Here is a 230686-nt window from a genome sequence, read left to right as displayed (position 1 = left end):
CTACCTGCCCGCAGGCACGTGGACGGACTGGTTCAGCGGCAAGGTCTACCAGGGCGGCCAGACCATCACCGTGGCGACCGACGCGAAGCAGTGGGACGACATCCCGTTGTTCATCCGCGCCGGCGCGATCATCCCCACCCAGCCGGTGATGGACTGGACCGGCGAACATCCGGTGACGACCGTTGCCGTGGACGTGTTCCCCGCCGCCACCGCCACGCACTTCGACTATTACGACGACGACGGCGAGACCTACGACTACCAGCGCGGCTCGTACATCCTGCAACGCCTCGCCACGCAGCGCACGGGCGACACGGTGAGCTTCAGCGCCACCGCCGCGACAGGCAGCTGCCACCCCGCGCTGAAGCACTACCTGGTGCGCGTGCACGGCCTTGCCGCCGCCGCGGTCGATGGCTCGCTGAAGCACTACGCCACGCCCGCCGCACTGGAAGCCGCCAACGGCGAAGGCTGGAGCACCGCCAGCGACCGCTACGGCCCGCTCACCGTGCTCAAGCTCGATGCCGGCGCGGTACGCACGCTGACGCTGCGCGCAGGCGGCACGCACTGAATCGGTACCGGCGCCGCGCCATGACGGCGCGACGCGTGGAGCTGCATGGCCAGGCGCGGCCGCGATCGCCGTCACGCGAGGAAACGCCGGCCCTGGGCACGGCCAGCGCGACGACCTGCGCCCAGTCCGATACGGGAGGGGATTCGATGAGTCATTCGATGCAGCACGATCGTCGCGGCCTGCGCAGGCTGCCGCTCGCCCTGTGCCTGGCGCTGACCTTGTCCGGCGTGTCGCTGTGGAGCGGCGCCGCACGCGCGGCGAGCAACGACAACAACGTGGAATGGGCGGGCCTGTTCCACGACCAGGGGCCGCTGTATGACAGCGCGCCCGAGCCCACGGCGAGCACGCCGGTGACGCTCACGTTCCGCACCTTCAAGGGCGACATCACCAGCGCGAACATCAAGTACTACGACAGCGCCGACGGCCAGTACCACTGGGTGGCGATGCACTGGACGGCGAACGACGCCACCGGCACCTACGACCTCTGGCAGGGCGCCATCCCGGCCAGCAGCTCGGAGAAGTACTACCGCTTCCAGATCAACGACGGCACGGCCACCGCCTGGTACAACGCCGCCGGCATCACCTCAAGCGAGCCTTCGTCCGGCGACTTCTTCATCGTCCCCGGCTTCACCACGCCAAGCTGGATGAAGAACGGCGTGATGTACCAGGTCTTCCCCGACCGTTTCTACGACGGCGACACCAGCAACGACGTCACCAACGGCCAGTACACCTATGCCGGCTGCGCCACCGAGCAGCACGCCTGGGGTAGCAGCGTCACCGCGAACGTCAGCGGCTGCAACACCGCGGTGTTCTTCGGCGGCGACCTCGCCGGCATCGACCAGAAGCTGGGCTACATCAAGAACACGATCGGCGCGGACATCGTCTACCTCAATCCGATCTTCGCCTCGCCGACCAACCACAAGTACGACACGCAGGACTACTACAACGTCGATCCGGCCTTCGGCAGCAACGCCACGCTGCAGCAGCTGATCACCGACGTGCACAGCGGCGCCAACGGCCCGCACGGGTATCTCATCCTGGACGGCGTGTTCAACCACAGTGGCGACAGCAACTGCTGGTTCGGCAAGGCGAGCTACGGTTCGATCACCTGCCCGCAGCAGGGCGCGTACCAGTCACAGGCCAGCCCGTACTACAGCTACTACACGTTCCAGACCTGGCCGGGCAGCTACAGCACCTTCTTCGGCATCGGCAGCATGCCCAAGCTGGACTACGGCGCCAGCGGCTCGGCCACGCGCAACCAGATCTACGGCAACTCGGGCTCGGTGATGCAGACCTGGCTGGCGCCACCCTATGGCATCGACGGCTGGCGGCTGGACGCGGCGCAGTACCTCGATGCCGGCGGCAACAACGGCAGCGACGCCACCAACCACCAGATCATGCGGGAGATGCGCACGGCGGTGCTGGCGGTGAACCCGGACGCGGAGATCCTCGGCGAATACTGGGGCGACGCCTCGGCCTGGCTGGACGACGGCAGCGAGTGGGACGGCGCGATGAACTACAACGGCTTCACCCAGCCTGCGTCGGAGTGGATCTGCGGGGTGGACGAGAGCGGCAACAGCGCCTCGCTCACGCCCACCCAGCTCGACAACTGGCTGCACGGCACGCGCGCCGACCTGCCCGTCGACGTGCAGCAGACCATGACGAACTTCCTCGGCAGCCACGACACCTCGCGCTTCGCCACGCGCTGCGGCGGCGACATCTGGAAAACCTACCTGGGTCTGTTCTTCCAGATGACCTATGTGGGCACGCCGACGATCTACTACGGCGACGAGTACGGCATGCAGGGCGGCGCCGACCCGGACAACCGCCGCACGTTCGACTGGACGCAGGCGACCACGGCCAACAGCGCGGTGGCGCTCACCCAGAAGCTGGTGGCTATCCGCAACAACTATCCGGCCCTGCGCACCGGCTCGTTCATGACCTTGCTCACCGACGACACCCACGACATCTATGCCTACGGCCGCTTCGACCAGAACAACCGCATCGCGGTGGTGCTGAACGGCACCGGCAACACCGAGACAGTGACGGTGCCGGTGTACGAGGAGAGCATGACCAACGGCAGCCAGGTCACTGATCTGATCACCGGCAGCAAGTACACCGTCAGCGGCGGCAACGCCACGGTCAGCGTGCAAGGCCACTACGGCGCGATCCTCGCGCAATGAACATCTCACTTCCGACCCGTGGCGGAAGCATTCATGACACAGGTACGGATGCATGTGCGTACACTGGCCCCGGACTCGACCGCATGGACAGACTTGCGGCAGTCCGGCCACGGGGGGCCGCTGACGCACAGGCGACGGGCAAGCGCATGAAGCCGCTGCCCGCCGGCCGGATCGAGGGAACATCGAGATGATGAGCATCTTCAGCAGCCTGATGCTGGCACTGACCGCCGGCGCGCACGCCCCGCTGTGGCACGACAACCTGCACTGGCGCGGCCAGAACGCCAGCATGCAGGTGCAGCCGGGCGGCGGCTTCCTGCTGCAGGCGGCGCACGCCAAGCGCACGATCCCGGTTCCGCCCTATGCAGTGCAGACCGCAAGCCCGCTGTTCGACGGCCTGTACGCGATGGCGCAGGATGATCTCCGGCAGGATTCGGTCACGGCTATCCACGACGCCGCCTATGACCATGACCAGCCGATCCCCTGCACCTGCTTCGAGACCGGCGACAAGTGGCATTACGTGTGGACGCGCGATCTGTCCTACGCGGTGGACCTGGGCCTGTGGCGTTTCGATGCCGCGCGTTCGCGCAGCGGCCTGCGCTTCAAGCTGTCGGACTCGCGCGTGCCCGGCACGCCGAAAGGCCCGTTCGCGATCCAGGACACCGGCTCGGGCGGCAGCTGGCCGGTGAGCACCGACCGCGTGGCGTGGTTCCTCGCCGCGCGTCACCTGCTGGACGATGCCGCCTTCGCCGACACCACCTGGCAGGCGCTCACCGCCACGCTGGCGCAGGATCGCCAGTACGCGTTCGACGCCGGCATGGGCTTGTACCGCGGCGAGACTTCCTTCCTCGACTGGCGCGAGCAGAGTTACCCCGCGTGGATGGCGGACGACGTGGTGCCGATCGCGCAGTCCTACGCGCTGTCCACCAACGTGCTGCATTACCAGGCGCTGCAACTCGCCGCGCAGATGGCGGAGCAGCGCCACGACGCGCGCGCGGCGGACTACCGGGCCCAGGCCGAGGCGCTGAAGGCGGCGATCAACGCGCGCTTTTGGCGCGAAGACCGCGGCATGTACATGAGCTACCTCGGCGGCGATGGTGCGCCCTACGACACTTACGACTTGCTCGGCCTCGCGCTGGCGATAACCAGCGGCGTGGCCGACACCGAACGCGCGCGGCAATCGCTGGCGAACTACCCGGTGTGGCCGGCCGGCAGCCCGGTGATCTGGCCCGAGCGCACCGATCAGCCGATCTACCACAACCGCGCGATCTGGCCGTTCGTCAGCGCCTACGCGCTGCGCGCTGCGCGCCAGCTGGACGACCCCGCGCACATCGCGTTCGAGATCACCTCGATCATGCGCGGCGCGGCACTGGCCGGCTCCAACATGGAGAACTACGAGCTCACCACCCAGGCCGTGCACGTGAACGACGGCACGCTCAGCGGCCCGGTGGTGGATTCGCCGCGCCAGCTGTGGTCGGTGGCCGGCTACCTCGCGATGGTGAGCGAAGGCGTGTTCGGCCTCGAAGCCGACGGCCGCATCGCACCGAAGCTGCCGGTGTCGCTGGTGCCGATGCTGTTCGGCAACCGGGACACGATCAGCCTGCAACTGCCGGGCCGGCGCATCACCTTGCAGCGCCCGAAGAAACTCGCCGGCAACCTGCTGGTGACCGACCGCATCGAGCAGCACGGCAACGACAGCGTGGTGCAGCTGAAGGGCATCAAGGCGGCCGAGCTGTCGCTGCGCAGCACGGTGCCGCCGTTCGCGCCATCGGCGCCGGCCGCGCCACAAGTGACGCGCAACGGCGCGGACTGGCAGGTGCGGGCCACGGCGCCCGGCGTGCTCTACCTCAACGGCCAGCGCGTGGGCGCGATCACCGGCACGCTCGCGGTGCCCGTGGCGAACGCGCTGCAGTGCTTCAGCCTCACGCAGACCGGCGCCGCCGGGCTCGAATCGCTGCAAAGCCCGCCCCAGTGCGAAGGCCCGGTCGCCAGCGTCGAAGGCGCGTGGCCGCGCACGTGGACCGCACCCGCCGCCGGCCGCTACCAGGTCGCGCTGAGCTATCGCAACGATCACGGCCCGATCAACACCGGCATCACCACCGCGGTGAAGATGCTGGCGATCCGCTGCGCGGGCAGCCCCGAACAACGGGTGCCGGTGGTGATGCCGCACAGCACCGGCGAGCAGCTGTCCACCACCGCGCAGTTCAGCGCTGACGCGGGCGCGCGCTGCCGCTTCGCGCTGGAGCAGGGCTTCAACATGAGCTACCTCGCCGGCAACGCGCATTACACCGGCGAAGCGGGCGGCGTCGGCGGGCCGCTGAACGAGGCCGACGTGGGCGCGCTGCGCATCGTGCCGCTGGCCGCGGAAACCGCTCCATGACCCGCGCTACCCCGTTCCCCTCTCCCGCTTGCGGGAGAGGGGAGTCAGAAGCAGGGAGGCGGGAGGCATTCACCGAACCACGTCGCACGAACCACATGCACCCATTCAAGCCCTCCGCACCCTCGGTCCAGTGCATGGGAGCCTGCCCATGACCCGCAAACCCGAGCTGTCGTTCTGGCAGATCTGGAACATGTGCTTCGGCTTCCTCGGCATCCAGTTCGGCTTCGCGCTGCAGAACGCGAACGTCAGCCGGATCTTCCAGACGCTGGGCGCGAACGTGGACCAGATCCCGGTGCTGTGGATCGCCGCGCCGTTCACCGGGCTGATCGTGCAGCCGATCATCGGCTACTGCTCCGACCGCACCTGGAACCGCTTCGGCCGCCGCCGCCCGTATTTCTTCGCCGGCGCCGTGCTGGCCACGCTGGCCCTGCTGGCGATGCCGAACTCGCCCACGCTGTGGATCGCCGCAGGCCTGCTGTGGATCATGGATGCCTCGTTCAACGTGTCGATGGAACCATTCCGCGCCTTCGTGGGCGACCAGCTGCCGCCGCGCCAGCGTCCGCTGGGCTACGCGATGCAAAGTGTGTTCATCGGCGTGGGCGCCGTGGTCGCCTCGTTCCTGCCCTGGCTGCTCACCCATTTCGGCGTGGCGAACACTGCGCCGGCCGGCACGGTGCCGCACTCGGTGATGTATTCGTTCTACGCGGGTGCGGCGGTGCTGCTGGGCGCGATGCTGTGGACGATCTGCACCACGCGCGAATATCCGCCCGAGCAACTGGAAGCCTTCGCCGACAGCCACGTGGCGGAAGAGCCGGTGGACGTGGCCGGCGCGTGGCGTCCCGGTGCGCTGTTCCTGCTGCTGGGCGTCGTGCTGCTCGTGCTGATCCGGCATTACGCGTTGCGTGCCGAGCTGTATCTCCTCGCTGGCGGCCTGGTCGGCGCCGGCGCGCTGTTCCTGTGGCTGGCGCGCACGCGTCGCGTCGGCGCGCTGCGCCAGATCATGGGCGACCTGTACGGCATGCCGCGCGAGATGCGTCGGCTGAACTGGGTGCAGTTCTTCTCCTGGTTCGCGATGTTCGCGATGTGGATCAACACCACGCCCGCCGTGGCCGGGCACTTCTATGGCAGCGCCGACACCACCTCCGCCGCCTACAACGAAGGCGCGAACTGGGCCGGCGTGCTGATGGGCACCTACAACGGCGTGGGCGTGCTGGCCGCGATCCTGATCCCGCTGCTGGTGCGCGCCTGCGGCCTGCGCTGGAGCCACCTGATCAACCTGTGGCTGGGCGGACTGGGCCTGCTGTCGTTCCTGTTCATCCGCGACCCGCACTGGCTGATCGTGTCGATGATCGGCGTGGGCTTCGCCTGGGCTTCGATCCTGTCGCTGCCCTACGCAATGCTGTCGGACAACCTGCCCGCGGCGAAGATGGGCATCTACATGGGCATCTTCAATTTCTTCATCGTGATCCCGCAGCTGCTCGCCGCCAGTGTGCTCGGCGTGCTGCTGAAGTGGTTCTTCCACGACCAACCGATCTGGGCGCTGGCACTGGGCGGTGCCAGCCTGCTGCTGGCGGGGCTGTGCACGCTGCGCGTGCACGAGCCGCGCGAGAACGTCGCGGCCGCGGGCGCGGCGGCATGAGGCACCGCCCACGCGGCGCCCTGCTCGCGCTGCTGCTCGCACTGCTGACCGGAGGCTGGCCACTGCATGCGCTCGCCGGCGCGCCCGCAGCCGACCACTGCGCGCCCACCCAGCGCACGCTGCAGCTCGACGCCCCCGCGTTCGCTCCCGAACGCGTCACCGTGGACGTCTACCTGCCCGGCGACTACGCCTGGTCCGCCCGGCGCTACCGCACGATCTACGCGGACGACGGCCAGGACATGTCGGCGGTCGGGCTGGTATCCACGCTCACCGCGCTGTGCCGCGCGCACGCGATCCGCGTGCCCATCGTGGTGGCGGTGCACATGCTGCGCGACCGCATGGGCATCTACGGCCTGTCCGACCGCGCCAGCGGACGCAGCCTGCCCGCCGATACCAAGTACGGCGCGGTCGGCCGGCGCGCCCACGACTATTCGCACTGGCTCGCCACGCGGCTGGTGCCGTACATCGACGCGCATTACCGCACCCGCCGCGCCGCCGCCGCGCGCAGTGTGCTGGGCTGGTCGCTGGGCGGGCTCAACGCGTTCAACCTGGGCTGGCAATACCCGGAGGTGTTCGGCCGCGTGGGCGCGTTCTCGCCCTCGTTCTGGCTCGCCGCCGACCGCACGAGCGGCGCCACGGTGGAACGCACGCGGCTGGCCCAGCGCATGGTCGACCGCGGACCGAAACGGCCCGGCCTGCGCCTCTGGTTCGCCGCCGGCACGGCCGAGGAAACGAACGACCGCGACCACGACGGCGTGATCGACGTGATCGGCGACATCCGCGATCTCGTCGACGGCTACCGTGCGCCCGGCGGATTCCGCCTGCGCGGCCTGCGCCAGCTCGGCTACAGCGCGAACATGGACTACGCCGCGCACCCCGACCGCCATACCGACGTCGCCGTCTACCTGCTGCCCGGCGGCAAGCACCAGCAGGCCTCGTGGGCGAAGATGCTGCCGCTGTTCCTGCGCTGGGACGACGGCCGCGCGGGGCGCTGACGCCGCTACGCCGAGAACGCGCCGCGCGCCGCGGCGAAGAAGCGTTCGGCATCGATCGCCGGCAACGCCGCGCCCAAGCCGTTGCCCTGCAGCTCGTCGCAGCCCAGGCCGGCGAGGAAGACGGCCTGGGCCGTGGTCTCCACGCCTTCGGCCGCGACCAGCATGCGCAACTGGTGGCCGAGCTCGATGATGGTCTGCGCGATCGCGCCGTCGCCGGCATTGTCGGGCAGTTCGCGCACGAAACTCTGGTCGATCTTCAGCTTGTCGATCGGGAACTGCTTCAGATAGGCGAGGCTGGAATAGCCGGTGCCGAAATCGTCCAGCGCCAGCTGCACGCCGAGCGACTTCAGGCCGGCCAGGGTGGCGCGGATGCGCGCCACGTTCTCCATCAGCGCGCTCTCGGTCATCTCGATCTCCAGCATCGCCGGCGGCACGGCGTGGCGCTGCAGCGCGGCGGCCAGCTGCTCGACCAGGTGCGGGTACAACAGCTGCTGCGCGGAGACATTCACCCCCAGCGTGAAGCCGCGGTGGCCGCGATCCAGCCATTCGCGCAACTGCCGCGCCGCCTGCGCGAACACCCAGCCGCCGATCTCGGGCATCAGGCCCAGCGCCTCGGCGACGGGGATGAAGCGCACGGGCATCACCCGGCCCAGTTCGCCGCAGTTCCAGCGCAGCAGCGCCTCGAAGCCGGTCAGTGCGTGGTCGAGCGCGCTGTACTGCGGCTGGTAGTACAGCTCCAGTTCGTTGTCGCGCACCGCGTCGCGCAGGCGGCTGCCCAGCAGCACGCGCTCCTCCAGCGCCTGCCTCTGCGCCACGCTGAACTCGCCGACGCGGTCGCGGCCATCGCGCTTGGCCTGGATCATCGCCGCCTCGGCGCCGCGCAACAGCGCCGCCGGCGTGTCGCCGTGCTCGGGCGAGTGGCTGATACCGACGCTGGCGGTGAGCAGCAGGCGGTAGTCCTGCCCCTCGATCGGCCGCGCCACCACGCTGCGCAGGCGCTCGGCCAGCTCCAGCGCCGCCTGCCGGCCGAGGCCGCCCGCCGCGACCGCGAACTTGTCGCCGACGATGCGGGCGATCTGCCATTGCGCGCCCAGCGCCGCGCGCAGGCGGCCGGCCACGCGCCGCAACGCGTCGTCGCCGATCACGTGGCCCACCGATTCGTTGACCAGCTGGAAACGATCCAGGCCCACCATCAGCACCCACACCGGCGCCTCGCCGTCCTGCAGCAGCCCGGCGAGCGAGCGTTCCAGCTGCGGGCGGCGCGGCAGGTCGGTGATCGCGTCGTGGCTGGCCGCATGCCGCAGGTCCTGCTCGGCGCGGCGGCGGGCGGTGATGTCGTGCGCCACCGCATAGAGCAAGCCGTCGGGCGAGGCGAACACGGTCCACTCCAGCAGGCATTCGCTGCCGTCCCTGGCCACGCAGCGGGTCACCGCCTCGTGCGCCTGCGCGCCGACGCCGGTGGGTTCCAGCACCGATGCGGCCGGATCCTCGCCGGGCAGCGGCAACAGGAACTCGCGGTAGTCGCGCCCGCGCAACTCGTCGGCGCTGCATCCGGTGAGGCGCTGCAGGAACGCGTTGAACTGCACCAGCCGCCCGGTGCGCGGATCGAGGATGCAGAACACCTCCTGCGCCATCTCGAAGAAACGGTTGCGTTCGCGCAGGCGGGCGAGCAGGTGCTCGCTCTCGATGGCGATGCTGGCGATCGGCAGCATGCGATCGATGTCGGCCAGCTCGGCCGGACACGGCTCGCGCGGACTGCGGTAGTACACCGCGAACGTGCCCAGCACCTCGCCATGGCTGCCGCGTACCGGCGTCGACCAGCAGGCCCGCAGTCCATGCGCCAGCGCCAGCTCGCGATAGCACGTCCAGTACGGGTCGGTGGCGATGTCGCCCACCACCACCCGCTCGCCGCGCGACGCGGCGGTGCCGCAGGAGCCGCGGCCCTCGCCGATCTCCTGGCCGTGGATGCCGCGATTGTAGGTTTCGGGCAGGCTGGGCGCGGCGCCGTGCAGCACGTGCCGGCGATCGGCATCGAGCAGCAGCAGCGAGCACAGCGCGCCCTGATTCAGCGACTCGTGCAGCAGGGCAATGCGCCGCAGGCTTTCCGCCAGCGGCTGCTGCGCGGCGATGCCGAGCAGGATCTCGTGCTGGCCGGCGGCCATCCGCTCCTCGCGCTGGCGCGCGGTGATGTCCTGGCACACGCCCTGCATGCGCACGGCGCGGCCATCCGCACCGGTTTCCACCAGGCCCCGGCTGTACAGCACGCGCACGTCGCCATCGGGACGGCAGATGCGCTCCTCGAATTCGAACGCACCGCCTTCGTGCAGCGTGCGTTCGATGGTGTGGCGCACGCGCGCCCGGTCATCCGGATGCACGCAGGCGAGATAGGCCTCGAAGGTGGCCGCGTGGCTGGCCGGATCGATGCCGTAGATGCGATACAGCTCGTCCGACCAGTTGACCCGGTTGGCGGCGACCTCCCAGCTCCAGCTGCCGACCCGCGCCAGCCGCTGCGCCTGCTCCATCAGGCGTTGCTGCGCCTGCAGGCGCTCCTCTTCGCGCTTGCGCTCGTCGATGTCCTGGAAAAAGATCGTGAGCCCGTCGGGCGCGGGGTACACGCAGCTCTCGAACCAGCGATCCAGCGGCGCGAACCAGACCTCGACGGTGCGCGGCCGCTGCTCGGCCATCGCCTGCTCGTAGGCCGCGCGGAACGGCCGGTTGGCATCCTCCGGGAATTCCGTCCAGATGTGCTTGCCGAGCAGGTCTTCGAGCCGTCGGCCGAGGAAGGCGCAGGCCGTCGCGTTGGCGTAGGTGTAGCGCCAATCCGCGTCCAGCGCCACGTACGCCTCGGTGACGCGCCCGAAGGCTTGCTCGGCCGCCGATCTGGACTGGCTACGCTCCATGGGAACACGCCATGCGCTGGACTGGTGGGCAGGTTATGCCAGAGGCCGGCGCTTAACAATGTGAAGCCTGGGCGGCGCCGGGATCGGCTACTGCCGCAGGCTCGAACGCCGCACCCTCAGCTCCGCCGGCAGCATCGCGCTCTCGCCGCCTTCGCCCCGGATCAACCGAAGCAGCTCGTCGACCAGCACCTCGCCGGCCTTGCCGGTGTCCTGCCGCACGGTGGTGAGCGCGGGGTTGATGAAGCTGGCCATGGGGATGTCGTCGAAACCGGCCAGCGCCACGTCCTGCGGCACCACGAGGCCGCGCTCCGCCAGGGCGCGCATGGCACCGATCGCGATCAGGTCGCTGGCGGCGAACACCGCGTCGAACTTCACGCCGCGCTCCAGCAGCAGTTCGGCGGCCTCGTAGCCGGCGCGCTCGGTGGTCTCGGCGTCGGCCTGCAGCGCCTCGTCCACCGCCAGGCCGGCTTCGCGCAGGGCGGCGGCGTAGCCGCGGTAGCGCTCGTGGAATTCCGGGTAGTGCGGGGTGGCGTCGCCCAGGAAGGCGATGTGCCGGCAGCCCTGTTCGAGCAGGTGTGCGGTGGCCGCGCGGCCACCCTCGAAGTTGTCGCAGCCGATCGATACGCCGGGCTGGCCGGGCAGTACCGCGCCCCAGCGCACGAAGCGGGTGCCCTGCGCCACCAGCTTCTCCAGCTTGTCGCGGTGCGACTGGTAGTCGCCGTAGCCGAGCAGGATCAGGCCGTCGGCCTTCTGGCAGCCGGCGAAGTCGGCGTGCCAGTCGCGTGAGAACTGCTGGAACGAGATCAGCAGGTCATAGCCCTGCTGCGCGCTGGCGCGGGTGATCGAGCCCAGCATCGACAGGAAGAACGGGTTGATGTGCGAATCGTCGGCGGTGGGGTCCTCGAACAGCAGCAGGGCCAGCGTGCCGGTGTGCTGGCGGCGCAGGTTGGAGGCGTTCTTGTCCACCTTGTAGTTCAGCTCATCGGCGGCCGACTGGATGCGCCGGCGGGTCTCCTCGCTGACCAGCGGGCTGCCGCGCAGCGCGCGCGACACCGTGGACTGGGAGACCCCGGCCAGATGGGCGATATCGAACGATGTGGCCTTTCCCTTCATCGGCGACCCGGTGCGTGGCGCAGGCGGCCCCGTGCCACCCGTTCCCGCATCCTACCGTGTCGCGCGGCGCAAGGCCTTACCCGCGCATCTCCTCCAGTTCCATGCCCCGCGTCTCGCGCACCGCGGTCAGCACGAACACCAGCGAGAGCAGCGCGAACGCCGCGTACAGGCCGTAGGCGAACGACAGGCCCAGTTCGGACAACGCAGGGAAGCTGCTGGTGATCGCGAAGTTGGCCAGCCACTGCGCCGCCGCGGCCACCGCCAGCGCGATCGCGCGGATGGAGTTGGGGAACATCTCGCCCAGCAGCACCCATACCACCGGGCCCCAGCTCACGCCGAAGCACACCACGTAGGCGTTCGCCGCCACCAGCGCCACGATGCCGACGCCATGCGGCAGCACCAGCGCGGCGCCGCTGCCGGTCGCCTGCGAGAAGCACCACGCCATCAGCGCCAGCGTCACCGTCATGCCGGCCGAGCCGATCACCAGCAGCGGCTTGCGGCCGATGCGGTCCACCAGCGCGATCGCCACCAGGGTGATCAGCACGTTCACGATGGAGGTGACCACGGTGATGCTGAACGCGTCGGCCTCGCTGAAGCCCACCGAGTGCCACAGGGTGGACGAGTAGTAGAAGATCACGTTGATGCCCACGAACTGCTGGAACACCGACAGCGCGATGCCGACCCACACCACCGGCAGCAGGCCCGCAGACTTGCCGCGCAGGTCGGCGAGGCGCGGGCGGTATTCGATGCGCAGGCTGTGCCCGATGTCGGCGAGCTTGGCCTCCAGCGCCAGATCGTCGTCCATGCCCAGCACCTGGCGCAGCACCGCCTTCGCCTCGTCCAGCCGGCCGCGCGCCACCAGGTAGCGCGGCGACTCCGGCACGCCCAGCACCAGCGTGCCGTAGACCAGCGCGGGCACCACCGCGGCGAGGAACATCCAGCGCCAGGCTTCCAGCCCCAGCCACAGCTTGTGCTCCGCACCGCCGGCCGCGCCGGCCAGCCAGGCGTCGCTGAGCAGGGCGGCGAAGATGCCCAGCACGATCGCGAGCTGCTGCATCGAGCCCAGCCGGCCGCGGATCGCCGCGGGCGACACCTCGGCGATGTAGGCGGGCGCGATCACCGAGGCCACGCCCACGCCGGTGCCGCCGATCAGCCGCCACAGCACCAGGTCCCACACGCCGTGCACCAGGCCCGAGCCCAGCGCGCTCACCGCCAGCAGCACCGCCGCCACCTGCATGGTGCGCACGCGGCCGTAGCGGTCCGCCAGCGGGCCGGCGTACCACGCGCCCAGCGCCGAACCCAAGAGCGCGCAGGACACCGCGAAGCCGATTTCGCCCGCACCCAGCCCGAAACCCGCGCGCACCGCGTCCACGGCGCCGTTGATCACCGCCGTGTCCATGCCGAACAGGAAACCGCCCAACGCCGCCGCCGCCGCGATCAGCACCACCCGCGCCGTCGCGCGCTGCCCGCCCATCTCTCCCACGCTGCCCGTTGCGCTCATCGCGATCTCCCCGTGGCTTGTCCCGCCGCAAGGCTCTGATTCTTGCCGCGCCGACGCCGTGCCGTCGCCTTGAATACGTATGCAGGTGGCGGCGCTCAGGCCGGGGTGCCGGCCAAGCGCAGCGCGCCCTCGCGGATGCGACGAGCACACGGCGGTGCGTCATCCTGAAGGCCCGGGAAGCAGCCGACCACGGGATGGCGCGATGACCGGTGCGCCGCGGCCATCACGGTGCCTGGTGGCGCACTGCCTCGACCAGCAGCGCGAATGCCGGCGAGGCCTGGCGGCGGCTGGGGTAATACAGGTGGTAGCCCGGGAAGGGCGGGCACCAGTCGTGCAGCACGCGTTCGAGGCGCCCGTCGTCGAGGTACGGCGCGGCGACGTCCTCCAGCACATAAGCCAGGCCAAGGCCCGCCACCGCCGCCTTGAGCATGGCGCCGGGCTGGTTGAAGACCAGCTGGCCTTCGACGTGCACGTTCAACTTGCGCCGGCCCTTCTGGAACTCCCACGCATACAGGCCGCCGTGCGTGGGCAGGCGCAGGTTGATGCAGTTGTGCGCGGTCAGGTCCTGCGGCTGCCTCGGCCGCGGCCGCGTGGCGAAATAGGCCGGCGCGCCGACCACGGCCATGCGCAGGTCCGGGCCGATGCGCACCGCGATCATGTCCTTCGCCACCTGCTCGCCATCGCGCACACCGGCATCGAAACGCTCGGCGACGATGTCCACCAGCCGGTCGTCGATGCTGATCTCGACCTTGAGGTCAGGATAGCGCGGCAGCAACGCGGTGAGCCGGGGCAAGAGGAGCGCATGGGCCGCGTAGTCGCTGGCCGAGATGCGGATCGTGCCCGCCGGTTTCGCGCGCAGTTCGCCCAGTGCCTCAAGTTCCGCCTCGACCTCCTCGAGGCGCGGGCCGACCGCGCGCCAGAGGCGTTCGCCCGCTTCCGTGGGTGCCACGCTGCGGGTGGTGCGGTTGAGCAGACGCACGCCCAGTCGTTCCTCCAGCGCGCGCAGCGTGTGGCTCAGCGCGGATGGCGAGACGCCCAGCCTGGCCGCAGCCCTGGTGAAACTGCGCTCGCGCACCACCGCCAGGAAGGCCGAAAGATCATTCAGGTTAGCGCGCGGCATTGCTGAACTCTGCTCAAAAGTACATGCGGACTTTACCAGCTTATCGAAAGCCGGCCGCGGCGATAGATTGACGGTTCACCCCACCCCACGCTTGCCGGACGCGCCATGCCCCACGAAACCCACACCGCCCGCAAGGCCTTCGGCGACATCGCGCCGGCACTGGCCGGGTACACCGACACGGTGCTGTTCGGCGAAGTCTGGGAACGCCCCGGCCTGTCGCCGCGCGACCGCAGCCTGGCCACGGTCGCCAGCCTGGTGTCGCTGTACCGCGGCAACGAACTGCCGTTCCACTTGAAGAAGGCGCTGGAGAACGGCGTCAGGCGGGACGAACTGATCGAGCTGATCACCCATCTGGCCTTCTATTCGGGCTGGCCGACAGCCAGCACGGCGCTGGCGATCGCCAGGCGCGTGTTCGAGGAAGCAGGAGTCGAATCATGAGCACCATCCGACGCAACGGCCCGCAAGCCTCGGCATGCGGCCTGGCGGAATGCTTCACCCGCAAGCTGCGCAACGACACGCCATCCCGGTCATGACATCAGAGGACACGAAAATGCAGACACGCAAACTGGGCAGCAGCGGACTCGAAGTCTCCGCCATCGGCTTCGGCTGCATGGGCATCAACTTCAGCTATGGCACGTCGCTGTCGAAGCAGGACGGCATCGAGCTGATCCGCGCGGCGGTGGATCGCGGCGTGAGCTTCTTCGACACGGCGGAGGTGTACGGCCCCTTCACCAACGAGGAAATCGTGGGCGAGGCGCTGGCGCCGGTGCGCGACCAGGTGGTGATCGCCACCAAGTTCGGCTTCGACATCGACTTCGCAACGCGTGAGAACCGCGGCGTGAGCAGCCGGCCGGAACGCATCCGCCAGGCCGTCGAGGGCTCGCTCAGGCGCCTGCGCATCGAAACGATCGACCTGCTGTACCAGCATCGCGTCGACCCTGCCGTGCCGATCGAGGACGTCGCCGGCACGGTCAAGGAACTGATCGCCGAAGGCAAGGTGAAACACTTCGGCATGTCCGAGCCCGGTGTCGCGACGCTGCGCCGTGCCCACGCGGTGCTGCCGGTCACGACGCTGCAGAACGAATACAGCCTGTGGACGCGCGGACCGGAAACCAACGGCATCCTCGCTGCCTGCGACGAGCTCGGTATCGGCCTGGTGCCCTACAGCCCGCTCGGCAAGGGCTTCCTCACCGGCGCGATGAACAAGGACACCACGTTCGGTGCAGGCGATTTCCGCAACTCGGTGCCGCGCTTCGCGCCGGAAGCGCTGGAGAAGAACCAGGCGCTGGTGGACTTGTTGCGCCGGGTGGGCGAAGCCCATGGCGCCACGCCCGCACAGATCGCGCTGGCCTGGCTGCTGGCGCAGCGACCCTACATCGTGCCGATTCCGGGCACCACCAAGTTGCACCGGCTGGAGGAAAACCTCGGCGCGGCCGCCGTCGAACTCCCGGATGCCGACCTGCGCGAGATCGAAACCGCAGCTGCGCAAATCCACATCGCGGGCGAGCGCTACGCGGCGCCGCAACTGGCGATGGTCGGGCGTGACGCGGCGCCGGCAAGCCGCTGATCCAAGACGGAAGAAACACCATGAATGAGCCCATCGTCCCGCATTTCACCCTCGACAACGACGTGGAGATCCCGGCCATCGGGCTGGGCGTGTTCCAGACGCCGCCGGCGGAAACCACTGCCGCCGTGCTCGCGGCGCTCGAGACCGGCTACCGGCACATCGACACCGCGGCGGCCTACGGCAACGAGCGCGAGGTCGGTGAGGCCATCCGCCGCTCCGGCATCGCCCGTGCCGAGGTCATCATCGAGACCAAGCTGTGGGTCACCGACTACGGCTACGACGCGGCGCTGCACGCCTTCGACAAGTCGGCCGGCAAGCTCGGTGTCGACGTCATCGACCTGCTGCTCCTGCACCAGCCGCGGGTCGAGGACTTTGCGCTCACGGTCGCGGCCTACCAGGCGCTGGAGCAACTGCTCGCCGATGGCCGGGTGCGCGCGATCGGCGTCAGCAACTTCACGCCCGCGATCCTGGCGCGCTTCCTGCCCGAGGTCGCGGTCGTCCCGGCCGTGAACCAGATCGAGCTCCACCCCTACTTCACCCAGGTCGCCAACGCGGGGGCCAATACCGCCGCCGGCATCCTCACCCAGGCGTGGTCGCCCATGGGCGGAATCACCCACTACTACGGCGCGGAGGCGACCAGCACGTTCACCGACCAAACCCTCGTGAGCATCGGTCAGCGGCATGGCAAGACGCCGGCCCAGGTCATGCTGCGCTGGCACATCCAGCAGGGCCGCCAGGTCATCCCCAAGTCGACGCGCAAGGCGCGGATCGCCGAGAACTTCGACATCTTCGATTTCTCGCTCACCGACGACGAGCTCGTGTCCATCGATGCGCTCGACAAGGGAGTGCGCGGCGGTCCCGATCCCGAGCAGCCCCAGCCTACTTTCCTGGCGCGCTCAATTCCCGAGGCATGAGGGCCGGAGCACTCACACATCACTTAGGCAGAGAACAACATGAAATACATCAAACTCGGAAACACGGGCGTCGACGTTTCGAAGATCGGTCTCGGGATGATGAGTTTCGGCAAGCCCGGCAGTGAAAACGGCCTGTTCCCCTGGGCCCGGGACTTCGAGGATGCCAAGCCGATTTTCAAGAAGGCGATCGAGCTGGGCATCAACTACTTCGACACGGCCAACGTGTACCAACTGGGTACCAGTGAGGAGGTGACTGGCAAACTCATCAAGGAATTCAAGCTCGACCGCGACGACATCGTCGTCGCCTCCAAGGTGCGCATGGAGATGCGCCCCGGCAAGCCGAACGGCGGCGGCCTGTCGCGCAAGGCCATCCTCAGCGAAATCGACAAGAGCCTGAAGCGGCTGGGTCTCGACTACGTTGACCTCTACACCATCCATCGGCTGGACCCGCTGACCCCCATGGAAGAAATCATGGAGGCGCTGCACGATGTCGTGAAAAGCGGCAAGGCTCGGTACATCGGCGCCTCGACCATGTATGCGTGGGAGTTCGAGCGGTTGCAGAACATCGCCGAGACGAACGGCTGGACCAAGTTTGTCGCCATGCAGAACCACTACAACCTCATCTACCGCGAAGAAGAGCGCGAGATGATTCCGCTGTGCCGGAATCGCAAGGTTGCGCTGACGCCGTGGAGCCCGCTGGCCGGTGGCCGTCTGGCACATCCATGGGGAACGGTGACGCCGCGCGTGAAGATCGACCAGGTCTCCAAGTGGGTCTGGGATGGCACCAACGACCTGGACAAGGTGGTCATCGACAACATGCAGTCCCTGGCCAAGGCACGTGGCATTTCGATGGCCCAGATGTCCCTGGCGTGGATGCTCAGCAAGCCCTACATCACCGCGCCAATTGTCGGGACGACGGCGATCAAACACGTGGAAGAGGCCGTCGCAGCGCTGGACATCAAGCTTTCCGATGAAGAGATCCAGGCGCTCGAAAAACCCTACGTCACGCACCCCGTGCTGGGCATGATGTGAGGACGCACGACGACTCGTCCCGCACAGTCATTGTCCTATGGCTGTGCGGGAACCAATGATTCTAGGAGGAACAAGCCATGACTCGGGGAAGGCTGACCGTGCTATGCGTCGGCGCGACCGGCAGCGTCGGTCGTCACGTCGTCGAAGAAGCGCTGCGTCGCGGCCATGCGGTACGCGCGTTGGTGCGCAGCCGTGGCAAGGCAGCCGGCTTGCCTGCGCAGGCGGAGATCGTGGTCGGCGAACTGACGCAGCCGGACATGCTGGCGCAAGCGGTCGCCGGCGTGGACGCCATCGTCTTCACGCACGGCTCCAACGGCGGCAAGGCCGACACGCGCGCCATCGACTATGGCGGCGTGCGCAACGTCCTGTTCGCGCTCAGCGGGCGCAAGCTGCGCATCGCGCTGATGACCGCCATCGGCGTCACCGACCGCGCCGGTTCCTACAACCGCAGGACCGAGGCGCACGACTGGAAGCGCCGTTCCGAACGACTGCTGCGCGCCAGCGGAAACGTCTACACCATCGTACGGCCGGGCTGGTTCGACTACAACGATGCCGACCAGCACCGGTTGGTGCTGCTCCAAGGCGACACACGGCATGCCGGCACGCCCGCCGACGGTGTGATCGCCCGCCGCCAGATCGCCGAGGTGCTGGTGGCCAGCCTCACGCTGGAGGAGGCCAGCAACAAGACCTTCGAGCTGGTCGCCGAGGCTGGTCCCGAACAGCAGAACCTGGCGCCGCTCTTCGCCGCAGTGAAGGCTGATGACGCCGGCGCACCCGATGGCGTCGGCGATGCCGCGAACATGCCGCTGGACCAGGAGCCGCAGGAAATCCGCGACGACCTGCGGCAACTTGAGAACCGCCAGGCGCCAACATCCGACACCCACTGATCAAGCGACACAGGAGACAACCCATGTACGCAACCGTCATGCACGGCCCGGGCGATGTCCGCTACGAGCAGGTTTCCGATCCGCGGATCGAAAAGCCGACCGACGCCATCATCAAACTGTCCGCCACCTGCATCTGCGGTTCCGACTTGTGGCCATACCGCGGCCTGTCGGAGCGCAACGGCCCGGCCCACATGGGCCACGAATATTGCGGCGTGGTGGTCGAGGTCGGTTCCGAAGTGAAGACGGTGAAGCCCGGCCAGTTCGTCGTCGGCTCCTTCTGCCTGTCCGACAACACCTGCCCGCACTGCGCGTTCGGCTTCCACTCCTCCTGCCAGCAGGGCGAGTTCATGACAGGCGCGCAGGCGCCCTACGCGCGCGTGCCTCTGGCCGATGGCACGCTGGTCGCGACCGTGGAGATGCCGGACGCGGACGTGATCCCGCACATGCTGGCGGTGTCCGACGTGCTCGGCACCGGCTGGTACGCGGCCGATGCCGCGCAGGTGCGCAAGGGCGGCACCGTCGTGGTGGTGGGCGACGGCGCGGTCGGGCTGATGGGCGTGCTTGCCGCCAGCCAGATGGGGGCCGAACGCATCATCGCGATGAGCCGCCACGCCACGCGCCAGCAACTGGCGCGCGAGTTCGGCGCCACCGACATCGTCGCCGAACGCGGCGCCGATGGCATCGCCCGCATCATGGACCTGACCGACGGCGTCGGCGCGGAATCGGTGCTCGAATGCGTCGGCATGGGCGAGTCGATGGACCAGGCCATGGGCGTCTGCCGCCCCGGCGGCACCATCGGTTACGTCGGCGTTCCGCATGGCGTCAGCTTCGACGGCCAGAAGCTGTTCTTCTCGCAGCGCCGCATGCTGGGCGGCCCGGCGCCGGTGCGCCGTTTCCTGCCCGACCTGATGGATCGCGTGCTCAAGGGCGCGATCCGGCCGGGCAAGGTCTTCGATCTGGTCCTGCCGATCGCGCAGGTGGCCGAGGGCTACCGGGCGATGGACGAACGCCGCGCCATCAAGACCCTGCTGCGCGTGGATGAATGATCGACCTGCAACCTACAAAGGAGTGCTTTCATGAAAGACGTAACAGTAGTCATCGGAGCCGGTGGCATTGGCATGGCCATCGCCCGCCGCGTCAGCAGCGGCCGCCATGTCCTTCTGGCCGATCACCGCCGGGAATCCGCCGACGCGGCGGCAAGGCTGCTTGAACTGGCTGGGTTCGAAACCACCACCATGCAGGCCGATGTCTCGGATCGCAGCACGGTCCAGGCCGTGGTCGGCAAGGCTCGGGAACTCGGGCCGATCAAGGCGCTGGTGCAGGCGGCAGGCGTGTCGCCGTCGCAGGCACCCATCGAGGCGATCCTCAAGGTCGATCTTTACGGTACCGCGATGCTGCTCGAAGAATTCGGCAAGGTGATGGCCGAAGGCGGCTCGGGCGTGGTGATCTCCTCGCAATCCGGCTATCGCATGCCCGCGCTGACTGCCGCACAGGATGCACTCCTCGCCACCGCGCCGGCGGAAGACTTGCTGGCACTCGATTTCGTCAGGAACGCCAAGGACACGCTGCACGCCTACCAGATCTCGAAGCGCTGCAACTCTCTCAGGGTGCGCGGCGAGGCGATCCACTGGGCGAAGCGCGGCGCACGGATCAACGCGATCAGCCCCGGCATCATCGTGACGCCACTGGCCCACGACGAGCTGCATGGCGAGCGCGCCGATTTCTATCAGGCGATGTTGAAGAAGATGCCAGCGGGCCGCGCGGGCACTCCCGACGAGATCGCGGCGCTGGCGGCGCTGATCATGGGACCGGAAGGTGGCTTCATCACCGGCAGCGACTTCCTGATCGATGGCGGGGCGACGGCCAACTTCTACTACGGCCCCGACGCGGGAAAATCCTGACGACCCGAACACGGCGGAGGGTAAATTCCATTCCGGACTGCACCGGGACGGCGGCCACCACTGCAGGCAAAAGAAGCGGCACGAATCGGCTTCTTCTCTCGTCATGCCGCCTTGATGGCGCAGGCAGGCGACCCGGTGCTCAAGCCGGGGTGCCGACCGCCAACAGCGCCGCGCGCAGCGCGTCGACGTAGGTGCGGCTGGCACGCAACGGCGTGCCGTCGTGCAGGCGCAGCAGGCTGTCGCGGTTGGACAGCGCCTGCAGCTCGGCCACCCGGTCCAGCCGCACGATGGCCGAGCGGTGGATGCGCGCGAACTGCGCCGGGTCCAGCCGCGCGGCGAGGCGGTGCAGCGGCTCGCGCAGCAGATGCAGGCGGCCGCCCGCGTGCAGGCCGGCGTAATCGCCCTGCGCCTCGACCCAATCGATCTGCGCCGCGTCCACCAGTTGCACGCGCTGGCCCAGGCGCACCTCGAAGCGGCTGGCGTAGACCGGCGCGACGCGCGATGCGGATGCATCGGGGCGGCGCAACGCCAGCGCCTGCCGTGCACGGTCGAGCGCGTCGGCAAAGCGTTCGTCATCGATCGGCTTGAGCAGATAGTCGAGCGCATGCGCGGCGAAAGCGCGCAGCGCGAACTGCGCGTGCGCGGTGAGCAGGATCGCCAGCGGGCGCTCCGTTGGCGGCAGGCGCTCCAGCGCGTCGAGGCCGTTCAGCCCCGGCATCTGCACGTCGATGAACACCAGGTCGGGGCGCTGCGTGCCCATCGCCGCCAGCGCGGATTCGCCGTCGGCGCATTCGCCGATCACCTGCACGTCCGGCTGCGTGGCCAGCCGCGCGCGCACGCCGCCGCGCGCCAGCGGCTCGTCGTCCACCACCAGCACGCGCAAGGTCACGCCGGCGCCGGCACGAATGCCGCAAGGTTGCGGCAAGGCAGCGCGATGTCGATGGCGCAACCGCCGTCGTCGGCCAGCGTGAACTCGAAACGCTGCGCTTCGCCGTACAGCCGCGCCAGCCTCTCGCGCACGTTGCGCAGGCCGATCGCGGCGGGGCGCGCCTCATCGTCCGCCGCATCGGGCACGGCCGGCACGCCGTCGTTGTGCAGCGACAGCCGCAGCATCGCGCCGTCACGTGCGACCGTGAGCGCCACACGGCCGGGTGCGAGACGCAGCGCGATACCGTGGCGTATCGCGTTCTCCAGCAGCGGCTGCAGCAGCAAGGGCGGCACCGCCGCCTGCAGCACCTCGGGGCCGATACGCAGGTCCAGCTGCAGGCGTTCGCCCAGGCGCACCTGCTCGATGTCGAGGTAATGCCCGGCCAGCGCCAGTTCCTCGGCCAGCGTCACCTCGTGCGTCTCGCCGCTGTCCAGCGTGGCGCGCAGCAGGTCGCCCAGCCGGGCCAGCATGCGGTTCGCTTCCGGGTTGCGGCGCTCGGCCACCAGGGTGGAGATCGCGTTGAGCGTGTTGAACAGGAAATGCGGCTGCAGCTGGTAGCGCAGCGCGCGCAGTTCGGCGTCGCGCGCCTGCGCGGCGATCTCGCGCACGCGTTCGCGTTCGGCCTGCAGCGCCGCGTAGTGGTCCACCACGGCATGCACGGCGGCGAACGCGATCAACGCCAGCCAGCAGCTGTCCAGCTGCTGGAACAGGAACTTCCACTCGAAGCGCGGCAGCGCGCCGAGCCGGATCGCCAGCAGCTCGCCCAGCGCGTTGTTGGCCAGCGACATGGCATAGCTCAGCGCAAGCAACGCCGGGATCGCCAGCCACCACGACACGCCGCGCCGCCGCAGCCCGCGCTGCGCGGCCGCCATCGGCACGATCCACACGAGGTAGGTGAGCGCGTACAGCACGCGGAAATCCACCGCGCGGCCACGCCCCAGTTCGGGCAGCGCCATCACCGCCATGCACAGCACCAGCGGCAAGCCCGCCAGCAGCGGCAGCCAGAACGGGACATCGGCGCCGCGGCGGACGGCGGGTACGGCAAGGCTCATGTGCAAGGGGTTTCCGGCAGCGACGGCGGGCAGATCGCCTGCCGCCACTTCACTCTAGCGCAGCTGCGTGGGCTCGCTGGAATACGCCATCGCGCTGATCTTCCAGCCCTTGCCGGTGTTCACCAGCTGCCAGGCTTCGTGGCCGCGGTTGTTGACCTTGCCGTCCGCGAGGAACACGAAGTCGAAATACACCGAGGCGATCGCGCCGTCGGTCGCGATGCGCACGTTGGAGAACTGCTCCTCCATGCGGCCCTTGCCGCCGACCACGAAGTCGATGAAATGCCGGTAGTTGTCGGCATGGAAGCGCGGCATCTGCGGATGCTTCGCGCTGAGCTGGCGATACGCGTCGTCGCCCAGCACCTCGAACCAGGCGCCGCCTTCGGGCATGAACAGGTTTTCCAGCGCGGCCTTGTCCTTGGCGACCAGCGCCGTCTGGAACTTCGCGACTACTTGCTCGATCTGCGCGCGTGCATCCGGTGGCGGCGTGGCGGCCTGGGCCGCGGCGGCGAACACGGCCAGCAACGGCCAGGCGATCAGTGCGGTCTTCTTCATGAGGACTCCGTGGGCGGTGGACGGGAGGGTCCATTGCACACGTCGCCACGGCGGACACGCCAGCGTGCTGCGGCGAACCGTGCCCGCGGCGCGACGAAGCGCCGCCCTGCCGCAGGGCCGCAGGGCCGCAAAAGCAAAACGGCCGGACGAACCGGCCGCCTGCTCCGTTCGTCGGCGCCATGGATGGCGCCACGAGCCTTGCTCAGAACGTGTACTTCAACGTGGCGCCCACGCCGTAGTCCGGGCTGCCGTCGGCGAAGCCGCCCATCACGTAGGCCTGCAGACGCCAGCTGTCGCCCAGCTTGTGGTTCCAGTAGCCGGTCAGCTCGCTCTGCGGCGCGCCGCCGCTGGCGATGCGCTCGCGGTAGTAGTAGTAGGCGCCGAAGCTGTCGTCGTGGCTCAGTTTGTACTGGGCACCCAGCGTGGCGTTGAAACCGTTCTTCAGCTGGATGTACTGCGAGCTGCCGTACTTCATCCAGCCCACGCCGCCGAACGCGGTCCAGTCGCCGATCACCTTGTAGGTATCCAGCGACACGCCGTAGTCGTTCTTGCCGGTGCCCAGGCCCTTGTTTTCATCGGCGGTGCCGAACTTGATCTTGCCGGTGAGGTCGACGCCGAAGCTCTGGTCGTTGCTGGTGAACAGCTGGTAGCCGGCCGAGGCCACCACGTCGCCCAGGCCGGAAGCCGAGCCGTTGGTCGACGTGCCCGGCACCGGCGGCAGCGGCGCGGCACCGGCGTTGCCCTTGCCGTGGCCGCGGCCATGCGGGTTGCCGTTCTTCACCTTGCCCACGCCAGGGATCACGTCGCTGGGGCCGCTGACGTTGATGTAGGGCACGACCAGCTTGAAGGTCCAGTTGCCGGTGTCGTATTCGCCGGTGACCGGCACCGACCAGATGTCGGTGGTCGAGGTGCTGCCGTATTTGCCGCTGCTGTAGTTGGCGCCTGCGGAGAGGCTGAACTGGTCATTGTCCGTGCCGGCGGCGTGGGCTGCCGGCGCGCCGACCAGCAGCAGACCGCCGGCCAGCATCCAATACGATTTGTTGCTCATGTGCTTGAAATCCTGATGGGTAGACATGACGACGGGCCCGGCAGCCGCCGGACCCGTCGGTGGGCAGGTACGTGCTCAGCCGCCCGGGCGGCCGACATGATCCGGGTGGTCCGGATGGTCCGGGTGCTCGGGACGATCCGGGCGCTCCGGACGATCGACCTTGCTCAGGTGCTCGGGGCGGGCGGGACGGTTGTCCGTGTCGTGACCATGGCCGTGCGCCAGTTCGACCCGTGCGACCTTGTCGTGATCGTGGTGGCCGTGCTCGGCAAGCTCGCCGGCATGCTTCGGCGAATGCATGACGTCGCCCAGCTTGAAGCCCATGTCCTTGGCGATCTGGCCCCAGCCCTCGCCAGCGGCGCGCGCCGCGAGCACACCCTTGAGATCGACCGTGCTGCCGTCGGTCATCACCAGCTTGCCGCCGTTGAGCGCGGCCGCCACCTCAGCCGCGGTGGGGTCGGTGATGCCGGCCTTGGCCAGGCTGGCCTCGGCCAGCGACAGCGCGATCTTCACGTTGCCGTAGCCCATCTTGCCGGTGTCCGGCGTGAACGTGGTCGTGGTCGTGGTGCTGGGTCCGCCATTGGTACCGGCGACGGTCTCGGTCAGGGTGACCGCGCTGCCGTTGCGCAGTCCGTTCACCAGCGCCTGCGCGTTGGCGTCGGAGCCGGCGAACGGCGTGAACTCCGTCGTCAACCGGGTCGACTCGTGGCTCGTGGCCGTGGTGCTGACCGTCGTGGTGCTCGTGGTCGTCGTGCCGCTGGTCTGTGCCAGCGCCGGCACGGCGGCCAGCGCCGTCGCGATGCCGGCGGCCAGCAACGCGAACGTGAAGTGACGCGTGTTCATGGATCTCTCCCGGAAGTGATGCCCCCTGTAGGCATGTGCGCTGCGAGCATCCCGCCCCGCCGTTCCGCGGCTTCCTTCGCCGGCGTGGATGGGAGAGCGTAGGAACCCCCGCAGCGCCGCCGCTAGATTTCGCCAAGTTCCGTTCCTGCGCAAGCAGGGAAATGCGACGGATTCAGCGGGCATTCCCGGGAAAGTGTGCGTTGCATTCAGGATGCAGGAACTTGCGTGATGTGGCTCACGCTTCACGCGCCTGCCGTCACGCACTCACACCTGCCCATGCCGGAAGCAGCCGACCAGGTGATCGTTGATCATGCCGGTGGCCTGCATCAGCGAGTAGCAAATGGTGGTGCCGACGAAGCGGAAGCCGCGCTTCTTCAGCTCTTTGCTCATGCGGTCGGACAGCGGCGTGCTCGCGGGCACCTCGCTGCGGTCCTTCCAGCGATTGCGCAGCGGCTTGCCGTCCACGAAGGACCACAGGTAGGCATCCAGGCTGCCGCATTCGGCGATGACTTTTTGCGCGGCGATGGCGTTGTCACGCGCCGCGGTCACCTTGAGGCGGTTGCGGATGATGCCGGGGTCGAGCAGCAGCTTCTCCAGCTCACGATCCTTCATCGCCGCCACGCGGGCGATGTCGAAACCATGGAAGGCCTTGCGGTAGTTGTCGCGCTTGGCCAGCACGGTGCGCCACGACAAGCCCGCCTGCGCGCCCTCGAGGCACAGGAACTCGAACAGTGCGTGGTCGTCGTGCAGCGGCACGCCCCATTCGGCGTCGTGGTAGGCGCACATCGGCGCATCGTCGGCGCTGGCCCAGTGGCAACGGTGCATGCGGAGATCCCGATACGGCGCGGTGCGCGCGAAGGGCGGTAGTGAACCCCCTCCCGGCCTCCCGCCGCAAGCCGATGGGGCAGCGCAGCGACTACACTCGCGGCTTTCCATCTGCTCGCCATCGATGATCGCATCGCCCAACTCCCAACGCGGCGCCATGCTGGCACTGCTCGCCACGATAGTCCTGTGGGCCTACAGCTGGGTGGTGATGAAGCAGGTGCTGGCGTATGCGGGACCGTTCGATTTCGCGGCGCTGCGCTACCTGCTGGGCGCGGCGGTGCTGTTCGCGGCGCTGCTGCTGGCGCGGCAGTCGCTGCAGCCGCCGCCCTTGCTGCCCACCATCCTGATCGGCCTGTGCCAGACGGCGGCGTTCCAGGGGCTGGAACAGTGGGCGCTGGTGAGTGGCGGCGCGGGCCATGTGGCGCTGCTGGCCTACACCATGCCGTTCTGGGCGGTGCTGCTGGCCTGGCTGATCCTGCGCGAACGGCCCACGGGCCGGCACTGGCTGGGCATCGCATTCGCCGCCATCGGCTTGATCTGCATCATCGAACCGTGGCGCGGACTGGGCAACGCGACGAGCACCGTGCTGGCGATCGCGGGCGGCGTGGCCTGGGCCGGCGGCACGGTGCTGAGCAAGCGGCTGTTCCGCCGGCACGCGGTGTCCGCGCTGGGCCTTACTGCGTGGCAGATGCTGGCCGGCGGCGTGGCGCTGGGCATCGTGGCGCTGGCCGTGCCGCAACGCGTGATCGCGTGGAACGGCGCCTTCATCGCGGGGCTCGCCTACAGCGTGCTGATGGCATCCAGCCTCGCCTGGTGGCTGTGGTCGATCGTGCTGCGCCGGCTGCCCACCACGCTGGCCAGCGTGGGCAGCCTGGGCGTACCCATCGTGGGCGTGCTGCTGGCGTGGTTGATCCTTGACGAACGACCGCGCGCGATGGAGTGGCTGGGCATAGCCTTCGTGCTGCTGGGCCTGTGCGCGGTGAGCGGCGTGCGGCTGCGGCGCCGGTAGGGGTGCAGCATGTGCGCGATGGCGAGAAGTGAGTGAAGAGGAGTGAGTAGATAGAGAAAGCATGGGAGGCGGCGCGCCCTGCTCCTCTCTCACTTCTCACTCCTCTTCACTCACTCCTTTCCATCGCAAGTTCGCGCGCTGCGCATTCAGTGCGACGCCAAAATCGTGGCGGTATCATGCGCGCTGCCGTTCCCCGCGAATTTGCCGATGTACTCGCTCCCCCAACTCTGGTCCCACCTCGTCGACTGGCTGAGCAGCCATGCCGTGGCGCCCGCGCTCGACCTGCTGCACCTGGGCAAGCTCTCCGGCGACCCGCGCGACATCGCCGCCTCGCTGCTGATCGCGGCGCTGCAGATCGGCATCATCGGCTTCCTGTTCCGTCCGCTGGAAACGTTCTTCCCCGCGGAAAAGTGGAGCGACCGCAAGCTCACCCTGGTGGACCGCAACTACACGGTGATGATGCTGATGGGCATCTTCCCGCTGTTCACCTACCTGATCCTGATGCCGTTCAGCCACCTGTTCGGGGGCGCCGATCCGGCCACGTCGAGCACCGGCTCGCCGCTCGCGCTGACGGCCCTGGTGCCGTGGTTCAACGGCCATCCCTGGCTGCTGTTCGGCGCGTATTACGTGCTGTACGACTTCACGTACTACTGGATGCACCGCACCCAGCACGCGCTGCCGTGGTGGTGGGCGCTGCACAGCATGCACCACAGCACGCGGCAGATGAGCTGCTGGACCAACGACCGCGGCAACCTGATCGACGGCTTCATCCAGTCGATGATCCTCGCCGTGGTGGGCCTGGTGATGGGCGTGGACCCGGACGAGTTCGCGTGGCTGATGCTGCTGGGCGAGCTGGTGCAGAACCTCTCGCACACCAACACGCGGCTGGGCTTCGGCCGATGGTTCGAGCGCGTGTTCGTCGATCCGAAATTCCACCGCCTGCACCACATGCTGGTGGACCCGGAGCGGCCGAAGCTGCACAACTGCAACTTCGGCCAGGTGCTCTCGATCTGGGACGTGCTGTTCGGCACCGCGCTGTACGGCGAGCCGCCGCGCCCCACCGGCGTGGGCGACCCTGTGGTGGACGCGGACAACAACCACGGCCTGATCGGCCTGCACTGGGCTTCGACGAAGCGCTTCCTGTGCACGGTATTCCGGCCGGAAGGCTGGAAACCGGGAGAGGTGGCGTTCGATCCGGAGACCTTGCGCCCGGTGCCGGTCGCCCAGCTCGACCTGCACGCGCTGGCGCATCACCAGCCGGGCAACACCACGGCTGCGCAAGTCGACGCGACGGTTGCCGCCGAAGAATCCGCCGTGGCGTGAATGCGTATCGCGGCTGAAGCCGCTCCTACGACGGCCACCCTGTGGGAGCGGCTTCAGCCGCGATACGTCACCAAGGCAGCGCGTCGAGATCGACGTTGCCGCCGGTGAGCACCACGCCCACGCGCCTGCCGGCGAAACGCCGCGGCTGCTTGAGTATCGCGGCCAGCACGGTGGCGCTGGACACTTCCACCACCTGCTTCAGTTCGCTCCACAGCAGGCGCATCGCGGCGACGGTTTCCGCGTCGCTCACCGTGACCACCTCCACGCGTTGGGCGTGCAAGGCGTCGAGGTTGGCTTCGCCCACCAATGCGCGCAGGCCGTCGCACAGCGTGTCCGGCACCACGCTCGTCACACGCTCACCCGCCGCCAGCGAACGCGCCGCATCGTCGGCGCCGGCCGGTTCCGCACCGAACAGCATGAGTTCCGGCCTGAGCGCATGCGCGGCGATGGCCGCGCCCGCGGCCAGGCCACCGCCGCCGACCGGCGTGATGAGTGCATCGAGTTGCGGTGCCTGCCGCAGCAGCTCCAGCGCGATCGTGCCCTGCCCCGCCATCACCCGCGCGTCGGCATAGGGGTGCACCAGCACGGCGCCGGTTTGCGCCTGCACTTGGTCGCACATCGCCTCGCGTGCGGCCTGGTTCGGTGCGCAGCGATGCAACGTGCCGCCGGCGCGCGCGATCGCGTCCAGCTTGGCCTGTACCGCGCCCTCGGGCACCACCACGTGCGCGGCGATGCCACGGGTGGCGGCGGCCAGCGCCAGCGCATTGCCGTGGTTGCCGGAGGAATGCGTGACCACGCCATGCGCGGCCTCGTCGTCCGTCAGCGACCACACCGCGTTGCAGGCGCCGCGGAACTTGAATGCGCCGCCGCGCTGCAGGTTCTCGCATTTGAAATGCAGTTCGGCGCCGACCAGCGCATCCAGTGCCGTGCTGCGCAGCACCGGCGTCACCGTGGCGTGTGGCGCGATGCGTGCGGCGGCATCGCGGATGGCGTCGATGTCGGGCAGCGCGCTCATGCCGCAACGATCTCCACGCCGCAGCGATAACGTCGTTCCGTGCCCGGCTCCAGCCGGATCGCGTCCGCGCACTCGGGCCGGTTGAACGCGTTCGCCATGCACTCCATCGGCTCCAGCGCGATCGCGCGGCGCACGTCGCGACTGATCGTGTCGGAGGTGAAGGCGTGCATCAGGCCGTGTTCCTGCCACACCCGCAGGGCGCGGCCGCTGGCCGGGTCGCGCAGGTGCGTGCGGATGCGACCGTCGGCGTCGGGCTCAAGGTCGGTGTAACCCTGGTCGATGATGCGGTCGTCGATCACGCGCGGCTCGCGGAAATCCAGCGCGGGCGCATCGTCCAGCGCCACGTAGGCCGCCTCACCCGGCAACGCGATCAGGTCGGCGCCGGTGCGCACCAGGGTCTCGGCGGGGACCGTGAGTTCCCAGCCGTCCACGGTGGCGTCGGCCAGCCGGAAATACGGATGCCAGCCGAAGAAGCACGGCGCCACGCTGTCGCCCACGTTGCGCATCACCGCTTCCAGCGTGAGGCCGGCGGCGTCCAGCGTGAGCGTCACCGCGAGATCGATCGCATGCGGGTAACCGGGCTGCGGACGGATCGCCGTGGTGGTCAGCGTCACCTGCGCCTGCCGCTCGTCCGCACCGAGCGCGGCGAGCTCGAACGTGGTGCCGCGCACGAAGCCGTGGCGGCTGGCGCGCGCGGCGCCGACTACGCCGGGCTGCAAGTCCTGCACCTCGCCGTCGAATGTGTAGCGCGCATCGGCGATGCGGCCGGCGAACGGCACCATGATCGCGAAGCGCGAGCCGGAGTGCGCGGCGATCTCGGCATCGTCGCGGTAGCCGTCGGCGTAGTCGTGCCACGCGCCGCCCTCGTTCGCCTCGAAATTCAGCAACGCGGCGCCGAGTCGCGCGATGCGCACGCGGCGACCGCCCGCGACATCCTCCAGCTGCACCACGGGCTGCATGCCCAGCATGGCCTCGGCGGCGTGGAAACGCGTCATCGCATGCTCCGGTTGAAGGCGAGGGAAAGACTCCGCATGTTAGCCTGATCCGTCCCCACGCCACGATGTGCCAACGCATGAACGCCCGCCCCGATGCTGCCAGCCTGCCGATCCGCCTCGTCGACTACCGGGCGCCGGCCTGGCGGGTGGAGCACGTGGAGCTGGATTTCGAACTGGGCATCGACGCCACCGAGGTGGCCGCGAAACTGCTGCTGCGCCGCGATCCCGAGCAGGACGAACCGCTGCGCCTGGACGGCGAGAACCTCGAACTGCTGTCCATCGCGCTGGACGGCCGGCCGCTGCCCGCCGACGTGTACCGCCTGATCGACGGCGGCCTCGAGGTGGACGGTGTCCGCGACGGCAGCGTGCTGGAAACGCGCGTGCGCGTGCAGCCCGCCGCGAACACCGCGCTGGAAGGCCTGTACCTCTCCGGTCCGCGCGAAACCGGCTTCCTGCTGACCCAGTGCGAGGCGCAGGGCTTTCGCCACATCACCTTCTTCCCTGATCGCCCCGACGTGCAGTCCGGCTACACCGTGACCTTGCGCGCCGACCGCGCGCGCTTTCCGGTGCTGCTGGTCGGCGGCAATCCCGACGGCGCGGGCGAACTGGAGGGCGGCCGCCACTGGGCGCGCTTCGTCGATCCGCATCCCAGGCCCAGCTACCTGTTCGCCCTGGTCGCCGGCCGGCTGGAGAAGATCGAGCGCGACTACCGCACCGCCGATGGCCGCGACGTGCAGCTGAAGATCTGGGCCGAAGCCGACGCAATCGGGCGCTGCCACTACGCGATGGACGCGCTGGAACGCTCGATGCGCTGGGACGAGCAGGCCTACGGCCGCAACTACGACCTGGCCGTGTTCCACGTCGTCGCCACCCACGACTTCAACATGGGCGCGATGGAGAACAAGGGTCTCAACATCTTCAACGCGAAGTGCCTGCTGGCCGACCCCGACGCCAGCACCGACGACGAGTACCGCCGCGTCGAGGCGGTGATCGCGCACGAGTACTTCCACAACTGGAGCGGCAACCGCGTCACCTGCCGCGACTGGTTCCAGCTGAGCCTCAAGGAAGGCTTCACGGTGTTCCGCGAGCAGAGCTTCTCGGCCGACATGAACTCGGCGCCGCTGAAGCGCATCGAGGACGTCGCGCTGCTGCGCCGTGCGCAGTTCCCGGAGGATGCCGGCCCGCTGGCGCATCCGGTGCGCCCGGCCGAATACCGCGAGATCAACAACTTCTACACCGCCACCGTGTACGAGAAGGGCGCCGAACTGGTACGCATGCTGGCCGGCAGGCTGGGCACGGAAGGCTTCCGCCGCGGCACCGACCTGTACTTCAGCCGCAACGACGGCCGCTCCGCCACCATCGAGGATTTCCTCGCTGCGCTGGGCGAGGCGAACGGTATCGACCTCACGCCTTACCTTGCCTGGTACGGCCAGGCCGGCACGCCGCGGCTCAAGGCGCACGGTGAATACGACGCCGCGCGCCGCGAATACGCGCTCACGCTGTCGCAGCACACCCCGCCCGGCGCGCGGCAGCCGCACAAGCAGCCCGTGCCGATTCCGGTGAAGCTGGCACTGTTCGGTGCCGATGGCCGCATGCTGCCGCTGCATCTGGACGGCCAGACGGCCGCGACCGAGGCGGTGGTGGTGCTGGCGGAGGCCGGGCAGCGCTTCGTGTTCCGCGACGTAGCCGAGCACCCGGTACCCTCGCTGCTGCGCGGCTACTCCGCGCCGGTGATCCTGGAGTGCGATTACGCGCCGGCCGAACTCGCCCTGCTGCTCGCCCACGATCCCGACGGCTTCAACCGCTGGGAAGCCGGCCAGCAGCTCGCCCAGCGCGCCTGCGATGCCTTGCGCGACGGCAGCGGCCCGCAGGCCGTCACGGCCTGGTGCGACGCACTGGCCGCACTGTTCGACGACGCGCAACTCGATGCCGCCCTGCTTGCCGACCTGCTCACGCCACCCGGCGAGATCGAACTGGCCGAGCGCGAAGCGGTGGTCGATCCGGCCCGCATCCACGCGCTGCGCCAGCAGCTGCAGCAACGCCTGGCCACGCGCCTCGGCGCCGACCGGCTGGATACGCGGTACCGCCGGCTCGCCGCGCAGACCACGGCCGCGCTCGATGCCGCCAGCCAGGCCGGCCGCCGCCTGAAACAGCGCGTGCTGCAGCTGCTGGCCCTGCTCGACCCGGCGTTGGCCTGCGACCACGCCGCCGCGCAGTACCGCGACGCACCGAACATGACCGACCGCCTCGGCGCACTCGCCGTGCTGGCGCGCCATGGCGCCACGCGCAGCGCCGAGCCGCTGGCGCACTACCGCGCGCGCTACGCGGACGATCCGCTGGCGCTGGACAAGTGGTTCGCACTGCAGGCGCAACTGCCGGGCGAGGGCGCGCTGGCCCGCGTGCAGGCGCTGGAAGCCGATCCGGCCTTCACCCTGAAGAATCCGAACCGCGCCCGCGCCCTGCTGGGCAGTTACGCCAGCGGCAATCCCACCGGCTTCCACCGCGTGGACGGCGCCGGCTACCGGCTGTACGCCGCGCGCCTGCTGGCGCTGGACGCGCTGAATCCGCAGATCGCCGCCCGCCTCGCCACCGCGTTCAACGGCTGGCAGCGGCTGGAACCGCAGCGCCGCGACTTGGCCCATGCCGCGCTCGCCGGACTGGCCGCGCACGACAAACTCTCGCGCAACCTCGCCGAGATCGTGGGCAACATGCTCAAGGGCTGACCAGGTACCACATCGCTCCCTGGTCGAACGGCGATCCGCACAGGGACCGCGGGCGAATCAGGCGCGCTGGCAGCCGGTTCGCCCAAGCCGAGTCTGGCCACGTGCCGGACCCGGCGACCCGGAAAGGGCGTTGCGCCCCTTCCGGCAGGTCTTACACCGGCAGGCTCTTCAACGCGGTGCGCAGCCGTACCATGCGCGACTCCAGCCGCGGCTGCAGCATCGCGCGCTCGTTCTCGGCACGCTCCTGCAGGGTCTCCATCGCCATCTCGATCCGGCCGATCTCGATCAGCAGGTCGTGATGCGGAAAGAACTTCTCGAAATCGATGTTCATGCCCATGGCGTCGTCTCCCAGTGTCCTGTTTGCCTGGGGAGATGCATTGGTCGTGCCAAAGTGTGATTTGCATCACATCGTCCACCTGGGCCGCCTTCCGGGACTGACGCCGGGCGTCAGCAAGTGCCACCTGCCGGCAAAAAGTCCCGTTTCAGTCACCGCATGTTCACGTGGGTGCGACGAATATCGACCCACGGTCTGGCGGCAAAGACGGCCAAGCCCTCCAAGTTTCACGGTTTCTGGCGCCCGGCAATACGGTCATCCTGGATTCCCCCTGTTCCTGAGACCGCCGGGCGCCAGATCTGAACAACGAAACCCCCGCACTGCGGGGGTTTCGTGCTTTCGGCGGAGGCAATCCTTGCGATCATCCACGATCGCGGAAATCCAACGGGCGGAAATCCATCCATGGCCGCACTGCGCAAAAAACGACGGCGCCCCGAGGGGCGCCGTCCTGCTTCCTTTCACGGCACGCGATCAGGCCCCTGTCCTCCCGATCCCGGCGTGCGTTCCCGCACCGCCGCTGCCCATGAAAGTGCGAGAGAGGTGAAGCAGGTTGCATGCCAAACACTCCACCCCGGCTCGCGCAGTACCATAACGCCTTCGGGTTTTTGACCAGTCCGCGACCATGCTCCACCCCACCCGTTACGACGTGATTGTCATAGGCGGCGGCCACGCCGGCACCGAGGCCGCGCTGGCGGCCGCGCGCACCGGCGCGCGCACCCTGCTGCTCACCCACAGCATCGAGACGGTGGGCGCGATGAGCTGCAACCCGGCCATCGGCGGTATCGGCAAGGGCCACCTGGTGAAGGAGATCGACGCGCTGGGCGGCGCGATGGCGCATGCCGCCGATCTCGCCGGCATCCAGTGGCGCACGCTCAACGCCTCCAAGGGGCCTGCCGTGCGCGCCACCCGCTGCCAGGCCGACCGCGCGCTGTACCGTGCCGCGATTCGTCACATGGTGGAAAGCCAGCCGAACCTGGACCTGTTCCAGCAGGCGGTGGACGACCTGATCCTGGAAGGCGGTCGTGCAGCGGGCGTGATGACGCAAATGGGCGTTTCCTTCCGCGCAAGGTCCATCGTGCTCACGGCGGGCACTTTCCTCGCCGGCAAGATCCATATCGGGCCCGCCCAGTACGCCGGCGGCCGCGCGGGCGATCCGCCGGCCAGCGCACTGGCTGCGCGGCTGCGCGAGTTGCCGCTGGCGGCCGACCGGCTGAAGACCGGCACGCCGCCGCGCATCGATCGCCGCAGCATCAACTTCACGGGCCTGGAGGAACAGCACGGCGACGACCCGGCGCCGGTGTTCTCCTACCTCGGCTCGCGCGACCAGCATCCGCGCCAGGTCAGCTGCTGGATCACCCACACCACCGAACGCACGCACGAACTGATCCGTGGCGCACTGGACCGCTCGCCGCTGTATACCGGCCAGATCGAGGGCGTGGGCCCGCGCTACTGCCCGTCGATCGAGGACAAGGTGGTGCGCTTTGCCGAGAAGGCCTCGCACCAGATCTTCATCGAGCCGGAAGGCCTGGACACGTTCGAGATCTACCCGAACGGCATCTCCACCTCGCTGCCGTTCGACGTGCAGCTGGCGCTGGTGCGGTCGATCAAGGGCTTCGAACACGCGCACATCACCCGTCCCGGCTACGCCATCGAGTACGACTACTTCGACCCGCGCGGCCTGCAGCCGTGGCTGGAAACCAGGGCGATTCCCGGCCTGTACTTCGCCGGCCAGATCAACGGCACCACCGGCTACGAGGAGGCCGGCGCGCAGGGACTGATCGCGGGGCTCAATGCGGCGCTGGCCACGCAGGGCAAGGCGCCGTGGTACCCGCGTCGCGACGAGGCCTACCTCGGCGTGCTGATCGACGACCTCACCAGCAATGGCACCATCGAGCCCTACCGCATGTTCACTTCGCGCGCCGAATACCGGCTGCACCTGCGCGAGGACAACGCCGACCTGCGCCTCACCGAGCAGGGTTTTGAACTCGGTGTAGTGCCGCAAGCCCGCTTCGATGCGCTGCGCGAAAAGCGCGAGGCGGTGGAACGCGAGACGCAGCGCCTCGGCGCGCTGTGGGCCGCACCGACCAATGCACTGGGTGCCGCGATCGAACGCCAGCTCGGCATCACACTGAGCCGCGAGACGAACGCGCTGGACCTGCTGCGCCGCCCGGAACTGGATTACGCGAAGCTTGCCGCGGTGCCCGAACTCGGCCCGGTGGTGGAACGCGAGGACGTGGCCGCCCAGGTCGAGGTACAGGCCAAGTACGCCGGTTACCTGGAGCGCCAGCGCGAGGAGATCGCGCGCCAGCGCCGCCACGAGCAGACCGCGATTCCCGCCGGCTTCGAGTACGACCAGGTACGCGGCCTCTCCGCCGAGGTGCTGCTCAAGCTCAAGCGCAGCCAGCCCGCCACGCTGGGCCAGGCCGCACGCATCAGCGGCGTCACCCCCGCCGCGATCTCGCTGCTGCTGGTGCACCTGAAGCGCCACGCCGCCTGAGCGACCCGTTCCTCCGGCAGCGTTCCAGACACGCCATCGGCTTCGCCCCGAAGCCTGCGCGAGGATCCACGCGAGAGCCTGCACGACAAGCCGATGTCGTCACGCGTGCCAGGTCACCCTCCGCGCATAACCCTGCCGCACCGCCCCGTGCACGATGGGCAACACGTCACAACCCAAGGGCCGACCCCATGACGGTGCCGGCCCTTGTTCCGTTGCCACGCAGGGAAGCGAACCTACCCACATCCAGCATGTCGCCAGCGCTCCGTGCAGGCGCCGGATGATGCGTCCGGACTCAACGAGAATCTACCTGTACCTGCGCAAGCGATACGCTCCGCATCTCTCCCGATGCCAGTCCCTGACTGCCTGCGCTCCCCGAAACAGGCTGGGGAACCACCTGGCACCAGTTGCCATCCCTGGCGAAGTGCTTGCAATACACATCGACGATGGCGAGCGTTCGTTGTGCACGGTCGGACAACACAAGCTGCCAAACATGACGTTCGCCGGACGAGTTGTCGATGGCCACGTTGACGAACGGTGACTGGGCCATGCCCCGCTTCCGCAAAGCTTCCAGCTCCTTCGTTGCCCGCTGTGCTTCCAGGTACTGCCCGTGTCTGTTGCCGACGCGCACCTTCAACCCGAAGCCCGTGTTCAGGTCGGCCTCGTAGGTCTCGTACTGGCCCGGTGCGGCGGTAACGGTGACGTGCTGCAAGTTGGCAGGTTGCGAATGCTCCTGGGCGATGCTGCCGCCGCTGACGCAGAGCAACGCCAACGCGAGGCTTGAAGCAATGATCGTGTGTTTCATACAAACCTCCAGAGGAACTCCCTTGTGTGTTGCGCAACCATAGGCCGACGCAGCGGGACGTACTTGAGGGATTCGCGAGGGAGGGTCGAGGATTTGCTGAGGGTTTGCGATGAATCCGCCAGCGAGGCGTGCAGGTTGAAGTCCCAGGGAATCATCCGGGGTGCTGAAGCGGCATCGTCCTCGGCGCAGCATTCCGGACCACGATGCTTCCTGGAGAACAGCTCTTGCCAACCAAGCCCTTCCGCCGCCATACGCTCGTGGCATGATGCCCGCATTCACCAGCGCGAGGAGTGGGCACGATGGAAATCTGGATCGGACGGGACGGCGAACGCCACGGCCCGTACAAGGAAGAGGACGTGCGCGCGTGGCTGCGCAGCGGCCAGGTGAGCCGCGACGACCTCGCATGGCACGAAGGCCTGGCCGACTGGCAGCCGCTGTCGGCGCTGTTCCCCGACGAGGCACGCAGCGCCGCGCCTCCCGCCGGCAACCCCTATTCGGCACCTGCTGCGCCGATGGAGAACCTGCCGCAGACCACGGCCGCGGCGCTGGAGGACCACGCCGGCTTCTGGAAGCGCGTGGCTGCCTACATCCTCGATGCGATCGTGCTGTACATCGTGTTCAAGGTGATCGGCACCTTCTTCGGCGCGTCGGCAGCCGAGGAGGCGATGAAGCAGGAGATGCTCGGCGGCACGTCCTTCATGCAGGCCTACCAGCATTTCTACAGCAGCATGTGGCCATACACCTTGCTGACCACGGCGCTGACCTGGCTCTATTTCGCCTGCTGCGAAAGCTCGGTCTGGCAGGCCACCGTGGGCAAGCTGGCGCTGGGCATCCGGGTCACCGACCAGCAGGGCGCGCGCATCGGCTTTCCGCGCGCACTGGGCCGCTACGTCGCGAAGTACCTCAGCGCGATCATCCTCTGCATCGGCTTCATCATGGTGGCCTTCACCCGCCGCAAGCAGGGCCTGCACGACCTGATCGCCGGCACCCTGGTGCTGAACGGCCGCGCCAGCGAGTTCAAGCCGAACCAGGCGGCGTCCGGCAACACCTTCCACGCCTGAGTCATCCGGATGGCGGCCGAGCGTGGATGGCCGCCATCCGGTACGGCGTCCCAGTCCGTCCACGCAAACCACGGGCCACCGGATGCGCTGCCGGCGTGATCCGGACCATTCCGGCAAACCGGCCACACCAGCGGCATCCGGTTTGCGCCATGGCGCAAACGGCATGGCGCAGCCGCCGCGTTCAACGCAGATATCGGGCCCTGTGCAGCCGACACCCGGGGCCTGCGGCAGGGACCGCAGCGAATCTTGAGGAACCCACGACGAAGGGTTGATGTTGCCGCGAGTGTTTCATGCCCGGGCGGGCATCGCCCCGCGCCGTACCGGCAACGTCACGCGCACGTAATTGCCGCCGGCGTAGTTTTCTGTATCTCCGTGCCCAGGGTCGAAGCCATGCCTTCAGTCGAACCTGGAAATACCGGAACCTATCGTTTCGACAACATCCTGGTCGAGCCAGCGGCACACCGACTGGAGCGCGACGGTCGGCCGTTGCCGGTCGAGCCCAAGGCCTACATGCTGCTTCTGACCCTGCTGCGTCACGCCGGCGAAATGGTCAGCAAGGACGCACTGCTGGACAGCATCTGGGGGCATCGCCACGTCACCGCCGGAGTACTCAGCCGATCGGTTTCGCAGCTGCGCCACACCTTGGGCGATTCGTCTGCGCGGCCGCGCTACATCGTCACCGTGCATAGCCTGGGCTTCCGCTTCATCGGCGAAGTGCAATACACGCCCACTACAGTGGACAACACCATCGACTCGTCATCCACGGTGCCGCTGCAGCAGCTGCCTGCCCAGGTGCAGGCCCTGAACGGACAATCAGAAGCCGCGCAGCTCCCTTATCGCCGCCGCTTCGCCGACGGCGACCCGTTCCTGAACTTCATCGACCTGCAGGCGTGCCTGGGCCAGCTCGCCAACTGGGCGGCGCTGCTGCCGCCTGGCGACACGCAACGCCAAGCCATCCTCTCGGTACTGAGCCTGGAATCTGCACGCCTGCGCGAAAGTGGCGCGGCGACGCCATCGCTGGTCTACCGTGGAGCGGTGCTGGCCGCACTTGCTGGCGACCGCAAAATCGCCATCGCCGACCTGAGACAGGCGATCGACGAAGGGTTCCGCGACAGTCTTGCCTTGCAGCGCGACCTGGCTTGGCGCGTGCTGGCCGATGATGAGGACTTCCGCCAGCAGCAACAGCGCCTCGACGCACTGCTCAGCGACGAACAGACGCTCCCCGATCCGTCGGCGTCATGCTGACGACGGCACGGTTTGGTGCAGGGCCGGGTCGCGGCGTCATGCCTGCCAAACCATGCGCCGGGTGCCGCCAGGCAGGGCCCTTCACGGCGTGCCCGCCGCCACCATCATGCTCCAGACCGCAACGGCAAATTCAAGGCGAACCATCACGCCACGCCCGCCAGCCGCCACGCGTCGGCAGCTGGCCGACTCCATGGCGACGAACCGACGGCGGCGCCGGTTCGTCGCGGACGTTACGCAGGTTGGCATATCCCTGCCCAGTCATGCAGGTCCGCCACCGCCAGCGGCAGGCGTTCCACCTGCCGCGACGCCAGACTGTGGTCAGACGCTTGGTTCCAGAGCCGCTGAAACACCATCCGGCACCGATGACCGCCTTCCCATGCGGCTTGCTTGCAATACAAGTTCACGATCGCGACCGTGCCTTGGGCGGGGCCGCTCAGCTGGATCTGCCTTGCGATGCCGTGGCCGGACGAGTTGTCGAAGGCCACGGCGACAAGCGGCTGCGGAGCGCCAACCCGCTTTCGCAGGGCTTCCGAACTCTCGGCCGCGCGCCGCGCCTGCGGGTACTGCCTGTGCGTGTTGCCGACCAAGGCTTCCAGTTGGTAGCCGGCATGCAAGTCGACGACGTAGGTCTCGTATTGGCCTTGTGCCGCGGTGACCCTCACATTCTGCAAGTTGGTGGTGCGGGATCCATCCTGGGCGACGCTGGTGCTGCCGACGCAGGCGAGGCCGAGCGCGACTATGGGCTGCGGCACCCACACTTGCATGATGGATTCCTTGGGAACCCGCTTGGAACCGCTGATGATTCCCTGTGGATCCACCTGCGAAAAACGCGGGCCGCAAGACCCGCATGCCGCTGTCGTCAGCGCCGCTGCCGCGGGCGATCGGGCACTTCCGGACTGGCTGGAATATCGGGGTGGCTTGCTATCATCGCTGGCCCGGCCGCGAGCGCCGGCCCGTTTCGCCGCAAGGAAACCGATCCACCCATGCTCAGCATCGAACAACGCATTGCCCAGGACATCGCCGCCAAGACCGAGCAGGTGCGCGCGGCGGTGGAATTGCTCGACGGCGGCGCCACCGTGCCGTTCATCGCGCGCTACCGCAAGGAAGTCACCGGCGGACTGGACGACACCCAGTTGCGCACGCTGGAGGAACGCCTGCGCTACCTGCGCGAACTGGAGGAACGTCGCGCCGCGATCCTCGACAGCATCACCGAACAGGGCAAGCTGACCGATGCGCTGAAGGCCGACATCCTCGGCGCCGAGACCAAGGCCACGCTGGAAGACCTGTACCTCCCGTACAAGCCCAAGCGCCGCACCAAGGCGCAGATCGCCCGCGAGGCGGGGCTGGAGCCGCTGGCCAGCGGCTTGCGCGACGATCCCACGCGCACGCCCGAGGCCTTCGCGGAAGCTTTCGTCGATGCCGAGAAGGGTGTGGCCGACGTGCGCGCCGCACTCGATGGCGCACGCGCGATCCTGATGGAGTCCATCGCCGAAGACGCCCACCTGGTGGGCGAACTGCGCGACTGGTTGTGGGACAAGGGCCAGATCCGCGCCAAGGTGGTCGCCGGCAAGGAGAGCGAAGGCGCGAAGTTCCGCGACTACTTCGACCACGTCGAAGCCGTGGGCAAGATTCCCTCGCACCGCCTCTTGGCGCTGATGCGCGCGCGCAACGAAGGCATCATCGAACTCGACCTGCAACCGGCGCTGGACGCCGAGCTAGGCCATGCCGAAGGCGAGGGTCGCGTGGCCGCGCATGCGGGCATCCATGCTCGCGGCCGCGCCGCCGACGCCTGGCTGCGCGAAACCGTGCGCCTCACCTGGCGCGTGAAGCTGCACCTGCACCTCACGCTGGACCTGTTCGGCCGCGTGCGCGAAGGCGCCGAGGACGAGGCGATCCGCGTGTTCGGCGACAACCTCAAGGACCTGATGCTGGCCGCGCCGGCCGGCGCGAAGACCGTGCTGGGCCTGGACCCCGGCATCCGCACCGGCTGCAAGGTGGCGGTGGTCGACGCCACCGGCAAGCTGCTCGCCACCGACACCATCTACCCGCACGAACCGCGGCGGCAGTGGAACGAATCGCTGGCCGCGCTGGCGCGCCTGTGCATGAAGCACCACGTCGACCTGATCGCGATCGGCAACGGCACCGCCTCGCGCGAAACCGACAAGCTCGCGGGCGAACTCATCAAGGGGCTGGCCAAGAGCCATCCCGAGCACAAGCTCGCCAAGATCGTGGTGAGCGAGGCCGGCGCCTCGGTGTATTCGGCCTCCGAACTCGCAGCGAAGGAGTTTCCCGAGCTGGACGTGAGCCTGCGCGGCGCCGTCTCCATCGCGCGCCGCCTGCAGGATCCGCTGGCCGAGCTGGTGAAGATCGAGCCCAAGGCGATCGGCGTGGGCCAGTACCAGCACGACGTGAACCAGGTGAAGCTGGCGCGCGCGCTGGACGCCCGCGTGGAAGACTGCGTGAACGCGGTGGGCGTGGACGTGAATACCGCCTCCGCCGCCCTGCTCGCGCGCGTGGCCGGCCTGTCCGCTTCCGTGGCCGAGAACGTGGTGAAGCACCGCGACGCGAACGGCCCGTTCGCCAACCGCAAGGCGCTGTTGAAAGTGCCGCGCCTGGGCGACAAGGCCTTCGAGCAGTGCGCGGGCTTCCTGCGCGTACCCAACGGCGACAATCCGCTGGACACCTCCGCCGTGCATCCGGAAGCCTATCCGGTGGTGGAGCGCATCATCGCCCAATGCGGCCGCGAGGTGCGCCACGTGATGGGCGATCTGGGCTTCCTGCGCAGCCTGAAGGCCGAGCAGTACACCGACGACAAGTTCGGCCTGCCCACCGTGCGCGACATCCTGAAGGAGCTTGAAAAACCCGGCCGCGATCCGCGCCCCGAATTCGTCGCACCCAGCTTCGCCGAAGGCGTGGAGGACGTGAAGGATCTGCGCCCCGGCATGATCCTCGAAGGCCGCGTCACCAATGTGGCCGCGTTCGGCGCGTTCGTGGACATCGGCGTGCACCAGGACGGCCTCGTCCACGTCTCGGCGCTCTCGCACACCTTCGTCAAGGATCCGCGCGATGCGGTGAAGGCCGGCGACATCGTCAAGGTCAAGGTGATGGAAGTGGACCTCCCGCGCCAGCGCATCGGCCTGTCGATGCGCCTCGACGACGAGCCGGGCCAGGCGCGCGGCAAGCCGGCCGGCGGCGACGCCCGCCCCGGCCCGCGTGACGGCCGCGGGCCGCGCCCAGGCGGCGCGTCCAAGCCGGCACCTGCTCCGGCCAACAGCGCCTTCGCCGACGCATTGTCACGCGCGATCAAGCGCTGAGTTCCCGCGGGCGACCGCGCATGCTGCAGCGATGCGCTGCAGCATGCGGTTCCGTATGGAATGCCGTACCGTAACGTCCAGCTAACAAGGCCATCCCGGCCGGGGAGTATCCGCATGCTTCGTACCCGTCACCTAGTGGGCGCCATTGCGGCCGCCCTGCTGTTCAGCACCGCCGCCAGCGCCACCGATTTCAGCAAGATCGTTGTGTTCGGTGACAGCCTCAGCGACGCCGGCAACCTGTCGCTTGCGCAGGGGTCGCCGACGCCGTTGCGCTTCACCACCAACCCCGGCAAGACGGCGGCGGAACTGGTCGCCGCCGGCTTGGGCAGCCCGATCCAGGCCTCGCTGCTGGGTGGTACCGACTACGCCTTCGGCGGCGCCGGCGTGGTGCAGGGCGTGGCTCCGGTACCGACGCTGCCGCAGCAGTTCCAGATGTATCTGGCCGCCAACGGCGGGCATGCCGACTCGAACGCGCTGTACCAGGTATGGGGCGGCGCCAACGACATCTTCTACCTGACCGGCACCACCACCGACCCGAACGCGCTTGCCGCCGGCACCGTCAAGGCCGCGACGACCGAACTCGGCCTGCTCGGCCAGCTGCAGGCGAGCGGCGCCAAGTACGTGGTGGTCTACAACCTGCCGAACATCGGCAAGACCCCCGATGGCATGGCCGGCGGCGCGGCCGCCTCGGCGGGCGCCACCCAACTGGCGGTGCTGTTCAACGGCACCTTGAACACGGGCCTGGCGCAGCTCAGCGGCCAGGGACTGAACGTGATTCCGGTGAATACCTACGCTCTGCTCAACGAGGTGATCGCCAATCCCGCGGCCTATGGCTTCAGCAATGTCACCACCCCGGCCTGCAACGGCAGTTCGGTACAGTGCGGCCCGCAGGGTTCGGGTCTGCCGTTCTCCTACGCGCCGGGCACCGATCAGAGCTACCTGTTTGCCGACGGCGTGCATCCCACCACCGCGACGCACGCGATGCTGGCCCAGATCGTCCTGTCCGAACTCGCCGCGCCCGGCCAGATCTCGCTGCTGGGCGAGGCGCCGCTGGCCGCCAGCACCGCGCAGACCCGCGCGATCCGCAATGAGATGCTGGCCGACGGCAACGGCAGCGATACCCGTGCCTTCGTCAACGTGGATTACGCGCACCAGCGCTTCGACGGCCAGGCCGACTCGCCGAAGACCACCAGCAACAACGTCAACCTCACCTTGGGCGTGGACGTGCGCGTCGGCGACAACCTCTCGGCCGGCCTCGCGCTGGGCGTGGGTCAGCACACCGCCGACTTCACCGGCGGTGGCGGCTACAAGCTGCAGGACGTCAGCGGCCTGGGCTATGTCACCTGGCACCAGGGTGGCGGCTACGTGGGCGGCTACGCGGACTTCGGCCAGTCCAACTTCAGCAACATCGACCGCCGCATCGCGATCGGCGCCACCTCGCGCAGCGAGACCGGCAAGGCCGACGGCTCGCACCTGGGCGCGGGCCTCACCGGCGGCTGGTGGCTCGACCTCGGCAGCGTGCGCACCGGGCCGTTCGCGAACCTCGAGTGGGAGACGGTCAAGGTCAACGGCTACAACGAGGACGGCAACGACAGCACCGCGATGTGGTTCGGCCGCCAGCAGCGCAATGCGCTGATCGGCACGCTGGGCTGGCGCGTGCAGGGCCACTGGCAGGCCGGCAGCACCGTGCTGGCGCCGTATGCCGAGATCGCCTGGAACCACGACGACAAGGCCGACGCGCGCGCCGTCACCGCAGGCCTCAACAGCATGAACGGCAGCTTCGCACTGACCGGCTACGTGCCGGACCAGACCTGGGGCACCGCCGACCTGGGCCTGTCCGCGCAGTTCAACTCGCGGTTCAGCGGCTGGGTGGGCTACAGCGGCCGCTTCAGCGACAACAGCCAGAAGTACAACAGCGTCAACCTGGGCCTGAAGTACGCCTTCTGATGTTTGCTGATGCCACGAAAAAGGCCGGCATTGCCGGCCTTTTTCGTGAAGCGGACGTGGTGGCTTACTTCTTCTTGTTGCCGCCGGCGAGGTTGTAGATGGTCAGCGCCTGCTGCCGCAGATTGGAGGCATCATCGGCATCCAGCTCGCCGCTCTTGCTGCCGGTCTGCTGTTCGTGCAGCACCACCATGCCGTTCTCGGTCCAGCTGGCACTCACGATCGAACTGGGTGCAGCATCCTTGCTTGCCTTCTTCTGCTGCACGGCGACCCACGGCGCACCGTTCCGGTAGGCGAAGTCGGTGCTGGTGAAGCCCTTGTCACCGTAATCCACCAGCTCGCGGATCACCTTCGTCTCGCCGTTCTGGCGGAACACCTGCCAGCCGCGCGAGGCGTTCGGGTCCAGCTTGGTGCCGGTGGACACCTTCATGCCGCCGATCTGCTTGATCAGCGCGTTGAAGTCGGCCAGGTCCTTTTCGGCCGGGGTCTGCTCGGCAACCAGTTCGATCGTGGCCTGGTTCTTGTTGCCCTTGGTCAGCACCGGGGCTTGGATCGGCATCGAGTAGTGGCGGGCACCGTCGGTGAGGATCGCCTTCACCACGTACAGGTCGGCCGGGTTGATCTCGCCCGGCTTGAAGCTCAGCTCGAACGAATAGGGGAAGGTGGCGCCCGAGGGCACCGTCTTGCTGGCCAACGGCGCCGAACCTGCCTGCGCGGAGGACACGTCGACCAGGTTGATTACCAGTTGCGCGTTCGGCGACGGCTGGATCGGGCCGCGCACCGTGATCGTGCCGCTCACGGAACCGGCGGTGGCGGCCGCTGTCGAACTGGCGCTGGCGGCGCCGCTCTCCGTTGACGACGACGTCGACGAACCGCAGCCGGCCAAGGCCAGCACGGCCAACGACATCACCGACAAAACCATCTTGCGCATGGGGGTAAGCCTCGTTACTGAGTTGGATCGGACACGGAAACCGGTAGCGTGGGGCGCCTCGGTTTCATCGCGGGGGAAACGCTGAGCATAGCCCAAATGGCATGGCTACGGGAAAGTCAAGCCGGTCTACCCACAATTTTGTGTGAACGTAGACGAAACGGACACATGGCGCCTGTCAACCGAAACTTCTTGGCGACGCTTATCATTTTCCACGGGAGCCTCCGTCCCGAGCCATCGGTTGAAGGCGCTTGGAGCGGACATGCAGGGGCTGGACCACGGCCGCAAGAATTCATCGCAATCAAACGCTTCCTTCACGTCACCGCTACGCTCTTTCGACACGAAAACGCGCAAACTTGCGATCAATCCTCCTGTCATACGGCCACTACCATGAGCACGCAGAAGCTTCCGCACGATCCGCTCCAGTCGACCTTCGCCGATCGCATCAAGTTGCTGATCCAGCGTGTGGGCAGTGCCACCGAGATCGCACGGATGTGCGGCTTCTCCGAAGGCGTGGTGCGCAGCTGGCGCGATGGCCACACCGACCCTTCCCGCGCGCGTTGCGTCACCTTGGCCCGCACGCTGGGTATCTCTCTGATCTGGCTCGTCGCCGGTGAGGGTGTCCTGCAGGCCGACCCGAACGCCAGCGGCGGGGACGACTCGCAGTACAGCTCCGAAACTGTCTCGCCACAGCGGGCACGGGGCCGCATCGGCCACGCCCACCACCGCCTGGTGACTCATGCCGATGCCGCGGTCGACCCGAACCGGCTGAACACCGCCATGCAGATCCTGCAGTCGGAACTGGAGCTGGCGAACAGCCCGATGACGCTGGCTGAGAACACCGACATGCTCAGCAATCTCTACGAGATCCTGGGCGTCGATGGATCGAGCGTGAATGCCACGGCCATGCTGAAGTTCAATCGTCAGCTGTCCGAGCGCATCCGCCAGACGAAGACGCGCGAAACCGCCTGAGCGTCCCGACACGAATAACGACGCGGCGATCCGCAAGGATCGCCGCGTTTTTGTTGCTGAAGAGCACGGGCGACCGACGCCTGATCGCGCGGTCGAGGGTGATCGCTAAGATCACCCGCGCAGCAGCGCGATGTCGGCCACCGCGCCGAACGCGGCCTTGAGCCGTTCCAGCAGGGCGAGACGGTTGCGGCGCACCGCCGGGTCCTCGGCATTCACCAGCACCTGCTCGAAGAACGCGTCCACCGGCGCCTGCAGCTGCGCGAGCCGCTTCAGCACGCTGGTGTAGTCGCCGCGCCGCAACGCCTCGGAAGTCTCCTTGCCTGCCGCTTCAAGCGCAGCGGCCAAGCTGCGCTCGGCATCGCCTTCGAAATGAGCCGGGTCGACGTCGTGCGCCGGCACAGGCTCACCGCCCTCCTCGGCCTGCTTGCGCAGGATGTTCGCTACCCGCTTGTTCGCCGCGGCGAGGCTGGCCGCCTCCGGCAAGTGGCCGAACTCGACCACGGCGTGCAGGCGACGATCGAAATCGGGCAGCGTGTCCGGTCGCACCGCGAGCACGGCCTCGTAGGCCTCGGCCGGGCAGCCCTGCTCCGCGTAATAGCCGCGCAGGCGATCCAGCACGAAGTCGACCAGCTCGGTCACCAGCGCCGCGCGCCGCTGGCCGATGTCGACCGCAGGCGGCTTGCCGTCCTTGCCGGGCTTCACGCCGGCCACCAAGGCAGCTTCGGGCAGCAGCTCCAGCGCCTCGACGAACACACCGGGCAGATTCAGTTCCAGCCCACCCTCGATCAGGGTGCGCGCCAGACCCAGCGCGGCACGACGCAGGGCAAACGGGTCCTTGTTGCCGCTGGGCTTCATGCCGACCGCGAAGATGCCGGCCAGCGTGTCGAGGCGTTCGGCCACCGCCAGCACCTGGCCAAGCTTGTCGCTGGCGATGCCGTCGCGCGCGAAACGCGGTTGGTAGCCGCTGTCCAGCGCCGCGGCCACTTCGGCCGCTTCGCCGTCGTGGCTGGCGTAGTACCGACCCATCACGCCCTGCAGCTCGGGGAACTCGCCCACCATGCGGGTGAGCAGATCGCACTTGCCCAAGCTGGCCGCGCGGGTGGCAGCGCCGGCATCGACGCCGACACGGTTCGCGACGATGCGCGCCAGTTCGGCCACGCGCACGCTCTTGTCCCACAGGCTGCCCAGCGCCTGCTGGTAGGTGACGTGCTTGAGCTGTTCCTGATAACTCGCCAACGGCGTCTTCAGGTCCTCGTCCCAGAAAAACTTCGCGTCGGCGAAGCGCGGGCGGATCACCCGCTCGTAGCCCTTGCGGATCTCGGCGGGTTGCTTCGACTCGATGTTGGCGATGCCGATGAAATGCCCGGTGAGCTTGCCGCCCGCGTCGAACACCGGCACGAACTTCTGGTTGGTCTCCATGGTGGTGACCAGCGCTTCCTGCGGCACGGCGAGGAAGCCGCGCTCGAAGCTGCACGCGATCGCCACCGGCCATTCGGTGAGGTTCGCGATCTCGTCGAGCAACGACTCGTCCAGCCGTGGCACGCCGCCGGTTTCCTTCGCCACGCGCGCCACTTCGTCACGGACGCGGGCGCGTCGCTCGGCCGGGTCGGCCAGCACCCTGGCGCTGCGCGTCGCGTCGAGCCAGCCATCGGCATCGGCCACGTGCACCGGTTGCGGGTGCATGAAGCGATGACCGCGCGACTTGCGACCACTGGCCTGACCCAGCACTTCGCCATCGACGATGTCTGCGCCGTGCAGCATCACCAGCCAGTGCACGGGTCGCACGAAGGCGTAGTCGTGGTCGGCCCAGCGCATCGGCCGCGGGATCGGCAGGCCCTTGAGCGCCTCGTCCACGATTTCCGGCAGCAACGACGCCAGCGACTGGCCCGGCTTCACCGCGCGGAACACGAACCACGCGCCCTTGTCGGTTTCGAGCTTTTCCAGTTGCTCCACGGTGACGCCGCAGGACTGCGCAAAACCCAGCAAGGCCTTGCCGGGCTTGCCTTCCGCATCCAGCGCGGCGTTGACCGCCGGACCGCGACGCTCGACCGACTGCTCCGGCTGCATCGCAGCGACACGCGGCACATGGACGGCCAGGCGCCGCGGCGAGCAATACGCCTTTGCCTTGTCCAGCGCGGCCTCGATGCCGCGCTTCGCCAGGCCGTCGCAGATGCCGCGCGCGAACGCGGCGGACAATTCGTCGAGCGCCTTCGGTGGCAGTTCCTCGGTGCCCAGTTCGATCAGCAGCGACTTGGCGGCGCTCATGCGGCCTGCTCCTTGGTGTGCTTCTTCAGGCCCGGGAAGCCGAGCTTCTCGCGCTGCGCCACGTAGGTCTCGGCCACGCTGCGCGACAGCGTGCGCACGCGCAGGATGTAGCGCTGGCGTTCGGTGACGCTGATCGCACGGCGCGCGTCGAGCAGGTTGAACGTGTGGCTGGCCTTCATCACCTGCTCGTAGGCCGGCAGCGGCAGGTTCGCGGCGATCAACTGGTTCGCGGTGGCCTCGCACACGTCGAACCAGCGGAACAATTCCGGCACGTTCGCGTGCTCGAAGTTGTAGGTGCTCTGCTCGACTTCGTTCTGATGGAAGACATCGCCATACGTGACTTTGCCGTGCGGACCTTCCGTCCAGATCAGGTCATAAACGTTGTCCACGTTCTGCAGGTACATCGCCAGGCGTTCGAGGCCGTAGGTGATCTCGCCGGTGACCGGCCGGCACTCGAGGCCGCCCGCCTGCTGGAAGTAGGTGAACTGGGTAACCTCCATGCCGTTCAACCACACTTCCCAACCCAGGCCCCAGGCGCCGAGCGTGGGCGATTCCCAGTTGTCCTCGACGAAGCGCAGGTCGTGCACCAGCGGGTCGAGGCCCAGTTCCTTCAGTGAGCCAATGTACAAATCCAGGATGTTCTCGGGGTTCGGCTTCATCACCACCTGGTACTGGTAGTAATGCTGCAGACGGTTCGGGTTCTCGCCGTAGCGGCCGTCGGTGGGGCGGCGCGAAGGCTGCACGTAGGCCGCCGCCCAAGGCTCGGGACCGAGCGAACGCAGGAAGGTGGCGGGATGGAAGGTGCCGGCGCCGACCTCGGTGTCGAGCGGCTGCAGCAGCACGCAACCCTGCGCCGCCCAATAGCGGTTGAGGGTCTGGATCACATCCTGGAAGGTACGTGCGGACATGGCTTTCCGTGACCGTGAACAAAGCGCGTTAGTATAGCGGCAGCGCGGTTTTTCGCCGTTGTGCCGCGCCTTCGGGGGAGTTGTCCGGATGGCCGCATCACCGCAAATCGCAAGCCTGCTCGGCCGTCGCGGCCGACTGGAACTGGACGAACTGCTCGCCGCGCTGGTGGTCGACGGCTACCTGGGCGCCGAAGACGCCAAGCAGGTGCGCTTGGGTTCGCGTTCCGGCCGCAGCGCAGTGGAACTGCATCCGTTGGTGCTGATCGCCAATGCGAAGCTGCCGAACCGGCGCGAACCCGGCCGCCCGCTCAGCCTCGAAGCCCTGGTCGAATGGCTGGCCGGGCATGCCGGGCTGCCCTACCTCAAGATCGACCCGATGAAGGTCAACGTGGCCGCGGTCACCCAGGTGGTGAGTCACGCCTACGCGCAGCGCCACCGCATCCTGCCGGTGGCGGCCGCGACCGGCGAGGTGACCTTCGCCACCGCCGAGCCCTTCGACGCCGCCTGGGCCGCCGACCTCTCGCACATGCTGCGGCGGGACGTGCACCGGGTGGTGTCGAGTCCCATCGACATCAACCGCTACCTGCAGGAGTTCTACGGCGTCCAACGCTCGATCCAGCTGGCCCAGGACGCGAAGGCGAACGGCGGCTACGACACCTCGGCGATCCTCAACTTCGAGCAGTTGGTCGAACTGGGCAAGAGCGGCGAGGTGGGCGCTGACGACCGCCACGTGGTTCACATCGTGGACTGGCTGCTGCAGTACGCGTTCGAGCAGCGCGCCTCGGACATCCACTTGGAGCCGCGCCGCGAGACGGGCCAGATGCGTTTCCGCATCGACGGCGTGATGCACAAGGTGTTCGAGCTGCCGCCGCCGGTGATGAGCGCGGTGACCGCACGCATCAAGATCCTCGCGCGCATGGATGTGGCCGAGAAGCGTCGTCCGCAGGACGGCCGCATCAAGACCCGCTCGTCGACCGGGCGTGAAGTGGAGCTGCGCGTTTCCAGCATGCCCACCGCGTTCGGCGAGAAGATGGTGCTGCGCATCTTCGATCCCGATCTGGTGGTGAAGGATTTCGCCCAGCTCGGCTTCTCCGCGAGCGAGGCGACGCAATGGCGGCACATGGTGGAGCGGCCGCACGGCATCGTGCTGGTCACCGGCCCCACTGGCTCGGGCAAGACCACCACGTTGTATTCGACGCTGAAGCACCTGGCCACGCCAGCGATGAACGTGTGCACGGTGGAAGACCCGATCGAGATGGTCTCGCCCGAGTTCAACCAGATGCAGGTGCAGCCTTCGATCGATCTCGACTTCGCCGCCGGCGTGCGCACCCTGCTCAGGCAGGACCCGGACATCATCATGGTCGGCGAGATCCGCGACCTCGAGACCGCGCAGATGGCGGTGCAGGCCTCGCTCACCGGCCATCTGGTGCTCTCCACCCTGCACACCAACGACGCACCCAGCGCGGTGACGCGCCTGCTCGATCTCGGCGTGCCGCATTACCTGATCCAGTCCACGCTCACCGGCGTGGTCGCGCAGCGACTGGTGCGCACCTTGTGCCCCTACTGCAAGCGGGAAGCCATGCAGGACCCGCATGAATGGGCCGCGCTCACCCATGGCTGGTCGTTGCCCGTGCCCGAGAAAGTGTGTGCGCCGGTGGGCTGCCTGGAGTGCCGCAACACCGGCTTCATGGGCCGCACCGGCATCTACGAGATGATGCCGATCTCGCCGCGGCTGCGCGGATTGATTGCGGCACAGCTGGAACTGGGCAACTTCGGCCAGACCGCGCTGTCCGAGGGCATGCGGCCGCTACGCATCTCCGCCGCCGAGCAGGTCGCGCGTGGACTCACCACGGTGCAGGAAGTGCTGGCCGTGCTGCCGCCGATCGAAGCACCCGACGAACACGTACCGACTCCCCCATCCGATCCCGCATGAAACCCGTCCTTATCATCCGCACCGGCCGCGCGCCGGACGCCATCCGTGCCCGTCACGGCGATTTCCCGCACTGGTTCCGGCTTGGCGCGCAGCTGCCGTTGCGGCGCCTGCAGGTCGTCGACGTCGCGGCCGGCGATGCATTGCCCGCACCGGACGCCGTGGCCGGCGCGATCATCACCGGCTCCGCGGCGATGGTCACCGAACGCGCCGCCTGGAGCGAGCGCACGGCCGGCTGGATCCGCCACGCGATGGACGCGGAGCTGCCGCTGTTCGGCGTCTGCTTCGGCCATCAGCTGATGGCGCATGCGCTGGGCGGTCGTGTCGATTACCTGCCCGGCGGCCGCGAGATCGGCACGCAACCGATCGAGACACTGGCCACTACCGCCCATGACCCGCTGGCCGCCCGGCTGCCGACGAGCTTTCGCGCCCACACCACGCACGAGCAGAGCGTGCTGGAGGCGCCGTCCGGCGCCGTGGTGCTGGCTCGTTCGGCGCGTGATCCGCACCAGTTGCTGCGCTACGGTCCGCATGCGCTCAGCACGCAGTTCCATCCGGAATTCAGTGCCGACGTGATGCGCGCCTACATCCGCCGCAAGCGCACCGACATGCACCGCGAGGGCTTCGACCCGCAACGCAGTTTTCGCGAGGTGGCTGCCACGCCGATCGCGCGCGATCTGTTGCTGCGCTTCGCGCATCACCATGGGCTGTCCCATGGCGCTCGCCACCGCTGAGGCTCAATGGCGCAGGCGCCGCGCGATCGCATCGCGCGAGAACAACGCGAACACCAGGCCGAACACGAAGCCACCGATGTGCGCCCACCACACGTAGGCGCCGTAACTGGGGCCGGCGTAGCTGAAGAGCAGCTGCAGCAGCACCCAGATGCCGATCAGCAGGAAGGCCGGCACCCGCACGAATTCCAGATACAGGCCCAGCGGCAGCACCAGACCCAGGCGCGCACGCGGAAACAGCGCCACGTAGGTGCCGACCACCGCCGACACAGCGCCACTGCAGCCGATGATCGGCAAGCGCACGCCAGCGAGCGACAGCGCGCCGATCAGGTTCGCCACGATGCCACCAATCACGAACAGCAGCAGAAAGCGCAGCGAACCCAGCGCGCGTTCGCCCGGCAAGCCGAAGATCACCAGGAACAGCAGGTTGCTGAGCAGGTGCAGCCAGGTGACGTGGATGAACAGCGCGGTGAACAGGCGCAGCAGCGAGGGGTCGGTCAGTTGCGGCCACAGCGATTCGTGCGCATTGAAGATGCTGGCCGGCACCGTGCCCCATTCCTGCAGCATCGCGAGTCGCTGCGGCAAGGGCATCAAGGCCAGGCGTACGAAGCAGAGCACGCAAACGATGACGATGAGCAGTGTGGCCCATTGCCATTGCCGGCGCCGGCGTGTCTCGACATGTACGAACAAGATCGCGCTCCGCTGCCATCGCCGTCACGGCATGATAGGTGATTGCGGCGCCGGCACGATGGCTGAAACTGGCCAACGAGGACGCTTCACACGGTCCTGTGAGCCAGACCCGCCCAAAAACAAACGCCCTCACCGGAATCGGTGAAGGCGTTTGAGGGATAAAGCCCCTGGCGGTGACCTACTCTTGCATGCGAGATGCACACTACCATCGGCGCGGCTGCGTTTCACTTCCGAGTTCGGGATGGGATCGGGTGGGACCACAGCGCTATGGCCGCCAGGGAAGGGGTTGAAGCAGCGCAGTTGCGCCGGCTTCAATACTTTGGCAAACGAGTGACAAGCGTCCGGGTTTGACGTACCGGGAAACGTGGTGAAGGCCACTTGGGGTTATATGGTCAAGCCGCACGGCTCATTAGTACGCGTAAGCTCAATGCATTGCTGCACGTCCACATCGCGCCTATCAACCACCTGGTCTTGATGGTGCCTTAAGGAGAGTCAAGCTCTCGGGAGATCTCATCTTGGGGCGCGCTTCCCGCTTAGATGCTTTCAGCGGTTATCGCTTCCGTTCATAGCTACCGGGCAATGCCTCTGGCGAGACAACCCGAACACCAGCGGAACGTCCACTCCGGTCCTCTCGTACTAGGAGCAGCCCCCCTCAAATCTCCAACGCCCACGACAGATAGGGACCGAACTGTCTCACGACGTTCTGAACCCAGCTCGCGTACCACTTTAAATGGCGAACAGCCATACCCTTGGGACCGGCTACAGCCCCAGGATGTGATGAGCCGACATCGAGGTGCCAAACACCGCCGTCGATATGAACTCTTGGGCGGTATCAGCCTGTTATCCCCGGAGTACCTTTTATCCGTTGAGCGATGGCCCTTCCATACAGAACCACCGGATCACTAAGACCTACTTTCGTACCTGCTTGATCCGTCGATCTTGCAGTCAAGCACGCTTATGCCTTTGCACACAGTGCGCGATGTCCGACCGCGCTGAGCGTACCTTCGTGCTCCTCCGTTACTCTTTGGGAGGAGACCGCCCCAGTCAAACTACCCACCATACACGGTCCCTGACCCGGATTACGGGCCGAGGTTAGAACGTCAAGCACTTCAGGGTGGTATTTCAAGGATGGCTCCACCGAAACTGGCGTCTCGGTTTCGTAGCCTCCCACCTATCCTACACAGAAGAACTCAACGTTCAGTGTAAAGCTATAGTAAAGGTTCACGGGGTCTTTCCGTCTTGCCGCGGGAACGCTGCATCTTCACAGCGATTTCAATTTCACTGAGTCTCGGGTGGAGACAGCGCCGCTGTCGTTACGCCATTCGTGCAGGTCGGAACTTACCCGACAAGGAATTTCGCTACCTTAGGACCGTTATAGTTACGGCCGCCGTTTACTGGGGCTTCGATCAAGAGCTTCGCCTTGCGGCTGACCCCATCAATTAACCTTCCAGCACCGGGCAGGCGTCACACCCTATACGTCCACTTTCGTGTTTGCAGAGTGCTGTGTTTTTGATAAACAGTCGCAGCGGCCAGGTTACTGCGACCTGCCAATGCTCAGTCACGCATGTGACCACATCGGCAGGCGCACCTTCTCCCGAAGTTACGGTGCCATTTTGCCTAGTTCCTTCACCCGAGTTCTCTCAAGCGCCTTGGGATTCTCACCCTGCCTACCAGTGTCGGTTTACGGTACGGTTTTTCTACAGCTGAAGCTTAGTGGCTTTTCCTGGAAGCGTGGTATCAGTCACTTCGCCCAAAAGGGCTCGTCTCGGTGCTCGGCATAAAGGGTCCCGGATTTGCCTAAGACCCATGCCTACCGCCTTTCCCCGGGACAACCAACGCCCGGTAGACCTAACCTTCTCCGTCCCCACATCGCACTGTAGAAAAGTGCAGGAATATTAACCTGCTTCCCATCGACTACGCATTTCTGCCTCGCCTTAGGGGCCGACTCACCCTGCGCCGATGAACGTTGCGCGAGGAAACCTTGGGCTTTCGGCGTGCGGGCTTTTCACCCGCATTATCGTTACTCATGTCAGCATTCGCACTTCCGATACCTCCAGCAAGCTTCTCAACTCACCTTCACAGGCTTACGGAACGCTCCTCTACCGCGCACACAAAGTGTGCACCCCGAGCTTCGGTGTCTAGCTTAGCCCCGTTAAATCTTCCGCGCAGACCGACTCGACCAGTGAGCTATTACGCTTTCTTTAAAGGATGGCTGCTTCTAAGCCAACCTCCTGGCTGTCTATGCCTTTCCACATCGTTTTCCACTTAGCTAGAACTTGGGGACCTTAGCTGCGGGTCTGGGTTGTTTCCCTTTTCACGACGGACGTTAGCACCCGCCGTGTGTCTCCCGGATAGTCTGTCCTGGTATTCGGAGTTTGCCATGGTTTGCTAAGTCGCGATGACCCGCTAGCCATAACAGTGCTCTACCCCCAGGAAGATTCGTCCGAGGCGCTACCTAAATAGCTTTCGAGGAGAACCAGCTATCTCCGAGTTTGTTTAGCCTTTCACTCCTATCCACAGCTCATCCCCATCTATTGCAACAGATGTGGGTTCGGTCCTCCAGTGCGTGTTACCGCACCTTCAACCTGGCCATGGATAGATCACTCGGTTTCGGGTCTACTGCCAGAGACTATGCGCCCTATTCAGACTCGGTTTCCCTTCGCCTCCCCTAGACGGTTAAGCTTGCCACTGACAGTAAGTCGCTGACCCATTATACAAAAGGTACGCAGTCACCCTTGCGGGCTTCCACTGCTTGTACGTATACGGTTTCAGGGTCTATTTCACTCCCCTCTCCGGGGTTCTTTTCGCCTTTCCCTCACGGTACTTGTTCGCTATCGGTCAGTCAGGAGTATTTAGCCTTGGAGGATGGTCCCCCCATGTTCAGACAGGGTTTCTCGTGCCCCGCCCTACTCAATTTCATGCACGGTGCCCTTTCGTCTACCGGGCTATCACCGTCTGCGGCGGGCCTTTCCAGACCCTTCGACTAAAACACTGTGCACTTTTGGGCTAGTCCCCGTTCGCTCGTCGCTACTGAGGGAATCTCGGTTGATTTCTTTTCCTCCGGGTACTTAGATATTTCAGTTCCCCGGGTTCGCCTCCGCAACCTATGAATTCAGTTACGGATACCGCTTGCGCGGTGGGTTTCCCCATTCGGACATTGCCGGATCAAAGCTTGTTGCCAGCTCCCCGACACTTTTCGCAGGCTGCCACGTCCTTCATCGCCTCTGACTGCCAAGGCATCCACCGTATACGCTTGGTCGCTTGACCATATAACCCCAAGTCGCCTCGGGGCCATACTTTCAAACCACCTGTTACGTGCCTCAACACATGTCTCGGTTCGGTTCGAACCAAGACGCTTGTCACTCGTTTGCCAGTTTTCAAAGAACACAAGAACGGCCTCAACGCCGCCTCGCTTCAAATCTTTTCGTGTGCTTGGATTTCACGCGTCGCCATGGTGGAGCCAGTCGGGATCGAACCGACGACCCCCTGCTTGCAAAGCAGGTGCTCTCCCAGCTGAGCTATGGCCCCATGCCTGATGAAGAGTCCGCACACGGAGGTGCGGCTTCTTGCGCAGGAGGTGCACAGGTCATGGTGGGTCTGGGAGGACTCGAACCACCGGCCTCACCCTTATCAGGGGTGCGCTCTAACCACCTGAGCTACAGACCCGGAAAGCTTTCCTGGGACGTTACGTGAAATACAGGTGTCTTGTGTGGACGTCTTGCGCGACGAGTCGCGCTGTCGTTCTCGAAAGGAGGTGATCCAGCCGCACCTTCCGATACGGCTACCTTGTTACGACTTCACCCCAGTCATGAACCACTCCGTGGTCGTCGTCCCCCTTGCGGTTAGACTAACGGCTTCTGGAGCAACTCACTCCCATGGTGTGACGGGCGGTGTGTACAAGGCCCGGGAACGTATTCACCGCGGCATAGCTGATCCGCGATTACTAGCGATTCCGACTTCACGAAGTCGAGTTGCAGACTTCGATCCGGACTGGGATCGGCTTTCTGGGATTGGCTCCACCTCGCGGTATTGCAACCCTCTGTACCGACCATTGTAGTACGTGTGTAGCCCTGGCCGTAAGGGCCATGAGGACTTGACGTCATCCCCACCTTCCTCCGGTTTGTCACCGGCAGTCTCCTTAGAGTTCCCGACTTTACTCGCTGGCAACTAAGGACAAGGGTTGCGCTCGTTGCGGGACTTAACCCAACATCTCACGACACGAGCTGACGACAGCCATGCAGCACCTGTGTTCCGATTCCCGAAGGCACTCCCGCATCTCTGCAGGATTCCGGACATGTCAAGGCCAGGTAAGGTTCTTCGCGTTGCATCGAATTAAACCACATACTCCACCGCTTGTGCGGGCCCCCGTCAATTCCTTTGAGTTTCAGTCTTGCGACCGTACTCCCCAGGCGGCGAACTTAACGCGTTAGCTTCGACACTGATCTCCGAGTTGAGACCAACATCCAGTTCGCATCGTTTAGGGCGTGGACTACCAGGGTATCTAATCCTGTTTGCTCCCCACGCTTTCGTGCTTCAGCGTCAGTGTTGTCCCAGATGGCCGCCTTCGCCACTGATGTTCCTCCCGATCTCTACGCATTTCACCGCTACACCGGGAATTCCACCATCCTCTGACACACTCTAGCTCGCCAGTATCCATTGCCATTCCCAGGTTGAGCCCGGGGATTTCACAACAGACTTAACGAACCGCCTACGCACCCTTTACGCCCAGTAATTCCGATTAACGCTTGCACCCTTCGTATTACCGCGGCTGCTGGCACGAAGTTAGCCGGTGCTTATTCCTCAGGTACCGTCAGCCCCACGGGTTATTAACCCGTAGTATTTCGCTCCTGATAAAAGTGCTTTACAACCCGAAGGCCTTCTTCACACACGCGGCATTGCTGGATCAGGCTTGCGCCCATTGTCCAATATTCCCCACTGCTGCCTCCCGTAGGAGTCTGGGCCGTGTCTCAGTCCCAGTGTGGCTGATCATCCTCTCAGACCAGCTAGCGATCGTCGCCTTGGTGGGCCATTACCCCGCCAACTAGCTAATCGCACATCGGTTCGTCCTGCCGCGCGAGGCCCGAAGGTCCCCCGCTTTCTCCCGTAGGACGTATGCGGTATTAGTCCCGGTTTCCCGAGGTTATCCCCCACGTCAGGGTAGATCCCGATGCATTACTCACCCGTCCGCCACTCGCCGCCAGGTATTGCTACCCGCGCTGCCGTTCGACTTGCATGTGTTAGGCATGCCGCCAGCGTTCAATCTGAGCCAGGATCAAACTCTTCACTTAAGTTTTCGACCATCCGAAGATGATCTATCTTTCTGAAGCGTGACCCCAACCGTTGAAACTCATTACTGACTTTCTTTCGGTGGGACGCTTGCATTGCTTGGACAGGTCATCGACCCGCCAGCGCAAGGCGTCCACACAATTCACCTGTGCACACTGTCAAAGATCCAACCACCGCGGAACTTTCCGCCAAGGGACATTTCGTCCCGGTGAGCCGCCTACTATACATCGTCTTTCCGGTCCGTCAACACCTTCGAAGAAGGATCTTCAGCGAGCAGGTGGGACGCCGTGCCGATGCAGCAGCGGGGCGGCGAATACTAGGGAGGCGTCCGAATCTTGGCAAGCGATTTCTCAGAAGAAATCTCGCCCCTTCGAGCAAGTCTATGATCTTGCGCGAAACATTCTCACGAAGCCTCGCATGACGCTCGACCGCCGGTCAGTCGCACCCGGGCGAAGTTGCGCTTGCCCACCTGCAGCACGCCTTCGAAGCCGGCAGCGAACACGCGCTGCGCGTCCTCCACCACTTCCGCATCGATGCGCACCGCGCGCTCCTTGAGCTTGCGGTTCGCCTCGGAGTTGCTGGCGGTGAGTCCTGCCGCGGTGAGCAACGCGGGCAGGCGCAGGCCCTCGGCGGGCGCCGCGATCTCGCTGAGCGGTAGCAGCGAGGTGTCACCTTCGCCGCGCACCACCGCATGCCAACCGGCGATGGCCTGCTCGGCCGCCGCCGCATCGTGGAAGCGCGTGGCCAGCTCGCGCGCCAGGCGCAGCTTGGCGTCGCGCGGATTCAGCGCCCCGCTTTCCACCTCGCGCCTCATCCGCGCCAGTTCGTCCAGCGAGACGTCGAAGCTGAGCAGCTCGAACCAGCGCCACATCAGCGCGTCGTCGATCTTCAGGGTCTTGGTGACGATGTCGATCGCCGGCTCGTCGATGCCAATGTAGTTGCCCAGCGACTTGGACATCTTGTTGACGCCGTCCAGGCCTTCGAGCAGCGGCATGGTGAGCACGATCTGCGGCTTCTGGCCGAAGTGCTCCTGCAAGCCACGCCCCATCAGCAGGTTGAACTTCTGGTCGGTGCCACCGAGCTCGACGTCGCACTTCAGCGCCACCGAGTCGTAGCCCTGCACCAGCGGATAGAGGAATTCGTGGATCGCGATCGGCTGCTGCGCGGCGTAGCGCTTGGCGAAGTCGTCGCGTTCCAGCATGCGTGCAACGGTGTGCTGCGCGGCGAGCTTGATCATGTCGGCCGCACCCATCTGGCCGAACCACTCGGAATTGAAGCGCAGTTCGGTCTTCTCGCGGTCGAGCACCTTGTAGACCTGCGCGGCATAGGTCTCGGCGTTCTTCAGCACATCCTCGCGGGTGAGCGGCTTGCGCGTGACGTTCTTGCCGGTGGGATCACCGATCATGCCGGTGAAGTCGCCGATCAGGAAGATCACCTGGTGCCCCAGATCCTGGAACTGGCGCATCTTGTTGAGCAACACGGTGTGGCCAAGATGCAGATCCGGCGCGGTGGGGTCGAAGCCGGCCTTGATGCGCAGCGGACGACCGCTCTTCAGCCGTTCCAGCAGATCCTCGCGCTTGATGATTTCGTCGGCGCCGCGCGCGATCGCGGCCAGCGCCTGCTCGGGTTCGTTCATGCGTTCCTCGGGGTTTGTGGTTGCCATGACAGCCATTTGGGCGATGGCAATCACGTTTCGACGTTAATTGTGCGTTAACCGAAAACGCAGCGCAAACCCTTGATGGGAAAGGCATTGACGCACTTGTCACGCGGCGACTATGGTACGCGGGTTTGTTACTTTGTACGACGAGGCTCGCGCAGCATGGGTGAGGAAATTCGGGGGGCGCGCCACGCACGCAAGCAGGCCATCTGCCGCAAGGCGCAGCGTCGGCACGTCAGCTTCTACGAGCGCTGCGCGCACTGGTCGTTCGATCGTTCGGCATCCACCACGCCGATCCACTGGCACCGCGAACGCTGGGTGCTGGCTGGCACTGCGCTGATGGTGACCCTGCTTTCCGGCTTCATCATGCCGGCCTGGGCCACCGCGATGAAACCCGCGTCCACGGTCGAGGCGCACACCCTGCTGCCGCTGGCCTTGCCGAAACTGCCCACGGTCGATCCGGCGGTTTCCACCGTGGACGACTGGCAGGTGGTGCGGGTGCAACCCGGCCAGACCCTGTCCGACATCTTCGGCGGCCGCGGGCTCAGCCTGACCGATCTGCAGAAGGTGATGGATGCCGCCGGCGACGCGAAATCCGCGCTGCACAACATCCATCCCGGCGAGGAGTTCGACTTCCTGCTCGGCCCCGGCGGCAGCCTGCGCGGCATCCGCTTCGACAAGGACCAGGCCAACCGCGCGATCGTGCGCCTCGACGGCCCGCAGCCCACGCTGACCCTGCAGGCGCGCGACATGGACGTGCGCGAGGAAGTGGCGCACGGCGTGATCCGCAGCAGCCTCTACGCCGCCGGCGACCAGGCCGGGCTCAGCGCGGCGATGGTGGGCAAGCTCGCCGACCTGTTCAAGTACGACATCGACTTCGTGCAGGACCTGCGCGAAGGCGACAGCTTCACCGTGATCTACGACGACATCTACCGCGACGGCGCGCGCTACGGCGAAGGCGACATCGTGGCCGCCGAGTTCGTCAACCAGGGCAAGCGCTACACCGCCTACCGCTTCAGGAAGGCCGACGGCAACTACGGCTGGTTCAGCGAGGACGGCCGGCCGCTGCAGAAGTCCTTCCTGCGCATCCCGGTGGACTTCACCCGCATCTCCTCCACCTTCAGCGCGGCGCGCATGCACCCGATCCTGGGCCGCATGCGCGCACACAAGGGCGTGGACTACGCCGCGCCGACGGGTACGCCGATCCATGCCGCCGGCGACGGCGTGATCAAGTACCACGGCTGGGAGAACGGCTACGGCAACTTCGTGTTGATCCAGCACAACAAGGACATCAGCACCGCGTACGGCCACATGTCGCGCTTCGCGCCGGGCCTGCGCGTGGGTTCCCGCGTGAAGCAGGGCCAGGTGATCGGCTACGTCGGCATGACCGGGCTCGCCACCGGCCCGCACCTGCATTACGAATTCCGCGTGGACGGCGTGCAGCGCAACCCGCAGACGGTGACCCTGCCCAAGCCCGAGCCGCTGCCCGCGGCCCAGATGGCGAAGTTCAAGGCCACCGTGGTGAAGCCCGAACTGGCGCGGCTGGAACAGATCGACCAGCGCATCAAGCTGGCCCGCGCCAACACGCCGAACAGCGACCACTGAGCGTCGCGCCCGCGTGAGTGAGGCCCCGTCGCTCTACCTCGGCCTGATCTCCGGCACCAGCGCCGACGGCATCGATGCCGCGCTGGTGTCGTTCGAGCAGGAGCGCCCGCGCCTGCTGGCCGCACGCACGCATCCCTGGCCAACCGCGCTGCGCGCCGAGATTCTCGCGGTGGCGCAGGGCGAAACCGCGCTGGATCTCGATGCATTCGGACGGCTGGATGTGGCGCTGGGCCAGAGTTTCGCCGACGCCGCGCTGGCGCTGCTGCACGACAGCGGCACGCCCGCCGCGGCGGTACACGCCATCGGCTCGCACGGCCAGACCGTGCGCCATCGCCCCGCGGGCGCGCATCCCTTCACCCTGCAGCTGGGCGATCCGGCCACGATCGCCGAACGCTGCGGCATCACCGTGGTGGCGGACTTCCGCCGCGCCGACGTGGCTGCCGGCGGCCAGGGTGCGCCGCTGCTGCCGGCCGTGCACGCGATGCTGCTGGCCGCGCCGGGTCGCACGCGCGTGGTGCTCAACCTCGGCGGCATCGCGAACATCACCGTGCTCGGCGCCGACGGCAGCGTGACCGGCTTCGACACCGGCCCCGCGAACGGCTTGCTGGATGCGTGGTGCCTGCGCCATCGCGGCGAAGCGTTCGACCGCGACGGCGCATTCGCCGCCAGCGGCCGGACCGACGAACTCCTGCTCGATGCGCTGCTGGCCGATCCCTATTTCGCGCTGGCGCCACCCAAGAGCACCGGCCGCGAGCACTTCCATCTCGACTGGCTGGCCGGACAGCCGCGCGTGGCCACGCTGACACCGGCCGACGTGCAGGCCACCCTGCTGGAACTCAGCGCGCGCAGCGTGGCCGCGGCGATCGCACGCCACGCGCCGGATGCGATCGACGTGCTGGCCTGCGGTGGCGGCGTGCACAACGGCGCGCTGATGCGCCGGCTCGCCGAACTGCTCACGCCGCGCCCGCTGTCGAGCACGGCAGCGCTCGGTGTCGACCCGGATTTCCTCGAAGCCACCGCGTTTGCGTGGCTGGCCCGGCAGCGCCTGCTCGGTCGGCCCGGCAACCTGCCCGCGGTCACCGGCGCGCGTGGGCCACGCCAGCTCGGCGCGATCCATCCCGCGCCACGCTGAGCCGGCGCGCTCGGAGCCGGCTCACTCGAACAGCCGGGCCTCGCGCGAGGCCGGCATCAGCGAATCGCCGCGCGTCGTCGACAGCGCCTGCACCGTTTCGCGGAACACCGCCTGTTCGGCCGGGTTCCACGCGCCGGCCAGCACGGCGAGTTCGTCGGCCTCGATCAGGGTTTCGGCCTGCTGGCCGTTTTCGGCGACACCGAGGCCGCGCCGCAGCGCATGCAGCAGCACCTCGTTGAGGCTCCACTGGTGCGTCTTGGCGAACGCCTGGATGCGTTCGGCCAGCAGATGGTCGACATGGCGTATCACGAGATCGGGCATTCGTCGGCTCCTTGCGCGGCGCACCCCTGCATGGCCGATGATGCCAGCATGGCGACACCCGGCAAGCGGTACGCTGCCGATCCGTGGCCTGCACCTCACCCGCAGCGTGAACCCGTGCTCAGTGCTTGTGAAAAATTCCACATCCTGTGGAATTTTCCAGTCGCGAGTCCGGCGCATGTCCATACTCGCTCCCGCGAATCAGGCACTGGAGTGCCAGATTCGCGGCCGGCCATCCGTGGCCGGGCCGAGAGGTTGAAAAACACACAACCTCTCAGTGCGGCCGCGCCAGCTCGGCGCGATCGATCGCGCGGCGCAGCACGAGAATCAGCAGCAGACCGGGCAGCGCCGACAGCGCGGTGATCGCGAAGAAGTTCGACCAGCCCACCTGCGGCACCAGCCACGCCGCCAGCGGCCCCAGGAACACCCGTCCCACCGCCGACAGCGAGGACAGCAGCGCGTATTGGGTGGCCGAGTAGCGCACGTTGCACAGCGCCGTCACCAGCACCACGAAGGCGGTGCTGCCGAGGCCGCTGAAGAAGTTCTCCGCGCCCACCACGATGGCCAGCGCCAGCAGATTCGGACCGCTGTGCACCAGCCAGATGTAGCCCAGGTTCACCAGCGCCTGCAGCACGCCCAGCACCAGCAAGGCCGGGAACAGCCGCATCCGCGTCACCACCCAGCCGCCAGCCAGTGCGCCGAGCAGGCCGGCGGCGAGGCCGAAGGTCTTGTTGATCGCGCCCAGCTGGGTCAGCGAGAACTGCGGCACGCGCAGCAGGAAGGTGGTGGACAGCGACAGCGCGAACGCATCGCACAGCTTGTACAGCACCATCAGCGCCAGCCACGCCAGCGCCAGCACGCCATAGCGCCCGAAGAAGTCCATGAACGGCTGCACCACCGCCTCCGCGAAGCTGCGCGTGGGCTGTTCGTCCGGTGCTTCCGGTGAAGTGACGGTGACCAGGATCGCCGCCAGCATCAGCGCACCCATCAGCCGGTACACCCAGGCCCAGCCCAGGTGATCGGCGAGGATCAGCGACAGCGCGCCGGACACCAGCATCGCGGCGCGATAGCCGCCCTGCATGAAGGCGATACCCCAGCCGCGCTCCTCCGGCCGCAGCAGATCGGTGCGATGTGCGTCGTAGGCAATGTCCTGGGTGGCGGACGAGAAAGCCACCAGCACGGCGAGGAATACCAGCATCACTGCCGTCTTCTGCGGCGTGTGGAAACTCATCGCGATCAATGCGGCGCCGCAGATCGCCTGCATGAAGGCGATCCACCCACGACGACGTCCGAGCCAGGGCAGTTGGAAGCGATCGAGCAGTGGCGCCCAAAGAAACTTGAACACGTAGGCCGTGCCAGTCAGCGTGACCCAGCCGATGTCCCTGAGGCTCAGGCCGGCCGTGGTGAACCACGCCTGCAAGGTCGGGTTGGTCAGCGCCAGCGGCAGACCGGAGGCGAAGCCCAGCAGGCCAACGCTGAGAATGCGCCAGCGCTGTCCCGGCGCGGCGGCCGCGCCCTCAGTCGGCATAGTCGACGGTGTACGGCGCGTGGTCGGAGAAACGCTCGTCGCGGTAGATCGCGCAGCGCTTCAGGCGCTGGCCCAGCGCGGGCGTGACGAACTGGTAGTCGATGCGCCAGCCCACGTCGTTCGCGCGGGCGTTGCCGCGGTTCGACCACCACGTGTAGTCCTCGCCCTCGGGGTGCAATGTGCGGTAACTGTCCACCCAGCCGCGCTCGACCAGGCCGTTGAGCCAGCTGCGTTCCTCCGGCAGGCAACCGGAATTCTTCTGGTTGGACTTCCAGTTCCTGATGTCCTTCTCGCTGCGCACGATGTTCCAGTCGCCGCACAGCACGTAGTCGCGGCCGCTGTGCAGCCACTCGTCGAGCATCGGCGCGAGCCAGTCCATCGCCTTGAACTTGAACTGCTGGCGTTCGTCGCCGGAAGTGCCCGACGGCACGTACAGCGACACCACGCTGAGCTTGCCGAAGCGCGCCTCGACGTAGCGGCCTTCGTTGTCGAATGCGTCCCAGCCCAGCGCGGTGCGCACCGCGTCGGGCTCACGCTTCGCGTAGATCGCCACGCCGGAATAACCCTTCTTGCTGCTGGCGTCGCGGTAGAAGCAGTGGTGGCCGTCGGGACGGAACATCGGGTCGCCGAGCTGGTCCTCCTGCGCTTTGGTTTCCTGCAGGCAGACCACGTCGGCCTTTTGCTGGCGCAGCCACTCGAACACGCCCTTGGTCGCGGCCGAGCGGATGCCGTTGGCGTTCAGGCTGATGATGCGCATGCGCGACTCCCGGTGCGGAGCGGGCATCATAGCAACCATGGCCGCGTCGCCCGACCTCCACGTCTGCCCTGTCACGTCCGCCTTGCGCGAAGCCGTGCTGCGGCTGCGCGCGCGACCGGGGCAGGACGGCTTCGTCAGTCCGCCCGCGCGCACCTTGGCCGACGCCGAGCAATGCGCCGGCAGCGAGCCGATGGCGATCCTGCTCGGTGTCACGCCGATCGGCTACTACCGCATCGAGCACAGCGCACGCGGCCTCACCGGCCTCGTTGATGATGCCGACGCGCTGGGCCTGCGCTCGTTCCAGCTCGATGCGTCCTGGCAGGGGCGCGGCCTCGCCATGCGCGCGATGGAGGCGCTGCTGTCCGACCTCGCGCAACGCCATCCGCAGGCGCGCCGGCTCCTGCTCACGGTGAATTGCGACAACGCCGCCGCGCTGGCGCTGTACCGGCGCGCGGGCTTTGCGGACAGCGGCACGCTGTACCATGGCGGCCGCTCCGGGCCGCAACATCTGTTGTGGCGCGCGCTTCCGTGAACCCCGAGCCGGGAAAGCGCTCCATGCGCTTTCCCGACTCGGCCAGTCCGGCGCATGCCCGGACTGACCTCCACCGGAGCAACGACCTGCGTCGTTGCTCCGCGGGCGATCCATCCACGGATCGCGCCACCGCAGCCCCGACACCAACCGGCGAGAACATCCATGCACGACTACCAGCGCGACTTCATCGAGCTCACCTTGCAGCGCGAAGTGCTGCGCTTCGGCGAATTCACGCTGAAGTCCGGGCGGCAGAGCCCGTATTTCTTCAACATGGGACGCATCGATTCCGGCGCCGCGCTGGGCCGGCTGGGCCGCGCCTACGCCGCCGCGGTGGCGAACGCGGGAATTGCGGTCGACATGCTGTTCGGTCCCGCCTACAAGGGCATCGCGCTGGCCGCCGCCACCGCGATCGCGCTGGCCGAGCAGCACGGCCGCGACCTGCCTTGGGCCTACAACCGCAAGGAGGCCAAGGACCATGGCGAAGGCGGCGTGCTGGTGGGCGCGCCGCTCAAGGGCCGCGTGCTGATCGTGGACGACGTGATGACTGCCGGCACCGCGGTGCGCGAGTCGCTGGCGCTGATTCGCGCCCACGGCGCGGAACCGGCCGGCGTGCTGATCGCGCTGGACCGGCAGGAACGCGGCCAGGGCGAACTCTCCGCCGCGCAGGAAGTCGCGCGCGACTACGGCATTCCGGTGATCGCGATCACCAGCCTCGCCGACGTGCTGGCGTACGCGGGCGAACGCCCGGAGCTGGCCGCCGAGCACGCGCGACTCGTCGCCTACCGCGGGCACTACGGGGTCGCTGGCTGAACCGCCGGGCGAACGCGATCACGGACCGGCGCCTGGACCGGCGGTCCCGGCGTCGCGTTGCTGCGATGATGTCTATACTTCCGACCAGGGGGTATTCATGCACAAGCCGCTACACGTCCTGACCATCATCGCGCTGCTCGCCAGCACCACCGTCTGCGCCCAGCAGGCCGACCACAACGGCATGCGCTACAAGTGGGTGGACGGCAAGGGCCTGCCGCATTTCAGCGACAGCCTCAGCCAGGACGCGATCAAGTACGGCTACGACGTGGTCAACGACCAGGGCATGGTGGTGCAGCGCGTGCAGCGCCAGCTCAGCCCCGAGGAACGCGCCGCCGCACAGAAGCAGGCCGCACAGCAGGCCGCCGCCCAGCGCGCCGCCCAGGACCGTGCCCGCGCCGACGAGCAGATGCTGTCCGCCTACCCCGACGAGGCCGCGTACAAGGCCGCGTTGCAGCAGGCGCTGGCGAACATGGACCAGCAGATCCACACCAGCCGGCTCAACCTGCGCAGCCAGGAGCAGGCGCTGACCGAACTGCTCGGTCGCGGCGCCGAGTTCGAGCACAACAAGCAGTCGCTGCCGAAGTCCCTGCAGGACGGCATCGCCAAGCAGCGCGGCGTGGTGAGCGACCTGCAGGCACTGCTGCAGCGCCAGCAGGCGCTGCGCGAGCAGGCCGCGCAGGCGCAGACGCAGCAGCTGGCGCACTACCGCGCCCTGCAGGCCGAGCAGGACGAGCAGCCCTGAGCCGCTGCACGGCACGAAGCCCGTGACGCGAAGGCCCGGCCATGCCGGGCCTTCGACGTTTGATCAGAACGGGAGCTTCAGCGCGGGATCGACGGCGAGCAGTTGTTCGCGGAACACCTGCTGGATGCGTGCGAGCGCAGTCGGGTTGTCCGCATCAAAGCGCAGCACCAGCACCGGCGTGGTGTTCGACGCACGCACCAGGCCCCAGCCGTCCGGCCAGTCGGCGCGCACGCCGTCGATGGTGATCAAGGTGGCATCGCCGAAATTCGCCCGGGCGCGGAACATCTCCATGAAGCGGTAGTGCTCGCCCTCGGCCAGCTCGATCTTCAGCTCCGGCGTGGAGACGCCTTTGGGCAGGGTGGCGAAGATCTCCTCCGGCGTGCGCTCCTCCAGGTCGCCGGCGAGGATCTCCAGCAGCCGCGCGCCGGCATAGATGCCGTCGTCGAAGCCGTACCAGCGCTCCTTGAAGAAGAAGTGGCCGCTCATCTCGCCGGCCAGCTCCGCGCCGGTCTCGCGCATCTTGCCCTTGATCAGCGAGTGGCCGGTGCGCCACATCATCGGGCTGCCGCCGGCCTCGAGGATCTGGCCCTTGAGGTGCCCGGTGCACTTCACGTCGTAGATGATGGTGGCGCCCGGCTGGCGCGCCAGCACGTCGCGCGCGAACAGCATCAGCAGGCGGTCCGGGAAGATGATCTCGCCGGCCTTCGTCACCACGCCCAAGCGATCGCCGTCGCCGTCGAAGGCCACGCCGAGGTCGGCGCCGGTCTGCTTCACCGCGAGGATCAGGTCTTCCAGGTTGTGCGGATCGGAAGGATCGGGATGGTGGTTGGGGAACGTGCCGTCCACCTCGCAGTACAGCGGCACCACGTCGCAGCCGATGCCGCTGAGCACCTGCGGCGCCACCGCGCCGGGAATGCCGTTGCCGCAATCCACCACCACCTTGAGCCGATGCTCGGCCTGCACGTCGGAGACGATGCGCTCCAGATAGTCCGGCAGCACGTCGACCTGGCGCAGGCTGCCTTCGCCGCCCTGCTCCAGCGCGTTCTCGGCGATGCGTCGGTACAGGTCCTGGATCGCGCCCTCGGACAGGGTCTGGCCGCCGATCACGATCTTGAAGCCGTTGTAGTCGGGCGGGTTGTGGCTGCCGGTCACCGCCACGCCGCAGCCGGTGTTGTAGTGCCAGGTGGCGAAATACACCACCGGCGTGGGCACGGCGCCCAGATCGATCACGTCGACGCCGGCCGCGCGCAGGCCATCGGCCAGCGCGCCGGCCAGTTCCGGGCCGGACAGGCGGCCGTCGCGGCCCACCACGATCTCGGTGAGCGCCTGTTCGCGCATCACCGTGCCGATCGACTGGCCGAGCAGGCGCGCCACATCGGCGTTCAGTGTCTTGCCCACCACGCCGCGGATGTCGTAGGCGCGGAAGATCGTCGGGTCGACCGTGACCTTCGTCGCGACCTTCGCTGCGGGCTTCGTCGCGGGGGCAGACGCCGGCGCGGACGCGAGCTTGGCGAGCACCGGCGCGGGCGGCGCGGACTGGCGGGCGGCTTGCCGGGACAACTTGAACTCCTCGATGTCGATGTCTTGCTCGGCGATCGGCAGCTCGCGCCGCCGCAACCGCCACCACAACAGGTACAGCCCCGCGGCGAGCCCGGTCAGCGCCAGCAGCGCGGTCAGCGGCCACGTGCGCGGCAGCACGATGAAGGCCATCGGCATGGCCGCGGCCACGCTGAACGCGCTGCCCGGCACCATCTTCGCGACCGGCTCCACTCCGGCACCGGCGCTGCCGTGCGAAAGGATGCGCATGTCGGCGCTGGCGTCGCCCTGGCGCAGGTCCAGCCGACCGCCCGCGGGCGACACCGCCTCGAAAGCCTGCTGCACCGGCGCAAACGGCAGCTCCACCCACAGCCAGGCCTGTGCCTGTTGCGGCGAGCCCAGCGGCAGCACCAGGCTCAACCGGCGGTCGCCCACGCCGTGCGACACGCTCTGCGCCGGCGGCAGGCCGTCGTCGGTCTGCGCGGCCATCAGCTGCGCGGCCTTGGCGTAGCCGAACTCGCGGAAATTCGCGTGCAACACCTCGCCGAGACTGCCGCTGTAGACGTCCAGCTTCAGCGCCTGCGGCAACTTCGAATGCAGCGCCGCCACCAGCGCGGCGCGATCGCCCTGCAGCGTGGCCGGATCCAGCGCGGTCACCGCCTGCTCCACTTGGGCGCGTTGCGCGGCGACCACCTGCGCCAGCTTCTGCACCGCCTCGTCGCGCGCCTGCTGCACGCGCGTGGCCGCGCTGCCCTCGTCCGCAATCAGCCAGGTCTGCCAGGCGCAGAACGCGCCGAGCAGCAGCAGCAGCGTGCCCAGCGCCAGCGGCCACAACCGTTGCCAGTCCGGCTGCACGCGCCGGCGTGCTCCATTTGCGTCACTCATCGCCATGCCCTGTCCCCACAGGTATTCGCCATGGCCGGTTCGACCCCGCGCCGAACCGGAATCACTTGATGCCCGTCGAACCGAAACCGCCGGTGCCGCGCACGCTGGGCGCGAACTCGTCCACGATGTGCAGCCGCGCCTGCGCCACCGGCACCAGCAGCAGCTGGGCGATGCGGTCGCCCACGCCGATGGTGACCGGCTCGCGGCCGCGGTTCCAGCAGGAAATCATCAACGGCCCCTGGTAGTCCGCATCGATCACGCCAACCAGGTTGCCCATCACCAGGCCCTGTTTGTGACCCAGCCCGGAGCGCGGCACGATCAGCGCGCACCAGCCCGGATCGCCGATATGGATGGCGATGCCGCTGGGCACCAGCGCGCTGTCGCCCGGCGCCAGCGTCAGCGGCGCGTCCAGCGCGGCGCGCAAATCCATGCCTGCGCTGCCAGCAGTAGCCGCCTCCGGCAACGGAATGCTGTCACCCAGGCGCGGATCGAGGATCTTCAGTTCGACATCCAGCATCGCCGCGCTCACCCGCGCACCGCGCGGTAGCGTTCGGCCACGCAGGCAACCAGCTGCCGCGCCAGCTCGGCCTTGCCGGCGCGCGCCAACGCCAGCATGCCGTCGGCCCAGTACACGTCCAGCGCGTTGTCGGCGGTCTCGAAACCCAGGCCGTCGCCGACCCGGTTCGCGGCGATCATGTCCAGGCCCTTGCGCTGCAGCTTGTCCTGCGCGTAGCGCGCCACGTCGTGCGTCTCGGCGGCGAAGCCCACCAGGAAGGGATGCGCGGCCTGCGCGGACAGGCTGCCGAGGATGTCGGGGTTCTCGGCCAGCTTGAGCATCAGGTCGGCGCCGGCCTGCTTCTTCAGCTTGCGCTCGGCCACCTCGGCCGGGCGGTAGTCGCCCACCGCGGCCGCGCCGATGTAGATCTGCGCCTGCGTGGAGGCGTCGAGCACTGCGGCCTGCATCTGCGCCGCGCTGCGCACGTCGACGCGCCGCGCCACGCCGGGCGGCGTGGCCAGGCTCACCGGGCCGGCCACCAGGGTGACGTTCGCGCCGGCTTCCGCCGCCGCCTGCGCCACCGCGAAACCCATCTTGCCGGAGCTGCGGTTGCCGATGAAACGCACCGGGTCGATGTCCTCGAACGTCGGGCCGGCGCTGACCACCACCTGCAACCCGGCCAGCGCGCCGCCGCCGAACGAGGCCGCCAGCGCGTCGCGCAATTCATGCGGCTCCAGCATGCGGCCCGAGCCCACGTCGCCGCAGGCCTGCTCGCCCGCCGCCGGACCGAGCACCTGCACGCCGCGCTGGCGCAGCACAGCCAGGTTCGCCTGCACCGCCGGGTGCGCCCACATCTGCTGGTTCATCGCCGGCGCCACGCAAAGCGGCGCGGCGCTAGCCAGGCACAGCGTGGTGAGCAGGTCGTCGGCGTGGCCGTGCGCCAGCTTCGCGAGCACGTCCGCGCTGGCCGGCGCGATCAGGATCCGTTCGGCCCAGCGCGCCAGCTCGATGTGGCCCATCGCCGCCTCGGCGCTCGCGTCCCACAGCGAGGTGCGTACCGACTGGCCGGACAGCGCCTGGAAGGTGGCCGCGCCCACGAAGTGCTCGGCGCCCGCCGTCATCACCACGCGCACCTCGGCACCCTGCTCGCGCAGGCGGCGAACCAGTTCGCAGGACTTGTAGGCGGCGATGCCGCCGGACACTCCCAGCAGGATGCGGCGTTGGGCAAGACTCATGTAGGCAGGGCCTGACGTGCGGGCAGACGGTTAGCTTACCGGAATCGTGCCGCGCGACTGCTGCCCGCATCGCATCCGCGACGGCACGCTGAAGGGCATGAGCATCCGCGACTGGCCCGAAGGCGAACGCCCCCGCGAAAAGCTGCTGGCGCGCGGCAGCAGCGCGCTGTCCGACGCCGAGCTGCTGGCCGTGCTGCTGGGCAGCGGCGTGCGCGGCAAGGACGCGATCGCGCTGGGCCGCGAACTGCTGGTGAACGCGGGCAGTCTCGGCGCCCTGCTCGGCCGGCCCGACTCGTCCGTACGCGCCGCTGGCCTCGGCCCGGCCAAGCGCGCCCGCATCGCTGCCGCGCTGGAACTGGCCCGGCGCAGCCTCGCCGAACAACTGCGCGAAGCGCCTGCGCTGGGCAATCCGCGCGACAGCGGCGACTACCTCAGCGCCCGGTTGCGCCACCTGCCCTACGAGGTGTTCGGCTGCCTGTACCTCGACAACCGCCACCGCGTGCTGGCGTTCGAGGAACTGTTCCGCGGCACCGTGGACGGCGCCAGCGTGCACCCGCGCGAGGTGGTGCGCGCCTGCCTGCAGCACAACGCCTGCGCGGTGATCTTCGCCCACAACCACCCCTCGGGCGTGGCCGAGCCCAGCGCGGCCGACCGCGCGATCACCCGCGAACTGCGCGAGGCCCTGCAACTGGTGGGGGTGCGTGTGCTCGATCACCTGGTGATCGGCCACGGCGAGCCGGTGTCGATGGCCGCACGTGGCCTGATCTGAAACCGGTCGCAAGACAATAGTCGTGGAGCCGGTTTTTTTACGGCTCTTCTTGAAGAGTGCGGCCATGGATGGCCGCCCGTTTGATCTTCGCGTTCACGGACGAACGCACGAATACAGACAAAAAAAACGGCGCGGGATGAGCCGCGCCGTGGTTGCCGATTCGGGGAGGGGAGAGAGCGGCGTCTCCGTGTGCCATGGGGAGGGGAGTCGCCACCGGCACGCAGCCAGTGTGGCGCCGCCGCATGACGGGGCGATGACGATCCCGCGCCATAGCGATGACCGCCAAGCGGCCGTTACTTATGCACAAAAGCTCGCGACCGGCATTTGCGCCCCTCAGTGCAACCATGACTTCAAGCATGGTCTTTATATATTTGATTCATAATTATTTTTCTCGAACAACATGACTTGGCCGCGCATGCAACGATGCGCCCACCACGGCAGGCGCCGCTTTCCCCACAGACTTATCCACAGGAAGCGCGCCGCGCCGCAGCATGTCGGCCTCGATCGCGGCTCGGCGGCCGTCCCACGCAAGCGGTCTGCTAGGATTACCGGTTCCATCCCGGAATTGCCGCGCCCGTGAAAGCCCAGCTGCACGAACTCGTCCTCGAAGCCATCCACGCCCTGCAAACCCAGGGCAGTTTGCCCGCCGACCTGGTGGTGCCAAGCTTCGTGATCGAGCGCACGCGCAGCCGCGAGCACGGCGATTTCGCCTGCAACGCCGCGATGCTGCTGGCGAAGCATGCCCGCGCCAAGCCGCGCGAACTGGCCGAAAAGCTGGTCACCGCGCTGCCGGCCAGCGAACTGCTGGTGAAGGTGGAGATCGCCGGCCCCGGTTTCATCAACCTCTTCCTTGCCGCCGACGCCAGCCAGGCGCAGGTGCGCCGCATCCTCGAACAGGGCGCCAGCTACGGCCGCAACGCGCTGGGCGCGGGCCGCACGGTGGGCGTGGAATTCGTCTCGGCGAACCCCACCGGCCCCTTGCACGTGGGCCACGGCCGCGGTGCGGCGATCGGGGACTGCCTGAGCCGCCTGCTGGAAGCCAGCGGCTGGAACGTGAAGCGCGAGTTCTACTACAACGACGCCGGCGTGCAGATCGCCAACCTCGGCATTTCGGTGCAGGCGCGCGCGCGCGGCCTCGCCCCCGGCGACGCCGGCTGGCCGGAGGACGGCTACCGCGGCGACTACATCGCCGACGTGGCCAAGGCCTATCTCGCCGGCGACAGCGTCACCGTGGAAGGCCACACCGTCACCGGCGCAAAGGACGTGGAGGATCTCGACGCGATCCGCGCGTTCGCCGTGGCTTCCCTGCGTCGCGAGCAGGATCTCGACCTCAAGGCCTTCGGCGTGGCCTTCGACGTGTATTTCCTGGAGTCCTCGCTGTACGCCGACGGCAAGGTGGAGGAGACCGTGCGCGAACTGGTCGCCCACGGCCACACCTACGAGGAAGGCGGCGCGCTGTGGCTGAAGACCACCGACTTCGGCGACGACAAGGACCGCGTGATGCGCAAGTCCGACGGCACTTACACCTACTTCGTGCCGGACGTGGCCTATCACTTGTCGAAGTGGCAGCGCGGCTACGAGAAGGCGATCACCGAGCTGGGCTCCGACCACCACGGCTCGCTGGCCCGCGTGAAGGCCGGCCTGCAGGCGCTCGACTGCGGCATTCCCAAGGGCTATCCCGACTACGTGCTGCACCAGATGGTCACCGTGATGCGCGGCGGCGAGGAGGTGAAGATCTCCAAGCGCGCCGGCAGCTACGTCACCTTGCGCGACCTGATCGACGAGGTGGGCCGCGACGCCACGCGCTACTTCCTGATCTCGCGCAAGGGCGATTCGCAACTGGTGTTCGACATCGACCTGGCCCGCTCGCAGACCAACGACAACCCGGTCTACTACATCCAGTACGCCCACGCCCGCGTGTGCTCGGTGCTGCGCCAGGCTGGCGAGAAAGGGTTCACGTTCGATCAGCACAATGGGCTCAAGCAACTCGCGCGGCTGGACAACGAGCACGAGCAGGCCCTGCTCACCGAGCTGTCGCGCTACCCCGAAGTGGTGGAAGCCGCGGCGACGAACCTGGAACCGCACCTGCTCGCCGTGTGGCTGCGCGAACTGGCGAACGCGTTCCACACCTACTACAACTCGCACCAGTTCCTGGTTGACGACAAGGACCTGCGCGACGCCCGCCTCGCCCTCGTGGTGGCGACCCGGCAGGTCCTGCGCAACGGTCTCGACTTGCTGGGCCTCGGCGCCCCGGAGAGCATGTGATGGCAGCACGCAAAGGCAAGGGTCGGCAGGCGGTACGCAACGGCGGCGGCGGCATTCCCGGCTGGGTCTGGGCGCTGGTCGGCGTGCTGATCGGCGCGGTGGCGGTGGTGGTGCTGATGCGCCACTCGCTGATGCCGATGACCGCGAAAACCGGCCCGCAGGCGAATCCGCAGGCCACCGCCGAGGCCCCCAGCGAGACCGGCGCGGTGGCGCCGGGCACCGCCGAGAGCGCGCCGAAGAAACCGCAGTTCGACTTCTACTCCGTGCTGTCGGAGAAGGAAGTGCGCATCCCGGATGCCGAAATCAGCGCGCAGGCCAAGGCCGAACAGCAGAAGCAGCAGGCCGCCGCGAACACGCCGGCGAACGCTGCGCCCGCGACCGCGCCAGTGGCGCCGTCGGCGCCCGGCAATCCGCCGGTGGCCACCCAGAACGTGGAGGCCGCGCCCGCCGCCGCCGTGCCGAAACCCGCGGCCGGCAGCGGCTACCTGCTACAGGTCGGCGCCTTCCCGAATCCCGCCGACGCGGAGACCATGAAGGCGAAGCTCGCCATGCAGGGCTTCGTGGCCAACGTGCAGTCCGTCAGCGTCAACGGCCAGACCTTCCACCGCGTGCGGCTGGGGCCGTTCCCCACCGCCAGCGCGCTGGAGGCGACCAAGCAGCGCCTCGCCGGCGTCGGCATCAACTCCATCGCGCTGAAGGAAGGCCGCTAAGTTACCGCCACCCGGCACCCCGAGGCCGCGCCCGCAACGCGGCCTTTTTTGTTGCCTTAAGCATGCGTGAAGTTCACTCGCGGCGACCTTCACGTCTCGCTTCGCCGGCACCGCGCACGATGCTTGGCCGCCGTCCGTCAGCGACGCGCAGGGGATGCCAGCGACACGCAGGGGATGTTCCATCCACGCAACGGGACCCGTGCCCGGGGAGGTTCGCATGAAAAGCAGCACAGTCTGGCTGTCGCTGGCGTTCGCGCTGGCCTGCAGCAGCGCGCAGGCGGCGGACAATGTCCGCGTGGCCCGCGATTTCACCGACATGGTGGCACCCACGGACCAGCAAGCGTACGAGGCCGGCACCAAGCACTTCAACCAGTGCCTGCACCAGCACGGCTTCAAGTACAACTGGACGGCCTGGACGCACGAAACTGGCGACACCTACAGCTACTCCTACGTCTCCGACCCGATGCCGTGGGCCACCTTCGACGCGATGGACACCGCGGTGAAAGCCTGCCTCGGCGTGATCCACTCCGACGTCAACCCGCACCTGAAGAGCGAGATCAGCGCGTTCATGCAGGCGATGCCCGAGCTGAGCCACCAGCCCAAGGACATGGGCCCGCCTCCGCCGCTGATCGAGGTCAGGTACTTCACGCTCAAGCCCGGCCACCAGGCCGTGGAAACCTTCATGGCCGCGGTGAAGAAGATCGCCGCCGCCGCCGCGAAGTCGAACTGGCCCCACTACTTCCAGTTCGCCCGGATGATCGACGCCGGCGACGGTGCCCCCGACTTCATCCTGGTGATCCCCGACAAGAACTGGGCGGACGTGGGCACGGAACCCGATCCCGACGTGTGGAAGATGGTCGAGAACGTGTATGGCAAGAGCGACGCGGCCGCGATCCGCCAGTCGATCAATGACGCGGTCGCCAAGCAGTCCTCCCACGTGGACAGCTACAACGCGGAGCTGAGCTACATCGCCTCCGGCAAGTGAGTGGTGCCACGCGGTCCGGGCGACCGGCTCGGTCGCCCGGACCCGCGCCGGCCATTACACTGGCGCACATGACGACCAAGACTGCCTGGATCACCGGCGCCACCGCCGGTTTCGGCGCCGCCACCGTGGCGCGCTTCGTGGCCGGCGGCTGGCGGGTGATCGCCAGCGGCCGCCGCGCCGAACGGCTGCAACAACTGGTGGATGCACTTGGTGCCGACAAGGTGCATGTCGCCGCCTTCGACATCCGCGACGAGGCGGCGCTGCGCGCGGCCGTCGACGCGCTGCCGCCGGCGTTCGCCGGCATCGACCTGCTGGTCAACAACGCCGGCCTCGCGCTGGGCACCGCGCCGGCGCAGCAAGCCGATCTCGCGCAGTGGCGGCAGATGATCGATACCAACGTCACCGCGCTGGCGACGATGACCCACGCCCTGCTGCCGCGCCTGATCGAACGCCGCGGCGCGATCGTGAACATCAGCTCGATCTCGGCCAGCTACCCGTACCGCGGCGGCAACGTGTACGGCGGCACCAAGGCCTTTGTCAGCCAGTTCTCGCAGAACCTGCGCGTGGACCTGCACGGCACCGGCGTGCGCGTGAGCTCGATCGAGCCCGGCATGGCCGAGACCGAGTTCACCCTGGTGCGCACCGGCGGCGACCAGGCCGCCTCCGACCAGCTCTACGCGGGCGCCCACCCGATCACCGCGGCCGACATCGCCGACACGATCTGGTGGATCGCCAACCTGCCGCCACACCTCGACGTCACGCGGCTGGAAATCATGCCGGTGAGCCAGTCGGCGGCCGGCCTGCAGGTGCATCGGGACTGAGTCGCCCGTTCGGGAAGAAGCCAGGGCGCGGGCGGAAAAACCGCGCGCCGGCCGAACCCGAACGCAATCGATCCCTCACTCCCGATGCACGTCGTGGGTCACGAACGACTGCTCCGCCGGCGGCGCGGCCAGCCATTGCGGATGGGCCAGCGTGTGCTGCATGTCGGCGAGGCCGCTGCGCCAGTGGCCGTGCATGCTGGCGGCGCTGAACTCGTAGTCCTTGTAGTGGCCCTCGTAGGGCCGGTCGCGATAGATCAGGTGGATCAGGTTGACCAGCGCGCCGTTCGCCTCGCATTCGGCCTGGCGATACGCAGGGTCGGTGCGACGTTCCGGCGGCACCAGCGCCAGCACTTCCTGCAGCAGGCGCTGGCGCCGGCGGCTCTCGTGCATGTACTCGGTCATCAGCCGGGTGCGGCTGGAGTACTGGATCTCCTTGCTGCGCTCGGCCACGCCGGGCATGTCGTGCGGCAATTCTCCCCGCGCGCTCCACAGGTCGACCTGGAACACCAGCATGTCGCGCGGCGGCTGCTCGGTGAGCACGCGGTACAGCGGCGTGTTGGAAACCACGCCGCCGTCCCAGTAGTACTCGCCGTCGATTTCCACCGCGGGGAAGCCCGGCGGCAGCGCGCCGGACGCCATGAAGTGCTCGGGCCCGAGGCGCTGCCGGGTGTTGTCGAAATAGACGAAATTGCCGCTCTTCACGTTCACCGCGCCCACCGACACGCGCATCGCGCGCGCGTCGTTGACGCGGTCGAAATCGACCAGGCGTTCCAGCGTGGCGCGCAGGGGCGTGGTGTCGTACCAGCTCGCGGTGGCGGGCGTGGCCTGCGCCTGCAGGAACGGCGGCGGCAGGCGCGGCCGGAAGAAGCCGGGCTGGCCCTCGACCAAGGCGCGCCACGCGGCGAGACCGCTGAGCCCGTTCTGCATCGCCAGCGGCCAGTGGCGGGCATCGAGGCCCGCCGGCAATGCGGGCGACGGCCAAGGCGAGGCGCGGCAGATCGTGTCCCAGAACGCGCGCAGGCGCTCGACGCGGCGCTCCGGCGGATTGCCCGCGATGATCGCCGCGTTCAACGCGCCGATCGAGATGCCGGCGACCCAGCCGGGGCGCAGCTGCGCTTCCTCCAGCGCCTCGACCACGCCGGCCTGGTAGGCGCCCAGGGCGCCACCGCCCTGCAGCACCAGCACCACGCATGCGTAGTCGCGCGCCACCTGCGCGGCCAGCGACGCCGCGGCGGCATCCGCCATGCTGTTCACTGCATGTACCAGCCGTGGCTGACCACGATGCTCTGCCCGGTCAGCGCGGCGCTGGGGAAGGTGGCGAGGTACAGCGCGGTCTGCGCGATGTCCTCGACCGTGGTGAACACGCCGTCCACGGTGTCCTTCAGCATCACGTTCTTGATGACGTCGGCCTCGCTGATGCCGAGCTCCTTCGCCTGTTCGGGAATCTGCTTCTCCACCAGCGGCGTGCGCACGAAGCCGGGGCAGATCACGTGCGAGCGCACGTTGTGCGCGGCGCCTTCCTTGGCCAGCGTGCGCGCCAGGCCCAGCAGGCCGTGCTTGGCGGTGACGTAGGCGGACTTCAGCTTCGAGGCCTCGTGCGAATGCACCGAGCCCATGTAGATCACGATGCCGCCGCGATCGTTCTTGTACATGTGCTGCAACGCGGCCTTGGTGGTGAGGAAGCCGCCGTCGAGATGGATCGCCAGCATCTTCTTCCAGTCGGCGAAGGCGAACTGGTCAATCGGATTGATGATCTGCACGCCAGCGTTGGAAATCAGGATGTCGAGCGTGCCGAAGCTGGCGACCACCTTGTCGGTGCCGGCGTTCACCGCCGCTTCGTCGGTGACGTCCATCGCGATGCCGATCGCCTTGCCGCCGGCCGCGTTGATCGCCGCCGCGGTGGCGTCGGCCGCCTGCTGGTTGATGTCGCAGATCGCCACCTTCGCGCCGTGCTTCGCGTAAAGCTCGGCGATCGCCTTGCCGAGGCCGCTGGCCGCGCCGGTGATCAAGGCCACCTTGCCGTCGAGACTGCCCATGGGGTAACTCCGTGAGGGGAAGACCCGCATTGTAGGCAGCGCGCGTGACGGAACCATCATGCCGTGGGTGCAAGACCGGCTTGCTTCCTCTCCCCTGCGGGGAGAGGAAGCAACAAGGCGTCAGCCTTCCTCGGCAAGGTAGGTGTAGGCGGTGAGGCCGCCGTCCAGCGTGCGATACAGCTGCTCCGCCGGCTCGCCCGCGATGCCGGCCGCGGCGATGCGCTCACGGTAGCTGGCGCGCAGTGCAGCGAGGTCGTAGCCCACGTAGTCCAGCATCAGGTCGGTGGTGTCGCCGCGGCGCCTGTGCGCGAAAACATACGAATCACCGTCCACGCGCACGTTCACCGCGTCGGTGTCGCCGAACAGGTTGTGGATGTCGCCCAGCGTCTCCTGGTAGGCGCCCACCATGAAGATGCCGAGCCGGTAGCTCTCGCCGTCCTTCAGCGCGTGCAGCGGCAGCGAGACGTCCACGCCCTCGGCATCGACGTAGTGGTCGATGCGGCCGTCCGAGTCGCAGGTGAGGTCGACGATCACGCCGCGCCGCGTCGGCTCCTCGTCCAGCCGCGCGATCGGCGCGATCGGGAAGATCTGCTCGATCGCCCAGATGTCGGGCACCGATTCGAACACCGAGAAGTTGACGAAGTACTTGTCGACCAGCTTCTCGTCCAGCTCGTCCAGCGCGGCGCGGTGCGAGCGTTCGCCGGGCAGCAGGCGCGCGCGCACGGCGTTCGCGATGGCGTAGTACATCTCGTCCAGCCGTGCACGGTCGGCCAGCGCAAGCTGGCCCAGCGCGTACAGCGCCTGGCCTTCACTGAGGTGGTGCTGGGCCTCGTGGAACAGTTCCAGCGCGGGGCGCGCATCGAGCTCGGCGTGCACCTCGCGCAGGCGGCGCAGCACCGCGGGCTCGTCCTGCGCCACCGGCGGAATCGTGCCCACCGGCACTTCCTCCACCTCGCTCACGTTGACCACCAGCACGGCATGGTGCGCGGTCATCGCGCGGCCGGCCTCGGTGAGGATGTGCGGCGCCTTGAGGCCTTCCGCCTCCACCGCCTCGGCCAGCGACTGCACGATCGTGGCGGCGTACTGCTCGATCGAGTAGTTGATCGAGTTGTGGCTGCGCGAGCGCGAGCCTTCGTAATCCACGCCCAGGCCGCCGCCCACGTCGACGATCTCCAGCGGCACGCCCATGCGGGTGAGCTCGACGAAGTAGCGCGTGGCTTCGCGCATGCCGTTGGCGATGTCGCGCACGTTGGAGATCTGCGAGCCCATGTGGAAGTGCTGCAGCTTCAGCGTGTGCTTGAGGCCGGCCTGGTCCAGCCGCGCTATCAGGGTCAGCACCTGCTGCGGCGACAGCCCGAACTTGCCCTTGTCGCCGCCGGTGTTCTGCCACTTGCCGGCGCCGATCGAGGCAAGGCGCACGCGCACGCCGAGCAGCGGCTCCACGCCCAGCGCCTTCGCCTCGGCGAACACGTGGTCCAGCTCGGACAACTTCTCGATCACGATATGCACGCGCAGGCCGAGCTTCTTGCCGATCAGCGCGAGGCGGATGTATTCGCGGTCCTTGTAGCCGTTGCAGATCACGATGGAACCGGGCCGCGCCATCGCCAGCACCGCCATCAATTCCGGTTTCGAGCCGGCTTCCAGGCCGAAACCTTCCGCGCCCGCGGCCACCAGCTCACCGGCCACGCCGCGTTGCTGGTTCACCTTGATCGGGTAGATCGCGGTATAGCCGCCCGCGTAGTGCCACTCGTCGATCGCCTTGGCGAACGCGGCCTGCAGGCGGGCGAGGCGGTCGGCGAGGATGTCGGGAAAGCGCACCAGCAACGGCAGGCGCAGGCCTTCGGCGCGGGCGCGCTCCACGATCGCCGGCAGCGACAGCGCGGGGCCGCGCGCACCGTGCGGGAGTATCGCGATCTCGCCGCGGGCATCGACATCGACGTAACCGTCGCCCCAATGGGCCACGGCATAGGTGTGACGCGCATCGGCCACGGTCCAGGGCTTCGACATGAAGCGTCTCCTTGTGCAAACGGGATGCCTGTCGTCGCAGCGGCGAGCCTTGACGGATAGAAGCGCGATGGGCCGGAAGCCTCGCACGCCGCGGGGCCGATCGCACCAGCCGGCACGCCGAGGGCGGCCGAGGCGCCATTGTAACGGGCCCGGCGGCCGGCCCAAACCCCGCCCGCGGCGGCTCGGCTACAATGGGCGGCCAAATACCCCGCATTCACGCCCAGGTACACCCATGTCGCAGCAGCCCACACCGAATGAAGCCCGCTGGTTCACCGAGGCGCACCAGGCCTCCGGCTCCTCCATCGGCTTCCGCACCGAGCAACTGCTGCATGCGGAGAAGACCCCGTTCCAGACCATCGAGATCCACCAGACCACCGACTGGGGCAAGTTGATGGTGATCGATGGCTGCGTGATGCTCACCACGCGCGACAACTTCCTCTACCACGAGATGATGACCCACCCGGCGCTGTTCACCCATGCGCGCGCCAAGCGCGTCGTCATCATCGGCGGCGGCGACTGCGGCACGCTGCGCGAGGTGCTGAAGCACGAGGAAGTCGAGCACGCCGTGCAGGTGGAGATCGACGAGCGCGTGACGCGGCTCGCCGAGCAGTACTTCCCCGAGCTGTGCGAGTCGAACCACGACCCGCGCGCCGAACTGCTGTTCATCGACGGCATCAAGTACATGGCCGAGGCCGAGCCCGAGTCGCTGGACCTCATCATCGTCGACTCGACCGACCCGGTAGGCCCCGCCGAAGGCCTGTTCAACGCCGCGTTCTACGTCAGCTGCCACAAGGCGCTGCGCCACGGCGGCCTGCTGGTGCAGCAGAGCGAATCGCCGCTGGCGCACCTCGAACTCATCAAGTCGATGCGCGCCGCGATGCGCACCGCCGGCTTCAGCGCCGTGAAGACCCTGCCATTCCCGCAGCCCTGCTACCCCACCGGCTGGTGGAGCTGCACCATGGCGCGCAAGGGCGGCGACCTCAGCGGCTTCCGCGAGCGCGGCGCTTCAGCCAAGAACTTCCCTACCAGGTACTACAACGCCGAGATCCACAAGGCCGCGCTGGCCCAGCCGGAATTCATGCGCGAGGCGCTGGGCGAATAGGAACGGCTTCAGCCGCGACCCAGGCTCGCGCCGCTCTTCAAAACATCTTCGACCGCACCTTGGGCAGCAGCACCAGGGCCAATGTCACCAGCGGCCCGAACGGCAACGACAGCAGGAACCACAGCAGGCCGCTGCGGTTCTTGCCTTGGGCCAGGCCCGCGTTGATCAAGGCCAGCGTGCCCCAGCCGGCAAACCAGGGTGCGCCATCGGCAAAACTCGAAAAGTGATTCACGACGGCCCTCCGCCCTCTGTGGTGGAGCGCGCCGGGCGCGCGGACCAGAGGCCATCCTAGCAATCCCGCTGCGAACGAGCCCGCTGCGACGGCCCATGACTCAGAAACCGTTCAGAGCATCCTCAACACCCGGCCGCTAAGCTGGCGGCCCCGTGATCGCTGGAGCACCCCATGCGTGGATGGCATTGCCTCGCCCTTGCCGGCGCCCTGTCGCTGCCCGTCGCCCCCGCGGCGGCGGCGGTGAAACAAGCCGCTGCGGATGCGGCACCGGCCACCGGCGACAGCGCGCGCGAGCAGGCGCTGCAGGCTTTCCAGCACGATCTGGTCAGCGTGCTGGCGCTGCGTGCCACGGCCCAACCGCTGCTGGGCGCGGCGTTGCTGGCCCGTCCGCTGCCGCGGCAGCCGAAAACCAACAGTTTCCACGCGCTGATCAACCGCGCCGCCGCGGCCAGCGATGCCGGCCCCGCCGTGCAGTGGGCGCGCCTCGCCGACTGCGACGCGAAGGCCGATGCCTGCCCGAACGCCAGCGCGCTGCGCAAGCTGGTGGAGCAGGCGCCGGACAACGCCGCGGTGTGGCTGCTCAAGCTCGGCCTCGACACCCGCGACATGAAATCCGATGCGGCGCGCGTGGACTTGGCCAGGGCCGCCGCCGCCAAGCTCTACGACGACTACACCGGCAGCAGCCTCGCGGCGCTGGCCGGCGTGGTGGATGCGTTGCCCCCGCCGCCGGCCACGCAGGGCACGGGCGGACCCGTCGGCGTGCAGGCGCTGATCGTGCAGGGCAATGCCCGGCTGCAGCCGCGGCCCGCGCTGCCGGTCGTCGCCAAGCTGTGCGAGAACGCGGGCGACGACGCCGCGATCAAGGCCGACTGCCTCAGGCTCGGCAAGCTGCTCGAATGGGGTTCCAGCCCGCTGGCGCGCTCGCTGGGCCTGCACCTGCGCGAGGTGCTCGGGGACGCAACCGCGCAGGCGGACGCACGGCAGCAGCGCCGCGACCTGATCTGGCAGGTGCAGAACTACTCGCAGCTGGCGCTGCGCGCGCAGGACGATCCCGCGCTGGCGCAGCAGTTGCTGGCGGCCGCGAAGCAGGGCGGCACCGAGATGAGCCAGCTGACCGCCGTGCTGCGCGCCAGCGGCGTCTCGACCACCGCGCCCGGCAGCTGGCAGCCGCCCGCGCCGGACGCCCCGGCCCCGGCGCACTCCCCATGACGGGCCGCAGCGGTTAGGCTTGGTCCACCTTTCGCGACAAGGGCGTACCCATGGTCACGACGCTGGTGGCGAGCAGCAAGGGGGGATGCGGCAAGAGCACGCTGGCGACACAGCTGGCGTCGCACTGGGCCCAAGCCGGGCAGCACACCGCCATCGTGGATGCCGATCACCAGGGCTCCAGCTACCGCTGGGCCACGCGTCGGCCCGACCACGTGCCCGGCGTGCTGGGGCTGGAAGGCGGTCGCAAGGCGCTGCAGCGCGTGCCGCCGGACACGCAGCAACTGCTGATCGACACCGCGGCCGGCTCGGGCGAGCGCGAGCTCGAACCCTTCATCGAGCAGGCCGACGTGCTGCTGGTGCCGGTGCTGCCGTCCAGCTTCGACCTCGACGCCACGCTGCATTTCCTCGACGCACTGCAGGCGATCAAGCGCATCAAAAGCGGCAAGCTGCCGGTGGCGCTGGTGGCGAACCGGCTCAAGCCCTGGACCCACGCCAGCCAGGACGCGGTGGAGCAGCTCGCGGGCGCCTCGCCGTTCCCCGTCGTCGCCCAGTTGCGCGACAGCCAGGCCTACGTGCTGCTCGCTGCGCTGGGCAAGGGCATCTTCGACTACCAGTCCGAGCAGGTGCGCGGCCACCAGCAGGACTGGAAGCCGCTGCTGCGCTGGATCAAGCGCCAGGCCGCCTGAGCCTGCAGCCAACCATTCACCGGAGTCCTCCATGCACGAACTGATCCTGCTGCGCCACGCCGAAGCCCTGCCCGCCGAGGGCGACGGCGACGATCGCCAGCGCCCGCTGAGCGAGCACGGCCGGCGCGAGGCGCAAGACGCCGGCGCATGGCTGGCACGGCATGGCGCACGACCGCTGCGCGCACTGTGCTCGCCCGCGCGGCGCGCCGAGGAAACCGCGCAGCTGGCGCTGGCCGCGCTGGCCGACCCGCCGCCGCTGCAGCAGGCCGGCGAGATCTACGACGCCACCCCCGGCGAACTGCTGGCCCTGCTCGACCAGCACGCCGACGCCGGCACCGTGCTGCTGGTGGGCCACAACCCCGGCATCGAGCGGCTGGTGGCACTGCTGGTGGAAGGCCGTTCGGACGAATTCCGCGGCATGCCGCCGGCCGGGCTGGCCGTGCTGCACCTCAGCAGCGGCCCGCTGGAGCCGGCCAGCGCGCGGCTGGATGCGTTCTGGTCGCCGCGCTGAATCGCCGGAAAGACCGTTCGTGCCGAACGTGGCGGAACGCGGTTCCGCGAGGCCGGAACACGGCCGCCTCCAGACCCGCGTCGCTGCGGCCTCCCCGCGCCATCGAAGCATCCACATGCATGCCCGCGCCCCGGCGCCACGCCCGGGGCGAACGGGTTTTGGGATAACTTCAACAACACGCCCGGGGCATGACGCCTCGCCTCGTCCATCGTTCATGTCGTTTCGCTGGCTGCTGCTTCCCGTCCTGCTGCTCGTCGCGCTGCTGCAAGGCTGCACGCTGAGCCGCGCCCAGATCCGCGAGGCCGGCGCCATCGTCGCCGCCAGCCCCGGCCGCGAGGACAGCTGCCACCAGGCCGACCGTTGCGCCACGCCTTCGCCCCTGCTGGATGCCGCGCAGCAGGCGATCGCCGACTCCACGTCCGAGCATCCGGTCAACACCGTCACCCTGCTCGACGACAGCGAGGCCGCGCTGGTGGCGCGCCTCAGCCTGATCCGCGCCGCGCAGCACAGCATCGACGTGCAGACCTACATCTGGGACGAGGACGACATCGGCCAACTGGTGCTGAACGAGCTGGTGCAGGCCGCGCGGCGCGGGGTGCAGGTGCGCATCCTCGCCGACCAGCTGTTTTCGTTCGGCGACCTCGGCCTGCTCGACCGCCTCGCCCGGGTCAGCCCGAACCTCGAGGTGAAGCTGTACAACCCCACCTTCCACGATGCGCAGACGCCGCCGCTGCAGTTCGCCGCCGGCGTCTTGTGCTGCTTCATGAAGTTCAACCAGCGCATGCACAACAAGCTGCTGCTGGTGGACGACGCCATCGGCATCACCGGCGGGCGCAACTACCAGAACCGCTACTTCAACTGGGACCCGGATTTCGACTACCTCGACCGCGACGTGATGGCCGGCGGCCCGGTGGGCCGCGAGATGGCCGACAGCTTCGCGCTGTTCTGGAACCACCGGCGCTCGGTGCCGCTGATCCGCCTGCGCGACGTCAACCGGCGCATCCGCAGCGACCGCGCGGCGCCCGGCTGGCCCGCGCCGCACTACACCGACCCGGCGCGGGTGGCGCGCGCCCAGGCCGAGGCGGAGGACCCCGACTGGCTCGCCGCCTGGATCGGCGACGACACCTTGCGCGTGAGCCAGGTGAACTACTTCAGCGACCTGCCGGCCAAGACCGACGAGCCGACCAAACGCAGCGCGCGCGAACTCACCGGCCGCCTGATGCGCATGGTCGCCGACGCGAAGCACGAGGTGGTGGTGCAGACGCCCTACCTGGTGCTCAGCAAGCGCGCGCAGGACATCTTCAAGCGCCTGCACCGGGAAAACCCGTCGCCCAGCATCATCATCTCCACCAACTCGCTGGCCGCCACCGACGCGTTCGCGGTGTACGGGCTGTCCTACAAGCACCGCCGCCGCTACCTCACCGAATACGGCTTCCAGATCCACGAGCTGAAACCGCACGCCGACAGCGCCGCCGAGGCCTGGGAAGAAGCGAACGAGGACCAGGATGACGGCCCCACCGGCCAGCCCATCGCCGCGCCCGGCAAGTCCGCCAAGTCCGGCAAGCCGCGCCAGCGCTTTCCCGGCAACGAGCGCCGCCCCGGCGTGTTCGGCAGCCACGGCCGGCGCAACCGCCCCGCCCCGCTGCGCAGCAACGGTCGCCGCTACAGCCTGCACGCCAAGTCGATGGTGGTGGACGACAGCTTCGCGATGGTCGGCTCGCACAACTTCGACCCGCGCTCCGACCACTACAACACCGAGGCCGGCGTGATCGTCTACGACCCCCGCTTCGCCAGCGAAGTGCGCGCCTCCATCCTCGAGGACACCTTGCCGCAGAACGCCTGGACCATCGCCAGGCGCGAACCCACGATCCCGGTGCTCGGCGACATCAGCCAGGCCATCGGGAACCTCTCCTCGCGGTTGCCGCTGTTCGACCTGTGGCCGTTCCGCTACGCCACCAGCTACGAGATCAAGCCCGGCTGCGCCCCGCTCGCGCCCGACAACCCGAAGTTCCAGGAGTGCTACACCCCGGTCGGCGACTTTCCCGACGTGGCGATCTCGCCCAAGCTGATCTACACGCGCCTGATCACGGCGTTCGGGGCAGGGGTGAAGGGAATCCTGTAAAGCGGCCTGCGCGACGCGCGCCAGGACCCGCCTGAGCGTTCGATCGGCCGACCACGCCCCCGGGATGCGGCCCGGGTTTCCCGCTTGCCGGGATCCCGGAGCTTGCGCTCCGCGCCTCCGCTGCCTGCGATTCTTCTCGGACTGCCCGAAACGGCGTCCGCTCCGCGCCCCCCTGAGATGCCGTTCGGCAAGACACGCCATTGACCGCCCGCGCCCGGCGGCTGCGGCTCCGCGCGGAACGCGGGGCGGTCTTTCTGCGCAAGCCTGGCCGGCGGTCCCCACACGCCGACATCGCCCGGGCGGCCCTTCCTCGCCCGCCCACGACCCGTGGGCGGAAGGCGGGATTCCACGGGGATTTCCCGGCCTCACCCAGCGGCGGCAACCCTCGACGCGCCCCAAGGCCGGGTGCGGGTCGCCACGGAATTCGTATCGCAAGTTGATGGCAACATAACTTGCGAAATGTTGACATTCGCAATTTCTTTACGGTACGGTCATCAGTCCCCTGCCTTGATTTCCATGCAATTCAAACAAAATCAGGCTATTGCGAGACACATCCGTGACCTGTTTCGGCAAACGGAATTTCGCAAGTTTTTGTGAATCCCGGAAAGTCCGGGCCCCATCCCCAGGGAGCTGTGAAATGAACCAACCTGAAAACCACAAAGCGGGACCGCTGCGCCGCACTTCGCTGGCCATCGGTCTGGCCCTGTGCCTGTTCGGCACGGGCGCGATGGCCCAGTCGACCACGGGCAGCATCTACGGCCAGGCCCAGGCGGGCGACACCGTGCTGGTCAAGAGCGACTCCGGCGTCACCCGCCAGGTGACCGTGGATGCGGCCGGCCGCTACGTGTTCGATTCGCTGCCGCTGGGCAGCTACACGGTGACCCTGCAGCGCGGCGGCCAGACCGTCGATTCGCGTGCGGACGTGACCATGCGCGTGGGTTCCGGTACCGAGGTTTCCTTCGGCGCGCACAATGTCCAGACCCTGTCGGCCGTGACGGTGACGGCCAACGGCCTGCCGAGCATCGACGTGAGCGGCGTGGATTCGCGCACCGTCATCACCTCCCAGCAGCTGGCCCGCCTGCCGCTGGCGCGCAGCGCCGAGGCGATCGCCTTGCTGGCGCCCGGCGTGGTCTCGGGCAGCTCGCTCTTCGCCAACGCCTTGGGCGGCTCGGTGGTGTCGTTCAGCGGCGCCTCGGTGACCGAGAACGCGTACTACCTCAACGGCTTCAACACCACCGATCCGCTGAGCGGCTTCGGCGGCATCACCCTGCCGTACGGCGCCATCGACCAGCAGGAAATCCTGAGCGGCGGCTACGGCGCGGCCTACGGCCGTTCCGACGGCGGCGTGATCAGCCAGGTCGGCAAGCGCGGCACCAACGAGTGGCACTTCGGCGGGCAACTCCAGTGGACCCCGAAGGATCTGAACGCCGATCCGAAGAACTGGTACTACGTCAACAAGGACGGCTCGCAGGGCAAGCTGCGCCAGTACCGCAAGGACAACAAGTCGTGGACCACCACGGCGAGCGGCTACGTCGGCGGCCCGCTGATCCAGGACAAGCTGTTCCTGTTCGCGGCCGTCGAGGCCGAGCGCCGGCAGGGCGAGTCCACCGGTTCGAACGTGGCGCCGTACGTCGACCATTACCGCTACGACAATCCGAAGTGGTACGGCAAGCTGGACTGGAACATCACCGACAGCAACATCCTCGAGGTGACCGCGGCGTCGAACAAGTCGTCGTACCAAGGCACGTTCAACGAGTTCGACTACGCCACCCTGACCGAAGGCGGCTTCAACAGCTACGACACCCACACCAAGAACGGCGCGGAGGTCTACTCGGCGAAGTTCACCAGCTACATCACGGACGACCTGACCGCCAGCGTGATGTACGGCAAGATGAAGGGCACCTGGTACAGCGACACGCCGGGCTACGATCCGACCTACCCGTACATCTTCGGCGCGGCCGACGCGAACCCGGACTTCGCAACGCCCCACAACAGCCAGACCGTCTCGACGATCAACCTGCCCGGCCACCGCTCCACCAACACCAACCTGCGCCTCGACCTGAGCTACCGGCTGGGCGACCACACCCTCACCGCCGGCATCGACAACCAGGACGTGAAGAACATCGACGGCGGCACCAAGTTCCCGGATGCCGGCCTCGGCTATGCGTGGGAATACGACACCATGGACGATGACCCCGACGCCTACATCATCGGCGGTCCGGGCACCGCCCAGCCGGGCGCCGACTGGCGCAACTCGCCGTGGGTGGCCAACACCGGCTCCCAGCCGGGTGGCGAGACCGGCTACTACGTGGCCCGCTACCGCTACCACGACAACGCCTCGGTGCGCGTGAAGCAGCGTGCGCAGTACGTCGAGGACAGCTGGCAGATCAGCGACCGCTGGCTGGTCAAGCTGGGCCTGCGCAACGACCAGTTCACCAACTACAGCGCCGCCGGCAAGCCCTACGTCCGCCTGACCTCGCCGCAGTGGGCGCCGCGCGTGGGCTTCAGTTGGGACGTCAACGGCGACTCCAGCTTCAAGGTCTACGGCAACGCCGGCCGCTACTACCTCGCCATGCCGACCAGCGTGGCGCTGCGTTCCGCCGGTTCCTCGCTGTACACCCGCGAGTACTACACCTACACCGGCATCGACCAGAACGGCATCCCGACCGGGCTGAGCCCGATCGAAACCTACCTGGGCGACGGCGCGCCGGTCTCGGCCAACGGCGAGTACGGCCAGCCGCGCGACCCGAAGACCTCGGCCTCGACCAACCTCAAGTCGGAATACCAGGACGAGTACATCCTCGGCTTCGACAAGAAGCTGGGCGACGCGTGGGTGTACGGCGCCAAGGCCACCTACCGCAACCTGCGCAATGCGATCGACGACATTGCGGACAGCCCGTCGATCGTGGCCAAGATGAACGCGATGGGCATCGACCCGGCCACCTATGACGTCAGCCAGATCCCGGGCAGCATCCTGATCAATCCGGGCAACACCTCCTACTTCGACATTCCGAAGCTGGGCGGCGGCTACTACACCGTGCCGATGGACTGGACGAAGGACTTCGGCTTCAACACCACGATGAAGCGCAAGTACTACGGCCTGAACCTGTACCTGGAGCATCCGTTCGACGGCAAGTGGTTCGGCAAGCTCGACTACCTGTACTCGCGCAGCTACGGCAACAGCGAAGGCCAGGTGCGCTCGGACGTCGGCCAGGAAGACGTGTCGGCGACGATGGACTGGGACTACGCCACGCTCATGGACTACGCCAACGGCGCGCTGGCCAATGATCGTCGCCACCAGATCAAGGCCTACGGCTCGTACCAGATCGCTCCCGAGTGGATGCTGTCCGGCAACCTGGCCATCGCCTCCGGCAGCCCGAAGACCTGTCTTGGTGCATACGGTCCGAATGGCACCTACCCGGGTCTGGGCTACGGTCCGTACTACCACTTCTGCAACGGCAAGCCGTTCCGGCCGGGCGACCAGCGCCAGCCGTGGACCTACCGTCTCGACCTGAGCGCCGAGTACCGGCCGGAGTGGGCGGGCAAGAAGCTGGCGTTCAACGTCATGGTCTACAACGTGTTCGACAAGCAGACCACCACGCAGACCTACGCGGTCTCGACGAGCAGCAGCTACCTGCGTCCGTACAGCTCGATGACGCCGCGTTACGTCCGCTTCGGCGTGTCGTACGACTACTGATGCACTGAAGCCGCACGCCCATCTCGGGAGTTGCAGCGAGACCGCCGGGGACGACCCGGCGGTCTTTTTTGTGGCCTGGACTTTGTGCAGCCTGGGCCAGAGACCGTCGCGCTTCCCGCAAGCGCGGCTACGGCGCCTGCGCCACCTGCTGCGGACCGCTGGTGAAGCGCATCGGCAGGTCACCGCCGAAGCCGTCCGGGTGATCGGCGGGCACGGCGAAGCGCCAGCCGCGCACGGTGGCGAGGGCGTGGGCGTCGAGCACGGCGTCGCCGCTGGATGCGGCCAGTGTCGCGTCGGCGACCCGGCCGTTGCCGTCGATGCTGACATGCAGCAGCACGCGACCATGCAGGTGGCCTTCCATCTGCGACCACGACACCGGCGCCACCGGCATCGATACCGGCACCAGTTCCGGCGGCGGTGCGGCGGTTTCGGCCTGCGCGGCGGCCACCACCGGCGGCAGCACGGCACGATGCGCCACCGCCACGAAGGCATGCGGCTGGTGCACGGCACGGCGCTGCGCCACGCGCGGTGCTGCGCGCACGCTGGCGCCGCGATGCGCCGCGGGCACGTAGCCCGCCACGCGTTCGCTGGGGCCGGCCCAGCCGGTGCCGAAACCGCTGAGCCATTGCGTGCCGGCAATGCCGGCGGCCAGCGCGAGCAGGCTCAGGGTCGTGGTGGTACGCAGACGCAACATGGAACCGGGACCTCACACGCAGGAGCGGCTTCAGCCGCGACGCTTCGGTCATCTACGCACACGGCTGAGGAATCGCGGCTGAAGCCGCTCCTACAGTCGGCTCCTGGGGCCGTTTTGCTAGCGCTCCAGGATCGCGGTGACGCCCATGCCGCCGGCGGTGCAGATCGAGATCAGGCCGCGGCCCGAACCCTTCTGTTCCAGCAGCTTCGCCAGTGTCGCGATGATGCGCGCGCCGGTAGCGGCGAACGGGTGGCCCACGGCGAGGCTGGAGCCGTGCACGTTGAGCTTCGCGGGGTCGATCGCGCCCAGCGGCGCGTCCAGGCCCAGCCGGTTCCGGCAGTAGTCGGCGCTCTCCCACGCGCGCAGCGTGCACAGCACCTGGGCGGCGAAGGCCTCGTGGATCTCGTAGTAGTCGAAGTCCTGCAGGCTGAGGCCGTTGCGCCTGAGCAGGCGCGGCACCGCCACGGTGGGCGCCATCAGCAAGCCCTCGCCGTGCACGAAGTCCACCGCGGCCACCTCGGCGTCGCGGAACCAGGCCTGCACCTTGAGGCCGCGCTGCGCGGCCCAGCCTTCGCTGGCCAGCAATACGGCAGCCGCACCATCGGAAAGTCCGGTGGAGTTGCCCGCGGTCAGCGTGCCCTGGCCCGAGGTCTTGTCGAACGCGGGTTTCAGCGCGGCGAGCTTCTCCAGCGTGGTGTCGGGGCGCAGGAAGCCGTCGCGCTGGATGCCGCGGAACGGCACGATCAGGTCCTCGAAGAAGCCCGCGTCGTAGGCGGCGGCGAGCTTGCGGTGGCTGGCCAGCGCCAGTTCGTCCTGCGCCGCGCGGCCGATGCGCCACTGCTTCGCCATCTGCTCGCAGTGGTCGCCCATCGACTTGCCGGTGCGCGGCTCGGCCACGCCGGGGAAGGAGGGCTTGAGCTCCTTCAGCGAGAAGCGGTGCAGCGCGATCTTCAGCTTGTCCTGCAGCGTCTTCGCGCGATTGATCGCGAGCAGACGCTTGCGCAGGCGCGTGCCGTAGACGATCGGCACGTCGCTGGTGGTGTCGGAACCCGCGGCGATGCCGGCCTCGATCTGGCCGCAGGCGATCTTGTTCGCCACGATGATCGCGTTGTCCAGCGAGGTGCCGCAGGCGCGCGCGGTGGTGATGCCGGGCGTGGTCGGCGCGAGGCCGGAGGAGAGCAGCGCTTCGCGCGCGAGGTTCCAGTCCGAGGCGTGCTTGATGACGGCGCCCAGCGCCACTTCGCCCAGCTCCACGCCGTGCAGGCCGTAGCGCTCGACCAGGCTGCCCAGCACCTTCACTGACATGCCGAAGTTGCCCACGTCCGCGTAGGTGGTGTTGTTGCGACAGAACGGAATCCGCACACCGCCGATCACGCCCACGCGTCGTTGCATCTGTTCCATGTCCGCGACGATCCCATTGGAGGAACCTCGAAGCAACGCCATCCGGGCGGTGCTTCGAGTCAACGCATCCGGCACGGGTCCGGACTCGCTTCCGTCGACCCGGCACGCAGGTGCCGGGTCGCGTGCAGCACATCCCGGTGCCGCTTGCACTGCCTGCAAGGCTAACCTGCCCCGCCGTATGGTGAAAGCGCGGCGCGCGGTGCGGCGGCGATTCGTTCACGAAATCGGGTGCCGGCACCCCGCTTGCTAGAATGAGCGTTTCCCCTCCCGGATTTCCCCACCGTGGAAGCTTCCGCCCTGATCGCCCTGCCCATCGTGCTCGCGCTGGAATCCCAGGCCGGCGCCACGCCGCGCACCCGCCTGAGCCGCGACGAGGCGGACGAACTGGCCGCGCTGGTCGCCACGGACCTGCACGCGCTGCTGCCGCAGGTGGCGCAGGCGCGGCTGGTGCTGGCCGGCGCGCTGTTCGATCCGGTCGAACTGTTGCGCCCCGGCTTTCCCGTATGGGCCACGCTGGAGGAACTCGGCCGCCGCGTGCCGCGCGCCGGCGTGGCGCAGGTGGTGGCGTTCGGCAGCCACGAGGGCCACATGCCGGCGCAGCCGCTGGAACCATCGCCGCAATTCGCCGACGGCCCGATGCGCCTGCTGCCGCTGTCGCTGCTGGCGCCGGAAACCCTGGTCGAAGAGCTGGCCGAGCAGGTCGAAGTGCAACTGGTCGGCCGCGGCGAGGCCGGCGCGCGCACCGCCGACTGGCTGATCCGCACGCTGGGCGTGCAGCTGGAACACGCGCGCTACCTCAGTCGCAACGACCTGATGGCGCTCACCTGCGTGCAGTACGAGCACGTCAACCTCGCGCCGCTGTGGAGCCTGCTGGAAGCGGCCCTGCTCACGCCGTACCGCAGCGAGGACGTGCTCAGCGCGCGCGGCCTCGCGCTGCGCTACGAAGGCGACCGCGTGCTGGCGCAATCGCCCGCCGCATGGCTGGCCGCGCAGGCCGGCGACCCCGCGCAGCGCGCACACGACTTCGCCGGCATCGTGTTCGAGTTGCGCCAGTACGCCGCGCTGCTGGACGCGCACGCCCTGCCGCTGCGCCTGCAGTCGGCGCCGGAGGGCGACGGCGACTCCGGCTGGCTGCTGGAAACCGTGGCCGCGGCCGATCCGGCTTGCGACGCGCCGCGGCTGTACGCCCACGAGGCGCCCGGCCTCGGCGTGGTGGCGGTCACTGCGGCGCAGCACGGCGCGGGCGGCCGACCGCACGTGCTCGCCCATGGCTACCCGCTGCAGCCGCGCGCCTTGGGGCCTCTGCTGGCGGCGCTGGCCGACCGCCACGGCTGCGCCGCCGAACTGCAGGCGCCGGGCTGCATCGTGCTGGACGAACGGGGCCGGCTCGCGGCACCGGCGATGTCCCTGCACTGAGCCGCTTTCGGGCGGCGAGTGCGGCGATCACTGCCTGCACGGATCGTTCACACATCCGAAGATGCAAAGCGATGCCCGGCGGGCGCATGATGACCCGCGCGCCGGCATGCGAATGCCTGGCGGCGGCAGCGGATCCGGGCAGGCGACGGGTCCGCTGAGTCGAAAGCCTTCGGGGGCGGCTTTCGGAACTCGGCGACGAGGTCGGCGACCGATCTCTGCAGGCGGCGAAGATGTCCACGGCAGTGCAGTCCACCGGCGGTGATGGGCCCGCTTCCGCGTTTCCGCCGGAGCTGGCCGAACACGTGCTGCGGAACGCCCCGGCGCTGATCGCCTGCATCGACACCGAGCTGCGCTTCCGCTACGTCAACGACACCCATCGCCGCTGGTTCGGCACCGATCCCGCGCAGCTGATCGGCCGGCGCCTCAGCGAGGCGCTGGATGTGCAGAGTTACCTCGCCGCCCGCGCCGCGCTGCTGCAGGCGCTGGGCGGCCAGCCGTCGCATTACGAGGGCGAGCTCGCCAGCGGCACGGTGCGCCGCTACGTGCACGGGCATTTCCAGCCCGACCTCGACGCCGCGGGCCGGGTGCGCGGCGTCATCACCGTGTTCACCGACATCACCGAGCGGCACGCGCTGGAGCTGCAGCTGCGCGAGAGCGAGCAGCGCTTCTTCCAGGCGTTCCAGCACGCCGCGATCGGCATGGCGCTGGTCCATCCGGACGGCCAGTTCATGCGCGTCAACGCCGCGCTGTGCGCGATGCTCGGCTATGCCGACCACGAACTGCTCGCGCACAACTGGCGCGACATCACCCACCCGGACGACCTCGCCAGCAGCGAGGCGCTCGCGCGCCAGCTGCTCGACGGCGGCCGCGAGGCCTTCCACACCGAGAAACGCTACCTGCACCGCGACGGCCACGCCGTGCACGTGCAGCTCAGCGTCTCGCAGGTGCGCGACGACGCCGGCCGGCTGCGCTACGTGGTCACCCAGGTGCAGGACATCAGCCAGCGCCGCCACTTCGAGGACACGCTGTTCCGCGAGCGCCAGCTGGCCGAGGCCACGCTGAGCTCGATCGGCGACGCGGTGCTGACCACCGACCCCGGCCTGCACGTGACCTCGCTCAACCCGATCGCCGAGGCGATGACCGGCTGGAGCGCCAGCGAGGCCAAGGGCCGGCGCATGGACGAGGTGTTCCGGCTGCGCGACGCGGACAGCGGCGCGGAGCTGGCGAACCCGCTGCGCGAGGCGATCCGCCGCGACGCGATCGTGAACCTGTCCGGCAAGGTGGTGCTGGCCCACCGCAACGGCTTCGAGACGCCGATCGAGGATTCCGCCGCGCCGATCCACGACCACGCCGGCAACGTGATCGGCGGCGTGCTGGTCTGCCACGACGTCAGCGAGAACCGCGCGCTGGCGCTGAAGATGATCCACCTCACCCAGCACGACACGCTCACCGGCCTGCCGAACCGCAACCTGCTGCCGGTGCGCATCGAGCAGGCGGTGCACCGCGCCGCGCTGCACGACCGCCGCTGCGCGCTGCTGTACCTGGACATGGACCACTTCCGGCGCATCAACGAGGCGCTCGGCTACGAGGGCGGCGACCAGGTGATGCAGGCGGTGGCGCAGGGCCTGCGCGAGACGCTGCGCGAGGACGAGACGCTGTACCGCTACAACGGCGACGAATTCGTGCTGCTGCTGCCGCGCGTGGACGAGGCCTGCGAGGCCACCGTGCTGGCCGAGCGGCTGCTGCACCAGTGCGCACGCATCGCGCTGCCGGGCGTCGCGTCGCTGCAGGCCGGCGCCAGCATCGGCGTCAGCGTGTTCCCCGACGACGCGGACGACGCCGACGCGCTGCTGCGCCACGCGGGCACCGCGATGTACGAGATGAAGGTGGCCGGCCGCGGCGGCTGGCGCCGCTACACCGCCGCGATGGGCGAGCGCGCCGCCACGCTGCGCAACATCGAGGGCGCGCTGCGCGATGCGCTGGCGCACGACGCACTGGCGCTGCACTACCAGCCGATGGTGGACGCACGCAGCGGCCGCATCGTCGGCGCCGAGGCGCTGCTGCGCTGGCAGGTCGACGGCCACGACGTGTTCATGCCCGACCAGTTCATCCCGGTGGCCGAGGACAGCGGACTGATCGCCGAACTCGGCGAATGGGTGCTGCAGCGGGCCTGCATGCAGTCGCGGCATTGGCGGCAGCGCGGGCGGCTGCTGCCGATCTCGGTGAACGTGTCGCCGCTGCAGTTCCGCCACGAGCGCTTCCAGCCGCAGCTCGACGCGCTGCTGGGCGCCTACGGCATCGGCCCCGGCCAGCTGGAGCTGGAACTGACCGAGCGCACCATGATGGCCGGCGGCGACGCCACCACCCGGCTGCTGCAGCGCATCCGCCAGCACGGCGTGCGGCTGTCGCTGGACGACTTCGGCACCGGCTACTGCAGCCTGTCCTACCTCAGGCACTTCCCGGTCGACGCGCTGAAGATCGACCGCAGCTTCGTGCACGACGTGACCGCCGACAGCGACACCGCCGCGATCACCCGCACGATCGTCGCGATGGCGCGCAGCCTCGGCAAGACGGTGATCGCCGAGGGCGTGGAAACCGCCGCGCAGGCCGACTTCCTGCGCGAGGCCGGCTGCACCCTGCTGCAGGGCTTCCATTTCGGCATGCCGATGCCCGCCGCCGAGCTGGAACGCTGGATGGCCGCCAGCGCTGCCTGACCGGGGCCCGACCCGCAGGAGCGGCTTCAGCCGCGATTCGTTCGCCGGTCGCGGCTGAAGCCGCTCCTACCCAAAGGCGTTCACGGCGGTGCGTCAGAGCACCTGCTCGTACATCGCGTAATGGCAGCGGCGCATGCCCAGCCTCTCGTAGGTGGACTGCGCGCGGCGGTTCTCCGTCTCCACGTACAGCCGCAGGCTGGCCGCACCGGCGGCGCGGGCGCGGCGTTCCACTTCGGCGTACAGCGCGCGGAACACGCCGTCGCGACGCGCCTCCGGCACCACGTACACGCTCTGGATCCACCAGTAGTCGCCGGCGCGCCAGTCGCTCCACTCGAACGTGACCAGCAGGCCGCCCAGCGCCGCGCCGTCGCGCTCGGCGACCAGATAGAAGCCGCGTTGCGGCTGTTCGAACACGCCGCGCACGCCGCGCTCCAGCACCGCGGGATCGAGCGCGAGGCCTTCGGTCTCGCGCGCCATCGCCGCGTTCCAGGCGCACAGCGCGGGCAGGTCGGCAACGGCGGCGGGACGGATCGACAGCGGCATCTTCGGCATGTCCGGCAAGGATCGGGATACGCATCGTAGCGCGCACGGCCTTCACGTTCGGCCGCGTAAGGTCGGTCGGGTATCGACGCAGGCATGCGCATCCATGCCTCCCTCGCGATCCGCTCGCGACGAGCCGATCGCGTCGAACCCCGCAGGAACCGCCATTGAATTTCGCCAAACTCCCCGAGCTGCTGCGCTTGCGCCGCTTGCGCGCGTTCCGCCGCCGCCGTGCCGCGCAACGCGCCCGGCGCGAGCCGGAGCCGGCGCTGCGCGCGGAGCTGTTCAGCGCCGAACAGATGGAGCGCCACGGCCGCACGCTGGCCGCGCAGCACCGGCTGAGCCCGGACCGCCACGCCGACCTGCTGCTGGCGCGGCTGGCCGACAACGAGGCGGTGCTGATCCATGCCTGCGAACGGCTCACCCCCGCCACCCGCCAGGGTCGCCGCATCACGCCCGCCGCCGAATGGCTGCTGGACAACTTCTACCTGGTCGAGGAGCAGGTGCGGATCGCCCGCCGCCACCTGCCAAAGGGCTACAGCCGCGAGCTGCCGCGCCTCGCGCACGGGCCGTCGGCGGCGTTGCCGCGGGTGTACGACATCGCGCAGGAAGTGATCGCGCACGGCGACGGCCGCGTCGACATCGCGGGGCTGCGCCGCTTCGTCAACGCCTACCAGGCGGTGGCGCCGCTGAAACTCGGCGAGCTGTGGGCGATTCCGATCATGCTGCGCCTCGCGCTGATCGAGAACCTGCGCCGCGTCGCCGCGCGGGTGATCGCCGACTGGCGCGACCGCGGCAAGGCCGCGCGCTGGGCCGACAAGCTCACCGCCGCCGCCGAACGCGACCCCGCCGGCGTGGTGCTGGTGGTGGCCGACATGGCGCGCGCCGGGCCGCCGATGAGCGGGCCGTTCGTGGCCGAGCTGTCGCGCCGGCTGCAGGGCCAGGGCCCGGCGCTGGCGTTGCCGCTGGGCTGGATCGAGCAGCGGCTCGCGCAGTCGGGCCTGAGCGTGGAACAGCTGGTGCAGCTGGAAGCGCAGCAGCAGGCGGCGAGCCAGGTGTCGATCGGCAACAGCATCGGCAGCCTGCGTGCGTTGTCGGCGATCGACTGGCGCGCCTTCGTCGAGCGCACCAGCCTGGTCGAGCGCACGCTGCGGCAGGATCCTGCCGGCGTCTACGCGGCGATGGATTTCGCCACCCGCGACGACTACCGCCACGCGGTGGAGCGGCTGGCGCGCCGGCACCGGCTGGACGAGCACGCGGTGGCGACGGCCGCGGTCGCGCTGTGCCGCCGCGCCGTCGACGACGACGCGCCGCCGCTGCAACAGCACGCCGGCCACTGGCTGATCGCCGCGGGCCGGCCCGCGCTGGAGCGGGAACTCGGCGTGCGCGCGCCGCTGGCCGAACGGCTGCGCCGCGGCTTCGACCGCGCGCCGTTGCCGATCTACCTGGGCCTGCTGGCCGTGCTCACGTTCGCGTTCGCGCAGCCGCTGCTGGCGACCGCGGCGCGCGACGGCTTCCCGCTGTGGACGCTGCTCGCCGTCGCGCTGCCGGCGGCGCTGGTGGCCAGCCAGCTCGCGCTGAGCCTGCTGAACTGGCTGGCCACGCTGAGCCTGCATCCGCAGCGGCTGCCGCGCATGGACTACGCCGACGGCATCCCCGCCGAGGCGCGCACGCTGGTGGCGGTGCCCTGCCTGCTCGGCGACGCGCACGACGTGGAGGCGCAGATCGAGGCGCTGGAGGTGCGCTTCCTCGGCAACCGCGACGAGCGCCTGCACTTCGCCCTGCTCACCGACTTCGGCGACGCCGACGCGGAGACGCTGCCCGGCGACGACGCGCTGCTGCGGCTGGCGCGGCTGCGCATCGAGGCGCTCAACGAGCGCCACGCCGATGCCGGCGTCGACCGTTTCTTCCTGCTGCACCGGCCGCGCCGCTGGAACCCGGGCGAGCGCCGCTGGATGGGCCGCGAGCGCAAGCGCGGCAAGCTGGCCGACCTCAACGCGATCCTGCGCGACCGCGGCGAGGACCGTTTCCAGCTGATCGCCGGCGACCTCGCCGCACTGCCGCCGGTGCGCTACGTGATCACGCTGGACGCCGATACCCAGCTGCCGCGCGATGCCGCCGCGCAATTCGTGGGCACGCTGGACCACCCGCTCAACCGTCCGCACTACGACCCGCGCAAGGGCCGCGTCACCAGCGGCCACGGCCTGCTGCAGCCGCGCGTGGGCATCAGCCTGCCCGGCACCGCGCGCTCGCGCTACGCGCGGCTGTTCGGCAGCGACGCCGGCATCGACCCGTACACGCGGATGGTCTCGGACGTGTACCAGGACGTGTTCGGCGAAGGCTCGTTCATCGGCAAGGGCATATACGACATCGACGCGTTCGAGGCCTCGCTGGAGGGCCGCTTCCCCGACAACCGCATCCTCAGCCACGACCTGATCGAGGGCTGCCACGCGCGCTGCGCGCTGCTCAGCGACGTGCAGCTGTACGAGGAACACCCGGTGCGCTACCAGGACGACGTGCAGCGCCGGCACCGCTGGATCCGCGGCGACTGGCAGCTGCTGCCGTGGCTGCTGCCGTGGGCGCCGGCCGCGAACGGGCGCTGGCGGCGCAACGCGCTCACCGCGCTGTCGCGCTGGAAGATCCTCGACAACCTGCGCCGCAGCCTGGTGCCCGCCGCGCTGCTCGCGCTGCTCGCGCTGGGCTGGCTGGCGCTGACCCCGGTGCTGTCGTGGACGCTGGCGGTGCTGGCGATGGTGGTGGTGCCGCCGCTGCTGTCGGCGCTGCTGGAACTGGCGCAGAAGCCGCACGACGTGCAGCTGGACCAGCACTTGCGCGCGGGCTTCGTCGCCGCCAGCCAGCACCTCGGCCGCATCGTTCTGCACCTCGCGTGGCTGCCGCACGAGGCGCTGTACAGCCTCGACGCGATCCTGCGCACGCTGTGGCGCATGGCGGTCAGCCACCGCCACCTGCTGCAGTGGCGCAGCTCGGCCGAGGTGGCGCGTTCCAGCCGCCACACGCCGGCTGCGTTGTGGCGGCTGCTGTGGGTCGCGCCGGCCATGGCGCTGCTGCTCGGTGCGCTGCTGCTCGCCAAACGCCCGATGGCGCTGCCGGTGGCCGCGCCGCTGCTGGTGCTGTGGCTGCTCGCGCCCATGCTGGCGTGGTGGATCGGCCTGCCGCGCCGCGCGCGCATGGCCGCGCCGAGCGCCGCGCAACGGCTGTTCCTGCGCCAGCTCGCGCGCCGCACCTGGGCGTTCTTCGACACCGAGGTGAACGCGGAACACCACTGGCTGCCGCCGGACAACATCCAGGAGCAGCCGGTGGCGGCGGTCGCCCGGCGCACGTCGCCCACCAACATCGGGCTGGCGCTGCTGGCGAACCTCGCCGCGCACGACTTCGGCTGGCTGGGCACGAGCCGGCTGCTGGAGCGCAGCGCGCACACGCTGGACACGCTGCACGCGCTGCCGCGCCACCGCGGCCACTGGTACAACTGGTACGACACGCAGAGCCTGCAGCCGCTGCCGCCGCTGTACGTGTCGGCGGTGGACAGCGGCAACCTCGCCGGCCACCTGCTCACCCTGCGCCCCGGCCTGCTGGAACTCGTCAACGAACCGGTGTTCCGCGACGCCGTGCTGCGTGGCCTGCGCGATGCCTGGCACGTGCTGCAGGCCGTGTGGCCGCAGGGCGACGACGACGTGGCCGCGACGCCGCTGCGCGAACTCGACGCCGCGCTGGCCGCGCCGCCCGCCACCACCGGCGCGGCGCTGGCGGTGCTGGAACGCCAGCACGCGCAGGCGCAGGCGCTCGCCGCGCCCGACGACGAGGAAGCCGCGTACTGGCTCGCCGCGCTGCAGGCACAATGCCGCGAACTGCTGGAGGAAACGCAGGCCTTCCACCTCGATCCGCCCGCGGACGACGACGGTGGTTTCCACGGCATCCCCAGCCTGCGCCAGCTCGCGCGCATCGAGCCGTTGTGCTGGCCGGGCACGGCGCAGGCCGAGCGGCGCCGCGAACAGGCGCGCGAACGCATCGCGCGCATCGAGCAGCTGGCGCAGCAGGCCGCCGCGCTGGCGCAGATGGACTGGCGTTTCCTGTACGACGGCACGCGCGACCTGCTGGCGATCGGCTACAACGTGGACGAACGCCGGCTCGACGCGGGCTATTACGACCTGCTCGCCTCCGAGGCGCGGCTGGCCAGCTTCGTGGCGATCGCCCAGGGCCAGCTGCCGCAGGACAACTGGTTCACGCTCGGCCGCCTGCTCGCCACCAGCGACGGCGAGCCGGTGCTGCTGTCGTGGACCGGCTCGATGTTCGAGTACCTGATGCCGGCGCTCGTGATGCCCGGCTACGAGGGCAGCCTGCTCGACCAGAGCTGCCACGCCGCGGTGGCGCGGCAGATCGACTACGGCCGCCGGCTAGCCCTGCCGTGGGGCGTGTCCGAATCCGGCTACAACGCGTTCGACGCCCACCTCAACTACCAGTACCGCGCGTTCGGCGTGCCGGGGCTGGGGCTGAAGCGCGGGCTGGGCGACGACGTGGTGATCGCGCCCTACGCCAGCATGCTCGCCGCGATGGTGGCGCCCGCCGCCGCCGCGCGGAACCTGCAGCAGCTCGCCGCGCTGGGCCTGGCTGGCCGCTACGGCATGTACGAGGCGCTGGACTGCACGCCGGCGCGCGTGCCGCGCGGGCAGGACAGCGTGGTGGTGCGCTCGTTCATGTCGCACCACCAGGGCATGGGCCTGCTGGCGCTGGACCACGCCCTGCTCGGCCAGCCGATGCAGCGGCGCTTCGCCGCCGACCCGCAGTTCCGCGCCACCTGCCTGCTGCTGCAGGAACGCGTGCCGCGCACCGCGGCGGAATACCTGCACGCCACCGGCTTCCCCGAGCTGGCCGAAGGCCTGCGCACCGCCGAGGCGCGGCTGCGCGTGTTCATCGACCCGAACCGGCCGCGCCCCGCGCTGCAGCTGCTGTCCAACGGCCGCTACCACGTGATGGTGTCCAGCGCGGGCGGCGGCTACAGCCGCTGCCGCGAGCTGGCGGTGACGCGCTGGCAGGCGGACGCCACGCGCGACCACTGGGGCATGTTCGGCTACCTGCGCGACGTCGCCAGCGGCGCGTACTGGTCGGTGGCCTGGCAGCCGGTGTGCCGCAAGACCGAGCTGTACGAGGCGATCTTCTCCGACGCCCGCGCCGAGTTCCGCGTGCGCGAACGCGAGTTCGACGCGCACACCGAGATCGTGGTGTCGCCGGAGGACGACATCGAGCTGCGCCGCACCCGCCTCACGAACCGTGGCCGCAGCCGCCGCGTGATCGAGCTGACCACCTATGCGGAGGTGGTGCTGGCGCCGCCCGTGGCCGACGCGGTGCATCCCGCCTTCAGCAAGCTGTTCGTCGAGACCGAGCTGCTGCCCGAGCTGCAGGCCATCGTCTGCAGCCGCCGCCCGCGCGCCGCCAGCGAGGCGGTGCCGTGGCTGTGCCACCTGCTGGCGGTGCACGGCGCCGACGTGCAGGCGATCTCCTACGAGACCGACCGCGCGCGCTTCCTCGGCCGCGGCCGCGAACTGGCGCGGCCGCTGGCGATGGAGCAGGAAACCCTCACCGGCAGCGCCGGCGCGGTGCTCGATCCGGTGGTCGCGATCCGCGTGCGCATCGCGCTGGAGCCGGAGCAGTCGGCCACGCTGGACGTGGTCACCGGCATGGCCGACAGCCGCGAAGCGTGCCTGCGGCTGATCGGCAAGTACCGCGACCGCCATCTCGCCGACCGCGTGTTCGACCTCGCCTGGACGCACAGCCAGGTGCTGCTGCGCCAGCTCAACGCCAGCCTGCCCGAGGCGCAGCTGTACGAACACATGGCCACCGCGATCCTCTACCCGAACGCCATGCTGCGTGCGGACAGCGGCGTGCTGGCGGCGAACCGCCGCGGCCAGAACGGGCTGTGGGGCCAGGGCGTGTCCGGCGACCTGCCGATCGTGCTGCTCAGCATCACCGATCCCGCGCGCATCGAGCTGGTGCGCCAGCTGCTGCAGGCGCACGCGTACTGGCGGCTGAAGGGGCTGACGGTGGACCTGGTGATCTGGAACGAGGACCGCGCCGGCTACCGCCAGGAGCTGCAGGACGCGATCCTCGGCCTGGTCTCCTCCGGCAGCGAGGCGGCCCTGCTCGACCGCCCCGGCGGCATCTTCGTGCGCCCCGCCCAGTTGCTCTCCGGCGAGGACCGGCTGGTGATGCTGGCCGCCGCGCGCATCGTGCTGGCCGACCATCGCGGCAGCCTCGCCGAGCAGGTGCAGCGGCGCCGGGTGGAAGCCACGCTGCCGCCGCTGGTGCCGGAATGGGCGCGCCGCACCACGCCGGCCGCTCCGCCCGCGAACGCCGCGCTGCCGCAGCTGGCACCCGGCCACTTCGCCGCCGACGGTCGCGAGTACGTGATCGTGCTCGACCCCGGCCGCCCCACGCCCGCGCCATGGGCGAACGTGCTGGCGAACCCGCAGTTCGGCACGGTGCTCTCCGAGAGCGGCGGCGCCTACACCTGGAGCGAGAACGCGCACGAGTTCCGCCTCACGCCCTGGTCCAACGACCCGGTGGGCGACGGCGCCGGCGAGGCGCTGTACCTGCGCGACGAGGACGACGGCCAGATCTGGTCGCCCACCCCGCTGCCCTGCCGCGGCAGCGGCCGCTACGTGACCCGCCACGGCTTCGGCTACAGCGTGTTCGAGCACGTGGAGGACGGCATCCGCAGCGAGCTCACGGTGTACGTGGCGGTCGATGCGCCACTGAAGTTCTGCACGCTGAAACTGCGCAACCAGTCCGGCCGCGCGCGCCGGCTGTCCGTCACCGCCTACGTGGAATGGCTGCTCGGCGACCTGCGCGAGAAGACCGCGATGCACGTGGTCACCGAGGTGGAGCCGCGCAGCGGCGCCCTGCTCGCGCGCAACGCGTACAACGCCGAATTCCCCGGCCGCACGGCCTTCCTCGACCTCGACGCCGAGGAGCGCAGCCTGAGCGGCGACCGCGCCGAATTCATCGGCCGCAACGGCAGCCTCGCCGCGCCCGCCGCGCTGGGCCGCGCACAACTCTCCGGCCGGCTCGGCGCGGGGCTGGACCCCTGCGGCGCACTGCAGGGCCGCGTGTCGCTGGACGACGGCGAGGAGCGCAGCGTGACGATCCGCCTCGGCATGGGCCGCGACATCGCCGACGCCGCCGCGCTCGCGCAGCGCTACCGCGGCGCCGCCGCGGCGGCCGAAGCGCTGGAACAGGTGCACGCGCAATGGGATCGCATCCTCGGTGCCGTGCAGGTGCGCACGCCCGAGCCGCAGCTCGACGTGCTCGCGAACGGCTGGCTGCCCTACCAGGCGCTGGCTTGCCGCGTCTGGGCGCGCAGCGGCTACTACCAGTCGGGCGGCGCGTTCGGTTTCCGCGACCAGCTGCAGGATTCCATGGCCTTGCTGCACGTCGCGCCGGAACTCGCCCGCAGCCAGCTGCTGCTGTGCGCCGCACACCAGTTCCCCGAGGGCGACGTGCTGCACTGGTGGCACCCGCCACTGGACCGCGGCGTGCGCACGCGCTGCTCCGACGACTACCTGTGGCTGCCGCTGGCCGTCGCGCGCTACGTGCTGGCCAGCGGCGACCGCGCGGTGCTGGACGAAGTCGTCGGCTACATCGAGGGCCGCGCGCTGCACGACGACGAGGAGTCGTACTACGACCTGCCGCAGCACTCGCCGCTGGCCGAGCCGCTGTACCGCCACTGTGTGCGCGCGATCGAGCGCGGCCTCGCCGCGCGCGGCCCGCACGGCCTGCCGCTGATCGGCAGCGGCGACTGGAACGACGGCATGAACCGCGTGGGCGAGCGCGGCATCGGCGAAAGCGTGTGGCTGGGCTGGTTCGAATGCGCGCTGCTGGCCGACTTCGCCGAACTCGCCGCGCGGCGCGGCGACGCCGCGTTCGCCGAGCGCTGCCGCACCGGGATCGCCACGCTGCGCGCCGCGCTGGAGCAGCACGCCTGGGACGGCGCCTGGTACCGCCGCGCGTACTTCGACGACGGTACGCCACTGGGTTCCCACACCAACGAGGAATGCCGCATCGACTCCATCGCGCAGAGCTGGTCGGTGCTCAGCGGCGCCGGCGAGCCCGAGCGCCAGCGCCAGGCGATGGCTGCGCTGGACCGCCACCTGGTGGACCGCGACGCCGGCCTGGTGCAGCTGCTCGATCCGCCGTTTGACAAGTCCGCGCTCGACCCCGGCTACATCAAGGGCTACCTGCCCGGCGTGCGCGAGAACGGCGGCCAGTACACCCACGCCGCGATCTGGGCCGCGATGGCCTTCGCGAAACTCGGCGACGCCGCACGCGCCTGGGAACTCGCGCGCATGATCGCCCCCACCCGCCGCGGCGAAGACGCCGCGCAAGTGGACATCTACAAGGTCGAACCGTATGTGGTCTGCGCCGATGTCTACGCGGTGGCACCGCACACCGGCCGCGGCGGCTGGAGCTGGTACACCGGCTCCGCCGGCTGGCTGTACCGGTTGCTGGTCGAATCCCTGCTCGGCCTGACGCTCGAGGCCGGCAAGCTGCGCCTCGCTCCACTGCTGCCGCCCGAATGGGCCGGCTACGAACTCGACTACCGCCACCGCGGCACGCCGTACCGCATCCGTGTGCGGCAATGCGACACCGGCACGGCAGGCAGCGTGCGGCTGGACGGCGTGCCGCAGGCCGACGGCCGCATTCCGCTGCACGATGACGGCGTGGAGCATCGCGTCGAAATCGAGCATCCGCGCGCGGGGTGACCCGCTATTGCGCCGGCACTCAGCGATCCAGCGGACTCAGCACGCCGTTTCCGCCCCGATTGAGTACGTGCGTGTAGATCTGGGTGGTTGCAACATCCTTGTGGCCGAGCAACTCCTGCACGGTGCGGATGTCATACCCCGCCTCCAGCAGATGCGTGGCGAACGAATGGCGCAGCGTATGCGCGCTCACCGGCTTGACGATGCCCGCACGGCGACAGGCGCTTTTCATGGCGCGCGACAGCAGCGCCTCGTCAAAGTGGTGCCGACGCTCCACACCGTCCAGAGGATCGATCGAGCGCTGCGCCGAAGGAAACACGAACTGCCAACCGAACTCGCGCCCGGCGCGGGGGTACTTGCGGGCCAGCGCGTGCGGCAGGTGGGCCACGCCGAAACCCGCGTGCAAATCGGTTTCATGCAAGACATGGGCGCGCTCGATCTCGCGTTGCAACGGCTCGACCAGCCGCTTGGGCAGCACCGTGCGCCGGTCCTTGCCGCCCTTGCCGTCGCGCACGGTGATTTCGTTGCGTGCAAAGTCCACGTCCTTCACCCGCAGCCGCATGCATTCCATCAGGCGCATGCCGGTGCCATACAACAGGCTTGCCAACAGCCACGGGCGCCCTTCCAGCTGCGCCAGCAAGGCCTGTACCTCCTCGCGTGCCAACACCGCCGGGACGTGCTGTGAGCGCTTCGCGCGCACCATCGTCTCCATCCATGGCAGCTCGATCCCCAACACTTCCCGATACAGGAAAAGCAGTGCCGACAGCGCCTGATTCTGCGTGCTGGCCGCCACCTTTCCGCGCACGGCCAGGGCGGACAGAAAGCCCTCCACCTCCAGCGCTCCCATGTCACGCGGATGGCGCTTTCCGTTCGCCAGAATGAACCGACGTATCCATCCCACATAGATGGCCTCGGTACGCAAGCTGTAGTGCTTGAGCCGCAAACGTCGCCGAACCTCGTCCAGCAGACGGGGCGCAGGCGCTCCCGGGCGAGTCACTGCTATCACCGTCGATGGTAGGGGATAAGACATAGCGGCTCGATCCGTGAGATAGGCAATGGCAGCATCGCTGCCCGTACACGAGGATCGCCATCCGGCAACCCCTTGCCGCGTCGTAGGATTTCCCTGCTTGACCCAAGGTCATCGAAAGCTGAACATCAGTTGCATATGCCCCGATCCGGGGTCTACTAAGCGTTAGATGTGCGTGGAAGGTCACATGAGCGAAGAGAAAGAAGAGCATCCACTCGTATTTCCAAGCCACCTCTTCGATGAAGTGAAGAGATCAAGACTTTGGGTGCTTGAGAACGGGGACATAAATGACCAGCAAGAACTGGATAAGCTCTTGAACCTCATGTTCAACTGTCCGGAAGGCAAGTTCTTTCTGTATGTCCCGGAGGGCGAGTCCATTTGTCATGTCCTACGAAAAGCCATGGATTCAAACCTGCTCGTCAGTGACGGCTGGAAGCGTAACTTCTACCCGCACCCAAAATCCCAACGTGACTATGTGCACGTTCTTCCCAACAATGCTCAGTGGCAATGGGAGCAAGAGCTTCTCGACTCAGCACAGGAACACCTTCGCTTTAAGCTCACATTGACAGAGTCGGCAAAGCGAAAGATGCAAATCGATCAGCACATCTCGTTACAAAAGGCGTCGGACGCAAACCCATTTGAGCTAAAGCCAAATTTCATGGGCTTCGGCATCGATCTACAGAAGGCGTGGTCGTGGGTTCGTGAAAAGCTAAGGGGCTAGGCACACATCTAACTATTCCGTAAGAGACTTCCGATCAAGCCCGGGCGCATGATGCTTTTGCCCTGAGCTTTCGGGCCACTGCTGGTCATGGTGTTGTCCTGTTTTCTACGTGCTGCGCGTCAGTGCTGTGCGTGCTGCAACGAGTGTCAGACGGCATTTCCGTAACCGGTCTTGTTGAGCCGATGTGGCCGACTCGGACCTCTGTATAAACCGCACCCGAAGACCTCTTTCGTTCATCGGACTGTCCGGGGATCGGGGATCGGCCGAAGCGCCGTTTGGACGTCCATCCAGTTAGCCAGGTTCTCTCCGGGGTGGTCTGACCTGTTGTCTACCGTGTCGCGCTGACGATGGAGCGAAACTTCTTCTAGGCCATGTGCCTCGCGTGGCTTTGCCGGTGCATCGGATGGTTCAGGCACGCGTGCGGGTCGTAGTCCACGTCGTGCGCCAGTACCGCCCAGATCTGCCGGGCGTGCTTGTTGGCGATGGCCACGATCACCTTGCCGAAGGGCAGGCGCCCATCGAGTGAGCGTATCCACAGCTGTTCCGGGGTGGCTTTCTCCGTGGCCACGGCCTTGGCCCGCTGCAGGCTGCTGCGGGCGCCCTGGATCAGCAGCGTGCGCAGGTAGGCATCGCCGCGGCAGCTGATGCCACCCAGTTGCGCATGCCCGCCGCTGGAATGTTGCGTGGGCACCAAGCCGAGCCACGCGGACATCTGCCGCCCCTGTTTGAACTCGCGGGCGTTGCCCACCGTGGCCACCGCCGCATCGGCGGTGATCGGGCCGATGCCCACCATGGCGCGCAACTGCACGCACCGCGCGTCCTGACGCGCGTGGGCTTCGATGCGTGCATCGCACGCGTCGAAGTGCAGGCGCACCTGCGTCCAGTGATCGGCCAGGTCACGCAGCAACTCCTTGAACTCGGCGGGCAGTGCGAGCTGCGCATCCAGGTCCGCCAACCGTCGACGCAGCGCCCGATCGCTCTGCGCCACGATCACGCCGAACTCGGCGAGCAGGCCACGGATGCGATTGCCGATGGCGAGCGATTCGGCCTTGTAGCCCTCGCGCACCCGATGCCACGACAGGCGCACCTGCTGGTCGATGTCCTTGACCGGCACGAAGCGCATGTTGCCCTGGCGCGCCGCGGTGGCAATCGCCTCGGCGTCGGCGCGATCGTTCTTGCTGCGCGAGCTCTTGCGGAACGGTTTGACGAACTGGGCGGCCATGATCTTCGGCTGCAAGCCGTACGCCTGGCAGCGCCGCGCCCAATGGTGTGCCCCGCTGCATGCCTCCATCGCCACCACCGTGCCCGCCGGCAGCTGCGGCAGCCACGCGATAAACGCATCGCGACGCAGATCCTGCCGCCGCCGCACGTGGCCGGCGCCGTCCATCTCGCACGCCGAAAACACGCTCTTCGCCAAGTCCACACCCAGGGTTATAGTGCTCATGGAGACTTCCTCTTCTGCTGACGGTTGTGTCGCAACACCATCATGGCCTTCGAGGCCGTAAGGGGAGGAAGTCTCTTTTTACTCGTTCAAGGCGGACGGCTTCGCCGCCGCTTAACTCAAGCGTTAGCGCCTACAGGTACATCATGGCAACTGGTAGCACGATCACTTCATTGGATGGCTGGTTGCACCTACCAGAGGTCGTATTTCCTGCTCTTAAAAATGCCCAAGAGAAAGGGTCGGTCTTTGCTGTTCACAAGGTTGGGTTCCTTGCAGTCTCGAAGCAAGAATGTGTCGTGGCTGGCATCAACGCGGAGGAGCAACCTCCGGGCAAGTGCTTGCTTCCAACGGCGGTCGTAAAGCTTGCTGGCACACCGGAGCTTTGCAAACTTCCTATCAGCTTGGGGCCTTGGGCGTTCGACTGCGTAGCAATGGCACATTCGGGCGTGCTTGAGTTTCCTACACAGATTGAGTTCGGCATTCTTGAGGGGCGCAGCTATGCTGAGTTCGTGGTTTAGTGTCGGCGCTAACAAGTCCGTAAGAGACTTCCGATCAAGCCCGGGCGCATGATGCTTTTGCCCTGAGCTTTCGGGCCACTGCTGGTCGTGGTGTTGTCCTGTTTTCTACGTGCTGCGCGTCAGTGCTGTGCGTGCTGCAACGAGTGTCAGACGGCATTTCCGTAACCGGTCTTGTTGAGCCGATGTGGCCGACTCGGACCTCTGTATAAACCGCACCCGAAGACCTCTTTCGTTCATCGGACTGTCCGGGGATCGGGGATCGGCCGAAGCGCCGTTTGGACGTCCATCCAGTTAGCCAGGTTCTCTCCGGGGTGGTCTGACCTGTTGTCTACCGTGTCGCGCTGACGATGGAACGAAACTTCTTCTAGGCCATGTGCCTCGCGTAGCTTTGCCGGTGCATCGGATGGTTCAGGCACGCGTGCGGGTCGTAGTCCACGTCGTGCGCCAGTACCGCCCAGATCTGCCGGGCGTGCTTGTTGGCGATGGCCACGATCACCTTGCCGAAGGGCAGGCGCCCATCGAGTGAGCGTATCCACAGCTGTTCCGGGGTGGCTTTCTCCGTGGCCACGGCCTTGGCCCGCTGCAGGCTGCTGCGGGCGCCCTGGATCAGCAGCGTGCGCAGGTAGGCATCGCCGCGGCAGCTGATGCCACCCAGTTGCGCATGCCCGCCGCTGGAATGTTGCGTGGGCACCAAGCCGAGCCACGCGGACATCTGCCGCCCCTGTTTGAACTCGCGGGCGTTGCCCACCGTGGCCACCGCCGCATCGGCGGTGATCGGGCCGATGCCCACCATGGCGCGCAACTGCACGCACCGCGCGTCCTGACGCGCGTGGGCTTCGATGCGTGCATCGCACGCGTCGAAGTGCAGGCGCACCTGCGTCCAGTGATCGGCCAGGTCACGCAGCAACTCCTTGAACTCGGCGGGCAGTGCGAGCTGCGCATCCAGGTCCGCCAACCGTCGACGCAGCGCCCGATCGCTCTGCGCCACGATCACGCCGAACTCGGCGAGCAGGCCACGGATGCGATTGCCGATGGCGAGCGATTCGGCCTTGTAGCCCTCGCGCACCCGATGCCACGACAGGCGCACCTGCTGGTCGATGTCCTTGACCGGCACGAAGCGCATGTTGCCCTGGCGCGCCGCGGTGGCAATCGCCTCGGCGTCGGCGCGATCGTTCTTGCTGCGCGAGCTCTTGCGGAACGGTTTGACGAACTGGGCGGCCATGATCTTCGGCTGCAAGCCGTACGCCTGGCAGCGCCGCGCCCAATGATGTGCCCCGCTGCACGCTTCCATCGCCACCACCGTGCCCGCCGGCAGCTGCGGCAGCCACGCGATAAACGCATCGCGACGCAGATCCTGCCGCCGCCGCACGTGGCCGGCGCCGTCCATCTCGCACGCCGAAAACACGCTCTTCGCCAAGTCCACACCCAGGGTTATAGTGCTCATGGAGACTTCCTCTTCTGCTGACGGTTGTGTCGCAACACCATCATGGCCTTCGAGGCCGAAAGGGGAGGAAGTCTCTTTTTACTCGTTCAAGGCGGACGGCTTCGCCGCCACTTGACTCCAGCGTTAGCCGTCATGGATAAAAAGTATGTTCAAAGTACTTGGATGTTTAATCGTTACACTGGTTACGGTCGTCGCGTGTAGTCGCAACAATGATTGGACGCAGCTGCCAACGCCAGATGGATATGCGACTTACGAGATTCAGCAAAACTCAATTTCGTACGTAAACAATTCGAAAGGTGAAAAAACTGTAGTTGTTGTTGTCAAAAGGCATGTCAAGATGCCTCAAGAAACTGAAATGTTCAAATTACATGTTACATATGCTGATTGCAAAGCGGGTCACGGGATGTTGGACGTTTTCGACATGTACGGCAACGACAAGGCGGTATCGGCTTTTGCTAAAGGTGTAAAGAGCGATTCAGGCGCTCTGGCAAGGGCTGCTTGCGCGGAGGCCGGTGTACAGGAGTAGGTATTTATTCGTTTATCACCAGAGCGCGCTAGCTGCCCATTACGGCGCATGATTAACCGCCACACGGTTTCGTGTCACTGAATTTATACGGTAGCCAGCAGGGGTGCGTTATGCGGCGAATCTTTGTAGGTTTGCTTACGGTTTTCCTGGCGGCTCCTACGCTTACACGGTGCGCCGCGCCAACTAAGTATTATTCGGTGTTTTTTCTGGTGACGGTCGACGCCGCTGGTAAAATAAGCTCTCTCAAAGTCGTTCAGGTCAGAGACGTCAAGGGTCCCAGCTCCGGCCCGGTGCAAGTAACAGTTCCGACAAGTTATGTGACGGCCGCACGCGCTTTCCTTTCTAAGCGCCCGTACAAAGGTCCGAGCCAATTCGTTGACTATACGTTCTACGACCCATCTCAGCCTTCCCGTGCCGATATCAATCCTCGGGCTAGTGGTCAATGATGGCTAACAACTCGTTCGAGGCGGACGGCTACACCGCCGCTCAACTCAGGCGTTAGGCTTATGACATGCACTCGACATTGCTCGATCTGATATTTGGCGTCATTGGCGCATCGTTCGTGGCGTACGGCGCCATGCTCCTAGCCGCCTTTGGTTTGTTCCATCGCTCAAAAAGCAAGTGCTGCTTCATCCATGGCTGTGGGGAAGGCTTCCGCACGGTAACTTTCCCGCATCTACGCAGGCATTGTTCTACTTGCTCTTTGGAGCGTATTTCACGTGTGGCAATCTCGGCTACCGCGTGCTGAGCTACAGCTTGTTTGTACTATTTGCCATATGCGCCGTCGTCATGTTTGGACAACGCTTCAACCATCGCAGTGGTCATGGGCGAGCCAAGACGCGCTGAATCCCGCCCTTGACGGCATTCGCTTTCAGCGCCCGCGACCACCATCGATGTCGATACGCCCCCACATCAATTTCCACGCGAGCAACGCGCAGATTGCCACGCCGATCGCCAACATGATCTTTCCGAGCTGCTGCTGGTCGGTCAGCAGATAGTTGCTGCAAAGCCGCACCGGCGAGACCATGTACAGCCAGCCCAGCCGGAATGCCGTGGCGACGACCTCGATCAGGAACACGCCTCGCACGACGAAACCGGCCCGCGGCCAGCTGATCGCCAACGGCATGCCGATCAGCCACGGCACACCCACGAATTTCGCCAGCGCGACCCATGGCACATCCAGCGAAGCATCCAGCGCGCGCGGCAGCATCCAGACCATCGCCGCCAACGAGGCCAGCAGGAGTCCGCTGATGCCGCTGCGGTTCCACGCGGCCATGGCACCGGTCGGACGGCGCGCGAGGAACGCCGTCAGCCACCATCCGGCAAGCGCGAGCAACGGGATCTGGACCAGCATCTGCAGCGTCATCGTGGATTCGAGTGCATGCCGCGGCGGCGGCAATGCCAGCCCGAGCCAAAGCGCCAGGCCCAGCTGCGGCTTCCAGCGCGCCGGCACGATCATGGTCCCAGCTCTCTGAGGACGTACCGCTCCGCCTCGTCCGGCTCGGACCAGTCCGTAATCGCGACCAGGCGCCCGCGGGGATCGACCACGGCGATCGCGGCATTGTGCACATAGCCGCCGAGCCCATCGGAAATCGCGGTCACGCCGAATACCCGCATCAGCGCCTTGAGATCCGCGGCGCTCATCGGCCGCGCCGCGATCCAGCCCGCGCCGCGGTCGCCCGAGCGCTGCTGGTACGCGGCCAGCTGCGCCGGAGTGTCATGCGCCGGATCGAAGCTGACGCTGAGCAACAGCGCCCGGCCGTCCGCGATCGGCCGGGCCAGGCGATCCTGCAGTCGCGCGAATTCGCTGCCCTGCACGGTGCAGTACGTGATGCACCGGGTGTAGACGAAGTCCACCAGCAGCCAACGCCCGCGCAGGCCGGCAAAGTCGACGATTCGCCCGTCGGCGGTTTCCAGCGGCATCGACGGCAGTGCGCGCGGATGCTCGCGCACCTCGATGCGGCGCGCGGTTTCGCTGGTGAACGCCCGGAACCCGTCGGTGGCGGCGGCGAGGGTCGCGGCGCCGGCCGCGAGGATCAGCAGGCTAGCGAGCAGCGTCCGGAATGCCGACACCGGAACCTCCGGGCCGCGGAGCCTTCAACAAGCCGACGGTGATGCGGATTGCGAAGTACAGCATCGCCAGCACCACCAGGATCGCGCCGATCGCGCCGAGCTTGTCGGTGAAGGTCCACGCATCCAGATGCTGGGCCATGCGCCGCGGCACGCTCAAACGGCCTGCATCGAGGAAGGCGAACACGAAGATCAAGCCGCCGATCAGGTAGACCGGGAAGCCCAGCCTGTCTGCGCCGGAGTTCGGCGGCGCGTGCGCGCGGCTGCCGATCTCGTGGAACATCAGCGCCAGCGCCATCGCCAGCACGCCGAGCAACAGGTAGAAATGGAAATGCCCCGGCACCCATTGGGTGTTGTGCATCACCAGGTTGACGCGGATCGTGCCGTCCATGATGGCCGGCACGATGCCCGCCGCCCAGCCGAACAGGGACAGCACCATCAGCCGGGACGGCATCGTCCAGCGCATGTTCGAACGGTAGATGTTGGTGAGCGCGCCGTACGCGGTCACCAGGAACACCGGGAAGCCGGCGCCCCACGACACCACCTGGCCGACGATCGCCAGCCAGCGCGGCTGCGCGAAGTCCATCAGCAGATGGTGGGGAAACACGATTACCACGAACACGGTGCTCACCGCCCACGACCACAGGAACGGGCGCGATATGGGATATGGCTTGCGGCTGTAGCGCGGCAGCAGTTCGTACACGGCGATCACGCCCATGTAGATCGTGGCGTTGATGTACATGTGCCCGAACCAGTAGATCAGGTTCTTGGTCACCAGCGGGTTGAGCGCCACCTGCGGATAGAAAATGTTGACCAGGCTCATCACCAGCACCACGGCGCCGGCCAGGATGCCCAGCGAGTTGGCGATGATCACCATGGTGCTGGCGACGACCGCCTTCGGATGGTTGGGGTCGATGGTTCCGCCCAACAGCCATTGCAGGCCCAGCGCGCGCCCCAGGTTGCCGTGCACCTTGATGATGCCCGCGGCGGCGTCGAGGTAGAACAGCAGCGAGCCGACGCCGATCAGGAGATAGCCCAGCATGAACAGCGCCGCCGTGTCCGATGTCCACAGCCCCATCCCGTGCACCGGAAGCGGATACAGGAACGTCCACAGCGCGCCGTAGCCGCCGACGAAGATCGAAAGGATGACGCAGACCGCGCCGAGCATGAACAGCACGTAGTTCGTCACGAACGCCCACAGATGCAGCTGCACGTACTTGCGCAGGAAGAACCACATGACCGCCGTCGTCGCCAGCGCCATGGTTCCGACCATGCCCGCACCGTGCATGGACAGCAATTCGTAGAACAGGTTGGGCGGCACGTCCACCCACTTCGCCTGGGCCATGCGCATGGTCAGGCCCACCAGCATCATCAGCACGAACAGGGCCAGTGCGCTGATGATGTACAGGTTGAACGCGACCCGCTGGCCGCCCGCAAGCCGCTCGTCGTCCGGATACAGGGTGAGTGAAGCCATGGTCAGTCTCCTTGGGGCGCGACTGCCTGGATCGTGGTCTTCATGGGTCCGTGCGCAAGCCCGCAGTATTCGAGACATTGCACGGTGTACGTGCCCGGCTGCCGGAAGGTGTACAGCAGCTTGTTCGTGAAGTCCGGCATCGCCTGGGTCTGGGCCACGATGCGGCCATCGGGTGCGTAGATGGCGAACCCGTGGTTGACGTCGGCGCTGGTGACGCGGAATTCCACGACGCTGCCGGTCTTCACGGTAGAGGGCGTGATCTGCCAGGACCACTGGCGCCCGACCACATCCACGACCTGTTGTGCGTCGAGCGCGCCGTGTTGCGAAGGAATCGGGAAGCGATGCAGGGTGGCCCAGCTGCCCGCGATGAAGCCGACGAACAGCACCGCGAACAGCCACGCCTGCAGTACGTGGGCCGTGCGTGTGGATTTGCGCGTCGCACCCTCGTCGGCGGGCTTGCCCGCCTGGATGATGACGTAGATGAAACCCAATGCGACGAGCCCCATCCCCACCAGAGCAACCGCCCAAACGACATTCTGGAGGATCACCGCATTCTCCCGTCGCCGCCGCTCACATCTGCATAGCCGCCTAGACGTCCCATGTCAATATGCCGTGTAAAAAGCCCATTCCTTCGACCAGAGATGGTCTGATCCATCGCCGCCAAGTCACTCCTGCGCGCAATTGAACCTGCGGCATCGCAGTAAAGTGCGGGTTTTCTCGGACCAGGCACGGCGCGCTCCGTGCCGCGATGGCCCAAATACGGACGCGGCAACTCTGTGCCACTCGGTGCATCCGCGGGTGTCGCGCCGCGCCGCCACGCGGTGCCGCTCGAAACCGATGTCGCGCCGCATCGGCGGCGTCACCCGCCTGCATCTGACCGGGCAGGATCCTTCCCCGACCGGGGGCTTGCCCGCAGGGCAAAATCGAAGTGCTGCGCGCACCGCTAAACTCGGGCGCCAGGCGGCACAACAACCAACGGTGCATTCCTGTGAACCCCGAACAGCCTCCAATACCGCTGCACGGTTCATGTCACTGCGGCTCGGTCCGCCTGACTCTGCCGGCGGCGCCCGAAACGGCGACGAGTTGCAACTGCTCGTTATGCCGGCGCACGGGAGGGATATGGGCCTACTACGAACTTGGCGCAGTCCTCATCCAAGGCCACCCCGAAAACACGGAAAGCTACATTTGGGGTGATCGGACCCTGAAGAACGTTCGGTGCAAGACCTGCGGGATCGTCACTCACTGGGAGCCGCTTGAACCCGCGCCCGGCGCTCGTCATGGAGTGAACCTGCGGAACTTTGAACCCGGGCTCCTGGAGTCGATCGTCGTCAGTCGGTTCGACGGGGCAGATACATGGGAATTCCTGGATTGAGCACTTGCCGCTTCCCGCATTCGACGCTCGCAATTTCGCAGGTGCCGTCCAACAACTTGTTCAAGACGGGCGGCCTCGCCGCCGCTCGACTCAAGCGTTATGCCTCAAACAGGTAAGGCATGAACGACGACAAAATCACGTTCGCCAACCAGGAAGACTGGGAAGCATGGCTTGCCTCGAATGGAGAGGTCGTCACCGGCGTTTGGCTGCGCCTGGCGAAGAAATCCGCGAAGCAGCCAACCCTTGGTTATGCGCAGGCGCTCGAAGGCGCTCTTTGCCATGGCTGGATCGATGGCCGGAAGCAAGCGGAGAGTGAACACTATTGGCTTCAGCGGTTCACCCCCAGGACTGCCAAAAGCATCTGGTCAAAGATCAACAGGGCAAAGGCCGAGGCATTGATATCGGCCGGAAGGATGCACCCGACCGGGCTTCGCGAAATCCATCGCGCCAAGCAGGACGGGCGCTGGGAAGCCGCCTATTCATCTGCAAGCACATCAACGGTGCCTGACGATTTGCAGCAAGCTCTGGACAGAAACCCGAAGGCAAAGCGGTTCTTTGCAACCCTCAATAGCCAAAACAGGTACGCAATTCTGTTCAGAATCCAGAATGTGAAAACGGCTGAAACACGTGCAAGGAAAATTGCCCAGTTCATCGACATGCTCAACCATGGCGAAAAGATCCATCCATAGCTTGAGTCGGCCTGACAGGACGCGGCAGCCGACCGGATGCCTCGGGCACCGCTTGACTCAAGCGTCAAACCGCCGGACAACCATGACCACCTACCGCGTGAAATTCGACTTCGTCGTCCACTTCACCAATGGCGGGAGCCTGTCGGCGCAGGATTTCCGTCTGGACATTCCGGAAAACAGCATCACGGATGACGCACTTGCCGCCCATCTCATCCAGGACATGCGCCTGCTCATGGCCGGCCAGGTGGACATCTCCAACAAGCAGATCATCGAGGAGCCGCACAAGCGCGGAGCCATCGCTACCGCGGGGCTCCCCCGATCGACCGTCGACCTCGCGGAATGCGGCCTTTCGGCCGCGGAACTCGTGGCGCAGGCCAGGGAACACCCGGTCCGGGTGATCGCTGTCGACGGAGAGTGCTACAAAGTCTCCAGACTGGTGGTCTGACGATCCATCCGGGCCGGCACCGTTTCGCGGCATGGCTCGACTCAGGTCCGGTTTCGAAACATGGGGCGAACAGCATGAACGACATCGATTCGGCTCACCCGGCGACTCACCCGTTCGATGCGATGGCCAAGGCGCCGGAGCATCACTTCGTCCCGCTGGACAACGGCAGGGTCCGCGTTCTCGATACGAAGGTCGAGCCCGGCCGGCGGACGCCCGTGCGCGCGCACGAATGGCCTGCCGCGCTGTACGTGCTGAGCTGGAGCGACTTCGTTCGCTACGATCCCGAGCGCAACGTCCTGCTGGACTCGCGCAACCTTGCCGCCCGACCCGCGGCGGGCGCGGCGCTCTGGGGTGGTCCGATCGGCTCGCACTTCGTGGAGAACGTGGGCAGCACCGTCCTGCACATCGTTGCCGTGGAGATCAAGGATCCTGCGGAGGCCGGGGCTGACCGGCGTCGGGCCTCGCACGATTCACCCACTTCGGGAGCACTCATGTTCGACCATGTCGTATTCGGCGTCAGCGACTACGCCGCAAGCAAGGCGTTTTTCCTCAAGGCACTCGCACCGATCGGCATGGCCGTGGTTTTGGAAGGGTCGCTCGGCATCGAGCTCAGCGCGGACGGCAAGGTTTCGCTGTGCCTGTTCCCGACCGCGGAGAAGCCGGCGCATCTCCACCTGGCGTTCGTGGCCGAGAACCGCCAGCAGGTCGACGCCTTCCATCGCGCGGCGCTGGAAGCGGGCGGCACCGACCATGGCGCACCCGGCCTGCGTCCGAACTACAGCGGGAAATACTACGCGGCCTTCGTGATCGGTCCGGACGGGCACAACATCGAAGTGGTCTGCCACGAAGCCGAGGACTGACCATGCATCCCGGTGGATCACGGAGCCATGCGCCTCGCCTGAACCTGCCGGGGGAGGGGCCGCACGGAACGGACTCCAGCGAACCGGCAACGGATGGTGGCGTCCGCCGGGGCGCCGGTCGGTTACCTTTGCGCAAGCCGTGCGCCGGCCGGGGTTTCGCCCGGCCTGCATGCTCCGGAACTTGTCCTTCAGATCTCGCCAGCGAGGGCCGCCATGATCTCTCCCAGTTCGATCGCGTTGACGGGCTTCATTGCCTGGGCACTGCTCCTGCTCGTGCTCATGGAGGTCATCCGCACGCAGCTCGTGTTGCGCGGCAAGGTTCCCGCCAATGGATTCATGCCGGACAACTCGGGGCTGTCGCCCTTCATGCAGCGGCTGGCCAGGGCCCACGCCAATTGCATCGAGGGCCTGCCGATCTTCGGCGGCCTGCTGCTGGTCGCGGTGGTCACGGGCAGGACGGCCATCACCGACCAGCTCGCCTGCGTCTTTCTTGCGGCGCGGGTGTTCCAATCCCTCATCCACCTGGCCTCGACCAGCGCAACCGCGGTCACGATCCGCTTTGCGGCATTCGCCGTGCAAATGGCCATCGGTCTGTACTGGGCTTTCAGGCTGCTGGTATCGGCGTGACCCTCCATCCATCCCGGCGGACGCGCCCGGGCTCCTTCGTCCGCCGCGCTCGAGCCGCAGCCACGAAACGCGACGGTCGGTGCCAGTGCGGGAAAGTCTCGTACCGATGCCCTGCGGAGCCGCCGTTCCGGTTCGACTGCCGTTGCACGGACTGCCGGGAGAGCACCGGCGCCGCCTGCGCCCCGCCGATGTTCTTCGCGCGGGAGGGCGTTGAAATCACGGGAGCTGCACTGCCACGAATCGACCGACGACAGCGGAAACCGGCAAGGCGAGGGTTTTGTCCTTCCTGCGGCACCCAAGTGGCTGGCGCTGACGATGCGCCGTCCGGAAAGCGCGCACCAGCCATCCCGCGCCGATTCCCGTAGCATCGCTTATGCGCGAGCTTCACCCCGCGCCCGGCAAGCTGGGCGGTGTGCCAAGCCGCGCACGCGACATCCTGCGATGCGGGCGCCGGCCTTTGCGGCGCATCCCCACGCCGCGCCCCTGCCAACCTGGAACAGACCCCGGCTCATGACGAACCCCGCTTCCGACGCCCTGGTGTTTTTCGGCGCCACCGGCGACCTGGCCTACAAACAGATCTTCCCCGCCCTGCTGGCGATGGTGGCGCGCGACGGGCTGGACGTGCCGATCATCGGCGTGGCGCATGCCGGCTGGTCGGTCGAGCAGTTGCGCCAGCGCGCGCACGACAGCGTGGCGGAGGCGGCGAAGAAGACCGGCAAGGGTGTGGACGAGGCCGCGTTCGCGAAGCTCGCCGCGCACCTGCGGTACGTGGACGGCGACTACAACGAGGCGGCCACCTTCGCGCAGCTGAAGCAGACGCTGGGCGCTGCGAAGGCGCCGCTGCACTACCTCGCGATCCCGCCCGCGCTGTTCGGCACGGTGGTGACCAGCCTCAAGGCCGCCGGCTGCGCGGACGACGCGCGGGTGGTGGTGGAGAAGCCGTTCGGTCGCGACCTCGCCTCGGCGCAGGCGCTGAACCGCACGCTGCACACGGTGTTTCCGGAGTCCGCGATCTTCCGCATCGACCATTACCTCGGCAAGGAGGCGGTGCAGAACCTGCTGTATTTCCGCTTCGCGAACAGCGTGCTGGAGCCGGTGTGGAACAACCGCTACGTGGACCGCGTGCAGATCACCATGGCCGAGGAGTTCGGCGTGGATGGGCGAGGCAGCTTCTACGAAGGCGTGGGCGCGATCCGCGACGTGCTGCAGAACCATCTTTTGCAAGTGACCTCGCTGCTGGCGATGGACGCGCCGATCGGCAGCGACCCCGCCGCGCTCAACGCGGAGAAGCTCAGGCTGTTCCGCGCGATGCGCCCGCTGCAGCCCGCGGACGTGGTGCGCGGCCAGTTCCAGGGCTACCGCGAGGTGTCCGGCGTGGCGCCGGATTCCGACGTGGAGACCTTCGTGGCGCTGCGCCTCGCGATCGATACCTGGCGCTGGGCTGGCGTGCCGTTCCTGATCCGCGCCGGCAAGAAGCTGCCGCTCACCACCACCCAGGTGATGGTGGACATGAAGGCGCCGCCGCTGTCGGTGTTCGACGCGATAGCCGCGCCGCAGTCGAACTACTTCCGCTTCCGGCTCAGCCCGCAGGTGGTGATCGCCGAAGGCATGCGGGTGAAACTCCCGGGCGAGGCGCTGCGCGGCGAACCGGTGGAGCTGATCGCCCGCCACCACAGCGGCGTGGAGATGGCGCCCTACGAACGCCTGCTCGGCGACGCGCTGCGTGGCGACAACGCGCTGTTCACCAGCGACGAATGCGTGGAGGCGGCCTGGCGCGTGGTGGACAACGTGCTCGACCACAAGGACGCGGTGCGCCCCTACGCGCCCGGCAGCTGGGGCCCGCCCGAAGCGGCGGCACTGGCCGGCGACGAAGGCTGGCACGACCCGCAGCCGGAGGCCGCGCCGCCATGCTGATCGACACTGCCGCGCCCGAGCCCCTGGTGTTCCTTTTGGACGTGGACGACACCTTGCTCGACAACGACCGCTTCGCCGCCGACCTCGGCGACGAGCTGGAACGCCATTTCGGCGCCGCCGAGCGCGAGCGCTATTGGGCGATCTACGCCGAGCTGCGCGAGGAGCGCGGCTACGCCGACTACCTCGACGCCCTGCAGCGCTTCCGCAGCGGGCTGGACAACCACCCGGCCCTGCTCGCCATGTCCGGCTTCCTGCTGGATTACCCGTTCGAGCTGCGGCTGTTTCCCGGCGCGCTGGAAACCGTCGCCCATCTGCGCACGCTGGGCCGGCCGGTGATCCTCTCCGACGGCGACGTGGTGTTCCAGCCGCGCAAGATCCACCGCGCCGGGCTGTGGCAGGCGCTGCAGGGCGACGTGCTGGTCTACCTGCACAAGCAGCAGAGGCTGGACGCGATGCAGCAGCGCTACCCCGCCGCGCATTACGTGATGGTGGACGACAAGCCGGACATCCTCGCCGCGATGAAGCGCCAGCTCGGCGCGCGGCTCACCACCGTGTGGGTGCGCCAGGGCCATTACGCCGTCGCCGCGGCGAACCAGCCCATCGAGCCCGCGCCCGACCTTTCGATCGCGTGCATCGCGGAACTGCGGGAGCGTAAGCTTGGAGATCTGCTGCCCGGCGCGGCCGCGACGACCGCCGTCTGAGCAAAACACTTTCCCACCACCCCAATGCCTCGAACCTTGCCCCACTCCCGAGACGTCATGCCCGCGAAAGCGGGCATCCATGGCGATCTTCGGCGAGTCCAGCCATGGATTCCCGCTTTCGCGGGAATGACGCCGCTGCCAGGTTCGAAGCCTTGCCCATCATCCCCGGAGCCAGCATGAAAGCCACACAGCAGTTGCACAACCTCGGCCAGAGCCTCTGGCTGGACAACATCACCCGCAGCCTGCTCGACGACGGCACGCTGGCGCGCTACATCGCCGAGTATTCGGTGACCGGCCTCACCTCCAACCCCAGCATCTTCGACGCGGCGATCGGCGGCGGCGACGCCTACGACGCCGGCATCCACGCCAAGTCGCTGGTCGGGCTGAAGGGCGAGGAACTGTTCATGGAGCTGGCGCTGGAAGACCTGCGCCGCGCCGCCGACCTGTTCAAGCCGGTGTTCGACGCCACCCACCAGGTCGACGGCTGGGTGTCGATGGAGGTCTCGCCGCTGCTCGCCGCCGACACCGCCGGCACCATCGCCGCCGCCGCCGCGATCCACGCGCAGGCGCAGCGGCCGAACCTGTACGTGAAGATCCCCGGCACGCCCGAGGGCGTTCCCGCGATCGAGGAGGCGATCTTCCGCGGCATCCCGATCAACGTGACCCTGCTGTTCTCCTGCGCGCAGTACCAGGCCGCCGCCGAGGCCTACCTGCGCGGCATCGAGCGCCGCGTCGCCGCCGGGCTGGACCCGCAGGTGGCTTCGGTGGCCTCGCTGTTCATCAGCCGCTGGGACGTGGCCGCGAACCCGCAGCTGCCCACGGAGCTGCACAACCAGCTGGGCATCGCGGTGGGCAAGCAGAGCTACCGCGCCTACCGCGAACTGCTGGCCTCACCGCGCTGGCTGAAGCTCGCCGCCGCCGGCGCGCGGCCGCAGCGCCTGCTGTGGGCCTCGACCGGCACCAAGGATCCGAACGCGCCCGACACGCTGTACGTCGATGCGCTGGCCGCACCCGACACCGTCGACACCATTCCCGAGAAGACCTTGCACGCAGTGGCCGACCACGGCAAGCCCGGCGCGGTGCTGCCGGTGGACGGCGGCGACGCCGAAGCGGTGCTGGCGACGATCGCCAAGGCCGGCGTGGACCTCGATGCGCTGGCGAAGAAACTGCAGGACGACGGCGCCGACGCCTTCGTGAAGTCGTGGAAGCAGCTGCTGCAGCGCATCGCCGACAAGCAGGCCGCGCTGGCGGCCAGGGGCAAGGAGCCCGTCGCCCGATGAGCCGCGCCGATCTCACCCTGCTGCCCGAGTGGCAAGCCCTGCAGCAGCACTGCAACCAGCTTGAGACCCGCCACCTGCGCGAGCTGTTCGCCGCCGACCCGAAGCGCGGCGAGCGCCTGGTGGCCGAGGCTGCGGGCCTGTACTACGACTACTCCAAGCAGCGCGTCAACGACGATACCCTGCGCCTGCTGCGCGCGCTGGCCACGGCGCGCGACCTCAAGGGGCGCATCGCGGCGATGTTCCGCGGCGAGCGCATCAACGCCACCGAGAACCGCGCCGTGCTGCACGTGGCGCTGCGCGCGCCGCGCGGCGAGAAGATCCTCGTGGACGGCCACGACGTGGTGCCCGACGTGCACGCGGTGCTGGACCGCATGGCCGCGTTCGTCGACGCCGTGCGCGGCGGCGCGTGGAAAGGCCACAGCGGCAAGCCGATCCGCAACGTGATTTCCATCGGCATCGGCGGCTCCGACCTCGGCCCGGTGATGGCGTATGAAGCGCTGCGCGACTACAGCCGGCGCGACATGAAGTTCCGCTTCGTGTCCAACGTGGACGGCACCGACTTCGCCGAAGCGGTGCGCGACCTCGACGCCGCCGAGACGCTGTTCATCGTCTGCTCCAAGACCTTCACCACGCTGGAGACACTCAGCAACGCGCACGCGGCGCGGGCCTGGTGCGTGGCCGCGCTGGGCGACGAGAAAGCGGTCGCCAAGCACTTCGTGGCGGTGTCCACCGCCGCCAAGGAAGTGGAAAAGTTCGGCATCGACACCGCGCAGATGTTCGGCTTCTGGGACTGGGTAGGCGGCCGCTACTCGATGGACTCGGCGATCGGCCTGTCCACCATGCTCGCCGTCGGACCCGACCACTTCCGCGCGATGCTCGCCGGCTTCCACGCGATGGACGAGCACTTCCGCAGCGCGCCGTTCGAGCAGAACCTCCCCGTACTGATGGGCCTGATCGGCCTGTGGAACGCGAACTTCCTCGACGCCACCACGGTGGCGGTGCTTCCCTACGAGCAGTACCTGAAGCGCTTCCCGGCCTACCTGCAGCAGTTGACGATGGAGTCGAACGGCAAGCACGTCACGCTGGACGGCGCGCACGTGGACTACGCCACCGGCCCGATCTACTGGGGCGAGCCTGGCACCAACGGCCAGCACTCGTTCTACCAGCTGATCCACCAGGGCACGCGGCTGGTGCCCTGCGACTTCATCGGCTTCGGCCAGACCCTGCAGCCGGTGCCCGCCCAGGGCGGCGGCGACCAGCACGACTTGCTGATCGCGAACCTGATCGCCCAGGGCGAGGCGCTGGCCTTCGGCAAGACCGCCGAGGAAGTGCGCAACGAGGGCACGCCGGAGGCGCTGGTGCCGCACCGCACGTTCGAGGGCAACCGGCCCAGCACCACCATCCTCGCCGAGAAACTCACGCCGTACGCGTTGGGCACGCTGGTGGCGCTGTACGAGCACAGCGTGTTCGTGCAGGGCGCCATCTGGGACATCGATTCCTTCGACCAGTGGGGCGTGGAACTGGGCAAGCAGCTGGCGAAGACCACCATCGCCGAACTCGTCGCGACGACCGAGCCGAAGCTTGCGCACGACAGCTCGACCAATGCCTTGATCCGTCGCTATCGTGCGCTGCGCGACAACCAGTCGTAACGTTTTTGTAGGAGCGGCTTCAGCCGCGACGCTCTCCTCGACCCGATCGAAACGTCGCGGCTGAAGCCGCTCCCACAAAGTCGGCGACACGCCATGAAAGGTTTCCAAAGCCCATGAGCCAGCAGATCAGCCCGCTCGCCGGCAAGCCGGCGCCGGCATCCATCCTCGTCGACATCGGCAAGCTGCTCGGCGCGTACACGGCGGTGAAACCCGACCCGTCGGTGCCCGCGCAGCGCGTAGCGTTCGGCACCTCGGGCCACCGCGGCTGCTCGTTCGACGGCAGCTTCAACGAGCAGCACATCCTCGCGATCAGCCAGGCGATCTGCGACTACCGCAAGAGCAAGGGCATCGATGGCCCGCTGTTCATCGGCGCCGACACCCACGCGCTGTCGCAGCCCGCGTTCGAGAACGCGCTGGAAGTGCTGGCCGCGAACGGCGTGGCGACGATGATCTCCGCGGGCGGCGAGTTCACGCCCACGCCGGCGGTGTCGCACGCGATCCTCGTCTACAACAAGGGGCGCACCACGGGCCTCGCCGACGGCATCGTGATCACGCCCTCGCACAACCCGCCCGACAACGGCGGCTTCAAGTACAACCCCACCAACGGCGGCCCCGCCGACACCGACATCACGAAGTGGGTGGAGAACCGCGCGAACGCGATCCTCGAAGCCGGGCTCAAGGACGTGAAGCGCGTGCCGTTCGCGCAGGCGCGCAAGGCCGCCACCACGCACGAGCACGATTACCTCGGCGCCTACGTGGCGGACCTCGCGAACATCATCGACTTCGACGCGATCCGCGGCGCCGGCGTGTGCATGGGCGTGGACCCGCTGGGTGGCGCCGGCGTGCACTACTGGGCGCCGATCGCCGAGCGCTACCAGCTCGACCTCAGCGTGGTGAGCAGCGAGGTCGATCCGCAGTTCGCGTTCATGACGGTGGACTGGGACGGCAAGATCCGCATGGACCCGTCCTCGAAGTACGCGATGCAGCGACTGATCGGCCTCAAGGACAAGTACGACGTGGCCTTCGCCTGCGACACCGACCACGACCGCCACGGCGTGGTGTCGCGCTCGGCCGGCCTGATGGAACCGAACCACTACCTCTCGGTGCTGATCGACTACCTGTTCCGCCACCGCCCGCGCTGGAACGCGAAGGTGGCGGTGGGCAAGACCGTGGTCACCACCGCGCTGATCGACCGCGTGGTCAAGCGCCTCGGCCGTTCGCTCGTCGAGGTGCCGGTGGGCTTCAAGTGGTTCGCCGAAGGCCTGTTCGACGGCCAGCTCGGCTTCGGCTGCGAGGAAAGCGCCGGCGCCTCGCTGCTGCGCCACGACGGCTCGGTGTGGACGACGGACAAGGACGGCCTGGTGCCCGCCCTGCTCTCCGCCGAGATCACCGCGCGCACGGGCAAGGACCCCGGCGAACTGTTCGGGCAGCTCACCCGCGACCTGGGCCGCCCGTATGCGAACCGCGTCGAGGCCGCCGCCACGCCCGCGCAGAAGGCCAAGCTGGCCAAGCTCTCGCCCGACCAGCTGAAGACCGATTCACTCGCCGGCGAGAAGATCGTGCAGGTGCTGGACAAGGCGCCCGGCAACGGTGCCGCCATCGGCGGCATCAAGGTGGTCAGCGAAAGCGGCTGGTTCGCCGCCCGCCCCTCCGGCACCGAGGCGATCTACAAGATCTACGCCGAGAGCTTCAGGGACGAGGCGCACCTCGCGAGCCTGCTGCAGGAAGCGCAGTCGGTGGTGGATGCGGCGTTGGCCTGAGGTGTTTTCCCTCCCCCGCTCGCGGGGGAGGGCGCCGAAGGCGGGCGGGGGCGCGGCGCAGCCGCGCTGCATGCACGAAGGGCACCCACCCCAGCCCTCCCCGGCAAGCAGGGGAGGGAGAAATCCATCAGCGGTGCAAGGCCCGGTGCGCGATGTCGCGCCGGCAGAACGCGCCGTCGAAGCGGATCTTCGCCACGGCGTCATACGCATGCTCGCGGGCGGCGGCGATGTCCTTGCCCAGCGCGCAGACGGTGAGCACCCGGCCACCGGCGGTGACGGCGCGACCTTCGGCATCGAGCTTGGTGCCGGCGTGGAACACCTTGGCGTCGGCACCGAAGTCCGCGTCCAGGCCGTCGATCACGTCGCCGCTCTTCACCTTGCCGGGATAGCCGCCGGCCGCCACCACCACGCCCAGCGACGGCCGCGCATCCCATTGCGCGCGGGTCTGCGCCAGCCGGCCGTCCAGCGCGGCCTCGATCAGCTCGACCAGGTCGGACTTCAGGCGCAGCATGATCGGCTGCGTCTCCGGGTCGCCGAAGCGTACGTTGAACTCGATGACTTTCGGGTTGCCGGCCTTGTCGATCATCAGGCCCGCGTAGAGGAAGCCGATGAACGGCGCCCCCTCGCTGGCCATGCCGTGCAGGGTGGGCTCGATCACTTCCCTGAGGATGCGCTGCTCCACTTCGGGCGTGACCACCGGCGCGGGCGAATACGCGCCCATGCCGCCGGTGTTCGGGCCGAGGTCGCCCTCGTCGCGACGCTTGTGGTCCTGGCTCGAGGCCATCGGCAGCGCGTGCTGGCCGTCGCTCATCACGATGTAGCTCGCTTCCTCGCCGTCGAGGAATTCCTCGATCACCACCCGCGCCGAGGCGTCGCCGAACGCGTGCGCGCCCAGCATGTCGTGCAGCGCCAGCTCCGCGTCGGCCTGGGTCAGCGCCACCACCACGCCCTTGCCGGCGGCCAGGCCGTCGGCCTTGATCACGATCGGCGCGCCGTGCGTGCGCACGTAGGCCAGCGCCGGGTTCAACTCGGTGAACACCGCGTAGCGCGCGGTGGGGATGTTGTGGCGTAGCAGGAAATCCTTGGCGAAGGCCTTGGAGCCTTCCAGCTGCGCGGCGATCGCGCGCGGCCCGAAGATGCGCAGGCCCGCGTTGCGGAACCTGTCCACCACGCCCGCCACCAGCGGCACCTCGGGGCCAACCACGGTCAGCGCCACCTTCTCGCGCTTTGCCAGCGCCAGCAGGCCGTCCAGATCGGTCACCGCCACGTCCGCGTTGCGCACGCCGCGCTCGCGCGCGGTGCCCGCGTTGCCCGGCGCCACGATCACCTCGTCCACCCGCGGCGACTGCTTGAGCTTCCACGCCAGCGCGTGCTCGCGCCCGCCGTTGCCGATGACCAGGACTTTCATGCCGATGACTCCGAGGGGGCGCCGCGTGGAAATGGACGGCCATTGTAGCGGCTGCTGCTGCGACGGCCCCGGATGGCCCGACGGCTTGCAGGTGCGGGCGACGCAAATCGAAAGACTTTCCGGCGGGCGCGTTGCGACAACGCCGGAGACAACGTGTGCGATGGCTTGCCTGAAAAGGCCCGCATCGCCTGCCGATCAGGCCGTGGCGGCAAATGCAGCCATCCCTGACCGATCCCGCGGACGGTCCGCCAGGGCTCGCCCCGGGACGGGCCCGCGGCCCTACGGTAAAGTCCGCAAGCCGTTTGCGTCCGTGTCGGCCGAGAGGGCGACGCGTTCCCGGACGGTGGTGGGTCGTCGACCGTGCAAGCCATGTCTCCTGATCGAAAACAGAGGGTGATTCCTTGCCGCCTGCCTCGCCCGGCACCTCGCTGATCCACCGGCTGTCCCTCACCCTCTGGGGGCTGTTCCTGGCACTGCTGCTGTTGCTGTCGGTGCTGGGCTACGTCGCCCTGCGGCTGGCGGCGGATCGCGTGGTGCCGCTGGCCATCCGGCAGTGGGTGCAGCTCAAGGCGCAGACCAACGAGAGCCTGTTCGTGCAGGCCGACGCCAGCGTGCGCCGGCTGCGCCAAACGCTGGTGCAGCGGCTGGACCAGGCTCCGCCCGATACGGCCGGGCGCTTCGACAGCTTGTTCGCGCGCAGTCCGGACGGGCTGTGGCGCGTGCGTCCCGGGTTGGTGGACACCGAGAACGCCCCCACGCTGTACCTGCACGACGGGCCGCATGGCCTCCCCGATTCGGTGCGCCTGCGCGCCGTCGTCAGCTACGAACTGCTGCGCGAGCAAGGCCCTGCGCTGGTGCCGCCGTTCTTCTCGACCTACATGGACTTCGTGGAAAACGGGCTGATGGTGTATGCCCGCGGCATCAATTGGGGCGGCAACGCCGATGCGCGGGCCAGCAACGCGAACTATCCCACCATGCTGGGCGCCGACCCGCGCCGCAATCCCGGGCGCCAGGTGTTCTGGACGCCGGTGTACCTGGACCACCAGGCCCACACCTGGATGGTATCCGCCATCGCGCCACTGGACTGGCACGGCCACTGGGTGGGCACGCTGGGGCACGACGTGGCGATACAGACACTGATCGACTCCGTGGCTCCTCCTCGCCCCCACGCGGCCGTGCAACAACTCATCATGGACAGCCGAGGCGACCTGATTGCCCACCTGCAGTTGCGCGAGCGCATCGCCGCCGCGCAGGGCCAGCTGCAGATCGCCGCGTTGCGGGATCCCGCGCTCGAACAGGTGCTGCGCATGGTGCTGGCCGCCCGCACCGACGCCGGGACGGGCCGCACGCCCGACGGCAGCCAGTGGGTGGCCTGGTCGCGCATTCGCGGGCCGGGCTGGTTCCAGGTGAATGTGCTTCCGGAGAAGCGCGTGGACCAGTGGGTCTTGCTGTGCTGGCTGGCGATGTGCGCCATCGGCCTGCTGGTGCTGGCGCCCGGCCTCTGGCTGCTGCGCCGTCGCGTCGATGCGCTGGTGACCCGTCCGCTGCTGCGCCTGACCCATGCCGTGGACGAGCTGGGCCAGGGGCGCATACCCCAGCCTATCGCGCTGGGCGGCCCCGACGAGCTGGGGCGGTTGGCGAACGCCCTCGACACCATGGTGGCCGAGCTGGCGCAGCAGCGCGAGCGGCTCACCACGCTGGCCGAGTGCGATGCCCTGACCGGGCTGCACAACCGCCACTACTTCGAGGCCGAACTGGCGCGCTTCTTCCGGGGCGGCGCGCGCGCCGGCCAGCAGGGCGCCGTGCTGCTCTTCGACCTGGACGAGTTCAAGTACGTCAACGACACCTTCGGCCATTTCGCGGGCGATGCGATGCTGCTGCGCGTGGCGGGCGAAACCAGGGCGCTGGTGCGCGGAACCGACAGCTTGTGCCGGCTGGGCGGCGACGAGTTCGCCGTGTTCATGCCCCACGCCACGCTGGACGGCGCCCTGGTGCTGGCGGAGCGCATCGTGCGCACCGTGGGGCGGATGGCGCTGGAAATCGAAGGACAGTCCCTGCGGCTGACCGCCAGCCTGGGCGTGGCGCACTACCCCGACCACGGCCAGGGCGCGGAAGAACTCGTGTCGCATGCCGACATGGCGATGTACCAGGCCAAGCGCCTGGGCAAGAACCGCTGGAACGTCTACCGCTCCGACCGCAACGCCGTGCAGGCCATGGCCACCCGCCTGGCCTGGAACGAGCGCATCGAGCACGCGCTCGAACGCAACCTGCTGCGCCTGCATTTCCAGGGCGTGTACCGCACGAGCGACGGCGGGATGACCCACCTGGAAGCGCTGGTACGCATGGTGGACGAGGCCGATCCCGCGCAGTGCATCCTGCCGGACCAGTTCATCGGCCACGCCGAGAAAAGCGGCAAGATCCTCGACATCGACCGCTGGGTGGTGCGCGAAAGCATCGCGTTGCTGGCCGCACACCCCCGGCTGCCGGCCCTGGCCATCAACATCTCGGGGCGCTCGTTCGACGATCCCGACCTGCCCGGCTTCATCACCACCGAGCTGGCCAGGCGGGGCGTGGCGCCGAAGCGGTTGCTGGTGGAGCTGACCGAGACGGCCGCCATTTCCGACCTGCGCGACGCCGAGCGCTTCATCGACGCGCTGCGGCACGCCGGCTGCACCCTGTGCCTGGACGATTTCGGCAGCGGCTTCGCCTCGTTCGCCTACCTCAAGCACCTCAAGGTGGACATGCTCAAGATCGACGGTCTGTTCATCCGCAACCTGCCGCACGACCGCGACAACCAGGTGTTCGTGCGCTCCATCATCGAAGTGGCCCGCGGCATGGGCAAGCACTCCGTGGCCGAATTCGTGGAAGACGAGGAAACCTTGCGCCTGCTGCGGGAATTCGGCGTGGACATGGTGCAGGGCCACCACCTGGACAAGCCCCGCGCGGATCACCCTGCGCTGCGGGAATGACCTCGTGCTTGTCGGCGCGGCAACGACTGCCGCGCTGAAAGCGGCCGCTTCGCAACGGGACGATTGCGTGCGAAGCCGTCGCCGCCGCCGGATTTTCGGCAGGCAGAACCCGGCGAGTCAGTCCAGCAGGTCCAGCAGCGCGCCGCGCGGCAACTTGCCCGTCTCGTTGCGCGGCAGTACATCCACCAGGCGCAGGCGGCGGGGCAGGAACACCGGGTCGATGGCGCGGCGCAAGGCGTCGAGGATCGCCGCCTCGGTGAGCGCGGGCGCCACCGCCAGCGCGGCGATGCGGCGCACGCCGGCGGCGTCGGGTTCATCGAGCTGGAACACGATGCCGTCCTGCACACCCGGTATCGCCAGCAGGCGCCGGGTGAGGTCGCCCAGCGAGGCGCGCTTGCCGGCGATTTCCAGCAGATCGGTGTTGCGGCCGCACAGGCGGAAGCGACGGCCTTCGTCGTGCAGGCTCACGATGTCGGCCAGCACCACCGGGGCGTCGAGCTGGGGCGCCTCGATCAGGGTGCCGTCGGGCTGCGGGTGCAGGCGCACGCCTTCGTACAGCGTCCAGTCCACGTCGCGGGTCACGCGACGGCTGGCGAAGGCGCAGGTCTCGGTGGAGCCGAACACTTCCAGCAGCGGCGCGCCGAAGGCCTGTTCGGCGGCCTGCGCCAACTCGGGCGGCAGCGGCGCGGTGGCGGACAGGATCGCCGCCAGCGGCGGCAGCGCGGTGCCGTCGGCGACCAGCGCACGCAGATGCACTGGCGTGGTCACCAGCACGCGCGGCGCGGGCACCTCGGCCAGCCCGGCGGCCACGTCGGCGGGGAAGAACGGCCGCCCCGCGTGCACGCCCACCTCGCCGAGCAGCGGCAGCAGCACGCTCATCTCGATGCCGTAGATGTGCTGCGGCGGCACGGTGGCGACCACGTGGAAGCGCTCGCCGGCCACGGCGGCGAGCATCGCCCGGGTGCCGGCGCTGCTGGCGGTGAGGTTGCGCCAGCTCTTGGCGTTGGCGCGCGGCGCGCCGGTGGAGCCGGAGGTGTAGCCGATCGCCACGATCTGTTCGGCGGGTATCGCCGGCGCCAGCGCCGACACGGCGTCGGGATCGACGTCCAGCACGGGCAGCTTGCGGTAGCCGTGCGGCGCGGGTGACAGCGCCAGTTCGCCCAGCGCATAGCTGCCGGGGTGCGCGGCCATCACTTCCTCAACCGCCTGCGGCGCGCGCGAAGGCGGCAGCAGGTTGGCCTGGCCGCGCCGCGCGATGGCGCAGAACGCGACCAGGAAGGCGTAGCGGTCCTCGCACAGGTTCACCGCGGCGCTCGCCTCGGGCAGCAACGCGGCGACCTGTTCGACGTGGGCGAGGAACTGCGCCGCGCGCACCGCCACGCCGTGGCGCCAGGCCACGATGCGGCATGGGTCCCCGGCGTGCAGCAGGGGCAGCACGGCTTGCGCCGATTCACGCTCCAGGCTGTCGTGGACGATGGCCAAGTGTTGCTGCTCTCCCAGGTTGGCGGCCACCAGCGGCCGCGCTGCGCCCCGCCCATGCGAGGGTGGCGTCCGGATGCTAGGGGTTCCCCTTGCTCGCGCTGCTGAATCGCGCTCGCCAGTCGCAGTCGCGATTCACCGGCGAGTCAGGCGCGGATGATAGCGCCGGTGAGTGCATCGCGGATGGTGGTGGGGCGGTCCTGTGCGCCCAGCGGGGCGTCGAGCAGGCCGGCCAGCGTGTCGCCGAAGTAGTCGCGCACGGTCTGTGCGCTCTTCGCGGGCGGCCTACCGTGCGGGTTCGCGCTGGTGGAAACCAGTGCGCCGCCATACGCGCGGCACAGCGCGGCAGCGGGTTCGTGGGCGGTGACGCGCAGTGCGATGCCCGCGTGTGCACCGACCACCCAGTCGGGCACGGCGGCGCTGCGCGGGAAGATCCAGGTGTGCGGGCCGGGCCAGCTGGCGCGCACCTCGTTCAGCACCGTGTCGGGTACCTGCGCGAAGTCGATGTAGCGCTCGACCTGGACGAAGTCGGCGGCGATCAGCAGTACGCCCTGGGTGGCGGGACGCTGCTTCAACGCGAAGATCTGGTCGAACGCCGCGCGGTCGTGCGGGTCGCAACCCAGGCCGTAGACTGCCTCGGTGGGATAGGCCAGCACGCCGCCCGCGCGCAGCAGCGCGGCGGCGGCGGCGAGTTCGGCCAGGGTGAAGGTTTGCGGCATCGGGTCAGTGATCCACGGGCGCCATGCCCATGGGGGTGCGGCAGCCGGATGCATGGGGCTGGCGCAGGTCGGGCCGTAGGTCGGGCTTCAGCCCGACTTGTTCCGTGTGTCGGGCTGAAGCCCGACCTACGGGCATTGCCGTTCCCCGGGCGGCAGCGGGCAAACGCGAAGCCCGCAACATGGCGCGCATCAGGCGGGCGTCTTCTTCGCGGCGACCTTCTTCGCGGCAGCCTTCTTGGTCGCGGTTTTCTTGGTGGCCGTCTTCTTCGCCGGCGCCTTCTTGGCGGCGGCCTTCTTCACCGCCGTCTTCTTCGCGGCCGGTTCCTTCTTCGCCGCGGTCTTTTTCACGGCGGCGGTCTTCTTGCCGAAGCGGCCGCCCTTCTTCACCGGTGCGGCGGCGAGCAGCTCCAGGCACTGCGCCTCGGTGAGTTCCTTGGGCTCCTGGTCCTTGGGGATGCGCGCGTTCTTCTCGCCGTCGGTGATGTAGGGGCCGTAGCGGCCGTTGAGCACCTGCACGCCGTTGCCGAAGTCCGCGATCACGCGGTTCGCGAGCAGGGTGAGTTTCTCTTCCACCAGCTGCATCGCGCGCGGCAGTTCGATGGTGTAGGGATCGTCCTCGGGCTTGAGCGAAGCGTAGGTGCCGCCCTGTTTCACGAACGGGCCGAAGCGGCCGATGCCCACGCTCACCTCGTCGCCGTTCGGCGCGGCGCCCAGCTGGCGCGGCAGCTTGAACAGCTCCAGCGCCTCGGCGAGCGTGATGGTGTGCATGCTCTGACCGGGGCGCAGGCTGGCGAATTGCAGCTTCTCGTCCGAGTCCTTGTCGCCGATCGCGGCATACGGTCCGAAGCGGCCCAGGCGCACGAACACCGGCTTGCCGCTCTTGGGATCGGTGCCCAGCTCGCGCGCACCGGTGGCCTCGCTGCGGTCCACCGATTCGGTCTTCTCGTCCACCTGCTGCTTGAACGGCTGCCAGAAGCGCTGCATCAGCGGCACCCAGGCTTCCTCGCCGCGGCTCACCGCGTCGAGCTCGTCTTCCAGCTTGGCGGTGAAGTCGTAGTCCACGTAGCGGCTGAAGTGCTGGGCGAGGAACTTGCCCACCGCGCGGCCGATGTCGGTGGGCTTGAAGCGGCGGCTGTCGAGCAGCACGTATTCGCGGTTCAGCAGCACCTGGATGATGCTGGCGTAGGTGGACGGACGGCCGATGCCGTATTCCTCCAGCGCCTTTACCAGCGAGGCTTCCGAATAGCGCGGCGGCGGCTCGGTGAAGTGCTGGTCAGTCTGGACGTCCTTCAGCGGCACGTCCTCGCCCTTTTCCAGCCGCGGCAGACGGCGGCCTTCGTCCTCGTCGTCCGCGTTCTTCTGGTCGCGGCCTTCCTCGTAGACGGCGAGGAAGCCGGGATCGACCACGGTGGTGCCGGTGGCGCGGAACGCGGCGGGACCGCCCGCGGCATGCGGCAGCTCGAAGTCCACCGACACGGTGTTCAGCGTGGCGTGGAGCATCTGGCAGGCCACGGTGCGCTTCCAGATCAGCTCGTACAACTTGCGCTGCTCGTCGTTGAGGTAAGCCGATACTTCGCGCGGCGTGCGCATGGCGGAGGTGGGGCGGATCGCCTCATGCGCCTCCTGCGCGTTCTTGCTCTTGGCCTTGTAGAACTGCGGGCCGTCGGGCAGCGCCTTGTGGCCGTAGTCGCGGGCGATCAGCGCGCGCAGCTCGGCCAGCGCGTCGTCGGCCAGCGCCACCGAGTCGGTACGCATGTAGCTGATGAGGCCCACGTTGCCCTCGCTGCCGAGGCTCACGCCTTCGTACAGGCCCTGCGCCACCTTCATCGTGCGGCTGGTGGTGAAGCCGAGCTTGCGCGCGGCCTCCTGCTGCAGGGTGGAGGTGGTGAATGGCGGCGCGGGGCGACGCTTGCGCTCCTTGCTGCCCACCTCGGCCACGGTGAGGCGGCCGTGCGCGGCTTCCTTCAGCGCGTTGCGCGCGGCGTGCGCATCGTGTTCGTTGGTGAGGTCGAACTGCTCGAACTTCTTGCCGTTGAGTTTGGTGAGCCTGGCGCTGAATTCGCCGTCGGCGTGGCGCAGTTGCGCTTCCACCGTCCAGTATTCGCGCGCCTTGAACGCCTCGATCTCCTCCTCGCGCTCCACGATCATGCGCAGCGCGGGCGACTGCACGCGGCCGGCGGAGAGGCCGCGCTGCACCTTGCGCCACAACACCGGCGACAGGTTGAAGCCGACCAGGTAGTCCAGCGCACGGCGCGCCTGCTGCGCGTCCACCATGTCCAGCGACAGCTCGCGCGGCGCGGCCACCGCGGCCTTGATCGCCTTCGGCGTGATCTCGGAGAACACCACGCGGTGCAGCTGCTTGCCCTTGGTGAGGCCGCGGTCCTTGAGGATCTCGCTGATGTGCCAGCTGATTGCCTCGCCTTCGCGATCCAAGTCGGTCGCGAGGTAGATGTCGTCGGCCAGCTTGGCCGCCTTGGCGATCGCATCGACGTGCTTCTCGTTGCGTTCGATCACCTCGTACTTCATGGCGAAGCCGTGGTCCGGATCGACCGCGCCCTCCTTGGGCTTCAGGTCGCGCACATGGCCGTAGGAAGCAAGGACCTGGAAGTCCTTGCCGAGGTATTTGTTAATCGTCTTGGCCTTGGCGGGCGACTCGACGATGAGCAGGTTCTTGGCCATGAATCTCTGATTGGGTGGTGTGGTGATTCATGCCGCAGTGCGACATGTCTATATATTAGTGAGACCACGCCGGCCGGCAGACTGTCAAGCCGGGCGGCGTGAAAGCGCGCCGTGGCGCGGGTTTCGGGGCACCGACTACCCCGGCATGCACTGGTAGCGGTTGCCGGGCAGGCCGGCCACGCGCCCCTCCAGCTCCAGCATCAGCAGCATCGAGGACAGCGCCGCCGCGGCCAACCCGCTGCGCCGCACCAGCTCGTCCAGTGTGGCCGGGTCGTGGCCCAGTGCATCGAGCAGGCGGCGGTAGTCCGGGTCGTCGCGCCAGCCGCCGTCGCGGATGGGGGCCGGGGCATCGGGCCGGGCCAGCCGCTCGGCCAGTTCCACCCCCAGCGCACGCGCCGCCGGGGCCAGCGCCTCGATCACCTCGGCCGGCTCCTCGACCAGCCGGGCGCCGTCGCGGATCAGCCGGTGGCAGCCGCGCGCCAGCGGGTTGGCGATGGAGCCCGGCAGCGCGAACACCTCGCGACCCTGCTCGCCGGCCAGCCGCGCGGTGATCAGCGAGCCGGACTGCAAGCCCGCCTCCACCACCACGGTGCCCAGCGCCAGCCCCGAGATGAGGCGGTTGCGGCGCGGGAAGTGGTCGGCGCGCGCCGCAGTGCCGGGCGGGAACTCGCTGACCACGGCGCCCTGCGCCGCGATCCGCTGCGCCAGCGCGTGGTGCTTGCGCGGGTAGACCCGGTCCGGCCCGGTGCCGACCACTGCGACGGTGGCGCAGCCCGCATCCAGCGCGGCCGCGTGGGCGGCACCGTCGATGCCATCGGCCATGCCGCTGGTCACCGTGAAACCGGCCAGCGCCAGCGCGCGGGCGAAGCGGCGCGCGTGTTCCAGCCCCGCCGGGCTGGCGCCGCGCGCGCCCACGATGGCCACCTGCGGATGCAGCAGCAGGCCGGCGTCGCCGGCCACGAACAGCGCGGCGGGCGGCTGCGGGATGGTTTCCAGCAACGGCGGGAAATCCGCCTCGGTGCAGCGCAGCAGACGATGGCCGGGTTCGGCCAGCCAGGCGAGGTCGGCGGCGAGGCGCGCCTCGTCGGGCGCGTCCAGCCAGGCGGCGGCGCCCTCGTCCAGCGCGGCGGCCTGCCGGCGCAGCCGCACCAGCGCGGCATCGATGCGGCCGTCGGCCGCGGCCAGCGCCTCGCGCAGGCCGCCCTGGCCCAGGCCCGGAGTGCGCAGGGCGGTGAGCCAGGCGCGCAGTTCTTCCGTTTCGTCCATCACCGCAGTGTACGCAGTCGGCTCCAACAAAAACGGCGCGGACTGAGCCGCGCCGTCGTGTCGGTCGATGCCTATGTGAACCTTATTCCGGCAGGCGCAGCTTGTCGCCCTTCTTCACCGGACGCAGGCCGTCCATCACCAGGCCGTAGCTGACGTTGTCGAAGGTGCGGAACACCATCACGTGGCCGATGTATTCCTCCGGCAGGGTCACCCGCTTGCCCACACCGCGGTTCCAGCTGTTGCTGGCCACGTCGTCGTGGATGTTCTCGCCGGGCTGCCAGATCGCGAAGGTGGTGCCGTTGTCCACGCCGTCCTTCGAGCCCACCGACAGCGCCACCACCTGGTGCGGCCCCACCGCGTCCATCGCGTCGGTGAACGCGATCACGCGGCCGTCCTTGGGCTGGTCCTTCGGCGGATGCGGGTAGAAGTACGGGTCGTACGGGTTGTCGTCCACCGGCATGATGCGGTCGCCGCTGCGCACTTCCTGGGTGGAATCGAGCAGCAGCAGGGTGGACGGGTCGCCGGTGCGCAGCGTCTCGGCGGTGCCGATCACCTTCACCTCGACGCCCATGTCGCGGCCGCGGCGATAGTGGCCGGAGCCGTTGTCGAAGTCCTCTTCCCACGGCGACTTCACCATCGCCGCGTTCGCGTACAGCTCGTCGCCGAACACCGCATTGCCGCCGGAGCCGTCGTCGAAACCGCGGAACACGTGCTCGGGCCGCACGATCGCCCAGCGCTGGCCGGGCTGGCTGTCGAGGCCGCGCACGTAGAGGTTCTGGCCCGAGGTGGCGCGCAGCTGGTTCTCTTCCACGCCCACCACGTAGGGGGCCTTGCTGACCGCGCTGGAATCCATCACGCGCAGGTCCTTCAGGAAGGTCTTCAGCGCATCCAGCGGGATCGCCGGCACCGCCTCGCCTTCGCGGTGCATGCTGGGCGTCAGCTTCAGCGCGGGACCGTTGATGAAGGACAGGTTGAGCACGTCGCCCGGGTAGATCAGGTGCGGGTTCTTCACCTGCGGATTGGCCTGCCAGATCTCCGGCCACAGCCACGGCTTGACCAGGAATTTCGCCGAAATGCCCCACAGCGTGTCGCCGCGGCGCACCGTGTACGAATCGGGATGGTTGCTGCGCAGCTGCGCGGCGCCGGCGGCACACACCGCTGCCGCGACCATGGTGCCGGCCAGCACCGTGAAGGCTTTCTTGAACATTGGTGGGAATCCCCCTCCCCGCGGTGAGAGCGAGTGTAACCGAAGCATTAAGCGGTGCAATCGGCACCGGGTCGCAGAATCCATGGCCGCCGTGGGGGCATTGCCGTCGGCTCGTCCACGCCGGTGGCGTACTACAATACCGGCATGTCCTTGCTCACCATCCTCGAATTCCCCGATCCCCGCCTGCGCACCCGGGCCGCGCCGGTCGGCGTGTTCGACGCAAAACTCCGGCAGTTCGTCGCCGACCTGTTCGAGACCATGTACGCCGCCAACGGCGTGGGCCTCGCCGCCACCCAGGTCAACGTGCACCAGCAAGTGCTGGTGATCGACATGAGCGACGAGCGCAACCAGCCGCTGGTGCTGATCAATGCCGAGATCGTCGAGAAGGACGGCGCCCAGGTCTACCAGGAGGGTTGCCTGTCCTTCCCCGGCGTCTATGCCGACGTCACCCGCGCGCTGAAGGTGAAGGTGAAGGCCCGCGACGTGGACGGCAAGGAATTCATCTACGAGGCCGAGGGTCCGCTGGCGGTGGCCGTGCAGCACGAGCTGGACCACCTCGCCGGCAAGGTGTTCGTGGACTACCTCTCGCCGCTGAAGCGCTCGCTGCTGCTCAAGCGCCTGGAGAAGCAGCGCAAGCAGGCGGCCAGCGCTTGAGCATGCGGGTCGTCTTCGCCGGCACGCCCGAATTTTCCGTCCCCTGCCTCGAAGCCTGCCGCGGGAGCGGCGCCGACGTGGTGGCCGTCTACACCCAGCCCGATCGCCCCGCCGGCCGCGGCCGCAAGCTCGCGCCCAGTCCCGTGAAGCAGGCCGCGCTGGCCGCCGGCATCGCGGTGGAGCAGCCCGAATCACTGAAGGGCGCCGAGGCGCAGGCTGCGCTGGCCGCGTATCGACCCGACCTGATGGTGGTGGTGGCCTACGGCCTGATCCTGCCGCGCAAGGTGCTGGCGATCCCGCGCCTGGGCTGCTGGAACGTGCACGCCAGCCTGTTGCCGCGCTGGCGCGGCGCGGCGCCGATCCAGCGCGCCATCCTCGCCGGCGACGCCGAGACGGGCGTGGATCTCATGCAGATGGAGGCCGGCCTGGACACCGGCCCGGTGCTGCTGGAGCGGCGCACGCCGATTTCGCGCGCGGACACCGGCGGCTCGCTGCACGACCGCCTCGCCGCGCTCGGCGCGGAAGCGCTGGCCGAAGGCCTGCGCCACGTGCTGGCCGGCAAGACGATGGCCGCCACGCCGCAGGCCGCCGACGGCGTCGTCTACGCGCACAAGCTGGACAAGGCCGAGTCGGCGCTGGATTTCGCCCGACCGGCGATCGAGCTGGAACGCCAGGTGCGCGCCTTCGACCCGTGGCCTGGCAGCGATGCGGAAATCGCCGGTGAGCGGGTGCGGGTCTGGGGCGCCACGGCCCTCGACCAGCGCCACGCCGCCGCGCCCGGCACCCTGCTCGCCGTCCACCGGGACGGTCTCGACCTCGCCTGCGCCGATGGCGTGCTGCGTGTCACCGCGATCCAGCGCGCCGGCGGCCGACGCATCAGCGCCGCTGACTACCTCAACGCACGCCCCGAACTGCGCGAGGCCCGCCCATGACCCGCGCCCGGGTCCCTCTCCCCCACGGGGAGAGGGCTGGGGTGAGGGTCGGGTACTCGCGGGAGCATCACCGGCTCGCCGCCCGGAAACCTGGGCCGCACGGTCCACGCCAGCCCGAACTTCATGGCAAGCTCCGTCCCCTCGCCCCAACCCTCTCCTCGCTCCTCAAAGCCGCGACCATCCATGGTCGCTCCCCGCGTACCCCACAGGGGCGAGGGAGTGAAACGCGATGAGTGCCGACGTCCGCGCGTTGGCCGCGCAGGCGCTGGCGCAGGTGGCCCTTCGCGGCGTCTCGCTGCGCGAAGCGATGGAGCGCCACGCACAACGACTCCCCGATTCCCGTGATCGCGCATTGCTCATGGCCCTGGTCAGCGACGGCGCGCGCTGGTGGCCGCGTTTCGACGCCGCACTGGATCGCCTGCTGGAGCAGCCGCTGCGCAAGAAGGCGCCGGTGGTGCATGCGCTGCTGGTGCTCGGGCTGGTGCAGCTGGAGGTGCTGGAGCTGGCCGACTACGCCGCGGTGGCGGCGACGGTGGAGGCGGTGCGCGCGCTGAAGCGGCCGCAGTTCGCGGGTCTGGTGAACGCCGTGCTGCGGCGTTGGCAGCGCGAACGCGCCACGCATCTCGCCGCGCTCGATGCGCAACCGGAAACCCGCCACGCGCACCCGCGCTGGCTGGCCGAGGCGATCGCGCGCGACTGGCCGGCACAGGCCGAGGCGGTGCTGGCGGCGGACAACCGCGAACCGCCGCTGATGCTGCGCGCGAACCGCCGCCACGGCACGCGCGAGGCATTGATCGAGCGCCTGCGCCTGGACGGCCAGACGGCCGAACCGCACAGCTGGCTGGCCGACGCCATCGTGCTGCCGCACAGCACCGACGTGACCCGCCTGCCCGGCTTCGACGACGGCGCCTTCGCGGTGCAGGACGGCGCCGCGCAAATCGCCGCCGACCTCGCCGACCTGCGCGGCGGCCTGCGCGTGCTCGACGCCTGCGCCGCACCGGGCGGCAAGGCCTGCCACCTGCTGGAACGCGCGGAGATCGACCTCACCGCGCTGGACTCCGCGCCGCCGCGCGTGGACCGCATCCGCCAGAACCTGCAGCGGCTGCGTCTGGATGCGCGCCTGCTGACCGGCGACGCGGGCGCGCCGAAGGCCTGGTGGAACCACCAGCCGTTCGACCGCATCCTGGTCGATGCGCCGTGTTCGGCCACCGGCGTGCTGCGCCGGCGCCCCGACGTGCGCCTGCACCGCCGTGCCAGCGACATCGCCGCGCTGCAGGCGCAGCAGCGGCGCATCCTGGCCGCGCTGTGGCCGCTGCTGGCGCCGGGCGGCCGGCTGCTGTACATCACCTGCTCGCTGCTGCGCGCGGAGAATGAGGCGATCGTGGGTGAGCTGCTGGCGGCGCAACCGGATGCGCACGCCGTCGCGTTCGAACTGCCCGTGGGACGGGCCGCCGCCGTGGGTTGGCAGATCCTGCCCGGCGATGGCGACCTCGACGGCATGTACTATGCGGTGCTCGAAAAGCGCTGAATGCCGGAAGCTCCATGACTGTCCCCTCCCCCGCGTGCGGGGGAGGGTGCCGAAGGCGGGAGAGGGAGCGCGGCGGAGCCGCGCCGCTGTCATGCTTTCGATCCATCGAAAAGCTCCCTCTCCAGCCCTTCGGGCAGCCTCTCCCGCCAGCGGGAGAGGCGAAAGCAAAAACCTTCGCCCTCCTCACACTCCCTGAGCGTTCCATGTCTGCTCTTTCCAAGGCCACGCCGCAGGAACGCCGCCAGTTCTGGCTGTTTCTGCTGATCGCGCTGGTGATACTCGGCGCCGGCATCGGCCTGCGCGACCCCTGGCCCTCGGACGAACCGCGCTTCACGCTGGCGGCGAAGCAGATGGTCGAGAGCGGCGACTGGATGTTCCCGCACCGCGGCAGCGAGCTGTACGCGGACAAGCCGCCGATGCTGATGTGGGCCGAGGCGGCCAGCTTCGAACTGGTGCGCTGGTGGCGGCTGGCCTTCATGCTGCCCTCGCTGCTGGCGGGGTTGGGCACGCTGCTGCTGGTCTACGACCTCGGCCGCCGGCTGTGGAACCGCCGCACCGGCCTGTACGCCGCGGGCGGCCTGCTGCTGGCGTTCCAGTTCGTCTACCAGAGCCAGCGCGCGCAGATCGATCCCTTGGTGGTGTTCTTCATCACCGCGGCGAACTGGGGCCTGCTGCGCCACCTGCTGGCACCGCCCGACTCCGGCGCCAGGGCGAACTGGCCGCTGTACTGGTTCGGCTGCTTCTGCGCGGGACTGGGCGTGATCACCAAGGGTGTGGGTTTCCTCGCCCTGCTGATGCTGATTCCCTACGCCTGGGCCGCCTGGCGCGGCTGGGACGGCGTGGCGCGTCCCGGCCGCGGCGCATGGTGGCGCTGGCTGCTGGGCTTGGCGGCGGTGCTGGCGGCGATCGCGCTGTGGCTGCTGCCGATGCTGCTCACCGCACAGGCGCGCGACGGCAATCCAGCCTACGCGGCCTACGTGCACGACATCCTGTTCAAGCAGACCGCGAAGCGCTATGCCAATGCGTGGCATCACATCCACGCGTGGTGGTACTACCTGCCGATCCTGCTGTTCAGCTGGCTGCCGCTGTCCCTGCTCTATCCCGGCTGCCTGCCGCGCTGGTGGCAGCGGCTGAAGGCGCGCGACGCGCGCGTGCTGCTGCCGCTGGGCTGGGTGGTGCTGGTGCTGCTGTTCTTCAGCGCCTCGCCGGGCAAGCGCGACGTGTACATCCTGCCCGCGCTGCCGATGCTGGCGCTGGCCTGCGCGCCGTTCGTGGACGAGTTGTTGCCGAAGCGCTGGCTGCGCGTGGCGGGCCTGGTCTTCATCGCCGTGCTGGGCGCGGCGATGCTGGCACTGGGCGGTTACGCCCTGCTCTCGCACGCCCCGAAGGTGGCGCAGTTCGCCGTCGACCGCGACCTCGCCGACGGCGGCGCCGCGCTGTGGTGGATGTGCGTGGTGCTGGGCGCGGTGCAGCTGGCGCTGGTCGCCGTGCTGCGCGTGCGCCGCGCCGTGTGGGCGGTGTGCGGCGGCATGGCCGCGCTGTGGCTGGCCTGGGGCTGCTGGGCGGTGCCGCTGCTCAATCCCTCCAGTTCCTCCTCCGCACTGATGGCCGAAGTGCGCGGCCATCTCGGCCCGCACGACGAGTTGGGCCTCGTCGCGTGGACCGAACAGAACCTGCTGATGCTCGATCGCCCGGCCACCGACTTCGGCTTCAAGGTGCCGTGGCACATCCAGTTCGCCCGCGCCGTGCAATGGCAGGCGCAGGCACCGGCCACGCGCTGGCTGTTCGTGCAGCAGCCGGCGATGGGCGACTGCGTGGATCGCGCGAAAGCGATTTATCTCGGCCACGCCAACCAGCGCGACTGGTGGATGTTCCGGGCCGAGGCGCTGGTGCCGGGCTGCCTGCCCAGCGCCAAGGTGGACGAGTCGCCGGACGACGATCCTTCCGCCGACATGCAGGCGGGTCCGTGACGGATGCGCCGCGCATCCGGCTGCTCGGCCGCGACAACGGCGCAGGCCTCAGCCGCGACATGGCCCTGCTTGCCGCCGCGCTGGGCGAGGCCGGCGCGGCGGTGCACAGCTCGGCGCTGCCGCACCGTGGCCGTGTCGCGGAATGGCTGACGCGCCTGCGCCTGTCCAGCCGCGCACCCGCGTTCGACCTCAACCTGATGCTGGAACGCGTGCGCCCCGAGTTCGCGCCCGGCGCGCGGCGCAACGCGCTGATACCGAATCCGGAATACTTCCGCGCCCAGGATCGCGCCGCGCTGGATCGCATCGACATGGTGTGGGCCAAGACCCGCCACGCCGAGCGCCTGTTCGCGGCATTGGGCAAGCCCGTTCGCTACATCGGCTTCGCCAGTCCCGACCGCCGCGACCCTGCGGTGCCGCGCCGGCATGCGTTCTTCCATGGCCCCGGCCGCAGCGCCAACAAGGGCACGGCGGCACTGCTGCGGCTGTGGGCGGCGCACCCCGAATGGCCCGTGCTCACCGTGGCGTGGCGGCGCAAGCGGGTGGAGCTGGATGCGCTGCCCGCCAACGTGGTGCTGCTACGCGAGCATCTCGACGACGACGCTTATCGCCGCCTGCAGAACGAACACCGCTTCCACCTGTGCCCCTCGCAGACCGAGGGCTACGGCCACTATCTGGTCGAGGCCATGAGCTGCGGCGCAGTGGTGCTGACGCTGGACGCCGAGCCGATGCACGAGCTGGTGACCGCCGAGCGCGGCGTGCTGGTGCCGGCGCACGCCACGGGCACGCAGGACCTGGCCACGCTGTACGGCTTCCGCGACGCGGACATGGCGCACGCGATCGAACGCTGCGCGGCGATGCCGCAGGCCGAGGCCGATGCGCTGGGCGCCGACGCGAGGGCGTGGTTCGAGTCCGAACGCGCCGCGTTTCCGGCGCGGCTGCGCACGGCGCTTGACGATATCCGGCGCTCTTGATGCGCCGTCTCGTTGCGTAAAGACACTGGATCCCGGATATCGCTACGCGATTCCGGATGACGGACAACGCTCAACCGCCGTCGGATTCGAATTCCGCGAGATGAGCGTCGATACCGTGCTCGCAGCGCACGATGCCTTCGGTGCGGGTGGCGTGGAACAGGCGGTTGTTGGGCAGGCTGAGGTCGTTCACGTCGGGCTGGGCGCGCGAGCTGTGCCACAGGTGCACGGCCAGCGCGGCCCACTTCAGCGCGCGGCGGCGCAGGCCCGCGTTTTCCAGCCGCGCCACCAGTTCGCGATCCTCGGCGCCATAGCCTTCCATGCGCTCGTCGAAGCCGTTCACGCGCAAGAGGTCGTCGCGCCAGAAGCTCATGTTGCAGCTCATCACCCGCCCGCCGTTGCGCGAGCGCGCCTTCCAGCGCGCCAGCTGCGGCTGGCGGAACGCATAGAGACGCTTGATGCCGTCGAACTCGTGGAAGTCCGCGCGCGACCACGGCGCGAACACCGGCGTGCCGCCCGCCAGCAGCTCCGCGCTTTCCTCGCGCGTGGCCTTGATCCGTCCGCCCTGCAGGAAGAAACCGCGCTCGGCCAGCATCAAATGATCGGCCACGAACTGCGGATGCAGCAGCATGTCGCCGTCGAGCAGGATCACGTAGTCGCCGCGGCTGGCGGCGATGCCGCGATTGCGCGCACGCGCGGCGCGGAAGCCGCGGTCTTCCTGCCATACATGGCGCAGCGGCACCGGGAAGTCGCGCGCCATGCGTTCGACCAGCGCGCGGGTTTCCCCGCCCGAGCCGTCGTCGGCCACGATCACCTCGTCGGGCAGGCGCGTCTGCACGGCGAGGCTGGCCAGCAGGCGTTCCAGTGCCGCGGGCCAGTTGTAGGTGAGCGCGACGACGCTGACCCTCATGGCCGAATCAGCGCCCACGCAGGCCGCGGGCCAGGATCGACAGCGCCCGCTCGATCCGCTTCCACCACGGCGAAGGGCCACGCAGCGCGATGCCGGCGTAGCGGCGCGCCTCGGCCCAATCGGGGCGCTCGCGGGTCTTGAACTCGGCGCGGGCAAGATCCAGTACGTGCGCATCCAGATGCATGCGCTCGGCGTAGAAATTGATCAGGCAGCGCGAGCGGAACTGCGCGGGAAACTCGCGCATGCGCGCCTGCTCGTGCCACCAGCCGTTGCGGCCGTGGATGCGGTAGTCGACGTTGCCGGTGGGCAGGAAATACTTGCGCGCGCCGAGGAGGCTGGCGCCGAACACCAGGCAGTTGTCGGCGCTGATGCGCCAGTTCGCCACGAAGCCGGCGGGCAGGTCGAGCACGCGTTCGGCCAGCTTGCGCCGCAACGCCAGCGCCGAAGTGGGCGCGCCGTACCAGCGCGCGTACACCCAGGTGCCGAGCACGGTGTGGCCGAGATCGCAGGCCGCTTTCGCGTAGCCCTGCACGCCGGATTCGTTGCCGACCAGGCGCACGTCGGAGAACACGAAGTCCACGTCCTTGCGCGCGGCGAACAGCGCGGCCACCTGCTTGAGGTGATCCGGCCCCCAGCGGTCGTCGGCGTCGAGGAAGCACACGATGTCGCCGCTGGCCACGGCGAGGCCACGCTGGAACGCGGCGAGCTGGCCGCCGTTCTCGCCGCAGAGCAGCTTCACGCGTGCGTCGTGGCCGTAGCGCTCGCGCAGGTAGTCGGGCGAGCCGTCGCTGGAGCCGTCGTCGACCAGGATCACTTCCAGCGGCGCATGCGTCTGCGCCAGCGCACCGTCCACCGCTTCGGCGACGAAATCGCGGTAGTTGTAGTTGGTGACGACGACCGAGAACGCGGGCGCGGCGTCCACCTCAGGCCTCCAGCGTGCGGCGGAAGTAGGCGATGGTTTCCTTCAGGCCATCCTCCAGCGCCACCTTCGGCTGCCAGCCCAGCTTCTCCTGTGCCAGCGCAATGTCGGGCTGGCGCTGGCGCGGGTCGTCGGCCGGCAGCGGGCGGAACACCAGCTTCGAACGCCCGCCCACCAACGCGAGCACCTGCTCGGCCAGCTGCAGCATGCTGAACTCGCCGGGGTTGCCGATGTTCACCGGGCCGGTGAAGCCGCGCTCCGATTCCATCATGCGCACGAAGGCTTCGATCAGGTCGTCCACGTAGCAGAAGCTGCGCGTCTGGCTGCCATCGCCGTAGATGGTGATGTCCTCGCCCTTGAGCGCCTGCACGATGAAGTTGCTCACCACGCGGCCGTCGTTGGGGTGCATGCGCGGGCCGTAGGTGTTGAAGATGCGCACCACCTTGATGTCGAGCTGGTGCTGGCGGTGGTAGTCGAAGAACAGCGTCTCGGCGCAGCGCTTGCCCTCGTCGTAGCACGAGCGCAGGCCGATCGGGTTGACCCGACCCCAATACTCCTCGCGCTGCGGGTGCACCTCCGGGTCGCCGTACACCTCGCTGGTGGAGGCCTGCAGGATGCGCGCCTTCACCCGCTTGGCCAGGCCCAGCATGTTGATCGCGCCGTGCACCGAGGTCTTGGTGGTCTGCACCGGATCGTGCTGGTAATGCACCGGCGAGGCCGGGCAGGCCAGGTTGAAGATGCGCTCCACCTCCACGTACAGCGGGAAGGTGACGTCGTGGCGCAGCAGCTCGAAGTACGGGTGGTTCAGCAGGTGCGCCACGTTGCGCTTGCTGCCGGTGAAGAAGTTGTCCACGCACAACACGTCATGGCCGTCAGCCAGCAGGCGGTCGCACAGGTGCGAGCCGAGGAAGCCGGCACCGCCGGTCACCAGTACCTTGCGCATCATGGGTCGTTCCGGAACGCGAGGCGCCTAGTGTAAGCGAGCCGCGACGACCGCACGGCGGCGCGCATCCAGCTCCAGCCACAGCGCCAGCGCCAGCGGCAGCCACACCAGCAGCCAGCCGGGACGCGGGCTGTCCAGCAGCTGCGGCATGTCGAACTGCAGCACCACGCTGGCGTACACCCACAGCACCAGCACCAGCCGGCCGGTCACCCGTTGCCGATGCCGCCAGCCCAGCCAGGCCGTCGCCAGCCAGAGCGCAACCAACAGCAGCAGGCCGGGCAGGCCCAGTTCGATCATGGTCTGGGTCAGCACGTTGTGGCTGTGCGTGTAGTCGGCCCCGGCCACCACCAGCGTGAACGGCGCATTCTGGCCCAGGCCCAGCCACGGGTGTTGCGCGATCAGGTGCATGGATTGCACGAAGAGCTGCGGCCGCAGCGAAGTGCCGCGTTCCACCAGCACCGGCAGCGGCCAGAAGCAGCTGGCCAGCACCACGACCAGTGCCACGCCGGCCAGCCAGCGCGCGCCACGCCCCGCATGCCACAGCGGAGCGAACATCGCGCACAAGGCCAGCGCCAGCCACACGCTGCGCGACCCGGTCAGCGCGATGAAGGCCAGCAGCACCGGCAGGGCCAGCCAGCGCAGCGCCGAGACGCGCCGGTCGGCGATCGGCAGCAAGGCCAGCCAGAGGCAGGCCGCGCCCATCACCGCCGCGGCGTAGTTCGCGGTCGCGATCACACCTTCGCCCACGATGCGGCCGTCCTCCGGCGGACGGTACAGGTAGTGCACGCAGTAGTAGCCCGCGAACAGCGCGACGCCCAGGCCTGCCAGCAACAGCAGGCGGTGCCCGCGCCGTTCGTCCTCGCCCAACCAGACCGGCCACGCCAGCACGAAGGCCAGCACGCTCAGCAGCCGGCTGAGCTCGTCGCCCGGATGCCGTGCGTGCGCCCACAGCAGGGACAGCGTGGCCCAGGCCAGCAGCAGCAGGAAGATCCGGAACGCCGGCAGCGGCAGCAACGCCTTCCAGGTCGCCGCCCGCAGCGTCAGCGCGAGGCACCAGGCCGGCAGGTACAACAGCACGATCAGGCTGCCCTGGTACAGCTTGCCCGGGTTGAACGATATCCCCGAGGGCATCGCCACCAGGCCGAGCATCATCCACACGATGCCTGCGCCCAGCACGCCCTGCCAGAACCCGCGGCGGCGCAGGAACAGCGGTACGGCGCCGATGTCGGCGCGCGGCTGCGGTGCGACCGGCAGGCTCTGCATCAGCGGTATGTTGTGTTTCTCGTGACCCATGGAACCTTCGGACATGGCGCGTGCGATCGCCACCGCACTCCCTTGCGCAGCGCGCAGCATAACCAATGGCGCATCCCGCAGGATCAATACGCCGGCGAACGCGCCAGCGCATGATGACGATGACCGCATCATGCCTGTCGCCAGCTGAAACCCAGCCCACCAGTCGGCAGAGTGTGCAGAAGGCGTCAACGCGGCCACCCACGGAGACGCGCGCCGGCCCGCTAGAATCCCGCCATGCCCTCCCTGCCGATCACCCTCGCCGTCATCACCCGCAACGAGGCGGCCTGCATCGCACGCTGCCTGGACAGCGTGCCGTTCGCGGCGGAGAAGCTGGTGGTGGACTCGGGCAGCGACGACGGCACCGTGGCGATCGCACAGGCGCACGGCGCCCGCGTGGTGCACCAGGACTGGCTGGGCTTCGGCCCCCAGCGCAACTTCGCCACCACCCAGTGCAGCCACGACTGGATCCTGGTGCTGGATGCCGACGAGTGCCTCTCGCCTGAATTGGCCGCCGAGCTGGAACGCAAGCTGCCCGCGCTGATGGCGGGCGACGCCCCCGCCGCGTGGCTGCGCCGGCGCACGATCTACATGGGCCGGCCGATGCGCTGGTACCGCCCCAACATGGGCGAGCAGCTGGCCCGGCTCTACCACCGCAGCCGTGCGCGCTGGAGCGATGCGCGGGTGCACGAGTCGCTGCGTTTCGAGGGCAAGGCACCCACCTTCGATGCGCCGTTCGACCACGCCAACAACCCCACCCTGGTGCACAAACAGCTCAAAGTGCTGCGCTACGCCGAGCTGAAGTGCCGCGACTGGCGCGACAAGGGCAAGCCCGCGCGGATGTGGCAGGCGCCGTTCGTGTACCTGCTGGCCTTCCTCAAGGACTACGTGTTCCGGTTGGCCATGCTCGACGGCTGGCGCGGCTTCGTGATCGCGCAGACCGCGGCCAGCTACGCGCTGTACAAGCGCATGCGCTACTACGAGATGGTGGAAAACCCGGCGTCGGTGGCGGAGGCGGCCGACGCATTGGAAAAACATCGCATCGAGCATTGATGCCCCACGCGACTGCGCAGTTCGAAACTGCGGGCCTGCACGGCACGTTTGCCTCCTCTCCCCTTTGGGACGCGGGGAAGGGCCATGGATGGCCCTGCCTTGAGGAGCGAGGAAGAGGATTGAGGTGAGGGGGCCAAGGCTTGCCCCGTACTTGTCGAAGCGCACTTCGCCCTGATGCTAGGTCCTGGCAAGAACCACCCCTCACCCCAGCCCTCTCCCCGGCGGGGAGAGGGAGCAAAGTAAGCTAGGCCCTTCCTCCGCACACCCGACCTCCATGCCCAAGCACTACCTCCTCTACGGTTCCGAGCGCTACGCGCTGGCGATCCTGCGGCCGATCCAGGCGGCGATCCGCGCGCGTGGCGACGAGGCGGCATGGTTCTTCGACGGTCCCGGCGCCGAGGATCTGCACGCCGACGAGCGCCTGTTGACGGTACGGGAGGTACGCGCGTGGAAGCCGCTCGCGGTGATCACCTCGTCCAACGCGGTGCCGCACTTCTTCCCCGGCGTGAAGGTGGAGACCTTCCACGGCTTCGACGCCGGCAAGCCGCGGCACATCTACGTGCGCGGCTTCTTCGACCTGTACTGCACCACCGGCCCGCGCGACACCGCGCAGTTCCAGGCCATCGCCGACAAGCTCGGCCACTTCAGCGTGATCGAGACCGGCTTCCCCAAGATCGACCCGTTCATGCGCGAGCTGGGCGGCACGCTGCCGCCGGTGCGCACGCCGCCGGTGATCCTCTACCACTCCACCTTCTCGCCCTCGTGGAGCGCGGCGGAAACGCTGTACGAGGAGGTGAAGCGGCTGTCGCGCGACGGCCGCTGGCGCTGGATCGTCAGCTTCCACCCGAAGATGAATCCGGACACCGTGGCGAAGTTCAAGGCGCTGCAGAACGAGTACCTCACGTTCGCCGAGAACGACAACATCCTCGAACTGTTCGGCCAGGTGGACATGATGTGCTCGGACACCAGCTCCGCGCTCAACGAGTTCCTGCTCACCGGCAAGCCGGTCGTGACGTTCAACAACCGCCGCCCCGGCCCGCAGCTGATCGACATCCACGAGGCGAAGGATTTCGAGCCTGCGATCGAGCGCGCGCTGAGTCGGCCGCCGGAACTGATGGCGGCGATCCGCGCCTACGCCGACGCGATCCACCCGTATCGCGACGGCCGCTCCAGCGAGCGCATCCTCGACGCCATCGACCGCTTCATCGCCAAGGGTGGCCGCAACCGCCGCGCCAAACCGTGGAACCTGTGGCGCAAGCTGAAGATCCGCCGGCGCATCGGCTACTGGGGTCCGGCGCGCTGGCCGCGCTAACCTTGGTAGGAGCGGCTTCAGCCGCGATTGGCGACGATACGAATCGCGGCTGAAGCCGCTCCTACGCCGCCGCTGCGACCATGGCGGCTAGAATCGCGCCGTTCCCCCGCACGAGCCTGCCCGTGACCCCAAACCCCTACCGCCGCTCCGAACACCTGCGCTCGCTCTGGCCCTGGCTGCCGCTGTGGGCGGTGGTGGCGCTGCTGGCGATCTTCGCGCACGGCCCGATGCCGCTGTACTCCACCCGCACGCTGGCGGTGGCGTGGGAGATGTGGAACCAGCACCACTGGCTGGTGCCCCACATCAACGGCGAACCGTACAGCGAGAAGGCGCCGCTGCTGTTCTGGCTGATCCATGCCGGCTGGTTCGTGTTCGGCGTCGGCGACGGTTGGCCGCGCGTGCTGGAAGTGATCTTCGGCGGCGCCCAGCTGGTGCTGATCTCGCTGCTGGCGCGGCGCCTGTTCCCCAGCCGCCCGTGGATGGCCAAGGCCGCGCCGTGGACGCTGCTGGCGCTGTCCTACGCCTTCCTGTTCGGCCTGCAGATCATGTACGACGTGCTGCTGGCGGTGTGGGCGCTGGGCGCGCTGCTGTGCCTGGCGCCCGGCGTGCGTCGCGACGAGCCGCGCTGGTGGCTGTTCGGCCTGTGCATCGGCTTCGGCCTGCTCACCAAGGGGCCGGTCATGCTGCTGCATGTCGCGTTCCCGTGGCTGCTCGGCCCGCTGTGGAGCGACTGGGCACGCACGCATCGCGCACGCTGGTACGGCCGCGGCGTGCTGGCCACGCTCCTGGGCTTCGCCATGCTGCTGGCCTGGGCGCTGCCCGCGGGTTTTGCCGGCGGCGAGGCCTACATGCATCGGCTGTTCTTCAGCCAGACCGCGGCACGGGTGATCCACGGCGTGCAGACCGCCGAGCCGCTGCAGAGCCATGCGCGCCCAGTGCTGTGGTACGTGCTGATGCTGCCGCTGCTGCTGTTCCCGTTCATCGGCTGGCCGCGCGCCTGGGTGGCGCTGGCCGCGCTGCGCCGGCCGCTGGAACCGGGCCTGCGCTTCGCCCTGTGCTGGGTGCTGCCGACCTTCCTGATGTTCTCGCTGGTGCGCGGCAAGCAGCTGTATTACCTGCTACCGGAACTGGCCGGCACGATGCTGCTGCTGTGCGGCGCGATCGCCACGCTGCGCGAACGCCGGCCGAAACTCGCCAACACCGGCTGGCTGGGCACCTGGCCGCTGGGCGTGGGCAGCCTCGCGTTCGCGCTGCTCTTGTTCGTGTTGCCCAACCTGGTGGCGGGCAACCACCTGCACGGCGAATGGCCCGACGCCTGCGCACCGTACAGCCGCTACTTCGCCGTGGTGTTCCTGCTGTTGGGCCTGCTGCTCCTGCTGCGCGGCCGCGGCGAGCTGCGCCGGCTGGCGGTGGCGGGGCTGGTCGGCACGTTGGCGCTCAATACCTTGTTCACCCTCACCATATGGCCGCGCTACGAGCTGCGCCCCACTTCGCTGCTGCTGGGCGCGGCGGAACAAGCCGGCAAGGAAGTCGGCTATCTCGGCAACTACGAGGGCGAGTTTCATTTCCAGGGGCGGCTGATCCGGCCGATCGAGGAATTGCGCGACCCCAGGCAACTGGCCGCGTTCGCCCAGGCGCATCCCGACGGCCTGGTCGTGCAGCACCCCGAGAAACTCGATCCGCAGGCCCTGCGTTACGCGCTGCTGATCCAGCCGTTCCGCTCCTCGTGGCTGGTGGTATGGCCCGCCGCCACGCTGCTCGACCTGCGCAACGGCAACACGCCGCCCGAGCCGGAGCAGCCGCCGCAGGTCTACACGGCCGACGGCGGGCGCTCGCGCACGCTGCCGTGAGCAGGGACGCGCTGATCGCCGGCCTGCGCAGCCAGTGCGGCGGCCCGCGCGACGGCGCGCTGCTGCGCTACGCACTGGGCAACGCGCTGCTGGAAGCGGGCGATGCCGCCGCAGCGATCGAGGAATTTCGCCACGCCCTGCGCTTCGACGCGCGCTATTCCGCGGCGTGGAAACTGCTGGGCAAGGCCTGCCTCGCCGCGGACGACCGCGCCGGCGCCGCCGAAGCATGGCGGCAAGGCATCGCCGTGGCGCAGGAGCGCGGCGACAAGCAGGCGGAGAAGGAGATGGTGGTGTTCCTGCGGCGGGCGGAGCGCTGACACGTGACGTGTCGGGATTCAGCCCGACATGCGCACGGCATGGGCGATGGAATCAGCGCTTGCGCGCCCGCGACGCCCCCAGCTTCCGCGTCAGCGTGTTGCGCCCCACCCCCAGCGCCGCCGCCGCATGCTGCCGATGCCCGCCATGCGCGGCCAGCGCCGCCTCCAGCAGCACGCGATCCAGCGCTTCGCGGGCACGGGCATGGATGTCGGCCTCGTCGTCGGCCAAGGCGCGCGTGGCCCAGGCGCGCAAGACATCGGTCCAGTCGCCCGCCGCGCTGGCCGGCGACGACGCGCCCAGGTCGGCGGGCAGGATCTCCGCACCCGGGGCGATCACCGCGAGGCGGCGGCACAGGTTTTCCAGTTCACGCACGTTGCCGGGAAAATCGCGCTGGGCCAACACCTTCAGCGTGGCCTTGGCGAAACGCCTGGGCGACAGCTTCAGTTCCCGCGTCGCGGCCGCGAGGAAGTGTTGCGCCAGCAGCGGGATGTCCTCGCGGCGCTCGCGCAGCGCGGGCAAGGCGATGCGCACCACGTCGAGGCGATGCTTGAGGTCGGCGCGGAACTGGCCGGCGGCCACGCGCGCGTCCAGATCCTGGTGGGTGGCGGCGACGATGCGCACGTCGCAGCGGATCAGCTCGCGTCCGCCCACGCGGTAGAACTCGCCGCCGGCGAGCACGCGCAGCAGGCGTGTCTGCAGCGCCAGCGGCATGTCGCCGATCTCGTCGAGGAACAGCGTGCCGCCCTCGGCCTGCTCGAAGCGCCCGGCCACGCGCCGCTGCGCGCCGGTGAAGGCGCCAGCCTCGTGGCCGAACAGCTCGCTTTCCAGCAATTCCGAAGGAATCGCCGCGGTGTTGAGCGCCACGAACGGGCGCTCGCGCCGCGCGCTTTCCTCGTGCAGCGCGCGCGCCACCAGTTCCTTGCCGGTGCCGGTTTCGCCGGTGACCAGCACGTTGAGGTCGCTGGCGGCCACGCGCCCGATCAGGCGAAACACCTCACGCATGGCCGCGCTCGCGCCCAGCAGCGCGTGCGTGGGCGCCGATGTGGCCGCCGACGGCGCTTCGGTCGGCGCGCCGTCGGCCAGCGCGCGACGCACCGTGGCTACCGCCTGGTCGAGGTCGAACGGCTTGGCGAGGTAGTCCGCCGCGCCCGCCCGATATGCCGCCGCGGTGGTCGCCACGTCGGTGTACGCGCTCATCACGATCACCGGGGCTATGCCCTTGGACTTCAGTTCCTCCAGCAACGCCAGCCCGCTCTCTCCGGGCATGCGCACGTCGGTCAGCAGCAGCGCGGGACGCGACTTGTGCAAGGCGATCCGCACCGCATCCGCCGCGTCGAACTCGCGCACGGCAAGGCCCGCGTCGCGCAGCGCTGTGGCCAGCACGAAGCGCACGCCGCGGTCGTCGTCGACGATCCAGATTTCCCCGTTCATTGGTGTTGCCCCCGCAGGAGCGGCAAGCTGTTTGCTCATGGCGCGTGCTCCAGCGGCAGGTACAACGAGAACACCGTCTCGCCCGGATGGCTGCTGCAGCACAGCTCGCCACCGTGTTCGCGGGCGATCTCGCGCGACAGCGCCAGGCCCAGGCCGGTGCCGTCGACACGGCCGGACACCAGCGGCTCGAACAGTGTGTCGCGCAGTTCCGCGGGCACGCCGGGGCCGTCGTCGACCACGTCCACGCGCAACGCGCAGCGCAGCACGCGGGCACCGGCGCGCACGCCATGCTCGGCGCGCGTGCGCAGGGTGAGCGTGCGCCCGCCCGCTTCCACCGCGTTGCGCGCGAGATTCAGCAGCACTTGTTGCAGCTGGTCCGCATCGCCCCACACGTCGGGCAGGCTGGGGTCATAGTCGTGGCGCAGCCGCGGCGGCGTGGGTTCGGCGCGCATGAGCTCGGCGAGCCGGTCCAGCAATTCGTGGATGTTCACCGTGCCAAGCCGCGCCGCGCCGTCGCGATGCAGCAGGCGATTCGCCAGCGCGGCGAGGCGGTCGGCCTCGTCGATGATCAGGCCGGCCAGCGCCTGCAGCTCGACGCCGTCGACGCGCCGCTGCAGCAGCTGCGCCGCACCGCGCAGGCCGGCCAGCGGATTCTTCACCTCGTGCGCGAAGCCGCGCAGCGTGGCCGACAGCGGCGAGACGGCCGGCGCCGACGCGGCCAGCGCGTGCACCTCGACCAGCAGCCCGCCATCGTCCGCGGGCTGGATCGCCAGATCGGCCTTGAGCGTGCGCTCGTCGAACGCCGACAGCGCCGCTTCGCGCAGCTGCACGAAGCGCGACTCGTCCAGCGCGCGCTGCGCCTGGGCCAAGTCATCCGGCGAACACAACCACAACGCCAGCGGTTGGCCCACCGCGCTGCGCATGCCGCTGCCCAGCAGTTCGGCCAGCGCGGCATTGACCCAACGCACGCGCAGCTCCGCGTCGACCAGGGCCACCCCGGTCGCCAGCTGTTCCAATCCGCTTGATGCTGCATTGCCGCGCATTGCACCATCATGGGCAATGCGCGGCGTTGGTGCAACGGGTTTCGGTGCCGCGCTGCGCTATGGCCCGAGCAACAGCACCAGCGCCTCGTGGCCGGGGCGTTTGGCGCGATAGTCCATCCACACGTGGCGGCCATCCGGATCGATCGCGAAGTGGCGGTTTCCGCCTTGTTGCAGCGCAGGCAGGGCTTGTTGCAGGCGATGCGGCCAGTCGGCCGCGCCGGCGGTGTCGCTGCGGTGCTGCAGCACCCAAGCCATCAGGCGCAAGCCGGCGGCATAGTCTTCGTTGCGCTGGAGGTACTTCGCGTAATCGGGCGGCGCGATGCGCGCCAGGATCAGGCCCATGGTGTTGGAGACGGCATCGAAGAGGTCGTAGTGCACCGGCGGCATCGACGTGGCAGCCAGCGACCGATCGGACATTTGCGCGGCGAGCACATCGCGCTGGCAGGCCCATGCGTAGGTCGGCGCGATCAGGCGGCGCGTGCCCCGGGGGTCGACCACCAAGCGCAGACGCAGGCGCGTCGCCCAGTGGCTGGCCCGGCTGGGGTCGACGACAGCCATGGCGTTGGCGGCGCGGTCGTACTCATGTCGCATCGGCGCGCACAGGCTGACATCCGCGGCGACGACCGGCGCGAAGGCCTGCGTGCAGCCGACCGGGATGGCCTCGTCGTCGGGTAGCGCGGCGAGCATGCCGGCCAGCTCGCGCTCGATGCCGTCCATCCAGGCCACGGCCACCATCGCGCCCACCAGCGAGTTGGTGTGGGCGTGCAGGCGGCGCACGGTGGCGGCCTGAGTGCAGATCGCATCCAGCGCCTGCGCTTGCCGGCCCTCGACGAAATCCAGCGCCGGTGCGGTGAGCAGCAGCTTCATCGCCGCGCCGAACCCGGGCAATGGTGTCTGCGGCGAGATCGACAAGTCGTCCCACAACGCGTCGTCGCCGGTGAGCGCCTGCAGCGATGCCAGTCGCGCGGATTGCCGCGCCAGCAAAGCGTGCAGCGGCACGGCCTGCGCGCACCTTGGCGAGGCAATCCTCGCCGCGGTTGCTGCACAGGAGCCGGTTCTCGTCCGCCGTGAGTGACGGGCGCTTCTGGAAGCCTTGCGCAGCCAGCGGCACGTAATCCGGCGCAGCCGTGGCGTCCGCTGGCAACTGCGCCAGCCAAGCCTGCAGATGCGCGCGCTCCTGCGCGTAGACCGCATCCACGCGATCGATGAGTACGTCGTAATCCTGCAGCCACAGCGTGGCCCAGGCGTTGTGCCCGGCCGGCGCGGGCGCCGGTTGCAGCCGCTTGAGCGCCTCGGCCTGCGCCGGCGCAGGTGGCCGCAAGCGGCCCCAGGCGAAGGCGGCGACCAGCAACAGCAACAACACGCGCACGATCCATGCCACGGCCTTGAACACTTTCCGCATCGCTCTCCCCTTCCATCCTGGACGCCGACTCCGGGCATGCCGACGCCATGCGCAAGGCGCGGGGTTTGAGGATGGCAGAAACGACAACGGGCGCCAAAGCGCCCGTTGCCTTGCCCCGCATGCCGCCGGTTACAGCGCGTAATACATCTGGAACTCGAGCGGATGCGTCGAGGCGCGGTAGCGGGTCACTTCCTGCATCTTCACGCCGATGTAGGCGTCGATGAAGTCGTCAGTGAACACGCCGCCGGCCTTCAAGAACTCGCGATCCTTGTCCAGCGCTTCCAATGCCTGGTCGAGGCTGGAGCAGACCTGCGGAATGTTCTTCTCTTCTTCCGGCGGCAGGTCGTACAAGTCCTTGTCAGCCGGCGCGCCGGGGTCGATCTTGTTGAGGATGCCGTCGAGGCCGGCCATCATCAGCGCGGTGAACACCAGGTAGCCGGAGTTCATCGGGTCGGGGAAGCGCACCTCGATGCGGCGGCCCTTGGGGCTGGCCACGTAGGGGATGCGGCAGCTCGCGGAGCGGTTGCGCGCGGAATACGCCAGCATCACCGGCGCCTCGAAGCCCGGCACCAGGCGCTTGTAGCTGTTGGTGGTGGAGTTGGCGAACGCGTTGATCGCCTTGGCGTGCTTGAAGATGCCGCCGATGTACCACAGCGCGGTCTGCGACAGGCCACCGTAGAGATCGCCGGCGAACAGGTTCTCGCCGTTCTTGGCCAGCGACTGGTGCACGTGCATGCCCGAGCCGTTGTCACCCACGATGGGCTTGGGCATGAAGGTGACGGTCTTGCCGTTCTGGTGCGCCACGTTCTTGATGACGTACTTCATCGTCAGCAGTTCGTCGGCCTTCGCGACCAGGGTGTTGAACTTCACGCCGATCTCGCACTGGCCGGCGTTCGCCACCTCGTGGTGGTGCACCTCGACTTTCTGGCCCAGCGATTCCAGCACCTTGCACATGTCGGCGCGCAGGTCGCCCAGCCTGTCCACCGGCGAGACCGGGAAGTAGCCGCCCTTCACGCCCGGGCGATGGCCCATGTTGCCGTCCTCGTACTTGAAGCGCGTGCTCCAGGCGGCCTCTTCCGACTCGATTTCGTAGAACACGCGGCCCATGTCGTTCTGCCAGCGGATCGAGTCGAAGATGAAGAACTCCGGCTCCGGCCCGAAGTAGGCGGTGTCGGCGATGCCGGTGGACTTCAGGTAGGCCTCGCCGCGCTTGGCGATCGAGCGCGGGTCGCGGCCGTAGGCCTGCAGGGTGCTGGGCTCCAGCACGTCGCAATGCAGCACCAGCTGGGTGTGCGCGCTGAACGGGTCGAGGTAGGCGGTGTCCGGGTCGGGCATCAGGATCATGTCCGACTCGTTGATGCCCTTCCAGCCGGTGATCGAGGAGCCGTCGAACATCTTGCCGTCCTCGAAGGTCGACTCGTCGATCGCGTGCGCCGGGAACGTGACGTGGTGGTGCTTGCCGAGCATGTCGGCAAAGCGGAAGTCGACGAACTCGACCTCGTGTTCAACGATCTGGTCGAGCACTTTCTGGGCGGTCATGGCGGAACCTCGGCGAGGGATGGACGGGAATGGAGGGAACGGATGCGCTGGACAGAGCAAGGTCGATGCCAAGCCGTGCATTCCGCGTGAATTCATGGGCTTGGCCATCCGGCGGGCTTCGCCCAACGCATGATACACGCCATATTGGTGCATTCATTCCCTTTGTTGCACCAGCTTGGCACGCACGGAGCTGTTGTCCCTCCAGCAAGGAAACCGCCTTCGAATCGCCATGCGGAATGCTTAAGAGCCTGTTCCATGTCTCCGCATGGCCCGCGCCGCGAGCTGTTTGCACGCAGACCAAGGAAGAAGAAGGGAGTGGACGTCCGTCCACGACCGAGTGATGACGCAGGGATGCGGGCAAACAGACCCGGCCCTTCGGGTTGCCTTGCCGTGGCCGCCATGCGGCAGCGCGCGGCTTGACCTGCCAGCCAGGCAGGCGCTGCGCCACGCGCCACCACCTGACGGCCACGGCAAGGCAACGCGGGCCATGTGGAGACATGGAACAGGCTCTAAGCTGTGCCGCTGCGCGGTCGCCATGGTGGCGCTCGCCCCGAACCGACGAGTGCACCCGTGACCGATCTCATCAACGTCATCCTGCTAGGCATCATCGAAGGCATCACCGAATTCCTGCCGATTTCCTCCACCGGCCACCTGCTGATCGCCGAGCACTGGCTGGGCGCGCGCTCGGACCTGTTCAACGTGGGCATCCAGGCGGGCGCGATCCTGGCGATCACGCTGGTGTACTGGAAGCGCATCTGGCAGCTGCTGACGCAGTGGCGCGACCCGGCCACGCGCGACTACCTGGCCAAGCTGACGGTGGCGTTCCTGATCACCTGCGTGCTGGGCCTGGTCGTCACGCATTACGGCTTCAAGCTGCCCGAGACGGTGACGCCGATCGCCTGGGCGCTGGTGATCGGCGGCTTCTGGATGATCGGTGCCGAGGCGCTGGCCGCGAAGCAGGCGGACCGCACCGAGGTGACCTGGCGGGTGGCGATCCTGGTGGGCATCGCGCAGATGGTGGCGGGCGTATTCCCCGGCACCTCGCGCTCCGGCGCGACGATCTTCACCGCGATGCTGTTCGGCACCAGCAACCGCGCCGCGGCCACCGAGTTCGCGTTTCTGGTGGGCATCCCCACCATGTACGCGGCCACCGGCTACGAGCTGCTGAAGGTGTGGAAGGGCGGCGGCGCCGTGCACGAGGACTGGAGCGCGCTGATCGTCGGCTTCGTGGTCTCGCTGATCGTCGGCTTCATCGCGGTGAAGTGGCTGCTCGGCTACATCCGCACGCACCGCTTCACGGTGTTCGCGGTCTACCGCATCGCGCTGGGCGTGGCCTTGCTGCTGCTGATGCCGGGCGCCTGAGCGGCGCCGTCGAGCGGCTTTGCGCAGGACAGCATCCGGCACGCCGGCATGTTGGTGCGCTCGAACAGTTCGTGCACCCATTCCAGGAAGGCCTGCACGCGTGCGGAGAGGTGCTTCTTCTGCGGGTAGACCAGCCACACCGGCGAGCCGGTGGAGATGGTGTCCTCCATGATCACCTTGAGCTTGCCGTAGCCGATCGCGCTGGCCGCCAGCCAGTGCGGCACCTGGATGATGCCGAGCCCGGCCATCGCCGCCTGGATCACCGACTCGCCGTCGTTGATCAGCAGGTGCGCGTCGATGTCCAGCGCGAGGCGGCCGTCCGGGGTGTCGAACTGCCACTGGTAGGCGCGGCCGCTGGTGGGATAGACGTAGTTGATGCAGCGGTGCTGCTTCAGGTCGTCGATGCTGACCGGCGTGCCATGGCGCTCCAGGTAGGCCGGCGCGGCGCACAGCACGTTGTTGAAGTAGCCGAGCTTGCGCGCGATCAGGTTGGAATCCTCCAGCTCGCCCATGCGGATCGCGCAGTCGATGCCTTCCTCGATCAGGCCGATGCTGCGGTCGCTCATCGACAGTTCGAGCCGGATGTCCGGGTATTTCGCCTCGAAGTCGGCGAGGTTGGGGATCAGCGCGGCGCGGCCCACCGAGACGTTCGCCGCCACGCGCAGTTTGCCGCTGGGCTTGGTGCGCGCGTAGTTCAGCGCATCCACCGCCTCGCCGAGGTCGGCGAGGATCGCCTTGCAGCGCTGATAGAACGACTCGCCGTCGTCGGTGAGGCGCAGCGCCCGCGTGCTGCGGAACAACAGGCGCACGCCGATCTGCTCCTCCAGCCGCGACACCGCGCGGCTCACCCCTGACGGCGTCATGCCCAGCTGCACGGCCGCCGCCGCGAAACTGCGGGCCTCCACCACGCGGACGAAGCTTGTTATTGCCGAGAAATCTTCCATGCTTGTCATTGTGCCGCCATTCGTGACTGCTCGTCACTAGTGGAGTTCACAAATTGGGGTTTTTCTGTACCCATTGGTATACCTATTATTCGCCTCCCCATCGTGCTGCAGCGCCGCACGACCCCACCCAGGGAGCGCAAAGATGAAGAAGCAACTGATCCTGGCCGGCCTCGTCGTGGTGGCGATCGCCGGCAGCTGGGCCCTGCTCGGCGGGCATGGCGACAGCCACGCCCAGGCCGCCGGCGCCGGTGCCGCCCTGCCGGAAGTGACCGTGGCCCGCGCCCTGCTGCGCCCGGTGAGCAACAGCGCCGACTTCACCGGCCGCGTGCAGGCAGTGGACAGCGTGCAGGTGCGTCCGCGCGTGGGCGGCTACGTGGACTCGGTGGCGTTCAAGGAAGGCGCCTTGGTGCACAAGGGCGACGTGCTGTTCCGCATCGACCCGCGCCCGTTCCAGGCCGAGACGGACCGGCTCGCCGCCAACCGCAGCCAGGCGCTGGCCGAACTGGGCCTGGCCCAGGCCAACGCCCAGCGCGGCCATCGCCTGCTCGACCAGCACGCGATCGCGCAGGAGGAAGCCGACCGCCTCGACACCGCCGCGCAGAGCGCGCGCGCCACGCTGGCCGCCGCCGACGCCGCGCTGGCCTCGGCCAGGCTCAACCTCGGCTTCACCGAGGTACGCGCACCGATCGACGGCCGCGTCAGCAACGTGCACATCACTCCCGGCAACCTGGTCACCAGCAGCGACGTGCTGACCAGCGTGGTCTCGGTGAACCCGGTCTACGTGTACTTCGACGTGGACGAGCACACCTGGCTGAAGCTGGACCACCTGCGCGCCAAGGCGAACCAGGACGGCCACGGCGCGCGCATCGAGGCCACGATGGAGCTGTCCGACGAGAGCGGCTACCCGCATACCGGCCGCATCGACTTCGTCGACAACCAGCTGCACACCGACTCCGGCACGATGCGGCTACGTGCGGTGTTCGACAACCGCGACAGCCTGTTCACCCCCGGCCTGTACGCACGCATCCGCCTTTCCAGCGGCCAGCCGCAGCCGCGCCTGCTGATCGACGACCGCGCGGTGGGCACCGACCTCGGCAACCAGTTCGTCTACGTGGTCGACGCGAAGCACAAGGTGGAATACCGCAAGGTCACCACCGGCGCGCTGTTCCACGGCCTGCGCGTGGTCGACAGCGGCCTCGCGCCCGGCGACGTGGTGGTGGTGAACGGCTTGCAGCGCGTGCGCCCCGGTGCCGAGGTGAACCCGCAGCAGGTGGCGATGGATTACCGCCTCGACACGCGGGACAAGGCACTGGTGGAAGCGGGCGGCCATGACGATTCGCGTACCGCGATGACCACGCCGCCCAAGCACGAACCGCAAGGCTGAGTACTTCGCTTCTCTTCCTCTCCCCTTGGGGGAGAGGACCGAGGTGAGGGGCCAGTCTTGCCCAAGCATCGCCTACTTATCGAAACCTGAAAAGCGCGTTGCCGAAGCCCAAGCGTTTCGGCAAGCCCCGCCCCTCACCCCAACCCTCTCCCCGGAGGGGAGAGGGAGTCGGCACCCTGGAGTCATCGAGACAAATCCATGAAAAACATTGCCCAGTTTTTCGTCGACCGGCCGATCATGGCCGCCGTGCTGTCGCTGCTGTTCGTGATCACCGGCTCCATCGCGGTGTTCCAGCTGCCGATCAGCGAATATCCCGAAGTGGTGCCGCCCACCGTGGTGGTGCGCGCCAACTATCCCGGCGCCAACCCCAAGGTGATCGCCGAGACCGTCGCCACGCCGCTGGAGACCCAGATCAACGGCGTGGAAGGCATGCTCTACACCTCCTCGCAGGCCACCAGCGACGGCGTAATGACGCTCACCGTGACCTTCGCGCTGGGCACCAACCTCAACGACGCCCAGGTGGAAGTGCAGAACCGCGTGTCGCAGGCGCTGCCGCGCCTGCCCGAGGAAGTGCAGCGGCTGGGCGTGACCACGCAGAAGAGCTCGCCCGACCTCACCATGGTCGTGCACCTCACCTCGCCCGACAAACGCTACGACATGCTGTACCTGTCGAACTTCGCGCGACTGCACGTGAAGGACGTGCTGGGCCGCCTGAACGGCGTCGGCGACGTGCAGATCTTCGGCGCCGGCGAGTACTCGATGCGCGTGTGGCTGAACCCGGACAAGCTGGCCCAGCGCGGCCTCACCACCGGCGACGTGGCGAACGCGATCCGCGAGCAGAACGTGCAGGTGGCTGCCGGCGCGCTGAACGCGCCGCCGGTGCGCGGCAATGCCGACTTCCAGCTCAACATCAACACGCAGGGCCGGCTGAGCACGGTCGACGACTTCCGCAACATCGTGCTGCGCACTGATGCCGACGGCGCCACCGTGCACCTGGGCGACGTGGCGCGGGTGGAGCTGGGCTCGGACCAGTACGCGCTGCGCAGCTTGCTGGACAACCAGCCGGCGGTGGCGATCCCGATCTTCGCGCGGCCCGGCTCCAACGCGATCCAGATCTCCGACGAGGTGCGCGCCACCATGGCGCAGCTGAAGAAGGAGTTCCCGCAAGGCATCGACTACCACATCGTCTACGACCCGACCGTGTTCGTGCGCGGCTCGATCGAGGCGGTGGCGCACACCTTGCTGGAGGCGATCCTGCTGGTGGTGCTGGTGGTGATCCTGTTCCTGCAGACCTGGCGCGCCTCGGTGATTCCGCTGATCGCGGTGCCGGTGTCGCTGATCGGCACGTTCGCGGTGATGTACCTGGTCGGCTTCTCGCTCAACGCGTTGAGCCTGTTCGGCATGGTGCTGGCGATCGGCATCGTGGTGGACGACGCGATCGTGGTGGTGGAGAACGTGGAGCGCCACATCGAGCTGGGCCAGTCGCCGAAGGAAGCCACGCGCAAGGCGATGCACGAGGTCACCGGGCCGATCGTGGCCACGGCGCTGGTGCTGTGCGCGGTGTTCATCCCCACCGCCTTCATCAGCGGCCTCACCGGCGAGTTCTACCGCCAGTTCGCGCTGACCATCGCGATCTCCACGGTGATCTCGGCATTCAACTCGCTGACCCTGAGCCCGGCGCTGTCGGCGATCCTGCTGAAGCCGCACGGCGCGCCGAAGGACCGCCTCACCCGCGCCATCGACCGCCTGTTCGGCTGGCTGTTCCGCCCGTTCAACCGGCTGTTCCAGCGCGGTGCGGAACGCTACGTGGCGGGTACGCGCCGCATGCAGGGCAAGGGCGGCGCCGCGCTGGTGGTGTACGCCGGCCTGATCGCGCTCACCGCGTTCGGCTTCTGGCACGTGCCCACCGGCTTCGTGCCGACCCAGGACAAGCAGTACCTGGTGTCGTTCGCGCAGCTGCCCGACGCCGCCTCGCTGGACCGCACCGAGGACGTGATCAAGCGCATGAGCGCGATCGCGCTGAAGCAGCCCGGCGTGCAGAGCGCGGTGGCCTTCCCCGGCCTGTCGGTGAACGGCTTCACCAACTCGACCAACGCCGGCATCGTGTTCGTGACGCTGAAGCCGTTCGAGGAGCGGCGCAGCGCGGACCTGTCTGCCGGCGCGATCGCCGGCGCGCTGAACGCGAAGTTCGCGGCGATCCAGGACGCCTACATCGCGGTCTTTCCGCCGCCGCCGGTGATGGGCCTGGGCACGATCGGCGGCTTCCGTCTGCAGATCGAGGACCGCGGCCAGGTCGGCTTCGACGAGCTGTACCAGCAGACCCAGAACCTGATCGCGGCCAGCCGCAAGGATCCGGTGCTGGCCGGACTGTTCTCCAGCTTCCAGGTGAACGTGCCGCAGGTGGACGTGAACGTGGACCGCGAGAAGGCCAAGGCCGAGGGCGTGAACCTGGGCGACGTCTACCAGACCATGCAAGCCTATCTGGGCTCGCTCTACGTCAACGACTTCAACCGCTTCGGCCGCACCTACCAGGTGAACCTGTCCGCCGAGCCGCAGTTCCGCAGCGACCTCGCGGACATCAGCCAGCTGAAGACGCGCAACGCCAAGGGCGAGATGGTGCCGCTGGGCTCCTTCGTCACCGTGGCGCACGGCGCCGGCCCGGACCGCGTGCAGCATTACAACGGCTATCCCACCGCCGAGATCAACGGCGGCCCGGCGCCGGGCTACAGCTCGGGCCAGGCGCAGGCGGAAATCGAGAAGCTGGCGCGCGAAGTGCTGCCGAACGGCATGAGCTACGAGTGGACCGAGCTGACCTACCAGCAGATCCTCGCCGGCAACACCGCGGTGCTGGTGTTCCCGCTGTGCGTGCTGCTGGTGTTCCTGGTGCTGTCCTCGCTGTACGAGAGCTGGTCGCTGCCGCTCGCGGTGATCCTGATCGTGCCGATGGTGCTGCTGTCCGCGATCGCCGGCGTGTGGCTGTCGGGCGGCGACAACAACATCTTCACCCAGATCGGCCTGATCGTGCTGGTGGGCCTGGCCTGCAAGAACGCGATCCTGATCGTGGAGTTCGCCCGCGAACGCCAGCTCGAAGGCATGAGCCGCCACGAGGCGGTGCTGGAGGCGGCACGGCTGCGGCTGCGCCCGATCCTGATGACCTCGATCGCGTTCATCATGGGCGTGGTGCCGCTGGTGACCTCGCACGGCGCCGGCGCGGAGATGCGCCACGCGATGGGCGTGGCGGTGTTCTCCGGCATGCTCGGCGTCACCTTGTTCGGCCTGCTCTACACCCCGCTGTTCTATGTCGTGATCCGCGCCCTGGTGGAGCGTCGCGAAGCGCGCAAGCACGCGCAGGCGAACGCCGTGCCGGCGCTGGAGGGCCATTGAGATGAAACACCTGCTCCGTAGTACCGCCCTGTTCGCCGCCCTCGCACTCGCCGGTTGCGTCAGCGTGGGTCCGAACTACCACAAGCCGGCCACGCCCACGCCGCAGCTGCAAGGCCTCGAAACGGCGCGCGAAAGCAGCGCGCAATTCCAGGCGCAATGGTGGAAGCAGTTCGGCGATCCCACGCTCGACGCGCTGATCCAGCGCGCGGCGGCGAACAACCTCGACCTGCGCATTGCGGTGGCGCGCCTCGCCGAATCACGCGCCCTGCTCGGCGGCGCGAAGTCGCAGTACCTGCCGGATATCCAGGCCGGCGCCAGCTACACCCGCAGTCGCGAACAGACGCCCGGCCTCGGCCCGCAGCGCAACACGGTGACCGCCTACCAGGCCGGCTTCGACGCCAGCTGGGAGATCGACGTGTTCGGTGGCGTGCGGCGTTCCGTCGAGGCGGCGCACGCCGACCTCGGCGCCAGCGAGGCCGCGCTGGCCGACGCGCAGGTAAGCCTGTTCGCCGAGGTGGCGCGCAACTACTTCGACCTGCGCGGCACCCAGCAGCGGCAGGACATCGCCCGCCGCGACATCGCCAACCAGCAGGACACGCTGAAGCTGATCCGCACCCGCGCCGAGGTGGGCACCGCCTCCGACCAGGACGTGGCCAGCGCCGCGGCGCAGTTGAGCGCCACGGAAGCGCAGCTGCCGCTGCTCGACATGCAGGCGCACGCCGACGGCTACCGCCTCGCCGTGCTGCTGGGCGAGCAGCCCGGCGCGCTGGACGTCGACGTGTCGCCGCAGACGTTCAAGCCGATCGACGCGGTGCTGCCGATCGGCGCCGCCGGCGACGTGCTGGCGCGCCGCCCCGACGTGCGCATCGCCGAACGCGAATACGCCGCCGCCACCGCGCGCATCGGCGTGGCCAAGGCGGATTTCTTCCCGCACCTCTCGCTGGGCGGCTTCCTCGGCTTCCTCGCCGGGCGCAGCAACGACTTCGGCAGCCCGTCCACGCGCGCCTGGTCGATCACGCCCAGCATCACCTGGAACGGCCTCAACGTGCAGCGCGTGCGCAGCGAACTGCACGCCGCCGAGGCGCGCGCCGACGCGGCGCAGGCGAACTACCAGCGCACCGTGCTGGAGGCGATCGAGGACGTGGACAACGCGGTGGTCGGTTACAACCTGCAGCACGATCGCGTCGAGAAACTGATGGCGCAGGTGCAGCAGAGCCGCCGCGCCGCCGAACTGGCCAAGGTGCGCTACGAACAGGGCGCCACCGGCTATCTCGAACTGCTCGACGCCGAACGCGTGCAGCTCGCCGCGGACGACGCGCTGGCCCAGGCGCAGGCCGCGATCGACACCCGCGCGGTGGCGCTGTACAAGGCGCTGGGCGGCGGCTGGCAAGCCTGCGGCGACGACACGACTTGCGCGCCGGTCGCCACTCCGGTAGCCGCCGTGCCATGAGCACGGCGCGCAAGCGGGTAGTGCCGGCGCCGCTGCATCGCGTGGCCCTGGTCACCGGCGCGAACCGCGGGCTGGGTTTCGAGGTGGCGCGCCAGCTCGCCACGCGCGGCTACAGCGTGCTGCTGGGCACGCGCGATCTCGCCAAGGGCCGGCAAGCGGCGAAGCAGATCGAAGGCGACGTGGTCGCGGTGCCGCTCGACGTCACCGACGCGCCGCAGATCGCCGAACTCGCCGCCTGGATCGCGCGCGAGCACGGCCGCCTCGATGTGCTGGTGAACAACGCCGGCGGCCACGCTGACCGCGAGGCGCACGCCGAAACCGCCACGCCCGGCAGCGTGCGCGCCGCGCTGGAAACAAACCTGCTCGGCGCCTGGCAATTGACCAGCGCGCTGCTGCCGCTGATGCGCCGCCACCGCTACGGCCGCATCGTCAACGTCACCAGCGGCTGCGCCGCCAACATGGCGCCCGACGCGATCGGCTACCCCGCCTACCGCGTGTCCAAGGCCGCGCTCAACGCCTACACCCGCGCGCTCGCGGCCGAACTCGCCGGCAGCGGCATCCTGGTCAACGCGGTCTGCCCCGGCTGGCTTGCCACCGGCCTCGGCGGCCCCGGCGGCGGCCCGGTGGAACGCGGCGCCGCCGGCATCGTGGCCGCCGCCTGCCTGCCCGAACCCGGCATCAACGGCGCGCTGCTGCGCGACGGCCAGCGCATCGCGTGGTGATGCTGGCTGCGCCAGTGAGCCTGCCCGCATGCTGGAGGAACCAGGCTACGTTCAGTCCTTGCCGAGTCCGGTATGCGCCGAATACAGCGCGCGCCAGCGACCGTCGACGTAGACGAACACGTCCGAGGAATACAGCTTGCCCTTGGTCGCGGGCGCGGCGCTGACGAAGCTGAGGATCGCGGTGTCGCCCTGCAGCGTCACCTGTTGGTCCACCGGATGCGCTGCTTGCCACGCGGCCACTTGCTGCTTCATCGCATCCGAGCCACGGTTCTTTGCGGCATGCGCCACGATGCCGGCCTTCGTGGCAAACGTGCCCGCGACACCGACCGAGCGGTAGTCCGGCATCAACATGCCGTCCAGCCAAGCGGCATCGCCGCTCTCCTCGGCCTCCAGCCAGTGCTGGTCCACCGCCTTCACCGCGGCGGCGGTGTGTGCGGTTTCCTCCGCGGCGGGAGTGCTGTCCTGCGACGCGGCCACGGCTGGCACAGCGATCGCGGCGGCGCCCAGCCACAAGCCGAAGCAGGCAAGACGTGCAGGAACACGACGGAAAGTACGGCAAGACATGACGTTGTCCCGTTGATGCGGCGACAGTGCCGCGGGAACAGCCTGCGCGGCGTCGCCGCGAATGACCGCGGCTTCGTGACGATCACCCACCCGGGCGTGATCAACGGCGCTAATGCCGTGCCCGACGGCTCGCGCAACGCTGCGGCGACGACTATTGCTTCACCGTGTCCGTAACGAAGCGGCTCTTCTTCGGTGTCGTGCGCCCCACCGCTTGTCCGCGCATGCACACCGCTCGTCATGGCGATCAAACCGGCGGTCACCGGACGAGCGACGCACGTCGACCCCGACGCTAACTTGCTCGAACACCACCTGTAACCGAACGAGGGGCAGCGTGCATGCGATCGTCGACTTTGTTCGCGACTCTGCTGGTCGCATACGCGAGCGCTGGTGCGGCAGCACCCGGCGCCGCACGAACCCGTCCCGGCGCCGTGCCCGAAATCCTCGCGCCGGGCGTGATCTCCGGACCGGCCAGTGTGGATTCGGCAGCCTTCACGCCCGATGGCGACACGCTGGTGTTCGACCTGTCCAATTGGCCTGCCCATGATCACGCGATCATGATCTCGCAGCGGGTGAACGGCGCATGGTCCACGCCGCGCCTCGCGCCGTTCTCGGGGCAATGGGAAGACCACGATCCGGCGATGGCGCCCGATGGCTCGTACCTGATCTATAGCTCGAACCGGCCAGCGACCGCCGATGGCAAACCGCTTGCCACGGTGTCGTCGCGCACCGGAAAACTCGTGCCCAGCGGCGACATGCATCTGTGGCGCGTCGATCGCGACGCGCACGGTTGGGGTACGCCGACGCCGTTGCCGGACGTCGTCAACATCAGCATGCAAATGTACGGCGCCAGCATCGCCGCCGACGGCACGCTGTATTTCGACTCGCCCGGCCCGCGCCGCGGCGGCGCGACGCACCTGTATCGCGCCACTTGCCGCGACGGCCACTACCTCGCGCCGACCCGGCTGTCGCTGGGCGACGCCACCAGCCACGAATACGACACCGCGATCGCGCCCGACCAGTCGTTCATCGTGTACGACGTCGCCGACGGCGGTGGCGCCAGCCCCCGGTTGCACATCGCGTTCCGCGAAGGCGATCACTGGAGCCAGCCAGTGGACATGGGCGACGCCCTGAACCGCTACCAGCCGTCCAGCGCGCACCTCGGCCCGGACGGCCGCACCCTGTATTTTGCCGGCCGGCATGCGGACCCAGTGCGTTATCCGCGCGCACGCGCGCAGGCTCTGCGCGATGTCGCGCGCACGCTGGCGTGGGACCACGACGTCGATCACCTGTGGCGCGTGTCGCTGGCGCCATGGCTGGACGCGCATCGCGCCTCCGGTGGCGGCCTTCCGTGATGCGCATCGCACCTCCAGCCGGCGGTCAATCCCACTCCGCCCATCGATGCTCGACCCATCGCCGCGGCGGCGGAATCCCACGCAAAGGAAGCGTCAGCATGCGCCTGTCCATCGTCTTCTCAACCCTGTTCATTCTCGCATCCACCGCCCATGCGGCGAGGTCAGCGAGCGCGGTGCCCGCGGTCTTCGCTTCGAACACCATCCCCGGAGCCTCCGACGATGGCGCCGCCGCATTCACGCCGGACGGCGCCACGGTCTACTTCATGCGCGCCACCGGCGACGGCTCGACGCTGATGGAATCGCGCCGCCGTGACGGCCACTGGTCGACGCCGACGGTGGCGCCATTCTCCGGGCACTGGCACGACCTCGATCCGGCGATGGCGCCGGACGGATCGTTCCTGCTGTTTGCCTCCAACCGCCCGGCCACGCCGGGCGATCCACCGCTCGACGCGGTGCATGGCGGCAAGCGCCACGTCGCGCAGGGCATGAACCTGTGGCGGGTGGACTGGCAGGGCGACCACTGGGGCGCGCCGGTGCGCCTGCCAGACGTCGTCAACCGCTGCTCGCTGATCGCCTCGCCGAGCATCGCCGCCGATGGCAGCCTCTATTTCATCGGTTGCGCCGGGCCGCGCGGCGACTTCGCGCTGCTGCGCTCCGCGTATCGCGACGGCCAGTACGAAACGCCTCGGGTGGTGGCATTGGGCGATGCGGGCGCGACGATACGCGATCCCGCGATCGCACCGGACGGCTCGTTCATCGTGGTCAGCATCAAGCACGCACCGCAGGCGCCGTACCGCCTCGCCATCGCGTTCCGCACACCGGAAGGCTGGAGCGCGCCGCAGGATCTCGGCGACGCGGTCAACGGCGGCAAGGAAAGCATGGGCGCCCAGCTCGGTCCCGACCACCGCACGCTGTACTTCTACAGCGACCGACGCGCCGCCGGCGCGCAAGCGGACGCGGTGTGGAACAACGGCCACGACCACATCTGGCAGCTGTCGCTGGCGCCATGGCTTGACGCGCATGCCGGGCGCGGCCCTTGAGTCCTGACTACCTTTCCTTCCCCATGAGGAACAGCTCGATGCGTTGCCCACACCTGGTTCCTATCCTCGCCCTGGCTCTGGGCACCGCCGTCTCCGCGCCCGCCGTGCGCGCCGCCGCGAACATCGCGGCGCCGCCAGCCGCTGGCCCGTGGACGGAGGCGCGCGACGCCTCGCCTGCCTTCGCGCCGGACGGCGGCACGGTGGTGTTCACCCGCGGCAGCGGCACGGCGCGACGCCTCTACATCGCCCGGCGCCACGACGGCACATGGTCGGCGCCGATGCAGGCGCCGTTCTCGGACCGCTGGATGGACTTCGAGCCGACGATGGCGCCGGACGGTTCCTACCTGGTGTTCGTCTCCAACCGGCCGGCGAACGGCATCGGCCATCCGCTGGACGGCGACTGGGGCGGCAAGGCGTATCCCGGCCGCGGCGGCAACCTGTGGCGGGTGGATCGCGTCGGCGACGGCTGGGGCACGCCCCAACGCCTGCCTGATGTCGTGAACGCCGGCACGTCGATCTTTTCGCCGACGGTGACGAAGGACGGCAGCCTCCGCTTCGTGCGCGTGGACCCGGCGAACGGCGCATTCCGGCTCTACCGCAGCCGCTACGTCCACGGCCGCTATCAGGCGACGCAAGCGCTGGCGCTCGGCGGCGGCGACGCGCACTCCGACTACGATCCGGCGGTGGCGCCCGACGGCTCCTTCCTCGTCTTCAGCTCGGATCGCCCGCCGGCGCCGTCCAACGGCGGCGACCTGTTCATCGCCTTCGCCACGCGTGACAGCTGGAGCGCGCCGGTCGACCTCGGCGTCGCCGGCGACGAGGCGCGCCTGGGCCCGGATCGCAAGACACTGTACTTCAGCGCCGCCGACCATCGCATCCACCGCCTCGCGCTCGGCCCGTGGTTGGCGCAACACGCGACGGTGAAGCCATGAATCGCGCACGCCTCGGGACCCCATCGATGAGCCGCTCGTCACGCGCGCCACGCGCAGCATCCCTCGCCTTCGCCGTGCTGGCGGCTGCATCCGGCTTGCTCGCCGCCCCCGCGCCGGTGCAGGCCGACGCCACGCCGGCGCTCGCACCGCTGGCCGGGTTCGCCGGCCACTGGCGCTGCGCGGGCCGCTTCGCGAACGGCAAGCCGATCACTTCCCGCGAGACGTTCGGCATCGAACTCGGCGGCCAATGGCTGCACATGCGGCACGTGGACGGTGCGCCGAACCGCTACCTCGCGGATGCGTGGTGGGGCTACGACAAGGCCGCCAGGCGTTTCACCGCGACGGTGTTCGACAACTTCGGCGGCGAGCGGCGCTACACCTCGTCCGGCTGGGTGGGCGACACGCTGACGCTGGAGAACGTCGCGACCAGCGGCTATCTCGACCGGTTCGTGTTCCAGCGTCACGGCGACGACGCCTACCGGGTGACCTACACCTACCGGAACCGCAGCGGCGCATGGCAGCTGGGCGACGAGCAGTCATGCACGCGCGACGCGCAGGCGCCACGAGCCTAGGCCCGACGCCGGCAATGCCTTCAGGCACTGTCCCGGACGGCCATCGCCGCGCACACTGGCCCGCCATCGGGTGGTACGTCGGCGAGGTTCCCGTGTCTGACCGCAGCGCAACGCAGCGACTGAAAACCTGGGGACTGATCTTCGGCTTCTGGACGCTGCTGGCGCTGTCCTACGCGCTCAGCGGCGGACTGGCCGCGATCAGCGAGGGCTATCCGCCGGGCTGGCTGCGCAACCTGGCCTGGAACCTGGTCAACTTCTGGCTGTGGATGGCGCTGGCGCCGCTGGTGGGCTGGCTGGGACGGCAAAGCGCGGGACACGGCTGGCGACGCTTCTTCGCCGTGCACGTGCCCGCTTCGCTGGCGGTGGCGCTGGCGCAGATGACGGCGCACCTGGTGGTGTTCTGGTATCTGTGCGGCCCCGGCCGCATGCCGAACGTGCACACGCTGGGCCAGTACGTGCGCATGGAGTTCGCCTACAGCTTCCACCTGGCCTTGCTCACCTACTGGGTCGTGCTGGCGGTGCTGCGCGGGATGGATTCGCGCCGCCGGCTGCGCGACGAGCAGTTGCGCAGCGCGTTGCTGGAATCGCAGCTGGCGCAGGCGCAGCTGCAGGCGCTGCGCATGCAGCTGCAACCGCACTTCCTGTTCAATACGCTCAACGCGATCTCCGCGCTGGCGCTGGCCGACCCGCTGCAGGCGCGGCTGATGATCGCGCGGCTCAGCGACTTCCTGCGCCTCACGCTGGAGGAACGCCACGCGCCGCAGGTGCCGCTGGCGCGCGAGCTGGAATTCCTGCGCTGCTATCTCGACATCCAGCAGGTGCGCTTCCAGGACCGGCTCAGCACGCGGCTGGACGTGGCCGACGACGCGCTGCGCGCCGCCGTGCCGAACCTGATCCTGCAACCGCTGGTGGAAAACGCGCTGCGCCACGGCCTGCTGGCCAAGGCCGAACCCGGCAGCCTGCAGGTGCTCGGCCAACGCGACGGCGACGAGCTGGTGTTGCGCGTGGACGACGACGGCCTGGGCCTGCCGCCCGATGGCGCCAACGAGGGCATCGGCCTCACCAACACCCGCGCACGGCTGGCGATGCTGTTCGGCGGCGACGCCAGTCTGGAGCTGCAGCGCCGCGACAGCGGCGGCACGCGGGTGGAGCTGCGCCTGCCGTTCCGCGAGCATGCCGCATGAGCGCCGCAACGATCCGCGCCCTGCTGGTGGACGACGAGGTGCTGGCGCGACTCGCGCTGCGCCAGGCGCTGGCCGCGCATGGGGACGTGGCCATCGTGGGCGAATGCGGCAACGCCACCGAGGCCTTGCAGGCGATCGCCGCGCTCACGCCCGACCTGATCTTCCTCGACATCCGCATGCCCGGCATGGACGGCTTCAAGCTGCTGCACCAGCTGAAACCGGATGCGCTGCCGATGGTGGTGTTCACCACCGCCTACGGCCAGCACGCGCTGCGCGCGTTCGACGCCGGCGCGCTGGACTACGTGCTGAAACCCATCGACCAGGCGCGCTTCGACCAGGCGCTGGCGCGCGTGCGCCGGCACTGGCAAGGCCTGCAATCGCCCGCGGCGGCGACGACGCACGCGAGCCACCTGCAGCGCATCAGCGTGCGCGTGGGCGAGCACATCCGGGTGATCGCGGTGGACGCCATCGACTGGATCCGTGCCGACGGCAACTACGTGCAGATCCACGCCGACGGCGCGCACTACCTGCACCGCGAGACGCTGAGCCACCTGCTGGAAACGCTGGCCCCCGCGCGCTTCCTGCGCATCCACCGCGGCACGGTCGTCAACGTGGAGCGCATCCGCGAAGTGCATCCGCTGTTCAACGGCAACGCCGAGATCGTGCTGCACGACGGCACGCGGCTGGATTTGAGCCGGCGCTTCCGCGCTGGGGCGCGGGCGGTGCTGGGGCTGCCTTGACGGTCCAGGTGCCGACCCATCAAGACGCATGCATCAGCTGATGCGGCCTTCGATGATTGGACATATCGGCGAATAGGGTCGGATTCCCGAGAACGTGGGCGGCAGCTTGCGACCCTGAGGAATCGTCCGGCGTCTTGATCCGGCTGCCCCAAAGCCGCCGGCCGGAACTTTGCCCATGCTCGGCATGCGCACTCCGGGTTCGGAACGGCAGAGGAGCCACGTGCGATTTGCGCCCGCGGGGTCATTCGCTTGCAAATCACCCATGCTCGCCTTACAGTGAACCATATGGTTCACTATCAAGCCCGCCTCGACGCAACGTTCGCCGCGCTCTCCGATGTCACCCGGCGCGGCGTGCTGGAGCAGCTCGGGGACTCAGACGCCTCGATCACCGACCTTGCCCAACGGTTTCGCATGACCCTCACGGGCATGAAGAAGCACGTCAGCATCCTGGAGCAGGCGGGGCTCGTGACCACGGAGAAAGTCGGGCGCGTACGAACCTGCACGCTCGGACGACGCCGGCTGGAAGAAGAGGCCGCCTGGATCGAGCGGCACCGCGAACTCTGGAGCGCGCGCTTCGACGCGCTGGACAAGCTTGTCGATCACTTGAAACGCAAGGAGAAGGCAGATGCCCAAAGCAAAAGAAGGTAGTTCCGCCGCCACCAACCGCACCGTTGTGGAGCGCAAGTCCGACCACGAACTCGTCGTGACGCGAACGTTCGATGCCCCGGCGCACATCGTCTTCGAGGCGTGGAGCAATCCCGAATGGTTCAAGCTTTGGTGGGTTCCGAAGTCGGCGGGCATGTCGCTGGTCTCGTGCGACATGGACGTTCGCACCGGGGGCGCGTATCGCCTCGTGTTCAGCCATCCGGCCTTCGACCAGCCGATGGCGTTCTTCGGCACGTACCGGGAAGTGACGCCGAACAAGCGCATCGCATGGACGAACGAGGAAAGCGACGAGGGCGCCGTGACCACGGTGACGTTCGAGGAAAATGCCGGCAAGACGCGGGTCACCTTCCACGAACGCTACCCCACGGAAGCGGCCCTCGACGAAGCCCTCGCCGGCTCGGCGGAAGGCCTGCCCGAACAGTTCGCGCAGCTGGATGAGTTGCTCGCAGACAGATCGTGACCACACCGCGGCCACCGGCGCATGGAAGGGATGCCGATGAAACGCACGATCACCGCCGCGCCGGCCAGTCCGGCGCCACGTGAGGACGATATGCTCAGACGCGATTTCCTGAAGACGGCCATGGCGACCGCCGTGCTGACAGCCGCTCTTCCCATTCAAGCCAAGAAGACCCTCGCCGTCCCGAACGGAAACTTTGCCGACGTCAATGGCCAGCATCTCTTTTACAGCGTGCACGGCGCCGGCAAGCCGCTCATTCTTCTCCACGGTAGCATCGACCCGGACAGCTTCGGGAGCAATCTGGCGGAACTGGCCAGGGGCCGGCGGGTGATCGCCCCCCATCTGCAGGCACATGGGCGTACGCCAGACACCGACAGGCCGCTGCGCAGTGAAACGATGGGCGACGACATCGCCGCTTTGATCGGTCACCTGAACCTCGGCAAGGCCGACGTCATGGGTTACTCGCTGGGTTCCGGCGTCGCGCTGGAGACCGCCATTCGCCATCCGCATGTGGTCGACCGGCTCGTGCTCGTGTCCGCGGCGATGAGGCAGGACAGCTTTTATCCGGAGGGGGTGGTGGCCTTCAAACAGCTGGAGGCCAACGCTGCCACGCTCGGCCCTGCCGTCAAGGCATCGCCATTGGGGAAGACCTATCCCGATGTCGATTGGACCAAGCTCTTCAGGAAGGTCGGTGACCTGACCAAACGCCCTTGGGACTGGAGCGCCGACGTCGCCAGGCTCAAGGCACGCACACTGCTGGTCTATGCCGACGCTGACGCCATCCGGCCCGAACACATGGTCGAGTTCTGGAAGGCGTTGGGCGGCGGTCAGCGCGATGCCGGCATCGATGGCTCCCTGCGGCCCGCAAACGAGTTCGCCATCCTGCCGAACACCACCCACTACACGCTCCCCGTCGAGCCGATGCTGCCGGAGATCGTCGAACGCTTCCTCGGAGCTGCATCGAAGGCAGCAGGCTAGGAGCCCGCGACATGCCACCGCGGACACGTGATGGCCCATGGGTGGGGATGGTTGCGATGTGCTAGCCGGCAGGCACCATCCGCCCGGTTGCCGGCTTCGAGCAATGCTTCCCGGCGGGTCCGGGGTTGGCTTTGCGGTTCGGCAATGTCAGGTATCGGCCGACAGCAAACAGACGAAGCCTCTTGCTCTGCACGTTTGGCGTGCCGAACACCGCGACAAGCAAGAGCAGCGCGCGATGCATCGAGGCACCTGACATCCCGATGCGATCGAACCGCTCGCCCCGCGCGAGCAACCGCTGGTCACGCGCCTTCACTCCGCTCGTCACAAACCCGCGGCGGCACGCCGATGCCGCTGCGCAGACTCCTGGTCATCGTCATCATGCCGGGGCACCCGCATGCTCCATCGCCTGTTCGCCTTGCTGGCCGGTGCGCTCGCCTTGATCGGCGCGTTCGCCGCCGTCGGCCTGCGCGCCGCCGAAGCGACCTCGCCGCAGCCGGAGATCTTCGCGCCCGGCGCGATCTCCGGCCCTGTCGGTGTGGACTGCCTCACCTTCGCGCCCGATGGCGCCATCGTGTACTTCGACCAGCAGGCGGGTGCGAGCGGCTTCATCATGGAATCGCACCGCACGCGCGACGGCTGGTCCGCGCCGCGGATCGCGTCGTTCTCCGGGCAGTGGCAGGACCACGATCCGGCGATGGCGCCGGACGGCTCCTACCTGGTGTTCACTTCGAACCGCGCCGACCTGGCGCGCATGCGCGCGTGGGACAACGGCAACAACCACATCTGGCGCCTGTCGCTGGCGCCCTGGCTGGCGGCGCATTACGCCGCCTGAATTCGCCCATCGGAGTCCCCATGTCCCCACGTGCACTCATCCTCGCCGCCGGCATCGCTGTCGCACTTGCCGCACCCATCGCAGCGCGCGCACAGACGCACGGCGAACTGGTCGGCCCCGGCACGATCTCCACTGGCCTGCAGGAAACCTCGGCCGCCGTGACGCCGGACGGCGACACGCTGTACTTCATGCGCTCCGACTTCGCCGAACGCGACGACACCATCATGGTCTCGCATCGGACTGGCGGGCACTGGGGCACGCCGCAGGTGGCCGCATTCTCCGGCGAGTGGCACGACTCCGAACCCGCGCTGGCGCCGGACGGCCGATGGCTGTACTTCGTCTCCAACCGTCCCGTGCAGCCGGGCGGTGCACCGCTGACGACGGAAATGGGCGGCCATCGCTTCGCCGGCACCAACCTCTGGTTCGTGCAGCGCCAGCCTGACGGAAGCTGGGGCGCGCCGGTGCACGTGGACGGCGCGCTCAACGACGGCGCGATGATCTACAACCCGTCCGTCGCGGCGAACGGCGACATCTACTTCTCCGCGCACCGGCCAGACTCCGGTGCCGCCTACCAGATCTACGTGGCGCGGCGCACCGCGCAAGGCTACGCGGCGCCGCAGCGCGTGGAGCTCGGTGACGTCGCGCGCAACCGCATGGATCCGGCGATCGACCCGCGGCAACGCTTCCTCGTCTACGCCGGCAACGAGGGCGATTCGCTGGGCAGCGCCGACCTCTACATCGTGTTCCGCCAGCCGGACGGCCGCTGGGGCAAGCCGCTGCACCTGCCGGGCGACGTCAACAGCCCGTCGCTGGAGAACGCGCCTGCGCTGGGGCCGCGCTTCGGCGAGCTGTACGTTTCCAGCAACCGGCGCGACGAGGTGTCTTTCCCCAAGCCGCGCGACAACACCGCCACCTTGCAGCAGCGCCTGCAGCAACCGCTGAACGGCTCGCGCAACCTGTGGCGCTTCGACATCGCCGACGTGCTGCGCGCGCACGGCATCGACCACTGATCCGCCGCGGAGGCCCTGTGTCCACTACCCGCATGCTGTCGTCCTTGCTGGCCGCGCTGTTGTTGTCCACCGCGGCCGCCGCGGCTCCCGCCACGGCACCGGCGCTGACGCCCGCCTACCGCGCCGGCGCCAGCTTCGCCAACGTGTTCTCGCGCGCCATCGCGGTCCGGGCGCCCGGTTTCGCCGAACTGGTGCACCGGATCAGCGGCACCGCGACCTACCGCGTGACCGACGCCGCATCCGTGCCGCCGCAGCTGCACATCGATTACCGCTACGACGGCCGGCCCGCCGGCAGCGGCGCGGTGGCGCTGCCCGACGCTGGCGCCAGCAACTGCTACGACGGCAAGTGCGTGCCGAACACCGACGCCAGCGGGCTGGCCTACAACCCGCGCCTGTGGGGCCCGGCGCCGGCCACGCTGCAAGTGGGCCAGCACTGGACAGTGGATATCGCCGCGCCGTGGGAGCTGGGGCCGGCCGGACGACAAACGGTGACCGTGACGGCATTCGATCCCGCCACCCGCACCGTCACACTGGAACGCGAAGGCCAAGGTGACGGCGCCTGGCTAGACGACAAGCCGACGCTCACGCTGACCCGCAACGGCCAGCCCTGCGTGCTGGCGCGGCAAGCCGGTCGCACGCACTGGCGCGGCTGGACCACCTTCCGCGACGGCATCGTGCTCAGCGACGAACTGGTCAGCACGCGACCGGCAACGCTGACTTCCGCCCAGTGCGGCCGCGTCGAGGCCACGGAGCGCCAGTACATCCTGCTCAACGCGATGCCGGTGGAGGACGCACGATGAAGCACACCAAGGCTCGTTGCCTGCTCATCGCCGGCTTGCTGCTCGCTGCCGCCACAACGCATGCCGCCGACACCACCACCGCGACGCCACAGCCCGTCACGCTGGACGGCATCCTCCATCCCGACAGCGACGACACGCTGGCCTTCACGCCCGACGGCAACACGGTGTTCTTCGACCGCAGCGCGGGCAAGCGCAAGAGCATCATGGTGTCGCACAAGATCGATGGCCGCTGGTCGCCGCCCGCGGTCGCAGGCTTCTCCGGCCGCTGGTACGACCAGGATCCGGTGATGGCGCCCGACGGCAGCTACCTGCTGTTCGGTTCGGATCGCCCGCCGACGCCGGGCGGCCAGCCGCTGACGCAGGACTACTTCGCGGCCGGCAGCTGGCCGGGCTCCAACCTGTGGCGGGTGGATCGCGAGGGCAAGGACTGGGGCCAACCCGTCTGGCTGGGCTCCGTCGTCAACAGCGATGCGTTCGTCGACTTCGCCAGCATCGCCGCGGACGGCAGCCTGTACTTCCTCCGCTTCGATCGCGAGACGAAGGCGATGCATACCTGGCATGCGACGTATCGCGACGGCCATTACCTGCCGCCGGTGCGCGCGGGACTGGGCAATTCCGCCGTCTCCACCCACGATCCCGCGGTCGCGCCAGACCAGTCCTTCATCGTGTTCGACTACGGCAAGACCAAGGGCGGCCTGGGCCGCCTGTGCATCGCGTTCCGCGAGGGCGACCACTGGGGCAAGCCGATCGATCTCGGCGCGGTCGCGAACAAGGACGTGCCGTGGGGCTCGCACATCGCGCCGGACGGTCACAGCGTCTACTTCACCGGGCAATCCGGCATCTGGAAGCTCGACCTGCAGCCGTGGCTGCGGCAGCAGGCGGCGCTCGCGGCGGCGCGGTAACGGGGGAACGGCCGCCGGACCCGGCGGTGCGGGGAATCGCCACGTGTTGACATTATTCCATGATTCCGGAAATATGAAATCATGGAAACGCCAGACGCCCTCGCCGCCCTCGGCGCGCTCAGCCACGATTCCCGCCTCGCCGCCTTCCGCCGGCTGGTGCAGATTGGTCCGGAAGGATTGCCGGTCGGCGAGTTGCGCGAACACCTCGACCTGCCGCCCGCCACGCTGAGCGCGCATCTCAACGTGTTGCGCGCCGCCGGACTGGTCGAGGACCAGCGCGAGGGGCGGGTGATCCGCGTCCGCGCCAACTACGGGCAGATGAACGCGCTGCTGGCCTACCTCACCGAGAACTGCTGCACCGGCACCGCCGACTGCGGGCCGGCGTCTCCCTGCAAGCCACGCAAGACCGGAGCCAAGCGATGAACCGCTTCCACGTGCACCTCAACGTCGCCGACCTCGCCGGCAGCATCCGCTTCTACACGCAGCTGTTCGCCGCGGAGCCCAGCGTGGTCAAGCACGACTACGCCAAGTGGATGCTGGAAGACCCGCGCATCAACTTCGCGATCTCCAGCACCGGCCGCGCGCCGGGCATCGACCATCTCGGCCTGCAGGTCGACAGCGCCGACGAACTCGCCGCACTCGGCCCGCGCCTGGACGCCGCGGGCGGCAGCGTGGTGCCGGAAGACGGCGCCGTCTGCTGCTATGCGCACTCGGACAAGCTGTGGACCGAAGACCCGCAGGGCACGCGCTGGGAAACCTTCCACACCGTCGGCGACGCTACCAGCTACTACGCCGCCGATGCGGCCTGCGCGGCCGGTGGCGCGGCCTGCGCTCCGGATGCGCGCACGGCGAAGCCGAAGGTCGACAAGGGCGCCGCCTGCTGCGCGCCGAATTCCGGCTGTTGCTGAGCGGCCCACAAGCGGCGATTCGCAGCTTGCCGTTCCCAAGTCCCCGTGCCATGAGCCCGATCCGATGAAACGCGTCCTGTTCGTCTGCGTGGAAAACGCCAACCGCAGCCAGATGGCCGAAGCCTTCGCGCGCATCCATGGCGGCGGTGCGGTCGAAGCCTTGAGTGCCGGCTCGGCTCCGTCCGGCCGGATCCATCCGAAGGCGGTGCGCTTCATGGCCGAGCTCGGTTATGACTTGACCGTGCATGCCTCGAAGTCGCTCGCCGACGTCGGCGGCGAGTTCGACGCCGTCGTCACCATGGGCTGCGGCGACAGCTGCCCATGGGTGCCGGCGAAACGGCGCGAGGACTGGAACCTGCCCGACCCGAAGAACATGGACGACGCCGGCTATCGCGCGGTACGCGACGAGATCGCCGCGCGCGTGAAGCACTTGCTGGCGGAGCTGTGATGTCGCTGCCGCGCAGACTGGTCGCCGAATTCCTCGGTACGGGCGTGCTGCTCGCCACGGTGGTGGGCTCCGGGATCATGGGCGTGGCGATGTCCGGCGGCAACGACGGCATCGCGCTGCTGGCGAACGCGACGGCGACCGCGGGCATCCTGTACGTGCTGATCGCCGTGCTCGGCCCGGTCTCCGGCGCGCACTTCAATCCCGCCGTGACCCTCGCGCTGCGCATGCGCGGCGAACTCGACACGCGCGAAACCCTCGCCTACGTCGCCGTACAGCTCGTCGCGGCAGTCGGCGGCGTGCTGCTGGCCCATGCCATGTTCGGCCAGCCGCTGCTGCAACCGGGCATCCATGCGCGCAGCGGCGCCGCGCAATGGCTGAGCGAGGGTGTGGCCACCGCGGGCCTGCTGCTCACCATCCTGCTCGGTGCACGCGCCCGGCCCGCGGCGATGCCTGCGCTGGTCGCCAGCTACATCTTCGCCGCGTACTGGTTCACCGCCAGCACGTCGTTCGCGAACCCCGCGGTCACCGTGGCGCGTGCACTGACCCGCACGTTCGCCGGCATCCGGCCCGTCGACGTGCCGGGTTTCGTGCTGGCCCAGCTGGCCGGAACGGCGGTCGCCCTGCTCGTGGCGCATGTGCTGCACGATCGCCCCGCTGCCGCGGGCCGTCCGTCGCCGCACGGGGACTGACGGCGGCGACCGATCGGCACCGCTCGCGTTGCCCTAGCGCTGCACCATGTGCCCGAACCACGCCCAGCCGCGCACGTGCTCGGCGATCAGCTTGACGCTGGTCAGCATGGGCACCGCGAGCAGCGCGCCGGGGATGCCCCACAGCCAGCCCCAGACCAGGAGCCAGACCAGGATCGCGATCGGCGACAGGCGCATGCGCCGGCCCAGGATCAGCGGCGTCACCAGGTTGCCCTCGAACACGGTCAGCCCGGCGAAGCACAGCGCGGGCAGCAGCGCGTGGCCGAGCTGGTCGAAATGCACCAGGCCCACCAGCAGCAGCACGCTGGTGGTGAAGATCGCGCCCACGTAGGGGATGAAGTTCGCGAACATCGCCACCGCGCCCCACAGCAGCGGATCGGGCATGCGCAGCTGCCACAGGATGCCCGCGGTGAGCGCGCCCAGCGCGAAGTTGATCAGCAAGGTGGTGAGGATGTAGCGCGACACCTCGTGCTGGATGCCGCGCACCACCGACACCGCCTGGCGCTTGTAGCTGAAGCCCGGCCCGATCTCGACCAGCCGGCGCAGCAGCAGGTCGCCGTAGACGAGAAAGAAGAACACCAGCAGCACCACGGTGAGCACCGCCGCCAGCACCTTCGGCGCCGCCGACACCACGTCCCATGCGCTCACCGCCACATCGGCCGGCTGCGGCCGTGCGTAGGTCGGGCGGCCGTTGACCAGGGTCTGGGTGGCACGGTTGGCGGCTTCCAGCGGCTGGGTGATGTGCTCAAGCTTCGGCACGAAGCGGCGGATCGTGCTCGGCGCCTCGTGGATCCAGTCCAGTGCCGGCGGCGTGAGCAGGCCGATGCCGGTGCCGATGCCGCCGATCAACGCCAGCATCAGCACGCTGGCACCCAGCCAGCGCGGCACGCCCCAGCGGGCGGCGCCAGCGACGACCGGGTTCAGCGCCAGGCCGATGAAGGCGGCCAGCACCAGCGGGATCAGCAGCGCCTTGCACAGCGTCACCGTGTACAGCAGCGCCAGCAGCAGCAGCGCGTTGAGCAGCACGCGGATCGCGCGCAGGTGGCGACGCATGCCGCGTGCGCTGCGCCGCGCGAAGCGGCCGCGCGACAGGATCGATGCACGCGGCGGCGGCACCGGCGGCGCGGCTTCGCACGCGGCGGCGGCACCGGACAGCGGCAGCGGATCGTTCATGCGGAAGCGTCGTCGAAGGCGCCGGCACCCAGCTCGACGACCATGCGCACGCCCTGCGCCACCACTTCGGCAAGGCCACCGCGCAACAGCGGCCCCACGCCCGGCACGCGCAGGGGATGCACGTCGAGACTGCCGAGCACGAAGCCCGCGCCGCCCGCCGCGCCCAGCGCGAGCAGCGGATGCCGCTCCCCGCGCGCCAGCAGGGCCGCGGCCGGCTCGGCCAGTTCCGCGCGATGCGCGGCCACCCGCGCCTGTGCCGCACGCACCTTGTCGAGATGGCTGAACAGACTCATGGCTTGTGCTCCCCCGCGGATTCGCCGTCGACCTCGCGCTCGGCGCGATGCAGCGTCTCGCGCATCATCGCACCCCATTCGTGGCGCGTGGCGGGCAGGCTCATCCAGTGCATGCAGCGGCGGAACAGCCCGATCGCGCCCGCCAGCAGCAATGCCTGCAGCAGCGCCAGCACCAGCAGCGCCCAGATCCACGAGTGGAACCAGGTGGCCAGCAGCACGCCGACCAGGCCGAGCAGGGTCAGGCCCAGCGCCACGCCGGCCACGGTGGCGAGCAGCGCAGCCACCAGCAGCCACGACACCGCGCTGCGCGCCAGCCCCAGCTCGGCGGCCAGCAGCTGCAGCTGCGCGCCGAACAGCCGGCGCACCGCACCGGCCAGCCGGCCCAGTTCGTCCAGCAGAGACGAGGACGGCGCCGGAGCTTCCGGCGCCGTCGCGTGATCCTGTTCGCGCGCGGGTTCTTCCTGCATGCGCGATCAGCGCCTGAGCAGGCGGCCGAGCAGCCAGCCCGCGCCCAGCGCGATCGCCATCGACTGCACCGGCTTCTCGCGCACGTAGTCGCGCACCTGCTCCAGCCACTCGTCGGCGCGATCCATCGTGGCGTCGTAGGCGGCACGGCCGCGTTCGCCTGCCTCGTCGAGCTTGTCGCTGGCACGATGCGCACCGGCGGCGACCTTGTCGGTGGCGCGGTGCAGGCTTTCCTCGACGTGGTCCGCGGCGCGCCCCACCGCCTCCTTGGTGCCGGCGACCGCGCTGGAGGTGGCCTGCTTGACGCGCTCGGCGCCTTCGTCGATGCGACTGGGCGTGTCGTTTTCGGTCGTTGCTGCCTGCTTGTTCATGCTGTCTCCATGTAGCTCATGCGGAAGAATGCCGGTTCGCCGGGCGCTGCGCCACGCCTCACTTCGCGCGGCGCAGGAACGAGATGATCGCCAGGACCAGGAACACGACGAACAGGATCTTCGCCATCCCGGCCGCCGCGCCTGCAATGCCGCCGAAGCCGAGCACCGCGGCGATGATGGCGACGATCAGGAATACCAGTGCGTAGTGAAGCATGGCGTTGCCCTCTTGAACGAATGCCGACCACGACGTGCGTGGCCGCGTGCAGTCATTCATCCACATTGGCCGCCATCTGCGCGTGAAGGGGCGCGCGTGCGTGCACGCCACCTGCACATTCGCCGTCACGTCGCGGAAGCGGGACGGATCGCGTAGGTGCCCACCAGTTCCGCTTCCGCCAGCACATGGCCGCGCATCGCCGTGCGCAGTTCGGCCAGCGTGAAGCCGCGCGACAGTTCCAGCTTAGCCGCGTCCAGCGCGTGGATGCGGAAGTGGTAATGGTGCACGAGGCTGTCGTTCCACGGCGGGCACGGGCCGTCGTAACCAAGGTAGTCGCCGCCCATCCCGGCGTCGCCCGCGAACCAGCCGGTGTAGTCGTTCAACCCCTGCACGCTGCCCGGCGGCCCCAGCGGATCGCGCTTGCCGCGCGGCGTGATGCCGTCGCAGCACGCGCCCTCGTCGAACTCGCCGCATTCGGCGGGAATGTTCGCCATCAGCCAGTGCACGAACTCCACCCGCGGCAGGTCCGCGGGCACGACGCGCCCTTCCTTGTTCACGTCGTCGCCACGACTGGGCACGTCGACGTCGATGCAGGTGAGCACGAAGGAACGCGTGCCTTCCGGCGCATCGCGCCACGCCAGATGCGGGCTGCGATTGTCCGACAGCGCCACCGGGGCGCCGGGCTTGCCGAAGGCGTTGGCGGCGGGGATGGGCTGGCCGTCGGCGAAGTTGTCGCTGCGCAGTTGCATGGGGCGTTCCTCTGATCCGATGGGGATGACGGGCTATTACGGTTGGTACGTCACCCGATACACCGCCCCCGCCAGATCGTCGCTCACCAGCACGCTGCCATCCGGCAACGGCTGCACGTCGACCGGGCGGCCCCAGGCCTTCTCGTCCTGCTCGAAGCCGGTGATCAGCGGCTGGTAGCTGGCCACCTTGTTGCCGTCGAGCCGCACCGTCATCACGCGGTAGCCGGATTTCTTCGTGCGGTTCCACGAGCCGTGCTCGGCGACCAGGATTGCGCCCCGGTAGCCGGCCGGGAACATGCGGCCCGCGTAGAAACGCATGCCCAGCGAGGCCACGTGCGCGCCCAGCTTCAGCACCGGCGGCGTGTAGTCCTTGCAGCGGTGGCCCTTGCCGAATTCGGGGTCGAGGATGTCGCCTTCGTGGCAATAGGGAAACCCGAAGTGTTCGCCGACACGCGAGAGCCGGTTCAACTCGTCGCTGGGGATGTCGTCGCCCAGCATGTCGCGGCCGTTGTCGGTGAACCACAGCTGGTGCGAGCCGGGGCGCCAGTCGAAGCCCACGGTGTTGCGGATGCCGTAGGCCACGTCCTGCGCATCGCTGCCGTCGGCATTCATGCGAGTGAGCTTGGCGAACGCGTTGCCCTTGTCGCACACGTTGCAGGGTGCGCCGATCGGCACGTAGAGCTTGCCGTCCGGGCCGAACGCGATAAAGCGCCAGCCGTGGTGCCTTTCGCTGGGCAGCTTGTCGGTGACGAGTTCCGGCTTGGGCGGATCGTCGAGGTGGTTCTCGATGTCGCGCAGCACGACGATGCGGCTCACCGCCGAGATGTAGAGGTTGCCGTCGCGGAAGGCCACGCCCACCGGCATCTCCAGCCCGCTGGCGAGCACGCGCACCTTGTCGGCATGGCCGTCGTGTTTCGTGTCGGTGAGCGCGTAGACCTTGCCCGCGTCCATCGAGCCCACGAACACCGTGCCCTTCGCGCCCAGCGCGATCTCGCGCGCATTCGGCACCTGGTCGGAATACACCGCGATGTGGAAGCCTTTCGGCAGCGTCAGCCGGTCCAGATGGACCGCGCCGAACGCGGGCGCGGCAAGCAGCATCAGCAAGATGCTCGGCAACAGAGACGATACGAAGCGCATGCTCAAGCTCCAGATCGACGAAAGGGTCAAGCCTATACTGATCACGGAGCCGATGCACAGGCCAGACCGGCTGCCATCGGCACGATGCGCTTACCCACGAGAATGCTTCGGACTAAACTGCAGTCGAGTACCGCAACGACCACCCAAGCATTCGCGATGTAGCCATGAGCAAGTTGCTCGACGATCTGCGCGGACAAAAGGACGCCATCCTTGCCGCGTGCCACCAGTACGGCGCGCAGCGCATCCGCGTGTTCGGCTCAGTGGCCCGCGGCGAGGAACGGCCGGACAGCGACATCGATTTCCTGGTGGACTTTCCTCGTGGCTACGACCTGTTCGCGCAGCGCCTGCCGCTTGCCGAACGCCTGTCGGAGATCACCGGTCGTTCGCTCGACCTCGTTCCCGAGCACGAACTCAACCGCCACATCCGCGCCACCGTGCTGAACGAAGCGGTGGAGCTGTGAGTCGGGACTGGCGGGCTTACGCGCATCACATCCTCGACGCCATCGAGAAGATTCGGCGCATCCAGCAACGCGGCGACCTGACACGGGATGAGGTGCTCTACGACGCGACCTTGCGCAACCTGCAGACCCTGTCCGAAGCCACCCAGCGGCTGCCCGACGAACTCAAGGCTCCCCACCGGAATATCCCGTGGACGCAGATCGGCGGCTTCCGCAACATTCTCGTGCACAACTATCTGGGCAACATCGACGCAAAGACGGTGCAGGCCGTGGTACGGGATCAGCTGCCACCGCTCGAAGCGGTCGTCCGCGGCATGCTTTCTCCGGACACCTCAGACAGTGGTTGAACTCGCGGGATCATCGACGGAACCCGAGATCCTCCGGCGCCTGGTGACCGTGCGCATGCCGTTCGGCAAATACCAGGGCCACCTGATCGCGGACCTGCCCGGCGCCTACCTCGCGTGGTTCGCGCGCCAGGGTTTTCCGCCCGGCGAACTCGGCCGCCTGCTCGCGTTGATGCTGGAGATCGACCACAACGGACTGAAGCGCCTGCTCGATCCGTTGCGCGAGCGCTGAAATCCGGCGTCATCCGCCCGGGGTTTCGTCCGCCAGCGCGTTGAAGCGCGCCGCGATGTAGTCGTCGGTGAAGCTGGTCATGTCGCGGCCGCGGATGAAGCCGCAGTGGCCGCCGTGCTCGGCGATGTCCAGTTCCACGTTCGGCGGCAGGCGCAGCTGCTCGAACGCGCCCACCGGGATCACCGGATCGTCGCGCGCAGTGAGGATGGTGGCGGGGACCTGCATCGCCATCAGCGCGTCGGCGGCCACCGAATAGCCGTCCAGGTACTGCTGCAGCGAACCGAAGTCGGTATGCCGCCGCACCAGCGATTCGGTGAGCCCGCGCAGATCCTGCTTCAGCTCCGACATCTCGAAGTACCGGTGCTGCGGGAACGCCTTCTGCTTGGCCAGCAGCGAGTGCCGCCACTTGTGCATGAAATAGGCCTGGTAGAACCAGGGCGCCGCTTCCTCCAGCGAGAACAGGCCTTCGGCGGGATCGATGATCGGGCACACCGCCAGCGCGTAGGCGAGCGGGATGCCCACGCGCGAGGTCTGCAACGCCGCGCGCAGCGCGAAGTTGCCGCCCAGCGAGAAGCCGGCCAGCGCCAGCGGACGCGCCGGCCAGCGCGCGGCGATGTCGCCCAGCGCGTGTACCACCTCGTCGATGCGGCAGGAGTGGAACAGCGCCTCGTTGAGGCCGTGGCTGTCGCCGTGGTCGCGGAAGTTGAGGCGGAAGATGTCCCAGCCGTCGGCGAGCAGGCGGCTGCCGGTCTGCAGCACGTAGGTGGAATCGACGCTGCCTTCCCAGCCGTGGAACAGCACGGCGAGGCCGCGCGGCTGCGGGCGCGTCTTCTGCGCGGTGAATGCGCCGGTGAGGCGCACGCCGCCGCCGCCGTCCACCATCACCGGCTCGGCGCCTTCCTGCACCATGCGCGCGGCGCGCGGCAGCAGCAGGCGGCGCACTCCGCTGGAGGAGAGCATGGTCTGCAGATGCCCGCTGGTGAGCGGCCAGGACGGACGGAAATCCTTTCCGCACGGCAGGCTCATGCGACGCACGGCTCCTGCGCGGCATTTTCCAGGGCCGCGGCGATGCGCTCGCGCGACAGCTCGGCCATGCGGCGACGCGCGTCGGGACTGGCCGGCACCGGCTGCAGGAAATGCACCTCGGCATCCATCGACGGGCCGCCGAGCAGGCGCAGGAAGTTCTGCAGGAAGTTCTCGTGCTCGCGGAAACCGGCGTCGACCACGCGACGGCCGTCGCGCACGAAGCGCAGCGCCACCGGCTGCACGGCGACCTCGGCGTCCAGCGCAGCCTGGAAGATGCGCGCGTGGAACACCTTGAGCACACCATCATGGCCGGTGCCGCCCTCGGGGAACACCGCCACCGAACGGCCGGCGCGCAGGCGCTCCACCATCACCTGCATCACCGCGGCGAGCGAGTGGTTGCTGCCACGGCGATGGAAGATCGTGCCGCCGCTGGCCGCCAGCCAGCCCACCAGCGGCCAGTGCGCGATCTCCGCCTTGGCCACGAAGCAGGCCGCGCGCTGCGAGTGCAGCAGCTCGATGTCGATCCACGAGGTGTGGTTCGCCACGAACAGCACCGGATCGGCCAGCGGCTCGCCGACGCGCACCGCGCGCAGACCGAAGATGCGCATCAGCGCAACCGACCACCAACGCACCAGCCGATGCGAAAACGGTTCGCGACCGTCGCGCATCACGCGGTTGCGGTTCCAGCTCATCACGAACGCGGCCAGCATGATCGCGAGCACGGCATGCAGCAGCAGCAGCGGCACGCGCCACAGGTAGCGCAGCGGACGCAGGTGGTCGCGGATCGGCGGGGAGGCGGTGGCGGTGTCCATCAGCCCGTTAGTCTAGCGTCTGTTGCCCGCAACGTTAGAGCCTGTTCAAAGTCTCCGCGTAGCCCGCGCCGGGAGCTGTTTGCGCGCAGGCCAAGGAAGAACGAGGAAGTGGACGTCCGTCCACGACCGAGTGATGACGCCGGCATGGGGGCAAACAGACCCGGCCCTTCGGGTTGCCTTGCCGTGGCCGCCAGGCGGCAGCGCGCGGCTTGACCTGCCAGCCAGGCAGGCGCTGCGCCACGCGCCACCACCTGACGGCCACGGCAAGGCAACGCGGGCTACGTGGAGACATTGAACAGGCTCTTGGGCGACGACGGCGGATTTTCCGCGCGCGGCAGCGGCAGCGAAGGCGAACGCTTTACCGTGCGCAGCACGAAGCTGGAGTTGACGTCGGCCACGCCGGCGGCATTGAGCAGGCGGTCGAGCAGGAAGCGCGAGAAATCCGCGAGGTCGGCCACGTAGACGTGCAGCAGGTAGTCCATGTCGCCGGTGAGCGCGTGGCAGGCCACCACCTCGTCCCAGCCGTTGACGCGCTCCACGAAGCGCTCGATCACCTCGGCCTCGTGCTTCACCAGCTGCACGCGCACGAAAGCCTGCAGGCCCAGGCCCACCGCCAGCGGGTCGACCTGGGCGGCGTAGCCGGTAACCACCTGATCCGCCTCCAGCCGTTGCAGCCGGCGCAGGCAGGCCGAGGGCGACAGGTTCACCCGTTCGGCCAGCTCGGCATTGGTGATGCGGCCCTCGGTCTGCAGCACGGCGAGCAGGTGCAGGTCGATGCGGTCCAGCGCGGTCATGCACGATACCTCGACATATCATCCAATCCAAGCACGAATATTGCGTCCAAACCCTGGGCGCGCGCAACATTGCAAGCTTCGTGCGGCGGGTTTGCCGTATGCTCTGGTTGGTCATTCCGGCGCCGGCCGGAACCCCGTCCAGCCCCGGAGCCCGCCATGGAAAACACCACGCCCCGCAAGGTCGAACACCAGCAGACCGACCGCGGCTACATCCCGGTCTACGCGACGGGCGTGGTCGAGCAACCGTGGTCCGGCTACAGCCGCACCGACCACGAGGTGTGGGACACCTTGTACAAGCGCCAGCGCGAGCTGCTGCCCGGGCGCGCCTGCGAGGAGTTCATGGCCGGCGTGGAACGCTTCGGCCTCGGCGACGGCGGCATTCCGAAGTTCGCCGACTTGAACAAGGTGCTGGCCAAGGCCACCGGCTGGGAGCTGGTGGCGGTGGAAGGCCTGCTGCCGGACGAGGTGTTCTTCGACCACCTCGCCAACCGCCGCTTCCCGGTGAGCTGGTGGATCCGCAAGCCCGAGCAGCTCGACTACTTGAGCGAGCCGGACCTGTTCCACGACCTGTTCGGCCACGTGCCGCTGCTGCTCAACCCGGTGTTCGCCGACTACATGCAGGCCTACGGCCGCGGCGGCATGAAGGCGTTCGGCATCGGCCCCGAAGCGCTGATGAACCTCACGCGCCTGTACTGGTACACGGTGGAGTTCGGCCTGATCCACACCGGTGAAGGCATGCGCATCTACGGCGCCGGCATCGTCAGTTCCAAGGGTGAGTCGATCTACTGCCTCGATTCGCCCGCGCCGAACCGCATCGGCTTCGGCCTCGAACGCGTGATGAGCACGCGCTACCGCATCGACACCTACCAGCAGACCTACTTCGTGATCGACAGCTTCGAGCAGCTGTTCGAGGCGACGCATCCGGACTTCACGCCGATCTACGCGAAGCTCAAGGCCGAGCCCGCGCATGCGGCGGCCGATGTGCTGGAGGGGGACCGCGTGTTCCATCGTGGTACGCGCGAAGGGTTTGCCGGCGGCGCGGATACCTGAGCGCTACCACGCCCGATACGAATCAAGCCGGCCTCGCGCCGGCTTTTTCGTGTCACGGTCTTGCGTCGAGCTGCAGTCGCCTCCATGCGTGGATTCATCCCACTCAGCACGCAAGGAAGCCATGCTCATCGAATCGCTCGCCAGCCTCGATCTTGCCGGCATCGATACCCTGATCTTCGCCGGCGGCGGCAACCGCTGCTGGTGGCAAGCCGGCGCGATCTCGCACCTGTTGGCGCAGCACTGGCGATTACCCATGCAACTGGTGGGCACCAGCGGCGGCGCCGCCGTGGCCGCGGCCTTCCTTACTGCCGGGCCACAAGCCGCGCTTGCGGCTTGCCAGCGTTTGTATGCCGACCGTACCCGCATGTTCGAATGGCGCAGCCTGTTGCGCGGGCGACTGCACTACGCGCACCGCCACATCTACCCGGCATGGCTGGCCAGTTTCGTCGATGCCGAACATTTTCAGGCGCTGCGGCAGTCGAAGCATCGCCTGCAGGTGGCGATTACCCGACCGGCGCGCCGGCTGGGACTGCGCGGCTCCATCGGCATCGCCACGCTGGCCTATTTCGTGGACAAGTTCCTGCGTGGGCCGCTGCATCCCGAGCTGCCGCGCCGACTTGGCCTGCGACAGGAATTCCGCGAGCTGCGCGACTGCACCAGTCTCGACGAGGCGCGCATACTGCTGGCCGCGGCGGGTGCTGCGCTGCCGTTCATCCCAGCGCGACGCATCGACGGCGAATACGCCTTCGATGGCGGCTACACGGACAACGCGCCGTTGCCATCGCAAACCGACAGCGAGAAAGCGCGCACGCTTGTATTGTTGACCCGCCACTATCCGAAGTTGCCTGCCATATTCCGTGCCAACGGACGCAACTACTGGCAACCCAGCACACGTATCCCGGTGAGCATGCTCGACTGCACCGCTCGCGCCACCGTGCTCGACGCTTGGGCGCTGGGGGAGCACAACGCGCAGGAAGCACTCGCAAGCGGTGGGCTGCATATCGCGTGAGGCGTCATCGCGTAGCCGTGATGACGCCAGAACCTTCCTACAGCCCCAGGTTGCCGATGGCGTGGTCGATCACCACACGCTCGAGCTGGCCTGACGCGGGATTCGCCGTGTGCTGCGCTGCGTGCAGGCAGAGTTCGACGACGGGAAGCGGCGGCAAGCCATGCCTCTCGTCGAGCCGCACGAGCGAGGGCGGTATGCCGGCCGTCGTGCGCAGCGTGATGCCGAGGCCTGCCGCCACGCCCGCCCACAGGCTCTGCAGGCTTGCCGTGGCGTAGGCCAGCCGCCAGGGCATCGAGGCATGGTCGAGCGCCTCGATGCCTGCGCGACGGAAGAAACAGGGCGGGTTGTAGAGCGCGAGATCGAGCGGGACGCCGGCTTTCACGACCGCATCCGTGCCCGCGGGCCCTATCCACGTCATGGGCAGCGTGGCCACACGCCTGGCATCCGCGCGGCTGCCATGGCCCATCGCAAGCACGAGGTCGAATTCACCGCGATCGAGGCGTTCCAGCAAGACCCCATTGCGCTCCACTTCGACATCCACCCGCACCGCCGGGTGGGCCCGCTTGAACTGGCCCAAGGCCGCGGGCAGCCAAGTCTCCGCAAAATCGCCCGGCAGGCCGAAACGCACGACGCCTTCCACCGACATGCCGGCCACGCTGCGGACAGCTTCGTCATTGAGCTCAAGCATGCGGCGCGCATAGGAGTGCACCAGCTCGCCGGTTTCCGTCAGCACCATGCTGCGCCCCCGCTTGCGAAACAGGGGCTGGCCGAGCTGGCTTTCCAGCTTCTTGATCTGCTGGCTCGCCGCCGATTGCGAGCGGCCTATCTTCTCCGCCGCACGCCCCAGGCTTCCCAGTTGCAGGATCGCCACCAGGGTCCGCAAGGCGTCCATATCCAGGTTCGGCAAGGACATTGCTTTCGTTTTTCCGATGGAATGATTCTGAATTATCGGATTTTCTTCAGCGTATCCCGAGCCTAGCATTCGGTGACCCGTGCAGCCATGCGCGTGCACCACTCCAATCCCGGGGACTTACCGCATGAACGTCCATACAGCCGCCATCCGCCACGCCATGGCTGCACTCCTCTCGGCATGCCTGCTCTGGACGTCCGCCGCCTTCGCCGGCTCGGCGCACGGAGCCTCGTCGCTTGCCGGCACCTGGACCCTAGTGGCGGCCGACGTCCAGCACCCCGATGGTTCGCGCGCATCCGACTACGGTGCCCAGCCCAAGGGCCTGCTGATGATCGACAGCCAGGGACACTACTCGTTGCAGATCTTCAAGACCGAGCGGCAAGCCTTCCATGCCGGTGACAAGGCGAAGGGAACGCCCGACGAGTACAAGGCCGCCGTGATGGGTTCAAGCACCCATTACGGCACGCTCCGCATCGAGCCGGACCGCGGTGTCCTCGTTTTCCACATCCAGGGGGCTTCCTTCCCCAATTGGGAGGGACAGGAGCAGCGTCGGCAGTATCAGCTCGGCGATGGCGTGCTGAGCTATCGCGTGACAGCACGCCCCAATGGCGACGTACCGATCTCGGTCTGGCGGAAGATCGACTAAAGGACCGCGAAACGCCGGATGCCTGCATCCATCACCATGAAGAAGCAGGCACCCGCGTTTGCCCGGCAAATGATCGGACACACGGCGAGCACGGATCGTCGCCTGTCTCCCTCGGGCGAATGCGCGCTTCGAAACCCGTTTCCTGCCAAGCGGAATCGCAGCCTGACTCCACGCAGTCCCGACATCAACGCCCGTGCGCATCCACCCACGGCCGCACGATGCCGATCCACAGCTCGTAGCCCATGCGATTCATGTGCAAGCCGTCCTGGATGAACCACTGGGCCTGCGGTTGGCCATCCTTGCCCAGCATCGGCGTGAACACGTCCAGGTACGCCACCTGTTTCTGCGTCGCCGCGTAGTCGCGCACCAGGTCGTTCGCCTCGCGGATCTTCGGCAGCAACGCCTTGCGCGCCATGCTGGGCTTGATCGCGATGAAGGCGATCGGCACGCCGGGGTCGACGGCGCGCGCCTTGCGCACGAAGGCCGCGAAATCGTCGCGCACCTGCCGCGGGCTGTTGCCGGCCTCGATGTCGTTGTCGCCCGCGTACATCACGATGGCGCGGGGGTGATACGGCGCCACGATGCGATCGGCGAAGTACGTGCTGTCGGCAATCTCCGAGCCGCCGAAGCCGCGGTTGATCGTGTGCACTTCCGGGAAATCCGACGCCAGCGTCTTCCAGAAACGGATCGACGAGCTGCCGATGAACAGCACCGCGCCGGCAGGCGGCGGTTGCACGCGGTCGGCCTGCTCGAACGCCGCGATGTCGGCATTCCACTGCGCATGGTCGCTGGTCGTGCGCGCAGACGCGCACAGCGGCAGCAGGGCGAACAGCAGGATCAGCCAGCGTTTCATCGCGCCTCCCGTGGGGTGTTTCGTGCGAGTTCCGACACTTCCAGCACTTTGGCGATGCGCTTGCCGTCCCAGCGATAGACCAGGTGCTGCGCCTGCACGCAGGGTGCGACGACATCCGGATGGAACGCGGCCACGCATTCGCCGGACGGATCGCGCACGCTGTCGTACACGATGCCGTTGGAACCGGCGGCGCGCAACACGCGCGCCAGTTTCACGCTGGCCACATAGCTGTCCGGATCGTGCTCCTTCCTCCAGCCACCGCGAATGTCGTGCAGACGGCTGTCGATGCGCGTGCGGTAGCAGCGCATCTGGATGTCGCAGGCCGGTTCGGCGGTGGCGGCGAGGAAATGCTCGCGGTGATAGACGGTTTCTTCCACCGCGGTGGCCACCGTGTGCGCGGCGTAGAACACGCCCCAGGTGCCATCCGAAAAGCGGCTGCCGTCCGGATTCAAATGTGTGAAGGCAGCCATCACCGGCGTCGAGCCCGGACCGCTGATGCGGTGTTCCTTCGGCACCAGCTTCAAGGCACCGGCTTCCTCGCGCAGGCGCGGGTTGGTCAGCGCTTCGATCGCGAATACCGCGTCGAGATCGGCCGGATCGGCGATGCGGTCGTATACGCCCACCGGCGGGAAGCGGCTGGGCACGATGCGAAAGGCCTGGTTCCAGCGGATGCGCTTGAGTGGGGGAAGATCGGTCGACATCGGGGCTCCCGTCGCGGCTGGGGCCGCTGCTGCATGTGCCCGGCATCGTCATCGCATGCGGTATCGGCGGCTGCGACGATCGGTGTGAAACGCCTCAGCCGCGCTGAGCATCCAGGTACTGGCGCACCACGAACAAGTCGGCCACGTTGCCCGACAGCATGCGTTCCAGCGCCGAATGCCCGCCGAACAGCGGCGCCGTGTTCGGCTTGCGCAGCCATGCATCCGCCTGCGCGGGATCGGGAAACAGGATCTGCAGATCCTTCCAGATGCCGAGCAGGTAGCTGATGCGCTCCAGCGTGTCGCGCCCCAGGCTGCCGTCCTGCTCGCGCTTCCACTTGTAGAACGTGGACTCGGGCGGATCGCCGAGCAGCTTGCGCTGTTCGGCCACGCGCAGGTCCCAGTGCTCGGCGAGGCGGAAGAAGCTGCGCAACGCGGGCGCCGTCAGCGCCGCGTCAGTGGGCGGGTAGCGTGATGCGGCTTCGGCGATGCGGCTGGCATGTGCGTTCATGTCGAAACTCTCCATGTGAAGCACATGGACAATTTACTGCAAAGTGGCAGTTTTGTCCAAAATCGCCAGCGCCAGCTTCAGGGGGCGTTCGGCGCACTCTTGCCCTTCGCGCAATCGCAGCCGTAATCCGGCTCCGGCCCGCCCTCCTTGATGAACTTGTCGATGCGCGCCTCCAGCACCGGCAACGGCACCGAGCCGGTGGAGAGCACGGTGTCGTGGAAGGCACGGATGTCGAATTTCTCGCCCAGCGCCTTTTCGGCCCTGGCGCGCAGTTCGAGGATCTTGAGGTAGCCCAGCTCGTAGCTGTCGGCCTGGCCGGGCCAGCTGATGTAGCGGTCCACCTCGTTGGCGATCTCCAGCGGGCTCAACGCGGTGTTGTCGGTGAGGTAGTCGATCGCCTGCTGGCGCGTCCAGCCGAGATGGTGGATGCCGGTGTCGACCACCAGGCGGCAGGCACGCCACATCTGGTAGGTGAGGTAGCCGAACTGCTGCCAGGGCGTCTGGTAGATGCCCATCTCGTTGCCGAGGTATTCGGAGTACAGGCCCCAGCCTTCGCCGTAGGCGGAGATGTAGCCGTTGCGGCGGAACGCGGGCAGGTTGTGCTGTTCCTCGGCCAGCTCCAGCTGCAGCGAATGGCCGGGATAGCTTTCGTGCAGGGTCAGCGCCGGCATGTTGTACAGCGCGCGCGATTTCAGGTCGTAGGTGTTGACCAGGTACGCGTCCGCGCCGCCGCGGCCGGAGGTGTAGTACGGCGCGATATCGGCCGGCACCGGGACGATGGTGAAGCGCGAGCGCGGCAGGTGGCCGAAGAACCTGCCCATCTTGCCGTCCACTTCCTTGGCCACCCAGGCGGTCTTGTCCAGCAACTCCTGCGGCGTCTTCGCGTAGAACTGGGGGTCGGTGCGCAGGTAGTGCAGGAAGTCGGCGAAACTGCCCTTGAAGCCGGTCTCTTTCATCACGGCCAGCATCTCGGCGTGGATCTTCGCCACCTGCTCCAGGCCGATCTGGTGGATCCGGTCGGGCGAGAGGTCCAGCGTGGTGTATTCGCGGATCTGCTGGCGGTAGTACGCCTTGCCGTCGGGCAGCGCCTCGGCGGCCAGTGTGGTGCGCGCCTGCGGCACGTATTCGTCGTCGAAGAACTTCAGCAGCTTCGCATAGGCGGGGATCACCTGGTCGCGGATGCGCTGCTGCGCCTCGCCGCGCAGCGCCTGCTGCTGGTCGGCGGGGATCGTCGCGGACATCTGCTTGAACGGCGCGTAGAAACCCGACGCCGTGGGATCGGTGAGATCCGCCACTGCGGCAATCGAGCGGTCGCGGCCCTTGAGCACCTCGCGTGGCACGCTGAAGCCGCGCTGCAGGCCCAGCCGCATGTTGGCTATCTGCTGTTCGAAGTAGTGCGGGATCTGGCCGAGGCGGTCGAGGTACTTGCGGTAGTCGGCCAGCGTGCGCAGGCGGTCGCCGCCCAGCTCGTAGCCCACGTCGCTCCAGAACGCGGAGTCGCTGTTGAACGGCATCTGCCACTGCTTGAACTGCTGGTCGGCGATGAAGTTGCGGATCTGCTCGCGGTACACCGCGTAGTTCACCCGGTTTTCCGGCGTGAGCTGCCCGACGTCGATCGCGTCGAGCCGGGTCATCACCTTCTGCCAGTAGTCGAGGCGCTGCTGCTGGCTGGCGGCGTCCACGTCGTCGAGGCGGCCGTTGTTCGGCTGCGATTCGCCCGAGGCGCTGATGCCGGACTGGCCGGTGCGCCACGCCCATTCGCTGCCGTAGATCTGCTGGAACCGCGCATCGGCGTCCTGCGCCGCCCAGGCCGGAACGGCCACGCACAACGCGCCCCAAACCAGCCACTGCATGCCCTTGGTGATCTTCACTGTTGCGGTGTCTCCATCGATGGCGGCGCGGAAACCGCCGCTCCGGCGGCATCTTCCACGCTCCAGTAGTCCAGCGCCTGTGGCGGAAGCTGGGGCAGCGCCGCGCGCAGCAGCAGCCCGCGCACGCCATCCTTCAGCCGCGCCACGCGCAGCGGCGTGTTCCGGCCGCCCAGCCACGCCGCGAAATCCGCCAGCGCCTCCAGCGCCGTGCCGTCCAGGTCCGGCGATTCCTCCAGGCTGAGCACCACGATGCGGCAATCCGCGCGGCGTTCCACCCGCTGCCGGGCCAGCGCCAGCACGCTCTCCGCGTTCGCGAAGAACAACGGCTCTTCCGGGCGCAGGATCAGCAGGCCGACCGGCGACCGCGCGTCGGGATGTTCGGCGAGGGCCACGAAATCGTGGCTGCCGGGCAAGCGCCCCAATTCGCTGAGTCGCGGCGTGGCCAGCTGGCGGATCAGCATCACCAGGCTGAAGGCGATCGCCGCCAGCAGGCCGTCGAGGATACCCAGCGCCAGCACCGCGATCACCGCCGCCAGCGCCACCAGACGGTCGCGCCGCCACTGCAGGTAGGGCTTGAACACCGACAGCCGCCACGACTTGCTGACCGCGTGGATCACGATCGCCGCCAGCACCGGCTCGGGAATCCGCTCGATCCAGTGCAGCAGCAACAGCACCAGCAGCAGCACGGTCGCCGCCGCCACCAACCCGGCCAGCCGCGAGCGCGCCCCGGCCGCGTCGTTCGCCGAGGTGCCCGAATAGCCCGCACCCACCGGCATGCCGTGCAGCAGCCCGGACAGCGCGTTCGCCACGCCCAGCACCAACAGGTCGCGATTGGGTTGCACCGGATCGCCATGCTTCAAGGCGAACGCGCGGATCGAGCCGTAGGATTCGGCATACAGCACCAGCAGCACCGCCGCGGCCAGCTCCACGCTGGGCAGCCACTGGTCGGGCCGGGGCCACGCCGGGAGCGTCCAGGCGGGGACGAGATCGATCGCGCCGGTCAACGCCACGCCGTGCCGTGCCAGCCAGCCGGACGCGGCCACGCCCAGCACGATCACCAGCAGGCTGCCCGGCAAGCGCCGCACGCGCTCGGAAAGGAACAGCAGCAGCAGCGCGACCGCGCCGGCACCCAGCGCAGCCGGATTGGCGCCGCCGGCCGAGCGCAGCAGGTCCACCAGCAAGAGCGGCACGAAGTCGCCGTGCAGGCCCGGCAGGCCGCCGAGATTCGGCAGCTGCTTCAGCGCGATCACGCAGGCCAGGCCGAACGTGAAGCCACGCAGCACCGGCCGCGCGATCAGGTGCGACAGCCCGCCGAGCCGGGCCACGCCGGCGACCAGGAAACAGCCGCCGGTGAGCAGCACCAGGGTGGCCGCCACCGCGGCGCGCGCGGCACCTTCCGGACCGGCCAGCGCCAACGTGCCGGCGGCGAGCACCGCCGCCGAGGACGAAGTGGCCGAGACGATCGCGTGGCGGCTACGGCCGAGCAGGCCGTAGCAGACCAGGCCGACGAACAGCGCGATCACGCCGGCCTGCGGCGGCAGGCCGGCAATCCCCGAGTACGCCACCGCCTCGGGCAGCAGCAGGCCGGCGATCGACAAGCCGGCCAGCACGTCGGCGCCATGCGCGCCCCCTGTGGCAGGGGCGGCCGGCGGCGCCGCGTTCATGCGATCGTGCCGCTCCAGCCCGGCAGATAAGCCGTCTCGTGGCTGTGTGCGAGCAGCAGCGCCTGCTCCATCGCTTTCGCGCCGATCCTGCCGCCCGGCAGCTTCAGGTGTCGACGGTAGAAGTCCGCCCACAGGAATTCCGCATAAGGCTCCGCATCCTTGGCGCAACCACCGGCCATGCGCACCCGCGCGGCAAGCGTGCGGTAGGGATCGTCGGCCAGGCCGACCAGGCCGGTCGGGATCGCGACGTAGTCGACGCGGCTGCCGCGCTGGTCGTAGGGGTGGGCCCAGCGGCTGAACTCCATCGTGCGCCAGAACACCTCAGGAACCAGCCAGGAGAAATCGCGCTGGATCATCACCGGCACGCTCTTCACGCCCTCCTCCAGCAAGGCGAGGCCGAGGTGGTGGTGGTCGACGATGTAGACGTGCTGCTTCGGCCCCAGCACGCCGGGAAACCAGTGCGAGGCGAGCAGTTCCTTGCGCTTCTTCCTGCCGAGCTCCTTCCATTGCGCACGCTTGGCCGCAACCTCGGCCTTGCCCACGGTCAACTGGGTCGGGCGCAGCTTGGCCGGAGCGATCGACAACAGGGGATGACGCACGGTCGATGACATGGCTCGCCTCCTCGGGCTGACGCGGTGTTGCGAGCGTAGCCGAGCGGGCAGATGACGGGCACGTGCGTCGCGCGAAATTTCCTGCGGCGGCAGGCTATTCCATGCCGGCGTAGTCGCCGCCCACCGACTGCAGGTAGGCATCAAGGTTGCGGCCCGGCCGGTCGGCGAAGCACTCGCCGGACACGGTGCAGAGCGCGATGCGGTCCGGGCGGAAGTTGCGGAACCCGTCGCGCAGCCGGCACCACGCGCCCAGCGTCCACTTGCCGCCCCAGAACGCCAGGCACAAGGGTTCGACCTCGCGCGTGCTGGCGTTGCCGGCCTCGTCGCTGTATTCCATCCGCAGCACGTGGCGCGCCTCGATCGCCGCGTGCAACAGGTCGATCCGCGCGGCGAAATCGGCCTTGCCCCGATCACGCCACACCGGCGCGTAGATGCGCGTGCGCGCCGCGCGCTCGCGCAGTTCGGGCGGCAACACCGCCTCGATCTTCAGCAGTGCGGTCTTGGCGCCTTCGGCCAGCCGGTCGCCCGCGAACGCGCGCACGAAGCGCGTGCCCACCACCAGCGATTCGAGTTCGTCAGCGTTGAACATCAGCGGCGGGATGTCCGAACCCTTGCGCAGCACGTAGCCCACGCCCGCCTCGCCCTCGATCGGCACGCCGGAGAGCTGCAGGTCGGCCACGTCGCGGTAGACCGTGCGCAGAGACACGCCCAGCGTCTCGGCGAGGTTGCGCGCGGGCAGCGCGGTGCGGCGACCGCGCAAGGCGTGGATGATGAGGAACAGGCGGTCGGCGCGACGCATGCGTGCATGATGCCGCGAACCGTGTCGCAGCGCCTGCGCCACAAGTCACCGCGATGCGACCGACGCGCCGCCGCAAGCCGCTGGCGCCGGCCGTCCATCGCTCAAGCCTGCTGTGCGGCAGCCAATGCCGCGTCGGCCGCGGCTGCGCGCTGCATCGCCGGACGCGAGATCACGCGGTCGATGTAGGCGCGGATCACCGGCGTCTCCGGCACCAGCTTGAACATGGTGGTCCAGTTGAGCGCGCCGCCCCACAACACGTCGGCGGCGGTGAAGCGTTCGCCGAGCAGATACGGACCCTGTGCCAGCTGGTCGGTGAGCGTCTTCAGCATGGTGTCGAAGTCGCCGTAGGGACAGGTCGAGGGTGCCGGCGCCTCGCGCTGCATCGACTTGTCGACCAGCGCCGGCTCGAAGCAGGAACCGTAGTACACCATCCAGCGCAGATAGGGGCCGCGCAGCGGATCGCCGATGGCCGGCGCCAGGCCCTTTTCCGGGAACAGGTCGGCAAGGTAGAGGAACACCGCCGGCTGTTCGGTGACCAGCGCACCGCGATGCAGGATCGCCGGCACCTTGCCCATCGGATTGACCGCGAGGTATTCGGGCTGGCGCTGGGTGCCGGCCTTGAGGTTCAGCACGTGCAACTCGTAGTCCGCGCCCAGTTCTTCGAGCAGGGCGCGAGTGCCGCCGGAGCGGCTGTTCGGGGCGTGGAAGAAGGTGAGGTCGGCAGTCATGGCAAGGTCTCCGGGTTCACAGGTGCCGCGTCTCGGCGGGCGGGTTCATCCGGTTGTTCGCGCGGCCGTCGCACCAGCGCACGGGTGCATCGATCAGCTCCCGCGGTTCGACGTCGTCGAGACAGGCGAGGTTGACCGACACGTAGTCGCCACCGATCTGCTCGACATAACCGCGTCCGAACGGGCGCACGCCGCAGTGTTTGCAGAACAGGTGGTGCGCGCTCCGCGTGCCGAACTGGTAGTCGGACAACGCGTCCTCGCCCGCCAGCAGACGGAAGTCCTGCGGCTTGATGGTGATGCCCCAGCTGCGCGTCTTGGTGCAGATCGAGCAGTTGCAGCGCCCGGTGCCGGCGGCGAGATCGAGATCGGCCTCGTAGCGCACCGCGCCGCAGTGGCAGCTGCCGTGATAGGTCTTCTTCATTTGCGACCCCGGATGGATGACACGAGGTGATGCAGGCCGGTCAACGCCACCAGGGTGAGGCGGCGACGATCCGCAGGGCGATCCTGCTCGCCTTCCCGTGCAGGCTTCGTCGGCAGGCGGTACTGGCCGTCCAGCAGCAGGCCTTGCAGGTACAGCGGCCGGTAGGCCATCAACACCCTGTCGATTGCGGATTTCTTTGTCATGGTGCGGGCTCTGTTTGAAAGTGCGGCCATGGATGGCCGCGGTTGGACTCCCAGAATCGGGCTGCTTTCCCACAATGAAAACTTGATCGAAGCCGCGCTCACGGACGAGCGCATTCATGCCGCCGCTGCCACGGCGCCCGCCAGCCACGGCGGCGGCAGGGCGTGCTTGTACAGGCGGAACCAGTGCTCGCGGTCGCTGGCGTTGTAGAGGTCCAGCGTGCGGATCACCTCGCGCGCAAACTCCACGCTGCCGAGCTCGCTGGCGGTGAGCGTGCCGCCGTCGCTGACCGCGAGCACGCCGGCGTCGTACTGTTCGCCGCCGCGGTAGCCGGGCACGTGCATGTCGATGTGGCCGGCGTGGTTGCCGGTGTGCCGGCAATGGTCGAGCAGACCGGCGCGGGCCAGCGCCAGCACGCCGCCATCGATGCCGGCCACCGGCGCGCCGGCCACGTGCACGCGGCGCGCGGCGGCCACCGCGGCCAGGCCTTCGCCGCGCGTCCACAGGTGGCCGCCGGGCAGGATCAGCAGCGCCGCGCGGTTGAGATCGAGCTGGGCCAGGCTCAGCTCGGGCTGCACCACCAGGCCGCCCATCGAGGTCACCGGCGCCGTCGAGAAACCCACCGCCTGCACCCGCCAGTCGCCGGGGCGACGGATCTCGCACAGCGCCAGCGCGGCCTGCCAGTCGGCGTAGCCGTCGAAAACGAGGAAATAAACCGTGTCGCGCATGCCGTTCCCTCCTTGTTGGAGGTACAGGATGCGCGGGTGCTGCTGACACCCTTGTGTCAGCAGACGGCTCAGGCATGGCGCGGTTCAGCGGAAGCCGGGACAATGCGCGTTCCACTCTGTCTGCCACCTTGCCACGGACCCGCCATGAAGCCCGTCTCGCTGATCCAGTTCCTGATCGAGGAACGCCGCGCCGGCCATATCAATGCCGAACTCTCCCTGCTGATCGAAGTGGTGGCGCGCGCCTGCAAGCGCATCGGCGTGGCCACCGGCAAGGGCGCGCTCGGCGGTGTGCTGGGCATGGCCGGCACGGCTGATTCCATCAGCATGAATATCCAGGGCGAGGCGCAGAAGAAGCTGGACGTGATCTCCAACGAGATCCTGCTGGAGGCGAACGCCTGGGGCGGCCACCTCGCCGCCTGCGCCTCGGAGGAGATGGAAGACCCGCAGCAGATCCCGGACGGCTATCCGAAGGGCCAGCACCTGCTGCTGTTCGACCCGCTGGACGGCAGCTCGAACATCGACGTGAACATCTCGGTGGGCACGATCTTCTCGGTGCTGCGCTGCCCTGACGGCATCACCGAGCCGAAGGCCGAGCACTTCCTGCAGCCGGGCACCACCCAGCTCGCCGCCGGCTACGTGGTCTACGGCCCGTCCACCCTGCTGGTGCTCACCTTCGGCCACGGCAGCCACGAGTTCACCCTGGACCGCGAGATCGGCAGCTTCATCTTGAGCCGCCGCGACATCCGCATTCCGGAAGCCACCGGCGAGTTCGCGATCAACATGTCCAACCAACGCCATTGGGAAGCGCCGATGCAGCGCTACATCGGCGAGCTGCTGGCCGGCAAGGAAGGTCCGCGCGGGCGCGACTTCAACATGCGCTGGGTGGCCTCGATGGTGGCCGACGTGCATCGCATCGTGACCCGCGGCGGCGTGTTCTATTACCCGCTGGACGCCAAGATCGCGAAGCAGGGCGGCAAGTTGCGCATCATGTACGAGGCCAACCCGATGGCCTTCATCGTCGAACAGGCCGGCGGCGCGGCCACCACCGGCCGCGAGCGCATCATGGAAGTGCAGCCCACCGGCCTGCACCAACGCGTGCCGGTGTTCCTGGGCTCGAAGCAGGAAGTCGAACTGGCCACGCACTATCACCGCGAGGCCGACGGCGCGCAGAGCTGATGCGTTTTCCTCATCGCCAGTTTGCGGTGAACATCGTTCTCTCCAGGACGTCATTCCCGCGAAAGCGGGAATCCATCTTCCGACTCACCGAAGATCGACATGGATGCCCGCTTTCGCGAGCATGACGTCGTCGAAAAGTTGGTTGCATCATCGCAAGCATCCAGGGGCAAGCAGCCCCATCCGCAACCTTCATTCCTGAACTTCTCCCATGCACCTCCGCCGCCTGCTCCTGCCGCTGCTCGCCACGCTCGCGCTCGGTGCCTGCACCCACGCGGCCAAGCCCGTGCCGCCACCGCTCGCCCCGCCACCACCGCCACCGAAGCTGAAGATCGGCCTCGCGCTGGGTGGCGGCGCGGCCAAGGGTTTCGCGCACATCGGCGTGATCAAGATGCTGGAGGCCAGCGGCATCCATCCCGACGTGGTGGCCGGCACCAGCGCGGGCAGCGTGGTGGGCGCGCTGTACGCCAGCGGCATGGACGCGTTCCAGATGCAGCAGGTCGCGTTCGGCCTGGACGAGGCGAAGATCCGCGACGTGCAGCTGTTCGGCGACGGGCTGGTGCGCGGTCGCGCACTGGAGAACTACGTCAACCAGCTGGTGCACAACCAGCCAATCCAGAAGCTGAAGATGCCGTTCGCCGCCGTCGCCACGCAACTGGAAACCGGCCAGCGCGCGGTGTTCATCAGCGGCAACACCGGCCAGGCCGTGCGCGCCTCCAGCAGCATCCCCGGCGTGTTCGAGCCGGTGGCGATCAACGGCAAGCACTACGTGGACGGCGGCGTGGTCAGCCCGATCCCGGTGGATGCCGCGCGCCAGCTCGGCGCCGATTTCGTGATCGCGGTGGATATCTCGGCCAAGCCCGACGGCACGAATCCGCAGGGCATGTTCAACATCATGGGCCAGTCCATCACCATCATGGGCCGGCAGCTGGCCAAGCAGGAAATCGCCCGCGCCGACGTGGTGATCCGCCCCGACCTGAGCGGCATCGGCCCCACCGACTTCGAGCAGAAGAACCTGGCCATCCTCGCCGGCGAGAAGGCCGCATTGGCGGCGATCCCGGAGATCCGCGCCCGGCTCGCCGCCGCGCGCGAGGCCACGCAGGTCGCCAGTCACTGAGCTGTCCGTCGCCTCGCCGGGGTGACTACCCGCACATGGTGCGTCGCCACCCGCGGTTGTAGCGTGGACGTTCCTCTGCCCCGGGTCCGTGCCATGCCGAAATCCTCGCCCCTGCTGGTTTCACTCGCCCTGCTCGCCGCACCCTGGGCCGTGCAGGCGGCACCGGACACGCCCGCCGCCCAAGCCGCCTCGCACATCGAGCAGCTGCAGACCCGGCTCGACCGGGTCCAGCGCCTCGGCGCCGTGGCGGTTTCGCCCGACGGCACGCGGCTGGCCTGGGTGCGCGAAGGCAAGCAACCCGCGATCGAGCTGGCCGATGCCGACGGCCACGGCGCGCACGCGCTGGACGTGGGCAAGGCGCTGGCCGGCTGCGACAAGCGCGACATCGCCTGGTCGCCGGATTCGCGCCGGCTCGCCTTCATCGCGAACTGCGGCAAGGACCTCACCAACACCGAGGCGATGCACAACGACGTCTACCTCGCCGACGTGGCCGGCACCGCCGCGCCGCACGAACTGGCGAAACTCGCCGGCTATGCCCGCGCGCTGGCGTGGACCCAGGACGGCAAGGCGCTGGGCTTCCTCTACGTGCCCGGCGCCACCCGCCACGCCAGCGCCACCGCCGCGGGCAAGCCGCAGGTGGGCGTGATCGGCGAAGACGCGCATGAGGAAGTGCAGCGCGTGGCCCGCCTCGACGCGAGCAGCGGCGCGCTGCACACGCTGACGCCCGCCACGCTGTACGCCTACGAATTCGATTTCTCGCCGGACGGCACGCGCATCGCCTACACCGCCGCGCCGCCGCCGGGCGACAACAACTGGTGGGTGGCGAAGCTCTACGTGCAGGAAACAAGCGCCAGCGCCGCGCCGCGCGCGATCGTCGATCCCGCCACCGTCACCGGCTCGCTGCACGGCCTGCAGATGGCGTTGCCGCGCTGGTCGCCGGATGGATCGCGGATCGCCTTCATCGGCGGCCTGATGAGCGACCAGGGCGCCACCGGCGGCGACCTCTACAGCGTCCCCTCGACCGGCGGCGCGTTGAGCGACCTCACCCCCGGCATCACCGTGACGCCGCAGTGGTTCACCTGGACCGGCAACGACGCTTTGCTGGTCAGCCAGAACGCCAAGGGCAAGGCGCAGCTCGCCACCTATGACCTGCGCGGCGACCGCGCCACGGCGCAGGCGCCGTACTTCACCCTGCCCGCGATGATCGGCGCCGGCGGCGCGGTGCTCTCGGTGTCGCTGTCGGCCGACCACCAGCGCGTGGCCTACGTGCAGACTTCCTACGAGCAGGCGCCGGAAGTGCACGCCGGCAAGCTCGGCAGCACGCCGCCGCCCGCCGTCACCACGCTCAACGCCGCGCTCAAGCCCGCCTGGGGCAAGGCGGTGTCAGTGGAGTGGAAGAACGAAGGACGCGACGTGCAGGGCTGGCTGCTGTATCCGGCGAACTACGACCCGCACAAGACCTACCCGATGATCGTGCAGGTGCATGGCGGCCCGGCATGGGGCGTGATGTCGAGCTGGCCCGGCATGGGCGCGATGTACGCGGCCTCCGGCTACTTCCAGTTCATGCCCAACCCGCGCGGCAGCTACGGCCAGGGCGAAGCCTTCGTGCAGGCCAACCGCAAGGATTTCGGCTACGGCGACCTGCGCGACATCCTCGCCGGCGTCGACGCGGTGGAGAAGCTGGTGCCGGTGGACGACCACCGCCTCGGCCTCACCGGCTGGAGCTACGGCGGCTTCATGAGCATGTTCGCGCCCACCCAGACCCAGCGCTTCCGCGCCGTGGTCGCCGGCGCCGGCATCTCCGACTGGCAGAGCTACTACGGCGAGAACCAGATCGACCAGTGGATGATCCCCTACTTCGGCGCCAGCCTGTACGACGACCCCGCGGTGTACGCGAAGAGCTCGGCGATCAGCTTCATCAAGCAGGCGAAGACGCCCACCCTCATCATCGTGGGCGACCGCGACGAGGAATGCCCCGCACCGCAGTCCTTCGAGTTCTGGCATGCGCTGAAGACGCTAGGCGTGCCCGTCCAACTGGTGGTCTACCCCAACGAAGGCCACCACTTCGTCGACCCCAAGCACGTGCGCGACATGCAGCAGCGCTCGCTGGACTGGTTCGCGAAGTACCTGCCGGCGTCGAAGTAGCGGCAACATGACCGGCCCTCCCTGTGCGGGGGCCGGTCATGACTCAGAGAATCTATTCATTCTGAATGATGCTTCGCATGCAAGTCATTGACTGTCAGGCCATTTGACTTGAAGTATCTATTCAAGTATCTATTCATATATGAGCAACCCAGCCGCCCTGACCGAGCGCCTGCTGGCCACCCTGCGCCTGCGCCGGGTGGCCAGCGCGCGTGAACTGGGCGAGGCGCTGGGCGCCAGCCAACCCAGTATCTCGCGCACGCTGGCAGCGGCCGGTTCGCGGGTGGTGCGCATCGGCCAGGCGCGACGCAGCCGCTACGCCGCGGTGCGTGACGTGCGCGGATTGGGCACGCACTGGCCGCTGTACCGCATCGACGAACAGGGCCGACCGCAAGCATTCGGCCAACTGACCGCCTTGCACGGCGACGGCTCCCTCGTCGCCGCAACGACACCACCCGACTGGCTGCAAGGCGAATTCGCCGACGGCCTGTTCCCCGGCCTGCCCTGGTTCCTCGACGACCAGCGCCCGCAAGGCTTCCTCGGCCGCCAGTTCGGCCAGCGCTGGGCGCGCGAACTGGGTCTGCCCGCCGACATCCTGCGCTGGAACGCGGATGCCGTGCTCGCCGCCCTGCTGTTGCACGGCGACGACGGCCCCGGCGATTTCGTGCTGGGCGACACGGCGCTGGAACATGCGCTGCGCGCCGACCCGGTGGCGATCCCCGGCGCGACACGCGAGCAACGCTATGCGGAACTGGCGCAAGCCGCACTGGCCGGCGAACTGGCCGGTTCCTCGGCTGCCGGCGAGCAGCCCAAGTTCACCGCCTGCGTGGAAGATGCCGACGGCGCGCTGCGCCACGTCATCGTGAAGTTCAGCGAGCCGGTGAGTAGCCATGCCGGCGCCCGCCGCTGGGCGGACTTGCTGGTCTGCGAACACCTGGCCGGCGAGTTGCTGGCCGAACACGGCCATGCCAGCGCACGCACCGAACTGCTGTGGTCGCAAGGCCGACTGTGCCTGGAGGCCAGCCGCTTCGACCGCATCGGCACGCACGGCCGGCGCGGCTTCGTCACCCTCGCCGCCTGGAGCGACGCCCACGACGGCGAGCGCGACGACTGGGCCGGCGCCGCGCAGCGCATGCGGCAAGCCGGCTGGATCAGCGATGCGGCACTGGAACAGGTGCGCCTGCGCTGGTGGTTCGGCCGTCTGATCGGCAACACCGACATGCACTTCGGCAACCTCGGCTTCTTCCTCGGCGATGCGCTGCCGCTGCCACTCGCACCCAGCTACGACATGCTGCCCATGCTCTACCGCCCCGCCGCCAACGGCGCGGTGGTGGCACGCGCGTTCGAGCCACCGCCGCCCACGCCCGCCGCGCTGCCCACTTGGCGGCAGGCCGCGGCCTGGGCCGAGCTCTATTGGCAACGCGCGGCGCAACACCCCGACATCGGCGACGAGTTCCGCCGCATCGCCGACGCCAACCACACCGTGCTCGGCCGCCTGCGCCGGCGCTTCGACACGGACGCCGCATGAACCTCGCCCTGTTCGACTTCGACGGAACCCTCACCACGCGTGAAACCTTCGGCGACTTCATGCGTCACGCGGTGACGCCGCGGCGTCGCGCGCTGGGCGTGCCGTTGTTCGCGCCGATGCTGGCCGGCTACAAGCTGGGCCTCGTCTCCGGCAATCGCATTCGTCACCACGTCGCCGCCTTCGGCTTCCGTGGCGTACGAGCCACGCATGTCCACGCGGCCGGCGAACGCTTCGCCGCCGAAGTCCTGCCTGGCCTGCTGCGTCCCGATGCCATGCAACGCCTCGCCTGGCACCAGTCGCGAGGCGACAAGGTCGTGCTGGTCTCCGGCGGCCTCGACTTCTACCTCGCACCGTGGTGCCGGCAACACGGCCTGGAGTTGATCTGCTCGCGCATGGAAACACGCGGCGAACGCCTCACCGGCCGCTACCATGGTGCGCAATGTGTGGGGGAGGAAAAGGCCCGCCGCGTGCGCGAAAGCCACGACCTCGCCGCCTACGGTACGTGCTACGCCTACGGCGACACGCACGAGGACGAAGCCATGCTGGCGCTGGCACACAAGCGCTACTACCGCGGTGTCGAGATCGCCTGACCAGCAAGCATCAGAACAATTCTCCTTGCGGCGACGGCTTGCGCGGCGGCGCGAAGCGCGTGCCGTCGAGCCGAAGTTCGCGAGCCCGGCCGAAGCCGTGCTTGCGGCAAGCCACTTCAAAGCGCTTGCGCAGCAGTTCGGCGAACACGCCCTGGCCGCGCATGCGGGTGCGGAAGTCGCTGTCGTAGTCGCGGCCGCCGTTCATCTGCTGCACCAGGCTCATCACGTGCTCGGCGCGCTGCGGCGCGTGCAGGGCCAGCCATTCGCGGAACAGTTGCTTCAGCTCCCACGGCAGGCGCAGCACCGTGTAGCCGGCGCAACGGGCGCCGGCGGCGTGTGCGCGCTCGAGCACGGCCTCCATGTCCTTGTCGTTGAGCGCGGGGATGATCGGCGCCACCAGCACACCCACCGGCACGCCGGCTTCGGCCAGCGCGGCGATGGCCTTCAAGCGACGATGCGGCGCGCTGGCGCGTGGTTCGAGTTTCGCGGCGAGGTGGTTGTCCAGCGAGTTCACCGAGACGAAGACCTGCACCAGGTGTTCGCGCGCCATCGCGGCAAGCAGGTCGAGGTCGCGTTCGACCAGCGCGTTCTTGGTGACGATGGTGCAGGGATGATGGCACTCGGCCAGCACCTCCAGCGCGGCGCGGGTGAGCCGCCATTTTTTCTCGACGGGCTGGTAAGGATCGGTGTTGCTGCCGATGTTGATCGGGCTGACCTTGTAGCCGGGTTTCGCCAGTTCGGCGCGCAGTACTTCGGCGAGGTTGGTCTTGGCGCGGATCTTCGTTTCGAAGTCCAACCCCGGCGAGAGGTTGAGGTAGCTGTGGCTGGGCCGGGCAAAGCAATAAACACATCCATGCTCGCACCCGCGATACGGGTTCATCGCCTGGTCGAAGGCGATGTCGGGCGAGTCGTTGCGGGTGATGACGCTGCGCGCGCGCTCCTCGGTGACCTCGGTGCGCGGGCGCGGCGCGGTCTCGTCCAGCAGCAGGCTTTGCCAGCCGTCGTCCTCGGCGTGGTGACGGATGGACTCGAAGCGCCCCTCCGGGTTGGAGGCGGCGCCGCGGCCCTTGATCGCCTGCGGTGGAAAGACAGAGTCGTTCATCGGCGCAGTGTGGCGCGCGGGCATCTCAACCGGCGCGACACGTTCGTAGGAGCGGCTTCAGCCGCGATAACCGGGTGACGAATCGCGGCTGAAGTCGCTCCTACGGTTCTTGTCAGGCGGTGATGTCCACGTCCTTCGTCTCGCGCACGAACAGCAGGCCGACCACGAACGTCATCAACGCAATCACCACCGGATACCACAGGCCTGCGTAGATGTTGCCGGTGAGCGCCACGATGCCGAACGACACCGAGGGCAGGAAGCCGCCGAACCAGCCGTTGCCGATGTGGTACGGCAGGCTCATCGAGGTGTAGCGGATCCTGGTCGGGAACATTTCCACCAGCCACGCCGCGATCGGGCCGTAGACCATGGTCACGTAGAGCACCAGCAAGAACAGCAGGAACACCAGCATCGGGTAATTGCTGCGCGCCGGGTCGGCCTTGGCCGGGTAGCCGGCCTGGTCCAGCGCCGCGCCGAGGCGCGCCGCAAACGCCTTGTCCTGCGCGGTGAAGTCGGCCTTGGCCAGCGCGCCGCCCTCGAACGCATCGATGCTCGCGTTGCCCACCATCACTTTCGCCACCAAACCCGCCGGCGCCGCCTGGTTGTCATACGGCACGCCACGCTTGGCCAGCGTGCTCTTGGCGATGTCGCAGGAGCTGGTGAAGGTCGAGGTGCCGGTGAGGTTGATCTGCAGATGGCAGCGGGCCGGATCGGCCTGCACGATGACCGGCGCACTGTTGCGGGCCGCCTCGATGCCCGGATTGCCGTAGTGGGTGATCGCCTTGAAGATCGGGAAGTAGGTCAGCGCGGCGAGCAGGCAACCGGCCAGCACCACCGGCTTGCGCCCGATCTTGTCCGACAGCCAGCCGAACACCACGAAGAACGGGGTGCCGATCAGGAGCGCGCCGGCGATCAGCAGCTGGGTGGTGGTGGCGTCGATCTTCAGCGTGCTGCCGAGGAAGTACATCGCGTAGAACTGGCCGCAGTACCACACCACGGCCTGGCCGGCGGTGGCGCCGAGCAGGGCCAGGATCACCAGCTTGAGGTTGCCCCAGCGCGCGAACGACTCGGTGAGCGGCGCCTTCGAGGTCTTGCCCTCGGCCTTCATCTGCTTGAACACCGGCGACTCGGCCAGCTGCATGCGGATGTACACCGACACCGCCAGCAGCAGCGAGGACAGCAGGAACGGCACGCGCCAGCCCCAGTCGTCGAACTTGCCGCCAAGCATCCACTTGCAGCCCAGGATCACCAGCAGCGACAGGAACAGGCCGAAGGTGGCGGTGATCTGGATGAAGCTGGTGTACAGGCCACGCTTGCCCGGCGGTGCATGTTCGGCCACGTAGGTGGCCGCGCCGCCGTACTCGCCGCCCAGCGCCAGGCCCTGCAGCATGCGCAGCGCGATCAGGATCACCGGCGCGGCCACGCCGATCGAACCGTAGCTTGGCAGCAGGCCCACGAAGAACGTGGACAAGCCCATGATGACGATGGTGATGAGGAAGGTGTACTTGCGCCCCACCAGGTCGCCCACCCTGCCGAACACGATCGCGCCGAACGGACGCACCGCGAAGCCGGCGGCGAACGCGAGCAGCGCGAACACCAGCTGGCTGGCCTCGTTCAATCCCGAGAAGAACTGGTGGCCGATGATCACGGCCAGCGAGCCGTACAGATAGAAGTCGTACCACTCGAACACGGTGCCCAGGCTGGATGCCAGGATCACCCGCTTGTGGCTGGTATCCAGTCCGGCGGCGTGCTTGCCGACGGCGTCGATGGCGTTGCTGGCCATGTGCGTTCCCCTCCCGAGGGTGATGGCGGCATCCCGTGGGGGAGGCCTTCGTGCAATGCGGCCCGCCGACTGGCGGATCGCGCGGCGCCCTCCCGCCATGCGGGAGGACAAGGACACCGCAGCCTCCGGGCAGGGAACCCCTTCCCCGCATCGGCTGCATCGGTCGTTTGCTGCTGTCTTGCCGATGCCGGCGACACGCGCCGCCGGCCCTGCCAGCACCTGCTCACGCAGCTGCGTCGAACTGGCGGCGACTCGCACCGCCACCGATCACGCCTAGAACTTGTACATCCCGTTGAGGCTGACCTGGTTGCCCGTGGTGGTGCGGGTCGCCGTCGCGCCGTTGGCCGAGTCGAGCTTGTCGTGCAACCACTCCACGCTCAGTGCGTAGGCGCCGGTGGCGTACTGCACGCTCAGTGCCGACTGCTGGTTCTTCAGGCGGCCGGCGGCGCCGATCCAGCGCAGCACGTCGGCGCGGTCCGGCTTGGCGATGCCGTAGAACGCATACGCGCTCCAGTTCGGGGTGAACTTGTAGCCGGCCTGCACGTAGCCGCCGCTCTCGGAGATGTCGCCGAACTGCGACAGCGCGCCGAAGATCTCGCCCAGCCCCTTGCCGGTGTAGGCCAGGCCCTTGAACACCCACGGTCCCGGCATCCAGGCGCCAGCCACCTCGTAGCCCACGCTCTTGACCTTGTCCTTGATCGGCGCGGCCACGGTGTTGCCCACGCCCTTGAGGTTCACTTCGCTGTAGTGGGCGGCGGCGTAGGCCACCCAGGTCTTGTCGGCCACGCGCAGGCGCGCCTCCAGCTGCGGGCGGAAGCCCGCGTTGCCCGCGGTGAGGTAGTTCACGTTGTCGCCGGGGCCGTTCCACTGGCCTTCGAACGCGCCCAGGTCGAGCCGCCACTTGGCGCCGTCGCTGCCGTGGTTGAGGTCCTGCATCACCACCACGCCAGGGAAGCGCCAGCCCACCATGCCGGTGCCGAAGCCCAGCGGGAAGGCGATGTGCGAGAGCGAATCCGGGATGTTGTCGATCGGGAACATCAACTCCCACTGCTGGCCCACGCGCACCGTGGTGCCGGTGACCGGGTTGGTGAGGTCCATGTAGGCTTGGCGCAGGCGCGGCGTGGGCTGCTGCTGGCTGTACGGCCCGGTGCCGTTGAAACCGCCGTAGAAGTCCATCTCGATGCGGCCGCCGCCGACCCAGTCGCCGGCGAACTTCGCGCCGCTGAAGTCAAGCCAGAAGCGCGAGTTGCGCACGTCCATGCCGGAGAGCGAGCCTCGCGAGCCCGGCACCGGGAATTCCGCGTTCGTGCCGTTGCCGAAGGTGAAGCTCTTGTTCTGGCTGAAGGCGCTGGCGCTGACGAAACCGTGCAAGGCCACCGACACGCCCGGCGCGGTGGTGAACACCGGCTTGGCTTCAGCGGACGGTGCGGCGGCGACGTTCTGCGCCGGTGCGGCGGGGGCGGGTTGTGCCGGCGGCTGCTTCTGCGGCTGCTTCTGCGCCTGGATCATCGCCTTCAGCTGCGCCAGCTGCTGCTCCAGCTGGTCCACGCGCTGCTCCAGCTGCTGCTCGCGGGCGCTGACGTTGCCGGTGGTCGCGGTTGACGGAGTGGTCTGCGCCTGTGCCGCCCACGGCAGCGCCAGTGCGCAGGCGATGCCCAGCGCCAGCGGCGCGCGGCAACGACGGAGGAGTGTCGGGCTCATGCGGGGCTTCCCCAAGGTGATCGTGGGGCGAGCATGCTCATGCCCCCGCACGCATGACTATTCGCCGATGGTCGTACCTCGACCAAAGTCGATGGGCTGGGCTCCTCGACGCCCCGGCGACGCCGCTACACTCGAAAGCCTCTGCATGCCCTTCGCAGCAGGCCCCGCGCCCGCCCCCACTCTCGCCAGCAGGAGTCCCGCATGTCCACGATCCATCCCGTCGATCCCGCATTCGCCGCCAAGGCGCGCATCCGCAAGGACGATTACGAGCGGCTGTATGCCGAGTCGGTGAAGGACCCCGAAGGCTTCTGGGCCAGGGTGGGCGAACGGCTGGACTGGGCGAAGCGGCCGACCAAGATCAAGAACGTCTCCTTCGACCCGAAGAACCTGCACATCCGCTGGTACGAGGACGGCACGCTCAACGTGGCCGCGAACTGCCTCGACCGGCATCTGAAGGAACGCGGCGACAAGGTGGCGATCATCTTCGAGGGCGACGACCCGAACGAGTCGCGCAAGCTCACCTACCGCGAGCTGCACGCCGAGGTGTGCAAGTTCGCGAACACGCTGAAGCACCTGGGCGTGGCCAAGGGCGACCGCGTGGCGATCTACCTGCCGATGATCCCCGAGGCCGCGGTGGCGATGCTGGCCTGCGCGCGCATCGGCGCGATCCACTCGGTGGTGTTCGGCGGCTTCTCGCCCGACTCGCTGGCCGGGCGCATCGCCGATTCGCAGTGCAGGCTGGTGGTGACCGCCGACGAGGGCGTGCGCGGCGGCCGGAAGATCCCGCTCAAGACCAACGTGGACGAGGCGCTGAAGCGCCCCGGCACGAACAGCGTGGAAACCGTGGTGGTGGTGCGCCGCACCGGCAGCGCGGTACCGATGCAGTCGCCGCGCGACCGCTACTGGCACAACCTGATGGACGGCCAAAGCGCGGACTGCCCGGCCGAGGCCATGGAAGCCGAGCACCCGCTGTTCATCCTCTACACCTCCGGCTCCACCGGCAAGCCCAAGGGCGTGCTGCACACCTCGGCCGGCTACCTGGTGTTCACCAGCTACACCCACGAGTGTGTGTTCGACCTGCGCGAGGACGACATCTACTGGTGCACCGCCGACGTGGGTTGGGTCACCGGCCACAGCTACGTGGTATACGGCCCGCTGGCGAACGGCGCCACCACGGTGATGTTCGACGGCGTGCCTAACTACCCCGACTTCAGCCGTTTCTGGCAGGTGGTGGACAAGCACAAGGTGTCGCTGTTCTATACCGCGCCCACCGCGATCCGCGCGCTGATGCGCGAGGGCGAGGCGCCGGTGAAGAAGGCCTCGCGCGCCAGCCTGCGCGTGCTCGGCACGGTGGGCGAGCCGATCAACCCCGAGGCGTGGGAGTGGTACCACCGCGTGGTGGGCGAAAGCCGCCTGCCGATCGTGGACACCTGGTGGCAGACCGAGACCGGCGGCATCCTGATCACCCCGCTGCCCGGCGCGATCGCCACCAAGCCCGGCTCCGCCACCAAGCCGTTCTTCGGCGTGAAGCCCGCCATCGTCGACGCGAACGGCGAAGTGCAGGAAGGCGTGGCCGAAGGCAACCTGCTGCTCACCGACTCCTGGCCCGGCCAGATGCGCACGGTGTACGGCGACCACCAGCGCTTCATCGAGACCTACTTCAGCGCCTACCCCGGCAACTACTTCACCGGCGACGGCGCGCGCCGCGACGAGGACGGCTACTACTGGATCACCGGCCGCGTCGACGACGTCATCAACGTCAGCGGCCACCGCATCGGCACCGCGGAGGTGGAAAGCGCGCTGGTGGCGCATCCCAAGGTGGCCGAAGCCGCCGTGGTCGGCTGCCCGCACGAGATCAAGGGCCAAGGCATCTACGCCTACGTCACCCTGGTCGCCGGCGAAACCGGCACCGACGAGTTGAAAAAGGAACTGGTGGCCTGGGTGCGCAAGGAGATCGGCCCGATCGCCACGCCCGACTACCTGCAGTGGGCACCCAGCCTGCCCAAGACCCGCTCCGGAAAGATCATGCGCCGCATCCTGCGCAAGATCGGCGAGAACCAGCCCGACCAGCTCGGCGACATCTCCACCCTCGCCGATCCCTCGGTGGTGAAGAGCCTCGTCGAGGAACGACTGATCAAATAAGCGTAGGAGCGGCTTCAGCCGCGATGCTCTTGCTCATCAAGAAAGAGCCATCGCGGCTGAAGCCGCTCCTACCGGGTTGATTGAAGCCCCCCCATGCCCGACATCCTGATCGCCGACGACCACCCGCTGTTCCGCGACGCCCTGCAGCGCGCGGTGCTCGCCGCGCTGCCGCAGGCGCAGGTGCGCAGCGCCGAGAGCGTGCACGGCCTGTACGCGCTGATCGAGCAGTACCCGGACGCCGACCTGCTGCTGCTCGACCTGCACATGCCTGGCGCGCGCGGCTACTCCGCGCTGGTGCACATCCGCGGCCAATACCCCGGCCTGCCGATCATCGTGGTCTCCGGCCACGAGGAAGCCCAGGTCGCGCGCCGCGCGCTGGCCCACGGCGCCGCCGCCTACATCCCCAAGTCCACCGCCGGCGACGACATCGTCCACGCGATCCGCGCCGTGCTCGACGGCGACGTGTGGCTGCCGCCGCAACTGGTCGGCGGCCGCGCCGAACTCAAGCCCGCCGAAGCCGACATCGCCGCCCGCATCGCCGCGCTCACCCCGCAGCAGTTCCGCGTGCTCACCATGATCGCCGAAGGCCTGCTCAACAAGCAGATCGCCTGGGAACTCGGCGTCTCCGAAGCCACCGTGAAGGCGCACATGACCGCGATCATGCGCAAGCTCGGCGTCAACAACCGGACGCAAGTTGCGCTGGCCGCCAGCCAGCTGGCCGTGGAGCCGGGGGCGATGCAGCCGTTGCCGGATGAGGGAGAGAATGAGTGAGGTTACAGGGTTCATCCGTTAGGATTTGCCTCTAGCACCTTTTTCGAGCATAGGAAAAGCGCTCAGGTCCGAGACCTACTATGCGTCAGGTCTCATAGAGGAACTCCGATGAATCTATATATGATCCAATGCTTCTGCTGCGAGAGTAAGTTCCAGTTTGGGCCACATGCTTATCATGGTCAGCGGGTTCACGGCTACGACATCATGGTTTGCCGCAGTTGCTACAAGGGAAATTGGGATGGCTGGGCGCCCGATCACGATGAAAAAATACTCAGGTACCTACAGGAGAGAGAGATTAAGCCTCCGCCACGCAATTCGTCAGGATTGCTTCCGCGTGATTGGCCGCCAAGTGCCTCCGAAGCCTGACCATGGTTTGAGACAACTCTGACTCACAGCGTGAATCAAGTCAGGCACTAGGTGAGCAAGAACGGGGAGAAGTGCGGTGTCGATAAAAACTCACTACGACAATTTACAGGTTAAGCAAAACGCGGGTGACGAGGTCATTAGGGGGGCTTACAAATATTTATCTCAGAAATGGCATCCAGACAAAAATCCAAATAATAGGATGGAGGCCGAGAGAGTACTCAAGATCATAAATCAGGCCTATGCCGTCCTTTCGGATCCTGTAAAGCGCAAAGAGCATGACGAGTGGATACAGCAGCAACTTGGAACCACGAGCGGCTCAATGCAAGGTCCGCCGCCGCCGCCGCCGCGATCACCTCCGCCTCTATACCCTCAAGGTCGATCTAAAGCACCACGCCAACCCTCGCCAAGCGCAAAAGCAATGAGGTGGCAGACAATCGCCCTAAGATTGGTTGTTGGATTAGGCCTATCTCTTATCATCACAGCAATAGCTAGATTTGCCGCAACAGCTTCTGTGAATAATACTCTTGGAGAGACTTCTACAATCTCGTCCGTTCCTGTGGAACATATGCCTATTCAACACATCGGACAATTGGAGATCAAGTATACCTCCCCGTTTTTGCCAAACGAACCAAAATCAAGAAGATTGATGTCCGCTCTTCCCGAAAATATGAGAAACCAAGTGCGTTCATTGTCCGTCTATAGCAGCCAACCCACTTGTGGGCTTAGTGAAGTAGGGCTTTTGGTGGGGATGTACGCTCCAGAGGTTCAAGTAAATATTGATGGTGCTGCGGCTGGTTCAACGAAACAGATTTCCACTTTGGAAGGCATTACCAATCCAGAAAGCTCCATTTTCTCTACGACTGTTTCAGGATACCCAGCAAGGCGCGTGTCCTATAAAGCAGATCGTTGGGACGGTGTCATTGACGGAGAGATTCTTGTGGTTGCTGATTCGCAATCGAACACCATTTGGCAACTGCAACTTATTTTCGCTTCCAAGAAAACCAGTAACCCCACTAATCTCAATAACATTCGGTCTTGCGCGAACGAGGTTCTAGCGAGCGTATCAATTACAAAGTAGGGCCAGGCCCACTAATCCTGCGAACTCGCAAGCTCTCCCTGTTTCCTCACCAACGCCGTCAACAACGCTCTTAACGCCGCCGGCTTCACCGGCTTGTGTAGCAGCGGATAGCCCAGCGCGCGGGCGCGCTGCTTGAGTTCGCTGCTGCCGTCGGCGGTGATCAGGGCGGCGGGAGGCAGCGGGTCGCGGGCGGCGCGCAGCTGCTGCAGCGCCTGCAGGCCATCCACGTCGTCGGCGAGGTGGTAGTCGGCGAGGATGAGATCCACCGGGCCGCGACGCAGTTCGGCGGCAGCGGCGGCCACGTCGTGCGCGGTGCGGCAGTCCACTCCCCAGCGGCCGAGCAGGGCGCGCATGCCGTCGAGGATGGCCGCGTCGTCGTCGAGGCACAGCACGGTGAGCGGCAACTGCTCGTCGCTGCCGCCGCGATGCACCGCCTGGCGACGCGGCGGCGCGGCGGCGGCGCGCGGCACCACGATCGCGAAGCAGCTGCCGTGGCCGGGGCGCGAATGCAAGGCTAGCCGGTGGTCGAGCATGGCGGCGATGCGGTCGCAGATCGACAGGCCCAGGCCCAGTCCCTTCTCGCCCCACGGCGAAGGCTGCTCCAGCCGCTGGAACTCGCCGAAGACGCGCGCACGCTGTTCGGCGGCGATGCCGGGGCCGGTGTCCCACACTTCGATGCGTACTTCGTCGCCGGCGCGGCGCGCGCCCAGCAGCACGCTGCCGTGGCGGGTATAGCGCAGCGCGTTGGAGAGGAAGTTCTGCAGTACGCGACGCAGCAGCTGCGGGTCGCTGCGCACGGCGAGCCCCGTGGGCGCCACGCGCAGGCGCAGGCCGCGCTGCTCGGCGAGCACTGCGAACTGGCTCTGCAGCGAGTCGAACAGTTCGGCCAGCGCGAAGTCGCCGATCTCCGGCTGGGTGCTTCCGGTGTCCAGGCGCGAAGTATCGAGCAGCGCATCAAGCAGGTCCTCGGCGGCACGGAACGCGGCGTCGATGCGCTCGGCAAGTTGCCGCGATTCCGCATCCAGCGCCGATTGCTGGCGCAGCGCGGAGGTGAACAGCCGCGCGGCGTTCAAGGGCTGCAGCAGGTCGTGGCTGGCGGCGGCGAGGAAACGGGTCTTGGACGCGTTCGCCGCCTCCGCGGTGCGCTGCGCCTGCGCGGTGGCGGCCAGCGCCTCGCTGAGCTCGGCGGTGCGCTGGTCCACGCGCTGCTCCAGCGTCTCGTTCGCCTCGATCAGCGCCTGCTCGGCGCGCTTGTATGCGGTGACGTCGGTGTAGGTGGTGACGTAGCCGCCGCCGGGCAGCGCACGTCCGCGCATCTCGATGGTGCTGCCGTCGGCGCGCACGCGCTGGAACACGTGCGGGGTGCCCGCGCGCAGGTGGCCGAGCCGCTTGGCCACGTGCGCCGCCACTTCGCCGGGGCCGCATTCGCCGTGTTCGGCATTCCAGCGGATCAGGTCGGTCACCGGCACGCCCACGTAGACCATGCCGTCGGGGTAGCCGAAGAGTTCCAGATAGCGCCGGTTCCACGCCACCACGCGCATCTCGGCATCGACCACGCTGATGCCTTGCGAGACGTTCTCCAGCGTGGAGGACAGCAGCTCGCGATTGAAGCGCAGCTCCTGCGAGGCCTCGTCCATCAGCGCCATCGCCTCGGCGATGTCCAGGCCCGAGCCGGACAGCATGCCCATCAGGATGCGCCGCGCGCTGGCCGCGCCGACCGCGCCGGCGAGCAGGCGCTCGGTATGCTGGATCAGCGCGCGGTCGGCCGCTTCGCCGGCCTGCAGCGGCTTGCCGCGTCGCTGTTCGTGCTCGGCGAACGCGCGTTCGGTGCCGCGGCGGCCCACGATGCGCGTGGCGATGGTACGCAGGTCGGCCACCGCCACACGCCCGCGCCAGTCGCCCGCGCCGCCACGGCTGGCCGCATGCGGCGCGACGAACAGCGCCGCATGCAGGCGTTCCTCCAGGTTCGGCCGCCAGCGCAACGAGATGAACACCAGGCAGGCCACGTTGACCAGCAGCGACCACAGCGTGCCGTGCAGCAAGGGATCGCTGCCGCCGAGATGGAACAGCGCCTGCGGCCGCAGCCAGCCCAGGCCCAGCGGACCGTCCTGCTGCCAGCTGCCGACGTGCAGCATCGCCGGCAGCAGCAAGGTGTAGGCCCACACCGCGAAGCCGGCGACGAGGCCGATCGCCACGCCGCGCCGGCTCGCGCCGCGCCAGTACAGCGCCGCCACGATGGCCGGCGCCAGCTGCGCCACCGCGGCGAACGCGAGCAGGCCGGTGGCGGCGAGGTTCTCGGTGTCGGCCACCACCCGGTAGTAGCCGTAGGCCAGCGCGGCCAACGCCACGATCGCCACGCGGCGCACGCGCAGCACCAGCCGCGAGAGGTCGCTGCGGTGTTCCAGCCGCAGGCGGCGCACGCGCAGCAGCGCCGGCATCACCAGGTCGTTGCTGATCATGGTGGACAGCGCCACCGCCGCCACGATCACCATGCCGGTGGCCGCCGAGAAGCCGCCCACGAAGGCCAGCATCGCCATGCCGCCGTTGCCCAGCGCCAGCGGCAGGTTCAGCACCCAGGCGTCGGCGAGGCCATCGCGCACCGCCGGCAGCTGCGTGCCGGTAACCACGATCGGCAACACCGCCAGCATGATCGCCAGCATGTACAGCGGGAACATCCAGCGCGCGCGATGCAGGTCGCGCGGGTCCTCGCATTCCACGACGCCGATCTGGAACTGCCGCGGCAGGCAGAACATCGCGAAGAACGCGAGCAGCGTCTGCGCGAGGAAGCCAGCCGAGAGGCCGTCGCCGGGATGCCGCAGCGGCAGGCTCGCGGTGGCGGCCAGCCCCGGCCCGTGGCGCAGGGCGAACCACGCCAGCGCGACGAAGGCCACCAGCTTGATCAGCGACTCCAGCGCCACCGCCAGCATCAGGCCATGGTGGTGCTCGGTGGCATCGATGCTGCGCGTGCCGAACAGTATCGCGAACACCGCGAGCAGGCCGGCGCACCACAGCGCGGGATCCGTCGCGACCGCGCCGCGCAATCCCGGCGCGCTGCCGCCCAGCACCGCGAACGACATCGCCACCGCCTTCAGCTGCAGCGCGATGTACGGCAGCACCGCCACCACCGCGATCACCGCCACCACGGCGGCCAGCCAGTGCGACTTGCCGTAGCGCGCGCCGATGAAGTCGGCGATCGAGGTGATGTTGCGCTGTTGCGCCACCTCCACCAGCCGGCGCAGCAGGCCGAAGCCGAACACGAACAGCAGCACCGGCCCCAGGTAGATCGGCAGGTAGCCCAGGCCCTCGCGCGCGGCCGTGCCCACCGCGCCGTAGAACGTCCACGACGAGCAGTACACCGCGAGCGCGAGGCTGTAGACGATCGGCCGCAGGCGCGGCTGGCGCGGGTACAGCGGACGCCGGTCGCCCGCCCAGGCCACGCCGTAGAGCAGGCCCACGTAGAGCAGCGCAACGAGCAGCAGCAGCCAGCCGGCGATCAAGCGTGCCTCCCCGGAAATCGACGTTGCGCGCCGCCTGCTTGTGCGCGGCGGCGCCTGTCCATCAGCATGCGCGCATGCACGCCATCGACGGATTCCTGCCCGCGAAAGTAGCAGAGCCCCTGCACGCTGACGAGATTCATGTCTGGCGGTTGCGGCGGCCGAAGGGAGCGGGGCGCGAACCGCTGCTGGCCCTGCTCGCGGGCTACCTCGGCATCGCGTCGGACGAGGTGCGACTGGTGGCTAACGAACACGGCCGGCCTGCGCTGGATCCACTCCATGGCGGTGTGCTCGACTTCAACTGGTCGCACAGCGGCGAGCAGGCACTGGTGGCGCTGGCGCGCGGCCTCGCACCAGGCATCGACCTGGAACAGCGCCGCACGCGCGCGAATGCGCTGGAGATTGCGCAGCGTTTCTTCACGGCCGAGGAAGCCGGCTGGCTGGGCACGCTGGACGAGGCCGAACGGCGCACGGCCTTCCTCGAGCTGTGGACCGCGCGCGAGGCGGTGCTGAAGGCGCTGGGCCGCGGCCTCGCGTTCGGGCTGGACCGGCTGGCGTTCCGGCGCGAGGCGGCAGGGTTGGTGCTGCAGTGGCTGGACGGCGAGGACCCCGCCGCGTGGCAACTGCAGCCGCTGGACGTGGGCGACGACGCATGCGCCGCGCTGGCCTGGCGCGGTGCGCCGCGACGCATCCGCCGATTCGCGCTTGCCGACGCGACCCGATAGCGGCAGTGTGGCGTTCTTTCCCTCGTGACGGACCACCGCCATGACCCTGCTCAGCGTCAACCTCAACAAGATCGCCGTGCTGCGCAACTCGCGCGGCGGCCACGAGCCCGACATCTGCCGCGCGGCGCAGACCTGCATCGAGCACGGTTGCGGCGGCATCACCGTGCATCCGCGGCCCGACCTGCGCCACGTGCGCCCCGACGACGTGCGCGCACTGGCCGCGATGCTGCGCGGCCGGGTGGAATACAACATCGAGGGCAATCCGTTCGCCGCGCCGCGCGGCGATTATCCCGGCCTGCTCGCGCTGGCACGCGAGGTACGTCCCACCCAGGTGACCCTGGTGCCCGACAGCGACGGCCAGATCACCTCCGACCACGGCTTCGACCTGTCGCGCGACCTCGATCGGCTGCGCCCGCTGGTGGACGAGCTCAACGCGCTCGATTGCCGGGTCAGCCTGTTCGTGGATGCCGGCAACCAGGATTTCGCGGCGGCGAAGGCAATCGGCGTGCGGCGCATCGAGCTCTACACCGGTCCCTACGCCGAGGCCTTCGCCGAAGGCGAGCCCGACGCCGTGCTCGCGAGTTGCGCCGCCACCGCGCGTCTGGCGCAACAGGCAGGGCTGGCGGTGAACGCGGGCCACGACCTCAGCCAGGCGAACCTCGGCACGTTCAAGGCCGCGATCCCCGGACTGGCCGAAGTGTCGATCGGCCACGCGCTGATCGGCGAGGCGCTGTACGAGGGCCTGGCCACCACGGTGCGCAACTACCTGCAGATCCTGCGCTGAATCCTGCGCGTGTAGGAGCGGCTTCAGCCGCTACCGGCGGGGAATCGCGGCTGAAGCCGCTCCTACGACCGCTCCTGCGGTCGCTCCGGTAACCGCTCTTGATCCCACAAACGCCAACCCCCGCACGGGGCGGGGGTTGGCGCGGGTAACGCTGTTGTCCGACGTCGCGGCTTTACTGGTCGCTGTCGGTGAATCCGATCTTGACCAGGTTGTACTGCTTCGCGTCGGCCAGCACGGTAGCGACGTACTGGTAGGCGGTGGCGTCGTTGGCCTTGATCTGGATTTCCGGCTGGTTGGTCTGCTGGGCGATCACCGCGAACTGCGCCTTGAGGCCCAGCTCGTCGACCGGCGTGTCGTTCCAGTAGAACGCGCCGCCCTGGTCGATCTTGAGGTTGATCGGCTCGGGCGGGTTCTGCGGCTGGATCTGGTTCGGGTTCGGCTGCGGAAGATCGATCTTGATCTTCTCCAGCGGGATCGGCGCGGTGACCATGAAGATGATCAGCAGCACCAGCATCACGTCGATCAACGGCGTGATGTTGATGTCCGCCATCGGACCCGACGAGGCTTTGGTGGAAAAGGCCATGACTGCTTACTCCTTCGCCGGCGCGGTGGTCATGAAGCCGACGTGCACCATGCCCTGGCCCTTGGCATCACTGATGACCTTGCGCACGATCTTCCACTCGATCGCCTTCTCGGCGCGGATCTGCAGCTCCGGCTGTGGCGTCTTCTGCGCCGCCACCGCCAGCTGTTGCTTCAGGCTGGCCTCGGTGATCTGCTGATCCTGGAAGTACATCGAACCGTCTTCCTTGATCGCCAGGTCCAACGGCGGGGTATCCGGCGCCTTGGGTTCGGCGCTCTTGGGATTCGCGATCGGCACCGTGACGGTGATCGGATGGGACATCAGCGGTGCCGTGATCATGAAGATGATCAGCAGCACCAGCATCACGTCCGCCAGCGGCGTGACGTTGATCTCCGAAACCGGACCGCCGGTATTGCCTCCGACGCTCATTGCCATGGGTCAATCCCTCACTCGACGCGCGAACCGGTCGCGAAGAAGTCGTGCAGGTCGTGCGCGAACTCGTCGAAACGGGCAAAGATGACGCGGTTCGACCGGTTGAAGAAGTTGAACGCGAGCAGCGCCGGGATCGCGGTGAACAGACCGATCGCGGTCATGATCAGCGCCTCGCCCACCGGGCCGGCCACGGCGGTCATCGAGGCGTTGCCGCTGGCGGCGATGCCGATCAGGGCGTGGTAGATGCCCCACACGGTACCGAGCAGACCGACGAACGGCGCCGACGAACCGACGGTGGCGAGCAGGGTCTGGCCGCCTTCGAGGCGCAGGCTCTCGCGGGCCACGGCCTGGCGCAGCGCGCGGTCGACGAACTCGGAACGGCTCAGCGACTCGGCCAGGCCACCCTTGTTGGCCTGCTGGTGATGGGCCACCGCCGAGGCGGCTTCCAGCGCGATCTTCGAGAACGGTTCGCCCTTGGGCTGGCCTTCCAGCTCGCGGATCGCGTCCTGGGTGGACGGGTTGTTCCAGAAGCCGTTGATCACGCCATCGGCGCGCGACTTCACCAGGCCGTTACGGATGGTGTTGGCGATGATGAAGTACCAGGACAGGAAGGACATCACCACCAGGGTGATGAACACCACCCAACCCAGCCAGTCGAAACCCTGGGCGAGGTTGGCGAAGCCCATCTGCTTCATGGCTTCGGCGTTGGAATTGCCCGCCACCTGGGCGGCGGCATCGGTCGGTGCAGGAGTCTGTAGGAACATAACGCTACCCTTGGGAAGTCAAGCGTGAACTGTAGAGGTCGTAACGGGGATTTACAGGTTGTTGAGGTTGAAGGTGACCGGAACGCGTGCGTAGCCTTCCACCTTCTTGCCGTTCTTGACCTCGGGATTGAAGCGCCACTTGCCGGCCGCTTCGATCGCCGCGCGATCAAGCTCGTGGTATCCGCTGGACTTGTCGACCTTGATGTCCTTCGGCGCACCGTCGACACCCACCAGGATCAGCAGGACCACCGTGCCTTCATGGCGCTGGCGGATGGCCTGTGGCGGATAACGCGGCTGGATCCGGCTGTTGTAGCTGAGATCCTGGCCAGCGCTGATGTCGGCGGGCGGAGCGGGTGGCGCCGGCGGGGCCGGCGGCGCCGCAGCGACCGCATTCTGCGACACCTCTGCCACCGGCGGCGGCGGCGCCGGCGGCGGCGGGGTCGGCGGCGGGATCACCTGCTGGATGATCTTCGGCGGCGGTTGCTTGGGCGGCTCCGGCGGCGGTGGCGGCGGCGGCGGCGGCGGCGGCGGCGGCTCGATGAAATTCACCTGCACGATCTGCTCTTTCTTCTCGTGCTTCTGTCCGGGTGGCGCCATGGGCGCGAGCAGGATCAGAAACGCGAAAGCATGCAGGCCGATGGCGAACGCCAACGCCAGGGTTCGTTTCCAACTGAACCCCTCTTCGCGTCCTGTGTCTTCGGTACTAGAGGCCATCTGTCACTATCTGGAGCTGGGAACGGAGAAAGCGTCGCCGCCGATCCGGCAAGTCCCGTCCGGCATATGGACGGGGCGCGCCGCTGGGGTTACGCAGGGAAGGTTTCAACGGTACAACAGCATCTGGCTTTTGTATAGCGCTCGCGGGGCACGCAGATGGACGTCCATCCGCCCCACGTTTCCTTGCCTGGCAGTCACTTGCCCACGCCGGCCTTGCGCAGCCAGTCCTTGGCCTTGGCGGCGGTATCCGGGTCCTTGGCAGCTTCCATCATGGCGGTGACCGCGGCGGGCTTGTCCTTCAGCTGACGCTCCGATTCCGCGAGCACCATGTAGGCCTGTCCCTTGTGCTGGACGCCCTTGGCGAGGCCTTGCTTCAGGTACTTGCGCGCGTCGGAGAACTTCTGGTCCTGGAAGTAGACGCGACCCAGCGCGACATCGAGCTCGCCGTCGCTGGCCAGCGCCGCGCCCTTCTGGTAGTAGCTGATCGCCTTGGGATCGTTCTCGCCGATCACCGAGGCATCGCCGGCCAGCTTGTAGTTCGCAGCGCTGGGCTTGATCGCGCCCTTGGCCACGCCGTCGTCGAAGGCGGCCAGCGCCTTGGCGCTGCCGCTCTTGGGATCGCCGCCGTTCTGTGCCTGCAGCAGATAGGCCTTGACCAGGTTGATCCAGTCGCCCTCGTCCTTCAGCGCGCCGTTCGCGCGGCCCTGCTCCAGCACCTTGATCGCGCCGGCGTAGTCCTGCTGCTGCAGCAGGATCGCACTGGCGTTGTGCAGCATGCCGCTGTCGGTGGGGTTCTTCTGGTATTCGTCGACGGCCATCTTCGCCGCATCGCCACCCTTGCCGGATTCGGCGTAGCTGGCCATCAGGATCTGGTTCCAGGAATCCTGCGGCTTGTCGGTGAGCGTCTTGGCCTTCTGGATGGCCGCGATCGCCTCGGGGTACTTCTCGAGGCGGTAGTAGTCCATGCCTTCCAGGCCGTAGGAGTCGGCGGTTTCCTTCTTGCCATCGGCGCGCCACTTCGCGACGGTGTCCAGCGAAGCCTGGTACTGCTGGTCGGCGGCGTACAGCTGGGCCAGTTCGTACATCAGCTGGAAGTAGGTGTCGTTCGGCATCACGCCGTTGTCGATCGAGCGCTTCAGCAGCGGAATCGCAGCCTTCACGTCACCCGCGTTGTAGGTGACGTTGGCGAGACCCTGCAACGCGATCGCCTGCGCGTACTTGCTCTTGCTGCCGTCGACGATGGGCTGGAGGATCTGCTCGGCCTTGGCCTTGTCGCCGGCGTTCACCGCGTCCAGGCCCTCGTTCAGCGCCTTCTGTTCCTTCTCGCTGGTCAGGTCGAGCTTCGGCGCGACACGCGCGGTGTTCGGATACTGCACCGCCGGCTTGTCTTTCGATGCCTTGTCCGCATGGACGGGAGCGGTGGCGAAGGTGAACGCGAGCGCGGCGCCAGCCAGCATCGTGAACAGGGGCGTGTGCTTCATGACGATCCTCGGTGTCCGGGTTTTACGCAATGCATGGTGCGCAGGGGATCGCTGAGACTACCTTGTGCGGTGCGTGCGTGACAAGTTGCATTGCGGCAAGAAAGCTCTTGTCAGATCAATGACTTGCGTGAAAGCAACCCATACGCCGGCGAATTGACCGACATTTCCGGCCTGTGCCGCAAGCGAATCGCACCGGAACCGCGGTCACACCGCACGCGTGAAGCATTGCGCACTGATGCATGGATGCATGGATGGTCGCCGGCGCAGGCGGCCGCGCGGCAGAGTCGGAACCCTGCCGCGTCGTCGCTCAGATATCGAGGTTCGCCACCTTCAGTGCATTCGCCTCGATGAAGTCGCGGCGCGGTTCCACCGCTTCGCCCATCAGCATCGAGAACATCTGGTCGGCGGCGAATGCATCCTCGATGCCGACCTGCAGCATGCGGCGGGTCTCCGGATTCACCGTGGTCTCCCACAGCTGCTCCGGGTTCATTTCGCCCAGGCCCTTGAAGCGCTGGATGGTACGGCCCTTCTTCGCCTCGTCCAGCAGCCAGCCGCGGACCTCGGCGAACGAGACGACACCGCGCGTAGCGTTGCCACGGCGAACCACCGCCTCGGCCTGGATCAGTCCGGCCAGCTGCTGGCTCACATGGAGGATCGGGCGGAACTCGGCGCCGGCGAAGAACGGCTGCGGCAGCAGCAAGGTGTGGCTGAGGCCGTGCTGGTCGCGCACCACCTCGATCGCCGCGGGCTGCTCGCCCTGCGCGGGGCGCAGCGACAGCCGGTAACGCGGCTTGCCCAGCCCGCTGGCGGCGAGACGCTGCGCAACGCCGTCCAGCCAGACCTGCATCGCGGCCGGATCGGCCCAGCGCTCCGGCGTGATCGGCGTGTGCTCCAGCAGCGCCGACAGCACGCTGGTGTCGAAGCGGTGGCCGAGGCGCTCGATCTGGTCCAGCGCGCCCTGGTAATCACGCAGCAGCTTCTCCAGCGCCGCACCGGTGATCGCCGGCGCATGCGGGTCGGCCACCAGTTCGGCGTTGTCCACCGCGCTGGAGATCAGGTAGGCATTCAGCGCCGCGTCGTCCTTCAGGTACAGCTCCTGCTTGCCCTGCTTCAGCTTGTACAGCGGCGGCAGGCCGATGTAGACGTGGCCGCGCTCGATCAGCTCCGGCATCTGGCGGTAGAAGAAGGTCAGCAGCAGGGTGCGGATGTGCGAGCCGTCCACGTCCGCGTCGGTCATGATGATGATGTGGTGGTAGCGCAGCTTGTCGGGGTTGTAATCCTCCTTGCCGATGCCGGTACCCAGCGCGGTGATCAGCGTGCCGACCTCGGCCGAGGACAGCATCTTGTCGAAGCGCGCCTTCTCGACGTTGAGGATCTTGCCCTTCAGCGGCAGCACGGCCTGGGTCTTGCGGTTGCGGCCCTGCTTGGCCGAGCCGCCGGCGGAGTCGCCCTCGACCAGGAACAGTTCGCACAACGCCGGATCCTTCTCCTGGCAGTCGGCGAGCTTGCCCGGCAGGCCGGCGATGTCCAGCGCGCCCTTGCGGCGGGTCATCTCGCGCGCCTTGCGCGCAGCCTCGCGGGCGCGGGCGGCGTCCACCACCTTGGAGGCGATCGCCTTGGCCTCGTTCGGATGCTCCAGCAGGAATTCGCCCAGCTTCTCGTTGACGGCCTGCTCCACCGCGGTCTTCACCTCGGAGGAGACGAGCTTGTCCTTGGTCTGCGAGGAGAACTTCGGGTCGGGCACCTTCACCGACAGCACGGCGATCAGGCCTTCGCGCATGTCGTCGCCGGACAGCGCGACCTTGGCGTTCTTCGCCAGGCCTTCCTTCTCGATGTAGGCCTGCAGCGAGCGGGTCAGCGCGGCGCGGAAGCCGGTGAGGTGGGTACCGCCATCGCGCTGCGGGATGTTGTTGGTGAAGCAGAACATCGTCTCGTTGTACGAGTCGGTCCACTGCATCGCCAGTTCGATGGTGATGCCGTCCTGCTGGGCGCCGAGGCTGATCACGTTCGGGTGCAGCGCGGTCTTCAGCTGGGCCAGGTGCTGCACGAAGGAGCGGATGCCGCCTTGGTAGGCGAAGGTGTCGTGCCGCCCCTCCCCGCGCTCGTCGTAGAGATCGATGGTGACGCCGGAGTTGAGGAAGGCCAGCTCGCGCAGGCGCTTGGCCAGGATCTCGTAATGGAACTCGATGTTCGAGAAGGTCAGCGGACTGGGCAGGAAGCGCACCGTGGTCCCACGCCGATCCGACGGACCCACGACCTTCAACGGGTACAGCGGCTCGCCCAGCGAGTACTCCTGCTGGTGTTCCAGGTGGTCACGGTAGATTGTCAGCCACAGGTGCTCGCTGAGTGCGTTCACCACCGACACGCCCACGCCGTGCAGGCCGCCGGAAACCTTGTAGGAGTTCGCGTCAAACTTGCCGCCCGCGTGCAGCACGGTCATCACCACCTCGGCGGTGGAACGACCCTCCTCCGGATGGATGTCCACCGGGATACCGCGGCCGTTGTCGTTGACGCTGACGGAACCGTCGTCGTGGATGATCACGATCACATGGTCGCAGTAGCCCGCCAGCGCCTCGTCGATCGCGTTGTCGACCACCTCGAACACCATGTGGTGCAGACCGGTGCCGTCGTCGGTGTCGCCGATGTACATGCCGGGGCGCTTGCGGACCGCTTCCAGGCCTTTCAGCACCTTGATGTTGCTGGAGTCGTAGTGCGATTCGTTGGTGGGTTCGTTCATGCGACTTCCGGTTCCTGGTGGTGCGGCAGACGCGGCCTGCAAGCCGTTGAGCTGCGGTGCAATCCTCGATTATAGCAGGGGCGTCAGGCGGCCCTGTTCCACGTGGAACAGGCGGTGCGGCAAGCTGCGCAAGGGCGCCGGCAAGTCGGTGCCGGTCACCAGCACCTGCGCCCCGCTCCCCGCAAGCTGGGCGATCACCGCAGCCTGGTGCGCCTCGTCCAGTTCGGACGCGAGGTCGTCGAGACAGATGATCGGCCATTCGCCGTGCTGCTCGGCGTACAGCCGCGCCTGCGCCAGCATGCAGCCCAGCGCGGCGAGCTTTTCCTGACCACGGGACAGGTGTTCGCGCTGCGGCGCGTGCTCGAAGGCCAGTGTCCAGTCCGCGCGGTGTGCGCCGAGGCTGGTATGCCCGCGGGCGAGGTCGCGGCCCCGCTGGGCCTCCAGTTGTCCGCGCAGATCTGCTTCCTCGGACCAGCCCCGTCGATAACGCAAGTCGGGCTCGCCCAATTCCGGCAGCAAGGCGGCGACGCTGGCGTGCAACTGGGGGCGCAGACGATCCAGATAGCCGCGGCGATGACCATCGATCCAGTCTGCAAGGCCGGCCAGCTCGGTTTCCCATGGCGCATACAGCGGTGAGCCCGGTTCCGTCCCCGCGCGCAGCAGACTGTTGCGCTGCTTCAGGGCGCGCTGGTAGCGCCGCCAGGCATCCAGGAAAGCATGTTCCACGTGGAACACACCCCAGTCGAGGAAACGACGGCGCTCCTCGGCACTGCCAGCGATCAAGGCATGCGAACCGGGTTCGAAGCAGGTCACGGCGCACTCGGCGATCAATGCACCGAGATTTGCGCCCTCGCCTTCCAGCCGTGCCTCCCAGCGGGAAGCTTCGCGACCCAGTCCGACGCGCAACAGGCGGTCGCCCGATTGCCGCAACTCCGCGAACACGAAAAGACGCGCGGCACCACGGCACAGCAAGGCTTCCCTTGCCCCACTCCGGAACGAGCGCGCATGCGAGAGCAGGAACACCGCCTCCAGCACGCTGGTCTTGCCCGCCCCGTTCGCACCCACGAAGACGTTGAGGCTGGGCGCGAGCGTCAGATCGACCTCGTGCAGGCAACGCAGACCCTGGATGCGCAGGCGTTCCAGCCTCATGCCGGCCCATGCCCAAAGCAAGAACGCCGGAGCGTCTGGCGACGACTCCGGCGTTGCTCGTTTTTGCCGTGTCCGACCGACCGCATGCGTC

At 68.3% G+C, this 230686-nt stretch carries 195 protein-coding genes, 2 tRNA genes and 3 rRNA genes (2 of these 200 cut by a window edge); 104 read left to right on the top strand and 96 right to left on the bottom strand.

The genetic code is table 11. From position 1 onward, the window contains the following. The 5 genes from AB7878_RS09990 to AB7878_RS09970 all read left to right on the top strand — a co-directional run. Window positions 1–565, top strand: partial view of a TIM-barrel domain-containing protein gene (locus AB7878_RS09990; protein WP_369494221.1) — the 3' portion only. Its footprint begins 1799 nt before the window's first position; 565 of the gene's 2364 nt are visible here — the last part of the coding sequence; the start codon falls outside the window, past its left edge; its stop codon occupies window positions 563–565. A 146-nt stretch (window positions 566–711) separates the two neighbouring features. Next, complete coding sequence (locus tag AB7878_RS09985) at window positions 712–2748, top strand: glycoside hydrolase family 13 protein (protein ID WP_369494220.1); 2037 nt, start codon at window positions 712–714, stop codon at window positions 2746–2748. 187 nt (window positions 2749–2935) lie between these two features. Next, a complete protein-coding gene (locus AB7878_RS09980; protein ID WP_369494219.1) occupies window positions 2936–5125 on the top strand; it encodes an alpha-L-rhamnosidase-related protein in 2190 nt (729 codons plus the stop codon). Between the two features lie 148 nt (window positions 5126–5273). Continuing rightward, complete coding sequence (locus tag AB7878_RS09975; protein ID WP_369494218.1) at window positions 5274–6764, top strand: MFS transporter; 1491 nt, start codon at window positions 5274–5276, stop codon at window positions 6762–6764. Beyond that, window positions 6761–7759 carry an alpha/beta hydrolase gene (locus AB7878_RS09970; protein WP_369494217.1) on the top strand — a complete coding sequence of 333 codons (999 nt, stop codon included), beginning with the start codon at window positions 6761–6763 and terminating at the stop codon, window positions 7757–7759. The genes AB7878_RS09975 and AB7878_RS09970 overlap by 4 nt, the downstream gene beginning before the upstream one ends. A gap of 5 nt (window positions 7760–7764) precedes the next feature. On the opposite strand, the gene AB7878_RS09965 is transcribed toward AB7878_RS09970, so the two are convergent. The 4 genes from AB7878_RS09965 to AB7878_RS09950 form a co-directional block, all read right to left on the bottom strand. After that, entirely contained in the window at window positions 7765–10659 is a 2895-nt protein-coding gene (locus tag AB7878_RS09965; RefSeq protein ID WP_369494216.1) for a bifunctional diguanylate cyclase/phosphodiesterase, read from the bottom strand. 87 nt (window positions 10660–10746) lie between these two features. Beyond that, window positions 10747–11772, bottom strand: a complete 1026-nt coding sequence (locus AB7878_RS09960; protein ID WP_369494215.1) for a LacI family DNA-binding transcriptional regulator — start codon at window positions 11770–11772, stop codon at window positions 10747–10749. Window positions 11773–11848: 76 nt separating this feature from the next. Then, entirely contained in the window at window positions 11849–13423 is a 1575-nt protein-coding gene (locus tag AB7878_RS09955) for a sugar porter family MFS transporter (RefSeq protein ID WP_369494214.1), read from the bottom strand. A 73-nt stretch (window positions 13424–13496) separates the two neighbouring features. After that, a complete protein-coding gene (locus AB7878_RS09950; RefSeq protein ID WP_369494213.1) occupies window positions 13497–14393 on the bottom strand; it encodes a LysR family transcriptional regulator in 897 nt (298 codons plus the stop codon). A gap of 105 nt (window positions 14394–14498) precedes the next feature. Between AB7878_RS09950 and AB7878_RS09945 the strand changes: the two genes are divergently transcribed. The 7 genes from AB7878_RS09945 to AB7878_RS09915 all read left to right on the top strand — a co-directional run bounded on the left by AB7878_RS09945 (window position 14499) and on the right by AB7878_RS09915 (window position 20694). Further along, window positions 14499–14831 (top strand): carboxymuconolactone decarboxylase family protein, encoded by a 333-nt coding sequence (locus AB7878_RS09945; protein ID WP_369494212.1) that lies wholly within the window; start codon window positions 14499–14501, stop codon window positions 14829–14831. Between the two features lie 112 nt (window positions 14832–14943). Then, window positions 14944–15960 (top strand): aldo/keto reductase, encoded by a 1017-nt coding sequence (locus AB7878_RS09940; RefSeq protein WP_369494211.1) that lies wholly within the window; start codon window positions 14944–14946, stop codon window positions 15958–15960. A gap of 20 nt (window positions 15961–15980) precedes the next feature. Then, window positions 15981–16874: an aldo/keto reductase gene (locus AB7878_RS09935; RefSeq protein WP_369494210.1), complete on the top strand. Its 894-nt coding sequence runs from the start codon at window positions 15981–15983 to the stop codon at window positions 16872–16874. Window positions 16875–16913: 39 nt separating this feature from the next. Continuing rightward, window positions 16914–17906, top strand: a complete 993-nt coding sequence (locus tag AB7878_RS09930; RefSeq protein ID WP_369494209.1) for an aldo/keto reductase — start codon at window positions 16914–16916, stop codon at window positions 17904–17906. A 77-nt stretch (window positions 17907–17983) separates the two neighbouring features. Next, window positions 17984–18793: an SDR family oxidoreductase gene (locus AB7878_RS09925; RefSeq protein ID WP_369494208.1), complete on the top strand. Its 810-nt coding sequence runs from the start codon at window positions 17984–17986 to the stop codon at window positions 18791–18793. A 23-nt stretch (window positions 18794–18816) separates the two neighbouring features. After that, a complete protein-coding gene (locus tag AB7878_RS09920; protein ID WP_369494207.1) occupies window positions 18817–19839 on the top strand; it encodes a zinc-dependent alcohol dehydrogenase family protein in 1023 nt (340 codons plus the stop codon). Between the two features lie 30 nt (window positions 19840–19869). Continuing rightward, a complete protein-coding gene (locus tag AB7878_RS09915) occupies window positions 19870–20694 on the top strand; it encodes an SDR family oxidoreductase (protein WP_369494206.1) in 825 nt (274 codons plus the stop codon). 139 nt (window positions 20695–20833) lie between these two features. Here the strand turns inward: AB7878_RS09915 and AB7878_RS09910 are convergent, their stop codons facing one another. From AB7878_RS09910 to AB7878_RS09885, 6 genes are all read right to left on the bottom strand, one after another. Further along, window positions 20834–21583 (bottom strand): LytR/AlgR family response regulator transcription factor, encoded by a 750-nt coding sequence (locus AB7878_RS09910; RefSeq protein WP_369494205.1) that lies wholly within the window; start codon window positions 21581–21583, stop codon window positions 20834–20836. Further along, on the bottom strand, window positions 21580–22674 hold the full coding sequence (locus tag AB7878_RS09905; protein WP_369494204.1) for a sensor histidine kinase: 1095 nt from the start codon (window positions 22672–22674) through the stop codon (window positions 21580–21582). The genes AB7878_RS09910 and AB7878_RS09905 overlap by 4 nt, the downstream gene beginning before the upstream one ends. A 54-nt stretch (window positions 22675–22728) precedes the next feature. Then, window positions 22729–23226 (bottom strand): nuclear transport factor 2 family protein, encoded by a 498-nt coding sequence (locus AB7878_RS09900; RefSeq protein WP_369494203.1) that lies wholly within the window; start codon window positions 23224–23226, stop codon window positions 22729–22731. A 202-nt stretch (window positions 23227–23428) separates the two neighbouring features. Beyond that, window positions 23429–24274, bottom strand: a complete 846-nt coding sequence (locus AB7878_RS09895) for a transporter family protein (RefSeq protein WP_369494202.1) — start codon at window positions 24272–24274, stop codon at window positions 23429–23431. A 75-nt stretch (window positions 24275–24349) separates the two neighbouring features. Then, window positions 24350–25114, bottom strand: a complete 765-nt coding sequence (locus tag AB7878_RS09890) for a hypothetical protein (RefSeq protein WP_369494201.1) — start codon at window positions 25112–25114, stop codon at window positions 24350–24352. Between the two features lie 264 nt (window positions 25115–25378). Then, window positions 25379–25939 (bottom strand): DNA-3-methyladenine glycosylase I, encoded by a 561-nt coding sequence (locus AB7878_RS09885; protein ID WP_369494200.1) that lies wholly within the window; start codon window positions 25937–25939, stop codon window positions 25379–25381. Window positions 25940–26096: 157 nt separating this feature from the next. On the opposite strand from AB7878_RS09885, the gene AB7878_RS09880 reads away from it, so the two are divergent. Both AB7878_RS09880 and AB7878_RS09875 read left to right on the top strand, forming a co-directional pair. Beyond that, the gene (locus AB7878_RS09880; RefSeq protein WP_369494199.1) at window positions 26097–26948 is read left to right on the top strand and encodes a DMT family transporter; all 852 of its coding nucleotides are present in this window, start codon (window positions 26097–26099) and stop codon (window positions 26946–26948) included. 207 nt (window positions 26949–27155) lie between these two features. Continuing rightward, window positions 27156–28271 (top strand): sterol desaturase family protein, encoded by a 1116-nt coding sequence (locus AB7878_RS09875; RefSeq protein ID WP_369494198.1) that lies wholly within the window; start codon window positions 27156–27158, stop codon window positions 28269–28271. Between the two features lie 67 nt (window positions 28272–28338). Here AB7878_RS09875 and AB7878_RS09870 read toward each other — a convergent pair whose 3' ends face one another. Together AB7878_RS09870 and AB7878_RS09865 are read right to left on the bottom strand one after the other, a co-directional pair. Beyond that, complete coding sequence (locus AB7878_RS09870) at window positions 28339–29286, bottom strand: pyridoxal-phosphate dependent enzyme (RefSeq protein ID WP_369494197.1); 948 nt, start codon at window positions 29284–29286, stop codon at window positions 28339–28341. After that, window positions 29283–30281, bottom strand: coding sequence for an aldose 1-epimerase (locus tag AB7878_RS09865; RefSeq protein WP_369494196.1), 999 nt, complete (start codon window positions 30279–30281; stop codon window positions 29283–29285). Before AB7878_RS09865 ends, AB7878_RS09870 begins: the two co-directional genes overlap by 4 nt. Window positions 30282–30358: 77 nt before the next feature. Between AB7878_RS09865 and pepN the strand changes: the two genes are divergently transcribed. Then, window positions 30359–33004: an aminopeptidase N gene (pepN, locus tag AB7878_RS09860; protein ID WP_369494195.1), complete on the top strand. Its 2646-nt coding sequence runs from the start codon at window positions 30359–30361 to the stop codon at window positions 33002–33004. A gap of 151 nt (window positions 33005–33155) precedes the next feature. Here pepN and AB7878_RS09855 read toward each other — a convergent pair whose 3' ends face one another. After that, complete coding sequence (locus tag AB7878_RS09855) at window positions 33156–33341, bottom strand: hypothetical protein (protein ID WP_369494194.1); 186 nt, start codon at window positions 33339–33341, stop codon at window positions 33156–33158. 619 nt (window positions 33342–33960) lie between these two features. Here AB7878_RS09855 and mnmG point away from each other — a divergent pair. After that, entirely contained in the window at window positions 33961–35835 is a 1875-nt protein-coding gene (gene mnmG, locus AB7878_RS09850) for a tRNA uridine-5-carboxymethylaminomethyl(34) synthesis enzyme MnmG (RefSeq protein WP_369494193.1), read from the top strand. A gap of 292 nt (window positions 35836–36127) precedes the next feature. Here mnmG and AB7878_RS09845 read toward each other — a convergent pair whose 3' ends face one another. Next, the gene (locus AB7878_RS09845; RefSeq protein WP_369494192.1) at window positions 36128–36637 is read right to left on the bottom strand and encodes a hypothetical protein; all 510 of its coding nucleotides are present in this window, start codon (window positions 36635–36637) and stop codon (window positions 36128–36130) included. A gap of 299 nt (window positions 36638–36936) precedes the next feature. Between AB7878_RS09845 and AB7878_RS09840 the strand changes: the two genes are divergently transcribed. Both AB7878_RS09840 and AB7878_RS09835 read left to right on the top strand, forming a co-directional pair. Then, window positions 36937–37698 carry an RDD family protein gene (locus AB7878_RS09840; RefSeq protein WP_369494191.1) on the top strand — a complete coding sequence of 254 codons (762 nt, stop codon included), beginning with the start codon at window positions 36937–36939 and terminating at the stop codon, window positions 37696–37698. Between the two features lie 390 nt (window positions 37699–38088). Continuing rightward, the gene (locus tag AB7878_RS09835) at window positions 38089–38943 is read left to right on the top strand and encodes a winged helix-turn-helix domain-containing protein (protein ID WP_369494190.1); all 855 of its coding nucleotides are present in this window, start codon (window positions 38089–38091) and stop codon (window positions 38941–38943) included. A gap of 230 nt (window positions 38944–39173) precedes the next feature. Here the strand turns inward: AB7878_RS09835 and AB7878_RS09830 are convergent, their stop codons facing one another. Next, the gene (locus AB7878_RS09830; RefSeq protein ID WP_369494189.1) at window positions 39174–39707 is read right to left on the bottom strand and encodes a hypothetical protein; all 534 of its coding nucleotides are present in this window, start codon (window positions 39705–39707) and stop codon (window positions 39174–39176) included. Window positions 39708–39926: 219 nt separating this feature from the next. Between AB7878_RS09830 and AB7878_RS09825 the strand changes: the two genes are divergently transcribed. Together AB7878_RS09825 and AB7878_RS09820 are read left to right on the top strand one after the other, a co-directional pair. Next, on the top strand, window positions 39927–42257 hold the full coding sequence (locus tag AB7878_RS09825; protein ID WP_369494188.1) for a Tex family protein: 2331 nt from the start codon (window positions 39927–39929) through the stop codon (window positions 42255–42257). Between the two features lie 114 nt (window positions 42258–42371). Beyond that, a complete protein-coding gene (locus tag AB7878_RS09820) occupies window positions 42372–44204 on the top strand; it encodes an autotransporter outer membrane beta-barrel domain-containing protein (protein WP_369494187.1) in 1833 nt (610 codons plus the stop codon). A gap of 64 nt (window positions 44205–44268) precedes the next feature. On the opposite strand, the gene AB7878_RS09815 is transcribed toward AB7878_RS09820, so the two are convergent. Beyond that, complete coding sequence (locus tag AB7878_RS09815) at window positions 44269–45132, bottom strand: YbaY family lipoprotein (protein WP_369494186.1); 864 nt, start codon at window positions 45130–45132, stop codon at window positions 44269–44271. A gap of 165 nt (window positions 45133–45297) precedes the next feature. On the opposite strand from AB7878_RS09815, the gene AB7878_RS09810 reads away from it, so the two are divergent. After that, window positions 45298–46101: a helix-turn-helix domain-containing protein gene (locus AB7878_RS09810; RefSeq protein ID WP_369494185.1), complete on the top strand. Its 804-nt coding sequence runs from the start codon at window positions 45298–45300 to the stop codon at window positions 46099–46101. Window positions 46102–46212: 111 nt separating this feature from the next. Here AB7878_RS09810 and glyS read toward each other — a convergent pair whose 3' ends face one another. Together glyS and glyQ are read right to left on the bottom strand one after the other, a co-directional pair. Continuing rightward, window positions 46213–48366, bottom strand: a complete 2154-nt coding sequence (glyS, locus tag AB7878_RS09805) for a glycine--tRNA ligase subunit beta (protein WP_369494184.1) — start codon at window positions 48364–48366, stop codon at window positions 46213–46215. Continuing rightward, window positions 48363–49274 (bottom strand): glycine--tRNA ligase subunit alpha, encoded by a 912-nt coding sequence (gene glyQ, locus AB7878_RS09800; protein WP_369494183.1) that lies wholly within the window; start codon window positions 49272–49274, stop codon window positions 48363–48365. Before glyQ ends, glyS begins: the two co-directional genes overlap by 4 nt. Before the next feature lie 88 nt (window positions 49275–49362). On the opposite strand from glyQ, the gene tfpB reads away from it, so the two are divergent. Both tfpB and AB7878_RS09790 read left to right on the top strand, forming a co-directional pair. Then, complete coding sequence (gene tfpB, locus AB7878_RS09795; protein ID WP_369494182.1) at window positions 49363–51207, top strand: type IV pilus assembly ATPase TfpB; 1845 nt, start codon at window positions 49363–49365, stop codon at window positions 51205–51207. After that, window positions 51204–51938: a glutamine amidotransferase gene (locus tag AB7878_RS09790; protein ID WP_369494181.1), complete on the top strand. Its 735-nt coding sequence runs from the start codon at window positions 51204–51206 to the stop codon at window positions 51936–51938. Before tfpB ends, AB7878_RS09790 begins: the two co-directional genes overlap by 4 nt. A gap of 3 nt (window positions 51939–51941) precedes the next feature. Here the strand turns inward: AB7878_RS09790 and AB7878_RS09785 are convergent, their stop codons facing one another. The 7 genes from AB7878_RS09785 to tyrS all read right to left on the bottom strand — a co-directional run bounded on the left by AB7878_RS09785 (window position 51942) and on the right by tyrS (window position 59547). Next, on the bottom strand, window positions 51942–52625 hold the full coding sequence (locus tag AB7878_RS09785) for a rhomboid family intramembrane serine protease (RefSeq protein ID WP_369494180.1): 684 nt from the start codon (window positions 52623–52625) through the stop codon (window positions 51942–51944). Window positions 52626–52790: 165 nt separating this feature from the next. Then, a 5S ribosomal RNA gene (gene rrf / locus AB7878_RS09780) occupies window positions 52791–52904 on the bottom strand. A 109-nt stretch (window positions 52905–53013) separates the two neighbouring features. Further along, window positions 53014–55892 (bottom strand): 23S ribosomal RNA (locus tag AB7878_RS09775). Between the two features lie 185 nt (window positions 55893–56077). Beyond that, window positions 56078–56153, bottom strand: a tRNA-Ala gene (locus tag AB7878_RS09770). A gap of 61 nt (window positions 56154–56214) precedes the next feature. Beyond that, window positions 56215–56291 (bottom strand) — tRNA-Ile (locus AB7878_RS09765). Between the two features lie 81 nt (window positions 56292–56372). Further along, window positions 56373–57913, bottom strand: a 16S ribosomal RNA gene (locus AB7878_RS09760). The 16S, 23S and 5S rRNA genes sit together here with 2 tRNA genes alongside, the layout of an rRNA operon. A 401-nt stretch (window positions 57914–58314) precedes the next feature. Beyond that, a complete protein-coding gene (tyrS, locus tag AB7878_RS09755; protein ID WP_369494179.1) occupies window positions 58315–59547 on the bottom strand; it encodes a tyrosine--tRNA ligase in 1233 nt (410 codons plus the stop codon). 183 nt (window positions 59548–59730) lie between these two features. Here tyrS and AB7878_RS09750 point away from each other — a divergent pair, with 183 nt between their 5' ends. Beyond that, the gene (locus tag AB7878_RS09750) at window positions 59731–61173 is read left to right on the top strand and encodes an OapA family protein (RefSeq protein ID WP_369494178.1); all 1443 of its coding nucleotides are present in this window, start codon (window positions 59731–59733) and stop codon (window positions 61171–61173) included. Window positions 61174–61186: 13 nt separating this feature from the next. After that, the gene (locus AB7878_RS09745; RefSeq protein ID WP_369494177.1) at window positions 61187–62305 is read left to right on the top strand and encodes an anhydro-N-acetylmuramic acid kinase; all 1119 of its coding nucleotides are present in this window, start codon (window positions 61187–61189) and stop codon (window positions 62303–62305) included. A 21-nt stretch (window positions 62306–62326) separates the two neighbouring features. Here AB7878_RS09745 and AB7878_RS09740 read toward each other — a convergent pair whose 3' ends face one another. The 3 genes from AB7878_RS09740 to AB7878_RS09730 all read right to left on the bottom strand — a co-directional run bounded on the left by AB7878_RS09740 (window position 62327) and on the right by AB7878_RS09730 (window position 64908). Next, the gene (locus tag AB7878_RS09740; RefSeq protein ID WP_369494176.1) at window positions 62327–62626 is read right to left on the bottom strand and encodes a hypothetical protein; all 300 of its coding nucleotides are present in this window, start codon (window positions 62624–62626) and stop codon (window positions 62327–62329) included. A gap of 271 nt (window positions 62627–62897) precedes the next feature. Next, entirely contained in the window at window positions 62898–64151 is a 1254-nt protein-coding gene (locus AB7878_RS09735) for an AmpG family muropeptide MFS transporter (protein WP_369494175.1), read from the bottom strand. Continuing rightward, complete coding sequence (locus AB7878_RS09730) at window positions 64141–64908, bottom strand: exodeoxyribonuclease III (protein ID WP_369494174.1); 768 nt, start codon at window positions 64906–64908, stop codon at window positions 64141–64143. Before AB7878_RS09730 ends, AB7878_RS09735 begins: the two co-directional genes overlap by 11 nt. 37 nt (window positions 64909–64945) lie before the next feature. Between AB7878_RS09730 and AB7878_RS09725 the strand changes: the two genes are divergently transcribed. The 3 genes from AB7878_RS09725 to AB7878_RS09715 all read left to right on the top strand — a co-directional run bounded on the left by AB7878_RS09725 (window position 64946) and on the right by AB7878_RS09715 (window position 66992). After that, window positions 64946–65440, top strand: coding sequence for a GNAT family N-acetyltransferase (locus AB7878_RS09725; protein ID WP_369494173.1), 495 nt, complete (start codon window positions 64946–64948; stop codon window positions 65438–65440). A gap of 162 nt (window positions 65441–65602) precedes the next feature. Then, window positions 65603–66250, top strand: a complete 648-nt coding sequence (gene pyrE / locus AB7878_RS09720) for an orotate phosphoribosyltransferase (RefSeq protein WP_369494172.1) — start codon at window positions 65603–65605, stop codon at window positions 66248–66250. A 97-nt stretch (window positions 66251–66347) separates the two neighbouring features. Continuing rightward, on the top strand, window positions 66348–66992 hold the full coding sequence (locus tag AB7878_RS09715; protein WP_369494171.1) for a DUF4124 domain-containing protein: 645 nt from the start codon (window positions 66348–66350) through the stop codon (window positions 66990–66992). A 63-nt stretch (window positions 66993–67055) separates the two neighbouring features. Here AB7878_RS09715 and AB7878_RS09710 read toward each other — a convergent pair whose 3' ends face one another. Genes AB7878_RS09710 through coaBC form a run of 3 tightly spaced genes read right to left on the bottom strand, consistent with a single transcriptional unit; the run spans window position 67056 to window position 71144 of the window. Further along, entirely contained in the window at window positions 67056–69419 is a 2364-nt protein-coding gene (locus AB7878_RS09710) for a phosphomannomutase/phosphoglucomutase (RefSeq protein ID WP_369494170.1), read from the bottom strand. Between the two features lie 55 nt (window positions 69420–69474). Beyond that, window positions 69475–69930: a dUTP diphosphatase gene (gene dut / locus AB7878_RS09705; protein ID WP_369494169.1), complete on the bottom strand. Its 456-nt coding sequence runs from the start codon at window positions 69928–69930 to the stop codon at window positions 69475–69477. An 8-nt stretch (window positions 69931–69938) separates the two neighbouring features. Beyond that, window positions 69939–71144, bottom strand: coding sequence for a bifunctional phosphopantothenoylcysteine decarboxylase/phosphopantothenate--cysteine ligase CoaBC (coaBC, locus tag AB7878_RS09700; protein WP_369494168.1), 1206 nt, complete (start codon window positions 71142–71144; stop codon window positions 69939–69941). 97 nt (window positions 71145–71241) lie between these two features. On the opposite strand from coaBC, the gene radC reads away from it, so the two are divergent. The 5 genes from radC to AB7878_RS09675 all read left to right on the top strand — a co-directional run bounded on the left by radC (window position 71242) and on the right by AB7878_RS09675 (window position 76694). Continuing rightward, window positions 71242–71913: a RadC family protein gene (gene radC, locus AB7878_RS09695; RefSeq protein ID WP_369495751.1), complete on the top strand. Its 672-nt coding sequence runs from the start codon at window positions 71242–71244 to the stop codon at window positions 71911–71913. Window positions 71914–72489: 576 nt separating this feature from the next. Next, window positions 72490–74178 carry an arginine--tRNA ligase gene (argS, locus tag AB7878_RS09690; RefSeq protein WP_369494167.1) on the top strand — a complete coding sequence of 563 codons (1689 nt, stop codon included), beginning with the start codon at window positions 72490–72492 and terminating at the stop codon, window positions 74176–74178. Next, complete coding sequence (locus tag AB7878_RS09685; RefSeq protein WP_077484725.1) at window positions 74178–74888, top strand: SPOR domain-containing protein; 711 nt, start codon at window positions 74178–74180, stop codon at window positions 74886–74888. The genes argS and AB7878_RS09685 overlap by 1 nt, the downstream gene beginning before the upstream one ends. Window positions 74889–75105: 217 nt before the next feature. Beyond that, a complete protein-coding gene (locus AB7878_RS09680) occupies window positions 75106–75873 on the top strand; it encodes a hypothetical protein (protein WP_369494166.1) in 768 nt (255 codons plus the stop codon). Window positions 75874–75941: 68 nt separating this feature from the next. Continuing rightward, window positions 75942–76694 carry an SDR family NAD(P)-dependent oxidoreductase gene (locus AB7878_RS09675; protein WP_369494165.1) on the top strand — a complete coding sequence of 251 codons (753 nt, stop codon included), beginning with the start codon at window positions 75942–75944 and terminating at the stop codon, window positions 76692–76694. A 75-nt stretch (window positions 76695–76769) separates the two neighbouring features. On the opposite strand, the gene AB7878_RS09670 is transcribed toward AB7878_RS09675, so the two are convergent. The 3 genes from AB7878_RS09670 to speA all read right to left on the bottom strand — a co-directional run bounded on the left by AB7878_RS09670 (window position 76770) and on the right by speA (window position 80737). Further along, the gene (locus AB7878_RS09670) at window positions 76770–77939 is read right to left on the bottom strand and encodes a DUF3734 domain-containing protein (RefSeq protein WP_369494164.1); all 1170 of its coding nucleotides are present in this window, start codon (window positions 77937–77939) and stop codon (window positions 76770–76772) included. Between the two features lie 5 nt (window positions 77940–77944). Beyond that, window positions 77945–78730: a 3-hydroxybutyrate dehydrogenase gene (locus tag AB7878_RS09665; RefSeq protein ID WP_369494163.1), complete on the bottom strand. Its 786-nt coding sequence runs from the start codon at window positions 78728–78730 to the stop codon at window positions 77945–77947. Window positions 78731–78850: 120 nt separating this feature from the next. Beyond that, on the bottom strand, window positions 78851–80737 hold the full coding sequence (gene speA, locus AB7878_RS09660) for an arginine decarboxylase (RefSeq protein WP_369494162.1): 1887 nt from the start codon (window positions 80735–80737) through the stop codon (window positions 78851–78853). 232 nt (window positions 80738–80969) lie between these two features. Here speA and speE point away from each other — a divergent pair, with 232 nt between their 5' ends. Beyond that, complete coding sequence (speE, locus tag AB7878_RS09655; protein WP_369494161.1) at window positions 80970–81839, top strand: polyamine aminopropyltransferase; 870 nt, start codon at window positions 80970–80972, stop codon at window positions 81837–81839. A gap of 37 nt (window positions 81840–81876) precedes the next feature. Here speE and AB7878_RS09650 read toward each other — a convergent pair whose 3' ends face one another. Beyond that, window positions 81877–82071 carry an antitermination protein NusB gene (locus AB7878_RS09650; RefSeq protein WP_369494160.1) on the bottom strand — a complete coding sequence of 65 codons (195 nt, stop codon included), beginning with the start codon at window positions 82069–82071 and terminating at the stop codon, window positions 81877–81879. A 171-nt stretch (window positions 82072–82242) separates the two neighbouring features. Between AB7878_RS09650 and AB7878_RS09645 the strand changes: the two genes are divergently transcribed. The 5 genes from AB7878_RS09645 to AB7878_RS09625 all read left to right on the top strand — a co-directional run bounded on the left by AB7878_RS09645 (window position 82243) and on the right by AB7878_RS09625 (window position 90296). After that, on the top strand, window positions 82243–83280 hold the full coding sequence (locus AB7878_RS09645) for a hypothetical protein (protein WP_369494159.1): 1038 nt from the start codon (window positions 82243–82245) through the stop codon (window positions 83278–83280). A gap of 50 nt (window positions 83281–83330) precedes the next feature. After that, window positions 83331–83966, top strand: a complete 636-nt coding sequence (locus tag AB7878_RS09640; RefSeq protein WP_369494158.1) for a nucleotide-binding protein — start codon at window positions 83331–83333, stop codon at window positions 83964–83966. Window positions 83967–83997: 31 nt separating this feature from the next. Next, a complete protein-coding gene (locus tag AB7878_RS09635; RefSeq protein WP_369494157.1) occupies window positions 83998–84477 on the top strand; it encodes a SixA phosphatase family protein in 480 nt (159 codons plus the stop codon). Between the two features lie 214 nt (window positions 84478–84691). Beyond that, the gene (locus AB7878_RS09630; protein WP_369494156.1) at window positions 84692–86599 is read left to right on the top strand and encodes a phospholipase D-like domain-containing protein; all 1908 of its coding nucleotides are present in this window, start codon (window positions 84692–84694) and stop codon (window positions 86597–86599) included. Between the two features lie 637 nt (window positions 86600–87236). Next, on the top strand, window positions 87237–90296 hold the full coding sequence (locus AB7878_RS09625; protein WP_369494155.1) for a TonB-dependent receptor: 3060 nt from the start codon (window positions 87237–87239) through the stop codon (window positions 90294–90296). 127 nt (window positions 90297–90423) lie between these two features. Here AB7878_RS09625 and AB7878_RS09620 read toward each other — a convergent pair whose 3' ends face one another. Both AB7878_RS09620 and AB7878_RS09615 read right to left on the bottom strand, forming a co-directional pair. Next, on the bottom strand, window positions 90424–90990 hold the full coding sequence (locus AB7878_RS09620; RefSeq protein ID WP_369494154.1) for an energy transducer TonB family protein: 567 nt from the start codon (window positions 90988–90990) through the stop codon (window positions 90424–90426). A 117-nt stretch (window positions 90991–91107) separates the two neighbouring features. Further along, window positions 91108–92391 (bottom strand): acetyl-CoA C-acetyltransferase, encoded by a 1284-nt coding sequence (locus AB7878_RS09615; protein WP_369494153.1) that lies wholly within the window; start codon window positions 92389–92391, stop codon window positions 91108–91110. A gap of 282 nt (window positions 92392–92673) precedes the next feature. Here AB7878_RS09615 and AB7878_RS09610 point away from each other — a divergent pair, with 282 nt between their 5' ends. Both AB7878_RS09610 and AB7878_RS09605 read left to right on the top strand, forming a co-directional pair. Continuing rightward, the gene (locus AB7878_RS09610; RefSeq protein ID WP_369494152.1) at window positions 92674–93807 is read left to right on the top strand and encodes a hypothetical protein; all 1134 of its coding nucleotides are present in this window, start codon (window positions 92674–92676) and stop codon (window positions 93805–93807) included. A gap of 230 nt (window positions 93808–94037) precedes the next feature. After that, window positions 94038–96521, top strand: a complete 2484-nt coding sequence (locus tag AB7878_RS09605; protein ID WP_369494151.1) for a sensor domain-containing protein — start codon at window positions 94038–94040, stop codon at window positions 96519–96521. A gap of 93 nt (window positions 96522–96614) precedes the next feature. Here the strand turns inward: AB7878_RS09605 and AB7878_RS09600 are convergent, their stop codons facing one another. Continuing rightward, a complete protein-coding gene (locus tag AB7878_RS09600; RefSeq protein ID WP_369494150.1) occupies window positions 96615–97073 on the bottom strand; it encodes a GNAT family N-acetyltransferase in 459 nt (152 codons plus the stop codon). Window positions 97074–97228: 155 nt separating this feature from the next. Here AB7878_RS09600 and AB7878_RS09595 point away from each other — a divergent pair, with 155 nt between their 5' ends. Further along, a complete protein-coding gene (locus AB7878_RS09595) occupies window positions 97229–105835 on the top strand; it encodes a glycoside hydrolase family 94 protein (RefSeq protein ID WP_369494149.1) in 8607 nt (2868 codons plus the stop codon). 19 nt (window positions 105836–105854) lie between these two features. Here the strand turns inward: AB7878_RS09595 and AB7878_RS09590 are convergent, their stop codons facing one another. Beyond that, complete coding sequence (locus AB7878_RS09590) at window positions 105855–106862, bottom strand: integron integrase (RefSeq protein ID WP_369494148.1); 1008 nt, start codon at window positions 106860–106862, stop codon at window positions 105855–105857. Between the two features lie 184 nt (window positions 106863–107046). Between AB7878_RS09590 and AB7878_RS09585 the strand changes: the two genes are divergently transcribed. Further along, entirely contained in the window at window positions 107047–107580 is a 534-nt protein-coding gene (locus AB7878_RS09585) for a hypothetical protein (RefSeq protein ID WP_369494147.1), read from the top strand. A gap of 364 nt (window positions 107581–107944) precedes the next feature. Here the strand turns inward: AB7878_RS09585 and AB7878_RS09580 are convergent, their stop codons facing one another. Then, window positions 107945–109024: an IS110 family RNA-guided transposase gene (locus AB7878_RS09580; protein WP_369492740.1), complete on the bottom strand. Its 1080-nt coding sequence runs from the start codon at window positions 109022–109024 to the stop codon at window positions 107945–107947. Window positions 109025–109167: 143 nt separating this feature from the next. Here AB7878_RS09580 and AB7878_RS09575 point away from each other — a divergent pair, with 143 nt between their 5' ends. After that, window positions 109168–109539, top strand: a complete 372-nt coding sequence (locus tag AB7878_RS09575) for a hypothetical protein (protein WP_369494146.1) — start codon at window positions 109168–109170, stop codon at window positions 109537–109539. Window positions 109540–109903: 364 nt separating this feature from the next. On the opposite strand, the gene AB7878_RS09570 is transcribed toward AB7878_RS09575, so the two are convergent. Next, window positions 109904–110983, bottom strand: coding sequence for an IS110 family RNA-guided transposase (locus AB7878_RS09570; protein ID WP_369494145.1), 1080 nt, complete (start codon window positions 110981–110983; stop codon window positions 109904–109906). 145 nt (window positions 110984–111128) lie between these two features. Here AB7878_RS09570 and AB7878_RS09565 point away from each other — a divergent pair, with 145 nt between their 5' ends. Further along, on the top strand, window positions 111129–111509 hold the full coding sequence (locus tag AB7878_RS09565) for a hypothetical protein (RefSeq protein ID WP_369494144.1): 381 nt from the start codon (window positions 111129–111131) through the stop codon (window positions 111507–111509). Window positions 111510–112380: 871 nt separating this feature from the next. Here the strand turns inward: AB7878_RS09565 and AB7878_RS09560 are convergent. Genes AB7878_RS09560 through AB7878_RS09545 form a run of 4 tightly spaced genes read right to left on the bottom strand, consistent with a single transcriptional unit; the run spans window position 112381 to window position 115601 of the window. After that, complete coding sequence (locus AB7878_RS09560) at window positions 112381–112968, bottom strand: hypothetical protein (RefSeq protein ID WP_369494142.1); 588 nt, start codon at window positions 112966–112968, stop codon at window positions 112381–112383. Beyond that, on the bottom strand, window positions 112965–113582 hold the full coding sequence (locus AB7878_RS09555) for an SCO family protein (protein ID WP_369494141.1): 618 nt from the start codon (window positions 113580–113582) through the stop codon (window positions 112965–112967). The genes AB7878_RS09560 and AB7878_RS09555 overlap by 4 nt, the downstream gene beginning before the upstream one ends. Next, window positions 113554–115053 carry a cbb3-type cytochrome c oxidase subunit I gene (locus AB7878_RS09550; protein ID WP_369494140.1) on the bottom strand — a complete coding sequence of 500 codons (1500 nt, stop codon included), beginning with the start codon at window positions 115051–115053 and terminating at the stop codon, window positions 113554–113556. The genes AB7878_RS09555 and AB7878_RS09550 overlap by 29 nt, the downstream gene beginning before the upstream one ends. A 2-nt stretch (window positions 115054–115055) precedes the next feature. Further along, window positions 115056–115601, bottom strand: coding sequence for a cupredoxin domain-containing protein (locus AB7878_RS09545; RefSeq protein WP_369494139.1), 546 nt, complete (start codon window positions 115599–115601; stop codon window positions 115056–115058). Window positions 115602–115981: 380 nt separating this feature from the next. Between AB7878_RS09545 and AB7878_RS18510 the strand changes: the two genes are divergently transcribed. The 11 genes from AB7878_RS18510 (at window position 115982) to pgm (ending at window position 126350) form a co-directional block, all read left to right on the top strand. Then, window positions 115982–116425, top strand: coding sequence for a GFA family protein (locus AB7878_RS18510; RefSeq protein ID WP_439653783.1), 444 nt, complete (start codon window positions 115982–115984; stop codon window positions 116423–116425). Window positions 116426–116544: 119 nt separating this feature from the next. After that, window positions 116545–117114 carry a YdeI/OmpD-associated family protein gene (locus AB7878_RS09540; protein WP_369494138.1) on the top strand — a complete coding sequence of 190 codons (570 nt, stop codon included), beginning with the start codon at window positions 116545–116547 and terminating at the stop codon, window positions 117112–117114. An 82-nt stretch (window positions 117115–117196) separates the two neighbouring features. Further along, window positions 117197–117559: a hypothetical protein gene (locus tag AB7878_RS09535; protein ID WP_369494137.1), complete on the top strand. Its 363-nt coding sequence runs from the start codon at window positions 117197–117199 to the stop codon at window positions 117557–117559. Between the two features lie 74 nt (window positions 117560–117633). Beyond that, entirely contained in the window at window positions 117634–118419 is a 786-nt protein-coding gene (locus AB7878_RS18505; RefSeq protein ID WP_439653782.1) for a VOC family protein, read from the top strand. Between the two features lie 213 nt (window positions 118420–118632). Further along, window positions 118633–119046 carry an MAPEG family protein gene (locus AB7878_RS09525; RefSeq protein ID WP_369494136.1) on the top strand — a complete coding sequence of 138 codons (414 nt, stop codon included), beginning with the start codon at window positions 118633–118635 and terminating at the stop codon, window positions 119044–119046. Beyond that, a complete protein-coding gene (locus tag AB7878_RS09520; RefSeq protein ID WP_369494135.1) occupies window positions 119043–119411 on the top strand; it encodes a GFA family protein in 369 nt (122 codons plus the stop codon). Before AB7878_RS09525 ends, AB7878_RS09520 begins: the two co-directional genes overlap by 4 nt. Before the next feature lie 145 nt (window positions 119412–119556). Continuing rightward, the gene (zwf, locus tag AB7878_RS09515; protein WP_369494134.1) at window positions 119557–120960 is read left to right on the top strand and encodes a glucose-6-phosphate dehydrogenase; all 1404 of its coding nucleotides are present in this window, start codon (window positions 119557–119559) and stop codon (window positions 120958–120960) included. Next, window positions 120954–121661, top strand: coding sequence for an HAD family hydrolase (locus tag AB7878_RS09510; protein ID WP_369494133.1), 708 nt, complete (start codon window positions 120954–120956; stop codon window positions 121659–121661). Before zwf ends, AB7878_RS09510 begins: the two co-directional genes overlap by 7 nt. 176 nt (window positions 121662–121837) lie before the next feature. Then, on the top strand, window positions 121838–122941 hold the full coding sequence (gene tal, locus AB7878_RS09505) for a transaldolase (protein ID WP_369494132.1): 1104 nt from the start codon (window positions 121838–121840) through the stop codon (window positions 122939–122941). Next, window positions 122938–124590 (top strand): glucose-6-phosphate isomerase, encoded by a 1653-nt coding sequence (gene pgi, locus AB7878_RS09500; RefSeq protein WP_369494131.1) that lies wholly within the window; start codon window positions 122938–122940, stop codon window positions 124588–124590. The genes tal and pgi overlap by 4 nt, the downstream gene beginning before the upstream one ends. 113 nt (window positions 124591–124703) lie before the next feature. Next, the gene (pgm, locus tag AB7878_RS09495; RefSeq protein WP_369494130.1) at window positions 124704–126350 is read left to right on the top strand and encodes a phosphoglucomutase (alpha-D-glucose-1,6-bisphosphate-dependent); all 1647 of its coding nucleotides are present in this window, start codon (window positions 124704–124706) and stop codon (window positions 126348–126350) included. Window positions 126351–126477: 127 nt separating this feature from the next. Here pgm and purD read toward each other — a convergent pair whose 3' ends face one another. Next, complete coding sequence (purD, locus tag AB7878_RS09490; RefSeq protein ID WP_369494129.1) at window positions 126478–127758, bottom strand: phosphoribosylamine--glycine ligase; 1281 nt, start codon at window positions 127756–127758, stop codon at window positions 126478–126480. 401 nt (window positions 127759–128159) lie between these two features. On the opposite strand from purD, the gene AB7878_RS09485 reads away from it, so the two are divergent. Beyond that, complete coding sequence (locus AB7878_RS09485; protein ID WP_369494128.1) at window positions 128160–130727, top strand: putative bifunctional diguanylate cyclase/phosphodiesterase; 2568 nt, start codon at window positions 128160–128162, stop codon at window positions 130725–130727. Window positions 130728–130844: 117 nt separating this feature from the next. Here AB7878_RS09485 and AB7878_RS09480 read toward each other — a convergent pair whose 3' ends face one another. The 5 genes from AB7878_RS09480 to AB7878_RS09460 all read right to left on the bottom strand — a co-directional run bounded on the left by AB7878_RS09480 (window position 130845) and on the right by AB7878_RS09460 (window position 138077). After that, complete coding sequence (locus AB7878_RS09480; protein WP_369494127.1) at window positions 130845–132209, bottom strand: AMP-binding protein; 1365 nt, start codon at window positions 132207–132209, stop codon at window positions 130845–130847. Between the two features lie 143 nt (window positions 132210–132352). Next, window positions 132353–132925: an L-threonylcarbamoyladenylate synthase type 1 TsaC gene (gene tsaC / locus AB7878_RS09475; protein ID WP_369494126.1), complete on the bottom strand. Its 573-nt coding sequence runs from the start codon at window positions 132923–132925 to the stop codon at window positions 132353–132355. A gap of 189 nt (window positions 132926–133114) precedes the next feature. After that, complete coding sequence (locus tag AB7878_RS09470; RefSeq protein WP_369494125.1) at window positions 133115–135604, bottom strand: DNA topoisomerase I; 2490 nt, start codon at window positions 135602–135604, stop codon at window positions 133115–133117. Between the two features lie 135 nt (window positions 135605–135739). Beyond that, window positions 135740–136870, bottom strand: a complete 1131-nt coding sequence (gene dprA, locus AB7878_RS09465) for a DNA-processing protein DprA (protein WP_369494124.1) — start codon at window positions 136868–136870, stop codon at window positions 135740–135742. Window positions 136871–136952: 82 nt separating this feature from the next. After that, window positions 136953–138077: a LysM peptidoglycan-binding domain-containing protein gene (locus tag AB7878_RS09460; protein WP_369494123.1), complete on the bottom strand. Its 1125-nt coding sequence runs from the start codon at window positions 138075–138077 to the stop codon at window positions 136953–136955. A 144-nt stretch (window positions 138078–138221) separates the two neighbouring features. Between AB7878_RS09460 and def the strand changes: the two genes are divergently transcribed. The 5 genes from def (at window position 138222) to AB7878_RS09435 (ending at window position 144132) form a co-directional block, all read left to right on the top strand. Continuing rightward, entirely contained in the window at window positions 138222–138731 is a 510-nt protein-coding gene (def, locus tag AB7878_RS09455) for a peptide deformylase (RefSeq protein ID WP_369494122.1), read from the top strand. Window positions 138732–138733: 2 nt separating this feature from the next. After that, window positions 138734–139663, top strand: coding sequence for a methionyl-tRNA formyltransferase (gene fmt / locus AB7878_RS09450; RefSeq protein ID WP_369494121.1), 930 nt, complete (start codon window positions 138734–138736; stop codon window positions 139661–139663). 229 nt (window positions 139664–139892) lie between these two features. Next, entirely contained in the window at window positions 139893–141191 is a 1299-nt protein-coding gene (gene rsmB / locus AB7878_RS09445; protein ID WP_369494120.1) for a 16S rRNA (cytosine(967)-C(5))-methyltransferase RsmB, read from the top strand. Window positions 141192–141394: 203 nt separating this feature from the next. Continuing rightward, on the top strand, window positions 141395–143161 hold the full coding sequence (locus AB7878_RS09440) for an ArnT family glycosyltransferase (RefSeq protein ID WP_369494119.1): 1767 nt from the start codon (window positions 141395–141397) through the stop codon (window positions 143159–143161). After that, window positions 143158–144132, top strand: a complete 975-nt coding sequence (locus tag AB7878_RS09435; protein WP_369494118.1) for a glycosyltransferase — start codon at window positions 143158–143160, stop codon at window positions 144130–144132. The genes AB7878_RS09440 and AB7878_RS09435 overlap by 4 nt, the downstream gene beginning before the upstream one ends. Before the next feature lie 70 nt (window positions 144133–144202). Here the strand turns inward: AB7878_RS09435 and AB7878_RS09430 are convergent, their stop codons facing one another. From AB7878_RS09430 to AB7878_RS09415, 4 genes are read right to left on the bottom strand one after another with little or no spacing between them, the layout of a single operon-like run. Then, window positions 144203–145039: a glycosyltransferase family 2 protein gene (locus AB7878_RS09430; RefSeq protein WP_369494117.1), complete on the bottom strand. Its 837-nt coding sequence runs from the start codon at window positions 145037–145039 to the stop codon at window positions 144203–144205. 7 nt (window positions 145040–145046) lie between these two features. Continuing rightward, the gene (locus AB7878_RS09425) at window positions 145047–145961 is read right to left on the bottom strand and encodes a glycosyltransferase family 2 protein (RefSeq protein WP_369494116.1); all 915 of its coding nucleotides are present in this window, start codon (window positions 145959–145961) and stop codon (window positions 145047–145049) included. A gap of 1 nt (window position 145962) precedes the next feature. Continuing rightward, complete coding sequence (locus AB7878_RS09420) at window positions 145963–146901, bottom strand: UDP-glucuronic acid decarboxylase family protein (RefSeq protein ID WP_369495749.1); 939 nt, start codon at window positions 146899–146901, stop codon at window positions 145963–145965. 27 nt (window positions 146902–146928) lie between these two features. Then, window positions 146929–148194, bottom strand: coding sequence for an O-antigen ligase family protein (locus AB7878_RS09415; RefSeq protein ID WP_369494115.1), 1266 nt, complete (start codon window positions 148192–148194; stop codon window positions 146929–146931). A 234-nt stretch (window positions 148195–148428) separates the two neighbouring features. On the opposite strand from AB7878_RS09415, the gene AB7878_RS09410 reads away from it, so the two are divergent. The 4 genes from AB7878_RS09410 to AB7878_RS09395 all read left to right on the top strand — a co-directional run bounded on the left by AB7878_RS09410 (window position 148429) and on the right by AB7878_RS09395 (window position 152723). After that, a complete protein-coding gene (locus AB7878_RS09410) occupies window positions 148429–149244 on the top strand; it encodes a glycosyltransferase family 2 protein (RefSeq protein ID WP_369494114.1) in 816 nt (271 codons plus the stop codon). 274 nt (window positions 149245–149518) lie between these two features. Further along, entirely contained in the window at window positions 149519–150556 is a 1038-nt protein-coding gene (locus AB7878_RS09405) for a CDP-glycerol glycerophosphotransferase family protein (protein WP_369494113.1), read from the top strand. Between the two features lie 80 nt (window positions 150557–150636). After that, window positions 150637–152406: an ArnT family glycosyltransferase gene (locus AB7878_RS09400; protein WP_439653781.1), complete on the top strand. Its 1770-nt coding sequence runs from the start codon at window positions 150637–150639 to the stop codon at window positions 152404–152406. Next, the gene (locus tag AB7878_RS09395) at window positions 152403–152723 is read left to right on the top strand and encodes a hypothetical protein (RefSeq protein ID WP_369494111.1); all 321 of its coding nucleotides are present in this window, start codon (window positions 152403–152405) and stop codon (window positions 152721–152723) included. The genes AB7878_RS09400 and AB7878_RS09395 overlap by 4 nt, the downstream gene beginning before the upstream one ends. Before the next feature lie 52 nt (window positions 152724–152775). Here AB7878_RS09395 and ntrC read toward each other — a convergent pair whose 3' ends face one another. The 4 genes from ntrC to glnA all read right to left on the bottom strand — a co-directional run bounded on the left by ntrC (window position 152776) and on the right by glnA (window position 158139). Continuing rightward, window positions 152776–154155 (bottom strand): nitrogen regulation protein NR(I), encoded by a 1380-nt coding sequence (gene ntrC / locus AB7878_RS09390; protein WP_439653823.1) that lies wholly within the window; start codon window positions 154153–154155, stop codon window positions 152776–152778. Between the two features lie 35 nt (window positions 154156–154190). Then, on the bottom strand, window positions 154191–155198 hold the full coding sequence (locus AB7878_RS09385; RefSeq protein ID WP_369494109.1) for a two-component system sensor histidine kinase NtrB: 1008 nt from the start codon (window positions 155196–155198) through the stop codon (window positions 154191–154193). A 57-nt stretch (window positions 155199–155255) separates the two neighbouring features. After that, complete coding sequence (locus AB7878_RS09380) at window positions 155256–156197, bottom strand: hypothetical protein (protein WP_369494108.1); 942 nt, start codon at window positions 156195–156197, stop codon at window positions 155256–155258. Window positions 156198–156729: 532 nt separating this feature from the next. Further along, entirely contained in the window at window positions 156730–158139 is a 1410-nt protein-coding gene (glnA, locus tag AB7878_RS09375) for a type I glutamate--ammonia ligase (RefSeq protein ID WP_369494107.1), read from the bottom strand. A gap of 570 nt (window positions 158140–158709) precedes the next feature. Between glnA and AB7878_RS09370 the strand changes: the two genes are divergently transcribed. Continuing rightward, window positions 158710–159501: an undecaprenyl-diphosphate phosphatase gene (locus AB7878_RS09370; protein WP_369494106.1), complete on the top strand. Its 792-nt coding sequence runs from the start codon at window positions 158710–158712 to the stop codon at window positions 159499–159501. On the opposite strand, the gene AB7878_RS09365 is transcribed toward AB7878_RS09370, so the two are convergent. Then, a complete protein-coding gene (locus AB7878_RS09365) occupies window positions 159450–160445 on the bottom strand; it encodes a LysR family transcriptional regulator (RefSeq protein ID WP_369494105.1) in 996 nt (331 codons plus the stop codon). The genes AB7878_RS09370 and AB7878_RS09365 overlap by 52 nt on opposite strands. Before the next feature lie 142 nt (window positions 160446–160587). Between AB7878_RS09365 and AB7878_RS09360 the strand changes: the two genes are divergently transcribed. From AB7878_RS09360 to AB7878_RS09345, 4 genes are all read left to right on the top strand, one after another. Next, on the top strand, window positions 160588–161829 hold the full coding sequence (locus AB7878_RS09360) for an efflux RND transporter periplasmic adaptor subunit (protein WP_369494104.1): 1242 nt from the start codon (window positions 160588–160590) through the stop codon (window positions 161827–161829). 198 nt (window positions 161830–162027) lie between these two features. Further along, window positions 162028–165213 carry an efflux RND transporter permease subunit gene (locus tag AB7878_RS09355; RefSeq protein ID WP_369494103.1) on the top strand — a complete coding sequence of 1062 codons (3186 nt, stop codon included), beginning with the start codon at window positions 162028–162030 and terminating at the stop codon, window positions 165211–165213. 1 nt (window position 165214) lies between these two features. Beyond that, window positions 165215–166663 (top strand): efflux transporter outer membrane subunit, encoded by a 1449-nt coding sequence (locus tag AB7878_RS09350; protein WP_369494102.1) that lies wholly within the window; start codon window positions 165215–165217, stop codon window positions 166661–166663. Beyond that, window positions 166660–167385 carry an SDR family NAD(P)-dependent oxidoreductase gene (locus tag AB7878_RS09345; protein WP_369494101.1) on the top strand — a complete coding sequence of 242 codons (726 nt, stop codon included), beginning with the start codon at window positions 166660–166662 and terminating at the stop codon, window positions 167383–167385. The genes AB7878_RS09350 and AB7878_RS09345 overlap by 4 nt, the downstream gene beginning before the upstream one ends. Before the next feature lie 51 nt (window positions 167386–167436). Here the strand turns inward: AB7878_RS09345 and AB7878_RS09340 are convergent, their stop codons facing one another. Next, window positions 167437–167949, bottom strand: a complete 513-nt coding sequence (locus tag AB7878_RS09340) for a nuclear transport factor 2 family protein (RefSeq protein WP_369494100.1) — start codon at window positions 167947–167949, stop codon at window positions 167437–167439. A 428-nt stretch (window positions 167950–168377) separates the two neighbouring features. On the opposite strand from AB7878_RS09340, the gene AB7878_RS09335 reads away from it, so the two are divergent. From AB7878_RS09335 to AB7878_RS09295, 9 genes are all read left to right on the top strand, one after another. Then, the gene (locus tag AB7878_RS09335) at window positions 168378–169301 is read left to right on the top strand and encodes a TolB-like translocation protein (protein ID WP_369494099.1); all 924 of its coding nucleotides are present in this window, start codon (window positions 168378–168380) and stop codon (window positions 169299–169301) included. A gap of 98 nt (window positions 169302–169399) precedes the next feature. After that, window positions 169400–170341: a TolB family protein gene (locus tag AB7878_RS09330; RefSeq protein WP_369494098.1), complete on the top strand. Its 942-nt coding sequence runs from the start codon at window positions 169400–169402 to the stop codon at window positions 170339–170341. Window positions 170342–170379: 38 nt separating this feature from the next. Next, complete coding sequence (locus AB7878_RS09325; protein WP_369494097.1) at window positions 170380–171273, top strand: TolB family protein; 894 nt, start codon at window positions 170380–170382, stop codon at window positions 171271–171273. A 26-nt stretch (window positions 171274–171299) separates the two neighbouring features. Further along, window positions 171300–171845, top strand: coding sequence for a hypothetical protein (locus tag AB7878_RS09320; RefSeq protein WP_369494096.1), 546 nt, complete (start codon window positions 171300–171302; stop codon window positions 171843–171845). Window positions 171846–171937: 92 nt separating this feature from the next. Further along, window positions 171938–173029 carry a sensor histidine kinase gene (locus AB7878_RS09315; protein ID WP_369494095.1) on the top strand — a complete coding sequence of 364 codons (1092 nt, stop codon included), beginning with the start codon at window positions 171938–171940 and terminating at the stop codon, window positions 173027–173029. Continuing rightward, complete coding sequence (locus AB7878_RS09310) at window positions 173026–173769, top strand: LytR/AlgR family response regulator transcription factor (RefSeq protein ID WP_369494094.1); 744 nt, start codon at window positions 173026–173028, stop codon at window positions 173767–173769. Before AB7878_RS09315 ends, AB7878_RS09310 begins: the two co-directional genes overlap by 4 nt. Window positions 173770–174018: 249 nt before the next feature. Continuing rightward, entirely contained in the window at window positions 174019–174417 is a 399-nt protein-coding gene (locus AB7878_RS09305; RefSeq protein ID WP_369494093.1) for an ArsR/SmtB family transcription factor, read from the top strand. Next, window positions 174395–174895 (top strand): SRPBCC family protein, encoded by a 501-nt coding sequence (locus tag AB7878_RS09300; protein ID WP_369494092.1) that lies wholly within the window; start codon window positions 174395–174397, stop codon window positions 174893–174895. Before AB7878_RS09305 ends, AB7878_RS09300 begins: the two co-directional genes overlap by 23 nt. Before the next feature lie 36 nt (window positions 174896–174931). Then, window positions 174932–175870: an alpha/beta fold hydrolase gene (locus AB7878_RS09295; protein WP_369494091.1), complete on the top strand. Its 939-nt coding sequence runs from the start codon at window positions 174932–174934 to the stop codon at window positions 175868–175870. A 61-nt stretch (window positions 175871–175931) separates the two neighbouring features. Here AB7878_RS09295 and AB7878_RS09290 read toward each other — a convergent pair whose 3' ends face one another. Then, window positions 175932–176183 (bottom strand): hypothetical protein, encoded by a 252-nt coding sequence (locus tag AB7878_RS09290; RefSeq protein ID WP_369494090.1) that lies wholly within the window; start codon window positions 176181–176183, stop codon window positions 175932–175934. Window positions 176184–176264: 81 nt separating this feature from the next. Between AB7878_RS09290 and AB7878_RS09285 the strand changes: the two genes are divergently transcribed. The 8 genes from AB7878_RS09285 to AB7878_RS09250 all read left to right on the top strand — a co-directional run bounded on the left by AB7878_RS09285 (window position 176265) and on the right by AB7878_RS09250 (window position 181459). Next, window positions 176265–176702, top strand: coding sequence for a TolB-like translocation protein (locus AB7878_RS09285; RefSeq protein ID WP_369494089.1), 438 nt, complete (start codon window positions 176265–176267; stop codon window positions 176700–176702). A gap of 20 nt (window positions 176703–176722) precedes the next feature. Continuing rightward, on the top strand, window positions 176723–177712 hold the full coding sequence (locus AB7878_RS09280; protein ID WP_369494088.1) for a TolB-like translocation protein: 990 nt from the start codon (window positions 176723–176725) through the stop codon (window positions 177710–177712). 17 nt (window positions 177713–177729) lie between these two features. Then, window positions 177730–178512, top strand: coding sequence for a hypothetical protein (locus AB7878_RS09275; RefSeq protein ID WP_369494087.1), 783 nt, complete (start codon window positions 177730–177732; stop codon window positions 178510–178512). Further along, window positions 178509–179414, top strand: coding sequence for a TolB-like translocation protein (locus AB7878_RS09270; RefSeq protein WP_369494086.1), 906 nt, complete (start codon window positions 178509–178511; stop codon window positions 179412–179414). Before AB7878_RS09275 ends, AB7878_RS09270 begins: the two co-directional genes overlap by 4 nt. Before the next feature lie 81 nt (window positions 179415–179495). Then, window positions 179496–179837, top strand: a complete 342-nt coding sequence (locus tag AB7878_RS09265; RefSeq protein ID WP_369494085.1) for an ArsR/SmtB family transcription factor — start codon at window positions 179496–179498, stop codon at window positions 179835–179837. After that, window positions 179834–180322, top strand: a complete 489-nt coding sequence (locus AB7878_RS09260; protein ID WP_369494084.1) for an ArsI/CadI family heavy metal resistance metalloenzyme — start codon at window positions 179834–179836, stop codon at window positions 180320–180322. Before AB7878_RS09265 ends, AB7878_RS09260 begins: the two co-directional genes overlap by 4 nt. Before the next feature lie 64 nt (window positions 180323–180386). Next, entirely contained in the window at window positions 180387–180770 is a 384-nt protein-coding gene (locus tag AB7878_RS09255) for an arsenate reductase ArsC (RefSeq protein ID WP_369494083.1), read from the top strand. Beyond that, complete coding sequence (locus tag AB7878_RS09250; RefSeq protein ID WP_369494082.1) at window positions 180770–181459, top strand: aquaporin; 690 nt, start codon at window positions 180770–180772, stop codon at window positions 181457–181459. The genes AB7878_RS09255 and AB7878_RS09250 overlap by 1 nt, the downstream gene beginning before the upstream one ends. A 33-nt stretch (window positions 181460–181492) precedes the next feature. Here the strand turns inward: AB7878_RS09250 and AB7878_RS09245 are convergent, their stop codons facing one another. The 7 genes from AB7878_RS09245 to AB7878_RS09215 all read right to left on the bottom strand — a co-directional run bounded on the left by AB7878_RS09245 (window position 181493) and on the right by AB7878_RS09215 (window position 185879). After that, complete coding sequence (locus AB7878_RS09245; RefSeq protein WP_439653780.1) at window positions 181493–182650, bottom strand: AI-2E family transporter; 1158 nt, start codon at window positions 182648–182650, stop codon at window positions 181493–181495. Then, window positions 182647–182943 (bottom strand): hypothetical protein, encoded by a 297-nt coding sequence (locus AB7878_RS09240; RefSeq protein ID WP_369494081.1) that lies wholly within the window; start codon window positions 182941–182943, stop codon window positions 182647–182649. Before AB7878_RS09240 ends, AB7878_RS09245 begins: the two co-directional genes overlap by 4 nt. Further along, window positions 182940–183410: an ABC transporter ATP-binding protein gene (locus AB7878_RS09235; protein WP_369494080.1), complete on the bottom strand. Its 471-nt coding sequence runs from the start codon at window positions 183408–183410 to the stop codon at window positions 182940–182942. The genes AB7878_RS09240 and AB7878_RS09235 overlap by 4 nt, the downstream gene beginning before the upstream one ends. Before the next feature lie 6 nt (window positions 183411–183416). After that, window positions 183417–183779, bottom strand: coding sequence for an ElaB/YgaM/YqjD family protein (locus tag AB7878_RS09230; protein WP_369494079.1), 363 nt, complete (start codon window positions 183777–183779; stop codon window positions 183417–183419). Between the two features lie 58 nt (window positions 183780–183837). Then, entirely contained in the window at window positions 183838–183993 is a 156-nt protein-coding gene (locus AB7878_RS09225; protein WP_369494078.1) for a DUF1328 domain-containing protein, read from the bottom strand. Window positions 183994–184118: 125 nt separating this feature from the next. Beyond that, a complete protein-coding gene (locus AB7878_RS09220; RefSeq protein WP_369494077.1) occupies window positions 184119–184742 on the bottom strand; it encodes a YbhB/YbcL family Raf kinase inhibitor-like protein in 624 nt (207 codons plus the stop codon). A 36-nt stretch (window positions 184743–184778) separates the two neighbouring features. After that, the gene (locus tag AB7878_RS09215) at window positions 184779–185879 is read right to left on the bottom strand and encodes a PQQ-dependent sugar dehydrogenase (RefSeq protein ID WP_369494076.1); all 1101 of its coding nucleotides are present in this window, start codon (window positions 185877–185879) and stop codon (window positions 184779–184781) included. 164 nt (window positions 185880–186043) lie between these two features. Here AB7878_RS09215 and AB7878_RS09210 point away from each other — a divergent pair, with 164 nt between their 5' ends. Genes AB7878_RS09210 through AB7878_RS09200 form a run of 3 tightly spaced genes read left to right on the top strand, consistent with a single transcriptional unit; the run spans window position 186044 to window position 186913 of the window. Then, window positions 186044–186340, top strand: coding sequence for a nucleotidyltransferase family protein (locus tag AB7878_RS09210; protein WP_369494075.1), 297 nt, complete (start codon window positions 186044–186046; stop codon window positions 186338–186340). Beyond that, entirely contained in the window at window positions 186337–186684 is a 348-nt protein-coding gene (locus AB7878_RS09205) for a HepT-like ribonuclease domain-containing protein (RefSeq protein ID WP_369494074.1), read from the top strand. Before AB7878_RS09210 ends, AB7878_RS09205 begins: the two co-directional genes overlap by 4 nt. Next, complete coding sequence (locus AB7878_RS09200) at window positions 186677–186913, top strand: DUF3820 family protein (protein WP_439653779.1); 237 nt, start codon at window positions 186677–186679, stop codon at window positions 186911–186913. The genes AB7878_RS09205 and AB7878_RS09200 overlap by 8 nt, the downstream gene beginning before the upstream one ends. 9 nt (window positions 186914–186922) lie before the next feature. Here the strand turns inward: AB7878_RS09200 and AB7878_RS09195 are convergent, their stop codons facing one another. From AB7878_RS09195 to AB7878_RS09185, 3 genes are all read right to left on the bottom strand, one after another. Next, a complete protein-coding gene (locus AB7878_RS09195; RefSeq protein WP_369494073.1) occupies window positions 186923–187939 on the bottom strand; it encodes a YheT family hydrolase in 1017 nt (338 codons plus the stop codon). Continuing rightward, window positions 187936–188751, bottom strand: coding sequence for a lysophospholipid acyltransferase family protein (locus AB7878_RS09190; protein ID WP_369494072.1), 816 nt, complete (start codon window positions 188749–188751; stop codon window positions 187936–187938). The genes AB7878_RS09195 and AB7878_RS09190 overlap by 4 nt, the downstream gene beginning before the upstream one ends. 278 nt (window positions 188752–189029) lie before the next feature. Continuing rightward, window positions 189030–189545, bottom strand: coding sequence for an Lrp/AsnC family transcriptional regulator (locus AB7878_RS09185; RefSeq protein ID WP_369494071.1), 516 nt, complete (start codon window positions 189543–189545; stop codon window positions 189030–189032). 156 nt (window positions 189546–189701) lie between these two features. On the opposite strand from AB7878_RS09185, the gene phhA reads away from it, so the two are divergent. Together phhA and AB7878_RS09175 are read left to right on the top strand one after the other, a co-directional pair. Then, complete coding sequence (phhA, locus tag AB7878_RS09180) at window positions 189702–190595, top strand: phenylalanine 4-monooxygenase (RefSeq protein ID WP_369494070.1); 894 nt, start codon at window positions 189702–189704, stop codon at window positions 190593–190595. A gap of 121 nt (window positions 190596–190716) precedes the next feature. After that, window positions 190717–191604, top strand: coding sequence for a patatin-like phospholipase family protein (locus AB7878_RS09175; protein ID WP_369494069.1), 888 nt, complete (start codon window positions 190717–190719; stop codon window positions 191602–191604). 37 nt (window positions 191605–191641) lie between these two features. Here AB7878_RS09175 and AB7878_RS09170 read toward each other — a convergent pair whose 3' ends face one another. After that, complete coding sequence (locus tag AB7878_RS09170) at window positions 191642–192517, bottom strand: LysR substrate-binding domain-containing protein (protein WP_369494068.1); 876 nt, start codon at window positions 192515–192517, stop codon at window positions 191642–191644. Between the two features lie 124 nt (window positions 192518–192641). Between AB7878_RS09170 and AB7878_RS09165 the strand changes: the two genes are divergently transcribed. Beyond that, complete coding sequence (locus AB7878_RS09165) at window positions 192642–193160, top strand: lipocalin-like domain-containing protein (RefSeq protein ID WP_369494067.1); 519 nt, start codon at window positions 192642–192644, stop codon at window positions 193158–193160. A 184-nt stretch (window positions 193161–193344) separates the two neighbouring features. On the opposite strand, the gene AB7878_RS09160 is transcribed toward AB7878_RS09165, so the two are convergent. The 11 genes from AB7878_RS09160 to AB7878_RS09110 form a co-directional block, all read right to left on the bottom strand. Further along, on the bottom strand, window positions 193345–194013 hold the full coding sequence (locus AB7878_RS09160; protein WP_369494066.1) for an SGNH/GDSL hydrolase family protein: 669 nt from the start codon (window positions 194011–194013) through the stop codon (window positions 193345–193347). Continuing rightward, a complete protein-coding gene (locus AB7878_RS09155; protein WP_369494065.1) occupies window positions 194010–194714 on the bottom strand; it encodes an RES family NAD+ phosphorylase in 705 nt (234 codons plus the stop codon). Before AB7878_RS09155 ends, AB7878_RS09160 begins: the two co-directional genes overlap by 4 nt. A 94-nt stretch (window positions 194715–194808) precedes the next feature. Beyond that, window positions 194809–195222, bottom strand: coding sequence for an MbcA/ParS/Xre antitoxin family protein (locus tag AB7878_RS09150; protein WP_369494064.1), 414 nt, complete (start codon window positions 195220–195222; stop codon window positions 194809–194811). Window positions 195223–195299: 77 nt separating this feature from the next. Continuing rightward, window positions 195300–197075 (bottom strand): DUF885 domain-containing protein, encoded by a 1776-nt coding sequence (locus AB7878_RS09145; RefSeq protein WP_369495746.1) that lies wholly within the window; start codon window positions 197073–197075, stop codon window positions 195300–195302. Window positions 197076–197089: 14 nt separating this feature from the next. Further along, on the bottom strand, window positions 197090–198757 hold the full coding sequence (locus AB7878_RS09140) for a SulP family inorganic anion transporter (RefSeq protein ID WP_369494063.1): 1668 nt from the start codon (window positions 198755–198757) through the stop codon (window positions 197090–197092). Beyond that, entirely contained in the window at window positions 198754–199368 is a 615-nt protein-coding gene (locus AB7878_RS09135; RefSeq protein ID WP_369494062.1) for a ParB-like protein, read from the bottom strand. Before AB7878_RS09135 ends, AB7878_RS09140 begins: the two co-directional genes overlap by 4 nt. Window positions 199369–199462: 94 nt before the next feature. Then, window positions 199463–200167 carry a helix-turn-helix transcriptional regulator gene (locus AB7878_RS09130; RefSeq protein WP_369494061.1) on the bottom strand — a complete coding sequence of 235 codons (705 nt, stop codon included), beginning with the start codon at window positions 200165–200167 and terminating at the stop codon, window positions 199463–199465. A 101-nt stretch (window positions 200168–200268) separates the two neighbouring features. After that, a complete protein-coding gene (locus AB7878_RS09125; RefSeq protein WP_369494060.1) occupies window positions 200269–200895 on the bottom strand; it encodes a glutathione S-transferase family protein in 627 nt (208 codons plus the stop codon). Window positions 200896–200911: 16 nt separating this feature from the next. Then, complete coding sequence (locus tag AB7878_RS09120) at window positions 200912–201316, bottom strand: GFA family protein (RefSeq protein ID WP_369494059.1); 405 nt, start codon at window positions 201314–201316, stop codon at window positions 200912–200914. After that, on the bottom strand, window positions 201313–201519 hold the full coding sequence (locus AB7878_RS09115) for a hypothetical protein (RefSeq protein ID WP_369494058.1): 207 nt from the start codon (window positions 201517–201519) through the stop codon (window positions 201313–201315). Before AB7878_RS09115 ends, AB7878_RS09120 begins: the two co-directional genes overlap by 4 nt. Before the next feature lie 114 nt (window positions 201520–201633). Then, window positions 201634–202245 (bottom strand): DJ-1/PfpI family protein, encoded by a 612-nt coding sequence (locus tag AB7878_RS09110; protein WP_369494057.1) that lies wholly within the window; start codon window positions 202243–202245, stop codon window positions 201634–201636. A 144-nt stretch (window positions 202246–202389) separates the two neighbouring features. On the opposite strand from AB7878_RS09110, the gene AB7878_RS09105 reads away from it, so the two are divergent. The 5 genes from AB7878_RS09105 (at window position 202390) to AB7878_RS09085 (ending at window position 208795) form a co-directional block, all read left to right on the top strand. Beyond that, window positions 202390–203421 (top strand): class 1 fructose-bisphosphatase, encoded by a 1032-nt coding sequence (locus tag AB7878_RS09105; RefSeq protein WP_369494056.1) that lies wholly within the window; start codon window positions 202390–202392, stop codon window positions 203419–203421. Window positions 203422–203629: 208 nt separating this feature from the next. Further along, window positions 203630–204535 carry a patatin-like phospholipase family protein gene (locus tag AB7878_RS09100; RefSeq protein WP_369494055.1) on the top strand — a complete coding sequence of 302 codons (906 nt, stop codon included), beginning with the start codon at window positions 203630–203632 and terminating at the stop codon, window positions 204533–204535. A 93-nt stretch (window positions 204536–204628) separates the two neighbouring features. Further along, on the top strand, window positions 204629–206680 hold the full coding sequence (locus AB7878_RS09095; RefSeq protein WP_369494054.1) for a S9 family peptidase: 2052 nt from the start codon (window positions 204629–204631) through the stop codon (window positions 206678–206680). A gap of 139 nt (window positions 206681–206819) precedes the next feature. Then, window positions 206820–208205, top strand: coding sequence for a type II toxin-antitoxin system HipA family toxin YjjJ (gene yjjJ, locus AB7878_RS09090; RefSeq protein WP_369494053.1), 1386 nt, complete (start codon window positions 206820–206822; stop codon window positions 208203–208205). Beyond that, window positions 208202–208795 carry an HAD family hydrolase gene (locus tag AB7878_RS09085; RefSeq protein WP_369494052.1) on the top strand — a complete coding sequence of 198 codons (594 nt, stop codon included), beginning with the start codon at window positions 208202–208204 and terminating at the stop codon, window positions 208793–208795. The genes yjjJ and AB7878_RS09085 overlap by 4 nt, the downstream gene beginning before the upstream one ends. Window positions 208796–208805: 10 nt before the next feature. Here the strand turns inward: AB7878_RS09085 and AB7878_RS09080 are convergent, their stop codons facing one another. From AB7878_RS09080 to AB7878_RS09070, 3 genes are all read right to left on the bottom strand, one after another. Beyond that, window positions 208806–209897 carry a PA0069 family radical SAM protein gene (locus tag AB7878_RS09080; protein WP_369494051.1) on the bottom strand — a complete coding sequence of 364 codons (1092 nt, stop codon included), beginning with the start codon at window positions 209895–209897 and terminating at the stop codon, window positions 208806–208808. A gap of 112 nt (window positions 209898–210009) precedes the next feature. After that, window positions 210010–211677, bottom strand: coding sequence for an MFS transporter (locus AB7878_RS09075; protein ID WP_369494050.1), 1668 nt, complete (start codon window positions 211675–211677; stop codon window positions 210010–210012). Window positions 211678–211950: 273 nt separating this feature from the next. Next, complete coding sequence (locus AB7878_RS09070; RefSeq protein ID WP_369494049.1) at window positions 211951–213378, bottom strand: porin; 1428 nt, start codon at window positions 213376–213378, stop codon at window positions 211951–211953. Between the two features lie 201 nt (window positions 213379–213579). Here AB7878_RS09070 and acs point away from each other — a divergent pair, with 201 nt between their 5' ends. From acs to AB7878_RS09055, 3 genes are all read left to right on the top strand, one after another. Continuing rightward, window positions 213580–215520, top strand: coding sequence for an acetate--CoA ligase (acs, locus tag AB7878_RS09065; protein WP_369494048.1), 1941 nt, complete (start codon window positions 213580–213582; stop codon window positions 215518–215520). Window positions 215521–215613: 93 nt separating this feature from the next. Next, window positions 215614–216291 carry a response regulator transcription factor gene (locus tag AB7878_RS09060; protein WP_369494047.1) on the top strand — a complete coding sequence of 226 codons (678 nt, stop codon included), beginning with the start codon at window positions 215614–215616 and terminating at the stop codon, window positions 216289–216291. Window positions 216292–216733: 442 nt separating this feature from the next. Further along, window positions 216734–217735 carry a J domain-containing protein gene (locus AB7878_RS09055; RefSeq protein ID WP_369494046.1) on the top strand — a complete coding sequence of 334 codons (1002 nt, stop codon included), beginning with the start codon at window positions 216734–216736 and terminating at the stop codon, window positions 217733–217735. 11 nt (window positions 217736–217746) lie between these two features. On the opposite strand, the gene AB7878_RS09050 is transcribed toward AB7878_RS09055, so the two are convergent. Further along, window positions 217747–221232, bottom strand: a complete 3486-nt coding sequence (locus AB7878_RS09050) for a PAS domain-containing hybrid sensor histidine kinase/response regulator (RefSeq protein ID WP_369494045.1) — start codon at window positions 221230–221232, stop codon at window positions 217747–217749. Window positions 221233–221306: 74 nt separating this feature from the next. On the opposite strand from AB7878_RS09050, the gene AB7878_RS09045 reads away from it, so the two are divergent. Both AB7878_RS09045 and AB7878_RS09040 read left to right on the top strand, forming a co-directional pair. Next, a complete protein-coding gene (locus tag AB7878_RS09045) occupies window positions 221307–221954 on the top strand; it encodes a 4'-phosphopantetheinyl transferase family protein (protein WP_369494044.1) in 648 nt (215 codons plus the stop codon). Window positions 221955–221994: 40 nt separating this feature from the next. Continuing rightward, window positions 221995–222738, top strand: coding sequence for a pyridoxine 5'-phosphate synthase (locus tag AB7878_RS09040; RefSeq protein ID WP_369494043.1), 744 nt, complete (start codon window positions 221995–221997; stop codon window positions 222736–222738). Between the two features lie 172 nt (window positions 222739–222910). Here the strand turns inward: AB7878_RS09040 and AB7878_RS09035 are convergent, their stop codons facing one another. The 8 genes from AB7878_RS09035 to dnaN form a co-directional block, all read right to left on the bottom strand. Continuing rightward, on the bottom strand, window positions 222911–223321 hold the full coding sequence (locus AB7878_RS09035; protein WP_077484492.1) for an ExbD/TolR family protein: 411 nt from the start codon (window positions 223319–223321) through the stop codon (window positions 222911–222913). Between the two features lie 6 nt (window positions 223322–223327). Continuing rightward, a complete protein-coding gene (locus tag AB7878_RS09030) occupies window positions 223328–223753 on the bottom strand; it encodes an ExbD/TolR family protein (RefSeq protein ID WP_369494042.1) in 426 nt (141 codons plus the stop codon). A gap of 11 nt (window positions 223754–223764) precedes the next feature. After that, window positions 223765–224514 (bottom strand): MotA/TolQ/ExbB proton channel family protein, encoded by a 750-nt coding sequence (locus AB7878_RS09025; protein WP_369494041.1) that lies wholly within the window; start codon window positions 224512–224514, stop codon window positions 223765–223767. 51 nt (window positions 224515–224565) lie between these two features. Then, entirely contained in the window at window positions 224566–225228 is a 663-nt protein-coding gene (locus tag AB7878_RS09020) for an energy transducer TonB (RefSeq protein WP_369494040.1), read from the bottom strand. 194 nt (window positions 225229–225422) lie between these two features. Beyond that, on the bottom strand, window positions 225423–226709 hold the full coding sequence (locus tag AB7878_RS09015) for a tetratricopeptide repeat protein (RefSeq protein WP_369494039.1): 1287 nt from the start codon (window positions 226707–226709) through the stop codon (window positions 225423–225425). A 307-nt stretch (window positions 226710–227016) separates the two neighbouring features. Beyond that, a complete protein-coding gene (gene gyrB / locus AB7878_RS09010) occupies window positions 227017–229446 on the bottom strand; it encodes a DNA topoisomerase (ATP-hydrolyzing) subunit B (protein ID WP_369494038.1) in 2430 nt (809 codons plus the stop codon). Between the two features lie 69 nt (window positions 229447–229515). Beyond that, window positions 229516–230595: a DNA replication/repair protein RecF gene (recF, locus tag AB7878_RS09005; RefSeq protein ID WP_369494037.1), complete on the bottom strand. Its 1080-nt coding sequence runs from the start codon at window positions 230593–230595 to the stop codon at window positions 229516–229518. An 89-nt stretch (window positions 230596–230684) separates the two neighbouring features. Continuing rightward, window positions 230685–230686 carry a 2-nt sliver of a DNA polymerase III subunit beta gene (gene dnaN, locus AB7878_RS09000; RefSeq protein ID WP_369494036.1) on the bottom strand. It continues 1099 nt past the right edge of the window, so a 2-nt sliver of its 1101-nt coding sequence is all that appears in the window; its start codon lies off the right edge, out of view; only part of the stop codon is in view: it crosses the right edge, with 2 bases visible at window positions 230685–230686.

This window comes from Rhodanobacter humi, from assembly GCF_041107455.1.
Taxonomy (GTDB): domain Bacteria; phylum Pseudomonadota; class Gammaproteobacteria; order Xanthomonadales; family Rhodanobacteraceae; genus Rhodanobacter_A.
The sequence above is the reverse complement of the archived record's forward strand: the minus strand, read 5'-3'. Positions and strand labels throughout refer to the sequence as shown.

Bases quoted from the DNA above. Each gene is read 5' to 3' on its own strand.
- AB7878_RS09815 (WP_369494186.1), bottom strand. From the start codon at position 45,132: ATGCGCAAGATGGTTTTGTCGGTGATGTCGTTGGCCGTGCTGGCCTTG.
- gyrB (WP_369494038.1), bottom strand. From the start codon at position 229,446: ATGAACGAACCCACCAACGAATCGCACTACGACTCCAGCAACATCAAG.
- AB7878_RS09560 (WP_369494142.1), bottom strand. From the start codon at position 112,968: ATGATCGTGCCGGCGCGCTGGAAGCCGCAGCTGGGCCTGGCGCTTTGG.
- mnmG (WP_369494193.1), top strand. From the start codon at position 33,961: ATGCTCCACCCCACCCGTTACGACGTGATTGTCATAGGCGGCGGCCAC.
- AB7878_RS09600 (WP_369494150.1), bottom strand. From the start codon at position 97,073: ATGCCGAAGATGCCGCTGTCGATCCGTCCCGCCGCCGTTGCCGACCTG.
- AB7878_RS09905 (WP_369494204.1), bottom strand. From the start codon at position 22,674: ATGAGCCTTGCCGTACCCGCCGTCCGCCGCGGCGCCGATGTCCCGTTC.
- AB7878_RS09620 (WP_369494154.1), bottom strand. From the start codon at position 90,990: ATGTTGCGTCTGCGTACCACCACGACCCTGAGCCTGCTCGCGCTGGCC.
- AB7878_RS09340 (WP_369494100.1), bottom strand. From the start codon at position 167,949: ATGTCTTGCCGTACTTTCCGTCGTGTTCCTGCACGTCTTGCCTGCTTC.
- AB7878_RS09170 (WP_369494068.1), bottom strand. From the start codon at position 192,517: ATGTCCTTGCCGAACCTGGATATGGACGCCTTGCGGACCCTGGTGGCG.
- AB7878_RS09015 (WP_369494039.1), bottom strand. From the start codon at position 226,709: ATGAAGCACACGCCCCTGTTCACGATGCTGGCTGGCGCCGCGCTCGCG.
- AB7878_RS09240 (WP_369494081.1), bottom strand. From the start codon at position 182,943: ATGAGTCTGTTCAGCCATCTCGACAAGGTGCGTGCGGCACAGGCGCGG.
- AB7878_RS09670 (WP_369494164.1), bottom strand. From the start codon at position 77,939: ATGGCGGATGCCGCCGCGGCGTCGCTGGCCGCGCAGGTGGCGCGCGAC.
- AB7878_RS09175 (WP_369494069.1), top strand. From the start codon at position 190,717: ATGCTCATCGAATCGCTCGCCAGCCTCGATCTTGCCGGCATCGATACC.
- AB7878_RS09820 (WP_369494187.1), top strand. From the start codon at position 42,372: ATGCTTCGTACCCGTCACCTAGTGGGCGCCATTGCGGCCGCCCTGCTG.
- AB7878_RS09070 (WP_369494049.1), bottom strand. From the start codon at position 213,378: ATGAGCCCGACACTCCTCCGTCGTTGCCGCGCGCCGCTGGCGCTGGGC.
- AB7878_RS09970 (WP_369494217.1), top strand. From the start codon at position 6,761: ATGAGGCACCGCCCACGCGGCGCCCTGCTCGCGCTGCTGCTCGCACTG.
- AB7878_RS09965 (WP_369494216.1), bottom strand. From the start codon at position 10,659: ATGGAGCGTAGCCAGTCCAGATCGGCGGCCGAGCAAGCCTTCGGGCGC.
- AB7878_RS09225 (WP_369494078.1), bottom strand. From the start codon at position 183,993: ATGCTTCACTACGCACTGGTATTCCTGATCGTCGCCATCATCGCCGCG.
- AB7878_RS09430 (WP_369494117.1), bottom strand. From the start codon at position 145,039: ATGAGGGTCAGCGTCGTCGCGCTCACCTACAACTGGCCCGCGGCACTG.
- dut (WP_369494169.1), bottom strand. From the start codon at position 69,930: ATGCTGGATGTCGAACTGAAGATCCTCGATCCGCGCCTGGGTGACAGC.
- AB7878_RS09885 (WP_369494200.1), bottom strand. From the start codon at position 25,939: ATGCACCGTTGCCACTGGGCCAGCGCCGACGATGCGCCGATGTGCGCC.
- AB7878_RS09975 (WP_369494218.1), top strand. From the start codon at position 5,274: ATGACCCGCAAACCCGAGCTGTCGTTCTGGCAGATCTGGAACATGTGC.
- AB7878_RS09060 (WP_369494047.1), top strand. From the start codon at position 215,614: ATGCCCGACATCCTGATCGCCGACGACCACCCGCTGTTCCGCGACGCC.
- pgi (WP_369494131.1), top strand. From the start codon at position 122,938: ATGAGCCGCGCCGATCTCACCCTGCTGCCCGAGTGGCAAGCCCTGCAG.
- AB7878_RS09040 (WP_369494043.1), top strand. From the start codon at position 221,995: ATGACCCTGCTCAGCGTCAACCTCAACAAGATCGCCGTGCTGCGCAAC.
- AB7878_RS09930 (WP_369494209.1), top strand. From the start codon at position 16,914: ATGAAATACATCAAACTCGGAAACACGGGCGTCGACGTTTCGAAGATC.
- AB7878_RS09360 (WP_369494104.1), top strand. From the start codon at position 160,588: ATGAAGAAGCAACTGATCCTGGCCGGCCTCGTCGTGGTGGCGATCGCC.
- zwf (WP_369494134.1), top strand. From the start codon at position 119,557: ATGACGAACCCCGCTTCCGACGCCCTGGTGTTTTTCGGCGCCACCGGC.
- AB7878_RS09405 (WP_369494113.1), top strand. From the start codon at position 149,519: ATGCCCAAGCACTACCTCCTCTACGGTTCCGAGCGCTACGCGCTGGCG.
- AB7878_RS09165 (WP_369494067.1), top strand. From the start codon at position 192,642: ATGAACGTCCATACAGCCGCCATCCGCCACGCCATGGCTGCACTCCTC.
- ntrC (WP_439653823.1), bottom strand. From the start codon at position 154,155: ATGAACGGGGAAATCTGGATCGTCGACGACGACCGCGGCGTGCGCTTC.
- AB7878_RS09415 (WP_369494115.1), bottom strand. From the start codon at position 148,194: ATGGGTCACGAGAAACACAACATACCGCTGATGCAGAGCCTGCCGGTC.
- AB7878_RS09350 (WP_369494102.1), top strand. From the start codon at position 165,215: ATGAAACACCTGCTCCGTAGTACCGCCCTGTTCGCCGCCCTCGCACTC.
- AB7878_RS09710 (WP_369494170.1), bottom strand. From the start codon at position 69,419: ATGGCGATGAGTGACGCAAATGGAGCACGCCGGCGCGTGCAGCCGGAC.
- AB7878_RS09525 (WP_369494136.1), top strand. From the start codon at position 118,633: ATGATCTCTCCCAGTTCGATCGCGTTGACGGGCTTCATTGCCTGGGCA.
- tyrS (WP_369494179.1), bottom strand. From the start codon at position 59,547: ATGAACGAACCCGAGCAGGCGCTGGCCGCGATCGCGCGCGGCGCCGAC.
- AB7878_RS09835 (WP_369494190.1), top strand. From the start codon at position 38,089: ATGCCTTCAGTCGAACCTGGAAATACCGGAACCTATCGTTTCGACAAC.
- AB7878_RS09945 (WP_369494212.1), top strand. From the start codon at position 14,499: ATGCCCCACGAAACCCACACCGCCCGCAAGGCCTTCGGCGACATCGCG.
- AB7878_RS09185 (WP_369494071.1), bottom strand. From the start codon at position 189,545: ATGACCGCGCTGGACCGCATCGACCTGCACCTGCTCGCCGTGCTGCAG.
- AB7878_RS09980 (WP_369494219.1), top strand. From the start codon at position 2,936: ATGATGAGCATCTTCAGCAGCCTGATGCTGGCACTGACCGCCGGCGCG.
- AB7878_RS09110 (WP_369494057.1), bottom strand. From the start codon at position 202,245: ATGCGCGACACGGTTTATTTCCTCGTTTTCGACGGCTACGCCGACTGG.
- AB7878_RS09570 (WP_369494145.1), bottom strand. From the start codon at position 110,983: ATGAGCACTATAACCCTGGGTGTGGACTTGGCGAAGAGCGTGTTTTCG.
- AB7878_RS09100 (WP_369494055.1), top strand. From the start codon at position 203,630: ATGCACCTCCGCCGCCTGCTCCTGCCGCTGCTCGCCACGCTCGCGCTC.
- AB7878_RS09855 (WP_369494194.1), bottom strand. From the start codon at position 33,341: ATGGGCATGAACATCGATTTCGAGAAGTTCTTTCCGCATCACGACCTG.
- radC (WP_369495751.1), top strand. From the start codon at position 71,242: ATGAGCATCCGCGACTGGCCCGAAGGCGAACGCCCCCGCGAAAAGCTG.
- AB7878_RS09210 (WP_369494075.1), top strand. From the start codon at position 186,044: ATGAGCAAGTTGCTCGACGATCTGCGCGGACAAAAGGACGCCATCCTT.
- AB7878_RS09095 (WP_369494054.1), top strand. From the start codon at position 204,629: ATGCCGAAATCCTCGCCCCTGCTGGTTTCACTCGCCCTGCTCGCCGCA.
- AB7878_RS09680 (WP_369494166.1), top strand. From the start codon at position 75,106: ATGAAAAGCAGCACAGTCTGGCTGTCGCTGGCGTTCGCGCTGGCCTGC.
- AB7878_RS09295 (WP_369494091.1), top strand. From the start codon at position 174,932: ATGAAACGCACGATCACCGCCGCGCCGGCCAGTCCGGCGCCACGTGAG.
- AB7878_RS09840 (WP_369494191.1), top strand. From the start codon at position 36,937: ATGGAAATCTGGATCGGACGGGACGGCGAACGCCACGGCCCGTACAAG.
- AB7878_RS09675 (WP_369494165.1), top strand. From the start codon at position 75,942: ATGACGACCAAGACTGCCTGGATCACCGGCGCCACCGCCGGTTTCGGC.
- glyQ (WP_369494183.1), bottom strand. From the start codon at position 49,274: ATGTCCGCACGTACCTTCCAGGATGTGATCCAGACCCTCAACCGCTAT.
- AB7878_RS09750 (WP_369494178.1), top strand. From the start codon at position 59,731: ATGGGTGAGGAAATTCGGGGGGCGCGCCACGCACGCAAGCAGGCCATC.
- pyrE (WP_369494172.1), top strand. From the start codon at position 65,603: ATGCACGACTACCAGCGCGACTTCATCGAGCTCACCTTGCAGCGCGAA.
- AB7878_RS09310 (WP_369494094.1), top strand. From the start codon at position 173,026: ATGAGCGCCGCAACGATCCGCGCCCTGCTGGTGGACGACGAGGTGCTG.
- AB7878_RS09730 (WP_369494174.1), bottom strand. From the start codon at position 64,908: ATGCGCATCATCAGCCTGAACGCCAACGGCATCCGCTCGGCCGCGACC.
- AB7878_RS09235 (WP_369494080.1), bottom strand. From the start codon at position 183,410: ATGCAGGAAGAACCCGCGCGCGAACAGGATCACGCGACGGCGCCGGAA.
- AB7878_RS09685 (WP_077484725.1), top strand. From the start codon at position 74,178: ATGGCAGCACGCAAAGGCAAGGGTCGGCAGGCGGTACGCAACGGCGGC.
- tfpB (WP_369494182.1), top strand. From the start codon at position 49,363: ATGGCCGCATCACCGCAAATCGCAAGCCTGCTCGGCCGTCGCGGCCGA.
- AB7878_RS09365 (WP_369494105.1), bottom strand. From the start codon at position 160,445: ATGGAAGATTTCTCGGCAATAACAAGCTTCGTCCGCGTGGTGGAGGCC.
- AB7878_RS09105 (WP_369494056.1), top strand. From the start codon at position 202,390: ATGAAGCCCGTCTCGCTGATCCAGTTCCTGATCGAGGAACGCCGCGCC.
- AB7878_RS09935 (WP_369494210.1), top strand. From the start codon at position 15,981: ATGAATGAGCCCATCGTCCCGCATTTCACCCTCGACAACGACGTGGAG.
- AB7878_RS09875 (WP_369494198.1), top strand. From the start codon at position 27,156: ATGTACTCGCTCCCCCAACTCTGGTCCCACCTCGTCGACTGGCTGAGC.
- AB7878_RS09020 (WP_369494040.1), bottom strand. From the start codon at position 225,228: ATGGCCTCTAGTACCGAAGACACAGGACGCGAAGAGGGGTTCAGTTGG.
- AB7878_RS09325 (WP_369494097.1), top strand. From the start codon at position 170,380: ATGCGTTGCCCACACCTGGTTCCTATCCTCGCCCTGGCTCTGGGCACC.
- AB7878_RS09870 (WP_369494197.1), bottom strand. From the start codon at position 29,286: ATGAGCGCGCTGCCCGACATCGACGCCATCCGCGATGCCGCCGCACGC.
- dprA (WP_369494124.1), bottom strand. From the start codon at position 136,870: ATGGACGAAACGGAAGAACTGCGCGCCTGGCTCACCGCCCTGCGCACT.
- phhA (WP_369494070.1), top strand. From the start codon at position 189,702: ATGGAAAACACCACGCCCCGCAAGGTCGAACACCAGCAGACCGACCGC.
- AB7878_RS09510 (WP_369494133.1), top strand. From the start codon at position 120,954: ATGCTGATCGACACTGCCGCGCCCGAGCCCCTGGTGTTCCTTTTGGAC.
- AB7878_RS09440 (WP_369494119.1), top strand. From the start codon at position 141,395: ATGTCTGCTCTTTCCAAGGCCACGCCGCAGGAACGCCGCCAGTTCTGG.
- AB7878_RS09300 (WP_369494092.1), top strand. From the start codon at position 174,395: ATGCCCAAAGCAAAAGAAGGTAGTTCCGCCGCCACCAACCGCACCGTT.
- AB7878_RS09810 (WP_369494185.1), top strand. From the start codon at position 45,298: ATGGCGCCTGTCAACCGAAACTTCTTGGCGACGCTTATCATTTTCCAC.
- AB7878_RS09400 (WP_439653781.1), top strand. From the start codon at position 150,637: ATGGCGGCTAGAATCGCGCCGTTCCCCCGCACGAGCCTGCCCGTGACC.
- speA (WP_369494162.1), bottom strand. From the start codon at position 80,737: ATGTCGAAGCCCTGGACCGTGGCCGATGCGCGTCACACCTATGCCGTG.
- glnA (WP_369494107.1), bottom strand. From the start codon at position 158,139: ATGACCGCCCAGAAAGTGCTCGACCAGATCGTTGAACACGAGGTCGAG.
- AB7878_RS09925 (WP_369494208.1), top strand. From the start codon at position 17,984: ATGACTCGGGGAAGGCTGACCGTGCTATGCGTCGGCGCGACCGGCAGC.
- AB7878_RS09940 (WP_369494211.1), top strand. From the start codon at position 14,944: ATGCAGACACGCAAACTGGGCAGCAGCGGACTCGAAGTCTCCGCCATC.
- AB7878_RS09285 (WP_369494089.1), top strand. From the start codon at position 176,265: ATGCTCCATCGCCTGTTCGCCTTGCTGGCCGGTGCGCTCGCCTTGATC.
- AB7878_RS09645 (WP_369494159.1), top strand. From the start codon at position 82,243: ATGCGTGGATGGCATTGCCTCGCCCTTGCCGGCGCCCTGTCGCTGCCC.
- AB7878_RS09630 (WP_369494156.1), top strand. From the start codon at position 84,692: ATGTCGTTTCGCTGGCTGCTGCTTCCCGTCCTGCTGCTCGTCGCGCTG.
- coaBC (WP_369494168.1), bottom strand. From the start codon at position 71,144: ATGAGTCTTGCCCAACGCCGCATCCTGCTGGGAGTGTCCGGCGGCATC.
- AB7878_RS09460 (WP_369494123.1), bottom strand. From the start codon at position 138,077: ATGTTCAAGAAAGCCTTCACGGTGCTGGCCGGCACCATGGTCGCGGCA.
- AB7878_RS09615 (WP_369494153.1), bottom strand. From the start codon at position 92,391: ATGGAACAGATGCAACGACGCGTGGGCGTGATCGGCGGTGTGCGGATT.
- AB7878_RS09920 (WP_369494207.1), top strand. From the start codon at position 18,817: ATGTACGCAACCGTCATGCACGGCCCGGGCGATGTCCGCTACGAGCAG.
- AB7878_RS09665 (WP_369494163.1), bottom strand. From the start codon at position 78,730: ATGGGCAGTCTCGACGGCAAGGTGGCCTTGATCACCGGCGCGGCCAGC.
- AB7878_RS09635 (WP_369494157.1), top strand. From the start codon at position 83,998: ATGCACGAACTGATCCTGCTGCGCCACGCCGAAGCCCTGCCCGCCGAG.
- AB7878_RS09160 (WP_369494066.1), bottom strand. From the start codon at position 194,013: ATGAAACGCTGGCTGATCCTGCTGTTCGCCCTGCTGCCGCTGTGCGCG.
- AB7878_RS09135 (WP_369494062.1), bottom strand. From the start codon at position 199,368: ATGTCATCGACCGTGCGTCATCCCCTGTTGTCGATCGCTCCGGCCAAG.
- AB7878_RS09895 (WP_369494202.1), bottom strand. From the start codon at position 24,274: ATGAGCAACAAATCGTATTGGATGCTGGCCGGCGGTCTGCTGCTGGTC.
- AB7878_RS09900 (WP_369494203.1), bottom strand. From the start codon at position 23,226: ATGAAGAAGACCGCACTGATCGCCTGGCCGTTGCTGGCCGTGTTCGCC.
- AB7878_RS09825 (WP_369494188.1), top strand. From the start codon at position 39,927: ATGCTCAGCATCGAACAACGCATTGCCCAGGACATCGCCGCCAAGACC.
- AB7878_RS09740 (WP_369494176.1), bottom strand. From the start codon at position 62,626: ATGCCCGATCTCGTGATACGCCATGTCGACCATCTGCTGGCCGAACGC.
- AB7878_RS09195 (WP_369494073.1), bottom strand. From the start codon at position 187,939: ATGAGCCTGCCGTGCGGAAAGGATTTCCGTCCGTCCTGGCCGCTCACC.
- AB7878_RS09410 (WP_369494114.1), top strand. From the start codon at position 148,429: ATGCCCTCCCTGCCGATCACCCTCGCCGTCATCACCCGCAACGAGGCG.
- AB7878_RS09590 (WP_369494148.1), bottom strand. From the start codon at position 106,862: ATGTCTTATCCCCTACCATCGACGGTGATAGCAGTGACTCGCCCGGGA.
- AB7878_RS09985 (WP_369494220.1), top strand. From the start codon at position 712: ATGAGTCATTCGATGCAGCACGATCGTCGCGGCCTGCGCAGGCTGCCG.
- AB7878_RS09880 (WP_369494199.1), top strand. From the start codon at position 26,097: ATGCTGGCACTGCTCGCCACGATAGTCCTGTGGGCCTACAGCTGGGTG.
- AB7878_RS09255 (WP_369494083.1), top strand. From the start codon at position 180,387: ATGAAACGCGTCCTGTTCGTCTGCGTGGAAAACGCCAACCGCAGCCAG.
- AB7878_RS09150 (WP_369494064.1), bottom strand. From the start codon at position 195,222: ATGAACGCACATGCCAGCCGCATCGCCGAAGCCGCATCACGCTACCCG.
- AB7878_RS09220 (WP_369494077.1), bottom strand. From the start codon at position 184,742: ATGCAACTGCGCAGCGACAACTTCGCCGACGGCCAGCCCATCCCCGCC.
- AB7878_RS09565 (WP_369494144.1), top strand. From the start codon at position 111,129: ATGTTCAAAGTACTTGGATGTTTAATCGTTACACTGGTTACGGTCGTC.
- AB7878_RS09790 (WP_369494181.1), top strand. From the start codon at position 51,204: ATGAAACCCGTCCTTATCATCCGCACCGGCCGCGCGCCGGACGCCATC.
- AB7878_RS09130 (WP_369494061.1), bottom strand. From the start codon at position 200,167: ATGCGTCGCGCCGACCGCCTGTTCCTCATCATCCACGCCTTGCGCGGT.
- AB7878_RS09960 (WP_369494215.1), bottom strand. From the start codon at position 11,772: ATGAAGGGAAAGGCCACATCGTTCGATATCGCCCATCTGGCCGGGGTC.
- AB7878_RS09715 (WP_369494171.1), top strand. From the start codon at position 66,348: ATGCACAAGCCGCTACACGTCCTGACCATCATCGCGCTGCTCGCCAGC.
- AB7878_RS09270 (WP_369494086.1), top strand. From the start codon at position 178,509: ATGAAGCACACCAAGGCTCGTTGCCTGCTCATCGCCGGCTTGCTGCTC.
- AB7878_RS09355 (WP_369494103.1), top strand. From the start codon at position 162,028: ATGAAAAACATTGCCCAGTTTTTCGTCGACCGGCCGATCATGGCCGCC.
- AB7878_RS09085 (WP_369494052.1), top strand. From the start codon at position 208,202: ATGAACCTCGCCCTGTTCGACTTCGACGGAACCCTCACCACGCGTGAA.
- rsmB (WP_369494120.1), top strand. From the start codon at position 139,893: ATGAGTGCCGACGTCCGCGCGTTGGCCGCGCAGGCGCTGGCGCAGGTG.
- AB7878_RS09215 (WP_369494076.1), bottom strand. From the start codon at position 185,879: ATGCGCTTCGTATCGTCTCTGTTGCCGAGCATCTTGCTGATGCTGCTT.
- AB7878_RS09250 (WP_369494082.1), top strand. From the start codon at position 180,770: ATGTCGCTGCCGCGCAGACTGGTCGCCGAATTCCTCGGTACGGGCGTG.
- AB7878_RS09915 (WP_369494206.1), top strand. From the start codon at position 19,870: ATGAAAGACGTAACAGTAGTCATCGGAGCCGGTGGCATTGGCATGGCC.
- AB7878_RS09035 (WP_077484492.1), bottom strand. From the start codon at position 223,321: ATGGCCTTTTCCACCAAAGCCTCGTCGGGTCCGATGGCGGACATCAAC.
- AB7878_RS09265 (WP_369494085.1), top strand. From the start codon at position 179,496: ATGGAAACGCCAGACGCCCTCGCCGCCCTCGGCGCGCTCAGCCACGAT.
- AB7878_RS09890 (WP_369494201.1), bottom strand. From the start codon at position 25,114: ATGAACACGCGTCACTTCACGTTCGCGTTGCTGGCCGCCGGCATCGCG.
- AB7878_RS09625 (WP_369494155.1), top strand. From the start codon at position 87,237: ATGAACCAACCTGAAAACCACAAAGCGGGACCGCTGCGCCGCACTTCG.
- AB7878_RS09330 (WP_369494098.1), top strand. From the start codon at position 169,400: ATGCGCCTGTCCATCGTCTTCTCAACCCTGTTCATTCTCGCATCCACC.
- yjjJ (WP_369494053.1), top strand. From the start codon at position 206,820: ATGAGCAACCCAGCCGCCCTGACCGAGCGCCTGCTGGCCACCCTGCGC.
- AB7878_RS09605 (WP_369494151.1), top strand. From the start codon at position 94,038: ATGTCCACGGCAGTGCAGTCCACCGGCGGTGATGGGCCCGCTTCCGCG.
- def (WP_369494122.1), top strand. From the start codon at position 138,222: ATGTCCTTGCTCACCATCCTCGAATTCCCCGATCCCCGCCTGCGCACC.
- acs (WP_369494048.1), top strand. From the start codon at position 213,580: ATGTCCACGATCCATCCCGTCGATCCCGCATTCGCCGCCAAGGCGCGC.
- AB7878_RS09280 (WP_369494088.1), top strand. From the start codon at position 176,723: ATGTCCCCACGTGCACTCATCCTCGCCGCCGGCATCGCTGTCGCACTT.
- AB7878_RS09385 (WP_369494109.1), bottom strand. From the start codon at position 155,198: ATGCGCGGCAATGCAGCATCAAGCGGATTGGAACAGCTGGCGACCGGG.
- AB7878_RS09030 (WP_369494042.1), bottom strand. From the start codon at position 223,753: ATGGCAATGAGCGTCGGAGGCAATACCGGCGGTCCGGTTTCGGAGATC.
- AB7878_RS09950 (WP_369494213.1), bottom strand. From the start codon at position 14,393: ATGCCGCGCGCTAACCTGAATGATCTTTCGGCCTTCCTGGCGGTGGTG.
- speE (WP_369494161.1), top strand. From the start codon at position 80,970: ATGTCGCAGCAGCCCACACCGAATGAAGCCCGCTGGTTCACCGAGGCG.
- AB7878_RS09140 (WP_369494063.1), bottom strand. From the start codon at position 198,757: ATGAACGCGGCGCCGCCGGCCGCCCCTGCCACAGGGGGCGCGCATGGC.
- AB7878_RS09540 (WP_369494138.1), top strand. From the start codon at position 116,545: ATGAACGACGACAAAATCACGTTCGCCAACCAGGAAGACTGGGAAGCA.
- AB7878_RS18505 (WP_439653782.1), top strand. From the start codon at position 117,634: ATGAACGACATCGATTCGGCTCACCCGGCGACTCACCCGTTCGATGCG.
- AB7878_RS09845 (WP_369494192.1), bottom strand. From the start codon at position 36,637: ATGAAACACACGATCATTGCTTCAAGCCTCGCGTTGGCGTTGCTCTGC.
- glyS (WP_369494184.1), bottom strand. From the start codon at position 48,366: ATGAGCGCCGCCAAGTCGCTGCTGATCGAACTGGGCACCGAGGAACTG.
- AB7878_RS09420 (WP_369495749.1), bottom strand. From the start codon at position 146,901: ATGCGCAAGGTACTGGTGACCGGCGGTGCCGGCTTCCTCGGCTCGCAC.
- AB7878_RS09830 (WP_369494189.1), bottom strand. From the start codon at position 39,707: ATGCAAGTGTGGGTGCCGCAGCCCATAGTCGCGCTCGGCCTCGCCTGC.
- AB7878_RS09580 (WP_369492740.1), bottom strand. From the start codon at position 109,024: ATGAGCACTATAACCCTGGGTGTGGACTTGGCGAAGAGCGTGTTTTCG.
- AB7878_RS09145 (WP_369495746.1), bottom strand. From the start codon at position 197,075: ATGCAGTGGCTGGTTTGGGGCGCGTTGTGCGTGGCCGTTCCGGCCTGG.
- tsaC (WP_369494126.1), bottom strand. From the start codon at position 132,925: ATGCCGCAAACCTTCACCCTGGCCGAACTCGCCGCCGCCGCCGCGCTG.
- pepN (WP_369494195.1), top strand. From the start codon at position 30,359: ATGAACGCCCGCCCCGATGCTGCCAGCCTGCCGATCCGCCTCGTCGAC.
- AB7878_RS09345 (WP_369494101.1), top strand. From the start codon at position 166,660: ATGAGCACGGCGCGCAAGCGGGTAGTGCCGGCGCCGCTGCATCGCGTG.
- AB7878_RS09080 (WP_369494051.1), bottom strand. From the start codon at position 209,897: ATGAACGACTCTGTCTTTCCACCGCAGGCGATCAAGGGCCGCGGCGCC.
- AB7878_RS09865 (WP_369494196.1), bottom strand. From the start codon at position 30,281: ATGACGCGTTTCCACGCCGCCGAGGCCATGCTGGGCATGCAGCCCGTG.
- AB7878_RS09075 (WP_369494050.1), bottom strand. From the start codon at position 211,677: ATGGCCAGCAACGCCATCGACGCCGTCGGCAAGCACGCCGCCGGACTG.
- AB7878_RS09725 (WP_369494173.1), top strand. From the start codon at position 64,946: ATGGCCGCGTCGCCCGACCTCCACGTCTGCCCTGTCACGTCCGCCTTG.
- AB7878_RS09535 (WP_369494137.1), top strand. From the start codon at position 117,197: ATGACCACCTACCGCGTGAAATTCGACTTCGTCGTCCACTTCACCAAT.
- purD (WP_369494129.1), bottom strand. From the start codon at position 127,758: ATGAAAGTCCTGGTCATCGGCAACGGCGGGCGCGAGCACGCGCTGGCG.
- AB7878_RS09245 (WP_439653780.1), bottom strand. From the start codon at position 182,650: ATGAACGATCCGCTGCCGCTGTCCGGTGCCGCCGCCGCGTGCGAAGCC.
- AB7878_RS09190 (WP_369494072.1), bottom strand. From the start codon at position 188,751: ATGGACACCGCCACCGCCTCCCCGCCGATCCGCGACCACCTGCGTCCG.
- AB7878_RS09125 (WP_369494060.1), bottom strand. From the start codon at position 200,895: ATGACTGCCGACCTCACCTTCTTCCACGCCCCGAACAGCCGCTCCGGC.
- AB7878_RS09155 (WP_369494065.1), bottom strand. From the start codon at position 194,714: ATGTCGACCGATCTTCCCCCACTCAAGCGCATCCGCTGGAACCAGGCC.
- AB7878_RS09735 (WP_369494175.1), bottom strand. From the start codon at position 64,151: ATGCCGACTGAGGGCGCGGCCGCCGCGCCGGGACAGCGCTGGCGCATT.
- AB7878_RS09120 (WP_369494059.1), bottom strand. From the start codon at position 201,316: ATGAAGAAGACCTATCACGGCAGCTGCCACTGCGGCGCGGTGCGCTAC.
- AB7878_RS09260 (WP_369494084.1), top strand. From the start codon at position 179,834: ATGAACCGCTTCCACGTGCACCTCAACGTCGCCGACCTCGCCGGCAGC.
- AB7878_RS09115 (WP_369494058.1), bottom strand. From the start codon at position 201,519: ATGACAAAGAAATCCGCAATCGACAGGGTGTTGATGGCCTACCGGCCG.
- recF (WP_369494037.1), bottom strand. From the start codon at position 230,595: ATGAGGCTGGAACGCCTGCGCATCCAGGGTCTGCGTTGCCTGCACGAG.
- pgm (WP_369494130.1), top strand. From the start codon at position 124,704: ATGAGCCAGCAGATCAGCCCGCTCGCCGGCAAGCCGGCGCCGGCATCC.
- AB7878_RS09585 (WP_369494147.1), top strand. From the start codon at position 107,047: ATGAGCGAAGAGAAAGAAGAGCATCCACTCGTATTTCCAAGCCACCTC.
- tal (WP_369494132.1), top strand. From the start codon at position 121,838: ATGAAAGCCACACAGCAGTTGCACAACCTCGGCCAGAGCCTCTGGCTG.
- AB7878_RS09320 (WP_369494096.1), top strand. From the start codon at position 171,300: ATGAGCCGCTCGTCACGCGCGCCACGCGCAGCATCCCTCGCCTTCGCC.
- AB7878_RS09640 (WP_369494158.1), top strand. From the start codon at position 83,331: ATGGTCACGACGCTGGTGGCGAGCAGCAAGGGGGGATGCGGCAAGAGC.
- AB7878_RS09045 (WP_369494044.1), top strand. From the start codon at position 221,307: ATGCACGCCATCGACGGATTCCTGCCCGCGAAAGTAGCAGAGCCCCTG.
- AB7878_RS09470 (WP_369494125.1), bottom strand. From the start codon at position 135,604: ATGGCCAAGAACCTGCTCATCGTCGAGTCGCCCGCCAAGGCCAAGACG.
- AB7878_RS09550 (WP_369494140.1), bottom strand. From the start codon at position 115,053: ATGGCTTCACTCACCCTGTATCCGGACGACGAGCGGCTTGCGGGCGGC.
- AB7878_RS09230 (WP_369494079.1), bottom strand. From the start codon at position 183,779: ATGAACAAGCAGGCAGCAACGACCGAAAACGACACGCCCAGTCGCATC.
- fmt (WP_369494121.1), top strand. From the start codon at position 138,734: ATGCGGGTCGTCTTCGCCGGCACGCCCGAATTTTCCGTCCCCTGCCTC.
- AB7878_RS09575 (WP_369494146.1), top strand. From the start codon at position 109,168: ATGGCAACTGGTAGCACGATCACTTCATTGGATGGCTGGTTGCACCTA.
- AB7878_RS09025 (WP_369494041.1), bottom strand. From the start codon at position 224,514: ATGTTCCTACAGACTCCTGCACCGACCGATGCCGCCGCCCAGGTGGCG.